At 61.6% G+C, this 229,826-nt stretch carries 201 protein-coding genes and 2 pseudogenes (2 of these 203 cut by a window edge); 80 read left to right on the top strand and 123 right to left on the bottom strand.

Translation table 11 applies throughout. From position 1 onward, the window contains the following. A protein-coding gene (gene yghX, locus AC1D2N_RS05360) for a YghX family hydrolase (RefSeq protein WP_130653886.1) crosses the window boundary here: on the bottom strand, positions 1-81 show its 5' end (the start). Its footprint begins 807 nt before the window's first position; the window shows 81 of its 888 coding nt (coding positions 1-81); its start codon is at positions 79-81; its stop codon lies beyond the left edge, outside the window. A gap of 329 nt (positions 82-410) precedes the next feature. Between yghX and AC1D2N_RS05355 the strand changes: the two genes are divergently transcribed. From AC1D2N_RS05355 to AC1D2N_RS05335, 5 genes are all read left to right on the top strand, one after another. After that, a complete protein-coding gene (locus tag AC1D2N_RS05355) occupies positions 411-1,568 on the top strand; it encodes a Gfo/Idh/MocA family protein (protein ID WP_130653885.1) in 1,158 nt (385 codons plus the stop codon). Between the two features lie 13 nt (positions 1,569-1,581). Continuing rightward, a complete protein-coding gene (locus tag AC1D2N_RS05350) occupies positions 1,582-2,466 on the top strand; it encodes a carbohydrate ABC transporter permease (protein ID WP_018448633.1) in 885 nt (294 codons plus the stop codon). After that, entirely contained in the window at positions 2,463-3,320 is an 858-nt protein-coding gene (locus tag AC1D2N_RS05345) for a carbohydrate ABC transporter permease (RefSeq protein WP_018246088.1), read from the top strand. Before AC1D2N_RS05350 ends, AC1D2N_RS05345 begins: the two co-directional genes overlap by 4 nt. A 73-nt stretch (positions 3,321-3,393) precedes the next feature. Next, positions 3,394-4,599: an ABC transporter substrate-binding protein gene (locus AC1D2N_RS05340; RefSeq protein ID WP_018246089.1), complete on the top strand. Its 1,206-nt coding sequence runs from the start codon at positions 3,394-3,396 to the stop codon at positions 4,597-4,599. Positions 4,600-4,800: 201 nt separating this feature from the next. After that, positions 4,801-5,934 carry an ABC transporter ATP-binding protein gene (locus AC1D2N_RS05335; protein WP_245484513.1) on the top strand — a complete coding sequence of 378 codons (1,134 nt, stop codon included), beginning with the start codon at positions 4,801-4,803 and terminating at the stop codon, positions 5,932-5,934. Positions 5,935-6,094: 160 nt separating this feature from the next. Here AC1D2N_RS05335 and AC1D2N_RS05330 read toward each other — a convergent pair whose 3' ends face one another. The 5 genes from AC1D2N_RS05330 to AC1D2N_RS05310 form a co-directional block, all read right to left on the bottom strand. Then, positions 6,095-6,595 carry an SRPBCC family protein gene (locus tag AC1D2N_RS05330; protein WP_130653883.1) on the bottom strand — a complete coding sequence of 167 codons (501 nt, stop codon included), beginning with the start codon at positions 6,593-6,595 and terminating at the stop codon, positions 6,095-6,097. Further along, a complete protein-coding gene (locus AC1D2N_RS05325; RefSeq protein WP_018448637.1) occupies positions 6,582-6,935 on the bottom strand; it encodes an ArsR/SmtB family transcription factor in 354 nt (117 codons plus the stop codon). Before AC1D2N_RS05325 ends, AC1D2N_RS05330 begins: the two co-directional genes overlap by 14 nt. A 275-nt stretch (positions 6,936-7,210) precedes the next feature. Further along, the gene (locus AC1D2N_RS05320; RefSeq protein WP_130653882.1) at positions 7,211-8,311 is read right to left on the bottom strand and encodes a D-TA family PLP-dependent enzyme; all 1,101 of its coding nucleotides are present in this window, start codon (positions 8,309-8,311) and stop codon (positions 7,211-7,213) included. Next, positions 8,312-9,787: a M81 family metallopeptidase gene (locus AC1D2N_RS05315; protein ID WP_018246094.1), complete on the bottom strand. Its 1,476-nt coding sequence runs from the start codon at positions 9,785-9,787 to the stop codon at positions 8,312-8,314. A 30-nt stretch (positions 9,788-9,817) separates the two neighbouring features. Then, positions 9,818-10,300 (bottom strand): hypothetical protein, encoded by a 483-nt coding sequence (locus tag AC1D2N_RS05310; RefSeq protein ID WP_028732570.1) that lies wholly within the window; start codon positions 10,298-10,300, stop codon positions 9,818-9,820. Positions 10,301-10,411: 111 nt separating this feature from the next. Here AC1D2N_RS05310 and AC1D2N_RS05305 point away from each other — a divergent pair, with 111 nt between their 5' ends. The 5 genes from AC1D2N_RS05305 (at position 10,412) to AC1D2N_RS05285 (ending at position 15,239) form a co-directional block, all read left to right on the top strand. Then, positions 10,412-10,801, top strand: coding sequence for a RidA family protein (locus AC1D2N_RS05305; RefSeq protein ID WP_018246096.1), 390 nt, complete (start codon positions 10,412-10,414; stop codon positions 10,799-10,801). A 22-nt stretch (positions 10,802-10,823) separates the two neighbouring features. Then, positions 10,824-11,687, top strand: coding sequence for a MurR/RpiR family transcriptional regulator (locus tag AC1D2N_RS05300; RefSeq protein WP_018246097.1), 864 nt, complete (start codon positions 10,824-10,826; stop codon positions 11,685-11,687). 25 nt (positions 11,688-11,712) lie between these two features. Continuing rightward, positions 11,713-12,489 carry an SDR family oxidoreductase gene (locus AC1D2N_RS05295; RefSeq protein WP_130653881.1) on the top strand — a complete coding sequence of 259 codons (777 nt, stop codon included), beginning with the start codon at positions 11,713-11,715 and terminating at the stop codon, positions 12,487-12,489. 163 nt (positions 12,490-12,652) lie between these two features. Next, positions 12,653-13,852: an MFS transporter gene (locus tag AC1D2N_RS05290; protein ID WP_130653880.1), complete on the top strand. Its 1,200-nt coding sequence runs from the start codon at positions 12,653-12,655 to the stop codon at positions 13,850-13,852. Between the two features lie 184 nt (positions 13,853-14,036). Next, positions 14,037-15,239 carry an ROK family transcriptional regulator gene (locus tag AC1D2N_RS05285; protein ID WP_018246100.1) on the top strand — a complete coding sequence of 401 codons (1,203 nt, stop codon included), beginning with the start codon at positions 14,037-14,039 and terminating at the stop codon, positions 15,237-15,239. Positions 15,240-15,379: 140 nt separating this feature from the next. On the opposite strand, the gene AC1D2N_RS05280 is transcribed toward AC1D2N_RS05285, so the two are convergent. After that, complete coding sequence (locus AC1D2N_RS05280; RefSeq protein ID WP_130653879.1) at positions 15,380-16,291, bottom strand: DMT family transporter; 912 nt, start codon at positions 16,289-16,291, stop codon at positions 15,380-15,382. Between the two features lie 154 nt (positions 16,292-16,445). Between AC1D2N_RS05280 and AC1D2N_RS05275 the strand changes: the two genes are divergently transcribed. Beyond that, positions 16,446-17,309, top strand: a complete 864-nt coding sequence (locus AC1D2N_RS05275) for a helix-turn-helix domain-containing protein (RefSeq protein WP_477980890.1) — start codon at positions 16,446-16,448, stop codon at positions 17,307-17,309. A gap of 97 nt (positions 17,310-17,406) precedes the next feature. On the opposite strand, the gene AC1D2N_RS05270 is transcribed toward AC1D2N_RS05275, so the two are convergent. Beyond that, positions 17,407-18,408, bottom strand: a complete 1,002-nt coding sequence (locus tag AC1D2N_RS05270) for an NADP-dependent oxidoreductase (protein ID WP_130653878.1) — start codon at positions 18,406-18,408, stop codon at positions 17,407-17,409. 49 nt (positions 18,409-18,457) lie between these two features. Then, positions 18,458-19,273 (bottom strand): oxidoreductase, encoded by an 816-nt coding sequence (locus tag AC1D2N_RS05265; protein WP_130653877.1) that lies wholly within the window; start codon positions 19,271-19,273, stop codon positions 18,458-18,460. A 90-nt stretch (positions 19,274-19,363) separates the two neighbouring features. Here AC1D2N_RS05265 and AC1D2N_RS05260 point away from each other — a divergent pair, with 90 nt between their 5' ends. After that, complete coding sequence (locus tag AC1D2N_RS05260) at positions 19,364-19,840, top strand: winged helix-turn-helix transcriptional regulator (RefSeq protein WP_113543208.1); 477 nt, start codon at positions 19,364-19,366, stop codon at positions 19,838-19,840. 85 nt (positions 19,841-19,925) lie between these two features. Here the strand turns inward: AC1D2N_RS05260 and AC1D2N_RS05255 are convergent, their stop codons facing one another. Genes AC1D2N_RS05255 through AC1D2N_RS05225 form a run of 7 tightly spaced genes read right to left on the bottom strand, consistent with a single transcriptional unit; the run spans position 19,926 to position 27,779 of the window. Next, a complete protein-coding gene (locus tag AC1D2N_RS05255) occupies positions 19,926-21,947 on the bottom strand; it encodes a beta-N-acetylhexosaminidase (RefSeq protein ID WP_113543207.1) in 2,022 nt (673 codons plus the stop codon). Positions 21,948-21,968: 21 nt separating this feature from the next. Then, positions 21,969-22,439, bottom strand: a complete 471-nt coding sequence (locus tag AC1D2N_RS05250; RefSeq protein ID WP_130653876.1) for a GNAT family N-acetyltransferase — start codon at positions 22,437-22,439, stop codon at positions 21,969-21,971. A gap of 11 nt (positions 22,440-22,450) precedes the next feature. Beyond that, the gene (locus AC1D2N_RS05245) at positions 22,451-23,377 is read right to left on the bottom strand and encodes an ABC transporter ATP-binding protein (protein ID WP_018246108.1); all 927 of its coding nucleotides are present in this window, start codon (positions 23,375-23,377) and stop codon (positions 22,451-22,453) included. Then, a complete protein-coding gene (locus AC1D2N_RS05240) occupies positions 23,374-24,189 on the bottom strand; it encodes an ABC transporter ATP-binding protein (RefSeq protein WP_113543205.1) in 816 nt (271 codons plus the stop codon). Before AC1D2N_RS05240 ends, AC1D2N_RS05245 begins: the two co-directional genes overlap by 4 nt. Further along, positions 24,186-25,088 carry an ABC transporter permease gene (locus AC1D2N_RS05235; RefSeq protein ID WP_018246110.1) on the bottom strand — a complete coding sequence of 301 codons (903 nt, stop codon included), beginning with the start codon at positions 25,086-25,088 and terminating at the stop codon, positions 24,186-24,188. Before AC1D2N_RS05235 ends, AC1D2N_RS05240 begins: the two co-directional genes overlap by 4 nt. Then, on the bottom strand, positions 25,088-26,068 hold the full coding sequence (locus AC1D2N_RS05230) for an ABC transporter permease (protein ID WP_018246111.1): 981 nt from the start codon (positions 26,066-26,068) through the stop codon (positions 25,088-25,090). Before AC1D2N_RS05230 ends, AC1D2N_RS05235 begins: the two co-directional genes overlap by 1 nt. Before the next feature lie 19 nt (positions 26,069-26,087). Beyond that, a complete protein-coding gene (locus AC1D2N_RS05225; RefSeq protein WP_130653875.1) occupies positions 26,088-27,779 on the bottom strand; it encodes an ABC transporter substrate-binding protein in 1,692 nt (563 codons plus the stop codon). Positions 27,780-28,089: 310 nt separating this feature from the next. On the opposite strand from AC1D2N_RS05225, the gene AC1D2N_RS05220 reads away from it, so the two are divergent. From AC1D2N_RS05220 to AC1D2N_RS05210, 3 genes are all read left to right on the top strand, one after another. Continuing rightward, positions 28,090-28,998, top strand: coding sequence for a flagellin N-terminal helical domain-containing protein (locus AC1D2N_RS05220; protein ID WP_018246113.1), 909 nt, complete (start codon positions 28,090-28,092; stop codon positions 28,996-28,998). 256 nt (positions 28,999-29,254) lie between these two features. After that, on the top strand, positions 29,255-30,796 hold the full coding sequence (locus AC1D2N_RS05215; RefSeq protein ID WP_130653874.1) for a DHA2 family efflux MFS transporter permease subunit: 1,542 nt from the start codon (positions 29,255-29,257) through the stop codon (positions 30,794-30,796). 105 nt (positions 30,797-30,901) lie between these two features. Further along, positions 30,902-34,189, top strand: a complete 3,288-nt coding sequence (locus AC1D2N_RS05210) for a GH36-type glycosyl hydrolase domain-containing protein (protein WP_130653873.1) — start codon at positions 30,902-30,904, stop codon at positions 34,187-34,189. 6 nt (positions 34,190-34,195) lie between these two features. Here AC1D2N_RS05210 and AC1D2N_RS05205 read toward each other — a convergent pair whose 3' ends face one another. From AC1D2N_RS05205 to AC1D2N_RS05165, 9 genes and pseudogenes are all read right to left on the bottom strand, one after another. After that, a complete protein-coding gene (locus AC1D2N_RS05205; RefSeq protein WP_018448656.1) occupies positions 34,196-34,936 on the bottom strand; it encodes a FadR/GntR family transcriptional regulator in 741 nt (246 codons plus the stop codon). A 196-nt stretch (positions 34,937-35,132) separates the two neighbouring features. Further along, entirely contained in the window at positions 35,133-35,897 is a 765-nt protein-coding gene (kduD, locus tag AC1D2N_RS05200) for a 2-dehydro-3-deoxy-D-gluconate 5-dehydrogenase KduD (protein ID WP_018246117.1), read from the bottom strand. Beyond that, a complete protein-coding gene (kduI, locus tag AC1D2N_RS05195) occupies positions 35,894-36,730 on the bottom strand; it encodes a 5-dehydro-4-deoxy-D-glucuronate isomerase (RefSeq protein ID WP_018448657.1) in 837 nt (278 codons plus the stop codon). Before kduI ends, kduD begins: the two co-directional genes overlap by 4 nt. A gap of 624 nt (positions 36,731-37,354) precedes the next feature. Further along, positions 37,355-37,501 (bottom strand): DUF1127 domain-containing protein, encoded by a 147-nt coding sequence (locus AC1D2N_RS05190; RefSeq protein WP_003548073.1) that lies wholly within the window; start codon positions 37,499-37,501, stop codon positions 37,355-37,357. 190 nt (positions 37,502-37,691) lie between these two features. Further along, on the bottom strand, positions 37,692-38,672 hold the full coding sequence (locus AC1D2N_RS05185) for a 3'-5' exonuclease (protein ID WP_130729780.1): 981 nt from the start codon (positions 38,670-38,672) through the stop codon (positions 37,692-37,694). 94 nt (positions 38,673-38,766) lie between these two features. After that, entirely contained in the window at positions 38,767-40,146 is a 1,380-nt protein-coding gene (locus tag AC1D2N_RS05180) for a sensor histidine kinase (RefSeq protein ID WP_112908730.1), read from the bottom strand. Continuing rightward, positions 40,143-40,817: a response regulator transcription factor gene (locus AC1D2N_RS05175; protein ID WP_112908731.1), complete on the bottom strand. Its 675-nt coding sequence runs from the start codon at positions 40,815-40,817 to the stop codon at positions 40,143-40,145. Before AC1D2N_RS05175 ends, AC1D2N_RS05180 begins: the two co-directional genes overlap by 4 nt. Before the next feature lie 124 nt (positions 40,818-40,941). Further along, positions 40,942-41,446: pseudogene (locus AC1D2N_RS05170) on the bottom strand (class I SAM-dependent methyltransferase). A gap of 96 nt (positions 41,447-41,542) precedes the next feature. Beyond that, entirely contained in the window at positions 41,543-42,433 is an 891-nt protein-coding gene (locus tag AC1D2N_RS05165; protein WP_112908733.1) for a haloalkane dehalogenase, read from the bottom strand. Here AC1D2N_RS05165 and AC1D2N_RS05160 point away from each other — a divergent pair, their 5' ends adjacent. The 3 genes from AC1D2N_RS05160 to AC1D2N_RS05150 all read left to right on the top strand — a co-directional run bounded on the left by AC1D2N_RS05160 (position 42,434) and on the right by AC1D2N_RS05150 (position 45,531). Next, positions 42,434-42,946 carry a MarR family winged helix-turn-helix transcriptional regulator gene (locus AC1D2N_RS05160; protein WP_112908734.1) on the top strand — a complete coding sequence of 171 codons (513 nt, stop codon included), beginning with the start codon at positions 42,434-42,436 and terminating at the stop codon, positions 42,944-42,946. A 62-nt stretch (positions 42,947-43,008) separates the two neighbouring features. Then, positions 43,009-44,277 carry a flavin monoamine oxidase family protein gene (locus AC1D2N_RS05155; protein ID WP_130653871.1) on the top strand — a complete coding sequence of 423 codons (1,269 nt, stop codon included), beginning with the start codon at positions 43,009-43,011 and terminating at the stop codon, positions 44,275-44,277. Positions 44,278-44,499: 222 nt separating this feature from the next. Further along, entirely contained in the window at positions 44,500-45,531 is a 1,032-nt protein-coding gene (locus AC1D2N_RS05150; RefSeq protein WP_130653870.1) for an aldo/keto reductase, read from the top strand. A 98-nt stretch (positions 45,532-45,629) separates the two neighbouring features. Here AC1D2N_RS05150 and AC1D2N_RS05145 read toward each other — a convergent pair whose 3' ends face one another. Both AC1D2N_RS05145 and AC1D2N_RS05140 read right to left on the bottom strand, forming a co-directional pair. Next, positions 45,630-46,277 (bottom strand): LysE family translocator, encoded by a 648-nt coding sequence (locus AC1D2N_RS05145; protein ID WP_130653869.1) that lies wholly within the window; start codon positions 46,275-46,277, stop codon positions 45,630-45,632. A 116-nt stretch (positions 46,278-46,393) separates the two neighbouring features. Then, positions 46,394-47,221 carry a helix-turn-helix transcriptional regulator gene (locus tag AC1D2N_RS05140; protein WP_130653868.1) on the bottom strand — a complete coding sequence of 276 codons (828 nt, stop codon included), beginning with the start codon at positions 47,219-47,221 and terminating at the stop codon, positions 46,394-46,396. 90 nt (positions 47,222-47,311) lie between these two features. On the opposite strand from AC1D2N_RS05140, the pseudogene AC1D2N_RS05135 reads away from it, so the two are divergent. Next, a pseudogene (locus tag AC1D2N_RS05135) lies at positions 47,312-47,506 on the top strand (hypothetical protein); the annotation flags it as partial. Here the strand turns inward: AC1D2N_RS05135 and AC1D2N_RS05130 are convergent. Then, on the bottom strand, positions 47,484-49,268 hold the full coding sequence (locus tag AC1D2N_RS05130; protein WP_130653867.1) for an APC family permease: 1,785 nt from the start codon (positions 49,266-49,268) through the stop codon (positions 47,484-47,486). The pseudogene AC1D2N_RS05135 and the gene AC1D2N_RS05130 overlap by 23 nt on opposite strands. A 250-nt stretch (positions 49,269-49,518) precedes the next feature. On the opposite strand from AC1D2N_RS05130, the gene AC1D2N_RS05125 reads away from it, so the two are divergent. From AC1D2N_RS05125 to AC1D2N_RS05110, 4 genes are all read left to right on the top strand, one after another. Continuing rightward, positions 49,519-51,888, top strand: a complete 2,370-nt coding sequence (locus AC1D2N_RS05125; protein WP_130653866.1) for a DUF1989 domain-containing protein — start codon at positions 49,519-49,521, stop codon at positions 51,886-51,888. 302 nt (positions 51,889-52,190) lie between these two features. Continuing rightward, a complete protein-coding gene (locus AC1D2N_RS05120) occupies positions 52,191-52,400 on the top strand; it encodes a cold-shock protein (RefSeq protein ID WP_003548109.1) in 210 nt (69 codons plus the stop codon). Positions 52,401-52,628: 228 nt separating this feature from the next. Continuing rightward, positions 52,629-52,853 (top strand): hypothetical protein, encoded by a 225-nt coding sequence (locus AC1D2N_RS05115; RefSeq protein WP_026188733.1) that lies wholly within the window; start codon positions 52,629-52,631, stop codon positions 52,851-52,853. Between the two features lie 248 nt (positions 52,854-53,101). After that, a complete protein-coding gene (locus AC1D2N_RS05110) occupies positions 53,102-53,482 on the top strand; it encodes a DUF6481 family protein (protein ID WP_028732545.1) in 381 nt (126 codons plus the stop codon). Positions 53,483-53,525: 43 nt separating this feature from the next. Here the strand turns inward: AC1D2N_RS05110 and minE are convergent, their stop codons facing one another. From minE to AC1D2N_RS05030, 16 genes are all read right to left on the bottom strand, one after another. Further along, a complete protein-coding gene (gene minE / locus AC1D2N_RS05105) occupies positions 53,526-53,786 on the bottom strand; it encodes a cell division topological specificity factor MinE (RefSeq protein ID WP_003574994.1) in 261 nt (86 codons plus the stop codon). Beyond that, the gene (gene minD, locus AC1D2N_RS05100; RefSeq protein ID WP_028732544.1) at positions 53,783-54,598 is read right to left on the bottom strand and encodes a septum site-determining protein MinD; all 816 of its coding nucleotides are present in this window, start codon (positions 54,596-54,598) and stop codon (positions 53,783-53,785) included. Before minD ends, minE begins: the two co-directional genes overlap by 4 nt. 86 nt (positions 54,599-54,684) lie before the next feature. Next, positions 54,685-55,404 carry a septum site-determining protein MinC gene (gene minC / locus AC1D2N_RS05095; RefSeq protein ID WP_130653865.1) on the bottom strand — a complete coding sequence of 240 codons (720 nt, stop codon included), beginning with the start codon at positions 55,402-55,404 and terminating at the stop codon, positions 54,685-54,687. Between the two features lie 209 nt (positions 55,405-55,613). Beyond that, complete coding sequence (locus AC1D2N_RS05090; protein ID WP_112908741.1) at positions 55,614-56,216, bottom strand: methyl-accepting chemotaxis protein; 603 nt, start codon at positions 56,214-56,216, stop codon at positions 55,614-55,616. Between the two features lie 120 nt (positions 56,217-56,336). Then, complete coding sequence (locus AC1D2N_RS05085) at positions 56,337-57,674, bottom strand: NAD(P)-binding domain-containing protein (RefSeq protein WP_112908742.1); 1,338 nt, start codon at positions 57,672-57,674, stop codon at positions 56,337-56,339. A 48-nt stretch (positions 57,675-57,722) separates the two neighbouring features. Continuing rightward, entirely contained in the window at positions 57,723-58,763 is a 1,041-nt protein-coding gene (locus tag AC1D2N_RS05080; RefSeq protein WP_130653864.1) for a heme-dependent oxidative N-demethylase family protein, read from the bottom strand. Positions 58,764-58,794: 31 nt separating this feature from the next. Beyond that, positions 58,795-59,760, bottom strand: coding sequence for a PDR/VanB family oxidoreductase (locus tag AC1D2N_RS05075; RefSeq protein ID WP_064654939.1), 966 nt, complete (start codon positions 59,758-59,760; stop codon positions 58,795-58,797). Beyond that, positions 59,757-60,362, bottom strand: a complete 606-nt coding sequence (locus AC1D2N_RS05070) for a dimethylamine monooxygenase subunit DmmA family protein (RefSeq protein ID WP_047618069.1) — start codon at positions 60,360-60,362, stop codon at positions 59,757-59,759. The genes AC1D2N_RS05075 and AC1D2N_RS05070 overlap by 4 nt, the downstream gene beginning before the upstream one ends. Positions 60,363-60,373: 11 nt before the next feature. Continuing rightward, entirely contained in the window at positions 60,374-61,507 is a 1,134-nt protein-coding gene (locus AC1D2N_RS05065) for an aminomethyl transferase family protein (protein WP_112908745.1), read from the bottom strand. A gap of 175 nt (positions 61,508-61,682) precedes the next feature. Beyond that, positions 61,683-62,567 (bottom strand): formyltetrahydrofolate deformylase, encoded by an 885-nt coding sequence (gene purU / locus AC1D2N_RS05060; RefSeq protein WP_112908746.1) that lies wholly within the window; start codon positions 62,565-62,567, stop codon positions 61,683-61,685. 202 nt (positions 62,568-62,769) lie between these two features. Further along, positions 62,770-64,077: a type III glutamate--ammonia ligase gene (glnT, locus tag AC1D2N_RS05055; protein WP_018246142.1), complete on the bottom strand. Its 1,308-nt coding sequence runs from the start codon at positions 64,075-64,077 to the stop codon at positions 62,770-62,772. Positions 64,078-64,157: 80 nt separating this feature from the next. Continuing rightward, a complete protein-coding gene (locus AC1D2N_RS05050) occupies positions 64,158-65,486 on the bottom strand; it encodes an FMN-binding glutamate synthase family protein (RefSeq protein ID WP_003548137.1) in 1,329 nt (442 codons plus the stop codon). A gap of 14 nt (positions 65,487-65,500) precedes the next feature. Beyond that, the gene (locus AC1D2N_RS05045; RefSeq protein ID WP_003548139.1) at positions 65,501-66,187 is read right to left on the bottom strand and encodes a GltB/FmdC/FwdC-like GXGXG domain-containing protein; all 687 of its coding nucleotides are present in this window, start codon (positions 66,185-66,187) and stop codon (positions 65,501-65,503) included. Between the two features lie 38 nt (positions 66,188-66,225). Beyond that, on the bottom strand, positions 66,226-67,134 hold the full coding sequence (locus AC1D2N_RS05040) for a class II glutamine amidotransferase (protein WP_112908747.1): 909 nt from the start codon (positions 67,132-67,134) through the stop codon (positions 66,226-66,228). Between the two features lie 88 nt (positions 67,135-67,222). Next, positions 67,223-67,906 (bottom strand): helix-turn-helix domain-containing protein, encoded by a 684-nt coding sequence (locus AC1D2N_RS05035; RefSeq protein ID WP_018246144.1) that lies wholly within the window; start codon positions 67,904-67,906, stop codon positions 67,223-67,225. A gap of 79 nt (positions 67,907-67,985) precedes the next feature. Further along, complete coding sequence (locus AC1D2N_RS05030) at positions 67,986-68,945, bottom strand: GlxA family transcriptional regulator (RefSeq protein ID WP_028732535.1); 960 nt, start codon at positions 68,943-68,945, stop codon at positions 67,986-67,988. An 87-nt stretch (positions 68,946-69,032) separates the two neighbouring features. Here AC1D2N_RS05030 and AC1D2N_RS05025 point away from each other — a divergent pair, with 87 nt between their 5' ends. The 4 genes from AC1D2N_RS05025 to AC1D2N_RS05010 are packed head-to-tail and all read left to right on the top strand — an operon-like array spanning position 69,033 to position 74,069. Next, complete coding sequence (locus tag AC1D2N_RS05025; protein ID WP_047618074.1) at positions 69,033-70,283, top strand: sarcosine oxidase subunit beta family protein; 1,251 nt, start codon at positions 69,033-69,035, stop codon at positions 70,281-70,283. A gap of 12 nt (positions 70,284-70,295) precedes the next feature. After that, positions 70,296-70,577 (top strand): sarcosine oxidase subunit delta, encoded by a 282-nt coding sequence (locus AC1D2N_RS05020; RefSeq protein WP_130653863.1) that lies wholly within the window; start codon positions 70,296-70,298, stop codon positions 70,575-70,577. Beyond that, positions 70,574-73,531, top strand: coding sequence for a sarcosine oxidase subunit alpha family protein (locus AC1D2N_RS05015; RefSeq protein WP_130653862.1), 2,958 nt, complete (start codon positions 70,574-70,576; stop codon positions 73,529-73,531). Before AC1D2N_RS05020 ends, AC1D2N_RS05015 begins: the two co-directional genes overlap by 4 nt. Continuing rightward, positions 73,524-74,069 (top strand): sarcosine oxidase subunit gamma, encoded by a 546-nt coding sequence (locus AC1D2N_RS05010; RefSeq protein ID WP_130653861.1) that lies wholly within the window; start codon positions 73,524-73,526, stop codon positions 74,067-74,069. Before AC1D2N_RS05015 ends, AC1D2N_RS05010 begins: the two co-directional genes overlap by 8 nt. A 22-nt stretch (positions 74,070-74,091) precedes the next feature. Here AC1D2N_RS05010 and AC1D2N_RS05005 read toward each other — a convergent pair whose 3' ends face one another. Next, the gene (locus tag AC1D2N_RS05005) at positions 74,092-75,468 is read right to left on the bottom strand and encodes a TadA family conjugal transfer-associated ATPase (protein ID WP_112908753.1); all 1,377 of its coding nucleotides are present in this window, start codon (positions 75,466-75,468) and stop codon (positions 74,092-74,094) included. Positions 75,469-75,874: 406 nt separating this feature from the next. Between AC1D2N_RS05005 and AC1D2N_RS05000 the strand changes: the two genes are divergently transcribed. The 11 genes from AC1D2N_RS05000 (at position 75,875) to AC1D2N_RS04950 (ending at position 86,264) form a co-directional block, all read left to right on the top strand. Then, a complete protein-coding gene (locus AC1D2N_RS05000) occupies positions 75,875-76,078 on the top strand; it encodes a hypothetical protein (protein WP_018246152.1) in 204 nt (67 codons plus the stop codon). A 13-nt stretch (positions 76,079-76,091) separates the two neighbouring features. Next, positions 76,092-76,655 (top strand): A24 family peptidase, encoded by a 564-nt coding sequence (locus tag AC1D2N_RS04995; protein ID WP_018246153.1) that lies wholly within the window; start codon positions 76,092-76,094, stop codon positions 76,653-76,655. 5 nt (positions 76,656-76,660) lie between these two features. Continuing rightward, positions 76,661-77,458 (top strand): TadE/TadG family type IV pilus assembly protein, encoded by a 798-nt coding sequence (locus tag AC1D2N_RS04990; protein WP_112908754.1) that lies wholly within the window; start codon positions 76,661-76,663, stop codon positions 77,456-77,458. Further along, a complete protein-coding gene (locus tag AC1D2N_RS04985; RefSeq protein WP_112908755.1) occupies positions 77,455-79,098 on the top strand; it encodes a TadE/TadG family type IV pilus assembly protein in 1,644 nt (547 codons plus the stop codon). The genes AC1D2N_RS04990 and AC1D2N_RS04985 overlap by 4 nt, the downstream gene beginning before the upstream one ends. Further along, positions 79,070-79,750: a TadE/TadG family type IV pilus assembly protein gene (locus tag AC1D2N_RS04980; protein ID WP_112908756.1), complete on the top strand. Its 681-nt coding sequence runs from the start codon at positions 79,070-79,072 to the stop codon at positions 79,748-79,750. Before AC1D2N_RS04985 ends, AC1D2N_RS04980 begins: the two co-directional genes overlap by 29 nt. A gap of 1 nt (position 79,751) precedes the next feature. Further along, positions 79,752-80,678, top strand: a complete 927-nt coding sequence (locus AC1D2N_RS04975; protein ID WP_112908757.1) for a hypothetical protein — start codon at positions 79,752-79,754, stop codon at positions 80,676-80,678. Then, the gene (gene cpaB / locus AC1D2N_RS04970) at positions 80,675-81,631 is read left to right on the top strand and encodes a Flp pilus assembly protein CpaB (protein WP_112908758.1); all 957 of its coding nucleotides are present in this window, start codon (positions 80,675-80,677) and stop codon (positions 81,629-81,631) included. The genes AC1D2N_RS04975 and cpaB overlap by 4 nt, the downstream gene beginning before the upstream one ends. Positions 81,632-81,650: 19 nt before the next feature. Then, a complete protein-coding gene (locus AC1D2N_RS04965) occupies positions 81,651-83,549 on the top strand; it encodes a TadA family conjugal transfer-associated ATPase (protein ID WP_018246159.1) in 1,899 nt (632 codons plus the stop codon). 71 nt (positions 83,550-83,620) lie between these two features. Continuing rightward, on the top strand, positions 83,621-84,484 hold the full coding sequence (locus tag AC1D2N_RS04960; RefSeq protein WP_112908759.1) for a type II secretion system F family protein: 864 nt from the start codon (positions 83,621-83,623) through the stop codon (positions 84,482-84,484). Next, positions 84,481-85,386 carry a type II secretion system F family protein gene (locus AC1D2N_RS04955; RefSeq protein ID WP_130653859.1) on the top strand — a complete coding sequence of 302 codons (906 nt, stop codon included), beginning with the start codon at positions 84,481-84,483 and terminating at the stop codon, positions 85,384-85,386. Before AC1D2N_RS04960 ends, AC1D2N_RS04955 begins: the two co-directional genes overlap by 4 nt. Before the next feature lie 2 nt (positions 85,387-85,388). Then, a complete protein-coding gene (locus tag AC1D2N_RS04950) occupies positions 85,389-86,264 on the top strand; it encodes an FHA domain-containing protein (RefSeq protein WP_130653858.1) in 876 nt (291 codons plus the stop codon). A gap of 70 nt (positions 86,265-86,334) precedes the next feature. Here the strand turns inward: AC1D2N_RS04950 and AC1D2N_RS04945 are convergent, their stop codons facing one another. After that, on the bottom strand, positions 86,335-88,263 hold the full coding sequence (locus AC1D2N_RS04945; protein ID WP_130653857.1) for an adenylate/guanylate cyclase domain-containing protein: 1,929 nt from the start codon (positions 88,261-88,263) through the stop codon (positions 86,335-86,337). A gap of 189 nt (positions 88,264-88,452) precedes the next feature. On the opposite strand from AC1D2N_RS04945, the gene AC1D2N_RS04940 reads away from it, so the two are divergent. The 3 genes from AC1D2N_RS04940 to AC1D2N_RS04930 all read left to right on the top strand — a co-directional run bounded on the left by AC1D2N_RS04940 (position 88,453) and on the right by AC1D2N_RS04930 (position 91,813). Then, a complete protein-coding gene (locus tag AC1D2N_RS04940; RefSeq protein ID WP_113541940.1) occupies positions 88,453-89,223 on the top strand; it encodes an SDR family NAD(P)-dependent oxidoreductase in 771 nt (256 codons plus the stop codon). Between the two features lie 324 nt (positions 89,224-89,547). Further along, complete coding sequence (locus AC1D2N_RS04935; protein WP_130653856.1) at positions 89,548-90,606, top strand: alpha/beta fold hydrolase; 1,059 nt, start codon at positions 89,548-89,550, stop codon at positions 90,604-90,606. Between the two features lie 157 nt (positions 90,607-90,763). Continuing rightward, entirely contained in the window at positions 90,764-91,813 is a 1,050-nt protein-coding gene (locus AC1D2N_RS04930) for a class I SAM-dependent methyltransferase (protein WP_130653855.1), read from the top strand. A 117-nt stretch (positions 91,814-91,930) separates the two neighbouring features. On the opposite strand, the gene AC1D2N_RS04925 is transcribed toward AC1D2N_RS04930, so the two are convergent. Next, positions 91,931-92,245 carry a VOC family protein gene (locus AC1D2N_RS04925; protein ID WP_245484516.1) on the bottom strand — a complete coding sequence of 105 codons (315 nt, stop codon included), beginning with the start codon at positions 92,243-92,245 and terminating at the stop codon, positions 91,931-91,933. An 81-nt stretch (positions 92,246-92,326) separates the two neighbouring features. Continuing rightward, positions 92,327-93,211, bottom strand: a complete 885-nt coding sequence (locus AC1D2N_RS04920) for a LysR family transcriptional regulator (protein ID WP_130653854.1) — start codon at positions 93,209-93,211, stop codon at positions 92,327-92,329. Positions 93,212-93,336: 125 nt separating this feature from the next. Here AC1D2N_RS04920 and AC1D2N_RS04915 point away from each other — a divergent pair, with 125 nt between their 5' ends. Continuing rightward, positions 93,337-93,522, top strand: coding sequence for a 4-oxalocrotonate tautomerase (locus AC1D2N_RS04915; protein ID WP_130653853.1), 186 nt, complete (start codon positions 93,337-93,339; stop codon positions 93,520-93,522). Between the two features lie 380 nt (positions 93,523-93,902). On the opposite strand, the gene AC1D2N_RS04910 is transcribed toward AC1D2N_RS04915, so the two are convergent. Continuing rightward, positions 93,903-94,871 carry a DMT family transporter gene (locus tag AC1D2N_RS04910; protein WP_130653852.1) on the bottom strand — a complete coding sequence of 323 codons (969 nt, stop codon included), beginning with the start codon at positions 94,869-94,871 and terminating at the stop codon, positions 93,903-93,905. Between the two features lies 1 nt (position 94,872). On the opposite strand from AC1D2N_RS04910, the gene AC1D2N_RS04905 reads away from it, so the two are divergent. Continuing rightward, on the top strand, positions 94,873-95,247 hold the full coding sequence (locus AC1D2N_RS04905; protein WP_130653851.1) for a hypothetical protein: 375 nt from the start codon (positions 94,873-94,875) through the stop codon (positions 95,245-95,247). 68 nt (positions 95,248-95,315) lie between these two features. Here AC1D2N_RS04905 and AC1D2N_RS04900 read toward each other — a convergent pair whose 3' ends face one another. The 9 genes from AC1D2N_RS04900 to AC1D2N_RS04860 form a co-directional block, all read right to left on the bottom strand. Continuing rightward, positions 95,316-96,050, bottom strand: a complete 735-nt coding sequence (locus tag AC1D2N_RS04900) for a phosphotransferase enzyme family protein (RefSeq protein WP_130653850.1) — start codon at positions 96,048-96,050, stop codon at positions 95,316-95,318. Positions 96,051-96,174: 124 nt separating this feature from the next. Beyond that, the gene (locus tag AC1D2N_RS04895) at positions 96,175-96,486 is read right to left on the bottom strand and encodes a DUF982 domain-containing protein (protein WP_113541909.1); all 312 of its coding nucleotides are present in this window, start codon (positions 96,484-96,486) and stop codon (positions 96,175-96,177) included. Positions 96,487-96,755: 269 nt separating this feature from the next. Beyond that, on the bottom strand, positions 96,756-99,161 hold the full coding sequence (locus tag AC1D2N_RS04890) for a protein kinase domain-containing protein (RefSeq protein ID WP_130653849.1): 2,406 nt from the start codon (positions 99,159-99,161) through the stop codon (positions 96,756-96,758). Positions 99,162-99,203: 42 nt separating this feature from the next. Next, the gene (locus AC1D2N_RS04885; RefSeq protein WP_130653848.1) at positions 99,204-100,385 is read right to left on the bottom strand and encodes a serpin family protein; all 1,182 of its coding nucleotides are present in this window, start codon (positions 100,383-100,385) and stop codon (positions 99,204-99,206) included. Positions 100,386-100,398: 13 nt separating this feature from the next. Next, the gene (locus AC1D2N_RS04880) at positions 100,399-102,924 is read right to left on the bottom strand and encodes a trypsin-like serine protease (protein WP_130653847.1); all 2,526 of its coding nucleotides are present in this window, start codon (positions 102,922-102,924) and stop codon (positions 100,399-100,401) included. Then, on the bottom strand, positions 102,921-104,537 hold the full coding sequence (locus tag AC1D2N_RS04875) for a caspase family protein (protein ID WP_130653846.1): 1,617 nt from the start codon (positions 104,535-104,537) through the stop codon (positions 102,921-102,923). The genes AC1D2N_RS04880 and AC1D2N_RS04875 overlap by 4 nt, the downstream gene beginning before the upstream one ends. A 22-nt stretch (positions 104,538-104,559) precedes the next feature. Next, the gene (locus AC1D2N_RS04870; RefSeq protein WP_130653845.1) at positions 104,560-106,518 is read right to left on the bottom strand and encodes a DUF4384 domain-containing protein; all 1,959 of its coding nucleotides are present in this window, start codon (positions 106,516-106,518) and stop codon (positions 104,560-104,562) included. 211 nt (positions 106,519-106,729) lie between these two features. Next, positions 106,730-107,107 (bottom strand): hypothetical protein, encoded by a 378-nt coding sequence (locus AC1D2N_RS04865; protein ID WP_115156727.1) that lies wholly within the window; start codon positions 107,105-107,107, stop codon positions 106,730-106,732. Between the two features lie 135 nt (positions 107,108-107,242). Further along, positions 107,243-107,833, bottom strand: a complete 591-nt coding sequence (locus tag AC1D2N_RS04860; protein ID WP_047618139.1) for a hypothetical protein — start codon at positions 107,831-107,833, stop codon at positions 107,243-107,245. A 157-nt stretch (positions 107,834-107,990) separates the two neighbouring features. Between AC1D2N_RS04860 and AC1D2N_RS04855 the strand changes: the two genes are divergently transcribed. Beyond that, positions 107,991-109,598, top strand: a complete 1,608-nt coding sequence (locus tag AC1D2N_RS04855; RefSeq protein ID WP_477980833.1) for a hypothetical protein — start codon at positions 107,991-107,993, stop codon at positions 109,596-109,598. Between the two features lie 13 nt (positions 109,599-109,611). On the opposite strand, the gene AC1D2N_RS04850 is transcribed toward AC1D2N_RS04855, so the two are convergent. The 5 genes from AC1D2N_RS04850 to AC1D2N_RS04830 all read right to left on the bottom strand — a co-directional run bounded on the left by AC1D2N_RS04850 (position 109,612) and on the right by AC1D2N_RS04830 (position 116,564). Beyond that, complete coding sequence (locus AC1D2N_RS04850) at positions 109,612-110,871, bottom strand: methyltransferase family protein (RefSeq protein ID WP_115156725.1); 1,260 nt, start codon at positions 110,869-110,871, stop codon at positions 109,612-109,614. 17 nt (positions 110,872-110,888) lie between these two features. Beyond that, complete coding sequence (locus AC1D2N_RS04845) at positions 110,889-111,629, bottom strand: tail fiber domain-containing protein (RefSeq protein WP_245484517.1); 741 nt, start codon at positions 111,627-111,629, stop codon at positions 110,889-110,891. A gap of 23 nt (positions 111,630-111,652) precedes the next feature. Continuing rightward, positions 111,653-114,232 (bottom strand): caspase family protein, encoded by a 2,580-nt coding sequence (locus AC1D2N_RS04840; protein ID WP_477980831.1) that lies wholly within the window; start codon positions 114,230-114,232, stop codon positions 111,653-111,655. A 223-nt stretch (positions 114,233-114,455) separates the two neighbouring features. Further along, a complete protein-coding gene (locus AC1D2N_RS04835) occupies positions 114,456-115,733 on the bottom strand; it encodes an L-fuconate dehydratase (protein WP_047618147.1) in 1,278 nt (425 codons plus the stop codon). A gap of 96 nt (positions 115,734-115,829) precedes the next feature. Further along, positions 115,830-116,564: an SDR family oxidoreductase gene (locus AC1D2N_RS04830; protein WP_018246192.1), complete on the bottom strand. Its 735-nt coding sequence runs from the start codon at positions 116,562-116,564 to the stop codon at positions 115,830-115,832. A gap of 439 nt (positions 116,565-117,003) precedes the next feature. On the opposite strand from AC1D2N_RS04830, the gene AC1D2N_RS04825 reads away from it, so the two are divergent. From AC1D2N_RS04825 to AC1D2N_RS04815, 3 genes are all read left to right on the top strand, one after another. Next, positions 117,004-117,789, top strand: coding sequence for an IclR family transcriptional regulator (locus AC1D2N_RS04825; protein WP_130653841.1), 786 nt, complete (start codon positions 117,004-117,006; stop codon positions 117,787-117,789). A 77-nt stretch (positions 117,790-117,866) separates the two neighbouring features. Beyond that, positions 117,867-118,703: an amidohydrolase family protein gene (locus AC1D2N_RS04820; protein ID WP_130653840.1), complete on the top strand. Its 837-nt coding sequence runs from the start codon at positions 117,867-117,869 to the stop codon at positions 118,701-118,703. Between the two features lie 202 nt (positions 118,704-118,905). After that, positions 118,906-119,310 carry a helix-turn-helix domain-containing protein gene (locus AC1D2N_RS04815; protein WP_112908785.1) on the top strand — a complete coding sequence of 135 codons (405 nt, stop codon included), beginning with the start codon at positions 118,906-118,908 and terminating at the stop codon, positions 119,308-119,310. Positions 119,311-119,390: 80 nt separating this feature from the next. On the opposite strand, the gene AC1D2N_RS04810 is transcribed toward AC1D2N_RS04815, so the two are convergent. The 14 genes from AC1D2N_RS04810 to AC1D2N_RS04745 all read right to left on the bottom strand — a co-directional run bounded on the left by AC1D2N_RS04810 (position 119,391) and on the right by AC1D2N_RS04745 (position 132,532). After that, positions 119,391-119,657, bottom strand: coding sequence for a hypothetical protein (locus AC1D2N_RS04810; protein ID WP_130653839.1), 267 nt, complete (start codon positions 119,655-119,657; stop codon positions 119,391-119,393). A gap of 65 nt (positions 119,658-119,722) precedes the next feature. Next, the gene (locus AC1D2N_RS04805; protein ID WP_130653838.1) at positions 119,723-120,466 is read right to left on the bottom strand and encodes a TfuA-like protein; all 744 of its coding nucleotides are present in this window, start codon (positions 120,464-120,466) and stop codon (positions 119,723-119,725) included. After that, the gene (locus AC1D2N_RS04800; RefSeq protein WP_130653837.1) at positions 120,463-121,725 is read right to left on the bottom strand and encodes a YcaO-like family protein; all 1,263 of its coding nucleotides are present in this window, start codon (positions 121,723-121,725) and stop codon (positions 120,463-120,465) included. The genes AC1D2N_RS04805 and AC1D2N_RS04800 overlap by 4 nt, the downstream gene beginning before the upstream one ends. A gap of 13 nt (positions 121,726-121,738) precedes the next feature. Continuing rightward, the gene (locus tag AC1D2N_RS04795) at positions 121,739-121,882 is read right to left on the bottom strand and encodes a hypothetical protein (protein ID WP_003553391.1); all 144 of its coding nucleotides are present in this window, start codon (positions 121,880-121,882) and stop codon (positions 121,739-121,741) included. A 106-nt stretch (positions 121,883-121,988) separates the two neighbouring features. Next, on the bottom strand, positions 121,989-123,935 hold the full coding sequence (locus AC1D2N_RS04790) for an AfsR/SARP family transcriptional regulator (RefSeq protein ID WP_130653836.1): 1,947 nt from the start codon (positions 123,933-123,935) through the stop codon (positions 121,989-121,991). A 262-nt stretch (positions 123,936-124,197) separates the two neighbouring features. Next, a complete protein-coding gene (locus tag AC1D2N_RS04785) occupies positions 124,198-124,350 on the bottom strand; it encodes a hypothetical protein (protein WP_165403121.1) in 153 nt (50 codons plus the stop codon). A gap of 156 nt (positions 124,351-124,506) precedes the next feature. Next, positions 124,507-125,430 carry a carboxylating nicotinate-nucleotide diphosphorylase gene (nadC, locus tag AC1D2N_RS04780; protein ID WP_197728298.1) on the bottom strand — a complete coding sequence of 308 codons (924 nt, stop codon included), beginning with the start codon at positions 125,428-125,430 and terminating at the stop codon, positions 124,507-124,509. Continuing rightward, positions 125,408-126,949 (bottom strand): L-aspartate oxidase, encoded by a 1,542-nt coding sequence (locus AC1D2N_RS04775; RefSeq protein ID WP_130653834.1) that lies wholly within the window; start codon positions 126,947-126,949, stop codon positions 125,408-125,410. Before AC1D2N_RS04775 ends, nadC begins: the two co-directional genes overlap by 23 nt. Then, entirely contained in the window at positions 126,946-127,917 is a 972-nt protein-coding gene (gene nadA, locus AC1D2N_RS04770) for a quinolinate synthase NadA (protein WP_130653833.1), read from the bottom strand. Before nadA ends, AC1D2N_RS04775 begins: the two co-directional genes overlap by 4 nt. A 69-nt stretch (positions 127,918-127,986) precedes the next feature. Next, on the bottom strand, positions 127,987-128,985 hold the full coding sequence (locus AC1D2N_RS04765) for an NUDIX hydrolase (protein ID WP_183619967.1): 999 nt from the start codon (positions 128,983-128,985) through the stop codon (positions 127,987-127,989). A gap of 29 nt (positions 128,986-129,014) precedes the next feature. After that, positions 129,015-129,830 (bottom strand): 3-methyl-2-oxobutanoate hydroxymethyltransferase, encoded by an 816-nt coding sequence (locus tag AC1D2N_RS04760; protein WP_197728299.1) that lies wholly within the window; start codon positions 129,828-129,830, stop codon positions 129,015-129,017. A 39-nt stretch (positions 129,831-129,869) separates the two neighbouring features. After that, entirely contained in the window at positions 129,870-131,096 is a 1,227-nt protein-coding gene (locus tag AC1D2N_RS04755; RefSeq protein WP_130653830.1) for an NAD(P)/FAD-dependent oxidoreductase, read from the bottom strand. Between the two features lie 11 nt (positions 131,097-131,107). After that, on the bottom strand, positions 131,108-131,422 hold the full coding sequence (locus tag AC1D2N_RS04750; protein WP_003553420.1) for a MocE family 2Fe-2S type ferredoxin: 315 nt from the start codon (positions 131,420-131,422) through the stop codon (positions 131,108-131,110). Positions 131,423-131,443: 21 nt separating this feature from the next. Then, on the bottom strand, positions 131,444-132,532 hold the full coding sequence (locus AC1D2N_RS04745; protein ID WP_130653829.1) for a fatty acid desaturase family protein: 1,089 nt from the start codon (positions 132,530-132,532) through the stop codon (positions 131,444-131,446). A gap of 131 nt (positions 132,533-132,663) precedes the next feature. Between AC1D2N_RS04745 and AC1D2N_RS04740 the strand changes: the two genes are divergently transcribed. Both AC1D2N_RS04740 and AC1D2N_RS04735 read left to right on the top strand, forming a co-directional pair. Beyond that, positions 132,664-133,692, top strand: coding sequence for a LacI family DNA-binding transcriptional regulator (locus AC1D2N_RS04740; protein ID WP_113541888.1), 1,029 nt, complete (start codon positions 132,664-132,666; stop codon positions 133,690-133,692). Positions 133,693-133,854: 162 nt separating this feature from the next. After that, entirely contained in the window at positions 133,855-134,667 is an 813-nt protein-coding gene (locus AC1D2N_RS04735; RefSeq protein ID WP_130653828.1) for a TIM barrel protein, read from the top strand. A gap of 21 nt (positions 134,668-134,688) precedes the next feature. Here AC1D2N_RS04735 and cobM read toward each other — a convergent pair whose 3' ends face one another. Then, positions 134,689-135,447, bottom strand: a complete 759-nt coding sequence (gene cobM / locus AC1D2N_RS04730; protein WP_130653827.1) for a precorrin-4 C(11)-methyltransferase — start codon at positions 135,445-135,447, stop codon at positions 134,689-134,691. A gap of 4 nt (positions 135,448-135,451) precedes the next feature. Further along, positions 135,452-136,684, bottom strand: a complete 1,233-nt coding sequence (gene cbiE, locus AC1D2N_RS04725) for a precorrin-6y C5,15-methyltransferase (decarboxylating) subunit CbiE (RefSeq protein ID WP_130653826.1) — start codon at positions 136,682-136,684, stop codon at positions 135,452-135,454. On the opposite strand from cbiE, the gene AC1D2N_RS04720 reads away from it, so the two are divergent. Then, a complete protein-coding gene (locus tag AC1D2N_RS04720; protein ID WP_130653825.1) occupies positions 136,683-137,453 on the top strand; it encodes a cobalt-precorrin-6A reductase in 771 nt (256 codons plus the stop codon). The two genes, cbiE and AC1D2N_RS04720, sit on opposite strands and share 2 nt — an antisense overlap. Here the strand turns inward: AC1D2N_RS04720 and AC1D2N_RS04715 are convergent. The 5 genes from AC1D2N_RS04715 to cobF form a co-directional block, all read right to left on the bottom strand. Next, positions 137,417-138,181, bottom strand: coding sequence for a precorrin-3B C(17)-methyltransferase (locus AC1D2N_RS04715; RefSeq protein WP_130653824.1), 765 nt, complete (start codon positions 138,179-138,181; stop codon positions 137,417-137,419). The genes AC1D2N_RS04720 and AC1D2N_RS04715 overlap by 37 nt on opposite strands. Beyond that, positions 138,178-138,909: a precorrin-2 C(20)-methyltransferase gene (locus AC1D2N_RS04710; RefSeq protein ID WP_130653823.1), complete on the bottom strand. Its 732-nt coding sequence runs from the start codon at positions 138,907-138,909 to the stop codon at positions 138,178-138,180. Before AC1D2N_RS04710 ends, AC1D2N_RS04715 begins: the two co-directional genes overlap by 4 nt. Then, a complete protein-coding gene (locus tag AC1D2N_RS04705; protein WP_018517795.1) occupies positions 138,906-139,538 on the bottom strand; it encodes a precorrin-8X methylmutase in 633 nt (210 codons plus the stop codon). The genes AC1D2N_RS04710 and AC1D2N_RS04705 overlap by 4 nt, the downstream gene beginning before the upstream one ends. A 2-nt stretch (positions 139,539-139,540) precedes the next feature. Next, positions 139,541-140,923: a precorrin-3B synthase gene (cobG, locus tag AC1D2N_RS04700; RefSeq protein ID WP_130653822.1), complete on the bottom strand. Its 1,383-nt coding sequence runs from the start codon at positions 140,921-140,923 to the stop codon at positions 139,541-139,543. Positions 140,924-140,996: 73 nt separating this feature from the next. Continuing rightward, a complete protein-coding gene (gene cobF, locus AC1D2N_RS04695; RefSeq protein WP_130653821.1) occupies positions 140,997-141,761 on the bottom strand; it encodes a precorrin-6A synthase (deacetylating) in 765 nt (254 codons plus the stop codon). Between the two features lie 203 nt (positions 141,762-141,964). Between cobF and repA the strand changes: the two genes are divergently transcribed. The 4 genes from repA to AC1D2N_RS04675 all read left to right on the top strand — a co-directional run bounded on the left by repA (position 141,965) and on the right by AC1D2N_RS04675 (position 146,836). Then, positions 141,965-143,161: a plasmid partitioning protein RepA gene (gene repA / locus AC1D2N_RS04690; protein ID WP_130653820.1), complete on the top strand. Its 1,197-nt coding sequence runs from the start codon at positions 141,965-141,967 to the stop codon at positions 143,159-143,161. Beyond that, positions 143,158-144,153, top strand: a complete 996-nt coding sequence (gene repB / locus AC1D2N_RS04685) for a plasmid partitioning protein RepB (protein ID WP_130653819.1) — start codon at positions 143,158-143,160, stop codon at positions 144,151-144,153. The genes repA and repB overlap by 4 nt, the downstream gene beginning before the upstream one ends. A 154-nt stretch (positions 144,154-144,307) precedes the next feature. Continuing rightward, a complete protein-coding gene (gene repC, locus AC1D2N_RS04680; RefSeq protein ID WP_130653818.1) occupies positions 144,308-145,522 on the top strand; it encodes a plasmid replication protein RepC in 1,215 nt (404 codons plus the stop codon). A gap of 180 nt (positions 145,523-145,702) precedes the next feature. Continuing rightward, positions 145,703-146,836: an RHE_PE00001 family protein gene (locus AC1D2N_RS04675; protein WP_130653817.1), complete on the top strand. Its 1,134-nt coding sequence runs from the start codon at positions 145,703-145,705 to the stop codon at positions 146,834-146,836. Positions 146,837-147,059: 223 nt separating this feature from the next. Here AC1D2N_RS04675 and AC1D2N_RS04670 read toward each other — a convergent pair whose 3' ends face one another. From AC1D2N_RS04670 to AC1D2N_RS04660, 3 genes are read right to left on the bottom strand one after another with little or no spacing between them, the layout of a single operon-like run. Further along, positions 147,060-147,770 (bottom strand): Bax inhibitor-1/YccA family protein, encoded by a 711-nt coding sequence (locus AC1D2N_RS04670; RefSeq protein WP_018246224.1) that lies wholly within the window; start codon positions 147,768-147,770, stop codon positions 147,060-147,062. Between the two features lie 19 nt (positions 147,771-147,789). After that, the gene (locus tag AC1D2N_RS04665; protein ID WP_018246225.1) at positions 147,790-148,557 is read right to left on the bottom strand and encodes an anti-sigma factor family protein; all 768 of its coding nucleotides are present in this window, start codon (positions 148,555-148,557) and stop codon (positions 147,790-147,792) included. Beyond that, positions 148,544-149,083 (bottom strand): sigma-70 family RNA polymerase sigma factor, encoded by a 540-nt coding sequence (locus AC1D2N_RS04660; protein WP_018246226.1) that lies wholly within the window; start codon positions 149,081-149,083, stop codon positions 148,544-148,546. Before AC1D2N_RS04660 ends, AC1D2N_RS04665 begins: the two co-directional genes overlap by 14 nt. A gap of 182 nt (positions 149,084-149,265) precedes the next feature. Between AC1D2N_RS04660 and AC1D2N_RS04655 the strand changes: the two genes are divergently transcribed. Continuing rightward, positions 149,266-149,574: a hypothetical protein gene (locus AC1D2N_RS04655; protein WP_065276211.1), complete on the top strand. Its 309-nt coding sequence runs from the start codon at positions 149,266-149,268 to the stop codon at positions 149,572-149,574. Between the two features lie 19 nt (positions 149,575-149,593). Here the strand turns inward: AC1D2N_RS04655 and cueR are convergent, their stop codons facing one another. From cueR to AC1D2N_RS04630, 5 genes are all read right to left on the bottom strand, one after another. Then, positions 149,594-149,983: a Cu(I)-responsive transcriptional regulator gene (gene cueR, locus AC1D2N_RS04650; protein WP_065276210.1), complete on the bottom strand. Its 390-nt coding sequence runs from the start codon at positions 149,981-149,983 to the stop codon at positions 149,594-149,596. A gap of 9 nt (positions 149,984-149,992) precedes the next feature. Then, a complete protein-coding gene (locus tag AC1D2N_RS04645) occupies positions 149,993-152,518 on the bottom strand; it encodes a heavy metal translocating P-type ATPase (protein WP_130653816.1) in 2,526 nt (841 codons plus the stop codon). Between the two features lie 107 nt (positions 152,519-152,625). Continuing rightward, complete coding sequence (gene treY, locus AC1D2N_RS04640; protein WP_130653815.1) at positions 152,626-155,235, bottom strand: malto-oligosyltrehalose synthase; 2,610 nt, start codon at positions 155,233-155,235, stop codon at positions 152,626-152,628. A 136-nt stretch (positions 155,236-155,371) separates the two neighbouring features. Next, positions 155,372-157,450 (bottom strand): penicillin-binding protein 1C, encoded by a 2,079-nt coding sequence (gene pbpC, locus AC1D2N_RS04635; RefSeq protein ID WP_130653814.1) that lies wholly within the window; start codon positions 157,448-157,450, stop codon positions 155,372-155,374. Continuing rightward, the gene (locus tag AC1D2N_RS04630; RefSeq protein ID WP_130653813.1) at positions 157,450-162,915 is read right to left on the bottom strand and encodes an alpha-2-macroglobulin family protein; all 5,466 of its coding nucleotides are present in this window, start codon (positions 162,913-162,915) and stop codon (positions 157,450-157,452) included. The genes pbpC and AC1D2N_RS04630 overlap by 1 nt, the downstream gene beginning before the upstream one ends. A gap of 199 nt (positions 162,916-163,114) precedes the next feature. Here AC1D2N_RS04630 and msrA point away from each other — a divergent pair, with 199 nt between their 5' ends. From msrA to AC1D2N_RS04610, 4 genes are all read left to right on the top strand, one after another. Next, positions 163,115-163,816, top strand: coding sequence for a peptide-methionine (S)-S-oxide reductase MsrA (gene msrA, locus AC1D2N_RS04625; protein ID WP_018246233.1), 702 nt, complete (start codon positions 163,115-163,117; stop codon positions 163,814-163,816). Positions 163,817-164,465: 649 nt separating this feature from the next. After that, on the top strand, positions 164,466-164,912 hold the full coding sequence (locus tag AC1D2N_RS04620; protein WP_018246235.1) for a hypothetical protein: 447 nt from the start codon (positions 164,466-164,468) through the stop codon (positions 164,910-164,912). After that, on the top strand, positions 164,913-166,139 hold the full coding sequence (locus tag AC1D2N_RS04615) for an HlyD family secretion protein (RefSeq protein ID WP_018246236.1): 1,227 nt from the start codon (positions 164,913-164,915) through the stop codon (positions 166,137-166,139). Positions 166,140-166,845: 706 nt separating this feature from the next. Next, positions 166,846-167,286 (top strand): response regulator, encoded by a 441-nt coding sequence (locus AC1D2N_RS04610; RefSeq protein ID WP_026188739.1) that lies wholly within the window; start codon positions 166,846-166,848, stop codon positions 167,284-167,286. Positions 167,287-167,313: 27 nt separating this feature from the next. Here the strand turns inward: AC1D2N_RS04610 and AC1D2N_RS04605 are convergent, their stop codons facing one another. Then, positions 167,314-168,054 (bottom strand): TetR/AcrR family transcriptional regulator, encoded by a 741-nt coding sequence (locus AC1D2N_RS04605; protein ID WP_018246238.1) that lies wholly within the window; start codon positions 168,052-168,054, stop codon positions 167,314-167,316. 271 nt (positions 168,055-168,325) lie between these two features. Here AC1D2N_RS04605 and AC1D2N_RS04600 point away from each other — a divergent pair, with 271 nt between their 5' ends. Both AC1D2N_RS04600 and AC1D2N_RS04595 read left to right on the top strand, forming a co-directional pair. Further along, complete coding sequence (locus AC1D2N_RS04600) at positions 168,326-169,525, top strand: multidrug effflux MFS transporter (RefSeq protein WP_018246239.1); 1,200 nt, start codon at positions 168,326-168,328, stop codon at positions 169,523-169,525. 143 nt (positions 169,526-169,668) lie between these two features. After that, positions 169,669-170,958, top strand: a complete 1,290-nt coding sequence (locus AC1D2N_RS04595) for an MFS transporter (protein ID WP_018246240.1) — start codon at positions 169,669-169,671, stop codon at positions 170,956-170,958. A 33-nt stretch (positions 170,959-170,991) separates the two neighbouring features. On the opposite strand, the gene AC1D2N_RS04590 is transcribed toward AC1D2N_RS04595, so the two are convergent. The 5 genes from AC1D2N_RS04590 to AC1D2N_RS04570 form a co-directional block, all read right to left on the bottom strand. Continuing rightward, on the bottom strand, positions 170,992-172,029 hold the full coding sequence (locus AC1D2N_RS04590) for a LacI family DNA-binding transcriptional regulator (RefSeq protein WP_018246241.1): 1,038 nt from the start codon (positions 172,027-172,029) through the stop codon (positions 170,992-170,994). Positions 172,030-172,164: 135 nt separating this feature from the next. Further along, complete coding sequence (locus AC1D2N_RS04585; RefSeq protein WP_018246242.1) at positions 172,165-173,205, bottom strand: LacI family DNA-binding transcriptional regulator; 1,041 nt, start codon at positions 173,203-173,205, stop codon at positions 172,165-172,167. A 195-nt stretch (positions 173,206-173,400) separates the two neighbouring features. Beyond that, positions 173,401-173,721, bottom strand: a complete 321-nt coding sequence (locus AC1D2N_RS04580) for a hypothetical protein (RefSeq protein ID WP_018246243.1) — start codon at positions 173,719-173,721, stop codon at positions 173,401-173,403. Between the two features lie 207 nt (positions 173,722-173,928). Next, positions 173,929-175,827 carry an ABC transporter ATP-binding protein gene (locus tag AC1D2N_RS04575; protein ID WP_130653812.1) on the bottom strand — a complete coding sequence of 633 codons (1,899 nt, stop codon included), beginning with the start codon at positions 175,825-175,827 and terminating at the stop codon, positions 173,929-173,931. A gap of 91 nt (positions 175,828-175,918) precedes the next feature. Next, a complete protein-coding gene (locus AC1D2N_RS04570) occupies positions 175,919-177,880 on the bottom strand; it encodes an ABC transporter ATP-binding protein (RefSeq protein WP_477980812.1) in 1,962 nt (653 codons plus the stop codon). A gap of 121 nt (positions 177,881-178,001) precedes the next feature. On the opposite strand from AC1D2N_RS04570, the gene AC1D2N_RS04565 reads away from it, so the two are divergent. The 3 genes from AC1D2N_RS04565 to AC1D2N_RS04555 all read left to right on the top strand — a co-directional run bounded on the left by AC1D2N_RS04565 (position 178,002) and on the right by AC1D2N_RS04555 (position 182,387). After that, positions 178,002-178,619 carry a flavodoxin family protein gene (locus tag AC1D2N_RS04565; RefSeq protein ID WP_018246246.1) on the top strand — a complete coding sequence of 206 codons (618 nt, stop codon included), beginning with the start codon at positions 178,002-178,004 and terminating at the stop codon, positions 178,617-178,619. Between the two features lie 362 nt (positions 178,620-178,981). Continuing rightward, complete coding sequence (locus AC1D2N_RS04560) at positions 178,982-180,388, top strand: FAD/NAD(P)-binding protein (protein ID WP_018246247.1); 1,407 nt, start codon at positions 178,982-178,984, stop codon at positions 180,386-180,388. A 70-nt stretch (positions 180,389-180,458) separates the two neighbouring features. Further along, on the top strand, positions 180,459-182,387 hold the full coding sequence (locus AC1D2N_RS04555; RefSeq protein ID WP_477980809.1) for a hybrid sensor histidine kinase/response regulator: 1,929 nt from the start codon (positions 180,459-180,461) through the stop codon (positions 182,385-182,387). Between the two features lie 17 nt (positions 182,388-182,404). Here AC1D2N_RS04555 and AC1D2N_RS04550 read toward each other — a convergent pair whose 3' ends face one another. The 5 genes from AC1D2N_RS04550 to cyoA are packed head-to-tail and all read right to left on the bottom strand — an operon-like array spanning position 182,405 to position 187,418. Further along, a complete protein-coding gene (locus tag AC1D2N_RS04550; RefSeq protein WP_018246249.1) occupies positions 182,405-183,184 on the bottom strand; it encodes an SURF1 family protein in 780 nt (259 codons plus the stop codon). Next, complete coding sequence (gene cyoD, locus AC1D2N_RS04545; protein WP_018246250.1) at positions 183,181-183,582, bottom strand: cytochrome o ubiquinol oxidase subunit IV; 402 nt, start codon at positions 183,580-183,582, stop codon at positions 183,181-183,183. The genes AC1D2N_RS04550 and cyoD overlap by 4 nt, the downstream gene beginning before the upstream one ends. Next, positions 183,579-184,199 (bottom strand): cytochrome o ubiquinol oxidase subunit III, encoded by a 621-nt coding sequence (gene cyoC / locus AC1D2N_RS04540; protein ID WP_018246251.1) that lies wholly within the window; start codon positions 184,197-184,199, stop codon positions 183,579-183,581. Before cyoC ends, cyoD begins: the two co-directional genes overlap by 4 nt. A 6-nt stretch (positions 184,200-184,205) precedes the next feature. Beyond that, positions 184,206-186,209 (bottom strand): cytochrome o ubiquinol oxidase subunit I, encoded by a 2,004-nt coding sequence (cyoB, locus tag AC1D2N_RS04535; protein ID WP_018246252.1) that lies wholly within the window; start codon positions 186,207-186,209, stop codon positions 184,206-184,208. A gap of 42 nt (positions 186,210-186,251) precedes the next feature. Beyond that, positions 186,252-187,418 carry a ubiquinol oxidase subunit II gene (gene cyoA / locus AC1D2N_RS04530; RefSeq protein WP_018246253.1) on the bottom strand — a complete coding sequence of 389 codons (1,167 nt, stop codon included), beginning with the start codon at positions 187,416-187,418 and terminating at the stop codon, positions 186,252-186,254. A 378-nt stretch (positions 187,419-187,796) separates the two neighbouring features. Between cyoA and AC1D2N_RS04525 the strand changes: the two genes are divergently transcribed. Beyond that, complete coding sequence (locus AC1D2N_RS04525; RefSeq protein ID WP_018246254.1) at positions 187,797-189,128, top strand: MFS transporter; 1,332 nt, start codon at positions 187,797-187,799, stop codon at positions 189,126-189,128. Positions 189,129-189,468: 340 nt separating this feature from the next. Here the strand turns inward: AC1D2N_RS04525 and AC1D2N_RS04520 are convergent, their stop codons facing one another. The 10 genes from AC1D2N_RS04520 to AC1D2N_RS04475 form a co-directional block, all read right to left on the bottom strand. Next, entirely contained in the window at positions 189,469-189,936 is a 468-nt protein-coding gene (locus tag AC1D2N_RS04520; RefSeq protein ID WP_018246255.1) for a cyclic nucleotide-binding domain-containing protein, read from the bottom strand. Between the two features lie 102 nt (positions 189,937-190,038). Next, positions 190,039-192,753 carry an ABC transporter ATP-binding protein gene (locus AC1D2N_RS04515; RefSeq protein WP_113541688.1) on the bottom strand — a complete coding sequence of 905 codons (2,715 nt, stop codon included), beginning with the start codon at positions 192,751-192,753 and terminating at the stop codon, positions 190,039-190,041. A 182-nt stretch (positions 192,754-192,935) separates the two neighbouring features. Further along, the gene (locus AC1D2N_RS04510) at positions 192,936-194,081 is read right to left on the bottom strand and encodes a glycosyltransferase family protein (protein WP_130653958.1); all 1,146 of its coding nucleotides are present in this window, start codon (positions 194,079-194,081) and stop codon (positions 192,936-192,938) included. Beyond that, entirely contained in the window at positions 194,078-195,325 is a 1,248-nt protein-coding gene (locus AC1D2N_RS04505; RefSeq protein ID WP_130653811.1) for a glycosyltransferase, read from the bottom strand. The genes AC1D2N_RS04510 and AC1D2N_RS04505 overlap by 4 nt, the downstream gene beginning before the upstream one ends. A gap of 9 nt (positions 195,326-195,334) precedes the next feature. After that, complete coding sequence (locus tag AC1D2N_RS04500) at positions 195,335-196,543, bottom strand: glycosyltransferase family protein (protein WP_018246259.1); 1,209 nt, start codon at positions 196,541-196,543, stop codon at positions 195,335-195,337. A gap of 96 nt (positions 196,544-196,639) precedes the next feature. Then, positions 196,640-197,812 (bottom strand): ABC transporter permease, encoded by a 1,173-nt coding sequence (locus AC1D2N_RS04495; protein WP_018246260.1) that lies wholly within the window; start codon positions 197,810-197,812, stop codon positions 196,640-196,642. Continuing rightward, complete coding sequence (locus AC1D2N_RS04490; protein ID WP_018246261.1) at positions 197,812-198,810, bottom strand: ABC transporter permease; 999 nt, start codon at positions 198,808-198,810, stop codon at positions 197,812-197,814. Before AC1D2N_RS04490 ends, AC1D2N_RS04495 begins: the two co-directional genes overlap by 1 nt. Before the next feature lie 4 nt (positions 198,811-198,814). Beyond that, on the bottom strand, positions 198,815-200,722 hold the full coding sequence (locus AC1D2N_RS04485) for an ABC transporter substrate-binding protein (RefSeq protein ID WP_130653810.1): 1,908 nt from the start codon (positions 200,720-200,722) through the stop codon (positions 198,815-198,817). Beyond that, entirely contained in the window at positions 200,716-202,611 is a 1,896-nt protein-coding gene (locus AC1D2N_RS04480) for an ABC transporter ATP-binding protein (protein ID WP_018246263.1), read from the bottom strand. The genes AC1D2N_RS04485 and AC1D2N_RS04480 overlap by 7 nt, the downstream gene beginning before the upstream one ends. 154 nt (positions 202,612-202,765) lie before the next feature. Further along, the gene (locus AC1D2N_RS04475; RefSeq protein ID WP_026188741.1) at positions 202,766-204,109 is read right to left on the bottom strand and encodes an adenylate/guanylate cyclase domain-containing protein; all 1,344 of its coding nucleotides are present in this window, start codon (positions 204,107-204,109) and stop codon (positions 202,766-202,768) included. 454 nt (positions 204,110-204,563) lie between these two features. Here AC1D2N_RS04475 and AC1D2N_RS04470 point away from each other — a divergent pair, with 454 nt between their 5' ends. Then, complete coding sequence (locus tag AC1D2N_RS04470) at positions 204,564-205,901, top strand: nucleotide sugar dehydrogenase (RefSeq protein ID WP_018246265.1); 1,338 nt, start codon at positions 204,564-204,566, stop codon at positions 205,899-205,901. Here the strand turns inward: AC1D2N_RS04470 and AC1D2N_RS04465 are convergent. Further along, positions 205,891-207,117, bottom strand: a complete 1,227-nt coding sequence (locus tag AC1D2N_RS04465; protein ID WP_018246266.1) for a DUF3095 domain-containing protein — start codon at positions 207,115-207,117, stop codon at positions 205,891-205,893. The two genes, AC1D2N_RS04470 and AC1D2N_RS04465, sit on opposite strands and share 11 nt — an antisense overlap. 174 nt (positions 207,118-207,291) lie before the next feature. Here AC1D2N_RS04465 and AC1D2N_RS04460 point away from each other — a divergent pair, with 174 nt between their 5' ends. Next, positions 207,292-207,771 carry a class I SAM-dependent methyltransferase gene (locus AC1D2N_RS04460; protein ID WP_130653809.1) on the top strand — a complete coding sequence of 160 codons (480 nt, stop codon included), beginning with the start codon at positions 207,292-207,294 and terminating at the stop codon, positions 207,769-207,771. 46 nt (positions 207,772-207,817) lie between these two features. Here the strand turns inward: AC1D2N_RS04460 and AC1D2N_RS04455 are convergent, their stop codons facing one another. Further along, positions 207,818-209,608 carry an ABC transporter ATP-binding protein gene (locus AC1D2N_RS04455; RefSeq protein ID WP_130653808.1) on the bottom strand — a complete coding sequence of 597 codons (1,791 nt, stop codon included), beginning with the start codon at positions 209,606-209,608 and terminating at the stop codon, positions 207,818-207,820. A gap of 441 nt (positions 209,609-210,049) precedes the next feature. Beyond that, positions 210,050-210,505 carry an Rrf2 family transcriptional regulator gene (locus AC1D2N_RS04450; RefSeq protein WP_115156718.1) on the bottom strand — a complete coding sequence of 152 codons (456 nt, stop codon included), beginning with the start codon at positions 210,503-210,505 and terminating at the stop codon, positions 210,050-210,052. A gap of 131 nt (positions 210,506-210,636) precedes the next feature. Between AC1D2N_RS04450 and AC1D2N_RS04445 the strand changes: the two genes are divergently transcribed. The 9 genes from AC1D2N_RS04445 (at position 210,637) to AC1D2N_RS04405 (ending at position 219,160) form a co-directional block, all read left to right on the top strand. After that, positions 210,637-211,542, top strand: a complete 906-nt coding sequence (locus AC1D2N_RS04445; RefSeq protein WP_130653807.1) for an NAD(P)/FAD-dependent oxidoreductase — start codon at positions 210,637-210,639, stop codon at positions 211,540-211,542. A 248-nt stretch (positions 211,543-211,790) separates the two neighbouring features. Beyond that, on the top strand, positions 211,791-212,237 hold the full coding sequence (locus tag AC1D2N_RS04440) for a DUF805 domain-containing protein (protein ID WP_130748250.1): 447 nt from the start codon (positions 211,791-211,793) through the stop codon (positions 212,235-212,237). Positions 212,238-212,452: 215 nt separating this feature from the next. After that, complete coding sequence (locus tag AC1D2N_RS04435) at positions 212,453-212,899, top strand: DUF805 domain-containing protein (protein WP_130653805.1); 447 nt, start codon at positions 212,453-212,455, stop codon at positions 212,897-212,899. A 3-nt stretch (positions 212,900-212,902) separates the two neighbouring features. Continuing rightward, on the top strand, positions 212,903-213,658 hold the full coding sequence (locus tag AC1D2N_RS04430) for a hypothetical protein (protein ID WP_115156714.1): 756 nt from the start codon (positions 212,903-212,905) through the stop codon (positions 213,656-213,658). Beyond that, the gene (locus AC1D2N_RS04425; protein WP_130653804.1) at positions 213,651-214,925 is read left to right on the top strand and encodes a hypothetical protein; all 1,275 of its coding nucleotides are present in this window, start codon (positions 213,651-213,653) and stop codon (positions 214,923-214,925) included. Before AC1D2N_RS04430 ends, AC1D2N_RS04425 begins: the two co-directional genes overlap by 8 nt. Further along, complete coding sequence (locus AC1D2N_RS04420; protein ID WP_018246275.1) at positions 214,912-215,868, top strand: AAA family ATPase; 957 nt, start codon at positions 214,912-214,914, stop codon at positions 215,866-215,868. The genes AC1D2N_RS04425 and AC1D2N_RS04420 overlap by 14 nt, the downstream gene beginning before the upstream one ends. Next, positions 215,869-217,188 (top strand): DUF58 domain-containing protein, encoded by a 1,320-nt coding sequence (locus AC1D2N_RS04415; protein WP_130653803.1) that lies wholly within the window; start codon positions 215,869-215,871, stop codon positions 217,186-217,188. Then, complete coding sequence (locus tag AC1D2N_RS04410) at positions 217,188-218,264, top strand: stage II sporulation protein M (protein WP_130653957.1); 1,077 nt, start codon at positions 217,188-217,190, stop codon at positions 218,262-218,264. The genes AC1D2N_RS04415 and AC1D2N_RS04410 overlap by 1 nt, the downstream gene beginning before the upstream one ends. Then, the gene (locus tag AC1D2N_RS04405; RefSeq protein WP_115156710.1) at positions 218,261-219,160 is read left to right on the top strand and encodes an RDD family protein; all 900 of its coding nucleotides are present in this window, start codon (positions 218,261-218,263) and stop codon (positions 219,158-219,160) included. Before AC1D2N_RS04410 ends, AC1D2N_RS04405 begins: the two co-directional genes overlap by 4 nt. Positions 219,161-219,190: 30 nt before the next feature. On the opposite strand, the gene AC1D2N_RS04400 is transcribed toward AC1D2N_RS04405, so the two are convergent. Then, complete coding sequence (locus AC1D2N_RS04400; RefSeq protein ID WP_115156709.1) at positions 219,191-220,069, bottom strand: FkbM family methyltransferase; 879 nt, start codon at positions 220,067-220,069, stop codon at positions 219,191-219,193. After that, complete coding sequence (locus AC1D2N_RS04395; protein WP_113541674.1) at positions 220,069-221,787, bottom strand: adenylate/guanylate cyclase domain-containing protein; 1,719 nt, start codon at positions 221,785-221,787, stop codon at positions 220,069-220,071. Before AC1D2N_RS04395 ends, AC1D2N_RS04400 begins: the two co-directional genes overlap by 1 nt. Before the next feature lie 181 nt (positions 221,788-221,968). On the opposite strand from AC1D2N_RS04395, the gene AC1D2N_RS04390 reads away from it, so the two are divergent. Then, positions 221,969-223,057, top strand: a complete 1,089-nt coding sequence (locus AC1D2N_RS04390; RefSeq protein WP_047618278.1) for a glycosyltransferase family 4 protein — start codon at positions 221,969-221,971, stop codon at positions 223,055-223,057. After that, entirely contained in the window at positions 223,057-223,809 is a 753-nt protein-coding gene (locus AC1D2N_RS04385; RefSeq protein ID WP_115156706.1) for a polysaccharide deacetylase family protein, read from the top strand. The genes AC1D2N_RS04390 and AC1D2N_RS04385 overlap by 1 nt, the downstream gene beginning before the upstream one ends. Positions 223,810-223,830: 21 nt before the next feature. Here AC1D2N_RS04385 and AC1D2N_RS04380 read toward each other — a convergent pair whose 3' ends face one another. From AC1D2N_RS04380 to AC1D2N_RS04365, 4 genes are all read right to left on the bottom strand, one after another. Then, a complete protein-coding gene (locus AC1D2N_RS04380) occupies positions 223,831-224,697 on the bottom strand; it encodes an alpha/beta fold hydrolase (protein WP_115156705.1) in 867 nt (288 codons plus the stop codon). Positions 224,698-224,730: 33 nt separating this feature from the next. Further along, entirely contained in the window at positions 224,731-225,105 is a 375-nt protein-coding gene (locus AC1D2N_RS04375) for a GFA family protein (RefSeq protein WP_065276171.1), read from the bottom strand. A gap of 146 nt (positions 225,106-225,251) precedes the next feature. Beyond that, positions 225,252-226,082 (bottom strand): MBL fold metallo-hydrolase, encoded by an 831-nt coding sequence (locus AC1D2N_RS04370; RefSeq protein WP_113541671.1) that lies wholly within the window; start codon positions 226,080-226,082, stop codon positions 225,252-225,254. Positions 226,083-226,191: 109 nt separating this feature from the next. Continuing rightward, positions 226,192-226,497 carry a hypothetical protein gene (locus tag AC1D2N_RS04365; protein ID WP_065276484.1) on the bottom strand — a complete coding sequence of 102 codons (306 nt, stop codon included), beginning with the start codon at positions 226,495-226,497 and terminating at the stop codon, positions 226,192-226,194. 97 nt (positions 226,498-226,594) lie between these two features. On the opposite strand from AC1D2N_RS04365, the gene AC1D2N_RS04360 reads away from it, so the two are divergent. Both AC1D2N_RS04360 and AC1D2N_RS04355 read left to right on the top strand, forming a co-directional pair. Beyond that, entirely contained in the window at positions 226,595-227,263 is a 669-nt protein-coding gene (locus tag AC1D2N_RS04360; RefSeq protein ID WP_065276485.1) for a GntR family transcriptional regulator, read from the top strand. A 72-nt stretch (positions 227,264-227,335) separates the two neighbouring features. Further along, the gene (locus AC1D2N_RS04355) at positions 227,336-228,010 is read left to right on the top strand and encodes a GntR family transcriptional regulator (RefSeq protein WP_065276486.1); all 675 of its coding nucleotides are present in this window, start codon (positions 227,336-227,338) and stop codon (positions 228,008-228,010) included. Positions 228,011-228,018: 8 nt separating this feature from the next. Here the strand turns inward: AC1D2N_RS04355 and AC1D2N_RS04350 are convergent, their stop codons facing one another. Then, positions 228,019-229,826, bottom strand: the 3' portion of a protein-coding gene (locus AC1D2N_RS04350; protein ID WP_065276487.1) for a bifunctional sugar phosphate isomerase/epimerase/4-hydroxyphenylpyruvate dioxygenase family protein. Its footprint extends 88 nt past the window's final position; the window shows 1,808 of its 1,896 coding nt (coding positions 89-1,896); its start codon lies beyond the right edge, outside the window; the stop codon is at positions 228,019-228,021.

The following is a 229,826-nucleotide window of genomic DNA, read 5'->3' as shown; positions in this document are numbered from 1 at the left end:
CTTGGTAATTCTCCCGTGCGCGTAATAATCGTAGAGTTCGAGAAGTTCCTGAGGGAAATCCTTGGCTGTCATTCGGGTCATGATGGCTCCTCCTTGCCTCCGGTTCTCGCACCATCCTACACAGGTAAACTCGCGACTCTTTTCAACATTTCGCGAGTTCCGCGTGAGCTTGCCGCGGCGATCGAGGGCTGCGCCAACAGTCGCTGAATTCGCCGCCCCGGCTTCAAGAGATGCGCACTATTCCCTTTGGCAATCGGCGTCCGGCCGGTCGCAGCCAGCAATCGACCGCCGGCTACCGATCTATGAAAATTAATTTCATACTCGCGCTTTGAGGCCCGTTTTCTATTGACGCCTCCCGATTTTTGTCCCAACTTAAAGAAAATAAATTACTAAATGGGAACTTGATCGGCATGAAAGTGGGAATCATCGGGCTAGGATTCCGGCTCGGCTATCTCGGCTATGTTTTCAAGGCAATTGATAGCAGCTTCGACATCGTAGGCTATGTGGATCCGGAACCTGCCGGACTTCCCGGATTGACGGAAAAGGGAATTTCAGTCGGCAAGGCCTATGGCTCGCCGGAGGAACTCCTCGCTTCCGAAAAGCTCGATCTGCTGATGATCGGCTCTCCCAATCACCTGCATCTCGATCATATCAGGCTCGGACTTCAAGCCGGCCTCAAGGTCTTCTGCGAAAAGCCGATCGTCACGACCATCACAGAAAGTATCGAGCTTGCCCATCTGATGGCAAAATTCGGCCACGAGCGGCTGATGGTCGGTCTCGTCCTGCGCTATTCTCCTCTTTACAAGGATCTGCGCGCCATCCAGGCCGAGGGCAAGCTTGGCCAGATCGTGTCGATCGAGGCCTCCGAACATATCGAGCCTTATCATGGCGCCTTCTTCATGCGCGACTGGCGCCGATATGAGCGCTATTCCGGCAGCTTCATGCTGGAGAAATGCTGCCACGACCTCGATCTCTACAATGGTGTCGTCGGTGCACGGCCGGAGCGCGTTGCAAGTTTCGGCGGCCGCAAGAGTTTCATTCCGGACAACGACCCGGCGCGCGAGGGTATCAACGACCTCGAGCTTTTCCACCGCAAGCCGAGCGGATGGATGGGGTCGGACAAGGTCTTCGACAGCGACGCCGATATCATCGACTATCAAGTCGCGATCGTCGAATATGCCAATGGCGTCGGCATGAACTTCCACACCAATCTGAACGTGCCCGACCAGTTCCGCCGTTTTGCCATCATGGGCTCGCGCGGCATGGCCGAAGGCGATTTCGTTCGCGGCTATCTCGACGTGCACGAACAGCTGACCGGCAACAAGGTGGTCGAAAACAAATATGCCGCCACGGAGCTGTCCCAGCATTACGGCGCCGATGAACAGATGGCGAGCGACCTGCTTGAAAGCGTGCGCACCGGGCTCGCGCTTCCTGTTTCGACGCTGAATGCGCTCGAAGCCGGCATCCTCGCCTTGGCGATGGACGAAGCGAGGATGAAGAAAGCGGTCGTCGATCTGCGTCCCATTTGGGACCGCTTCGACGAAGCCCTTCACGCAAGAGCGGCTTGAGGAGGTCGGCAAGATGAGTGTTCAAAGAAGCACGGTCATCTTCGCCTGGATCCTTCTTCTTCCGGCTGTCCTTTATGTTCTCGCGATCGTCGCCTACCCGCTGGTCGATACGTTCATTCTCTCCTTCACCGACGCCTCCCTCAAAAAGACCACCAATTGGGTCGGCTGGATCAATTACGAAAAGATCTTCGATGCGCGGTTTGCGGAGGTCATCTTCCGTACCTTCATCTGGACGTTCTTCTCGGTCGCCTTGAAAATGGTGATCGGCACCTTCGGTGCGACCATGCTGAATGCCGCGGTGCCCGGCCGCTCATTGTTCCGGCTTTTGACCATGCCGCCATGGATCGTGCCGATGGCGATCGGCATCTTCATGTGGGGCTGGATGTATAATGGCCAGTTCGGGATGATATCGGGCATGTTGCAGCGCTTCGGTCTCGTCGACGGCCCGGTCGCCTTCCTCGCCTATGGAAGCACGGCCTTCTGGGCCACGATCATCACCGACGTGTGGATCGGCGTGCCGCTGGTGACGATCTACTTCCTGGCGGCGATCCAATCGATTCCGAAGGATCTCTACGAGGCCGCCTGGACCGACGGCGCCGGTCGTTGGTATCGCTTCCGCCGCATCACGCTGCCTCTGATGGTTCCGGCGATCATCACCATGTCGATGCTCTCGCTGATCGCCACCTTCAACTCCTTCGACATCATCTGGATTCTGACTCAGGGCGGACCGAGCGGCGAGACGACGACGATGATCATCGATACCTATCAGACCGCGATCGGCTCGAAGAAATACGGTGAAGGTGCAGCGCGCGCCGTTTTGATCTGCATCTTCCTGTCGCTCTTCTGCTTCGCCTATTTCCGCGTTACCCGCCGCCTCAATCCGGAGAAGCGCGCATGAGCAATGCAGCCATGATCGACCGTTATCGCTGGTGGGAAATCATTCTGATTTATTGCGGCATCGCGGTGTTTCTTTTCTTCGTGCTGTCGCCCTTCGTTGAAGGTTTCCTGGTTTCACTGAAGCCGCTCAGCCAGCTCTTCTCTTCGCCCTACCGCTTCTGGCCGGAGAACGGCTCGTTCGAAGCCTATCGGACGATGTGGATCAGCGTGCCGGGTTTCGGTCGCTATATCTTCAATTCTTTCTTCATCTCGATCATCGTCACGCTGATCGTGCTTTGCCTCGTCATTCCGGCCGCCTATGCTTTCGCGAAGTTCGAATTCAAGGGCATGGGGATCCTGCTCGGCGCATTCCTGACCGTGAACATGTTCTCCGGCGCCGTGCTGTTGATCCCGCTCTTCCGGCTGATGCGCAGCATGGGTGTGCTCAACACCTATCTCGCGATGATCGTGCCGGGCGTCGCCTTCCTGATCCCGTCGGCGATCTGGCTGCTGCGCACCTACATGATCCGCATTCCGCAGGAGCTGAACGAAGCGGCCTATATGGATGGCGCCAGCCATTTCTACACGCTTCGCCGTGTCATCCTGCCCATCGCGATGCCGGGGATTATCGTCGTCGCCATAACCACCTTCATCGGCGCTTACGCCCAGCAATTCATCTTCGCGCTGACGTTCAACTCGAAGACCGAATACATGCCCTTGCCGGTGGGGCTCTTTGCTTACTTCGGCAAGCAGGAGGTCATCTGGAACGAACTGATGGCGGCCTCCTTCGTCGGTATCGCGCCGGCGATGGTCGTCATCTTCTTCCTTCAGCGCTACCTTGTCGGCGGGCTGACCGCCGGTGCGGTGAAACAATAAGACCAAAAAACGAGTGAACAGCTAACACAAGAATGGGAGTCACGACGTGAGCATTACCATCAAGACAGGCCTTATGGGGCTCGCTTTGCTCGGTTCGACGGCATTGACCACAGTCACTGTCCAGGCGGCCGACAAGGAAATCAGTTGGATCTATTGCGGCGACACGATCGACCCGGTCCACACCAAATACATCAAGCAGTGGGAAGAAAAGAACACAGGCTGGAAGATCGCTCCTGAGGTCGTCGGATGGGCGCAGTGCCAGGACAAGGCAACGACTCTCGCCGCCGCCGGCACGCCGGTGGCGATGGCTTATGTCGGTTCGCGCACGCTGAAGGAGTTCGCGCAGAACGACCTCATCGTTCCGGTGCCGATGACGGACGACGAGAAGAAGACCTACTATCCGCACATCGTCGACACGGTCACCTTCGAGGGCTCGCAGTGGGGCGTTCCGATCGCCTTCTCTACCAAGGCGCTCTATTGGAACAAGGATCTCTTCAAGCAGGCCGGCCTCGATCCCGAGACGCCTCCGAAGACCTGGGCTGAAGAAATCGAGATGGCAAAGACCATCAAGGAAAAAACCGGCATTCCGGGCTTCGGTCTCTCCGCCAAGACCTTCGACAACACGATGCACCAGTTCATGCATTGGGTTTACACCAACAACGGTGCGGTGATCGATGCCGACGGCAAGGTCACGCTCGACAGCCCTGAGATTCTTGCTGCGCTGAAGGCCTACAAGGATATCGTTCCCTACTCCGAAGAAGGCCCGACGGCCTACGAGCAGAACGAAGTCCGCGCCATCTTCCTCGACGGCAAGGTGGCGATGATCCAGGCAGGCTCGGGTGCGGCCGACCGCCTGAAGAAAACGAAGATCAGCTGGGGCATCACGACACTGCCGCTCGGTCCCGACGCCAAAGGCCCCGGCACGCTGCTGATCACCGACAGCCTGGCGATCTTCAAGGGTTCAGGGGTCGAGGACAAGGCGACGGAATTTGCCAAGTTCATCACCTCGCCCGATGTGCAGTCCGAATACGAACTGCAGGGCGGTGCCGGCCTCACTCCCCTGCGTCCGTCCGCAAAGGTCGACGAGTTCGTCGCCAAGGATCCTTACTGGAAGCCCTTGATTGACGGCATCAGCTATGGTGGTCCCGAGCCGCTCTTCACCGACTATAAGGGCTTCCAGAACTCGATGATCGAGATGATCCAGTCCGTGGTGACGGGTAAGGCCGAGCCGGAAGCGGCGCTCAAGAAGGCTGCTGGCGAAGTCGAGGCGTTCAAGTAAGCTTTTGGGCACCTCGGGATCGCGGACGGCAACAGCCCGCGATCCCTCCCCTACAGCGCCGCGCGTCTTTTCGAGAGCCGCAAGGGAACGCTGTAACACTTTGAATTGCTGCATATTTTATCTCTAAATCGAATCCGATTTAAGGAATTTGCAGGAACGATGATCGAATGTGCGACGAAGGCCGCCGGTGGAGACAGATTTTTGGGACAGCTCTTTCTCAACAAAGTTCAGAAGTTCTATGGCGACTACGAAGTTCTGAAGGGCGTGCAGCTCGATGTGAAGAACGGCGAGTTCGTCGTCTTCGTCGGCCCGTCAGGCTGCGGCAAGTCCACCCTGCTGCGCATGATCGCCGGTCTCGACGCGACGAGCGCGGGCGACATCGTCATCGATGGTATCAGGGTCAATGACCTGCCGCCGGTCAAGCGCGGCATCGCCATGGTGTTCCAGTCCTACGCGCTCTACCCGCACATGACGGTCTTCGAGAACATCGCCTTTCCGCTTCGCGTCGAAAAGATGGAGGAGGAAAAGCTCAAGGCCAAGGTGGAAAATGCAGCGCGCATCCTTCACCTCGAACAACGGCTGCAGCAGAAACCCGGCATGCTGTCCGGTGGCCAGCGCCAACGCGTGGCGATCGGCCGCGCCATCGTGCGCGAACCGAAGATATTCCTGTTCGACGAGCCGCTCTCCAACCTCGACGCAGCACTTCGCGCCGACATGCGCATCGAGCTTGCCAAGCTGCACAGGCAGTTGAAGGCGACGATGATCTATGTGACGCACGACCAGGTCGAGGCGATGACCATGGCCGACCGTATCGTCGTGCTGGATTCCGGCGATATCTCCCAGACGGGGGCGCCGCTGGAGCTTTATCACAAGCCCAGAAATCAGTTTGTCGCCGGCTTCATCGGCAATCCGAAAATGAATTTTCTCCCCGTGACCTGCAAAAGCGTTAGCGCCAATGGCGTCGAGGTGGAGTATCAGGGCCAGACAGCCCTGTTGCCGGTGACGCCGCGCGATGGCATGACCGGTAGGGCTTTGACGCTCGGCATCCGGCCGGAGCATATCCAGCTCGGCGGCGGCGATATCGTCTTTACCGTGACGCCGACGGTCATCGAGCGCCTCGGGGCCAATACGGTTGCTTACGCCTCGCTCAACGGCGAGGCCGAGAATTTCTGCGCCATGCTGCCCGGCAGCGTCGGCATCCGCGCGGACGCGCCGGTTGCAACCGGCATCAATGCCGTCGATTGCCACCTGTTCGACGAGGCGGGCGTGGCCTTCGAGCGGCGCGTGGAACTCACCGAAATCGATATGAACGTGATCAATCCAACGGCGGCCTGAACCGACTGGTTCTGTGTCGGCGGTTCGTCCTGCAGCGTCGAGTCTAGTGGCTATCGGACGCTAGGCAATTACGGCTGCCGGCCGGCACATATTACCCAGCCGGGGAATTTCACGAACCCCTATGTGCAGACCTTCCCCGGGGCGAGTTTCCCGACCCGCGCTACTCGCCTATGCTGGAAAGCAATTCGTCGAGCTGCTCCAACTGCTCCGGCAATGCGGCCGCCGAGCCCTGTAGTGCTTCCTCAAGCGCCTCCTTGGACGGATAGACCTCGTGGAACTTCAGTAGTGTCCTTCCGCCTTGGTCCTCGAAGGTCACGGTCGTGATCGCGCCCTCTTCGCCCTCGTCGTTGGTCCAGACGATGCGCTCGTTCGGCACCACCTCGAGATACTTGCCATAGAAGGCCATGGTGTCCGAACCGCCGGAGCCGAATTCCAGCCGATATTTGCCGCCGGTACGGACGTCCATATCGCACGATACGAGCGAAACGCCGGATACCGATTTTGGCACCCACCAGCGTTGGAACAGCTCGGGCTGGCTCCACGCCCTGTAAACCGTGCTCGGCGGCGCATTGAATGTCCGCGTTACGACAAGTTCGCGATCCCCTCTGCGCTCGACTGACGTGCGGTTCTGCGCACCACCTGCAATGTTAACTTGAGTCATCGCTTCCCTCCCGTTTCATTTCGCTGATGATTTCGTCCAATGCTTCGAAGCGGGCTTCGAAGAGCTTGCGATGCGCCTCGATCCATTCGGCCTCCGCCTTGAGGCCGCGTTTCCCGAGCTTGCAGGTTCTCACCCGTCCGACCTTCTGCGTGACGACGAGCCCCGCCCGCTCGAGAACCTGGACGTGCTTCTTCATGCCTGTCAGCGTCATCTGGAACTTATCCGCGAGACTGGTAATCGACGCGTCCCCTCGCCCAAGCTGATCGATGATCCCGCGGCGGGTCGCATCGGACAGCGCCGCAAACGAGAGGTCGAGGGGAGGACTTAGATACTGAACCATCTAGTTCAGTGTTTAACCTGCTTGCGCAGGAAGCGCAAGTGTCCCGAAATTTTCATGCCGTAGACCGGTCATCCGAGGTCATGCGCCGCGGCGGCGGCAGCAAAAAATCGTCTGCGTGGGTCAAAAGCGGACCTGCGAGCCGCTGATGAACGAATGTCAGCATTCAACGCCTGCTCTCCGAAAGCAGTCCGCCGCGCGCACGTGCTCTGATACTCGTTGCTGATACCGATACCTTCGGCGATCAGGGCCACTTCGCCCTCAACCCGAACCGGCTCCTACCAGACGAGGCCGCGGGCCGCGACCTCTTCGACGCGGGTGACGATGCCGCCGCGATGGAAGACCATCGTATCGAACAGATTGGACACCACGCAGGTGTGGTTCGGGATGATGAAGAGCTTCTCGCCGATCTGCGGCCGGGGGCCGGTGCAATTCGATAGGTCGATGACGCCATGCTCTTCCGAGAGGCTGCTGATCCGTGCCTCGGGATAACCGACGATCAGTCCGTAATCGCTAAAACCCTGAAGATCCGATGTCAGAGCCTTCGAGCCGGCATCGATAACGGCGCGGTCGGCGTTTGGCCGCGACACGACGGTTGCCAGCACATGCATGGCGCAACCGTCCTCGGTGCAATGGCCCATGCGCACCATCTGGCGATCGTTGTAGATATAGGTGCCGGCGCGGTGTTCCGTGGCCGAGGTGACGAGATGCGCCTCGAAGAGGCTCGGCGTTCCGCCATTGCTGACGATCGGGCAGTCAATGCCTTCCGATGTCAGCTGTCGCAGCGTTTCGGCAATGAAGGCTTCCACGGCGGCCGCCGATTGCGGCTTCGGGTAGGTCACGATGCCGCCAAACTCCAGACCGTCGGCCGCGGCAATCCGCTTGGCGAGCGAGGCCGCTTCTCCTGATGTCTGCACGCCGCAGCGGCCGCCGCCCGTATCGCATTCGACCAGGACTGTAAGCGGCTTGTGGCCGGAGAAATGCGCTGCGAGCCCGTCGACCGTCACTTCGCTGTCGGCGACGACCTTGAGGGCCGAAATTCTCTCGTTCAACTTGGCCAGGCGCTCGAGCTTCTGCGGTCCGAGGATGTTGAAGGTGATGAGGATGTCCTCGAAGCCGGCTGCGGCAAAGACTTCGGCTTCCGTCACCTTCTGGCAATTGATGCCCTTGGCACCGGCGGCAACCTGCGCGACGGCCAGGGCCGGGATCTTGTGGGTCTTGATATGCGGGCGAAAATTCAGCCCGTGCTGATCCATATAGGATTGAACGCGGCTTATGTTCGCTGCCAGCCGGTCTTCGTCGATCACAGGACGCGGCGTCGAGAGATCGGCGATCCTGTCTCCTGCCTTGGCGACGACGGCAAACCTGGCATCAGGCATCTAGGCGGCTCCGCGTTCTGTTCCATGTGGATCGGCGACGATCGGCCATATGGTCTTCGGTGCCCGCTGGTACGGCGTCGTCGCCGGATTATTGGGATAGGGCGTTCCGGCAGAGCAGTAAAGGATTTCCGCCGCAATCTTCGAGAAGGAGGCGAAGAAGTGGTTGGTGGATTTGATCACCAGGATCTTCTGCCTGGCGGGATCGATACCCATCACCGAAAACAGGCTCGGGTCGAAGCTTTGGGCGCGAGTCGAATTGAGGATGATGTCGATGCCGTTGAGGACGATATGTGCGGCATCGCCGAAAGGTGCGAGGCTCTCGCCGAACTGCATCTCGGCATTGTTCACCAGCTTGACGACCTTCACGGTGCCGTCGATGGGGTTGCCAGTGCCGGGCGCCGACTTGGCGCCGAAGCGCAGCGGAATTTCTGCCCCCTCGCCCGCTGCAAAACAAATCTGGACGGCGACCGGATCCCAGATGGTGCCAATCGCAGCACTGGTGACGCCGCGGGCCATGAGCTCCCCGAGAATGACAGTCGCATCGCCTGCCGTGCCGCCGCCCGGATTATCCCAGACGTCGGTAATGACAACAGGCCATGCGGTGGCGGTCATCGCGCGTGAGACGGCTTCCTTCTCGTCGATCTGCGGGACCATGAAGGTGCCGCGCTTCGAAAACAGCTCGAGGCCGAGTTCGCGCGCCAAAGCCGCGCCCTTTTCCGGCTTATTGTCAGTCACGACAAGCAGCTTCGTTCCCATTTCAGGAACGTCGCCCACCATGAAGCCGTGGACCACGGAGATCGACAGGACGTCCGGATCATCCTTCTCGATCTGCATGATCTTGTCGACGAAGGAGCGCATGGGCTCGCGCGATGTCGGGAAGACGTCGATCATCTTGCAGTCGAACACCGACATAACAGGCTTGATCCGGCCTTCGAGCGTTTCGACCGCGATGCGCCAGAGGTCCTCGGCGCGGTCGACGAAGTCGGTGTGCGGAAACTCCTTGAAATAGACCGCGAAATCGAGTGCAGCGACGCGTTTGGCGGTGAGATGGCTGTGCGGATCGAGTTCGGCGCAGATGAGCACATCAGGCCCCACGATCTGGCGGATGCGCGAGAGAAGATCGCCTTCCGTATCCTCGTATCCGGCCGCCACCATGGCGCCGTGCAGGCCCATGACAACCGCGTCGACAGGCATTGCCGCGCGGAGTTGACCGAGAATTTCGTCACGCAATTCCTCGTAGGTCGTCCGGTTGACGAGGCCTGCGGGGTCGGCCCAGGTGGCGGTTCCCTCAATCAGCTCCCAACCCTTTTCAGCAGTGACGCGCCTTCCGACGGTGATCGGCGCGGTGCAGAGCGTTGGCGTTTCGGGATGTTGGCCGGGCGGGGCATAAAGCGATGCTTCGAATGCGCGACGATCCACGCAGATCGGGGAAAAGGTGTTGGTCTCGGTCGCCAGTGCTGCCGTGAAAATGCGCAAGAAAGTGGCCTTCGTGTTGTCGGCCCTGCGTCAACCCATCGGGTTCGGCAGGTAGCCGGTGAAACCTGAGATTTTCCAGCGTCCTTGGTGAAGCCTGCAATAATAGAGCGTCTGCCATTGCATGACGTCTCGGGTGCCGTCAGGCTTGGAAATGCCGCCGTCGAATTTCTTGCGGACGAGCGCCATGTCGCCTTCGATTTCGATATCTTCCAGCGTCGTCGTGGTGAAGATCGCCGTGCGCGCATCTTCCGCGAAACTCTGTTGGGCGAAATCCTGCGCCTGCCTCAGCCATTCCTGGCGATAGGCAGACAGCGTCGGAAATGCGAGGCGCCACTTGTCGGGGCTGACTTCCTTTCGGCCATCGATGCCGATGAAGCCCTCTTCCACGAAATCACCAGCCACCATCGACCAATCGGCGGCGAGAAAGGCATCGATATCGCGCGGAACGAGCATTTCCCAGATGGCATGCCGGGCACTGTCGGAGGGGAAAGGGTTCTTGAAAGGATCGCGCATATCTGTCTCGGATTGAAATTCTTTTCATAAATCGCGTTTTTCACTGGTCAAATTCTGCTTTCTATGGTCATTTGTCAACTTATCAAGAAAATAATTTGCAAGGACTTCAGCATGCCTATCAAGCGCTATGGCACTGTTCAAACGGGCGCCGGCGGCAAGGCGCTGCCTTTCGCGCGTGCGGTCGAAGCCGACGGATGGCTGTATGTTTCCGGGCAGGTTGCGATGGAAGATGGCGAAATCATCGACGGCAACATCGTTGCCCAGACCCACAAGACGATTGCCAATGTTCTGGCGATCCTCGATGAGGCCGGATACGGCGTCGAGGACATCGTGCGCGTCGGCGTCTGGCTCGACGATCCGCGCGACTTCTGGACCTTCAATAAGATCTATCAGGAGTATTTCGGCGAACATCCGCCGGCGCGCGCCTGTGTGCAATCGTCGATGATGGTTGATTGCAAGGTTGAGATCGACTGCGTGGCCTATAAGAAGAAGGGTAAATAGAGAACCATTGGGGGGGACGGGCTTGGATATCTTTTCAACGCTGCAGGAAGACAAGAGCAGGCTCTCTCCCTCCGAGAGCCGCATCGCGGAGATCATCGTCAACGATTTCGAGTTTGCCGTGAACGCCTCGATCATCGAGCTCGCGGAACGGGCGGAGGTTTCGCCGCCGACCGTCACCCGCTTTTGCCGGCGGCTCGGTTGCGAGAGCTTTTCCGACTTCAAGGTGCAGCTCGCCCGGACCGCCCATATCGGCGTTCGCTATCTGAAACCGGAATCGAAAAGCACCGATCCGGCCGATGTCGCCCAGGACATCATCACCAAGGCCCAGAACGCGCTCTTTCTCCTGCATCGCTCGCTCGATCTTGCGGCGATCGAAGCCGCCGTTTCGCATATCGCCAAGGCCGATATGATCTATGCGTTCGGGTCGGGCGGCAATTCGTCGATGATCGCCGACGAGCTCCAGAACCGGCTCTTCCGTCTCGGGCTTCGCATCACCGCAAGTTCCGACCACAGCATGCAGCTGATGATGGCTGCCGCGGCACGGCCGGGCGATGTCGTGATCGGCTCGTCCTTCTCGGGACGCAATACCGAGCTGGTGCGCGCCTTCGAGCTTGCCCGCCAGGCCAAGGTGAAGACGATCGCCCTGACACAGACGGCAAGCCCGGTTGCCAAGGCTGCCGAAATCGTCGTACCGATCGACCTTCCCGAGGGCAATAACATCTATCGCCCGACCTCGACGCGTATCGCCTACATCGCGACGGTCGATATCCTGTCGAGCCTCGTCGCCTACGCCGTTCAGCCCAAGGCGACGACCACGCTTCGGCGTATCAAGCAGCAGCTTGTCATTCACCGTGACGGCGACGACCGGCAATTGCTTGGAGATTGAGGTTCATGAACGGGAGCGACAGAAAATGACGCAGTCGATTGCCATCGTTACGGGCGCTGCAGGCGATATCGGCGCTGCGATCGCCGCACGGCTCGCCGATGACCACGACGTCGTTTTTCTCGCCGACATCGATGCTGCGGCTGGGGCTGCCGTGGCGTCGAGGCTCGGGCCGGACAATCGCTTCGTCGCCGTCGGATGCGATGTGACCAGCGAGACGAGCATTGCCGAATTGGCAAGGCGCGCTGGGGAGGTCGGCGTGGTTCGAACCCTGGTCAACAATGCCGGTGCTGCCCGCGCGACCAGCCTGCACGAGACGACGCCTGAGATCTGGCGGGCGGACAATGCGCTTAATCTCGAGGCGGCATTTTTGTGTTTCCGCGCATTCGAGCCCATGCTGAAGGCTTCGAAGGGTTCCGTCGTCAACATCGCCTCGGTCAACGGTATGCATGTCTTCGGACACCCGGCCTATAGCGTCGCCAAGGCCGGCCTTCTGCATTTCACCCGGCTGGTCGCCGTGGAATACGGCAAGTTCGGCATACGGTCCAACGCCGTCGCACCCGGCACGGTGAAGACGCAGGCCTGGGAAGCACGCGCGGCAGCCAATCCCAACGTTTTCGAGGAAGCGCGCCGCTGGTATCCGCTGAAGCGCGTTGTCGATCCGAAAGATGTTGCCAATGCCGTAGGCTTCCTTGCCGGTCCCCAGGCTACAGCCATCACCGGCGTCTGCCTGCCTGTCGATTGCGGCCTCACGGCCGGCCAGGCCGAGCTCGCGCGAACCTTCTCGCAATCGGAACATTACTGAAACCTAGAGCGGTTCAACTTTTCATGGAAGCGCAGAACCGCTCTAACTTTTTGTTTTTACGCAATTCCGGACGAAAAACCGCTTCGCACTTTTCCTGGAATTGCTCTAGAGGAAGACGAGAGGAGCAGGTTGTGAAGCCGGCTTACTTCTGACCGATGACCGCATGAGCCGACTTTTTCCCGACGTCTTCCGCACTCCGGCGATCCGCGCCAGCATGATCGCCATTTTCACCTTCGGAATGGCGGGGGCGATGACCGCACCTTACCGTTCGGTCGTGGGTATCCGCGAATTGGGCTTGAGCGACGGCCTCTATTCGTTCCTGAGTTTCGTCTCGGCGGCGGTGAACGTCGTCATCAGCATTCTGCTCGGCAATCTCGCCGACCGGCTTGGCGAGTACCGGTCGACGATGATCGGCGCCTGCCTGTTCGGCATCGTCGGCTACGGCATGGTCTACGCCTTTCCGACTGCGGCCATATTCGTCATCAGCGGGTTGCTGCCCCTGCCGATCTACGGGGCGCTGAACTCGCTGCTGTTTGCCAATGCGCGCGCGGCGATGCACGGCATGAACCGAAGCGACATGGTGACGGCCAACTCCGGCGTGCGCGCTATGATCTCGCTGTCCTGGGTGCTGATCCCAGGGATAACCGGCCTGCTGCTGTCTGGCGCATCGAGCATGCTGCCGGCCTACCTCTTTGCCAGCATCTCATGCCTGCTCTGCCAGGGGATCATCGTCTTCGCCTTGCCGAAGCGCGCGGGAACGGAGATGGCGGCGGCTCATCATCTCAGCTATCTCGGCGCGCTTCGCCAAGTGGTTTCTCCGCGCATCTCGGCGCATATTTGCGGGGTGGCGCTCATCACCAGCACGCTGCATCTCAATGACGCCCTTCTGCCATTGATCGCCACTGGTGCGGCGCATGGTTCGCTGAGCGACGTCGGCATTCTTGTCGGCATCGTCGCATTGCTGGAAGTCGTCTTCATCGTCGTCTGGTCGCGGATCGCGCGGAAGGCCGGCCAGATGACGGCGCTTGCTGCCGGTACCATCATCTATGCCGTGTTCCTCAGTCTTCTCGGTTTTGCCTCTGAGCCGTGGCACCTCTATGCGCTCACCTTGCTTGCGGGCATGGGAGCGTCGGCGATCATCAGCATTCCGATCACTTATCTGCAGGATCTGATCGCCGACCGGCCGGGGCTCGGCAGTGCACTGATCTCCGTCAATATCTTTGCCAGCGCCGGGATCGGCGCGCTGGTCTTTGCCGCCGGCACCTACGTGACAGGTTATTCGGGAACCGCGATCCTGAGCGCCGTCACCGGATTGGCGGGGATAGCGATCATCGGCCTCCTGCATAGAGGCAAAGCCCGCTAAAGCGCGTCACGATCTTTCAGATTCGCTTGTCGCGCTTGGGGTCTTTGTTTTTACGCATGTCGTTGTCGCAAAACCGCTGCACAGTTTTGCGCGACATGCTTAGTCCAGGGACGTGACGAAGAATGTGGCTTTCATCGGTGTTCGTCTTGTGACAAGGGTGACGCACCATTTCTTTGAAGGCGACATGAAGGCAATTTCCGGCACGAATCTCGAGCAGGCCAAGTCTCACAACCGGCGTGTGGTGATCGAGGCTGTCCGCACGAACGGTCCCTTGTCGCGCGCAGCGATCGCGCGGATGACGGCGCTGACTGCCCAGACCGTGTCGAATATCGTCGAGGAACTGGAGAGATCGCACCTTCTCGTCCCGTCCGAGGCGCAGAAGCTGGCGCGCGGCCAGCCGATCATTCCCTACACCATCAATCCGCGCGGCGCCTATTCGATCGGCCTCGAACTTGGCCGCCAGCGCGCCAGCGGCGTTCTGACGGATCTCTCCGGCGCGGTTTGCGCCCGCATCGAGCGCCATGTCGAACATCCAGATCCGCAACGGGCCATGCCGGCTCTTCAGTCCATCGTCGAGGATCTTCAGCAGGCCTTCGTTTTCGATCGGAACCGGCTGCTCGGCGTCGGGATGGCCCTGCCCGGCCGCTATGCCGATGGCGGCACCACCTCTCTCAGCCCGCTGAACCTGCCCGGCTGGCAGGGTTTTCCTGTCGGGCATGAGCTGGAACAGCGGGTTAAGGTGCCGGTGCTCGTCGAAAACGATGCGACGGCAGCAGCGATCGGCGAGCGTCTTCACGGCGTCGCCCGCGGTTTGGGCAGCTTCGTCTATCTCTTCCTCGCCGGCGGAGGCGGCATCGGCGCCGGAATGTTCCTCGATGGTCACCTCTACAAGGGTAGCCGCAACAATGCCGGTGAGATCGGCCATATCATCGTCGAACCGCAAGGCAAGCTCTGCAGCTGCGGTAAGCGCGGCTGTCTGGATCGCTACATCTCGTTGACGGTCGCCTACGAATTCATGGGCATTGCCAACGCCGAGGAGCTTTCGCCCGATGATCTCGATGCGCTGATCGCCAAGGGCGGCGAAGGTCTCGACGCCTGGCTGGATCAGGCCGTCCAGCCGCTGCGGCAGACCGTCGACTTTCTGGAACTGGCCTTCGATCCGCAGACCATCGTGCTTGGAGGCAGCATTTCGACATCGCTGATGCTTCGGCTTGCCGAGCGGCTGGAGCCGCTGCACACCCCGATCGACCCCAACCAGAAGCGGACATTGCCACGCGTCATGATCGGCATGACCGGCAAGGATACGGCGATCCTCGGCGCCGCCGCCCTGCCGATCTTTTCGGAAACCAATCCGCGCTTCGACGTTCTTCAAAAGCCGCTCGGCTAGAGCAATTCCAGCAAAAGTGGGTAGCGGTTTTGCGTCCGGAATTGCGTGAAAACAAAGAGATAGAGCATTTCCGTGATTCGGAGAAAAACGGAAAGGCTCTAGTACACCTCGTCACGGGAGATTGCCGAGCCGGCCCCTCATCAGCCTGCCGGCAGCCTTGCATCTGCCTGCACCGGGCGGCGGGCTAGAGGTCGCGCAAAGATGACCACGTTCCCGAGAAGCGTCAGCGCCAGACCGATCAGGCCCAGGCCGCTCCAGTGGTAGCCCTCGAAAACCGTCGACAACGACAGGGCGACGATCGGGAACAGGACGGTGGCATAGGCAGCGCGTGAGGAGCCGATCCGGGACACCAGCATGAGGTAGGTGGTGAAGCCGACCACCGATCCGATCGCCGCGAGATAGAGCAGGGCGGCAAGATAGGTGATGTTGGGCGGCGCCACGATCGGCGTTTGCGTCACGGCAATCAGGAACAGGAGGACGACCGCGCCATAGGTCATGCCCCAGGCATTGGCGGTCAGCGGTGAGATTCCGGCCGCGCTGTTTCGACGCGATGCCATATTGCCCAGCGAGAAGAACAGCGTGCCAAGCGCTGCGAGCCCGATCCCTTTCAACGTGCCCATATCGAAATCGACGACAACGTCTTGTCCGAAAAGCAGGAGAAGGCCGGTTGCTCCGAGCGCCGCTGCGAGAAGCGTGCGGCCTGTAATGCGGTCGCCGAAGAAGAGGCGCGCATTGACGGCATTGTAGATCGTTGCGAGTGAGAAGATCACGGAGATTAGCCCGGACGGGATAGAGGCGGCGGCGTTGTAGAAACAGATGAAATTGAGGCTGAACAGGCAAAGCGCCTGCGCAAGGATGAAAGGTTGATCGCGCAAGGCAGGGAGCTTGAGCCGCCGCATGCCAGCCAGGATGGCGACGAGGATCACTGCTGCGACCGCAAATCTGTAAAAGACCGAGACCAAGACCGGCACGGGACCGACCTGCATCGCAATGGCGATCCAGGTCGTCCCCCATATGAGGACGGTTGCGATGAAGAGAGCGGCATTTGCCATGGAGTGATCCTCGTTTTCCCGACCATTAGGCGAACCGTGAGCAGGCCTCTTGCAGATTCTTGCTATCAAATCGATTTGCCCGGACTTCCGGCTCGCCATGCGGGTCGTCCGCCGGTATTGTTCGCGCGGCATGGTCAGGTGTGGGGAAGAATTGGTGAAATATAGTCACCCCTCGGTTTTCGGGTTTTTGTCAGCATCTCCCACTGCGCGGATGTCACAGTCCATCGATTTGGGGTTCGGGCGATCAGCTGCCATCTGGAGCAATGCACACGACAGGATGAGCTATCAGCGGCCGAACGGTCATACGTTCAGTCTTTATCTCAAAGGCGGCGCCGGAACGCGTCGTCTAGATGGCAGCCCCGCCGCGCGCGGCCGTCCGGGAGTGCTGTGCATCATGCCACAGGAGCACTCGTCCGAATGGGAAATCACCGACTTCTCCCAATTCGTCCATCTGTATGTTCCCGACGACCAGATGCGGCGGATGTTTGCGGAGACGTTTGACCGCGATGCTCGGCTCATGGCTCTTCCCGAAGTGACCTTCGCAGATGCACCCGCCTTAGCGCGCACGCTTTGGCAGATGACGCAAGCGATGGTGGCGGGCGGTCATCTGCAGGCTGAAGAAGCGATGGCACAGACGATCAACGATTTCTTCGTCGATCCTCGTTATGGAGGGATGCGTCCCTGCGCGATCAGCGGCGGGCTCGCTCCTCATGTGCGGCGCCGGAGTCTGGAGTATATCGAGGCCCATCTCGGTGAGACAATCCGATTGCAGGATCTGGCGGCGATCGGGCAGCTCAGCGCCTTTCATTTTCAGCGGATGTTCCGGGCAAGTTATGGTGTGTCCCCACATGGCTGGGTGGCTCACCGGCGTGTCGAGCGCGCCAAATCGATGTTATCAGGCATGGACCCAATAGCGCAGATCGCTTCGGCCTGCGGCTTCAGCAGCCAGAGCCACATGACACGGGCATTCAAGTTGGGCACAGGCGTCACACCCTCTGCCTATCGGCAACGACAGTGAAGCCCCTTCGCTCGACCGCCCTTCTCTTTTCCGAAACCAATCCGCGCTTCGCAAAAGCCGCTCGGCTAAACCGAGGGCTCTTCGGCCTTCCCGGGTCTCACTTCACCGCGATGACGACCTTGCCCTTAACGCGGCCTGTCTCCACATAGTCGAGCGCCTCGTTGGTCTTCTCGAATTGGAAGGACCGGTCGATGACGGGGCGGATGGCGCCCGCCTCGATCAGCGAGGTGATCTTGCCGAGCTGCGCGCCGTTTGCCGTCATGAAGAGGAAGGAATAGCCGATCCCCCGGCGTTTCGATTTCCGCCGGATGCTTAAACTCAAGAAGCGCATGACCTGCCGCAGCAGCCAGCCGAAGCCGTTTTCCCTGGCGAAATCGGGATCGGGCGGACCTGATATCGAGATCAGCTTGCCGCCGGGCTTCAGGACGGCGAGCGATTTCTCCAGCGTATCCTTGCCGAGGCTGTTCAGCACGACGTCATAGCCCTTCAGCACCTTGTCGAAGTCGTCCTTCTTGTAATCGACCACCACGTCGGCGCCGAGGCTTTTCACCAGATCGATATTTGCCGTGCTCACGGTCGTCGCCACGTGGGCGCCGAGATGTTTGGCAAGCTGGATCGCTATAGTGCCGACGCCGCCGGAGCCCGCATGGATCAGCACCCTCTGCCCCTTCTGCAGTTTGGCGCGTTCGACCAGCGCCTGCCATGCGGTCAGCGCCACAAGTGGAATGGATGCGGCTTCTTCCATGCTGAGATTGGCAGGTTTCAACGCGACATCGCCAGCGTCGATGGCGATATACTCGGCGAAGGTGCCGATGCGATCCTGGCCGGGACGCGCATAGACCGCGTCGCCGGGTTTGAACTGCCGGACATTGGCGCCCACCCGGACCACGACACCAGCGACATCATTGCCGAGCACCAATGGAAGCCGGTAAGGCAGGATCAGCTTGAACTCTCCGTCCCGGATCTTGCCATCCAGTGGGTTCACGCTGGCGGCATGGATCTCGACCATGACGTCATTCTCGCGCAGCTGCGGTTCAGGGCTCTGGCCGAGCCTGAGGGCGCCGCCCTTCTTGTAGCGATCGATCAGGAATGCTTTCATGGGACGAACTTTCGTTTCTGTGGTGTGCCGGAAATGCGGTAAGGCAGGCTCAACCGGGAAGTTTGTTGAATTTCCGGAGGCTCTTGTCGACGAAGGACTCTGGCAGGAAGCGACGGATGAAGCGGACCTGTCCTGCCGCCTTTCCGGCAGTATAGCGTCTCTTGGGCGATGGCGCATTGGCGGCCCTGACGACGGTTGCGGCGACCACCTCGGGCGCATCTCCTTTTGAGACGATCTCGCGCATCAGCTTCTCCGCATCGGCGCGCACCGCATCATAGACGGCAAGCGGCCGGTCGGGGCGCGTGATGTTCTCCTCGAACGAGGTGCGGGTGACACCCGGTTCGACGAGCACGACGCGGATGCCCTGTGTGCGCACTTCATGGTCGAGGGATTCCGAATAACCTTCGATCGCGTGTTTGGTCGCTGCGTAGAGTGCGTTGAAGGGCGCCGGGATCAGCCCAAGGATCGAGCTCAGGTTGATGATCCGGCCGCTACGCTGCCGCCGCATCACCGGCAGTACTGCATTGGTCATGCGCATCGTGCCGAAGACGTTGACGTCGAATACGGCTTTGGCCTGTGCCGTCGTCGATTCCTCGGCGCCGCCCAGCAGGCCGATCCCGGCATTGTTGACGAGCAGATCGATCCGTCCCGCGCGCTTCAGAACCTCGTCGACGACGCTCTGCACGGATTGATCGTCGATGACGTCGCAGACCAGCATGGTGATGCCGTCGGCGGTGTCGGCCATCGGTTTTCGGCTGGTGCCGAACACCCGGTAACCGTCGCGCCGCAGCGCCTTCGCCGTCACCAGCCCGATGCCGGAGGAAGCCCCGGTGACCAGGGCAATGCCGCGTTCTCTCTTGCTCATTGACGTCTGCCTTCGTTTTTGTCGTGGAACATCCATGCGCAGTCTGTTACTATCAAATCGATAGCAAGTCACTACTAAAAAGATATCGACATGAAGAATCTTTCGAAACAGCCCTGCCTGATCGCCCGCAGTTTGGCGCTCGTTGGCGATGCGTGGAGCATGCTGATCATGCGCGACGCCCATGCGGGACTGACCCGCTTCGATGAATTTCGCAAAAGCCTCGGCATCGTCCCGACAATGCTGACGGGGCGGCTGTCATCGCTGACCGAGGAAGGATTGCTGGAAAAGCGTCGCTATTCCGAGCGTCCGCCGCGCGACGAATATGTGCTGACGGAAGCCGGCCGCGACTTTCTGCCGGTGCTGTTTGCAATCGGCGCCTGGGGCCGCAAGTACCGCGGCGGCGGCGACGTCACCCGTTTCTTCGACGCCGAGACTGGTACGGAAATCGATCCCGTCACCATCGACCGCGCGACCGGCGCGCCGATTGGAACACGTCCTATTCGTATCGCCGCTCCCGGATGTCACCCGACCGCGGCAGTTGAAGCGGCACCTGGCAACTCGCCTTGAAGCCGATGTAGTATCCCCCGCCATCACCGCCTCCGGCGATGGCAAGGGTGATCCTCAAATAAAGCCCACGGCGCCGATCCGAGTGCTAGGACTGCTGCAGTCCGTAGAGCAGCGGCATCAGTCCTGCGAGCGCCCTGAAACGCTCCCACGACTTGGATGACGGCTTTGTCCAGCCCGTTTCGGCCAGTGCGGAAAGGCGCGGGAATACGAGGCGGTCGAAAACAGCGCGATCCGTCATCGGCTCGGACCAGATGCAGGCCTGGATGCCCAGGAGTTTCTGTTTCTGGATCGCCGTCCAGCCACCGATGGGATCGAAATTGTAGAGCTTCTCGGCATCCGAAGTCCCTGCCCAGCTGGCGCCGGGCTCATCCCAGTCGGGCCTGAGCGCCATGTCGAGGTAGTAGACCTGTCCGGGGCAGACGACGATTTGGTAGCCGCGCTCGGCAAGTTCGGCCGAGACCTCGACATTGCGCCAACTGCAGAGATAGCTCTTCGATTTGTCGATGACATCGCCGTGGGCAGCCTCTTCCCAGCCGCCGGTGATGCAGCCTTTGCTCGCAAGGAAGCGCTGGACGCGGCTGAGGAACTCCGCCTGCAGGATGGCGGCACCCGAGCCGTGGATGTCGTCGGCGCCATGGGTATTGGTCACGACGTTCAGCCGTTTGGCATGCGCATCGGCAACCTCGTTGCCGGCCACGCTGCGCAGGCGCTCGAGCGCTTCCGGCGAGCCGGACCACGCGCCAAGCGGAACTTCGTCGGCGCCGAGATGGATGATCTTGAACGGAAAGAGTTCGATGAGCTCGGAGAGGATCGTCTCGATGATCTCATAGGTCTTCTCGCGGGCCGGATTGATGCAATTGTCGGGAAAGCCCTGAACTGAATAATAGCTGCCGACCTCGGCCGGATCGCGCAGCTCCGGTATCGCCTGCAGCATGGCGTAGCAATGGCCGGGGACATCGATCTCCGGCACGATCTCCACGCCGAAGCTCTTGCCATGGGCGACGATCTCGCGGATGGCGGCCTTGGTGTAATAACCGCCGGTGCGGGCCGGGCTCGAACCGAGCAGCGGCGGAACGGCCAGACCGTGGCCGCGCCAGGCGCCGACCGCGGTCAGATCAGGATAGGCGTCGATCTCGACGCGCCATGCTTCGTCGTCGGAAAGGTGCCAGTGGAAGCGGTTGAGCTTGTTCCAGGCAAGCACCGCCAACAGCTTCTTGACCTCGGCGGCGCCGTAGAACTGGCGGGCGACATCGAGATGCAGCCCGCGCCAACCCATCGACGGCTCATCGACGATCTCGCCGGCGGCCGGAAACTGGAAGACCTCGGGATGCAGCCTTGCACCGCGCCAGATCTGGCCGAGCGTGACGAGACCGTAGAGGAAGCCGGTCCGGCTGCTTGCCTCGATCGTGATCGCCTCACCCTCGAAGCTCAGCCGATAGGCCTCCGGCCCGAACCCGGCGGCATCCTTCAGGGCAACCGGAACCGCGCCTTCCGCCTCGCTCCGTACGATGCCCTCGACGGCAAAGAGATGCTCGACCAGCGCTGCGAAGTTTTGTGCTGCCGCCTCCCCTTCAGCGCTCTGCGCCTGCGGCGCAAAACCGGCCGGCAGCGGCCGGCGGGAAGTGACCGACACATGGTTCGGCCAGGGGATGATCGACACCTGAACGGGCGCATTGACGGGAACCGGATAGATCTCGGCGCCACGCTTCAGAGGCGCATTGCTGACCGAAGATCGCGTCGGCTCTATGGTGAGGACGATCGTGCTGCCATCGGAAAGCGCGAGATAGCCGCTCGTCGCGCCGTCCGTCCAGTGGCGGAACTGCCAGCTCAACGCGTAGACCGAAATCGTCCACGTCTCGCCGGCGCCGAGAACGAAATTGGCCGGCGGCTGGAATTCGGTGAAATTCGAGAGCCGTTGTGAGACCGTCGCGCCTTCGACGCGACCCGCCGGATCGACACGGCCCGGGCCGCTCACGCAGAGGGAGAAATTCGAAAGCGGCTCGGTGCCGAGGTTCTTGAGGCGCAGGACATAGGAAAACTCCTTACCATCAGCAGGCGGATTCCAAAGGGTTTCAAGCCGCAGGGCTTTCGGTCGCGAAATGGACATGGTCACTCTTCCTTCTGAAGATCAGGTCTTGAGCATTCCGGCGTAAATGCCGGGAGCGGAATTGGGGATAGGCATGGCCCCTACGGCCTTTTCGTAAAAGGCAGAAGGGCCGACGTCACCGATGATCGCATAGGCATAGCCTATCGCTTTCAAGTCGTTCAGGCTGGCAAACAGCAATGCCCGGCCGATGCCGAGCCCGCGAAGGCTTTCGTCGACGCCGGTCGGTCCGAAGAAACCGCGTGCCGTCGCTTCATGGCAGGAAAAACCGACGAGCTTCTGTTCGCGCGTGGCGATGAAGCAGGTCGTCGGCTGGCGGGTCATCGCGACGGATGCCTCGCTCGCCCATCCCTCACCGAATTGTTCTGCGATCCAGCCAGTGATCAGCCGGAATTCCGGCGGCAGAGCCCGGCGGATCGTCACACCATCGCGGGCCATTCGCTCGGGCGATTGCGTATCTTGCGGCAGGGTGGAAAGGTTTACCAGGTAGTCCACTTTGCAATCCTTCAGCCGGAAACGCCGAGCGCGCGTATGAAATGATTGGAGCCGACCTGCTCGACGACAGTCGATTCCGGACGGCTGAGCGAGCGTACCTTTTCCGCTTGTTCGAGGAAACGCGCGCTTCCGCCCGTCACGAACGGCCGGCTGCCATCTGGAACGGCTGAAAGCAGCAATCTTGTATAGGGATGGCGCGGATCGGACAGAACCGCATCGGTGTCGCCCCATTCGACCATCTGGCCGGCGAACATGACGACGATCTCTTCGGCCACATGTGCGGCCGTTGCGATGTCGTGCGTGATATAGAGCATGGCGAGCTCATTCTCGCGTTTCACTTTCGCGAGCAGATCGAGAATGTCTTTGCGGATGGAGACATCAAGCATCGAGGTCGGCTCATCGGCAACCAGCACGCTCGGCGCGACGGCCAGCGCCCGAGCGATATTCACACGCTGCCGCTGCCCGCCCGAGAGTTCATGCGGGAATTTCTGCCTGGTCACATCGGGCTCCAGCCCGACGCTTGCCAGCAGGCGGGCAATCTCTTCGGGAAGATCCGCCCTGGAGCCGCTCTGCCGATGCAATTGCAGTGGCCGCGCCAGATGATGGCTGACCGTGAAGGCTGGGTTGAGCGACGAGAACGGATCCTGGAAGACCATCTGCACCTCCCTGCGGTACTGATGCTCATCCTTCGCCTCGCCGCGGGCGGTCAGATCCTGCCCGCGGAAAAACAGCCTGCCGCCCGTCGGTTTGTCCAAGCGGGCGATGATGCGGGCGCAAGTCGTCTTGCCGCAGCCGGATTCGCCGACCAGCGCCAATGCCCGCCCGGGAAAGAGCGAGAAGGACACACCTTTCAGCGCATGTACCGGGCCGAAATTACGCTTGATGTCTTCGAGCCGGATCACCGCGTCGGCGACAACAGGATTTGCCTCCGCTTTCATGCCAAGACTCCCGATAGATGCGGATTGCCCGGAAGCTGCGGAATGGCATTCCAAAGCTTGCGGGTATAATCGTGCCGCGGCGCTTGAGCGACCTGGCGCACGTCGCCCACTTCGACGAGTTCGCCCTTCAGCATCACGCCGATGCGCTGGCAGAGCTGCGCCATCAGATGCAGGTCATGGGTGATGAAGAGCACCGAAAAACCATAGGTCCGCTGCAGATCGACCACCTGCTCGAGGATCTCCCGCTGCACGACCACGTCGAGAGCCGTCGTCGGTTCGTCCATGATGATAAGCTCGGGTCTCAGCGCCAGGCAGATCGCGATGACGATGCGCTGGCGCATGCCGCCGGAGAACTGGTGCGGGTAGTCGCCGATGCGATGTGTGGGGATGCCGACGAGGCGGAACATCTCCTCGCCGCGAGCCCTTGATTCCTCATGCGAGCAACCGGTGTGTCGGCGCAGAACGTCATGGAACTGCGCCTCGACCCGCATCAGCGGATTGAGCGAATTCATCGCGCTCTGGAAGACCATGCCGATGCGCTTCCAGCGGATTTTCTGCAACTCGCGTTCGGGTAGCCTCAGGAGATCCTGTCCGTCCAGCCGGATGCTGCCGCCGCTGATCCAGGCAGGCGCCTTGGAAAGACGCGTGATGGCATAGGCAATCGTGCTCTTGCCGCAACCGGATTCACCCGCCAGCCCGAAGATCTCGCCGCGGCCGATATTGAAGGAGACCTCCTTCACGGCGCGGAATTCTCCCTTGTCGATGAGGTAATCGACATTGAGCTTTTCGATTTCCAGAAGATTGTCGCTCATCGGCCAAGCTCCAGTTCCCTGTTGCGGGCACGGTTGAGGCGGAACCAGCGCGTCAGCGCCGGGCCGGAGCGCAGCTGCGGATTGGCGATCTCGTCGAAGGTGAAATTCAGCAGAGCAAGGCCTAGCCCCGTCAGCGCGATGCCGACTGCCGGCACCCCGATGTCCCACCATGCGCCGACCATGATCGCCGAGGAATTCTGGGCATTGTAGAGCATCGTGCCCCAGGAGACCTTCAGCGGATCGCCAAAGCCCAGATATTCGAGCGTCGTCTGGGCAACGATGGCATAGATGATGCTGCCGACGAGGTTGATGCCGATCAGCGTCGTCAGGTTCGGCAGGATTTCCACGAAGATGATGCGCCAGGCCGGCTCTCCGATCATCTTGGAGGCCGTGACGAAGTCACGATTGCGAAGCGCCATCGTCTGCGAGCGTGTCATGCGGGCGCCCCAAGGCCAGGAGGTCAGCGCGATGATCGCCATGATCGTCATCGGCCCCACCGTCCCGGCGAAGGAGGCGAGCAGGATCAGCAGCGGCATGTTGGGGACAACAAGCACGGCATTGGTCGCAAGATCGAGCACCGCATCGGTCCTGCCTCCGGCATAACCGGCGACGAGGCCGATGGCCGTGCCGAGAACGGTGATGGCAATGCCCGTGGCAAAACCGACGGAGAGAGAGCTACGGGCGCCCCAGACGAACTGGCGATAGACATCCCGCCCCATCTTCGTCGTGCCCATGACATGTTCGATCGACGGCGGTTGATGCGAGCGCCCGACACGCGCTCCGGGCTCGCCGGGCGCAACGATCGGCGCAAACAGCGCCATCAGCCACAGAGCCACAATGATGATGAGGCCGGCCAGCGCTTTCTTCTGCCTGAGGATGGGCCGCAGCGTAAAGCTCATCATACGGCCTCCCGCAATCTGGGATCGACGAGCCCGTAGATGATGTCGACGAGGAAGTTGGCACCCAGCGTCGCGAGCGTCATCAGCAGCAACTGTCCCTGGATGACAGGATAATCGCGGGCGATGCTCGCAGTATAAAGTGTAAGTCCCAACCCCGGATAGTTGAAGACGATCTCGGTGACGATCGAGCCGCCGAAGACGGCGCCGAGCATCAGCGCCAGGTTGGTCAGAACGGGAAGCATGGCATTGCGTGCGCCGTAGCCGAACATGACGGTGAGGTGGCTGAGCCCCTTGGCGCGCGCCATGGTTACATAGTCCTCGCCGAGTACCGAGATCATCGACGAGCGCATCGTCGTCTGGAATTCGCCGATCAGAAACGGCGAAAGCGTCAGGACCGGCAGGATCGCATGGGCGAACACGCTGCCAATGAAGGTGAAATCGAAGGCGGGATCGAGGTTGGGATCATAGGCATATCCCACCGGAAACCAGCGCAGTGAGACCGCGAAGACGAAAAGTGTCGTCAGCGCCACGATGACAGGCGGCACCGAAATCATGATCACGGAAAGTGGCGAGACGATCGTGTCGAAGCGTCCGCCGCGACGCCAGGCCGAGATCGCGCCGAGCACGACACCGACGCAGAGCGAAAAGATGATCGCGGTGGTGACAAGGAAGACCGTCCAGAGCGTCGAACGGCCAAGAACCTGGACGACGGTCTGGGGGTAATATTTGACCGAGACGCCGAGATCGAGGGTCGCCAACCCCTTCACGTAATCGACGAACTGCCAGAGCATCGGCTGGTCGACCGCGCCGAAGCGCGCCTTGATCGCCTCGACGGCGGCAGGTGTTGCTCGTGGGCCGAGCTGGGCGACCATGGCATCGACCGGACTCCCCGGCATGAGCCGGGGAAGAATGAAGTTCATGACGATGGCGAACGCCAGGGCGACCGCATAGACGCCGAGGCGCCGGCTCGAAACGCGCATTTCCGCTCCCTCGCGAGGCTTATTGGACCGGCTGGAGGCGCAGCAGATGCATCAGGCGCATGCGGTTGTTGTCATGATCTTCCGGGTTCATGACGGGATCCTTGTCGGTGACCCAGCCGGTGAAGCGCTTGCTGGAGAACTGATACCAGGTCGGCCCGTTGAATACCGGCACGACAGGGAAGTCGTCGGCGATCAGCAGCTGGATGTCGTTGAAGATCTTCTTGTGATCGTCCTCCGACGTCGCCTTCAGATACTGATCGAAAAGCGCGTCCAGCTTCGGGTTCGAATAGCGCGACGGCGCGCCGGTGATGCGCCCGCCATAAGCGGTCGACAGGCTCTGGTAATAGCCGCGGAATGGCGTTGCCCCGTCGGCGCGGGAGTTCATGACGACCTCGAAGCTGCCATCGATGATCTGCTTGCGCCATTGTTCATATTCCGGCGTGGCAACGGACGCGTTGATGCCGGCTGCACGCAGGCCTTCGACCGCAATCTGGACCGCATCGATCCAGTCCGTCCAGCCGTTCGGAACGATGATCGGGAAGGCAATCGGCTTGCCGCTCGGCGTGGTGCGGAAGCCGTCGGCACCCTTCTTGTAGCCGGCATCGTCGAGAATCTTGTTGGCCTTCTCGGTATCGAAGCCCATGAAGGCGTCCTTGTCGCCTTCGGCGCCCTTGTTGCGCCAGGTCTCAAAACGCGGCGGCAGGCCGGTCGCATGCTCGTTGACGACAGGATAGCCGAAGCCGGCAATATCGACCATCGACGCGCGGTCCATGGCGAGGCTGAAGGCATGGCGGAAGTTCAGATCCTTATAGGCCTCGAGGTTGCCTTCATTGCCGCTCTTGAAGTTCATCTGGAAGGCGACGGTTTCCGCCGGCGGCTGCCAATAGCCGTTATGGTCGGGATCGAGCGCCACGAAGGTCTTGTCGATCTGCGGAATGAAGGATCCGATCCAGTCCATGTTGCCTTCCGGCAGGATGGCAAGCATCTGGTCGTTGCCTGAGATCTGCGGCAGCCTGAGGCAATCGACATGCAGCGAGGCGGCATCCCAATAGTTCGGGTTGCGGCACTGCTCATAGACCTGCGGCGTGAAACGGCGCAGCTCCGTCATCGGGCCGGAACCGACCGGCTTCTCGTTCTTGAAGGCGACCGGATCGGAAACGTCCTTCCAGATATGCTCGGGAACGACGGCGAGGTCTGCAAGCGTTTCCGGAAAATCGGAATTCACGGCCTTGAGATCGATCCTGACCTCGGTCGCCGACGGCGCCTCGACGGAGGCAATGGTCTCGCCGACTCCGACGGTGTCGAGCGCGGGGTTCTTCAGCATGAGATCGATCGTGTATTTTACGTCGGCCGACGTCAGCGGTTGGCCGTCGGACCACTTCAGACCGGGCCGCAGCGTATAGGTGACCGATTTCATATCCCCGGAGAACCTATAGTCGGTCGCCAGGCGAAACACCGGCTTGCCGCCGTCCTCGGCATTGAAGATGACCAGGGGCTCGTAGATGAAATCCATCGTGCTCTGCCGGCGGCCGGCAAGGTCGAACGGATTGAAGTTCTGAACCCAGCTGCTCTGCTCCTCGATATGCATCGTCAGCACCGACTCTGCGGCTGCACCCCCCGTTCCAAAAACGACGAGCGCCGTCAGAGCGGTTGCCGCCGCAAAGCCAGCGCGCATGGAATTGTTGCGGATTGCACTCTTGCTCAATCTCATTCCATCGTTCCCCTTGTTGTTTATTTTTGAAGTCAATCAAATTGATTTAATATTGATAGTCAGTTTCCTGCCGACACGTCAATTGCCGATCTCAAACTTTTTGCAACGGCCTCGGAGCCGGTTACATGTGTTGTTTTGTAAGGATAATTCCGGCGTTAATAATTAATGTACCTTTAAGTACCATAATTGTTTCAACGATGGCGAATCGACCTGCTCGAACATTGGTCGATAAGCATGAGGCTGCTCGCCACGGCCGGGATGTTCCCCGGGATGCAACACATTCAACTTCTAAGAGCGGGTCGAATTTCCCATGACGAGCATCAATACGAACAATTCAGCGATGTCTGCCCTTCAGACGCTGCGCAACATCAACTCCAGTCTCGAAACGACACAGAATAGTGTTTCTACCGGCTATCGGGTCGACACCGCATCCGACAATGCCGCCTACTGGTCGATCGCAACCACGATGCGGTCCGACAACAAGGCGCTCTCCGCCGTGTCCGACGCGCTGGGCCTTGGCGCAGCAAAGGTTGATACTGCCTATACGGCCATGGACAATGCGATCGACGTTGTCGACGAGATCAAATCCAAGCTTGTCGCAGCGACCGAAGACGGTGTCGACAAGTCCAAGGTCCAGGAAGAAATCAGCCAGCTTCAGGAACAACTGCTGAGCATTGCCCAGTCGGCGTCGTTCTCCGGTGAGAACTGGGTCGCGGGCGCGGATGGCACGAAAAGTGTCGTATCGTCTTTCGTACGCGACGGCTCCGGCGCCGTTTCCGTTAAAATGACGGAATACGCTCTGGATACCAGCTCCACGGGCAATGTGTTGTTCGGCATGAGCAGCGGGACGATCGATACCGCGTCCGGCATCCTCGGAACGGCTGATGCAAACGGCGATTCCGTCTATTCGCTTGATATCACCGACTTCACCACCGGTCAGATCCAGTCGGCGCTGTCGACCATCGAATCCGCACTGTCGGCAATGACCTCTGCCGGTGCGCAACTAGGTTCGATCTCGACGCGCATCGATCTGCAGGAAGACTTCGTCAGTGCGCTTTCCGATTCGATCGACTCGGGTGTGGGCCGGCTGGTCGACGCCGACATGGAGGAGGAGTCGAGCAAACTGTCGGCCTTGCAAACACAACAGCAGCTCGCGATCCAGTCGCTATCGATCGCGAATTCGTCGTCGCAGAATATCCTGTCGCTCTTCCGCAGCTAAGCGCCGGATATATAGGACGCTCGGAGCAAATCCGTTGATCACGCGATCGAGCCTGGCCTACCGGTCAGGCTCGATCGCGTTCGCAAATTTGTGCTGGCGGGTCCCTATCCCTCCTGTCCTCATCCGAACTATGGTGTCGCGATCGGCGAAATCGCGGTTCACTTCCGAGCCATGCTGTCCGTCGTCTCGATCGCAACCACGATCGGCCTTAGTCTTCGCACCCCAGGGCGGAGAATGCAGCGCGCGGGATCATCGCATGTCGGAACGACTTGAATCTGCCCGTCCTGATGAAACGCCCGCCATCGTCTGGCTCGGCTTCATGGCGATGTGCGTCGGCATGTTCATGGCGATCCTCGACGTCCAGGTGGTGGCAACATCGCTGCCGACCATCCAGTCCGCGCTCGGTATCGATCCGGATCAGATGAGCTGGATACAGACGGCCTATCTCATCGCCGAAGTGGTCGCGATCCCGCTCACCGGCTTCTTGACCCGGCTGCTGACGATGCGATGGCTGTTCGTCATTGCCATCAGCCTGTTCGTCGCAGCCTCCGCCGGCTGTGCGGCGAGCGGCAGCTTCGGCGAGTTGGTGGCCTGGCGGGTGCTTCAGGGTTTTTCCGGCGGAACCCTGATCCCATCGGTGTTTTCAGCCGTGTTCATCCTCTTTCCGAACGAGCGGCAGGCGCTTGCGACGACGATCGCCGGCGTGCTTGCGGTGCTTGCTCCAACCGTCGGACCGATCGTCGGCGGATGGCTGACGCAGACCTATTCCTGGCACTGGCTTTTCCTGATCAACATCATCCCCGGTATCATCTCGGCAATCCTGGCCGCACGGTCCCTGCCGCGGCAGGCGACCGATCCGTCCGAACTCAGGCATCTCGATGGTCTGTCGCTCCTGCTGATGGCGACCGCGCTGACGACTTTGGAACTCAGCCTGAAGGAGGCGCCGACGAGCGGCTGGATCTCGGCCTATGTGCTCAGCCTGCTCACCGTCTGCCTGGCTTCGGGAGGCGTCTTCGTCTGGCGAACGATTCGCCGAGACAGGCCGATCGTCGATCTCGGCAATTTCGGCGATCGGAACTTTCTCGTCGGCTCGGTTCTGAGCTTCGTCCTTGGCATCGGCCTTTTCGGTTCGGTCTATCTCATGCCGGTCTTCCTCGCTTTTATCAGGGGGCATGACGCGCTTGAGATCGGGATGACGATGCTGGTCACCGGCATCGCGCAGTTGGTGACGGCGCCGATTGCGGTCGCGCTGGAGAAGCGCATGGATGCGCGGCTGCTGTCGGCGGCCGGTTTCGCGCTCTTTGCGATCGGCGTCGAGATGAGCGCGTTTCAGGATCCTCGCACGGATTATGACGCGATGTTCTGGCCGCAGGTCGTGCGCGGCGTCGCCATCATGTTCTGCCTGCTGCCGCCGACGCGGCTGGCGCTCGGCACACTTCCGCCAGATCGCATTCCCGATGCCAGTGGACTTTTCAACCTGATGCGCAATCTCGGCGGGGCGATCGGCATCGCGCTGATCGACACCATCATCTACACGCGCTCGGAACCGCTGGGACAGGCCCTGTGGACCCGTCTTCAAGCCGGCGACATCGAGGCTGGGGCATTCGTCGGCGCGCCTCCCCAGACCATATCGGCACATAGCGGCAGCTTCGATGCAGATACCATGGCGCTGCTCGATCCGCTGGTCCAGACCGCGGCTAGCGTCCAGGCGATCAACGAAGCCTGGATGATCGTCGCTATTCTGACCGGCTGCGCCCTGCTCTCAGTACCCTTCGCCAGGCGACCGGCCTCAACGTGAAAACCATGGTGACAAGTTGCCGATCTTCCGATCGCCGGTAAGATTTCTCTCAATCATTTTGCGTCATCTTCCAGTTCCCTTCTGAAGCCAATCGACGAGATCTCAATGGCCACGGACCTTACGCGCAGTTTTCAAATGCCCCGACGCGAAGAGCTTGGCCTCTTCACGATCAGCAACGGATCCGGCCTGTCGATAGCGGCCCTGCCGAACGGCACGCTGTTTGCCATCGAATATGCCGACGACAAGGGATCGGTGCAGATCAACCAGATCCAGGGCTCGCCGCTCACCGGCGGCATCGGACGGCTGTATCTGCGCATCGGCGGTGCGGCACCTGATGTCGTTGAGATTGTCGGGCCTCGCGCTAATGGCAGCTTCGGGCACGATGCGACGAGCTTCTCCTGGAGCGGCAAGAGAGGCGATATCGGCTACACCGTCCGCCTCGAGCTTCATCCCTCCGAAACGGCCTGGTTCTGGCGTGTCTCCATCCGCCATCTGAAGGATGGAGCGCTGCCGGTGGATCTGGTACTGATCCAGGACGTCGGTCTCGGCGACCGCGGCTTCCTGATGAACAGCGAAGCCTATGCATCGCAATATGTCGATCACCATATCACCGATCATAAGACATTCGGCCCGGTCGTGATGAACCGGCAAAATCTCAAGCAGTCGGGTGCCCGCAACCCCTGGCTCGTGCAAGGCTGCCGCGATGGGGCGGCTGTCTATGCCACGGATGCCATTCAGCTGGTGCAGGCGAAGGACCGCCTCGACGATCAGCTGGTCGGCGCCTTCGGCACCAGCCTGCCGAGCAAACGGCGGCAGCAAGAGACGGCGTGTCCCGCCATCCAGTCGAAATCGCTCTCCGTGCCGGCAAGCGGTGTGACCGCGACCTTCTTTGCCGTCTTCGCCGCCGATCATCCCGAGGCGTCGAGCGATGCCGACCTTTCACGACTTGACGAGCTTGCGGCGACCAACAGTGCGGCCGCCGATATCGAGGAGGTCACGCCGGTCCGCAGCCTGCTTCAGGATGCTGCCCTGCTGAAGGCCGAGGCGCTGGATAAAAAGGCGATCAGCCAGCTCTATCCGGAGCGGAGCCTGGAAGAGCGTGTCGACGGAAAGCTTCTTTCGTTTTTCGTGTCGGACGGTGTTTTGAACCGGCATGTGGTCCTGCGCGACAAGGAGCTCATCGTGGCGCGCCGTCACGGCGCGATCGTCAGAAGCGGTGAGAATATGCTGCTCGATGATGCGACGCTTGCCGCGACCTGCTGGATGCAGGGCATTTTTGCGGCGCAGCTGACGATCGGCAATACGTCTTTTCACAAGCTCTTTTCCGTCTCCCGTGACCCCTACAATCTGACGCGCGCCAGCGGGCTGCGCGTCATGGCGGATATCGGCGCCGGCTGGCAGCTTCTGGCGGTGCCGTCGGCTTTCGAAATGGGACTCAGCGATTGCCGCTGGATCTATCGCTTCTCCGAACGCACGATCATCGTATCGGCAGTCGCCTCCGGCGAGGATGCGGCGATGCAGTGGACCGTCTCTGTCGAGGGCGAGCCATGCCGCTTCCTGGTGTTTGGTCATGTCGTGCTCGGCGAGCGCGAATATGACGCGGGCGGGCAGATCGCATTCGACACCTTAGCCAAGCGTATTCTTTTCCGGCCGGACCCGGCCTGGCTCTGGGGCGAGCGTTATCCCGATGCCAGCTATTGGTTGGTGAGTTCGACGCCCGATGCCATCGAGGAGATCGGTGGCGACGAGTTGCTCTATAGCGACGGGATGGCGCGCAACGGCGCCTTCGTCGCGCTGCGATCGCGACCGACGCAGACGCTTTCCTTTGCCGTCGTCGGCTCGATGACCGATGCGGCGGAGGCCGAGCGCCTGGCGCAACGATATGAGGCCGGCATCACCGGTGATGCCATGCTTGCGCCGGCATCAAAATTCTGGCGGAACGCCGTGCGCGGCGTGACGATCGCCAGCACCTCGCCCGACCTTGCCGCGCAGACGGCCCTGCTTCCCTGGCTCGCGCATGATGCCATTGTGCATCTGAGCGTGCCGCACGGCCTCGAGCAATATACCGGCGCTGCCTGGGGTACGCGCGACGCCTGCCAGGGGCCGATCGAATTCCTGCTCGCCTACGAGCATGACCGCGAAGCCAAGGAGGTGCTGAAGACGGTCTTCAGCGAACAGTACCTGGAAAAAGGCGACTGGCCGCAGTGGTTCATGTTGGAGCCCTATGCCAATATCCGGGCGGGCGACAGCCACGGCGATATCATCGTCTGGCCGCTGAAGGCGCTCTGCGACTATATCGAAGCAACCGGCGATCTCGCCATTCTCGACGAGAAAGTCTCCTGGCGTGATGAAAAGACGATGGCCAGGGCACCGGAGCCCGACACCATCGCAATCCATGTCGAGAAGCTGCTCGATACCGTTCGCGAAGCTTTCATCCCGGGAACGAATCTGATCCGCTATGGCGAGGGAGACTGGAACGATTCCCTGCAGCCGGCCGATCCGCATCTGCGCGACTGGATGGTCAGTAGCTGGACCGTTGCTTTGCTCTACGAGCAGATCGTCCGTTATTCCGCGATCCTGCGCCGCCTCGGCCATGGCAACAAGGCCAAGGGCTTGAGGAAGATCGCAACGGCGATGCGCCGGGATTTCAACCGCCATCTCGTGCGTGACGGTATCGTTGCCGGCTACGGTATCTTCGATCCCAGCCATGATGGCGTCGAATTGCTGCTGCACCCGAGCGACCGGCGCACCGGGCTGCATTACTCGCTGATCTCGATGACGCAGGCGATGCTCGGCGGCCTCTTCACGCCGGTTCAGCGACGCGATCATATGAAGCTGATCGAAGAGCATCTGCTCTTTCCCGACGGCGTGCGGCTGATGGAAAAGCCCGCGACCTATGCCGGCGGCCCCGAGACGCTGTTTCGCCGCGCCGAATCCTCCTCCTTCTTCGGGCGCGAGATCGGGCTGATGTATGTACATGCGCATCTGCGCTACTGCGAGACGCTGGCGCTGGAGGCGGAAGTGGACGAACTCTGGAAGGCGATCGCCGTCGTCAATCCGATTTCAGTCACATCAGCGCTGCCGCATGCTTCGCTGCGCCAGCGCAATACCTATTTCAGCAGCAGCGACGCGGCTTTCCATGATCGTTATCAGGCGGCGGCCGAATGGGAGCGGGTCAAGGCGGGAGAGATCGCCGTCGACGGTGGGTGGCGCATCTATTCAAGCGGCCCCGGGCTCTACACCAGAAGCTTCGTCGAAAATATCCTCGGCTTCAAACGGCGCTTCGGCCGACGCAAACGCAAACCGCTTCTTCCCGCGATCCACGCCTCGGTCGATCTGCAAACCGACCACGCCGCCTGGCGGCGGCTGATGAGGCCGAAGCCTGAGGTGTGAAAAGGATTATGCCGTAGCGTCGCGCAACTCCTCGAAGCGCGCGGCGCTCTTCGACAGGTGGCTTCGGATGGCGCGGCGCGCGGCGAATTCGTCGCGGTCGCGGATTGCCGCGAATATGGCATGGTGTTCCCTGCGCATGCGCGCCGCATGGCGCTTGCGCTCGGCCGATGTCATCTTGTCCAAGCGCGCCCACTGCCGCGGCACCATGATGTTGCCGAACGTGTCGAAGAGGCGGCCGTAATAGGAGTTCTGTGTCGCGACCAGAATGGACCTGTGGAAGGCATAATCCTCCTGCGCGCCGTATCCGCCCTCTTCAAGCGCCTTGTCGAGGGCATCGAGACGATCCTGCATGCGGTCGATATCCTCCTGCGTGCGCCGCAGCGCGGCAAGGCCGGCGGCTTCGTATTCGATCCCCATGCGCAGCTCCAGCACGCGCAGAACCTCGTCGATCGACTGCAGGTCGTTCGGAATGATGGAGAAGGATCTCGGTGTCGGATCGTTCGAGACGAAAGCCCCAAGGCCTTGCCGTGTGGTGATCAACCCCTTTGCACGCAGGGCGGCGAGGGCTTCGCGAACGATCGTCCGGCTGACGCCGGTCGCCGTCATGATCGCCTGTTCGGTCGGCAGGCGCTGGCCGGGCTTCAGGTCGCCGGACTCGATTTGCGCCGTCAACATATCGGCAAGGTTGCTGCGCAGGTTCGGCGCCTGCTGAATGGTATTGAAGACCGCGTTGTCCTTATCTGCCATCCTGTTTCGAAATCCTGGTGTCGAGGCGGCTTTGCCGACCCCGTTTCCTGTTCGCATTCCGCATCCACGCCGATGCGGTGGGCAGCAGCCCTAGCGCATAACCCCGAAAACCGGAATCAATTTTCGGGGTTATGCGGAGAATCGAAGCGATAGAGCATCCTTAGCGCGCCTGAAAAGAGGCACGGCGTGAGACCGATCAGCGCGCCAGCCAACCGCCATCGACGGGCAGCACCGTTCCATGCACGTAGTCGGACGCCGACGATGCCAGGAATACGGCCGCACCGCCGAGTTCGGACGGCGTTCCCCAGCGCCCGGCCGGGATGCGGGCAAGGATGGCGGCATTGCGGTCGGCATCCTCGCGCAGCGCTGTCGTGTTGTTGGTCACGAAATAGCCCGGGGCGATGGCGTTGACGTTGACGCCCTTGCCGGCCCATTCGCAGGCCAGCAGCTTGGTCAGTCCGGCGAGGCCACTTTTCGAGGCGGTATAGGACGGGATCCGGATGCCGCCCTGGAAGGAGAGCAGCGAGGCGATGTTGATGATCTTACCCCTGCCCTTGTCGACCATGTGGCGGCCGGCGGCCTGCGACAGGAAGAAGGCAGTCTTCAGGTTGACGTCGATCACCGCGTCCCAGTCTTCCTCGGTGAAGTCGAGCGCATCGGCGCGGCGGATGATGCCGGCATTGTTGACGAGGATGTCGAGGCCGCCGAAGGTTTGGATGGTCTCAGTGACGATCCCCTTGACCGGTTCGATGCTGGCAAGATCGGCCTTGACGACATGAAAGCGGCTTCCCGCTTCCTTCACCAGCGCCTCGGTTTCGTCCATTGAGGAGCGTCCGACGGCGACGATCGACGCACCGGCCGCTGCCAGCGCGGCCGCGATGGCCTGGCCGAGCCCTGTATTGGCGCCGGTGACGACGGCAACCCGGCCGGAAAGGTCGAAGGGATTTGCCACGACGCTCACCTCAGATCCGCAATGGCGATATGGTCCATGTCGGTAAAGCTCTTATTGTCGCCGGCCATCGCCCAGATGAAGCTGTAATTCTTGGTGCCGGCGCCCGAATGGATCGACCAGGGCGGCGAGATAACCGCTTGTTCGTTGGCGACAAGCATATGCCGGGTCTGCTGCGGCTCGCCCATGAAGTGGAACACACGCTGTTCCGCTTCGAGATCGAAATAGAGATAGGCTTCCATGCGGCGGTCATGCGTATGGGCCGGCATGGTGTTCCAGACGCTGCCCGGTTCGATCATGGTGAAGCCCAGGGTGAGTTGGCAGGATTGGCAGACTTCCGGGTGGATGAACTGGTAGATCGACCGCTTGTTGGCTGTGGCGGCTTCGCCCGGCGTCAGGTGACGGGCCTTTTCGCGGGTGAGCAACACGGTTGGATGGGCTTGATGCGCTGGCGTCGAGACCAGATAGAACTTTGCCGGATTGGCAGCATCCGCGCTCTCGAAGCTGACGTCCTTGGCACCCTTGCCGACATACAGGCAATCATATTTGGCAAGATCGTAATTCGTGCCGTCGACGATGATGCGGCCGGCACCACCGATGTTCAGGGCGCCGAGTTCACGTTCGGCAAGGAAGGTTTCCTGTCCGATCGCCGTCGGCGCCGTCAGCGTCAGCCCGGGGCCGAGCGGCGTCGCGCCGCCGATGACCATTCGGTCATAATGCGAATATGTGAGCCGGATCTCGCCGCTCGCGAAGACGGTTTCCACCAGAAAGTGACGCCGCAGCGTCTCCGTGTCGAAATCACGCACGGCCTCTGGATGGGAGGCGTGCCTCACGTCGATCTGCATGTCAATTTTCCTTCCGCTTCATTGTCGCTTGGGGTCGTCGCTATTGCGGAAGCCGGTCTTGTCCGGCCTGTTCCGCTGCGGCGGTATCCATCCGGTTACATAGTTGTACGACAAGTTTGGTGTCAACAGGTTTGTCGGCGCTCGCTTGAGGAGACGCAAGGCCCGCAAGAGCACGAAAGAAAATCTGGGAATAGACAGGAGAATTTGCGGAGATGATGACGCCATCATCAAGCGATGATCGCAAGCGGCCGCTTCGGCACGGGCCGGTATTTTCTTGGGCCAAAACGAAAAAGCCTGCCGCGGGAGGAGATGCGGCAGGCTTTCGAAAAAAACCGAACGACAGCTGGGAGGAGGAGTGCTGTCATTCCACAGACGACCCTGGGAGGAGGATGGGGCGCCTGTATATCGAAGGGACGCGGGAGGAGGTGCATCGCTTCGATAGAAATAATCATACTTATTTCTTGCTCAGTTGATAGGCATTTCTTTGCAATGCAGCTATGCGCTATGCGAAAAGCGGGCGGCTTGATCACCCTGCTCCATCCGCCGGACGCACAAAAGCAAAGCGCCCGCTCGGGAGGAAGCAGGCGCTGGCATAGTCTCGAAGATGCTTGGTCTAATTTGCCGTTAGCGGGCAATGGCCGCGCGGGCGACGTTGCGGATTTCGCTGCGGCCGATGCCGAGGTCGTCCAGTTCGCGTGCGGACATACGACCCAGTTCAGCGACCGTCTGACGGTACTTGCGCCAGTTATTGAAAGAGCGTGCTACGTTCATGATGATCCCCTTTCGTGGGCTTTCGAAGCTCAGCTGCCAGTCCTTGACGCTTCGTTCGCTTCGATGAGTTGTATATAATATCGGACCTCTGACTATTACAGCGCCAATGCATCACTGCACCTATGCAGTAATTGCATGGATCGTCATATCTGGTAGCGATTTCCCGATCAGGATCCGAACCGCTTAGCGGTCAGAGTTTGAAACGATCGAAGGCCGTCAGCCGCACGATCGGCGGCTCCGCTTCTTTCCACCGGTAAATTTCCGAACGCAGATAGGAAAGCTCGTCGCCGAGATCCTCTTCGCCGACTTCTATCCACCAGGACTTCAGACGGCCATCGCTGCCGTCAGACCAGCGATAACCCCTCGCCTTCAGGTGGTCTTTCATCTCGAACGGGCTGTGTTCGGCAAAGATGCGGATGCGCGAGCGCTGGCTGGCGCGGTAGAGCTCGGTGAACGGGCTTTCACCGTCGCGCTGCTCTCGATCGAGGATTTCCAGGAGCGCGTGGCAGTCGTCCACGGCGCGATGGCCTTCATGGAAATACCCGGCCTGGCCGACGAGATAGCCGAGTTTCGTGCCCTCGAAGCCGCGGGCGCTCCAGTCGATCTCCGAAACCGAGCATGCCCAGGCCTTGCCGGCGAAAATCGTCGAGAAGGCCTCGCAGAACGGCCGGTCGAACCCGGCATTGTGGGCAATGATCAGATCCGCCGGTTCGATCAGCGCTCTCAGAGATTGGATATCGATGAGCTGTCCTTCGACCATCGCATCGGTGATACCCGTCAGCCGGGTGATCTCGGGCGGGATCGGTCGGGACGGCTGTTGCAGGCCGCCATAAATGCTGATGATATCGCCGATTGCCCCGTCATCGTTGAACGTGAAGGCGACGGCGCCGATTTCGATGATCTCGTCGCTGCGGTGGTTGAGACCTGTGGTCTCCGTATCGAGAATGACGCCGAGCTGTGAAAACTCGGGCCGCCTGACTGACGCAACCGGCCGGGCGGCCAGCTTTCTCAAGATGCGATAGTTGCCGCTCTCTTCCAGCGTCCGCGCCATGTCTTCATCAGAGTAGGCGGTCGGTTGGGAAGGTTGCCGGCGCGCTGGACCGCGCACCTTGGCAATCGCGGGCGATGCCTCGGCAAACATGTCGAGTTGCGAATCTCTGTGCACGCTCATCGACTCTATATGTCACGGAGACGCGATTTAATCCATCGCACGACGGCTCCGCGCGTCTTTTCGCGAGCCACAAAAGACGCGGTAGCCCTTTGAATTATGCAGTCGCCAGGCGCGGCGGCGTATGAACGCCTGCCGTTTTGTCCAGCGGGAAGTTCAGCCGGCAGACTGCGCCGGGATTGCGGTTGTCGATCGTCACATCGCCGCCGTGCATGCGCAGTATGTCACGAACGAGATTGAGGCCAAGTCCGGCGCCGCGTCCGTCGTGATGGCGCTTGAAGAAGGGCTCGAATATCCGATCCCGCATATCGGCGGGAATGCCCGGTCCCTCGTCGCTGACCTCGATCCAGTTGCAGCCGGCGGTCAACGCGATGATGCCTTTCCTGCCGCCGTGGTTGATCGCGTTCTGCAGGATGTTCATCAGGGCGCGTTGCAGGGCCAGAGAATCGCCCTCGATCTCGCCGGCGCCGTCGACATCGAACTGCACCGTATAGCCGGCGGCAAAGGCCAGCGGCGCCATTTCGATGATGACCTTCCTCGCCAGCTGGCCGAGATCGACCTTGGTGAATTGGACCTTGCCCTGCTTCAGTCGCTGAAGATCGAGCATCTGCTCGGTGAGAACGGCAAGCCTTGCGGCATCTTCCAACAGGTCGGTCTTGATCGAACTGTGCGGCAGGGATCCAATTCTCGTATTCAGAATGGCGATCGGCGTGCGCAGCTCATGGGCGGCGTCGGTCAGAAACCGTTCCTGCCGCTCGTAACCCTCGTCGAGACGGCCGAGCGCACGGTTGACGGCGCGCACCAGCGGCGCGATCTCTTCGGGAATATCGTTGGCCGAAAGCCGGCCGCCGCGCTGGTCGATATCGATCGTATCGGCCTCGAGCGCGGCCTGGTCGATCCCGACCAGCGACCTTCGCACGACAAGCGGCGTTGCGATCAAAGCACCCAACGCCATCACGGCGACGATGGGAATAACAAGCTTCGCAAGGATCAGCGAAACGCCATACAGGATGAAGGTGAGCGAGTTGGGGCCGTCGGTGCCCGTCAGAAACTGCACCTGTCCACCATCCGTCGCAATCCACTTCATTCGGACAGCCGGACGGTCGTGGTCGCCGAGATTCGAGCCGAACCTCGCCTGGCCGACATGATCGAGCGTATTGCCGATGGTGGCATATTCTTCCGGAATCCGGCCCTCGGTCAAAACATGTCCCTGCATGTCGCGAATGGTGTACCAGAGATCGGGCGCATCTTTCCGTAGCTGTCGCAGATCCTGCGTTTCCCTCAGGCTCAACTCTCCGGTGGGCTGGCGGAAGACGGCTTGGCGCAGGATCTCGATCGTGCCCTCCGTCGACCTGTAGTCGAAGATCTTCCCGACCGAAATCAGCACGATCATCACCAGGATGAGCACGACCGACTGTACGGCGAGAAGCCGCCAGAACAGTCGCTTGTGCAGCGAATAGGAGCATCGTTTGCTCATGATGCTTCACGCAGGAGATAACCCACGCCCCGGATAACGTTGATGACCACGCCCGCTTGCGACGCTGCCAGCTTGCGCCGCAGCCGCGATATATGGGAATCGAGCGCGTTCGACTGGATTTCGTCGTCGAATCCGAAGACCGCCTCCATCAAGGCCGGCCGCGGCACCATTCGACCGGCCCGGCGCACCAGGCATTCGAGCACCAGCGCCTCCCGGCGTGGCATTTCCAGACGCTGGCCGCAGACGATGATGTCGCAATAGGTCGGATCGAACGAAAGCCGGCCGATCGTGATCAGCGCCGGGCGCAAGGTTTCTGAGCGGCGCATGACGGCACGCAGTCGCGCCAGAAGTTCGTCGAAGACGAAGGGCTTGGCGAGGTAATCGTCAGCGCCGGTCTCAAGGCCGGTGATCTTGTCTGGAACCTCTCCCTTGGCGGTAATGACGATGATTGGCAGCGTCAGCCCCCTATTGCGGATCTTCGGAATGAGTTCAAGGCCGTCGCCGTCGGGCAGTTGCCGATCCAGGAGGACGGCGTCGTAGGCGCCGTCGCCGATCACCAGCTCGGCGTCGCATAGGGTCGAAACATGATCCATCACCATGTCGTGCCTGGTGAGCGCCCCCCGGAGCGCCACGGCCATTTGAGGTTCGTCCTCGATCAGTAATATGCGCATCTCTCATTCCTATCGGGGCCGTCGATCTACAGGAGGAGACCATATCACCTCAGCGAGGCCCGCAGCAGCGGTCGCGCATCGAATGCAAGATCGCCCGCCTCGTAGCAAAGGATCGTATCCATCATCATGCACGGCGCTGCTCGATCAGGGCCATTGGCTGGTACCTGCGGCTGATGCGATAGACTGCAGCCGGCGGGATATTGCGCAGGGTCCAACCGATCCTCTTTGAGACGAGACTGAGGGAGTCGAGGATTTCGACGGGCACAGGGCATTTTGGGCCGTAGAAGCCCGCTGACGACGCCGCCGAAGAAACCTCTGGAAAGGGCCGTCTTCCACATCTCTCGCACGTCCAGCTGCAGCACCCTGGCATCGGGAAAGCGGTCTTGAAGCAACGTGGCGAAATCCCGTTCGTATTCGACCAGCGTCAGATCCCGCTCGGCAATGCCGCGTTCCAAAAGGGCCGCGGTGAAAACGCCGGTGCCCGGGCCGAGTTCGAGAACCGGCCCGGTTAGCGCAGAAATTTCCTTGGTCATCAGGCCCGCAAGGCGGGGGGCCGATGGCGTGATCGAGGCGATGCGCAGCGGCGCGCGAAGCCAGGCAAGAAGAAAGCGTCGATCGAAACGTGGCATTGGACCTTCACAGTGGCTGATTGATCCCACCCATGAACCGGCTCAACATTGCAACAGTCTGTCAGGTCGCATTCACTGTGACGCAGACGCTGATTTTTATGCCTGAGACGCGACCTTCCGCTGCGCTGTTCTGAGCCCCTTCCGATCGATCCAGCCTTTGATTTCGGCGGCAATCGCCTCGGGCTGGTCCTCGGGGGCAATGTGGCGCGCTGGCCCGCAGCCCCTGATTTCCAGGCCGGCGATGGTATCGCGGCACCACGAAATCATCTCGCTGCCGATCAATAGCGTTTCGGCAGGCCCGTCGAAGGTCAGCAGCAGCTTGGGAGTTTGGGGACTAGCAGCAAGCCATCGGTCATAGGCCTCGATCCTGGCGACGACATCGGCCGGCTCGCCGTTGATCGGCATGGCGCGCGGCCATTCTAGCAGCGGGCGCCGGCTTTCACGCTCCGGATAGGGTGCGCGGTAGACGTCCCAGTCGGCATCGCTGAGCCCTTTCAGCGTGGTCGCGCGCAAAGCCTGTTCGATGAAGAAATTTTCGTCGAGAACCTTGGCCTCGCCGGTTCCCGTACCCCGCAACAGTTCATAACGCGCTTTTCCCCCACCTGGCAGATCCTCCCAGCTCATCGGCCGCACGATGGTTTCCATGAAGGCGATGCCGCGCACCCGTTCGGCGTGGCGTGAAGCCCAGTCGAATGCCAGCGCGCCGCCCCAGTCGTGGCCGACGAGCACGACGTCGTCGAGGTCGAGCGCATCGAACCAGGCGTCGAGATAGGCGATGTGATCGCCATAGCGATAGCCGATATCGGGTTTGCCGGATCGTCCCATGCCGATGAGATCGGGCGCCAGGCAGCGGCCAGGCCCGATAACGGGCATGATATTCCGCCAGAGATGCGATGAGGTGGGATTGCCGTGAAGGAAGACGATCGGGTCGCCCTCCCCCAGTTCCTCATAGGAGATGAACGAGGTGAGAATATCGATGGTCGGCATATGGAGCTCCGCGCTTTCGTGCTATATAGGCAGGTGGCTGTCCATTTATCATATAGACAGTTACCTGTCTATATTGTTGCGCGGGGTTTCATGTCGTCTTCTTCCCTTGGCCTGTTGTTGCGTCTGGTCCATCAGCATTGGACGCAGGCCGTCGAAGCGGCACTCGATGAGGCCGGCTACGGCGATATCCGCCCACCGCATGCCAACGTTTTCACTTTCGCGCGGCCCGAGGGCATCCAGGTCAGCGAGCTGACCAAGCTCGCCCGGGTGCGTAAGCAGACGATGACGCAGGCTGTCGAGGAACTCGAGCGCCTGGGTTATGTCGAGCGCCGGCCGGATCCGAACGATCGGCGTGGCCGGCTAGTGTTTTTGACGGAAAAAGGCCAGGGGGTCAGGCCGATAGCAATGGCGGCGGGCCGGCGCGTCGATGAAAGCTGGGCCGCCTTGACCAGCCCGCAGCAGATGGATGATCTGCGGACAGCACTCCGGCGGCTGCTGGAGCAACTGCAATAGCAGGCGGGGCTGGCTTGAGACGACCCTTTCCACTTAACCGTCGCACGACCAAAGGAAAATACATGCCGGGTGACAACAGCAAGGGCGTCGAAGAGGATGTCGTCATCATCGGCGCCGGTGCCGCCGGCATCGCCGCCGCTCGTCGCCTGCAGGCCATCCGCCCGGATCTTTCCATCCTCCTGATTGAAGCCGGCGATCGTCTCGGCGGGCGCGCCTGGACGGTCGGACTGCCTGACGCCGATATCGCGCTCGATCTGGGCTGCGGCTGGCTGCATGGCGCGCGGACCAACGCCTGGACTGCGATCGCCGGCGAGGTCGGACTGACGGTCGACCGTACGCCGGCACCCTGGAACGATGGCGGACGGCGGCTTCAGCGGGATGGCGCGGAGGCGCATGCCGCAAGGAAGGCGATCGGCGCCTATTTCGAGCGCCTCGAGAGCCATGAGGGGAATGACGCAGCCATGGCCGAAATGCTCGAGCCCGGCAACCCCTGGAATGGCCAGATCCGGGCGATCGGCACCTATATCACCGGTGCCGAACTGGAGCGGTCGTCGGTCGTCGATTACAACAGATACGATCCCGGCCCCGGCCCTGACTGGCGGGTACGCGAGGGCTATGGAACGCTGGTCTCGCTTTACGGCAAGCCGGTTCGGGCAAAGCTCGGCACCGCGGTGACGCGCATCGACCATCGTCATGCCGGCCGCATCGGCATCGAGACGAACCAGGGTGTGCTGAGTGCCCGCGCGGTGGTGGTGACCGTTTCAACGAATGTGCTTGCCGCCGGCAAGATCGCCTTCGACCCGCCTTTGCCGGAGAAGATCGAGGCCGCAGCCCGTTTGCCCCTAGGGCTCGCCGACAAGCTCTTCCTGAGGCTCGCAAATCAGCAGGCGCTGCCGGCGGATACGCATATGCTCGGCTCCACCGGTCGCGGCGCAACCGGCACCTATCAGCTCCGGCCGTTCGGCGCGCCCGTCGTCGAGGCCTATTTCGCCGCTGACCTCGCGCATGATCTGGAGGGGCAAGGCAGAGAGGCCGCCATCTCCTTCGCCGGAGATGAACTGGCGGCACATTTTGGCGCGGATATCCGCAAGGAGTTGTCGGTGGCGGCAATGTCGGCCTGGGCCGCAGCGCCCCATATCGGCGGCTCCTATTCCTATGCCGAACCCGGCGCCTCCGATCTGCGCGGGCGTCTCGCAGCGCCGCATGACGAGCGGATCTTCTTTGCCGGCGAGGCCTGTTCGAAGTTGCGTTATTCGACGGCGCACGGCGCCTACGAGACCGGCGTCGCCGCAGCCGATCTGATCGCCAGCTCGTTTTTGCAAAATCCGTGATCGTCGCCGGCCGCGACGGCAGGAATATTTTTTTCTCACTTGTCGCGCGGGCGTGATTGGTTATGCTCCCCTTGGCCCCTGTGCTCCCAGCCTGGGGCGCTATACGTCATCCGGCGGCAAGCGGCCGCCTCAAGCACAATATTGTCATAGATTGCAGGAGCCCCCGGCTTCTACCCCGACCGTTTGCGTGTCGGCTGCGGGTATCTGCATGAGGAGGAAGAAATGGACTATCGCAAGCTCGGTCCCAGCGGGACCGTCGTCACCGCCTATTGCCTCGGCACCATGACCTTCGGCGCGGAGGCCGATGAGGCCGCCTCGCACAAGCTCCTCGACGATTATTTCGCCTGGGGCGGCAATTTCATCGATACCGCCGATGTCTACAGCGCCGGCAAGTCTGAAGAGATCATCGGACGTTGGCTGAAGGCGCGTCCGACCGAGGCCCGCCAGGCGATCGTCGCCACCAAGGGGCGCTTTCCGATGGGCAACGGACCCAACGATATCGGCTTGTCGCGCCGGCATCTCGGCCAGGCGCTCGACGATTCGCTCCGCCGTCTCGGCCTCGAGCAGATCGACCTCTACCAGATGCATGCCTGGGATGCGCTGACGCCGATCGAAGAGACCCTGCGCTTCCTCGACGATGCGGTCTCCTCCGGCAAGATCGGCTATTACGGCTTTTCCAATTATGTCGGCTGGCACATCGCCAAAGCCTCGGAGATCGCCAAGGCGCGGGGTTACACCCGCCCGGTGACGCTGCAGCCGCAATATAACCTGCTGGTGCGCGACATCGAGCTCGAGATTGTCGCAGCCTGCCAAGATGCCGGCATGGGTATGCTGCCATGGTCACCGCTCGGCGGCGGCTGGTTGACCGGCAAATACAAGCGCGATGAGATGCCGACGGGCGCCACCCGCCTCGGCGAAAACCCCAATCGCGGCGGCGAATCCTATGCGCCACGTAATGCGCTGGAACGAACCTGGGCGATCATCGGCGTCGTCGAGCAGATTGCCAAGGCGCACGGCGTCAGCATGGCGCAGGTAGCGCTCGCCTGGACGGCGGCCCAGCCGGCGATCACCTCGGTCATCCTCGGCGCCCGCACGCCGGAACAGCTCGCCGACAATCTCGGTGCCATGAAACTCAAGCTTTCCGACGACGACATGGCGAGGCTGAATGAGGTGAGCGCGCCTCAGCCTTTCGACTACCCCTACGGCAAGGGCGGCATCAACCAGCGCCACCGCAAGATCGAGGGCGGCCGCTGAACCTTCCTTCAGCTCTGATTGAACGAACCCCTGTCCGCTTCTCGCAGAAGCGGACAGGATGTCCCAGGTTCAGGATGATCGACCGGCGCCGGCTCGCGTCACGTCTGACCGCTGCCTTGGTTTCCCGCAAAAGCGGCCGTCAACCCGAGGCCGATCAGCAGGGCCCCGCTGACATAGCGTTCGGCTGTGAGATAGCGGCGATTGCGCCTCAACCAGTCGCCCGCAGTGCCGGCGGCTAATGCGTAGCTGCCGTCAGTTATGATGCCGAGACAGGTGTAGATCAGACCCAGGAACGCGATCTGCATCGCTGCGTGACCCCGGTCCACCTCGACGAACTGAGGCAGGAAGGCAAGAAAGAAGAGCGCGGTCTTGGGATTGAAGAGATTGACGACGAACCCGTCGCGGAGAAGGCGCGCGTACCCGAACGCCTTCAAGCCGGTCTCGGTGCCGGGAATCTCGCTTCGGCCTAAAATCTTCCTGAGCCCAAGCCATATCAGATAGGCAGCGCCTGCATACTTGACCGCGCTGAACGCCAGAGCCGATGAGGCCAGGACTGCCGATAATCCCAACGCCGCGACGATGATATGTACCAGCGTTGCGGCATGAATGCCGAGAATCGAAACAAAGCCGGCGAGGCGGCCCTGCTCGACCGAGCGGGCAAAGATGTAGAGAACCGCCGGCCCGGGAATCAGAAGCAGGGCCAAGGAAGCGCCGATAAACAACCAGATATTGCCCAGGGTTGGCATGATAATCGCCCCGCTCCTGTTTTCCCCATCACCTTGCGGGCGCATCGCTGGAGCCAGCCCTCGTCACCCGCAAGAGTGGACGGTATTCACATAAGCAACCCCTGCTGTCTTGAACGCTATAAACCTTTCGCATAATCGGCGGGCGTCACGCCCGTCGTCTGTTTGAACAGGCGGGAGAGATGGCTCTGATCGGCGAAGCCGACCATCTCGGCTACTTCGGCCGGAGGCGTGCCCAACCGAAGCAACTGCCGCGCCCGGCTCAGTCGCAATTGCCTCTGATAGGCATGCGGCGGCAGCCCGACAGACGAGCGGAAGGATCGGACAAGATACACGGGATTGAGCTTGACCAGCCGGGCAAGATCGGCAAGGGCAATACGCCTGTCGTAGTGGGCTTCCAGAAATTCGCGAATGGTCGTGACGTGCCGCGGCTCGCTGCCTGCTTCGATCCTTGCGTGCGGCTGCCCGGAGTAAGCGGCCAGCGCCGCGAGCCCGCTCGTCAGCAGCGTCTCGGCTTCAAAAGCGTCATCGTCAGTTTCGAGATATCGATGCGCTTTGCCAAGGCTTTGGAAAAGCCCGAGGTCGCCAAGGCATAACAACCGCTCGAACAGCGCCGGGCGCGTCGCCCCCGGGTCGAGCACCGCGTACTGCAAAAACGCAGGCGATACGAACAGGCAGCGGTAGTTCAACGCCTGTTCGTCGGCCGGCAGGCACATGTGAACGACGCCGGGCGCAAGGACATTGATGTTGCCTGGTTTCAGGGCCACCTGAGGCTGACCATATTGGAAAAACATTGTGCCGCGTTCGTGGAGATGGATTGCGTAAGCGTCGTGGAAGTGCTTCGGAAAGTGATGCTGCGTTCCCGACGCGCGCAGCAATTCAACTCCGGCTAACGCGTCGTTGCGCCAGATTCGAATGCGTCCGGCATCCTGCTTCATCCGCACCATTCGATAGTCTTTCTACAGACCGTTGCCGCCTTCAAGCAATTTCCATGACAATCTTGCCTGCGCCGCTGGAGTCATAGATCGAAAAATTTCCGCACCCAGTTCACCGGAGAGGAGCAGATTAAGCTCACCGTGATGATCAACATCATCAATGGCTGGAATCGCATCGCTGTCGGCTTCGGCGGCCGCCTGGCGTCCCAACATAACGAAAAAAGCCGCCATGTTTCCATGGCGGCTTTTCGGCCTTTCTGCTTGGGAGGCGATTTTAGGCCGGAAGTTGGAAGATAACGTTGGCGATCAGCACGATCGCCAGGCCGCCGGCGAGCGCGAGGTAAGGCAGAATGCCGGCTTTCTTGACGCCGAGATCCTGGCCGATCAGGCCGAGATCCTCCATCGCGCCGGCTGGGAATTTACCGCCGTCACGCACATAATGGCGATAGGCAAAGACCGGCAGGATCAGGGCGGCGAAGATGAAGCCGACCCAGAGCGCATTGGAATAACCCCAGACCTTGGCGCCAGCGCCGAGGAAGAGCGCGTTGACGAAGGCCAGCACGGTGTTGAGGCCGATCAGCCAGGTCGGCGCCTTCCAGGGGCGCTCGATATGGCCGGAATCCATCCGGTGGATCCAGCCGGAATTGAGGTTCAGGAAGTTGAAGATGATGTAGCCGACATTCGAGACGGCGAGCACGAAGAAATAGCCGCCGACATCCGAGGCGATCGCCAGCAGGAAGAGATTGAAGGCGAAATCGGTCCACATCGCCCGCGTCGGCGCGCCGTGTTCGTTGACGTGGTCGAGGTATTTTGGCAGCCAGCCGTCCTTCGAGCCCTGGTAGAGCGTGCGCGAGGAGCCGGCCATCGCCGTCATGATGGCAAGGAAGAGTGCCATGATCATCAGTACGACGAGCAACTGGGTGACGACGCGGCCGGCGCCGATCAGGCCGCCGAGCGCTTCGGCAACGCCCGTGCCATCGACGATGCCGGGGGCCAGCATGCCTTCATGGCCGAGAACGCCCTGGAAGGCGAAGGGCACCAGGAAGAAAAACAGGCAGCAGGCAAGGCCGGAATAGAAGATCGCCTTGAAGGTGTCGGTCTTCGGGTTCTTGAGTTCGCGGGTGTAGCAGACCGCTGTCTCGAAACCGTAGGTCGACCAGGCGGCGATATAGAGGCCGCCGAGGAAGAGCGTCCAGCCGCCGTTGCTCCAGGTGCCGTCGACAGCGGCATAGGCGGCTGTCGGTGGCACGAGACCTGTGACGTTGGTGGCAAGGATCTGGCCGCTGACGATCGGATAGAGGCCGATGATGAGCAGCGGTACCAGGACAATGATTGCCAGCCATTTCTGCACGCTGGCCGTTTCCGAAATGCCGCGATGCTGGATCGCGAAGATGATCAGCATCAAGATGCCGCCGATGAAGAAGGTGGCGTTGATGTTGGCGGTGGCAAGGAAGGGAATGCTGAAGCTAAAGAGCGACCAGCTGCGGATCGCTGGCGTCAGGGCGGCGATACCGTCGGTGCTAAGCAACGCCTTGATGGCGTCATCCGGGGTGGTGCCGGCATGGGCTGCGATATATTCGGCGACGCGGGGGCTATCGGCCGTGATGGAAGCGGCATGCGCGGAAATCCAGTCGAGGACCATCTGCGAATCCGCCGCCGGAATCGGGTAGAATGCGTTGAGGATGTAACCGGCGGCGATGGCGCAGCCGAGCGACAGCACCGGCGACCAGGCAAACCAGTTGCACCAGACCGACAGCGGCGCGATGAATTTCGAATATCGCAGCCAGGCGGTGGCGCCATAGACCGAAGCGCCGCCGGACTTGTTGGCGAACATGCCGGCGATTTCGGCATAGGTGAAGGATTGCAGGAAACCCATCACCATCGAGATGATCCAGACGACGAAGGCGAGCTTGCCCGTCGTGCCCGCAATGCCGCCGATGGAGAAAAGAACGAGCGGCGGCACGCCCGCAGCCACCCAGAATGCGCCCTTCCAGTCGAGCGCGCGTACAAGCTTACCTTCGGTGCCGGATGCAATCCCGGCCTCCACAATGTCTGTCATCGGTGAAATTCCCCATTCTATTTGTTCCGGACGTATCTTTGTACGTCTCCCTGAACGTGTCTCCCTGACAGTCTCAAGCCCGCCCGGATGATTTTGGCGATCCGCGTTCCCGACGGATTCCCCGAGTCTCAACTCTTTATGCATAGTGAAGATATTTTCTTTTTAGTCAACTCGACTTTACTTTCCTGGGGCATTTTGTAACCTGTATGGGTGGGTGCCCGAGGGCATGCTGGATCCCCAAGAGGGCGCAATGCGAGAACTTCATCCTGCTATGACGGGCCTGCGACCGGCGGCTCCGAGCCTCGTGCACTATCCCGGCATTCCCACCCTGCCGGAGGGAACCGAGCGCTACAGGGCAAAAGGCGGCGGATCGGTCGTTATGCGCGTCGAGCCGGGCGACCACGTCAGCGTTATCGACAGCGAGGGCGGACAGGTCTGCGAGATCTCTTTCCTCGATGAAAAAGGGCGCTTCCTGGCCGCCGGTCTCGGAGCGGCATTCAGCAATTCGGCCGAAGGTTTGAAGGCCATACTTCAGGCAGAGGATGAGAGTGCTGCCCGCACGCGTGCAGCACTTCAGCGTCGCGGCGCCGATCTGGCCGTGGCCGGCGCGCTCAGCATCTTCGGGGCCGGATCGACGCCGGGCAGCCGGGCAGAGTTCACGATCTCCATGACGGGCGTGCTGATCGTTGCGGCACCCGCTGGCGCCATGTCGCCGGAGGCGCAGGATACGGCGACGCCGATCGAGATCAGGATCAAGCGCAGCCTGCTGATCCGCGATTATGCCTCTGCCCTGCCGGAACCGGCCGCCGATCCCGTCGAGGATATCCGCATCCGGGCGGCGACCGCTGCGGCCTATTTCGTGCGGGCCGGCGAATTCATCCAGATCATCGATGTTTATGGACGCCAATGCACCGATTTCCAGGCTTTTGCCGCCCGCAAGGTCGACAAGGGTCTCGATCTCGCGCTCGATTCCACCGTCACCCGCACGCTACTCGGCCGCAGCTATCCGATGCCGGGCCTGCCCTCCAAGGCCTTCGACCGCGACTTCGAGCCGCTGGTCGAGATCGTGCAGGATACGGTCGGCCGCCACGACGCTTTCGCGACCGCCTGCAATTCGCGCTATTACGACGACATGGGTTATCCCGGCCACGTCAACTGCACGGATAATTTCAACGCCGTGCTGGCGCCCTACGGTATTGCCGGCCGCAAGGGCTGGGAAGCGCTGAACTATTTCTACAACACCAACATCGACCACAACAACCAGCTCTATCTTGACGAGCCCTGGTCGCGCCCCGGCGATTACGTGCTGATGCGGGCGCTGACCGACCTCGTCTGCGTCTCCTCGTCCTGCCCTGACGATATCGACGCGGCGAACGGCTGGGATCCGACGGATATCCACGTCCGCACCTTTTCCGGAAAAGAGAAATTCTCACGAGCGGTAGCCTATCGCATGACCCCAGATGCCGACGCCGAACTGACCCGCGAAACCGCCTTCCATCCCCGCCTCTCCACGCTGACGCGGGACTACACCGAATATCGCGGCTACTGGCTGCCGAACCGCTTTTCCAGCGAAGGGCCGGTCGAGGAATATTGGGCCTGCCGCGAGCGCGCCGCCGTCATCGACCTCTCGCCCTTGCGGAAATTCGAGGTGACGGGGCCAGATGCCGAGGAGCTGCTGCAATATTGCCTGACGCGCGACGTGCGCAAGCTGTCGACCGGCCAGGTCGTCTATTCCGCCATGTGCTACGAAAACGGCGGCATGATCGATGACGGCACGCTGTTCCGGCTCGGCGACAAGAACTTCCGCTGGATCGGCGGCGACGATTTCAGCGGCATCTGGCTGCGTCAGCAGGCCGAGAAGAAGGGCTTCAAAGCCTGGGTCCGCTCCTCGACCGATCAGATGCACAATATCGCCCTGCAGGGTCCGAAGAGCCGCGATATCCTGAAGGAGATCATCTGGACGGCGCCGCGCCAACCGACGATCGGCGAGCTCGAATGGTTCCGCTTCACCGTCGGCCGCATCGGCGGCTTCGAGGGTGTTCCTATCGTCGTCTCGCGCACGGGTTATACCGGCGAGCTCGGCTACGAGATCTTCTGTCATCCGAAGGATGCGCTGACAGTGTTCGACGCCGTCTGGGAGGCAGGGCAGCCGCACGGGTTGAAACCGATGGGGCTGGAGGCGCTCGACATGGTCCGCATCGAGGCGGGCCTGATCTTCGCCCATCACGAATTCACCGACCAGACGGACCCATTCGAGGCCGGGATCGGCTTCACGGTGCCGCTGAAATCCAAGCAGGACGATTTCATCGGCCGCGAGGCGCTGATCCGGCGCAAGGAGCATCCGCGCCATCTGCTCGTCGGCCTCGACATCAAGTCCAACGAGGCCGTCGGCCATGGCGATTGTGTCCATATCGGCCGGGCGCAGGTCGGCGTTATCACCAGCGCCACGCGCTCGCCGATCCTCGGCAAGACGATCGCGCTCGCCCGCATCGACGTGATGCATGCAGGCCCCGGCACCGAGGTCGAGATCGGCAAGCTCGACGGCCACCAGAAGCGCCTGCCGGCGACGATGGTGTCGCTTTCGCATTACGACCCGCAGAAGACGCGACCGCGCTCGTAATGCCTGCTTTTGGGGTCGAGGACGGTGATCGGTTTCTCGCACTGTTGATGAAGCCGCACGTTTTAGCGGCGGCACGCAATGCGATAGAGATGCAACCTTATATTGAGTGCATGGCCCTGAAAAACTAAAAGTTGACAAATTTGGGTTGAATGACTATATCTCGGTAGTCGATATTGCTTGTTTGACTTTTGTTATCGCACGCTGGCAACGTGCCCTGGACGAACTTCCCTCTTCAAAATCGAGACCATCATCCGTCGTGCTTCCGCACGTGCGGTCGTTCAATTGCTATGAAAGGGTTTGTTATGACCACTGGCACAGTTAAATGGTTCAATTCCACCAAGGGCTTCGGCTTCATTCAGCCTGATGACGGCGGCGCTGACGCCTTCGTCCACATCTCTGCCGTCGAACGCGCTGGAATGCGTGAAATCGTCGAAGGCCAGAAGATCGGCTACGAGCTTGAGCGCGATAACAAGTCGGGCAAAATGTCCGCTTGCAATCTCCAAGCTGCCTGAACTGACGTCAGCTTTCCTTTGACCGCGGATGTACCGGCACTGTCGAAAGCATGATACTATTGAGGTCAGGCACGTTGCCTGGCCTTTTTTGCTGAGTCGGCCAGCGGGCTGCTGTGCAATTCCTTAAACGCGGAATCGATTTCAGGAATTATGCAGTAATTCAAAGGGTTACAGCGTCCTTTGCGCGCCTGAAAAACGCGCGGCGCTGTAATAAAATCCGGGATGAAGATGACAGAGACACACAGCAAATCACGCAAGCAGGCGGAGATTGCCTTCGGAAACGTGCAATCGCAGTTCTTGGAGCGAAGCCGCGCGGTCGAAGAGATCGACTCGACAGTGCGAGCCCGCGAGGAAAAAACCTTGCGGTTACGCGAGGCCCGTGAGGCCAAGGAATTGCAGGATCGCTTGGCAGCGACGACTGCCCCTGCCGCGAAGCGGAAAAAGAAAATCTGACCCTGCTGCATAATTCCTTAAATCGGCTTCGATTTCAGGATAAAACATGCGGCAGTTCAAAATATTGCAGCGTCCTTTGCGCGTCTGGAGACGCGCGGCGCCCTAGAACAGGATGATTTTAGGCCGGATCGGCCTAAACTCTGAATCCTGTTCTAAATTAAAGAGTTGGAGCATGATGTCGTCCGAAAACCGCGCACACTTTTCGGCATCATGCTCTAGGGTCGAAGTCAAACAGTCAGGAAACAGATTTGAAAAACGCCAGAAACAACGAGCTTTCCGATCGCCGCAGCGCAGCTGCCGAAGCCAAGGCCGCTCTCCTCAACGCGTATCGCAACGCCAAGGATACGGCCGAACCCACAAGGCTGGCAAAGCAGGCGGAGCGTCAAGCCATTGCCGCGGCCAGGGAAGAACGGCGTGCTGCGCGAGAACGGCTGAAGCTAGAGGAATTGGAGCGGGCTAAAGCCGCGGAAGTCGAGCGTCAGGCTGCAGCCGAAGCCGCAGCACGCGCCGATGCCGACGCACGCGAAGCGGCTGACAAAGACCGGATCGCCCGCGTGATTGCGGATGAAGCCGCCCGAAAGGCCGAACGCGACCTGCGTTACGCCAATCGCAAAGCCAGAAAGTCCTGACCGTCAGCGCTGCCTGTTGTCGCAACAGGCAGCGCGCTGTCGTTCACGCGGCCTGCACGGCTGCATTCAGCGGGATTTCGACGTCGATCTCAAGGGTCGAGACGTACTCGTTGCGATCGATCGTCACCTGCACCTTGTCGTGGTCGAGCTGCACGTGCTTTGCGATCACCGCAAGGATTTCCTCGCGCAGCAGGGAGACCAGGTCCGACCCCGCCGAGGAACGTTCATGGGCGAGAAGGACCTGCAGCCGTTCGCGGGCGGCCGGTGCGGTTCTCTGCTTGTTGAAAAGACGGAAAATATTCATGCCGCCCTCCGTCCGAAGATCTTGCCGAAAATATTCCTCTTTTCCTCTGGGATCGCGATCGGCACCGTCTCGCCGGCGAGCCGGCGAGCGGCATCGAAATAGGCCATAGCAGCCACGCTGCGACTGTCTGCCAGCGTGACCGGCGCACCGATGTTGGATGCCCGCAGAACATCCATGCTTTCGGGTATGATGCCAAGCAGCGGGATGGACAGGATCTCCAGGACGTCGTCGACCTTGAGCATGTCGCCGCGTTCGGCGCGATTGGCGTCGTAGCGGGTGAGCAGCAGGTGTTTTTCCATCCGCTCGCCGCGTTCGGCCTTGGCGGTCTTGGCATCCAGCAGGCCGATGATGCGATCCGAATCGCGCACCGACGAGACCTCGGGATTGGTGACGACCACGGCAACATCGGCGTGGCGCATGGCAAGCGTTGCACCGCGCTCGATCCCGGCGGGGCTGTCGCAGATGATCCAGTCGAAATAGCGCTTCAGGTCGTTGATGACGCGCTCGACTCCTTCGGCCGTCAGATTGTCCTTGTCGCGCGTCTGCGAGGCCGGCAGCAGGAACAGCGTCTCCAGCCGCTTGTCGCGGATCAGCGCCTGGGTAAGCTTGGCGTCGCCCTGGATGACATTGATCAGGTCGTAGACGACCCTGCGTTCGGCGCCCATCACGAGGTCGAGATTGCGTAAGCCCACGTCGAAATCGACGACGACGACTTTTTCATTGCGTTGCGCCAGCGCCGCTCCCAATGCGGCGGTCGAGGTCGTCTTGCCAACCCCGCCCTTGCCTGACGTGACGACGATCACTTTCCCCATCATTGTCTCTCCTTTGCCGTGGCCCCAGTAATTCAAAGTGTTAAAGCGTCCTCTTGCGGCTCTCGAAGAGACGCGCGACGCTGCCGTCAGATCAGTTTCTCTGCCATGATCGCGTCGTCCTCGAGCCAGAGCTGAACAGCCTGTCCGCGAAGATTAGGGGCCATGTCTTCCGCCATTTTGTAGATGCCGTCGATTGCAACCAGCTCGGCCTCGAGCTTGCGGCAAAAGATCCGCGCCGATGCGTTTCCGATGGACCCTGCCATGGCTCGGCCACGCAAGGTGCCATAGATATGGACGGACCCGCCGGCGGTGACCTCGGCACCCGAGGCGACCGAACCGATGACGGTGACGTCGCCTTCCGGAAAGATCACCGATTGTCCCGAGCGCACAGGCTCCCGGATGACGATCGATTGCATGGCCGGGCGGGTCTCTGCCACTGCCGGTTTGCCGGGAGGATCGATGGGCTCCTTTGCCTGAACCTCGATATCGGAAACCGACCGACCGCCTTTGAGCGCCGGCGGCATGCCGGATCCGAGGATCGAAGGCCGCGCGCCCTCGATGCCCATGATGCTGACATTGCGCTTGGCAAGTTCGGCAATGAGGTCCTTCAGCTGCGGCCGGTCGATTTGCAGGTCCGTCAGGTCGAGCACGACAGGCCGTCCGAGGAAGAAGCCGGCCGAACGTGCGGCCAGATCGTCCAGGCGGGTCAACCAATCATCGATCGGAAGATCCGGGGACAGCATGACCGCGAGGAAAGAGCGGCCCTTGATGCGGATAGAGCGAGCGTCTGTTAGCACTTTGGTCATCTATGTGAAGAAATCGTTGACCATGTCTACCGCTGCTATGGTTAACAAAAAGTTAACGCGGCCTTAACATTACCGACAATCACAGCAGATTCTTCACACACTGGATTACCGCAAGTCATTGGAAAAGCGTTGCAATCGCTGGAAGCGCCGAACGGTTAATAATGCGGCTTCGAAGGTGAGCCGCAAATCTGCCGCTGCTTGGGTAACGCTCAGCCTTCCGCCTTGCGTTGTGCGTTGGAAATGGCGCGTGCGGCCTCTTCCGAGGAGTTGGCAAGCGTGCGCATCTCGGCGGCAAGCACGGCAAAGCCCGATCCGGCCGTGCCGGCGCGAGCAGCCTCGATGCCGGCATTGACGGCGAGCAGCTTCAGGTAACGCAGTGATTGCAGGATCTCATTGGTCTTCGAGGCGGTGACGCGCATATCGGCGGTCTGGTCATCGATTCGCTGATAGAGTGATTCGATATTGATGATGCTGCCTTCGAGATAGAGAAGCTCGCCCTTCTCGTCCCAGATGCCGCCGCCCGTCTCGGTGACCCAGATGAGATGGCCCCTGGCGTGACGGATGCGGTATTCCATCGTCCAGTCTGTGCGCCTCTCCAGTGCCCGTCCGACGATCTCGTCCATCAGAGGCACATCTTCCTCGTACATGATCGAGGTGAAGGTCCGTGTGCTGTTGCCGATGATCTCGTCGGCCGGATAACCGAAGATGCGCTCGATGCCGTTGGTCATCTCAAGCATCGTGTAGTTTTCATCGGCGCGGCAGCGATAGAGAAAACCACTCATGCGCCCGAGAATGCTCGTTTGAAAATCCATGAAGGCCACATCCGAAGAGAAGAGTTGCAGATGGATTTATGTCGTCTCATTTAAAAAGGCGCACGTCACAATGCCGGAAGAGAGCACGAACACCCTCCTCCGGCAATGCAGTCCGCCTCATCAGTTGCGCAGATATTCCTCCATGGAATCGTCGAGCGCCTCGACCCAGGGCGTGTGGTGCGTCGGCGACATGTTGCCGGTCATCAGCGACCGGTAGGCATGGTCGCGGAAGCCCATGATGTTGTGGGCCTTGTGATGTTCCCACTCCATGAAGGTCTGGTTGGTGCCCTCGATGTCGAAGTTGGGATAGTCGGTTTCGGCAAGCAGTTCCTTCACGTAATCGCCCTGGTACCAGATCATCTGCTCGGCATCCTCGAGCGTTTCCTCGCGGGCGCGCCACATGTCGAAATTGGCTTTCAGCTCCTCTTCGGATGGCAGGGTGATGCGACCCATCATCACGTCGCGCGCCCACCAGGCCTGCACGTCGAACATGTTGAAGGTGTAGAACTGGTCCTGCATGCCGATATAGAAAAGCTGCGGGTTCTTGTCGAAGATCACCCCCTTGTAGAGGCTGTCGGCCCAGAGGCGGTTGGCGGTCTTCAGCCGGAGGTCGTCGGGCAGGAAAGGGAAGTGGTGCTGGTATCCGGTGCAGAGGATCACCGCATCGACCTCCTTGGTCGAGCCGTCGAGGAAATGCGCCGTGCGGTTTTCGAGCTTGGTCAACAGCGGCCGCTCCTCGAAATTCTCCGGCCATTTGAAGCCCATCGGCTTCGAGCGATAGCTGGTCGTCACCGATTTTGCGCCGTATTTCCAGCATTGCGAGCCGATGTCTTCGGCCGAATAGCTGCGGCCGACGATGAGGATATCCTTGCCCTTGAACTCCAGCGCGTCGCGGAAATCATGGGCATGCAGCACGCGGCCGTTGAAGGTCTTCACGCCCTCGAAATAGGGCACGTTCGGCGTCGAGAAATGACCTGATGCCACGACGACATAGTCGAATTCCTCGTCATACATCCGGTCCTCGATGCGGTTATGCGCCGTCACCGTGAATTTCTTCGTGTCATCATCGAAACGGACCATGCGCACCGGCGTGCTGAAGCGCACCCAGTGGCGGACGTTCGCCTTTTCGACGCGGCCCTTGATGTAATCCCAGAGCACGGCGCGCGGCGGATAGGAAGCGATCGGCTTGCCGAAATGCTCCTCGAAGGAATAATCGGCGAATTCGAGGCATTCCTTCGGGCCGTTCGACCAGAGGTAACGGTACATGCTGCCATGGACCGGCTCGCCATATTCGTCGAGCCCGGTGCGCCAGGTATAATTCCACAGCCCGCCCCAATCCGACTGCTTTTCGAAGCAGACGATCTCCGGGATCTCGGCGCCTTTCTGGGCGGCCGATTGAAAGGCGCGCAGCTGCGCCAGCCCGGAAGGACCGGCACCGATGACGGCTACTCTTGTCATGAAGCATTCCCCTCTTGATTAGGTCGTTTTATCTGGTGCATCGCCGCCTCAGTCCGGATAGATGCCGGGGCTGGTCGGCGCCCCGTCGTCATATTTGGAAAGCCAGTCGATCGTCGTCTCGCGGAAGCGGGTGAGGCCCTTGTAGTCGATGAGCTCGGGCGGCAGCGTCTTCAGCACGCGCGGGAAGCGGCGCGCCCATTTCGGCACGGTGACGAGCTCTTCCATGTTCATCAAATAGCAGCGGATGACGAAGAGGATGGCGTTCGAGCGCGGCAGGCGCCAGAGGCTCTGCAATTCGACGCGCAGATGCACCTTCTCGCCGACATTCTCCGGCGTCACCGTCGTGCGGTCGGGCCCCCATTTGTGATAATTCTCCGGGCTGGTGTCGAGCCGCGGATTGATCGTCATCGTCCAGTTGAAACGTCGTGTGGGCTTGCCCTGCTGCAGGTTCAGCAGGAATTTCAGCGCCCGGTCGAAGACGCCGATCTGGTGGGCGAGCGGCACCGGCCCGTGCCATTCCATGAAGTTCATGCCGATATCGAAATCGAGCGACCAGTCGGCCTGCGTCGTCACCATGCCGGCGTCCATCCAGAGATTGCTGTCGCGCTGGTCGACGATGCAGAAATCGCCCTGGGCCTGGCGGGTGATATATTCGAAGGGCTCGTAGGGCAGCGTCGAGGCATCGCCAAAGGTGAAGCTGTCGTCGATGCCGAGCGGGCGGTTGATCCAGCGCCACTGGTCGCCGTTGCGGATCAGCGTGAAGTGTTCGGGGTACCCTGCCGCCTGCTCTTCCATCAGCAATTCGAGCGTGTCCCATTGGGCACTCATCATGTGCGGCAGCGCCTGGTAGCGCAGCGGATCTTCCTTCAGGACGAGGGCCCGGTCGTGCATCTCGGCGACATAATGCTCGTCGACGTCGATCAGGCTTTCGTAGACGGTTCCCGCCCGGCCGTGCTCATGCGGCTCCATGTTGACCGAATACATGTATTCGTCGCGGTCGAAGGGAAACGGGAAACGCCGGATGTTCTCGGGGCTGTTCCGATAGCTGAAATCGTTCCGGAAGGTTTCCTGCTTGAAGACGATTGCCATGTCCGGTCTCCTTGTTCCGCTTCCGATGCCGCTAGAGATCAAGATGCAGCGTGTTTCCCTCGAAGCGGGAAACACAGATCATCACCTTGCGACCGGATGCTTTTTCTTCGCTCGTCAAATAGACGTCATGGTGCAGCAGCTTGCCGTCGCAAGTGACGACCCCGGTCTCGCATTGACCGCAGGCGCCGCCGCGACAGAGGAAGGGCGCGTCGACGCCCGCCGCCTCGATCGCCTCCAGCATGCTTTCGTGATGGCCGACCTTCACGGTCTTGCCGGATCGCAGGAGCTCGATCGCGAAGGGCTTGCCGGGCAGTGATGACAGGAACCGTTCCGAATGCAGGTTCTGCTCCGGCCAGCCGGCGTTGAGGCCGGTTTTCAGCACGCCGTCGATCATGCCGGACGGGCCGCAGACATAAAGATGCGTGCCGAGCGGCTGGGTGCCCAGCAGGCGTGTGAGGGGGATGGCGTCGCCTTCGGCGTCGCAATAGATCTTGATCCGATGTCCGCCATAACGCTCGACGAGTTGCTGCCAATAGGCGCCGCGGTCGCGCGTGCGGATGGCATAATGCAGCTCGAAATTGGCGCCCTCGCGGGAAAACTGCTCCATCATCGCGATGAAGGGGGTAATGCCGATGCCGCCGGCGATCAGAAGGTGCTTGCGCCCGCGCCAGTCGGGCTGGAACAGGTTGACGGGATAGCTGACCTTCAGCTCGTCGCCTTCGCTGAGCTTCTCATGCATGAAGGTCGAGCCGCCGCGCGAATCCTCGACGTGCAGCACGCTGATCTCATAGGCTGCGCAATCATGCGGCGGCGACATCAGCGAATAGGCGTTGCGGCGCATATGGCCGCCATCGTTCATCAAGACGATGACGTGGGCGCCGCCGGAGAAATAAGGCATCGGCTTGCCGTCAAGGCGCTCGAAACGGAAGCGCTTGACGCGCTCGGCGATCGGCGTGATCCGCGTCACGCGGACAGGAATTTCAGTGCCACCGCTCAAAGGAACAACTCCTCCGGATCAGGCGCGCTGCCCGGTTCTTCCGCATCGATATTGACGCCCTGGAAGGCGGCGAGCCGGCGCGAATAATGGTCGCGTACCAGAAGCGGCAGCCCGCAATGGCTGCAGGCAAAGGGGCTGGTGGTGACGTCGTCGGTGATGCCCTTGCAATGGACGCATTGCACGCGCCTGGCCAGCGAGCCGCGATGCTCGGTGATGACGGAGGCGTGGTCCATGCCGTAATCGAGCGCCACCAGCATCGCCTGGCCGATGAAGCCTTCCGTGCCCGATAGATAAAGCCGCGTGCCCATATGGGCGGTCGCGAGCGAACCCTTCAATCGGAAGAGCAGCGTTGCGATGGTCGGCGCCGTGAAGAACATGTCGGCGCCGAGGCGGCGCAGCGCCTCGTCGAGGCCGGACCCTTGAGAGCCGCGGGCGACATAGAGGATTTCACTGCGGGCAAGCGCCGTTTCGTCAAGCGCCGGCTGCTGATCGAGGAGAGCCTTGGCGCCCTCCCCTTCGAGCGCGAAAATGTGCCGCCGGGCGCGCGGCTGGATGGTCAGGCCCGTGTAGACTGGTCGGCTCTTGATGCCTGCAACGAGCATTCGCGTGCTCCTTAACCTACGGCGGTCCTCTTCTTCTTCTCCGGATCGTCGAAAGGAAGCGTGTGGGCGGTGGCGCCTGCCATCACGGTCTTGCCGCGGACTTCGAGTTTCGTCCCATGCACCGCCTTGTCAACGTCCAGACGGGCAATCGCCATGGATTTCTTCGTCAGCGACGAATAGCTCGGGCAGGTAATGACGCCGACCTTTTTGCCGTCGGCAAAGACTTCGTCGCCGAGATCGGCCGGTCCATCGGCATCGATCAGCATGCCAAAGATCTTGAAGCGCTCCTTGCCCTTCAGGCGAGCATGTTCCTCGGCGCCACGGAAGCCCGTCTTGCCGGGGCTGACGGTAAAGTCGAGGCCGAGTTCCCAGAGGCTGTCCCCGGGCGGCTGATCGGCGAAGGGATACATCTGCGAATTGTCATAGGGGTAGAAGAGCAGGTAGCTTTCGACGCGCAGCATGTCGAGCACGGAGAAGCAGCAGGGGATGATGCCCATCTCCTTGCCTTCCTCGACGATCCGGTCCCAGACCATGACGGCGTCCTGGCCGCGCACGAAGATTTCGTAGCCGCGTTCGCCGGTATAGCCGGTGCGCGAGATCATCACCGGTGCGCCGAACAGCGTCGTCTGCATGTGGTGGAAATATTTGAGGTCGCGGATGCCAGGCACATATTTGGCGAGATAGTCGACCGCGAGCGGGCCCTGCAGCGACAGGTCGTGCAGGTCGTCGTCGAAGAGGACGGCGCAATTGCGGCCCGCCGCCTGCTTGACGACCTCCTCGTGACCGGAGCCTGAGCCATGCACCAACATCCAGGCATTCGGGCCGGTGCGATAGACGATGCAGTCGTCGGTGAAGTGGCCGCGGTCGTTCAGCATGGTCGCGTAGACCGACCGGCCGGGGTAGATCTTCGTCAGGTCGCGGGTGGTGATGGAGTCAAGCACGGCGATGGCGTGCGGGCCGACCAGGTGCACCTTCTTCAGGCCCGAGACATCCATGATGCCGGCCTTGGTTCGGACGGCGACATGCTCTTCCGACATGTCCTTGTCGTAGGTCCAGGCGGTGCCCATGCCGCTCCAGTCCTCGAGCTTCGATCCCAGAGCGCGATGCCGATCCGCCAAGACGGAGAAACGCCATGATAAAGCCATTGTCCGTTCCCTTTTGTTTCCTCTACGGAATATTTATTTCCTGAGTATATAAGTCTTTCGCGCCGTGGCAAGCCCGCCCGGCATGCATTTCCCAAAACTTTCGGCGGCACTTGCTGCAACCCTCACCAAATGAATGACGGATGCGGCTACGCTTTTGCCGTCCCCCAACCCGTCTTTAACCCATGCGTTCGGAGGCGTAGCTGCCGGGGCTTGCCGGAAAGACCACGGTGCGGTTGCCGTTGATGAAGGTGCGGTGATGGATGTGAGCGTGGATGGCGCGGGCCAGCACCTGGCTTTCGACGTCGCGGCCGATCGAGACGTAGTCGTCGGGCGACTGCGCATGGGTGATCCGTGCCGTGTCCTGCTCGATGATCGGGCCTTCGTCGAGATCGGCGGTGACGTAATGCGCCGTCGCCCCGATCAGCTTCACGCCGCGGCCGTAGGCCTGCTTATAAGGATTGGCGCCCTTGAAGCTCGGCAGGAAGGAATGGTGGATGTTGATGATCCGTCCGGACATCTTCTGGCACATCTCGTCCGACAGGATCTGCATGTAGCGTGCCAGCACGATCAGCTCCGTGCCGGTCTGCTCGGCCACCTCCATGATATGGGCCTCGGCCTGCACCTTGTTGGCCTTGGTGACGGGAATATGGTGGAAGGGGATGTCATGGTTGACCACGACCTTCTGGTAGTCGAAATGGTTGGAGACGACGCCGACGATATCGATCGGCAGTGCGCCGATCTTCCAGCGGTAAAGCAGGTCGTTGAGGCAATGGCCGAAGCGCGACACCATCAAGAGCACCTTCATGCGCTTCTCGCTGTCGTGAAAATCGTAATCCATTTCGAAAGGAGCGGCGACGGCAGCAAAGCCGGCCTCGATATCCGCACCCGAAAGCCCCTCTTCCGAAATGAAGCTCACCCGCATAAAGAACTTTCCGGTATCGAGATCGTCGAACTGCGAGCTGTCGATGATGTTGCAGCCCTTGTCGGCCAGATAGCTCGAAATCGCCGCGACGATGCCACGTGTCGATTTGCAGGATACGGTGAGTACGAAGTTCTTCATGCTGTCACTTTCTTCGCCATATCAAGTGCAGAAGGTCCGATCGCGCCGAAGCCTGTCCGCCCCGGCGCGTCAGCGTGTAAATAGAGCGCCGCGCGTCTTGTCAGACGCGCCAAGGACGCTCTATCACTTTGAATCGGCGCATAATCCTTTCCGAAAATCGATTCCGGTTTTCGGGAGGTATGCGCCAGAGGCATCCAACCACTCAGATGTCGAGCGTGCTGTCGCGTTCCCACTGGGTGAAATGCGAGCAATAGGCATTCCATTCCTGATGCTTGAGCTTGAGATAGGCGGCGGAAAACTCGGCCCCGATCGCCTCCTTCAAGCCTTCGTCGGCATCATAGGCACGCAGCGCGTCGAGCAGGTTGAGCGGCAGGCGCGGCGCGTCCTTCACCAGATGCCCCTCGGCATACATGTCGATATCGTAGTGCCGGCCGGGATCGGCCTGGCTGCGGATGCCGTCGAGGCCGGCGGCGATGATGATCGCCTGCAGCAGGTACGGGTTGACCGCACCGTCCGGCAGGCGCAATTCGAAACGTCCCGGTCCCGGCACGCGCACCATGTGGGTGCGGTTATTGCCCGTCCAGGTCACGGTGTTCGGCGACCAGGTCGCGCCCGATGTCGTGCGCGGCGCGTTGATGCGCTTGTAGGAATTGACCGTCGGATTGGTGATCGCGGCAAGCGCGGAGGCGTGTTTCATGATGCCGCCGAGAAAGGTTTTCCCCTGAGCGGAAAGCCCAAAGGCCATTTCCTTGTCCGCGAAGGCGTTTACCTTGCCATCGATGTCCCAGACCGAGATGTGGGCATGGCAGCCGTTTCCGGTCAGGCCTTTGAAGGGCTTCGGCATGAAGGTGGCGCGAAGGCCGTGTTTTTCGGCGACCGACTTGACCATGAACTTGAAGAAAGAGTGCTTGTCTGCCGTCTGAAGAGCGTCGTCATATTCCCAGTTCATCTCGAACTGGCCATTCGCGTCCTCGTGGTCGTTCTGATAGGGCTTCCAGCCGAGCTCGAGCATGTAGTCGCAAATCTCGGCGATGACATCATAGCGACGCATCACGGCCTGCTGGTCGTAGCAAGGCTTCTCGGCTGTATCGAACTGGTCTGAAATCACCGAGCCGTCAGAAGAGATGAGAAAGAACTCGGGCTCCACGCCGGTTTTCACCCGGAGCCCTTCTTTCGCAGCTTCAGCGACCAGTCTTTTCAGCAGCACACGCGGTGCCTGTTCGACAGGCTTATCGTCCATGACGCAGTCGGCGGCAACCCATGCGACATCTTTCTTCCAGGGTAGTTGGATGACCGAGGAGGCATCGGGAACCGCGAACAGGTCGGGATGGGCAGGCGTCAAATCGAGCCAGGTCGCGAAGCCCGCGAAGCCGGCGCCATCTTTCTGCATATCGGCGATGGCTTCTGCGGGGACCAGCTTGGCGCGTTGGCCGCCGAACAGGTCGGTATAGCTGATCATGAAATATTTGATGCCTTTGTCTCTGGCAAAAGCAGCAAGGTCCAGTGTCATTCTCGTTCCCCTTTGGATTTCTTGGAGACACTTTGGTTATGGATGCGAGACGGCCGGGACGTTTGCCCGGCCGGTAGAAATCAGTAGCCTCCCTTGCCGGGATACCAGTTTGTGCCGGCGAGCGGGATCTGGGCCATGGCGGCCGCCTCCATCGTCAGGGCGCAAAGATCTTCCGGTTCCAGGTTGTGCAGGTGGTTCTTGCCGCAGGCGCGCGCAATGGTCTGGGCTTCCAGCGTCATAACCTTCAGATAGTTGGCGAGACGGCGGCCGGCGGCGATTGGATCAAGCCGCTTCATCAGTTCCGGATCCTGCGTCGTGATGCCGGCCGGGTCTTTGCCCTCGTGCCAGTCGTCATAGGCGCCGGCCGTCGTGCCGAGCTTTTGGTATTCTTCTTCCCAGTGCGGATCGTTGTCGCCGATCGCAACGAGCGCCGCCGTGCCGATAGCAACGGCATCGGCACCCAGCGCCAGTGCCTTCGCCACGTCGGCGCCCGAACGGATGCCGCCCGAGATGATCAATTGCACCTTGCGATGCATGCCGAGATCCTGCAGCGCCTGGACCGCGGGGCGGATGCAGGCGAGCGTCGGCATGCCGACATTCTCGATGAACACATCCTGGGTCGCCGCGGTTCCGCCCTGCATGCCATCGAGCACCACCACGTCGGCCCCGGCCTTCACGGCCAGCGCTGTGTCGTAATAGGGACGCGCGCCGCCGACCTTCACATAGATCGGCTTTTCCCAGTCGGTGATCTCGCGCAGTTCCAGGATCTTGATTTCGAGGTCGTCCGGGCCAGTCCAATCCGGATGGCGGCAGGCCGAGCGCTGGTCGATGCCCTTCGGCAGATTACGCATGTTGGCGACGCGATCGGAGATCTTCTGGCCGAGCAGCATGCCGCCGCCGCCGGGCTTTGCGCCTTGACCGACAACCACTTCGATCGCATCGGCGCGACGCAGGTCCTTGGGATTCATGCCGTATCGCGACGGCAGATACTGGTAGACCAACGTCTGTGAATGGCCGCGCTCTTCATCGGTCATCCCGCCGTCGCCTGTCGTGGTGGAGGTTCCGGCAATCGTCGCGCCGCGTCCGAGCGCTTCCTTGGCATTGCCGGACAGGGCGCCGAAGCTCATGCCGGCAATGGTGATCGGCGTCTTCAGGTGAATGGGCTTTTTGGCAAAGCGCGCGCCGAGGACGACCGACGTGTCGCACTTCTCACGGTAGCCTTCGAGCGGATAGCGCGAGATCGATGCGCCGAGAAACAGCAGGTCATCGAAATGCGGAACCTTCCGTTTGGTGCCGGCGCCACGGATGTCGTAAATGCCGGTCGCCGCAGCTCGGCGGATTTCCGCCAGCGTGTAATCGTCGAAGGTCGCGGACTTGCGCGGCGGGGTATAGGGGTTGTGATAGCTCATGATGGTCCCTCGCCTTAATATGCGTCAGCGTTGTCGATATTGAAATTGTAAAGCTTGCGGGCGGAGCCGTAACGCTTGAATTCCTCGGGCCTCACTTCGGTCACGCCCGCCTTTTCGAGAAGTTCGGCCAGCTTCGTCAGATGCTCCGGACGCAGCTCCTTTTCGATGCAATCGGCACCCAGGCTCTTGACCGAACCGCGCACGAAGAGCTTCGCCTCGTAGAGCGAATCCCCAAGCGCATCGCCGGCATCGCCGAGCACCACGAGGTGGCCGGACTGGCCCATGAAGGCGGACATGTGGCCGATATTGCCATGAACGACGATGTCGATGCCCTTCATCGAGATGCCGCAGCGTGACGCCGCATTGCCCTTGATGACAAGGAGGCCGCCGCGGCCGGTTGCGCCGGCATACTGGCTGGCATCGCCTTCGATGACGACTGTTCCAGACATCATGTTTTCCGCAACACCCGGACCTGCCGAACCGTGAACGGTGACGGTCCCGCCGTCGTTCATGCCGGCGCAATAATAGCCGACGGACCCCTTCACGTCGACCGTGACCGGCGCATCGATGCCGACGGCAACCGAATGGCTGCCACGCGGATTGACGACTTCGAAGGAAAGATCGTTCGATCCGTTCTGGATGTTGTGCAGGGCGCTGTTGAGTTCGCGTAACGGCGTAGTGGCAAGATCAATGACAGGCATGTTTCAATAACCCTTGGAGAATACGCATGAGGCGCCGGTCAAGCGACCTTCTGGTGATCCCAGAAATAGACGGTTGCAGGCTCCGGCTCCCAGACCCGGGCATTCTCGATGCCGGGCAGATTGACGAGCGCCCGGTATTCCGAACCGAATGCGACATACTGGTCCGTTTCGGCCATGACAGCGGGCTTGCAGGCAATTGCGTCGCGCACGACGCCGAAGCCGGACTTCGTACCGACGACGAAGGTGAAGAAGCCGTCGAGATCATCCACCGCGCCTTCCAGCGCCTGGCCGAGATTCTTGCCCTTGGCCATCTCTGCCGTCAGATAGGCGGCGGCGACCTCGGTGTCGTTTTCCGTTTCGAAGGTCATGCCTTCGCGCTTCAGCTCGCGGCGCAGATTGTTGTGGTTCGAGAGCGAGCCATTATGCACCAGGCATTGGTCGGAGCCGGTGGAAAAAGGATGGGCGCCGAGCGTCGTGACGGCCGATTCCGTCGCCATGCGGGTATGGCCGATGCCGTGGGTGCCGGCCATTGAATTGACCGCGAAGCGGGAGACGACATCCTTCGGCAGGCCGGTTTCCTTATAGATCTCGATGGCGTCGCCGCTGCTCATGATGCGAACGTTCGGACGCAGTTCCGCAACGGCTGCCTTGCCCGCGTCGAGCAGATCCTTCGCAAGCGTGATGACGGCATGCGTGCTTTTCACCTGGATGGCGACCGGTGCGCTAACCGCCTGGCCGAGTTCGGCCTCGAGGCCGGCGAAATCCTTCTTCGGATTGGCCGACTGGATGGTGATCTTGGCATTGTTGCCGCTGGCGTCGCCATAGATCGCGATACCGGCGCTGTCCGGCCCCCGATCCGTCATCGTCACCAGCATGGACGACAGGAGCGCGCCGAGCTCCGGTTCGAGACTTTTATCCTTGAGGAAGAGACCCACAATTCCGCACATGACCAGACCTCCGTTCGTGTTGAGAAAGGACTAGCAGGTCTGTTTTGGGATTTCAACTCGGAAGAAAGATTTTTTCTTTTAAGGCAAGTCAGCCTTTCGAGCTCCGCTGAGGATAGGTGATGATCGAAAGGTACTTGCTAGGCAGTTTCACCAGCTGCTCCGGCCCATGCGGTGCATCGGCATCGAAGAACAGGCTGTCGCCCGGCTCCATCTGGAAAAGCTGGTCGCCATGGCGGTAAACGACCACGCCTTCCAGCATGTAGAGAAATTCCATGCCCTCGTGCTGAAAGGTCGGGAAGGTGTCGGAATCGGCCGTCAGTGTGATGAGATAGGGCTCGACAATGACGCCGCTGGTATTGTTGTCGATATGGCCGAGCAGATTATATTGATGGCCGGCGCGCGTGCCGCGCCGTTCGAGCTCGATGCCCTGCCCCGCCTTGACGAAGACGGCATTGCGCGGTTCCTCATAGCGGCGAAAAAAGGCAGTCAGCGGTACGCCGAGCGCCCGCGACAGTGATTGCAGCGTCGTCAACGACGGCGAGATGTTGCCGTTCTCGATCTTCGACAGCATGCCGAGTGAAATGCCGGTGGCGGCCGCCAGATCGGTGACCGTGATGCCGAGTTTCTTGCGGTAGGCGCGCACCTCATGGCCGATCGCCATTTCGAGGTTGTTTTCCTTCGGCTCGCGAACGGCGTGCGGGTCCTGGGAAAAGGGAGCGCGTCCGCTAGGCGCCTGTTCCGGTTGCTCTGCCGCTTTACGGTTGGATTTCATGGGTTTTCCACTGCCGCCTTTTCTTTTGTCCAAGACAACCCTATCGTCATAGTGAAAATTTCTCAACCGTGAAGAAAACCTATTCCCGCCGCGCCTCGCGCGGAGCGATGCCGTAGAGGGCCCGGAACATCCGGGAAAAATGGCTCAGACTGGAAAAACCGGTAGCCACCGCGATTTCCGAGACGGAAAGCGGGCTCTGTTTCAGCAGACGATGGGCATGCTGCAGCCTGATCCTGCGGTATTGATCGAGGAAGGTGGTATTGAGCTGGGCCGCAAAGAGCCGGTCGAGATGGCGGGTGGTGACGCCGGCGATGCGCGCCATGGCGGCACGCTCGAGCGGCATCTCGATCGTCTCCTCCATCCGCTCGAGAACGCTGAGCAGACCGGGATGATAAACGCCATAACGCTCCGCCAGCGAGGCGCGCTGGGGTGCGGCGGGTTCGTTGACCTCTGTATGAAGATACCAGTCGCTGACGCGGCGGGCGAAATCCGGCCCCATGCGCTCGGCGATCAGCACATGCATCATGTCGAGCGGTGCGATGCCGCCGCCGCAGGTAATCCGGTTGCCGTCGATCATGAAGCGCGCCTGGCGCGGCGTGAGGTCCGGGAAGGCTTCAAGAAGGGCTGCGGCATGCTCCCAGTGGATGGTGAAATCGCGGCCGCCAAGCAGACCGGCAGCGGCCATCAGATAGGGGCCGCCCGAGATGCCGCCGATCCTCACACCTTCGCGCGACAGCTGCCGCAAGCAGGCAAGTACGCCGGGATACCGCCAGTCGCGGGGCAACCCGCCGGCGCAGACGAAGGCCGTTCCGAGCCCCCCGCCCCTGACGGGCAGAGGTTCGGCGGGGACGCTGACGCCCGAGGAGGAAAGCGCCGGCGCGCCATCGGGCGAGAAGATCTGCAGCCGATAGATCTCACGTCCGGCCAAGAGATTTGCCGCCCGCAGCGGCTCGGTCGCCGAGGCATAGGACATCAGCGCGAATCCCGGGATAAGGATGAAGCCGATCGTCTGGGCATTTCTGCTATCAAGTGAGGACATGTCTCTTTCTTAGCGATTGATGTCCCTATTGTGCAAGTCAGCGCTCCTCTTTCTGGCATCATGGACGTGTTTTTTCCGGGGTGACCCATGCGCTATTCCGCTCTTTCGATTTTCCTGAACGGCCTTCGCGGCAACAAAAGCTGGGCGCCTGCCTGGCGCGACCCGGCGCCAAAGCCGCATTACGACGTCATCATCGTCGGTGGCGGCGGCCATGGTCTTGCCACCGCCTATTATCTTGCCAAGGAATTCGGCGTCACCAATGTCGCCGTCCTCGAAAAGGGCTATCTCGGCTCCGGCAATATCGGCAGGAACACGACGATCATCCGTTCGAACTATCTGCTGCCGGGCAATAATCCCTTCTACGAGCTGTCGATGAAGCTTTGGGAAGGACTGGAGCAGGACTTCAACTTCAACGCCATGGTCTCGCAGCGCGGCGTGCTCAACCTCTTCCATTCCGACGCCCAGCGCGACGCCTATACGCGCCGCGGCAACGCCATGCGGCTGCACGGCGTCGACGCCGAGCTTCTCGACAGGCAGGCGGTGCGCCAGAAATTGCCCTTCCTCGATTTCGACAATGCCCGTTTCCCCATTATGGGCGGCCTGTTCCACCCGCGCGGCGGCACGGTGCGCCACGATGCGGTCGCCTGGGGTTATGCGCGCGGCGCCGATCAACGCGGCGTCGATATCATCACCCAGTGCGAGGTGACCGGCATCCGCAGCGAAAACGGCCAGGTGACCGGCGTCGAGACCAGCAAGGGCTTCATCGGCTGCGGCAAGCTGGCGCTTGCGGCAGCCGGCAACTCCACCGTCGTCGCCGACATGGCCGGCCTGCGGCTGCCGATTGAAAGCCATGTGCTGCAGGCCTTCGTTTCCGAAGGGCTGAAGCCGTTCATCGACACAGTCGTCACCTTCGGCGCCGGGCATTTTTACGTGTCCCAGTCGGACAAGGGCGGCCTCGTCTTCGGCGGCGATATCGACGGCTACAATTCCTATGCCCAGCGCGGCAATCTCGCTTCGGTCGAACATGTCGCCGAAGCCGGGCTTGCAATGATCCCTTCCTTGTCGCGCGTGCGGTATCTGCGCTCCTGGGGTGGCGTCATGGATATGAGCATGGACGGCTCGCCGATCATCGACCGCACCCATATCGACAATCTCTATCTCAACACCGGCTGGTGTTATGGCGGCTTCAAGGCCACGCCCGCCTCCGGCTTCTGCTACGCCCACCTGATTGCCCGCAATGCGCCGCATCAGACCGCCCGCGCCTTCCGGCTCGACCGCTTCGCGCGCGGCTACCCGATCGACGAAAAGGGCGTCGGCGCCCAGCCCAATCTGCACTGAGGACTTTCGACGATGGCAAGCCTGATTTCCTGTCCCCATTGCGGCGCCCGACCCAAGGAGGAATTTTCGATCCGCGGCGATGCCGGCCTTATCAGGCCGGCGCCGGATGCCGGTGCGGAGGCCTGGTTCGATTATGTCTATCTGCGTGACAATCCGAGGGGGCGGCACAGCGAATACTGGCACCACTCTTCCGGATGCCGCCGCTGGCTGATCGTCGAACGCGATACCGTCACCCATGCGGTCAACGGCGTCAGGGATGCAGCCCTTTCCAAGCTCGGCGGAGAACCGGCATGACGAGCTTCCGTCTTTCCTCTGGCGGCCGGATCGAGCGCGCCACAAAACTCGGCTTCACCTTCGACGGCAGGCCGCTCGAAGGCCATCCGGGCGACACACTCGCCTCGGCGCTGCTTGCCAACGGTGTCCAGCTCGTCGGCCGCAGCTTCAAATATCACCGCCCGCGCGGTATCCTGACGGCGGGGGCCGCCGAACCGAACGCGCTGGTGACGACAGGCAGCGGCGGGCGCACCGAACCGAATACGCGCGCGACGATGATCGAGCTTTACGGGGGGCTGACGGCAAAGAGCCAGAACCGCTGGCCCTCGCTCGGCTTCGATGTCGGCGCCGTCAACGGGCTGCTCTCGCCCTTCCTCAGCGCCGGTTTCTACTACAAGACCTTCATGTGGCCGGCGGCGCTTTGGGAAAAGCTCTACGAGCCGGTGATCCGCAAGGCGGCAGGCCTCGGCAGGGCCTCCTACGAGGCCGATCCCGACACCTATGAGAAATCCTGGGCGCATTGCGATCTGCTGGTGATCGGCGCTGGCCCTGCTGGTCTAGCCGCAGCGCTGACCGCCGGCCGCGCCGGGGCGCGCGTCATCCTCGCCGATGAGGGAGCCGAACTCGGAGGCAGCCTGCTTTCCGACCGCGGCACTGTTGACGGCAAGCCGGCCGACGCGCTTCTCGGAGAGCTGCTTGCCGAGCTGGCGAGCCTGGAGAACGTACGCCGCCTGCCGCGCATGACGGTATTCGGCTGGTACGACGACAATGTCTTCGGCGCGGTCGAACGGGTGCAGAAGCATGTGGCGATACCCGATCCTGATCGTCCGGTCGAAAGATTGTGGCGCATCGTCGCCCGCCAGGCGATCCTTGCGACCGGCGCCGAAGAGCGGCCGCTCGTCTTCGGCGGCAACGATATTCCCGGTGTGATGATGGCAGGCGCCATGCGCAGCTATCTCAACCGGCAGGCGGTCGCGCCCGGCAGAAGCACTGTCATCTTCACCACCAACGATGCCGGGTATCGCACCGCTGCCGATCTTGAAGCCTCCGGTCTTGAGGTCGCGGCGATCATCGACAGCCGAGGGGATGCGGCCGAGAGCTGGCAGGGTCGCGCCGAAGTGCTGAAGGGCGCCAGGGTTATCGATGCGTTTGGCGGCAAGCGCCTGCGCGGCGTCAGTGTCGAGGCAGCAGGCGGGATCCGTCGGATCGAAGCGGATGCGCTTGCCATGTCGGGCGGCTGGAGCCCGATCATTCATCTTGCCTGCCATCGCGGTGCAAAACCGCAATGGTCGAACGAGGCCTCGGCGTTTCTGGCGCCTGTCCAGCAGGAAGGTCTGACCGTTGCCGGCGCGGCCGCCGGCATGGTGCAAACCGCGACCTGCCTCGGGGATGGCGCCGCAAAGGCAGCTGCCGCGTTGAAGGCGATCGGTTTCGCAGCGGCGGAGCCGGCCTTCGCTCCGGCGTCCGAGACGGCTGCACAGGCAAAGCCGCTCTGGTCGATCAAGGGCTCGAAGGGCAAGGCTTTCGTCGATTATCAGAACGACGTGCATCTCAAGGATTTGGGTCTCGCCGTCCGCGAAGGCTACGGCCATGTCGAGCTCGCCAAGCGTTACACCACAAGCGGCATGGCGACCGATCAGGGCAAGCTTTCCAACATCAACGCCATCGGCATTCTCGCCGAGGCGCGCGGCGTGTCTCCCGCCGAGGTGGGAACGACGACCTTCCGGCCCTTCTACACACCGGTTTCCTTCGGCGCCTTGACCGGGGCGTCGCGCGCCAAACAATTCCAGCCGGCGCGCAAGTCGCCGCTGCATGGCTGGGCTGAGAAGAACGGTGCGGTCTTCGTCGAAACCGGCCTGTGGTACCGTTCATCCTGGTTCCCGCGCCCCGGCGAGACGACATGGCGCGAAAGCGTCGACCGCGAGGTGTTGAACATCCGGAAGAATGCCGGCCTTTGCGACGTCTCGACCCTCGGCAAGATCGAAATCTTCGGTAGGGATGCCGCGACCTTCCTCGATCGCATCTATTGCAACGGCTTCGCCAAGCTCGCCGTCGGCAAGGCGCGCTACGGCATCATGCTGCGTGAGGACGGCTTCATCTACGATGACGGCACCACCAGCCGGTTCAGTGACGACCATTTCTTCATGACCACGACGACCGCACTTGCCGCTGGTGTGCTGACCCACCTCGAATTCTGTGCCCAGACGCTCTGGCCGGATCTCGACGTCTGCTTCGCCTCCTCGACGGATCAATGGGCGCAGATGGCCGTCGCCGGGCCGAAGTCGCGCGCCATTCTCCAGGAGATCGTCGACGGGGACATATCGGATGCGGCCTTTCCCTTCATGACTGCCCGCAAGGTCTCGCTCTTCGGCAGCGGGCTCGAGGGCCGGCTCTTCCGGATCTCCTTCTCCGGCGAACTCGCCTACGAGCTGGCCGTACCGGCCGGCTATGGCCAAGGCGTTGCCGATGCGATCATGGCGGCGGGCGAGAAACATGGCATCTGCGCCTATGGCGCCGAAGCGCTCGGCGTCATGCGCATCGAAAAGGGTCATGTCACCCATGCCGAGATCAACGGCACGGTAACGCCAGGCGATCTCGGCTTCGGCCGCATGGTTTCATCAACCAAGCCGGATTTCATCGGCAGGGCAATGCTGGCCCGCGAAGGGCTGCAGGACCCCGAGCGGCCGCGCCTTGTCGGTGTCAAGCCGATTAATCCGGCGACCGGCTTCCGCACCGGCTCGCATATTCTTGCCGACGGCGTTGCGGCGACGCTTGAAAACGACCAGGGCTACGTGACGTCAAGCGCCTTTTCACCGACGCTCGGCCATACGATCGGCCTGGCGCTCGTCAGGCGCGGGCCGGAGCGCATCGGTGAAAAGGTGACGGTCTGGAATGGCCTGCGCAACGAATTCACCGATGCGGTGCTCTGCCATCCCGTCTTCATCGATCCTGAAAACGAGAAGCTCCATGCGTGATCTTCCGCAACATAAACCGGTTCTGGCCGGAACGGTCTATAACGGCATCTCGGAGGCAGGCATCCGGCTGGCAGCCCTGCCGGACGGCCATCTCCTGCATGTGCTTGGCGCCATCGAGCCAGCCGCGCTCGCCGCGGAATTGGTGAAGGCGGGCTTTGCTCAGAGTTCGATCCGCGAGGCGGGCTTCCGCCAATGGTTCGTTGCCGGCGACGAACCGCTTGTCCCGGCCAGCCTCGATGCTCTCGCCGCGGCGCTTGTGGGAAAGGCCTACGTCATGGACCAGAGCCACGGACGCGTGCGTATCGGCGTTTCCGGCCGCTCTTCGCGGGCGCTTCTTTCAAGGGGGACCGCCGTTGATCTCGATCCTTCCGTCTTTCCGGAGGGCCATTCGGCCATGACGATGGTCGGTCATCTCTCGGTTCAGATCGTCCGCACCGGCGATGACAGCTTCGAGCTCACGGTGCTGCGCAGCTTTGCCGAAAGCCTGTGGGACGATCTCACCCATATGGCGGCGAGCGCTGAAAAGGATAGCGTCTGATAGAGCCGGGTTTCGATCGCTTTTAAGCTGTATGCGGCGCGGCGGCACCGACCCATTCGGGGCGCTCCGCGCCTTGAAGCTCTTCCATCGCATCGGCGGCAAAGCTTGGCACGACACCGGTCCACAGCAGTGCGCCATCGGGATTGGAATGTCCGTCGCCTTCGAGCTTGTAGATGCTTTCTACGATATACTGGCCGTCATTGTTCAAACCCTTGATCTCGGAAATCTCGATCACCCGGCGCCGGCCGGTGCGCTTGAAACGGGCGATCTGCACGACGACGTCGACCGCCGAGGCGATCTGGGCGCGCAGCGGCCGAAGCGGCATGTCGATGTCCGACATCAGCGCCAGCGTTTCCAGCCGGTGCAGGGAATCATAGGGCGTGTTCGCATGCACCGTCGAAAGGCTGCCGCTGTGGCCTGATGTCATCGCCTGGATCATATCGAGCGCCTCGCCGCCGCGGCACTCGCCGACGATGATCCGGTCGGGCCGCATGCGCAGCGACGAGCGGAACAGGTCTCGGATGGTGGCGCCGCCGCGACCGAAACGGTCGGGCTTGGTTACTTCGAGATAGACCACGTGTTCCTTGCGGATCTGCAGTTCGGACGTGTCCTCGATGACGATGACGCGCTCGTGGTCGGCAAAGGCTTCCGACAGCGCGTTCAGCATCGTCGTCTTGCCGGTGCCGGTGCCGCCGGAGATGATGACGTTTTTCTGTAGCCCGACGGCCGCCTGCAGCAATGACAGCGATTCCTCGGTGAGGCTGCCCTGGGTGACGAGGTCGCGGATGCTGCGATGTTCTTTCAGGAAACGGCGAATGGAGATGCAAAGCCCAGTACGGGCGGCCGGCGGTTGGATCATCTGTACGCGCGAACCATCCGGCAGACGGGCCTCGATGCTCGGCTCCTCGGGCGTCAGCCGCTTGCCTGAGAACTGCGCGATGCTGCGTGCGGCCGATTCCAGGTCCTCACGACTGGCGAAGCGCGTATCGGCGCGTTCGAGCTTGCCTCGCCTTTCGACGAAGATGTCAGATGTCCCGTTGATCAGGATTTCGGACACGCTCGGATCATCGAGGAGAAAACGGATCGGCCCGAGCAGCTTGTCCAGCGCCCGGGTCAGAACCTGGAAGGTTGCCTGTTCGGCAGCGTCGTCGGAAACGGCTTTCATCAGAGCGGCATCCCGACCAGGACCGTGCTCATCCCGAATAGTGTCGCCATCATTTGAACCGCGGTTGGAAAGAACATCATCAGTGGAATGAGGACCAATCCAAGTATTAAGATGCTGCTCATCGTTTCCATCGTTTTCTCTCCGGATCGACTGGCGGGCGATACCCACCATTTGACGAAAGCTTAATCCAGATCGCCAAACAACGCCATGGCCAGGCCCCGCGAAGGCAGTCATTATGGGCACAACACGCCGTTTCTTCTATCGCCTTGAAAGAATTGACCAATTATGGAGCAGTAGACGATGCCCTGCGCGGTTGACGAAAACTTAGCCCGCGCAGCTAAAATCGCAACTTGTTCAAGCGGTTAGTTAAAAAAATGTGACGTCAACTGCGATTGTGCCGGTGATGCCTCCAAGACAATTGGAACCCTTCGTTTCGTTTGCTTGACGGAGGGCTGGCCTTGGGCGCACTCTTGGGTCTTAATGGTGTTGCTCAACGAGCGTTGGCCGTCGGGGAAGATAAGCTAAAGCAGAAAATGTCATTGGAACGAGCAACGTGCTGGTTCGGATCGATAGCGTATGCTTGCTTAATCTTCGCCAAGGTCTTCGATCCGAAACAAACCTAGGAACGAGGAATACGCAGATGTTTGGAAAACTCAAGACTCTCGCAATTGCACTTCACAAGGACGAACGAGGCGACATGGCCCAGATCGTCCTGGCCGTTGCCCTGATCGTCATTCCGCTGATGCTGCTTCTGCTCGCATTCGGCAAACAGATCGGCGAATGGTTCAACGAAAAGAACACGGCGCTCTCGGATGCCGAGAGAATTCCTGAGCCGGGCCAATAAGCGGATCAGTGTCATGGATATGACCTACGATCTGACCCTCATGCCTGCAGCGGCGGCTCTTGCCGTCGCCTGCACCATGACCGCGGCGGTGCTCGACCATCGCCACGGTCATATCCCGAACGCCGTCACCTATCCCTGCTTGCTTGGCGGGTTGGCGCTGGCCGCGATCGGAAGCGGTCCGGCAGGGATCGGCCTGGCTTTTGCCGGTCTCCTTGCAGCCGGTCTGATCTTCTTCATCGCCTTCGCAGCCGGAAGCTGCGGCGGCGGCGACGTCAAGCTGATGGCGGCGCTGGGCGCCATTCTCGGTCTCTGGCCCGCCATCGACGTCACCCTTGCATCGCTCATGGTCGGCGGCGTGATCGCTGTTTTCTCCATGGCGCGGCGTGTTCAGTGGAGCGTGCTAGCCCGAACAGTCGGACTGTTCGCCCTGCTTCTGCCCGCCGGTTTTCGCGATGCCGCTTCGGTGCTGAAGCCGCGCGAAACCCATCATACCGTCCGCTTCGGCGTTGCCGCTGCTCTCGGACTTCTCTGGTGCCTTTTCATGCCTGATTTCACCCCTCTTTCACTCGTGAGGTAACGGCAATGCGCGCGGAACTCGAACGCCCCATCTTCGACGGTGCCTTCTGGAGTTCGATCCTGCACTCACGGACCTTCTGGATCCCTGAGGATCACGGCGCGCTCTTCGGTACATTTACGATCGCGATGATGCTGCTTGTCTCGATGCTGTTGCTGCCGCGGCTTTCCGCCCGCCGGCGCCGGATATCGGAGCTTCATGGCGATATCTCCGGCAGCACGACGATGATGGATTTCGTCCTCGTGACACCGGTCTTCGTCTTCTTCATGTTCGTGGTCTTCCAGTTCACGATCCTGGCAAAGAACCACCTCTTCACACACTATGCCGCCTATGCGGCGGCCCGCAGCGCCCGCGTCTATTTCTGCCCGGCCCTGCCGATCACCATCCGCAGCTTAATCGACGCCAAGACCTGCGATAACGACGCTGCCCCCGGCAAGGCCGATCTTGCCGCCCGCCTGGCTTTGATCCCGGCCGCACCCTACGACCAGCTGAAATGCGTCGGCGCCTGCCAGCCGCCGGAAGAGGCGCTGAAAAGCCTTGCCGACGCCTCGGGGCTTTCGAAGAACTGGCGCGCGATGCGCAACCAGGCCCGCTACATGTTCGATCCGCAGAACGTCACCGTGACCGTCGATCGCGCGCCGATGGCGCTCTATGCCGCTATCAACCGCTCGCCCCACGTGCCGGTCACCGCCAAGGTGGAAGCGCGCTTCCTGCTGCTCGAATATGCCGGCTGGGTCTTTGCCCGCGGCCAGAGGAAGGACGGACGCTACTACACGATTTCGACGGCGGAGGTGAACCTGCTATGACACCGACCCTCATCAAACGCCTGCACCGCGACGAACGTGGCTTCCTATCACCGATCATTCTCTACATGACGATCGCGCTCGCACTGATGATCGTCTGGATCCTGAATACGGGACAGATGATCTACGACAAGCAGCGCACGCAGGACACGGCCGACGCCGCCGCACTCGTCCATGCCGACTGGGAAGCTCGCTATCTCAACATCATGGCGATGAACAATGTCGCTTCGTCGCAGGCAACCGTCGTCATGGCGACCTCGGTCGCCTTCCAACTCACGACAGCGGAACTGGCCCTGCGTTCGACCGCTATTCTGGCGAAACTCGCACAATATTCATTTACTGAGGGCTTCGGGCCGGCGTCGCTTCTGCCGCCGCTTCCGCCGATGCCCTATTGCCCCGGCTGGCAAAAGGTCCCGATCGTCGGCGGCATCATCTACGGCGCTTGCCTGGCTTTCCAGGGGTTCCGGGCGACGGAAGCCACCAAAGCGATCGCATATACGGTGGCGGCGCAAATCAAATACGATCCCTTGGGCCTCATCAACAAGTCCAGCGACATCATCGACGCCATGAACGACCTCAACGACTACCTCGTCGAGAGCTTTCCGCAGCGCGTCGGCAACGAAGCCCTGCACTTGGTGCGCCTGAACAAATCAGACCACGTCGTGTTCCATCCGCCGTGCGAATCCTGCGACGGTGCTGGAGAAGGTGCCGGCGGCAACCTGCCGGTGGATCGCGACGGCATCAATCCGGTCTCGGCCTACGCTGAAATGTGCCGCGCCATGAGCAGTGGCACTGAGGGACAGGACCCATTCCTCATGCGCGGTGAGTTTGCCAACCGCGGCTTCCCCAACGGCAAGGGTCCGCTGACGGCAGGCGGAGTCGATGGCAGCCATATCCGCGACTGGGTCAACCACGAAAGCGGCGTCGACGATGCGCTGGTGGAGTTCTACATCTTTTATGAAGCCTTCGGCCCGGCTTACCTGAGCAAGATCCCGTTCAAGGCGATTGTCGAACAATATGCCGGCGATCTCGGCTTTTGGGAGGAATTGGCGCTCGATGTCAGTTTCTGGCTCGCGGACAAGGTCTTCGGCGTCGGCTTCGGCATCACCAACCCCTTCCAGCTGCCGATCGACGTGCCGCCGCGGTATTCCGATGCGCAGACGTCGGACGAGAACGATTTCACCCGCAAGTTCGACATGATCTGGAACCAGGTCTGCGGCCCGGCGGGCGGCGCGATCTCCGTGACTGGTGCCAATTTGCCTCTCGTCTCCTTCCCGAAGCCCTACTGGCTGAAGGGACGTATCCCCTTCAACTTCACGCCCTTTGGCGGCGAGCAACTCGACGACTATCAAACCCTGGCGGTCGTTTCACGCGCGCCGCGCGCCCGGCTGCAGATCCGCATCTTCAAGGACAAGACGCCATCCGCCTATGCGCTCGCGCAGAGTTGGGTCCACAATTACACGGCCTTCGACCTCTACACCCAGGACTGGCTCGCATCGCTCGCCCCCGCCACGCTGGCCGATGATATTGGACAGGTTTCGAACACCATCAAACAGAGCCCGGCCGCCGACAGTTTTACCGGCTTGACCCGCGTCTTCGACCAGGGAGGAGCCAATGCCTGGGCTGCCGTCAACACCCACTGAGCCTATGGGCGGTCCTCCGGGCCGCGGGCTGCTGATGCGGCTGCACCGCGACAGGCGCGGTCTTGCCTCGATCGAATTCGTGCTCGCCGCGCCGGTCATCTTGCTGATCGTGATTTTCGTCATCCACGCGAACAAGATTTCCACCAAGAAGGTCGGAACCATGGTTGCGATGCGCAACGCCGCCTTCGCCGAGGCGAATGGGCTGGACTGCACGTCGGATTTCTCGAACGTCTTTCCGATCCCGACCCTGCCGGCACTGCCCGGGGGCGACGCCATGAGCTGTTCGCGCACGCCGTCGCATGAAGGCGACGGCGACCCCCAACGCACCTTTGTCTGGGACGACGTGCAGAACACCCTCAAAAGCGACGGCCGCGACTTCGGCGATATGGTCGGCGATCTCGCCAACGAAAAGCCGCAGCTCGTCACGGCGACGGCCGACCGCGTCTACAAGTTCAGGGATTCCGACGATCTCGATACGATCAGGAGCCTCCGCTGGAAGGATGCGTTCACGGTAGACGACGCAACACTCTTTGCCTCCCACAACAACGATACGACGCGCCGCGGCTACGATCCGACCCTGCGTCGGGAAATCCGCGATGTAGCCAGCGATTCCGGCGATCTGTTCGACGGCGTGTTTCCGGGAGCGAAATAGGATGAGACAGGTCTCGCGCATCTCTTTCCGTTTCGCTGGCCATCTCCTTGGTTTGGCGCTCGTCATCGGGCTCGCCGCCGCCGTCGCCACACCGGGCCGGGCCGAGATCTACAAGGATTTGAGGGTGACGCTGAATTCGATGCTGGCCGGTATCGTCGGCGCACCGGAACGCGCGCCGCGCGATCTCGTCATCAACGGCCAGCCGCTTGAATTCACGCCCTACCAGAGCGATCGCAGCATTTCCGATATCACCGACGAGTGGCTGCGGGTGCTGGCCGTCAATACCCGGCCTGCCCTGCCGAAAAGCAACGACAGGGAAGAACTGACCGCCGTCATTGCCGCCAACATGCTGATCGTCCCGAAGACGAGCCGGATCCGCGACGATCTTGCGGTAGTGGTTCGGTTCTTCGACGGCGACGGCGAGGCAGCCCTCGATTATATGAGGCGGCAGGATCCCAAGAATCCTTCGGCAAACGGGCCGATCCCCGGCGTTTCGATCATGATCCGCCGGCCCGCCGATGCGCCGATGACCGAAGTGCTGATGAGCCGCTTCGACGATGTTGCCTCGACGCTGCCGGCCTTCGCGGCTCCGGCCGATGCCAGCAAGCTGCCGATGTCGCTGCGTCCGCCGGCTGGTGTCGAAGTGTTGAGCGATATCGGCGATCGCGACAAGGGCCACACGTCGCGCACGGTCGTGTCGAAAGGCACACTCACCGCCTCGCGCTGGTCGGATCAGCGCGCCGATCTTCTGGTCCGCGACGGTTTCACCATCGAGACGCCGCCGGCCCAGCGCGGCGGGGTCACCGCGCTTTATGGCCGGCGCGGCAGCGTCGAGGCTAACGTTCTCTATGTCAGAAGCAAAACCGACGGCCGGACCGTCGAGGTCATTCAAATCAGGCAACCCTTCGTAGAGGGAATAACACCATGAACTGGAAGCTCATCGCGGCCGTCATCGTCGGGCTCATCACGGGCGTTCTGCTCTACTTCTGGACCGAGAGCGTCAAGAACGAGCAGGTGGCCTATGCCTTCATGCGGCTCCAGCCCGACAGGAAGGTCACGCGAGGGCAGGCAATCACGCCCGACATGCTCGCCGAACCGGTGATGCTGCCGGAAAGCTTCGGGGCGCTGGCCAAACTCGCGGTTCCCGCTGCCAGCGCCTATCAGGAATGGCTGAAGGACAGGACGGCTGCGAGCGATATTCCGGCCGGCTCCGTGCTGCTCTTCCAGTATTTCGACGATACCGACGGTGGACGCCTGACGACGATGATCGCGCCGGGTAAACGGGCGCTGACCCTTCCCGTCAACGCGGCCGCGGCGGTCGGGCATTTCGTCGAGCCGGGCAGCTATGTCGATATCATCGGCACGGTCGACGAACCGGTCGAGCCCGTGGCCCCGGCCGCCGCGACCCAACCGGGAGCCCCTGGCCAGCCCGCTGCCGTGCCAGGTCAGCCTGCCGTCCCGGGTCAGGCGCCGGCCGCAGCCGGACAGCCGCCGGCTCCGGCCCAGCCACAGTCGCCGGTCGAGCAGATGCTGAAGAATTATCTCACCCAGTATCCCGGGGCCGACGAGAACGATGTCAACGCGTACCGCAAACAGGCGCAGGATTATAAACTCGGCATCAGCTCGCGCACCCGCGTCGTCACCCGCACCTTCCTGCAGAATGTCAAAGTGCTGGCCGTCGGCGCGGCGACGACGGCGGAGGGTGCGGTCACCAAGGCCAACAGCACGTACAACAATGTGACCGTCGAAGTGACACCGTCGGAAGCCGAAATGCTGATTTTTGCCATGGGCCAGTCGAACGGCAGCCTGAACCTCGTGCTGCGCAATCCGGCCGACAATACCGTCGAGGACCTGCCGAGCATCAACTGGACGCGCATGTGAGCGTCGTGGGGAATGAGCCATGCTGTTGAAGATTTCCTATGAGGACGGCAGCGGTCGGGAGGTGATCCCGCTCTCGGCGAACGAGACCTATTTCGTCGGCGAAAGCAGCACGCTGACGCTGCCCGCCGGCGCGGGCGTCGTCCGGCTGCGCGGCAGCCACGTCTCTTCGCCGCAATTCGTGCTGCGGAAATCGGGCCAGGGATGGTCGGTGCAGCATCACGGCCGCAACCCGACCCGTGTCGACGATCAACCGCTTCGCGCCGGCACGCCGGTTGCGGTTTCGGCCGGTATGTCGATCTGGGTGCCGAACGTTACGATCGAACTCGTCGAGCCGGCCGCGGCCCCCGTCGCGGTCACGCAGTTTCCGGACCAGGAACGTGTGCTGGCGCTGCAGATGGAGATCCATGAGCGACTGCTAAAAGACACGCAATATGACCGGCTGGTGAAATCCTCCGATTTCGGCCGCGAGGAGACGCGAAGCCGCATCCGCGAGCGTCTCGACATGTTCATCAAGGAGGCGCTCGACAGCGCGCCGCAGGATCTCGTCATCCTCGTCATCAAGAACGCCGTCTATCGGTGGCTGGCAAAACGCATCGCCCGCACGGGCCGGCGGGATGCCTCGTCGAATGCCGCAAGCCTCTCGCGCGAGGAGCAGGACAACCGCCGCCTGTTCGATGTCGGCAAGGCGCTGATCTCAGCCCTGCAACTCAAGCTCAATTTCGAATCCACCCGCTCGGACTTCGCCCAGCTGGATACGCGTTTCAGCGCCGCCTTCCAGTCCAGGCAGGCGCTGTTCAACGCCGGCGACCGCTACGAGATCGCCCATATGCACCTGCGCTCCAATATCGAGGAGCTGATGTATCGCTGGGGAACGATCTCCGAGCTGATGGATCTCGACGTCATCTCGGAAATCATGGTGACGCGTTATGACGAGATCTACGTCGAAAAATTCGGCCTGCTGGAGCGCTACCCTTTCGCCTTCGCCAATGAGCGGCAGCTGATGAAGGTGATCGAGCGCATCGCCGTCGATTCCAACCGCTCGATCAACGAGAGCGAGGCGATGGCCGACTTCCGCATGCCGGACGGCTCTCGTGTCAACGCCGTCATTCCCCCGCTGGCGGTCAAGGGCGCTTGCCTCACCATCCGCAAATTCGGCGGCAAGTCGCGGCTCGATATCAGCAAGCTGGTGACCGCCGGCGCGCTCAGCGAGCCGATGCGCGCCTTCCTCGAGGCTGCCGTCCGTTCCCGCAAGAACATCGTTGTGTCGGGCGGTACAGGCTCCGGCAAGACGACGCTGTTGAACAGCCTGTCGCAGTTCATCCCGGTCGGTGAACGCGTGGTTGCCGTCGAGGACACGTCCGAACTGCAGCTCGACGGCATTCATGTCGTCTATCTGCAATCGCGGCCGAAGACTGCGGAGTCCGAGACCAGCGTCACCATCCGCGACCTCGTGCGCAACGCGCTGCGCATGCGGCCTGATCGTATCATCGTCGGTGAGTGCCGTGGCGCCGAGGCGATCGACATGCTGCAGGCGATGAACACCGGCCATGCCGGCTCGATGACGACGGCGCATGCCAACACGCCGCAGGACATGATGACCCGCCTGGAGGTGATGGTGCTGCAGGGGCAGAGCTCGCTGCCTGTGATGGCGATCCGCCAGCAGATCGTTGCCGCCGTCGAGCTCGTCGTGCAGCTCAACCGCCTGGCGAACGGGCGGCGTGCCGTCACCGAAATATCAGAGGTGATCGGCATCGATCCGGATACCGGCCTCATCATCGTCGAGCCGATCTTCAATCTCGTCGGCCGCGCCGGCGGCCAGGCGGTGCATGCCTTCACCGGTTACCTGCCGAGCTTCGTCGCCGAGCTCGTCGAGTTTGGAGAAGACGGCGAGATCGAAAAACTTGATATGTTTGTCTAGAGCGGTTCAGGTTTTCGCGGAAGCGCAGAACCGCTCTAAGCTTTTGTTTTTACGCAATTGAGGGGGAAGCCATGGATATCAGCATTCTGCAGATTTTTGCGGTCGCCCTCGGCGCGGTGACGGCGGGACTGCTCGTCTGGGGCGCGCCGGTGCAATGGCCGGCGCCGCTGCTGCGCGCCACCGAACGTGACATCGCGCTCGCCAGCGAGGCGGCGCAGGTCTTCGGGCGCGATGCCGTTCCGCCTTATACGATGATCCTCGCCTACGGCATCACGGCGATCGTCGTCTTCGTATTGGTCTCGCTGATCTTCGGTCCTATCCCAGGCATCATCGTCGCCATCCCGGTCGCCATCTTCCTGCCCAAGGGCGTGATCCGTTATTTTCTGCAGCGCCGCTGGCTGCAGATCGAATCGCAGCTTCCTTATGCTGTCGACCAGATCGTCTCGGCGGTGCGCACCGGCAAGCCGCTGGCCATCGCCGTCAATGCGGTGGCCGATACCGGCCAGATGCCGGCCTCGCGCGAGTTCGAGCGCATTGCCCGCGAACAGAAGCTCGGCATCGGCCTGGTCGAGGCGCTCGACCGCCACGGCCGCAATGTGCCGAGCCTGCACTTCAAGATGGTTGATGCGGCACTCGGTCTCTTTGCCCGCCAGGGCGGCGACATTTCCGAGCCGCTGACGGAAATGTCGAAATCCTTCAAGGAAATCTGGAAGCTCGATCAGAAGATCACGACCTCGTCGTCGCAGGCGCGCATGAATTTTCGCGTCGTCAATGGCGGCGCGCTGTTCATGATCCTGATGATCTTCTTCGGCCAGCCGGAACTGATCGACAAGGTGTTCGGCAACGCCATCGGCATCGTCATCGCGATCGTCGGCGCCGTTCTCTATGCCACCGGTTTCTTCTGGATGCGCTCGATGATGAAGGTGTCGGTATGATGTCCGGGATACCTCTTGGCCCCATCGCCGTCGTCTTTGCCGGGATCACCGCTGCGCTGTTCGTCTGGTGGATCGGCGACATGCTCGGCAGCATTCAGGTGGTGCGCCGGTCTGCGGGCGGCGATGGTCCGCCGCCCAATATCGTCGACAGCATCGGCATGCGCACGCCTGTCGAATTCGTGCTGACGCATTTCGAGCCGCTGCTGGCCGATTACGGCGCACAGCTGGAGCAGAAGCTGATCTATGGCGGCCGGCCGTTCGGCGGCGTCACGGGGCGGGAATATATCGCGCTTCTGGTCGTTCTGAGCCTCTTCGGCTTCGTCGTGCTCGGCGTGCTGTTCGGCATTGCCAGCGGCAGCGTGATCGGCGGGCTCGTTGCCGGCCTGATCCTCGGCCTGATCCCCGCCATCTATTTCTGGGTCGTCGCCGACGACAAGGCGCAAGACCGCAAGGAACGCATTTCGCGCGAATTTCCCTATTTCCTCGATCTCGTCGTCATGACGCAGCAGGCGCAGGCGACCTTGCCGGAAAGCCTGAGGCTTTATGCCGAGGCGGCACCCGGCACCGTCATGAGCGAGGAGATCGAACAGACGCTGAAGGACGTGGCGCTCGGCACCGGCATGATCGAGGCCCTGCAGCGGCTGGAGCGCCGCATGACCGCCGAGGAGGTCATCCGCGTCATCCGCGCCGTGATTCAGGGCGAAGTCGAGGGCAGCAACCGCGTCGAGCTGTTGCGCGAACATGCGCGCGACCTGCGGTTCCGCCGCTGGGAAAAGGCTGACAGGGCCAGTGAAAAGCTGAAGGCCAAGATCGTCATGCCGGCGATGATGATCGTCGTGTCGATCCTGCTTCTGGTGCTAGCCCCGGCAATTGTCGAGATGATGTCGAGTGGGATGTTCTGATCATGGTCTTTTCCTTCTTCCGCGGAAACAAGCCAAGCCTTCTGCAGACCGGTCCCGGCGGCCAGAGCCGCAGCCACGTGCTCGACCGGCCGGAAATGTCGATCGGCCGGGCTTCCAATGCCGATATTGTCGTCGACGATCCGTTCCTGGCGCCGATTCATGCGCGCATCGAGCGGCAGAGCGACGGCGGCTTCATCATTCGCCGCATGGGGCTGAATCCGATCATGCTGCGCGGCGAAGCACTGTTGCAGACGGCCTCGCTCAAGGCCGGCGACAGCTTTCGTCTCGGCAAGGATGTCGAATTCCAGTTCGTCGTCAAAGCCGCCGCCAAGGAAGCGCCGAAGAAGGAGACTTCCAAGGTGGGTGACGACAAGCCGAAGAAGTCGCTCCTCAAGCAGCCGGCCTTCCTGGCCGGCATGGGTGTCGTTTATCTCGCCATCGTCGGCATCATCGGCTACGTGATCCTGTCCGACAGCGGCAGCGCGGAAAGTGGCCCGACGGCCGAGCGCATCAATGCCGAAGCCGGCCGCATTCCGACATGCATCAAGAATGCCCGGCGCATGCGCCAGGTTTCCGAGCAAAGCTTCAACGGCGCCGTCGGCGGCCGTGTCGGCAGGGATGGCGACGCAACCTATGCTGCGCTTTCGCTGGCAGCCGAACCGTCTGATGACGCCGCGCTGGCAAAAGCCGCCGAGCCGATCGTCGAGGCCTACAAGCGTACGGCACTGGCAGCCCTTGCCTCGGAAACCCGCGGCAACAATACGCTGGCGCAGGGCCTCTACCAGCAGACCTACGATCTCGTTCCCGACATCAACTGCTCGGCTGCGCGCTTCGCTCTGCAGCGCCGCGCCGCCACGAAGCCGCCCGCCCGCCGCTGATCGCAGGCCTGTAGCAAGCAATGCTCGCCGGTGCCGGGGTGATCAGCGGCGCGCGTTGCACAGGGCTGTTCTATGGCTGCCCGAGGGGCTCGGCCTTCTCCGCCTGGCATTCCGGCAGTCGCACAGGTTTGGCGAGTTTCCCCAGCGCCTCGGGCTTGGCGCATGTTGGGAAGCCAGCGAGCGGCATTGTCTCCATGAACCGATTGCGCTCGATTGTGCTTAGGCCGGGTTCACTGATCATGCTCTCGACAGTCACCTCGGGGTGCTGCTTGAGGGTTTCCATAGCTGAAGCATGCGCCTCATCGGTTCGACCCAGTGCCGCAAGCGAGCTGCTACGCACCACCCAAGTCCACCTTTGGTAGTTGTCACGCGTCATGCGCTCCAGCATCGTCACCGCGTCCTCATACCGCCCCGCCATAAAATAGGCAGGTGCGAAGAAGTTGGACGCCCACATCGGATAGTTCGGGTCGAGCCGCATGACCTTGTCGACCATTTGAGCACCGCGTTCTGGTTCACCGAAGCGTGCTGCATAGCCGCTGTAAAAGGTCAGAATTTCGGACGAACCCGGAGCCAGGCGAAGGGCCGTCTCGAATTCGGACTTGCCGCGGCCCATATCGCCCTTATTGGCAAGGCTCATACCAAACACCGCATGGGCTTCAGCGTCGCTCGGATCAAGGCGCACCGCGCGTTCGGCCACATCGGCGGCCACCTTGCGGTTGCCCTCGGGATCGACGCCAAACACGCCCATCAGATCATGAGCATGGTAAAGTTCTACCCAGGCACGGGCCAGCCCCGGGTCCAGCTCGACGGCGTGGTTGAGCAAGGTAATGGCCTCCTCGTCATCGGCTTTGGTGAGCTTTTCAATCTTTTCGGACCCGAGCAGATAGTAGTCATAGGCATTCAGGTTTTCAGGCCGTTTACGTTTGGCGGCAGCCCGCCCGGCCTCTTGAATCAGTCCCACTCCGCCGCCGAGGCGGTTGGCGACCTGCTCTGCGATTTCTGTCTGAACGGCGAACACGTCTTCAGCGGGCCGGTCCCAATTCTCTGACCAAAGATGGTGGCCGGCTTTTGCATCGATCAACTGTGCTGTGATCCGTACCCGATCACTCTGCCGCTGGATCGAGCCTTCCAGTACAAAGCCGACATGGAGCGCAGTTGCGACCTGGCGGGCATCCACGGGCTTGCCTTTAAAAACGTCCGTCGAATTCCGCGCCACCACCTCGAATTCGGGAAATCGCGCGAGGTCGGTGATGATGTCCTCAGTCAGTCCATCGGCCAGACGCCCGCTAGCCTCGTCGCCGCCATAATTGTCGAAGGGCAGCACCGCCACCGACGGCTTGCCGCTCAAAGGTTCGGGCTGCGAGAACCACCAGAACCCGCCGCCTGCCATAGCCAGCGCCACGATCGCCGCTGCAGCCGCCTTGGCCCAGCGCGGCATCATTTTGAGAAGGGGCCGACGTGCCCGTTTGCCGTCGAGCCTCAGCCGATACATCCGTACCGGGCGGCTGATGTTCTTGACCTGCTGTTCGCCGGCGAAATCGAGCGGCCAGTCGAGTTTGCCCTGGAGATGATCGTATGCCGTGCCCGACACCACGACGCCGCCCGGCTCGGCCAAATGCTCCAGCCGCGCGGCGACATTCACCCCATCCCCATAGACATCGCCATCCACCAAGGCCACATCGCCCAGATTGATCCCGACGCGAAATACGATGCGCTCAGGCTCCGGTAGGTCGGCGTTGCGCGCCGCCACGACATTCTGAAACTCCGCGGCGCAGGCAACCGCATCAACCACGCTGTCGAAGGAGACGAGCGCGCCGTCGCCCATCAGCTTGATAATTGTGCCATGGCGCTCGGAGATGGCGGGATTGATTAGTTCGGCGCGGATGGCCTTCAGTCGCTTGATGGTGCCGGCCTCATCGGCCTCCATCGCCTTCGAGTAGCCGACCATATCCGCCGCGAGGATCGCGAGCAGCTTTCGGTCGAGCGCGGGGGTGCCCATCATCGTTGCCTTGCATGAACATGCAATAGTGTCGGCAGTCTACACCCATCGAAGCGCCGCAACTAGCACACCGCCAAAACGGCAGATCTGCTTGTGGTGTCAAAGGGACGCTCCTCAGCACGCTGAGAATATCTGGCATCCGCACGCCGACGCTGCCATAAATGAGCTTTATCGAGGGGAGGCATCATGATGCAGAAGAACGCGCCGGACTTCAGCCTTGAGGGCAAGGTGACTTTGGTGACGGGAGCGAGTCGTGGCATCGGTCGAGCTTGCGCGCTTGCCTGTGCCAGAGCAGGCTCCGATATTGTTTTAGGGGTCCGCGATGTCGCGGCGTCGGCGGGTCTGGTTGCCGAACTCGAGGGGACGGGACGAAAAGTTCTCCCTGTTCAACTGGATATTCCCAACAAGGCTCATATCGCACAAGCCGTCGACGCGGCGCTTACCGTGTTCGGTCGGATCGACGTCCTCGTCAACAACGTCGGCGTGGCTCCAGGCAACCTCGCGGAACTCGTTGAGGAGAAGGACCTTGACGAGATACTCGATGTCAACATCAAGGGCACCTTTCTGATGACGCAGGCCGTAGGGCGTCACATGATCAAGCGCAACGGCGGCCGGATCATCAACATCAGCTCGCAGGCCGGCACCGTGGCACTGCGCGGCGAGGCAATCTATTGCATGAGCAAGGCGGCAATTAATCACCTCACGCGCTGCCTTGCAGCCGAATGGGCACGCTATAATGTCACTGTAAACACCGTATCGCCGACGTTCATCCACACGGATGGTACAGCACCTTTTCTATCCGATGCCGACAATCGCGAAGCGACGCTCGGTCACATTCCACTCGGCCGGATCGGTGAAACCGATGATGTGGTGGGTGCCGTGGTCTTCCTCGCATCGCCGGCTGCGAGCCTAATCACCGGCGCTAACCTGCTGGTGGACGGTGGATGGTCCGTCGCCTGAGGCTAGAGCATTTCCGTTTTTCTCCGAGTCACTGAAAAGATCTATCTCTTTGTTTTCACGCAATTCCCGGCAAAAAGCGTTTCACGCTTTGCCTGGCAAAACCGCTACGCACTTTTGGTGGAATTGCTCTAAGCTGGCTGCGCAGCAGCGCAAGATCATCCGGCGCTTTCGGCCCGAAGCGGACGAGCGTCAAGAAATCACTCACAAAAATTGCGCGCCGGATTGGCGGCATCAGACACCGTCACTGACCACACGTCCGCCCATGGTGCGAAGTTCGTCGCGACGGACCTGTTGCGCAACCTCTTGATGCGCTAATCTTGACCGATGAAACTCAGCCAGACCATACGGTTCTGCGCCTCCGCCGACGGCACGCGGATAGCCGTCGCATCGTGCGGGACGGGACAAGTGATCCTGCGGGCGGCTCACTGGCTTAGTCATGTCGACTATGATGTCGAGAGCCCGGTCTGGCGGCCGTGGCTGCAGGCGCTCTCCGCCGGCAACCGGTTTGTGCGCTACGATCCGCGCGGTTGTGGTCTATCGGACCGGCATGTCGCCGATCTTTCGGTTGAAGCGTGGCATGCGGACCTGGATGCCGTGGCAGCCTCCATTGAGGAGCCGCGTTTCGTCCTCCTCGGTCTTTCGCAAGGCGGCGCCCTCAGTATCGCATTCGCCCTGAGGCATCCCGAGCGGGTGTCACACCTGGTGCTCCTGAATGCCTATAGTCAGGGTGCGCGGGCCCGCGCGCAGACCGAGGCCGAGCGCTTGGAAGCCGAGACGCTCGTCAACCTGATCCGCATCGGCTGGGGCCGCGACAATCCGGCATTCTGTCGGTTCTTTACCAACCTTTTCATTCCGGACGGGACACCCGAACAGCATCGCTGGTGGGGCGATCTGGAGCGTGTGACGGCAACACCCGAAGTTGCCGCGCAGCTGCTCTGGCAGATGCAGGGGCTCGATATGCTTGATCTGGCGACGACACTTCGCGTCCCGACTTTGGTTGCGCATAGCCGCGGCGATATGCGCGTGCCGTTCGACCAAGGCTGCAAGCTTGCGGCCGCGATTCCCGGAGCACGCTTCATACCGCTCGAGAGCAAGAACCATGTGCTCTTGCCCGACGAACCGGCCTGGGCCGTCTTCCATGCCGAACTCGCAACCTTCCTCGGGCAGGATCGACCCGTGCGACCACGCGCCATTCGCGACGCCGGTCTGACACCCGCTGAGGCGGCGCTTTTCGACCTCGTCGCGGAGGGGCTCGACAATCGCGCGATCGCAGCCCGCCTCGGCAAGAGCGTGAAGACCGTGCGCAACCAACTGTCGGTGATTTTCAGCAAGCTCGGCGTGCATAACCGTTCGCAGGCGATCGTCATGGCGCTTTCCAGATAGCGTGCTGCGTTGCCCACGCCTTTGGGACAAACGCCCCTTTGCCGGGCCTGAATCCGGCAGCTGCGCGGGACAATCGTCTCATGCCGTCAGACGCGAGGCGTCTCATCCTTGAACCGCGATCGGCAAGAGGCCGCCCGTAGATCAGGAGGAATCCGACATGACCCAACTCAACGAAACAAGGCTCAATGAGCTCGTTGGCCGCATCCTTGGTGACCTTGGCGGTGCAGTCAGCGTACCGCTGGTGCGGATCGGGGACGCGCTCGACCTCTACAAGACCATCAGGGATATCGGCCCCGCGACGGCCGACGAGCTTGCCGAGGCCGCGGGATGCGCGCCGCGCTATGTGCGCGAATGGCTGGCAGCGCAGGCGGCTTCGGGCTATGTGCATTACGAGAATGGCCGGTTCTCGCTCACGCCCGAACAGGCCTATGTGTTTGCTGAACCCGACAGCCCGGTCAACCTGATCGGCGCGTTCGATACGGCTGCGGCGATGGTCGAAAACCAGCCGAAGGTGCAGTCTGCCTTCAAGACCGGTCGAGGCGTGGCTTGGGGGGATCAGGCCGGCTGTATGTTCTGCGCCGTGGCGAGGTTGTTCCGGCCCGGCTATGTGAATGCCCTCGTGCAGGACTGGCTGCCTGCGCTCGATGGAGTCGTCGACAGGCTAAAGGCGGGCGCGACTGTGGCCGACGTGGGGTGCGGACATGGGCTGTCGACGATCCTCATGGCGCAGGCTTTCCCCAATTCCCGGTTCATCGGCTACGACTTCCATGCGGGTTCGATTGCGGCCGCTACCGCCCACGCCCGGGCAGATGGCCTGACGAACGTGCACTTCGAGGTGGGCCGGGCGCAGGACTTCGATGGAACCGACTTCGATCTGATCACCTGCTTCGACTGCCTGCACGACATGGGCGATCCGAAGACCGCGGCGGCGCATATCAGAAAGGCGCTGAAGGAGGGTGGCACGTGGATGGTGGTCGAGCCCACGGCCGGGGATACGCTCGAGGACAATATCAACCCGGTCGGGCGGCTCTACTACTCCGCCTCGACGATGATCTGCGTTCCCACCTCCCTGGCGCAGGAGACGGGACTCGCGCTTGGCGCTCAGGCGGGAGAGAAGCGATTGACGGAGGTGATCCGGTCAGGCGGGTTCACACATGTCCGCCGAGCAGCCCAGACCCCGCTCAACATGGTGCTCGAAGCAACCTGATGAGAAGTCGTGGCGCGTCCGTGTCCGGCCAGATGGGGCGGGCGCCTCACCTGATGACCGCTCTTGGGGCAAAGCGGGATCTGTGTTCGTCCGCCTCTGGCCACCCCCGGACTTGCATCAGCTCGTATGACGGCTGGTCACAAGGCGAAAGTAACGCAGCCCCCAGGGCTGTAGAGCAAGATCGGAGACCGGCCAGCCGCTCTTTTTCGCCGTGCGATAGGCACCCTCGACGTCAGCGACCTTCAAGACGATCTCTACGCCGAGGCCAGCTCTGGCCGGTATCGATCCGCAGCGGATGATCGGTCGAAAAAGGACGCTGTGCGAATTGATCGCGATCACCGCGTCACCGTTTTTCAAAATCGAGTATTCGGCGCTTGCCGAACCCTGCACTTCAAAGCCCAGGAAACGCTGATAGAAATCGAGCGACGGCAAATAGCTCCAAACTCAGTTGCAACTGGTGCCTCCTTTTCTGCTCGGAGCTGCTTTTCCTGTGGTCGCCCTGACCGAGCGTTGTCAGCCAAACCGGTCCACCAGGAAATCTATCACCGTCCGCAACATCGCTGTCGGCCGACGGTCCGGCGCATAGACGAGGTACATCGGAACAGGCTTGTAGGACCATTCCGGCAGAACCTGCTCAAGCCGTCCTTCGGCGATATCGGCGGCGAGCAGCAGTTCCGGTTGAAGCGCAATTCCCGCGCCGCTGAGTGCGGCCACGCGCAGCGCCGCCCCCTGGTTGGTCGAGAATTTTCCGGAAATCAATACATCGCGCATTTCGCCCCCCGGTCCGACCAGGTGCCAGTGATCCTGCATGCGCCAATAGGAGTGGCCGAGGCAGAGATGGTTCGCAAGAGCCTCCGGCGAAGTCGGCCGGCCATGGCGGGCAAGATAGTCCGGCGAGGCAGCGAGAATCCGCCGGTAGGGCGTGAGCGGGCGGGCGACGAGGCTGCTGTCCGAGAGCGGACCGATGTGGATGCCGAGCTCGAACCCTTCGCCGACGAGGTCATGGACATTGTTGTCGAGCGATAGCTCGATGCTGACGTCGGGATAGGCGTTCTGGTAATCGATCAGCGCCGGCACCAGGACTTGCGTCCCGAAGCTCACGGGTGCCACCAACCGAAGCCGGCCGCGCGGCGCCGATTGCAGCTCGCTCGCCGAAGCCTCGGCCAGCGCCACTTCGGACAGCGCGCGCTTGCAGCGCTCGTAATAGAGCTGGCCAACCTCTGTGAGCTGATGGCGTCGCGTGGTGCGATGGATCAGCTTCGCCCCGAGCCGGGTCTCAATCGTCTTGATATGCTTGGCAACCATGGCAGGCGACACTTGCGCGATCTCCGCGGCGGCGGCGAAGCTGCCATTGTCGATGACCCTGACGAACATCGCCATTCCGGCCAGCTTGTCCACAATTGCCTACCTGTTGGTTTCGAATGACGATACCGGGAGCTTATTTATCAACCAAGGAATTTACAACATGGTCGTCATGCCCGCGCCAAGACGACGGACATCACCAACCTGACCAAGGAGACACCATGCCCATTCTTCACCTGCAGATGCATCCCGGCCGCACCGACGATCAGAAACGCGCCTTCGCGCGCGAAGTGACCAAGGCCGCAGTCGAAACCCTGGCGTGCCCGCCGGAATCGCTGGAAATCCTGATAACGGAGATCGCCAAGGATTCCTGGGCGGTCGGTGGCAAGCTGAAATCCGAGGCCTGAGAGACGACCGGCAGCGGCGAACACTCGAGCTACAGGACGCCGCCGCCATGGTATTGGAGAGGCCGGCAGGCGGCTCCCGTGCTGAACGTGAAGGGTGGCCGGTTGATTTTACTGGCCGCCGCAACTCCACCGCACGCAAGCCTTTGGGCAGCCGAATTCGCAGGGAATTTGCCTTGTGGTGCATCTGAGCGGTGCCGGAGTTCGGCCCTAGGCGAGCTTTTTCGTCATCGAAGGATCAGGCGTAGAGCAGCCCAGCCAAACGGCGGCTTGAATGCGGACAACGCATTGGACTGGCGAGGCGGCATGTTTGCGTCAAAAGCCGATTTTACGTTGAACGTGGCGTCTCCGATACCTGCGCCCGTTTTTCCTGTGTCCAGCGGTCACTCGTTAGCAAGCACTGTCCTTCCAGATGCAAATTGGCGATCATAGAAAATCCGAACCGACAGAACGACGCCGGCGATCAGGACAACAACCCCGGCGACCGCGATCGGAGTTGGCCAGCGCGCATGCACGACAAGTCCGCCGATCACGCCGAAGGCAGTCTCTGAGACGATCAATTGCGCGGCCAAGGCAACCGGCAGGCTGCGTGAGGCAATATTCCAGGCCCAGACCCCGCCCACGGTGGCCAACAGCGCGAGAGTTGTGCCCCAGACATAGAGGTTGCCGGCAGCGCTCCAGCCGAATCCCAATGTAGGAAGCCGGAAGAGGTCCATCGAAGCACCGATGGGAAAGAAGACCAGCATCAAGACCCCGCCGCCAACGAGTATCAGCGCCGACCACACGCTGGATGGCATGTCCGGCCGTGCGGCGAGTGCTGCCTGATTGGAAAGCGCGAACCAGACCCAAAGACCCACGGCGGCAAGCGCCAGCGGCACGCCAATCCACAATGATTGCACAGTGTCCAGTCCTTCGGCCGTGAATGCCGTGCCATTGACGAGGCCAAGGCCGACCAGCACCAGTGCCAGGGGCGCCATGAGGGATCGCCATGGCAATGATGCCTGACGCTGATTGCCGATGACCATCAATACGATTGGTACCAGCCCGAGAAAGGCCGGAGCGATGACTGGGCCGGCAAAGAGGGCCGCTCCCGTCACTGTCAGGAAGTAGCCGACATAGCCGACGAAGGCGAGCCAGATGGCTTGCACGCAGTTTCGAAGCGTGAGGTGGCGCATGACACCCTTTTCGGAAAACAGAATGTAAAGCCCGACGAGTGCCGAGACGACGTGACGGATGAGGGCAAAATCAAACGTGGAATAGTCACCGATGATGAAGGGCACGACGAAGTTGAGCGAAAAGGCAAAGGCCGCAAAGAGTGCGGCCGACACGCCAACATAGAAAAGTCTGTCCATAATGTTCACCCATTTGAAGTTGCGTCACCGAACCCTGGTCTCCGCGACACCGAGTGTGCCGTTTGTCAATCAGGCGAAATGCCTGATCGAATGGGGAAAATTTACCGGCCACGCGCTCTGGTCGGTAGCCGGCGAAATTGAGAACCAGCCTCTCGATACGCATCACCCGGATCGTGAAACGGTGCTGTATCGCGGGGGCCGCGATGCGTGTGCAACGCTTCGAAGCGGTCATCGCAGCAACATCGGGATTGGATTCACGCAGACGGCCTTGCCGCCTGTTCAGCGGAGCCGATTTCCCATCTCCTCGACATCGAGGCTTTCAACCGGCGGGGTGTCATGGATCGGCTTGATGCAATTCGGGTTCTGCCTGCGGTAGTTGACGCCGGCAGCTGAACGCGCCGTTGCCGAGCGTTAGCCGCAAGGTCGTCGATCCGCCGCAACTGCTCAGACCGCTCGAACATCGGCAAGTCGCTTGACGGAGTACTCGTCCTGCCAGCAGACGGCGGCTTCCCATGCGGCTGACGCTTGCGCGGCGATGTCGTGCGCGCCCTCGTCGAGCCCGGCAGCGTTGCCGGGCAGCACCAGGTCAAGGTCGGGGATGTCGACATGTGCCTCGTCCCAATCGATCAACGCGACCCGATCGGCGGTCATGCGGACGTTGGCAGGGCTGTTGGGGTTGCCGTGGACAACGCATGTCGGGCGTCCGATGAGCCGCGCCCACGCTGCCCGGCATCGAACAACGGCCTCGGGCGGCATCGAGGCAAGGTTGATCCTCGTTCCAGTTTCGGCATGCAGAAGGTCGCTCGACGATCGCCAGCCTGGGCGCTGCGGCCAGCCCCGTGTCAACCGATGTAGTTCGCGGAGCGTGTCGGCCACGCGACGCCAGTCGGACTCCATCTCGGGCGGTCCGCCCTCCATGTATTTCATCACCACCAGACCGTCCACGAACAGCCGGCCGTCAGTCGTCGGGATCGGCACTGGAACGGTCATGCCTTCACGGTCGAGGTATTGGAGCAGCGCGGCTTCCCATGCAAGATCAGCGTCGCTCCTGGAGCCGAGACGAGCGACCGCGATCTGCCCATTGATGCGAACGCTCCACACGTCGTTGGCGACTCCACCGGCAAGTGGTTCGATGCGTACCGCACCTTCACCCCATTGCCCCAGTGCTTCCCATCCCATTGACGATATCCCTGGCGGTCGTGATCAAATCGACGGAGAAATAGAAGAAGTTTGCGACGCGACGATCTCCGCTGCTGGGGCGCAAACGTGACGTCGAAAAGCGGGTAGCCCCTTGATATAAGGCCTATGTTCGCATCATCGGGGGAACGTCCTGCCGTCGCTCTCCCATTCCCTGCCGGACGAGCGATAGAGTAGCGATACCCGCCTCATCGGCCGCACGCAGAAGCGCTTCCCGGAATTGTTCCGGGGCAATCTTCCCGCTCAATGCGTCGACGCAGGCTTTCACGGCAGCCACATATTCCTCGCCGTCATCGCAAGGCCAGTCGTTGATCAGGAGACGGGCCGCGTCGCCCAGCGTCCATACGATCTTGCGAGATGCCGGGCCTCGCAAAGCAAACCCAACCGGCGTGAATGCTGATGATGTGTTCCAGCACATTGTCCTCGACCCCTCAAGGCACGGATACTGCAGTCCCCAGCTCAATATACGCGCGTATTCTGAAATTTGGAATTGAAAAGTGTAGAGGTATGCGGCTTGAGCGCGAGCTGCCGAATGAAGAAGAAAGGGCGCTCTGGAACCTTATGTCGGAGCGCCCTGCGATCCGTCGAAGTGGTGCACTGATGGACGCATTCCGGGTTCGCAACCGATTACCCGCCTCGGTGTCAGCGGCGCACGCTTCCCTTTTCGGTCTCCACGCTTCGGATCCCTCACCGCAATTCGGCCGTGACGCGGAAGATGCCCCCGGCGGAGGCGTCGGAGCAGACGACGAAGGTCGAGCCCTCCTGCGCCATGAAGGCGACGTTGCCGCCGGCTTCGCAGGGGGTGGCGCTCCATTGCAGGATGATATCGCCGCTATCGGGCAGTTTTTCCGGCGTGATCTTCGCCGCACTTGCCATCCATTCCGTCGCCGACGGCAGGTGGACGGGGGCGTTCAGCTGTTTCGACAGCCAGGCCGTATAGTTCTGCGCCACGGCAAGCGGCACGTCGTCGGCCGGCTGCTGCGGATTGTCGGCATAGGCCTGGGCTGCGGCGGGATCGGAGTTGGCGGTGTAATATTCAGCCATCTCGGCGCGGGTGACGGCCTTCGTCTGCATGCAGAAGGACTTGTCGATCTTCACGGCGCCATTGGCAACGCCAAGCATGCCGCCGAGTTCCTTCATCGACGAGGTCATCAGCCGGACATTCTCCAGCGAATAACTTCCCGCCGGCACGGTCTCGAAGGCAAGGGTCTGCGAAACAGGGCAGAAGCCGCGCGCCGACAGCGCCTCGAGATCGGCCAGGATCGGCTGGTAGGCAACGACGGCAAGCTTATAGGCTTCCGCGGTGTAGCGGCCGTCGGCTTCGCCGATCTTGGGGGCGAGGGCTGCAAGCGTCGGTTCGGCAGCACCTGCACGTGTCGCGATCGAGGCGCTGAGATCAGTGACTTTCTGCTTCAGCGCCGTCGCCTCGTCCTTTGCCGCCATGACATCGGCGATAACAGCGTCGAACAGTTTGGCGGCATCGCCATAGCCTGTGGTCGCCGCCGGCATCTGCCATTGCTCGGCCTTGGTCTTGGCGTCCGCCATCAGCCCGCTCGCCTTTTTGACGTCGGGGCTATCGCCGGCGCCGATGCGATCGACGGTTTCGCGTTTGGCCGCCGCGTCCTTTTCGGCTGCAGTCAGCGCGGTGAGCGCCTTGGCGAGATCGTCAAACGTCGTTTTCGATGCGTCGTAGGCGTCGACCGCAGCATGCATCTGCTTTGCGGTGGCCGCGTCGGCGGCAGTCTTCATCTTGGCGTCGGCCTCGGCAAAGCCTGGCGCCTTGTCGCCGCCTGCGGCCGACGCGGCAGCTTTCGCCTTTTCGGCATTCTCCTTCGAGATGCCGATCAGCGCATTGCCGAGATTGATGGCCGCCGTCTGGAAGCCCGGAAGCGCCTTTTCATAATCTTCGTCCTTTAGCAGGGCATCGGCCGAGGTCAGCGCCGCGGCACCGGTGTCATAAGAAAGCTTTGCCTGGTCACTGGAAGGGCGCTCCGGCGCCTTGGCGGCGATCGCCTTCTGCTTGCGGCTTTCGGCCTCCTTCTTCCAGACGCCGACATCGGCGACGAGTTTCGGATCCGGGCGCAGCAGCTTCGGGATGGTGACGACGCCGACGCCGATGCAGATCAGCAGCAGCGCCCCGATCATGGACAGCTTGGCAAGCGTCCATTTTTTTGGTTTCGGCGCCTCCTGCAGCTGTTGCATGCCGCCGCGCGGATCCCACGACATCGGCTGGATGCCCGTCGTCACCCGGGCGAATTCGCCCAGCGCATCGGCGCCCATGCGCGGACGCTGAGCAGGGTCGCGGCTCAGCATCCTTTCCACAAGGCTTGCAAGACCCTCGGGAAAACCGGGTATCAGCACGTCCAAGCGGGGAAAGACGTTGGAAGGGTCGAGATGGATGTTCTTCCAGCTCTGCTCGCGCTGGTGCTCGTCTTCCCAGACCATGACGCTGTCAAAGACGCTGGCATAGGTCTGCCGCGGCAGGAAGAGCTTGTAGGCGATCATGCCCATTGCGTAGATATCGAGTGCCGATGAGGCGGAGAAGGTGCCGCTGGCATAAATCTCCGGCGCGCCGAATTCCGGCACATAGGGCGGGATGATGTGCTCGCCGATCTTCGAGATCAGGTGCAGGTTGCCGATCCGGACCGAGAGGCCGGAATAATCTTCGGAGACGTAAATGCACTGGTCGGTCAGCGCATTGTGGGCGTAACCGGCGCCGTGCAGCGTCGCCAGCCCCTCGAGGATGTGGCGGCCGATCTCGACGGCGCGCTCGTAAGCCACCATTTCGGTTTCGTCGAGATATTGGTGCAGCGTTTTCGATGGCCGCTTCTCGACGATATAGAAATTGTCGTCTTCCGGCGACGGCGGGATGAGGTCCTCGATTTCGACGAAACGCCGGGCCGTCAGCGACTTGGCCTCGTTGATGGAGGTCCAGACCCGCTCGAAACGGGCCTTGTCGAGTTTCAGCGCCACATCTGGTGTGACGATGAAGACCGCATGGTCCATCCGCTTGTCCTGGGCGGGATAGACGATGAACTCGTTTTCATAGATCGGCTCGCCGATCGTGTAGCGGGCGATCAGATCACTTCTCATGCACGTGTCCCCCTGCATTCATTGCATTCATGAAACCGAATTCTATTCGCCTGCCAGTAATGGATCCCCGATAAGGCCTGCGGCGAGCAGCAGGCCGGTCTTGGTATCGCGAAGCGCGAAAGCAAAACGGGCATCGGCCACGACGCGAACAAGCTTCGGATCGATGCTGCGTTCCGTGATGACAGCCGTGGCTGCCGCCGCCTCCGTGCCGTTTTCGTCAACCTTGATCATCGTCTTCTGAAGGACGCGCGACAAGCGGATGTTTTCCTTGGTGAAACCCGGGAAACCCGCATCCTTGGCCTTCTCGGGCGCCACGCCCATCGCATTGAGTACCGGCATCAAATCACGCCCGTCGCTCAGGGAAAAGCGGGGCAGGAAGATTTCGCCCTTGGCCGCTTCGAATTTTTCCCCCTGAAGCCAGGAAGCGAGTGTCTTCAGGTCCGCGCCGCCCACACCCTTGCCGGAGCGCGCCGCCACCACGACCATGCTGTAGCCCTCGCCGGCATAGGCAAGGTCGACAGCTGAGAATTTCTCGTCGGAGCGGAACCTCTGCCCATCGCCGGCAAGATGCATCATCGGCACCGAAATCGTCGAGCCATCCGGCCGCTGAAAGGGGCTTGCCGGGCTTTCCCTATCGAAGGAGGTTTTCCAGTGGGCCTTGAAGGAGAGCGCACCGAGGCTGACGAAGCCGCCGCCGGGTGGCGCATCCAGGATTGATGGAATGGCGCCCCGCGTGGCTTGCTTGACCCAGCCGTTGATGTGCTCGACCGATTTCGGGCCGTCGAGGTCCTCGATCGAAGGCTTGATGTGGTGGGTGGCGAGCATGGATAGCGCATCGGGGACGAGCACCAGCTTGTCGTCGAAGACGATCGCGACCGCCGTCGCCAAAGGCGCATCCGCCGCTGCCGGCTTTTCCGGAGACATCGCGTCAAGCACCGTCTCCGGTCCCTTCACCTCGCCGCCGAAGCCGAGGCCTTTGGCGATCGATGCCTTGCCCTCTTCGGAGGCGCCAAGGCTTGCAAGGCCGAGGGCGGCGGCAAGGCTTGCCGGCGACACCATGATATTGGCCGCCCCTTCCTTTGCCAGGGTGCGGTCGATGAGTTCGGCGGCAAGCCCAGCCTGCGCGGCGAGCATCGCCTTGCTGTCACCGGAGTTGCCGGCATAGGCGGGCGTAAGCGCCATCAGGGAAGCGGCAAGACCCGCCAGCAGAGTGGATTTCGGCATGGTTCGCTCCTGTTCAGCGGATGCGATAGAATTTGGAATCGAACGACCATTTGCCTTGGGCGCCGGTCTCGTCGTCGCCGACGATCCTGAGGCTTCGGGCAAGATCGTATACATAGTTGAAGGCGGCGCGCTGGCCGACGAGCGGCGTCGGCACATCCGGCAGGTCGAGCACTTCGATCGGCTTGTCGCTGAGGATGGCAACGACCATGCCGACGCCTGCCGGTCCCTCCACCACATATTCGAAGCCGGTATAGGGATTGCGCGCATCGGGCACGACGACCGGCCGGGCCGGATCGAGCCGGTTGTCGCCGCTTTTGGCCGTTGGTTTCAGCCCCATGGAGCGCTTGTTCGGGTAAAGCTGCGTCAGCTTGCCGGAGGCGTCGATATCGACCAGGATCAGGTAACCGGACTTTTTGGTGGAGACACGCATCGCCACCTTGTCGCCGACGCTGACAGCTGTACCGGGCAGCACGTCGACGGCAACGCCCGCCTCATTGTCGCTCTTCAGCGTGTTCTCGACGGCGGCGACCGGCGTCTTCGCCTCCTCGCCGGTGATCACATCCCGGCCGAGCGCATCCGGCTGGCCATAAAATTGCGGGACCGGGGTGAAGCGGCAATCCTCGGCATGCGTCCGGCAATATTCGTCGGATTTGCGCCGGACATAATCGAGCAAAGCGGCATTGCTGACATTCGGCTTGTCAGATGCGCGCGCCACGCCGTCCTGCACGCCTTCGATGAAGTGGCGGGTGAAAACCCCCAGCGCCGGCTTGGCCTCGCGGTCGACGAGCGCCCACTGCCCTGCGTTGACGGCCGACCAGACCATGGCGTTTTCGCCGCCGAAGGAGAATTTTGCTTCCTTGCCTGACTTGTTCGGCGGTTCGAGCGCTGCCAGCGCCGGGCCGAGGCAACGCACGGTGCCGGAGGGCGCCGCCACCGCGCTGCGGCTGCCAGGGCCGACATGGCAGGCATCGATCAGCAGGGTGACGCGGCGGTCCTTGAGGCTGTTCAGCCGCGCGGCGATCTCTGTTTCGCGGATCTGGTTGGTGACCGTCACCTTGCCGCCTTCGCGCACCAGCTTGGCGTCGACTGCCACCAGCGTCGGGCTCGTCGTTTCCTCGGCGCCCATTTCCTCCGAGCCCTGGCCACTGAAATAGAGGAAGACCCGGCTTCCCGGCGTCGACTGACGCACCAGCCAGTCGTCGATCTCGGCAAGGATCGCCTCGCGGGTCGCCTTGCGGTTGGTCAGTGTGTGGATCTGTTCCGGGCGGTAGGCGAGCGTTTTGGCGAGGAAGACCTGCATCGCCTTCACATCGGTGGCCGAACCGGTCAGTTTCGCCTCGCGCATCTCGTAATCATCGATGCCGATCAGCAGCGCGCGGTCGCCGGGCGAGCTTTCGATCACCGGCGTCTGGACGACCGGCGGCTGAACGGCGGGTTCGTCGGCGACAGGCTTGTCAGCCGGCGGAGTATCGCCGGCGGGCGCACCGGGCGTTTCGGTCGTGGCGGCCGGCGCCGTATCGCCGGCGGGCGGGGTGGTGATGGCGAGATTGGCCTCTTCCTGTCCGGACTTCGTCTGCTTCGTGCCGCCACCGGTCGTGGTGGACGCCACCTGATCGCCGGCAGCAGGCCCTTCAACATTCGGCACGTCGCCGTCGGTCTTTGCGGCGATCCAGTCGCGGAAGGCGGCAACACGGGTATAGACGCCGTAGTGCTCGGCCTCGGCGCAGCCGGCGCCCCAGCTGACGATGCCGAGCTGGATCCAGCGCTTGTCGGGACGCTGGGCGACGAGCGGTCCGCCGCTGTCGCCCTGGCAGGCATCCTTGCCGCCTTCGGCATAACCGGCGCAGACATTGCGCTCGTCGATCGGGTTCATCCGCATCGAGCTGTCGCGATAGGCGGCGCGGCAGTCCTCACGCGGCACGATCGGCAGTTCCACTTCCTGCAGCTCGGTCGGCAGATATTTGTCGTCCCAGCCGTGGTCGGCCTTGGTGTAACCCCAGCCGGTGACGACGGCCGGGTGGCCGGCGGCCTCCACCTCGTCATCCGAGGCCGAGGCGAGGATCGCCGGCTTCGATTTGGCGGGCTCGCCAAGCTTGATGAGGGCGATGTCGTTGGCGAAGACCTTGCGGTCGAAATCCTCGTGAATGATCACGTCTTCGACGGCAAGGCCCGGCTTGTCTGGCCCGTCGACCGCGATCACCTTGTCGATCTTCGACTTGCCCTCGACGATCAGCAGGTCGCGGGCAAAGAGATCCTGCTTGCCGGAGCGGCCGCTGGTGACGCAATGGGCTGCCGTCAATATCCAGCGCGGTGCGATCAGCGAGCCGCCGCAATGACCGCCGAAGCGGCCGCGCTGTTCGGGGTCGGGCGCCAGGATTTTCACCTGCCAGGGCCATTCGCCCTTCTTCGCCGCCTGGCCGCCGATGACCCGCCCGCCATCCTCGCCGGCAAAATTGGTATCCTGCTGCGCCAGCGCAGGCGTGGCCAGAAGCAGCATGACAGACGCAATATTGAGGATCCTGCTGATCGACGTGCTCATAGCTTGGCTCCGGCGGAGGTATAGAGGACCGTAAATCCGACGCGTGCGCCCTCGGGCAGGAATTCGCCGAGGCGCTTGGCGATGTTGCCGGCGGTGCGGCGCCTGTCGTTCTGCTTCAGGAACTCCATAAGTTCAGGCATCGGGGTTTCAGAGGTGACGGCGACGAGCAGGTCGGTCCCGAAGGGGGCGACGACGGAAAGATCGAGATCGAAGGTCTGAGACATCTCGGCATCGACCTCCTTGTCGTTGGGATAGAGGAACTGCACGGTTCCATCGCCGGTGACGTCGAAGAGCACGAGCTTGCGGCCTGATAGATCCGAAACCGTGATGCCGACGCGCTCACCTTCGCGATGGACGGTGTCGGAAGGCGTCACGCGCACGGTCTGCGGATTGGCCTCCGACAGCCGCTTGAGCGTGTCGAGAGCGGCCATCCGGTCGACGACGAAAGGCATGTCGCCGGCGCCGATGGCGGAGGCGACGACATCGCCGCCGGCAATCGCCTCGCGTTTTTCGGGATCGAAGACGAGTTCGACATCAGCACCCTCCGTCAGCTTGAACGGGGTGACGGCAGGGTCGATCCCCTGCAGTACCGGATCCGAGCCAAGGGCGGCAACGCTGATCGGCGCGGGCTCGGCGGGCAGCGGAGCGTTTGATTTCTCCGCCGCCGCCTGGGTCCCCGCCCCTTCGTAATTATAGACGACGGCACGATCGAGATCGGTTCCGGGCGGGCTTTCGGTAAAGATGTTCTGCCGTTGGTCGGTGAACTGGTAGACCGCCTGGCGCACATATTCGAACAGTTCGCGGCGGCTGACGGCGCCGTCGCCGTTGCGGTCGGCCGCCCCCTCGAAAGCGCGGGCGGTGGCATAACTCAGCGCGCCGCGTTTCTGCGGGATGCCGGGAATTGATATCTCGGGCGACTTGGTGTTCTCGTCGACGGCGGCGAGAAAGGTCAGCCGCTTGAAATCAAAGCCGGTGGACAGCGCATCCGCCGTCGTCGAGATCGGCGCGAGGTCGTCCTCCTCGATCGTATAGGAAGGCGCCTGACGCCAGGTGATCTCCGCACCGCGCGGATCGACGTCGCGGGTCATGCCGCCGGCATGGCAGGTATCGGCGATGAAGACGACATCGGCGCCCTTGGTCTCAAGATTGCGGATCAGCGCCTTGAACTCGTCGCCGAATATGCGCTCGCGCGACCCGGGCAGCCTGGTGTCGAAGCCGGCGAGCACATAGACCTCGTCGCGGCCGCTCGGTTTCGAGCCCTTGACGCGTTCCGGCTCGCTCGACCCGTGACCGGCAATGCCGAGCACGACGAGGTCGCCAGGCCCGGCCCGTTCCGTCACGGCCTTGATCGCGTGGAAGATGCCCTCGCGGTCGGCATCACCATTCTTCAAGAGCGTCATGTCCTCGACGCCGACCGAGCGCAGCGAAAGCGAAAGGTCCTCGGCATCGGCGACGGCGCCGTGCAGCGGCGGAACGTTGCGGTAGAGATCGATGCCGATCAGCACGGCCCGGACCGCGCCGCGCTCAGGCGCTTCGATCACCCTTGCCAGGCTGTCGGTGACCGCCAAGGTGAGGAGGGCAAATGCGGCGGCCATGGAAACGGATGCGGACATGGCCAGACTCCCCTTGCCCCAGCTATTCGCGGCGCCATTCGACGCGCCGGTTCAGCGCATCGACATCGTCTTCAGTGAGGTTTGCGGTTGCGGTCACGTCGACCGGCTCGGATGCGCCGCGGCCTTCGGCGTCGATCGTCGCGTCGATGCCGTGGCTCTTCAGGAAATCGGCAACGGCCTGAGCGCGGCGTTCGGACAGCTTCTGATTATAGTCGTCAGCGCCGCGCCGGTCGGTATGGCCGACGAGGATGACGCGGCCGGGCTTCTGCTCCTTCAGCGCTTCCAGCAATTCCTCAGCGGCCTCGGTGCCGATCGAGGTGAAGCTCGACTTGTCGAAATCGAAGGTGATCGGAACCGGAATGGAGACCGGCACGATGCCGCGCACATTCTCGGAATAGATGCCGCCGAGCACGCCGCTGCGGTGATCCTTCTCAGCCGGCACGAAGCTGCCTTGAGGATTGTCGGTCGTCGGGTTGGCGGCAAGGATACGGGCCTGGGCGGCGCGCTGGATGAGATCGGAGATCGTTTCGGCCGGCGGCGCCTTCGGCGTGCGGGTCTCGTTCTTGATGATCTCGATCGCCTGCTGGTAATCGGCAGCGGCATCGGCGAAACGGCGAGCGGAGAAATAGATCTCGCCGAGCGTGGCGGAGGCCTGCCAGAGCACCTGCGGACTGTCGGCGGCGATCAGCAGCGGCTCGTAATCGGCGACCGGCTGGTTGGCGGCCATCATCTCCTGAGCAGCGGAGAGCCTGAGGGCTGCGACGCGGCGCTGGGCATTCACCTGGAACTGGCCGCAATCGGCGCTGACGGCGATCGTATCGGCTTCAGCCGCCGCAGCGGTGATATCCTTGGCGGCAACGGCCGTGTTCAGCTTGTCGAGAAGGGCGGTGCAAACAGGCGTATCGGCATTTGCCACCTCGATCTCCTCGCCTGCTTGGCCAGGTTCGGCCGAGCGGCCGAGATTTAGCTGCGGCATCTTGATGCTAAAGCCGCCGGGAAGCTTGAATTGCGGCATCTTGATCTGCGGCATCGGCAGTTTGGGCATCTTCGTTTGGGAAGTCTGGGCCGGCTGCTTGTACTGCGTCGGCTGCTTATATTGGGTCGGCCGGGTGGATGAGGTGGTGTCGGCCGGGCCGATCAATTCCAATTCGTCGGCGGCAAGTTCCTGGCCGGGCGCCAGATTGGTGACGATCTTGTATTTCTTCGGCGGCTGTGTCGTGGCCTGCTCGACGGGTTTCGGCGTCACCTTTTTCGGGGTAACGGGCTTCGGTTTTTCCACCACCGTTTCCGGCTTCTTGGCGACTTCCTGTTTCGTCACCGGCTTCGGCTTCGGCTTCGGCGCAACGGGCGGCTTGGCAGCCTGTTCGACCGGTGCGGGTTTTGCTGCAGGGGCGGCTGCGACAGGCGGAGCGACAGAGGGCGGCAGGGCCGCCGGGCTGTCGACCGTCGTCAGCATCAGCGTCTTGCTGCTGATCTTCGTGCCGAGGCTGCGGGCTTCGTCGAGGCTACGGGAAACGGCCTCCATGCCGCCGTCGATCGAGCGGAACATGCCGCCGCCGCTGCTGCCGAGATCGGCGAAGATGGTGAGCGGCTTGGAGGAATAGAAGACCTTGATCTGCTCCTGGCCGACCGGGCCGGACACCTGCAGCCGGGCGCCACTTGCCGGATCCGGCACCTGCACGCGCTTGCCGGCGCCGACAAGGGCATCGGTCTGGTACTTGTTCGGGAAAAGCTTCACGACCGCGCCGTTCGGCGAAACGTTCAGCACCGTGACATAGCTGTTTTCGGTCGATTGGATGAAGAGGCCGACAACTTCGCCGATGGCGTATTTGGCCTCGGCGCGATCGAAGGTGATGCTGACAGGCCCGGTCTGCGCCGGCGCCTCGGTCAGTGTGCGTTCGTTCTGCGCTTCGACGGCGGGAACCATCGAAAAAAGCGAAAGAAAGGTCGCTGCTGCTAGGATGGCTTTGCGGTTCGGCATTGGAAAACCTCCTCTTCGAACAATCTCACACTGTGTTGAAGATGAGAATAGCACTGACCGGCGAAATTGGGATGGCTTCGCCTGACTTGCTTGAGGGAGGGTTACAAATTATTTGGAGCCTGGAAGATTTTGCGAGGCAAAGACGTGAGCAAGACTCACGCCCGGCAATAACCGGCGCCTTTTATAGTCCCGTTCGACTGCAGACAGGCGGTTAGTTCTTCGGTTTCTGCCCGGCTGATTTCAAAATCGAGATCAGGTCGCTCATTCCCTCGGGCGAGGAATTGTAGAGCCAGAGAATATCGGGATTGTCGACGGTGAATTCCTTGCCGGGGCCGGAGCCCATGTCGCGGCCGGGTGAGGTCGCGTCGGGCAGCTTGTCTTCGCCGGGTGCAAGCCCCTTGGCGCGTTCGTGTTCAGCGATGATCGCCGTCGCCGCAGCAAAGGCCTTTTCGTCATGGTGGCGCAACGCCGCCAGCGAGGGGTTTCGCGCCGCTAGCGCGTCCTCAGCCGGGCCGGAATAGGCAAGCCGGGGGATCTGCAGCGCCAGCAGAAGGCCGATCGACAAGGTTATGAGCCAGGATTTCGTCATCGTCGTCAAATCCGTTATCAACCTGATGCGCGCCGCAAGAGGGCAAGCAGCACGACAATAGGGAGAGGCCGGAAGGAAGGCAACGGCGCTCCGTGCCAATCGATTGGGAGGGTTGAAATCGACTGGCCACGGAGGTCAGAGGATCTTCAATTGCTGCAGGCTAAGGCGCAGGTCGCGCAGCATCTCGCCGAAGATCTCCTCGATCATTCCGGTCGACCAGACGACCATGGTGCCGTAAGGCGAGCGCTTGCGCTGCATGAAGCCCGCCGTCTCGAAATCGATCAATGTCTTGCGGCAGGTCTCGCTCGACATCACCGCGACGAGGAAACGGGCGAGATTGGACTGGTCGATCGCGCCTGATTTTTCTGCCCAGTTCTGGATCAGCCGCGGCTTGGTGTCGGCGGTGAACATCGAGGCGAGCGCCCGATCCTGCGACAGTCCCAGGCGCTGCAGCTTGGCCGGATCGCGGGTGAGCGAAACCACGTAGTCGTTGTGCAGATCGGCGAAGCGTTCGATATCCGCAGCGGTGCTGATGCCGAAGACCTTCATCGAATAGAGGAACTCGGCCATCAGATAGGTCGGCTCGGAACGCAGCTGCGCCAGATGCTTGTCATCCTTGCTGGCAGACGCCGCGCAGACGCGATCGGAGAAGCCTATCCGCGCGGCGCGAACCTGCTCCAGCAGGCTTATATCGAGCGCCAGTTCGTCACCGTTCCATTCCAGCATAAGCATTCCCTGCCAGCAAATCTTCGAGACGATGATCTTGTACTATTCCAGGCGCAGATCTCCAAATCGTTTGGAAAGCAACGGCTTGCTGAGGGGGCATATCTAGCCTACCATTTTAAAGACTTGGTCACAGAGCATGATGCCGGGGGTCGAGGCAATGCGTAGTTCAGGGTCGCATTTTTTGTTTGCCGCGGCACTTGCGGTCGCCTCGCCGGTTTTTGCCAAAGACACTGTGATGATCGAGCTTCGCGGCGGCGGCGGCGCGCGTTCGGTCGGCATCATCTCGTCCAACGAGGAAGTGGAGGCATCCGGTCCGGCGGCGATCACCGTCGGCGACGACGGCACGATCTACATCCTCGACCAGAATAACGGCCGCGTGCTCGCCATCGACGCCGAACGTTCGCAAGCCGATCCCGAAATCCTGCCGCTGCCTGATAATGCCGCGCCGGAAGATCTCGCCGTCGTCCACAACGAACTCTACCTCTGGTCGGACGGCGTCGTGCCGCTCGAGCGCTCCACCGATGCCGACGGCCGGTCGCAGATGCTGCGCGCCGTCGACGGTGGCGATGCCGACGACTACACCCGCTCGGTCTTCGCCTCGATGGGCTCGGTATCGCCCGGTCCGCTGAACAGCATCATCGACGAGATCGGCCGCAGCACCAGCCGGCCCGAGGCCCGCCCGCCGGTCATTCAATACGTGCCGAGCCGCGGGCTCGGCGATATCGTCGCCGAGGTCTCGGCCGCCGCAAATGACAAGGCGGAGATCCTGCTGCGGCGCAGCAGCTCGGAGGAGAATTTCCTCTCGCTGCAGCTGACCTCGGAAGGGCGGATCGGCACCGTCGAACTGCTCGACATCGACACGACAGGCAGGCCCTATGCGCTGGTCGAGCTGGTGCCGGCCGACCGGCCCGAGCGCACCGGCATGCTGGTGGTGCGTTTCACGCCGAACGGGGCGATGGACAAGGTCTACGACCTGCCGATCGACCCCGGCACGGTATTCTCCAGGCGTTTCGTGGCGATCGGCCCGCGCGGCGATGTGCTCTATCTGCGTTCGCAAGAAAGCCGGGCACAGGTGCTGCGGCTTGACGGCCGTGAGCCCGGCCGCAAGCTTGCCGTCGCCCGTCCGGCCAAGCAGCCGAATGCCGGCAATCCCGGCAAGACGCCGAAGGTGGCGCTTGTGCCGAAATCGCGCAACGACGTCATCGAGCGGGCAATCGGCTTCGAGACGCTAAACTGGCTAGTGACATCAACCGCCTATGGCAAGGATCCAGGCCCAGGCTGCATCAACATGAACAGGCTGCGCCGCCCGATCTACCTGATCGGCAAGCGCGGCCAGACGGTCAAGGGTGTTCCCTACTGCTGGGGCTGCAAGACGCCGCTCGAGAATTTCGTCGGCGGCGTCGAAAAGGGCCAGACTGCCGGCAATGTCTGCACCAAGAGCGCGCCGCAATCCAATATCCTCGGCGTCGACTGCTCCGGCTTYGTCAGCGACGCCTGGGGTCTGAAGATGCATGTCTCGACGCGCGCCATCCCCGGGATCACCAAGCGCCTCTCCGACCCCTGGTCGATGCGGCCGGGCGACGCGCTGAACAAGCCGGGCTCGCATGTGCTGTTGTTCATGCGCTTCACCGACGACCGCAAGGTGGAAGTGATGGAAGCCTCGCCAAATGCCTGCAAGGGCCGTGTCTGCCGCAATACCTATTCGCTCGGCAGCCTGTTGATGCGCGGCTACCAGCCGGTGCGCTTCAAGGGGCTGGATGGTTGAATGAAAGGCAGCGTCAGGCTGCCGGCTTTGACATCAACCGTCGCTTTGCCATCGCCCAAAGCCCGTGGCTGGTGACGCTCTCGGCATAGTCCCGATAGGCGGGATCGCGGCTCAGCATGCGCTCTTCGGCGCGGGCGCGCATGACATAGATCAGACTGACGATCGCCAGCATGCCGGCCCGGGCAAGCCCTTCCGCAAGGCCGCTGGCAATGAAGCTGGGAGCAGCAAACAGCCACCAGGCGATGTTCTTCGAGACGTAGGCGGGATGCTTGATGAAGCGATAGGGGCCCGATGTGATGATGCCGCGATGGGTGAGATTGGAAAATCGCGGTCCGAAGGCGACAGTCGCCCAAACATAGATGAGGGTGCAGAACAGCGTCGCGACGCTCCAGAGAATGAAGACGGGCGAACCCTCCTCGATCACCGTCTCCCAGCCCGGCCCCTCGCCATAAGGCACGAAGGCATGCGAGATCGCAGGGAAGAACGGTTCGTAACAGATGAGGCAGACGAGCCAGCCGAGCGCCGTCGTCTCCGTCGCCCTGACATGCCAGCCGAAGAGTTTGAAGGTGGCGATATAGCCGCCGGCGGCAAGCACGACGTCGAGAAGAAAGGCAAGCCGCAACAGGCCTTCGAACCAGGCGGCCGAGAGCGGCGGAAACGCCCATGCCGGCTTATCGGCAAGATCGGAAAAGGCCGCCATGCCGCCTGAGAACATCAGCACGAGAAAGAAGCACTTGATCGCGAGCAGGCGCAATGCGAACAGCACGTCCTCTTCGCGAAAATCCTGCATCAACACCGCGCGCCCGACCTGATTGAGATAATCGTCGGGCTCTCCGGCGACCAGATCAGTGGCTACGATGTAGAGGATGGTGGCAACAGCAAGTGCGATAGAAATGACGATGGTCGTGTGGCCGGCCTCGATGAACCATCGGACCGCTGACGACTGCGTGAAAAACGGAAAGACCGAACAGACAATGACGACCACGCCAAGAAGCGCAGCGAGGCCGACAAGCTTCGTTCCGATGCGCCGCCAGAAAGCGGCGGGAGCCTCGTCCCGCCTCTCTCGCGATGCCCAGGCCCGACGAGCAGCCAGTGTGCCGTCGACGACGATCCACACCAGGAGAAGGCAGAACAGGGCAAGCGCCATCGCCTTGCCGGGCTCAAGCTGCAGATAGGCCGAGAGTGCAATGCCGAGGAGAACTCCGACAAGCGTCGCAGCCTGACTGACGAGAGGGCTCCCGGTAACGGTATCCCAGTCCTGCGGTATCGGCACGCTTTCGGCTTCCTCGATTACATTGCCGCTTGAACGAAAGGTTGCCGAACGGAGACCGGAGAGGGTATCCGCGCCGCCTGCGACGCAAGCGCCATGGTTACTTCATCCGCCAGCCGAGGCGCATCCTCCGGCAGCGAGATCATGGCAATGTCGAGTTTGTCATAGTCGACCATATAGTAACCCGATCTGGTGGCGATGACCGCCTCAGGCCTGATCGCTAACAGATCCTGGGCCATTGTACCGACGAACACCGGGCCGCCCCAGATGTAGCGGAAGGCATAGACCGGTACGCCCTGAGCCGAGGTGCCGAGCCGACGGATATCGGTCTTTAGGCGGCGATCGGACCATGAGCCGCCGGTAGAGCTCGATGAACTGCTCGAACTGGACGAACTGCTCGAACTGGATGAGCTGCTAGAGCCGCTCGAACCAGAAGAACCGCTGGAGCCAGAAGAACCACTGGAGCCGGAAGAGCCGCCGGAACCAGAAGAACCGCTGGAGCCGGAAGAGCCGCCCATGCCAGAGCCGGAATGCCCACTGGAACTGTTCTCAGAGCGGGCGAAAGCCGGTTGATTGCTTGTTGCGGACACTCTTCTAACGGTGGAAGTTGGTTTGCTGGCAGGCGTGGCGTTCCTGGCCGGCTCTTCACTGGCGAACAGTGTCCTCGCGCCAGGGTCGAAAATGCAGCTCTGCAGGATCGCGCCTGAGCCGGCAATGAAGGTCGAGCACAAGAGAATACGGATGATGAGCTTGCTGTTCATGTAGGGCGCCCCCAGACCGCCATTTAGAAGAGATCGTACCTCGGATTTCGCTTTACCCAGGTCGCCTTGGCGAGTTGAACAAGGCTGTCGTCGAGCGACTTGGTCTTCGGAAGGGCCTTCTGTTCCTGAGCGGTCAACTCGGCAATGAAGGCCTTTTCTGCTTTCTTCTTTGAAGCAATAGGCAAGGCCTTAAGTTCCGCCTTTGCCTGGTTCTTCGGGTCGCCGCTGCCCGGCATGTTGATGGCGGTCGCCAGCGCGAAATAGCGCGCCGCCGTTGCAAGGCTGTCAGCGCCCGCGCCGTCTTCCTTCGCCAGTACCGCGCGGTCGAATGCCCCCCAATAGTCGCCGCGCTCCGCGCCCATCTCCAGCCACTTCACTGCTTCCGCCTTGTCCGCGGCAACGCCGATGCCGTCGCGATACATGCGTCCGAGATTGGTCGGGGCATAGGGCTGACCACGCTCTGCCGCCCGCGTGAAAAGGTCGAGCGCCTTTGGAAGATCCTCAGGAGCGCCTTTTCCGAAACGGTAGACGAGCGCAAGATTGTTCAGCGAATAGATGTCGTTGCGCTGGACGCCGGCCTCGTAGAAGCGGATGCCGCGTTCCGGATCGGCCGGAACGTTGACGCCGTTCAGGAAGATGTATCCGAGCTCGTTCATCGCATAGGTATGGCCGAGATCGGCGGCCTGCAGCATCAGGCGCAACCCCAGCTGCTGATCGGCCTTTGTGCCACGGCCGTAATAGAGGGCCTTGCCGTAGCTGTGCAGGGCAAAAGGATCACCTTTGGCTGCACCACCCTTGGCGATCTCGCTTGCCTTGGCTGCGTCACGCGGAACGGAGGCGCCGAACTCGTAAAGGCTCGACAGTTCATAGATCGCCCGGACATGCCCGGCATCCATCGCCTTTGTGATCGTCGCAAAGGCCGTCTTGGTGTCGCGGTTGGCAAGCTGGGCGCGGCCGAGCTGATAAACGAAGCGCTCGACCTCAGGATAGGCCTTTATCGCGTCCGTGCAGGCGGGCAGCGCGATGTCCGGATCGATCTCGTTCGGCAGTTTGCCCGATGTCACGCCCTGCAGGTCAAGGGGGGCGGCGGCTGATGTGTCGCAGGCGTCGAGCGCCGGCTTGAAGGTGACGGTGGCGGGCGGCAGATCGTCGTTGGCGGCCTGTAGCGTCAGGGCGAAAGGCTGGTTTTCGGTGCCGATCTGCGGCTCGTAAGAGAGCAATGGAATATCCGCGGACTCCAGCACGTGACCGAGCCCGATCACGCGGTCTCCGGCGCGCAGCGTGCCCTTGTCGGGCAGGGCCGCGACCTTGAAGGTCATCTCCGTGGCCGATGCCGGCACAACTGGCAAACCGGCCTCGACGGGGCCGACGCCGATTGTCGTGTCCACATCGCGCGGCAGCGTCTTCAGATAGGCATCGGCATCGGCCAGCCGCACCTGTTTTTCCTGTTCGAGCTGGGCGAGCTTGGCGCCGGCATCCGCCGAGACGGTGATCGCCACCACGCCCTGCGTCGCCTGGCCATAGGGGTCGCTGACAGTATAGCCGATCAGGCCGACGGTTCCGGCGGCAACACCTGATGAATCATAGGTCAGCGCCGTCAGGGCCGCGGCAGGTATCTTTGCGCCCTGGTCGACCGGCTTGCCGTCGAAGCTGAGCTTTCCCGTCTTCGGAAGTTGGTTGAGGGTAACGAGCAGTGCCGAGCCGGTCTCGTCATGCGGCGGGGCGATCGGCAATTTGGTCGCGGCCGCACCCTCTGGCACGCTGACCTGCTGCATCGGTTCGACACTTGGCGGCGGCGGTGCCGGAATGAAATAGAAGCTGTCGGTCAGCGAGGAGTTTTCCCAGGGGACCTGCTTGCCGCCGGTCATGGCGATCACATCGCGGCGCACGTCGGTCAGGACCTGGCGGATTTCCTTGTTGGGTTCGCTGGCGCGTTTGATGAAGGATTCGGAATAGGGGCTGAGCGCCCCGCTGCCATCGAGCGCCACCTGGCCGGGTTCAGTGGAAAAGGCGATCAGGCTGCCGAGATCGCTGTCGATACGTGCAAGTCCACGTGTGGCGCCGACCGGTTCCAGTTTTTCCGCCATCCAGAATTTCTGGGCATTGAAGGGATTGTTGCGGCAGGCGTCGAGGAAGATCAGTTGCACCCGCGAATTCTGCTTGAGATGGTTGAGGATGAGGTCGAGCGGCATGGTCTGCGTCTCGACGTCATAGGGCGTCTCCAGTGTCGCATCGACCGGCACGATGAAATTCTGGCCGCCCACCTGGATGCCGTGGCCCGAATAATAGATGAGGCCGGCCTCGGCATTGCTGGTCGAACGCAGGAAGCGGCGCACCGTATCTTCGAGCCCGATGCGGTCAACATTGACGCCGATCGTCACGTCGAAACCGGCAGCCCGCAGTGTACTAGCGACCTCTTCGACATCATTGGCGGGATTTGGAAGCGAGGGCAGCGTCTTGTAGACCGAGTTGCCGATGACGAGAGCGACGCGGCGTCCGCTCTCTTCAGTAATGGCGGCAGATGCGGTGCCGACCGACAGCAGCATTGCAGCGACGATCAGCAGATAAGCGCACAGTCTCTTGACGTGGTGAAACTTGGGCATGGCTCGATCGCAAACATTCTATTGTTTAAGTTCAATAAAATTTGCTGGCCTGCTGGTGCTGGGCCCCCTCCGCATTCACACTACGAAAATATTCCTCGGCGCTTTAAAAAGCAAGCTTCGCCGCCTCCAAGTCAATTGGAGCAGTCCCGTCAGATTGGAAGCCCATCGTCGACAAGAAAGACTGTCGAAATCAAGAATTCAACATGCGGCCGGCGAAGTTTCCTTAGCCTCGAAACGTATAGTTGCTGATCGAGGCCGATTTCATCTCGATCGAGAAACCCGGCAGGGTGGGCGGCATGTAGGCGGCGTTCTCAATCCGGCAGGGGTCGAGGAAGTGTTCGTGCAGATGATCGACATATTCGATGACGCGGCCTTTCTTGGTGCCCGACACCGCGACATAATCGATCATCGACAGATGCTGCACATATTCGCACAGGCCGACGCCGCCGGCATGCGGCCAGACCGGCAGGTCGAACTTGGCGGCGATCAGCAGTACGGCCAGCACCTCGTTCAGCCCACCCATGCGGCAGGAATCGATCTGCACGATGTCGATCGCGCCCTCGGCGATGAACTGCTTGAACATGATGCGGTTCTGGCACATCTCGCCGGTCGCAACCTTCACCGGAGCGATCGCCTGGCGGATCTTGCGGTGGCCGGCGACATCATCGGGGCTTGTCGGTTCTTCGATGAAGAAGGGCTTGGCGAAGGAGAGCGCCTTGACCCAGTCGATCGCCTGACCGACATCCCACACCTGGTTGGCGTCGATCATCAGGTAACGATCGGGTCCGATCACCTCGCGGGCAATCCTAAGGCGGCGGATATCGTCTTCCAGGTCGCGGCCGACCTTCATCTTGATATGGTTGAAGCCGGCATCGATCGCCTCCTGGCAGAGGCGGCGCAGCTTTTCGTCGCCGTAGCCGAGCCAGCCGGCCGAGGTTGTGTAGCAGGCGTAGCCCTCCTTTTCGAGGATGGCGATGCGTTCCGCCTTGCCCGCCTCGGCGCGCTTCAGGATCTCGACCGCCTCGGCACGCGTCAGCACATCGGTGAGGTAGCGGTAATCGACGATATCGGCGATCTCCTCCGCCGACATCTCGGCGACGAGCCGCCAGACAGGCTTGCCGGCCTGTTTGGCCAGCAGATCCCAGACGGCATTGACGACCGCACCGGTCGCCAGATGAATGGCGCCCTTTTCCGGGCCGATCCAGCGCAACTGGCTGTCGCTGGTCAGGTGCCGCCAGAAGGTGCCGGGATGGGCGAGAACCTCGGTGAGGTCGGCGCCGACGACGAGGTGGCGCATCGCTTCGATCGCCATGCAGCAAATGTCGTTACCGCGGCCGATGGTGAAGGTCAGGCCGTGGCCGGCAAGATCAGGCGCATCCGTATCGAGAATGACGTAGGCCGCCGAATAATCCGGATCGGGATTCATCGCATCGGATCCATCAAGGCTTTGCGACGTGGGGAAGCGGAGATCGAAGACACGAAGGTCGGTGATGCGGGTCATGGTTGTTCCTCCCGTTTATATGCGCCGATTATATAGAGCCGATTGCAGTGGCCGGGCCGGCCGGCAAGACTGCCGGGCGGGCCGCATCAGCTGAAATCAGATCGTCCAGCCGCCGTCGATGGCGATCGCCTGGCCCGACGTGTAGGTCGCGCCGGCGAGATAGACGGCGAGATCGGCGATCTCTTCCGGCGAGCCGAGCCGGCCCATCGGCTGGCGGGCGATGAAAGCGGCGCGCGCGGCGTCGTAATCGCCCTGCGCGCGCATGCGGTCCTGCAGCGACGGGCTTTCCACCGTGCCGGGGCAGATGGCGTTGCAGCGGATGCCCTGACCGACATAATCGGCGGCAACGGCTTTGGTGAGCCCGATCACGGCCGCCTTGGTGACGCCGTAGGCGAAGCGGTTCGGCACGCCCTTGATGCTGGAGGCGACGGAGGCCATGTTGATGATCGCTCCGTCCTTGCGCTCGATCATGCCGGGCAGCACGGCGCGGATGGTGCGGATCATCGCCTTGACGTTGAGGTCGAAGGCGAATTCGAGATCGGAATCCTTCATCTCGAGGATCGAGCCGGCATGGACGAAGCCGGCGCAGTTGAACAGCACGTCAACAGCCCCGATCTCGGCGACAAGGGCCTTGACCGCATCCTCTTCGAGCACGTTCAACTGATGGGTGAAAACGCCGGTTTCGGCGGCAAGCGTCGCCAACGCCTCGGTGTTGATATCCGTCGCGTGAACCCTGGCGCCGATCGCGGCAAAGGCTGCCGCCGTCGCCCGGCCGATGCCCTGACCGGCGGCGGTGATGAGAACGGTCTTGCCGGAAAGTCTGTTTGTCATGTCACGGGCCTTTTCTGGAATTGTCTACGCTGGACGATGGAGTGCGGTTGATGTCGGCGAAGCTCGGCGTGATGCAGCGCGCCGGTCTGCTTCCAGAGATGCGTGGCTCTCTGCGTTAAATGGAGGAGTTGGCGCTGTTGCACAGGCAGATCGGCGGGGGATTCAGTCGATTGGCTGCTTTTTCGGCGATCTCCGCCGGCGGCGGGTCCGATGACCATTCCCATGCGCTGCACGGTCTTCCTCCCTGTCCCCGGCTTGCTTATGATCCTGCCGCTCGGGCGCCTTCTGTAGCTCAGTCGTTCGCTTCCGATCGACCTTTTTCAGTGATGATTTGTCTGTTTATAGACAAACAGACGATTGGCCAAGGGTCAAGTGCGAAGTTTTCCTTTTCCGGCTGCGGTTCTGCGTATATGCAGAGTGATATTCACAGGAGGAAGGAATGGAGACCGACGAGTCCGACCGCTACCGCGCTCCTGCCCTCGACAAGGGCCTCGATATCCTGGAATTGCTCGCCGGCGTCGACAGTGGCCTCACTCAGGCCGAAATCGCCAAACGGCTCGACCGCAGCCCCAACGAATTCTACCGCATGCTCGACCGGCTGGTGCGCCGCGGTTACGTCACCCGGCTGGATGGCGACCGCTATTCGCTGACGCTGAAGCTCTTCGGTCTTGCGCAACTGCACGCGCCGGTGCGCCGGCTTGCCTCCTATGCCACGCCGCTGATGCGCGATCTCGCCCAGCGCACGCGCCAGGCCAATCATCTTGCCGTCTTCGATCGAGGCGCGGCTGTTGTCATCGCCCAGCAGGAGGCGCCGGACTATTGGGGATTCTCGATCCGCATCGGCGCCCATATCAGCCTCTTCGACACCGGCTCGGGACATGTGCTGCTTGCCTTCCGCAGCGAGGAGGAGCGGGAGATGATGATCTCGGAACATGTGCGCAGCCGCTCGGACATCGAACTCGGCCCCGAATTCTACGATCGCCTCCACCAGATCCGCGAGCGCGGCTACGAGATGATGGCGAGCGCCCAGACATCAGGCGTCTACAATCTCTCCGCTCCGGTTCTTGGGCCGGACCGCCGCTGCATCGCCGCCCTCACCTGCCCCTTTATCGCGCTCGTCAATGCGCCGTCCGCTCCCGATATCACGCAGGCGATCATGCTGGTGCAGAAAACCGCCGCCCAGCTTTCGCTGCTTGCCGGCGCCGATGTCGTTAACCCCGCCTGAGGCCTAAGAATTTCTATTTGAACAATCCATTCACCAGGAATAGGTTTGCCGCCAAACCACTCTGGGAGGAGAAGAGCGTGTTCATCGACACCCATCTGCACATCATCGATCGATCGGCCCTGCCCTATCCCTGGCTCTCCGGCGCGCCCGCTCTCGATCATGATTTCCTCTACGAGACCTATGCGACTGAAGCGCGGCGCTGCGGCATTACCGCGGCGCTGCATATGGAGGTCGACGTGGATCCCGCCGCGATGCAGGCCGAGACCGATCACGTCGCCGGCATCGCCAAAAAGGAAGGCAGTCTGATTGCCGGCGCCATCGTCTCCTGCCGGCCGGAAGAGGAAGGCTTTGCCGCCTATCTCGAGCGGCAAAAGGCCGATCCCTTCGTCAAGGGGTTCCGCCGCGTGCTGCATGTGGTGCCAGATGATGTTTCCGAAGGCGCCCTGTTTCGCGAAAACATCAGGCGCATGAGCGGCAGCGGCCTGACTTTCGACCTCTGCACATTGCCGCATCAGGCGAGCCGTGTAACCGCCCTCGTCGATCTTGCGCCTGATGTGCAGTTCGTTCTCGACCATTGCGGCGTGCCGGATATCCGCTCGGACGCCTTCCAGCCATGGAGGGCCGGCATATCAGAGATTGCTCGGCGGCCGAACGTGGTCTGCAAGGTCTCCGGCGTTGTCGCCTATGCTGATGCGAAGACATGGACGGCAGAAATGCTGCAGCCCTATCTCGAACATGTGATCGCAAGCTTCGGCTGGGACCGCGTCGTCTGGGGCAGCGATTGGCCGGTCTGCACGCTCGGTGGCGGCCTCTCTACCTGGGTTGCGGCGACCCATGCGATGCTCTCAGGTAGTAGCGAGGCAGAGCGCTCGAAGTTGCTTTTCGCCAATGCGCAGCGCCTCTGGTCGCTCTGACGTCACAAAATAAAGCGACCGGTCTCCTGGGCGTGCCATTTCGGCATGTTTTTTGTACCATTCCGGGACAAAAAACGCCCGATTTTCGGGCTTAACGCTATCTACATGCAAGCAATTGCTAGCCTTATTTATCTCGGCTAAAAGTTGTTGACACGGATATGGCGAATGACCCCTGTCCGCTGCCTTCAGAAGGGAAAATGAAATGAAAGAAGAACCGCATTCCGTCGATGTTCACGTCGGAAAGACGATCCGTATCCAGCGTCTGTTGAGGAAAGTTTCTCAGACGGAACTGGGCGATCGTGTTGGCGTAACGTTCCAGCAGATCCAGAAGTACGAAAAGGGTTCCAACCGCGTTTCCGCCAGCATGCTGGTCGAAATCGCCGGTGCGCTGAAGGTCGATGTCAGGACGTTTTTTGACGACCTGTCGACCCCTGACACGGCCAACGACAATACCGCTCCGAGCGAAGAATTCGTTATTTCGCGCGAAGGTGTGCTTCTCAATGCGGCGTTCTTTTCGATCAAGAACGAAGCGCTTCGCAAGAAGATCCTGAAGCTCGTCCAGGCGATTGCCAAAACCGGGGAGTTGGACACCGAAGCGGCCGAATAGACCGGTTGCCTTCACGCGCTCCGAACGGACCGCATGAGGATCAATCGCGATCGATCGGGATCAATAGCAATCGATCGGGCTCAATGGCGATCGATCAGGATTAGATTCTCGCTGGCATCCTTCATTGCGATCTTGGCTTTGCTGCCGAGCAGCTTCTCGAGATTGACGTCAAGCTCCCTGTCGGGATCTATGCCGTCCCAATCGATGACGACCTGCAGCAGCGCCATGTTCGTCAGGTGCGTCAGATTGCGCAGCTGGAGCTTTTCAGCCTCATCCTTGGCTGCCGACAGCAGCCGGAAGATCCTTGCGTATTCGCTGCCGGTACCCTCTTTGTATTGATCAAGCATCGTTCCCGCCTCTTGGTCGTGGAACCCTACGATTCCATCAGTGCTGCATCATCTCGCCGCGACCGTTATTCAAGCGTTACAGGAACCGCATTGCGCGTGACTTCGGCGTGCAAGAGCTCCCAATGTGAGGTCGCGGCAAAGCGCCAGTCACGGTTGACGGGAAGGAATTTATCCCGGCTCAGCCATTCCAGCACCAGTCGCGCGTCGTCGCGCTTGCGCTCGACGCGGCTGCCGCGGACGGCGGCGAGGATATGGTCGCGGCGCGGCTTGCGGAAATGGCACTCGTCGGCCACCTTCGCATAGGTGCGCTCGGAGAAATGCAGAAACCGGCCGGCCAGCAATAGCTTCTTGCGCTCGCCGGGCGAAATCTCGCCTTTTGCGTGAAGCGCGTCGATCGTCGGCTCGAAATCGACCCAGGGTACGGAAAGCGGCAGCCAGCCGAACTCGGTTGGCGCATGCACCAGCGCGACGGCCTCATCGTCGAGCAGCCGTCCGGACTCATAATCTTCGAAGATCGAGCCGAGCCCAACCATGCCGAAGGGGGCACATTCGGCTGCCCGCAACGCCCCCATGCTGGCGCCGCCGGCAACGGCGACATCATGTTCGAGTGCGTAGAGTATTTCCTTGTGCCAGACCGAAGGCAGATCGCCGAAATAGCCGTCGACAAGGCCGATCGCAGTGGCGCCGTCCCGAACCGCCTTCAAGATATCGCCGGCGGCGGCAGGTGGCCGGAAGTCGATGCAAGGAGATATGGCTCTTGCCGCGGCAAGATCACTGCCAAGGCTCGGGCCGACAAACAGCACCTTCATGATTCGGCTCCTCTTATCGTGTTGACCGCGCGCATGCCGAGCTGAATGTATTGGCCCGAAATATCGACCTCCAGTCCCGGCACGATCACTCTGACGACCGAGATCGGCAGGGATCGATGCGGAAAGGGCACGACGATGATCTGCTCGATGCCGGTCGCCGCCAGTCGCTCGGCAATATGGGCGATGGTTTCCTGGATCGTCGCCGGGCGGCGATGGCGGTCGTGGAACGCGCGCATCCGACCGTCGCCCTCGCAAAGTTCGACCACCTGCTGCATCGCCGCGCTCCGGTCGAGCCGCTGATAGATGCGCGGCGAGAAATCGTCGCGGCTGCCGGCGATCGCGGTCAGCCGGCTCTGCGCCGCTTCCGTGATGGCGCGCAGCGCGGCGCGCACGGGATCGGGGTGGCATCCGCAGCCACCGCAGACATGCGACCAGCGCGCGTCGACACGGTCGGAAAGATTGCCCGGCATGATGACTGCCAGAAAAGCGGGAACGCCGATATCCGTCGTCATGTCGAGCAGCAGCAGTTTCATGCCGGCGCGTGTGATCCGGTCGGTCATGACGTCGATAACCGCATCGCCGAAGGAGGCAGGGTCGACGCGGCTCTCCTTCAGGCGCTCCGGCGATTTCAGCTGGGTCAAGGCCCAGGCGTCGCGCTCCACCAGCTCGCAAAGCCCATGCAGGACAGCTTCGGAGGGCGTGTTGCCGGAGGCAAGCCCGTCGCTCGACTGCTCGAAGCCCGGCGGCCTCTCGCCGCGATGATCGAGACCGACGAGCCACCAGGGCACGAAGACGCTGCTGCCGGAAAGGATGTCGAGCCCCGTGCACCAGGGAATAGGCTTGCTGGCGATCTCGTCGGGCGCGCAGCGTGCGACATTGTCGAGATCGATCATCGTGGCCCGCTCCGCCCGCATGCTCTCGACCGTCGCCTGCGTCAGATCGGCGGGGGCAAGTTCGGCGATCCGCGTCTCGACTGCTTCCATCGCCGCCGAGGTCATGGCGGCATCATTGTCGATACCCTTGCCCTGAAAGACCGAAAGCGTATGGCTGTTCGGCCTCGTTGCGAAAGCGACGGGGATGTTCAAGACATCGAGTGCCGTCAAGAGACCGACGCGCGTGATGCCGAATTCGCGCAAATGCGGCCTGATGGCTGCGAGGGTCTGAGCCGGCGTGACCGCGCGGTCATGATAATCGCTGACACCGGCCGATGATCGTTTAAGGTCACCGGCTAGTGTTTCAAGGTCGGTGAAAGCGGACATACCGATCTGTTCCTTAGCGGAACCTCAGCGCATGCGTCAGGCTCTCAAGCGCATTTGCGGAAACGTTGAGTTCGTCCTGCTTCAGGGCTGCCCTGGCGGCGGCAGAAAAGCGCAGAGACTGTGTCTGAGCTGCAGTGGTTTCAGCATTCGTCTTCATGTTCCATCTCCGATTGGTGGGGCAGCGCCTTGCTGCCGTTAGCCATCGGAGGGAAACATTGCCTGCGTCATTTAAGCGTTACAGGCTTCGTTAAAAGGCGATGCAATCAGGGAAGACCGGCAAGATGCAGGCCCTTTATCAACGGTTCCGTATAGGCGGGATCGCGATCGGGGACGAAATGACGGATGTCCTCGCTGCGGAAATCCGGGAAGTTTTCCAACACCACCCTGGCGTAATTCCTGGCCTTGCTCGTATCGCCGGCCATGGCATGCGAGGCGGCGAGCAGACGGGCCGTTGCCTGCTTCGCCTTCACGGGTTCCAGCGCCTCGATCGCCATTTCATATTCTTCGCGCATGAAGTGGATGCCGCCGAGGTTCCAGTAATAATAGTCCGGCGGCAGCGGATTGAGTTTGAAGGCCGCGCGGCTGAGCTCCAGCGCTCGATCGAAATCGCCATCATGAGAAAGCGCATCGGCGAAATCGGCGAGGATGTCGGCGTCGTTGGGATTGAGATCCTGGGCCTGCTGGAAATATTCCAGGCTTTCGTCAAAGCGGCGGCGATAAAGCGCCACGAAGCCGAGCTCGCGGTAGGCCCGGCCGCTGTTCGGGTCGGACTGCTGCGCCTGCCGGGCAGCACCGTTCGCCTCGTCGAGCAGTTCCTTGTCGCGCATGCCGCGGATCAGCCATTCCATGCCGAGCGCGCGCGACATGCCGGCATGGGCGGCAGAGAAATGTTCATAACGATTGAGCGAGGATTTGAACCATTTGCGCGCCTGGCGCAGATGCTGCAGATCGGTCTGGGCGATCAGCCGCTTGCCTTCCAGGTAGAGACGGTAGGCGGACGGCGGCGCCTCGCCGATCGGTATCGCCAGTTCGTGGCGCTCGACCGTGTCGGCGAGCGAGGAGACGATCCGCCGCGTCAGATGCGCGAAGGATTCGCTGATCTTCTGCATGACCAGCGGCAGTTCGATGGCCCAAATCACTTCCGAGGTCGTCGTCCGCGTCAGGCGGCAGGTCGCAAAGACATCCTCGTCGCGGCCCTGGATGGTGACGTAGACCGCATAGTCGAAGCTGAGGTCGAGCGGACCGGGCACTGCACGCGACGGATCGATCGAACGGCTGAGGATCTCCAGGCTCGTATGCGCCGCGATCACCTTGAAGCCGCGCTGCTGGCTGAGACCGATGGTGACGTCTTCGAGAAGGGCCCTGCCGACGCGCTCCATCAGCGGATCGGTGAAGATACTTTCCGGCGGCAGAATGATGATGCGCGGCTGGCCGACCGGATTGGCGGAAAGGTTATGCGTCGACTGAGGATGTCCCGACGTCGCCTGTGCTGCCGGCACCAGGTTGAGTTCGCGGGCAAGCGCGGTGGTGCTTTCTTCCGGCTCGGTGTCGAAATCGTCCTTCAACTGGCTCTTGCACTTCAGATAGGCCTGACGCGCCGCTGCCGGATCGTTCATCCTGACATAGGTGCGCATCAAGGCGCGATAGGCCGTCTCGCTGGCAGGGTCGAGTTCCAGCAGGCGCCTGGCGAGCGTGACCTGCTCTTCATCAGATCTGTCTTCTGATGTCTCGACCAGCCGGGTGAGATGGGCGGAGCGCAGTTCGTCGACGCGCTGGCGCTCAAAGGTCAGCCAGTCCTCGGCGCCCTGCGTCGGCGATTTGACGCCTTCGAGCAATTCGCCGTTCAGCAGGCCGCTGTCTTCGGGTGCGAGTGGCCCTTTCTGTTTCAGGATATGAACATCGACCTCCCAGCCATCGGCAAGACCGATATGGGTTCGGGTCGCGGCAAGCAACTGTGGAAGGCCGGCGGGAACGCTCTGCTCGATGCGCGCCAGGAGCTGGCGCAGGCTGCCGGCCCGTTTTTCCGGCAGTTCCGATTGCCAGAGCTGTCGCCTGACGGTTTCGCGGTCGAGTTCGAAATTGGGTTCGGCGGAGAGCATGGCGAGGAGAAAATAAGACTTCTCCGGCAAGGGGAGTTCCGTCCCCGCCGCCAGCAATCGCGGTCTTCCGAGCAGGCATAGCCTGTTCGTCAGCATCTGCCGGATGTCCATCGCATCTCGGTTCTCACCCCTGAAAGCCAAGGCGCACAAACGCACCGGCCAATCCAAAGCATGTTAGAGCCATAAGAGGCCGACGCATAGCGGTTTTGCTTTAAAAAGAAGAATTTTCATCGAATATTTGCATATTCTCGCGCCACACGGGGAGGAGATGCTTGCCAACACTGTCGTGAGGATGCCGTTTGCGTGTCGTGGCGGCAGGTTATTTCCACTGCCGATGGTCCTTATCACCCGCTATTCCCAACTCGCGGCCGCGTTAAAGGCTGAGCGCCTTGATATGCTCGATCGCACGCCGGGCGAAGCGGCGCCAGTCGGCCGGATTGTCATGCTCGGTGACGATATGCTCAGCCTTTGTCTCGCGGAAGAGTGGTACGAATTTTTCCCAGTCGATGATGCCGTCGCCGGTCACAGCCCAATCGTCTTCCGTCGTGGTGCCCTTCGGGCGAATTCGACGGTGGCCACGGGCGCTATGCCTATTGCGACACGGTGCCCGATCTCGGCGTCATGATCGAACTGCTGGAATTCGACAGCGACAAAGAAGTCCAGCCGAAGCAGGCCTGAGGGGTCACAGCACCTGTGCAATCCGTTTCGGGCTAACCTCCGTCGCGGCCGCGGCTTCGACGAAATCGAGCCCGATATCCAGCACCGGGGCGCTGTGTGTCAGCCAGCCGACCGAAATGAGGTCGACACCGGAAGCAGCGATTGCGGCGGCCGTTGTCGGCGTGACCCGGCCGGATGCTTCGGTGATGGCTCGGCCGGCGACGATGGCGACGGCTTCGCGCAGCTGATCGGGCGTCATGTTGTCGAGCAGAACGGCGTCGACGCCGATGTCCATCGCTTCTTGCAGCTGATCGAGGGTGTCCACTTCGACCTCGATCTTCACCATATGGCCGACGCCTGCCCGCGCCCGGCGGATCGCTTCAGCGACCCCACCGGCGATGGCGACGTGATTGTCCTTGATCAGCACTGCGTCATAAAGCGCGAAACGGTGATTCATGCCGCCACCGGCTCGCACCGCATATTTCTCCAGCGCCCTGAGGCCCGGCGTCGTCTTGCGCGTGCAGGCGACGGAAGCCTTGGTGCCCATGATGGCGGCGGCGATCCCTGCCGTCACTGTGGCGATGCCAGAGAGGTGACCGAGGAAATTCAGCGCGGTGCGCTCGGCGCTCAGCAGGCCACGCGAGGGGCCTTCGATGGTGGCGATCACGTCGCCGGGTTTTACCGCGTCGCCATCCTGGAGATGGCGGCGCATGACGATCTCGGGATCGACGAGGGCGAAGGCGAGGTCGGCCGCCTCGAGACCGGCGATCACGCCCGGCTGGCGGGCCGCCATCACCACCGTCGAGCGATGATCGCGAGGGATAACCGAGGCCGAGGTGATGTCACCGGCAAGACCCAGATCTTCGAGAAGGGCGGCCCGCACCAAGGGTTCGACGATCAGGCGCGGAAGGGGAACGAGGCTCATCTCAGGCACTCCTTGCAAGGGCATAGGGCGGCGTCGCGCGGGCGATCTCCAGCGCTTGGGAAAGGTGCATCTGGCGCCGGTTGGCATTGGCGAGCTTCAGCGGAAAATCGGTGCGGGCATGGGCGCCGCGCGATTCCATCCGCAGGCTGGCAAAGACGGCGATCAGCAGCGCGACGATGGCCGGATCGGCCGCAGCGCCGTTCCCTTCGGCAAGCGGCAGCAGGGAGGCGATCGCGCCGTGAATGGCGCCGGCATTGCGCAGCACGCCGAGATGGCGCGAGACGATCGGCCGCACGAATGACGCATCGGTCGGCGCCGGGAGACTCCCAGCGGAGATAGTGCCGGTATCACTTGCCGGCATGCCTGAAATGTCGCGTGCCGCCCGCATGCCCATGACAGCTGCCTCCAGCAGCGAATTGCTGGCAAGCCGGTTTGCGCCGTGCAGGCCGGTCGAGGCCGCCTCTCCGGCGACCCAGAGACCGGGAACCGAACTGCGGCCATTTGCATCCGTGGCCACGCCGCCCATGTGATAGTGAACGGCCGGGCGCACAGGAATGAGGTCTCTCGCCGGATCGATGCCGGCCTCGCCGCAAAGGCTCGAGATGACAGGAAAGCGAGCGGCAAAGCGGCTGCCGAGAGCATCGCGGGCATCGAGAAAGACTCGTCCGCCGCGGGCGATTTCGGCGCTGATCGCCCGCGCCACCACGTCACGCGGTGCAAGCTCGGCCCCTGGAATGCGGGCCATGAACCGTTCGCCGCGTTCGTTGACGAGCAAAGCCCCCTCCCCGCGCACTGCCTCGCTGATGAGCGCCAGCGGCCTGCGGCGTGAATCGAGTGCGGTTGGATGGAACTGAACGAATTCCATATCGGCGAGCGCGGCACCGGCCCTTGCTGCGAGCGCGATCCCCTGGCCAAAATTGCCCATCGGATTGGTGGTCGCGTCGTAAAGCCCGCCGATGCCGCCGGTCGCGAGCACCACCCGTGAAGTCGGCAGAATGGCGGCGCCATTCGCGGTCGCGCAGAGCAGGCCGGCGACCTGCTCGCCGTCCATCAGAATCCGCCGCGCCTCGAAACCTTCGAGGACAGTGATGGCAGGCGTTGTCATCACCGCCTTGATCAGCGCGGCGATGATCGCCGCACCCGAGCCATCGCCTTCGGCATGGACAATACGGCGGCGATTGTGCGCAGCCTCCAGCCCGAGCGAGAGGTCTCCTGCGGCATTCCGGTCGAACCGCACGCCAGCTTGCTGCAGCGCGGCGATCGCTGCCGGTGCCTCGGCGATGATGTCGGCGGCAATGGCCGGATCGCAGAGCCCGTCGCCGGCGGCAAGCGTATCGGCAAGATGCAGCGCCGCACTGTCGTCGGCGCCGACGCTGGCGGCGATGCCGCCCTGCGCCCAGGCGCTCGATGTTTCCGCGCCAAGGGCCGCGCGGGTGACGATCACGGAAGGTTCGGGCGCCAGCGTCAGCGCGGTCATCAACCCCGCAAGCCCGCTGCCGACGATTACCGTGCGTCCAGCAAGATGCTCGAGAATCTCGGTCATATCGCCAGCATCCTTTCGACGGCGCGGCGCGCGGCGACAGCAATTGCCGGATCGACCGTCACCTCGTGGCGGTTTTCCTCGAGTGCCGTCCGGATATTGGCAAGGGTGATGCGCTTCATATGCGGGCAGAGATTGCAGGGGCGAATAAATTCGACATCGGGATGGTGCACGGCGACATTGTCGCTCATCGAGCATTCGGTGAGCAGCACGACGCGCGCCGGTTTCTGCCTGCCGACATAATCCGACATGACAGCGGTGGAGCCAGCGAAATCAGCTTCGGCCACCACATCGGGCGGGCATTCGGGATGGGCGAGCACGGTTACGCCGGGATGGTTTTCGCGCAGCTGGCGCACGTCCTCGGCGGTGAAGAGTTCATGCACTTCGCAATGGCCGTGCCAGGCGATGATCTCGACATCAGTCTCGCGGGCGACGTTGCGCGCCAGATATTCGTCCGGGATCATCAGCACCTTCGGCACACCGAGCGATTCCACCACCTGTTTGGCATTGCCCGAGGTGCAGCAGATATCGGAGGCAGCCTTCACTGCGGCCGAGGTATTGACATAGGTGACGATGGGCACGCCCGGATGGGCCTGGCGCAGCAGGGCGATATCCTCGGGCGTGATCGAATCCGCCAGCGAACAGCCGGCGGCGAGATCCGGAATCAGTACGGTTTTCTCGGGGTTCAGCAGCTTGGCGGTCTCGGCCATGAAATGCACGCCGGCAAGCACGATAACATCGGCATCGACCTCGATTGCCTTGCGGGCGAGCGCCAGGCTGTCGCCGACGATATCGGCCACGCCGTGGAAGATCTCCGGTGTCTGATAGTTATGCGCGAGAATGACGGCGTTGCGGCGGCGCTTGAGCTCGAGGATCGCGTCGACGTCATTTTCGAACGTCATCCATTCGGCTTTGGGAATGACGCGGCTGACGCGCTCGTAGAGCGAGGATGCGGAAACAGGATAATTCATGACCGGCTCCTAATTATGCTCCAAGTGAGCATATCATAGGCACAGAGATATTCTCACGGTGAGCATATGTCAATTGCGGGAGAGCGGTAATTTCGTTCCTGCCAGCGCCCGTTCTTCGAGCACGGTGTGGCGAAAGCGGAAAAGCTTGGCCGGCCGGCCGCCGGTTTCGCTTTCCGTGCCGCCGGTTTCCTCGACCAGTTCCTGCTGTTCGATGAGGCGGCGGAAGTTCTGCTTGTGCAGCGTCAGCCCCGCCAACGCCTCGATGGTGCGCTGAAGCCTCAGCAGCGTGAAGCTCTCCGGCATCAGCTCGAAGACGACGGGGCGGTATTTGATCTTGGCGCGCAGTCGGGCGATTCCGGTTGCGAGAATACGGCGGTGATCGGCAAACATTGCCAGGCCGAGATTGGCCTCCGCGCCGCATCCGGCTTCCGAGACGAGCCCCGCCTCGTAAAGCAGTTCATAGCGCTGCAGGGCCAAATCCTCGTTCCAGCCGCCGCCATCGAGGCCGAAGGTGAAATCCGCGCGGCGATGGCGATGGTCGCGCCTTGCCAGATCGGCATCGGCCCAGCTCCTCAGGCGCGCCATGATCTCGTCAAGCACGGCTGGCCGGCCTTGCCGGTGGTCTTCCCAGGGGAAATATTCGTACCAGCCGTGCCATCCCGGCCGGCCGGCGCCCGACTGCTCGTTGACGAGGCCGAGATAGCTGATCGAGATCGTCCGCCCGCCTGGGATGTCGTTGTTCCGGTCGCGGTCGGCGAAGGTATAGAGCTGTTCGAGATAGCCGACGGGGTGTTCCGTCTGCTCCTGCACCCATTCGCGCAGGCCCGATTGCAGGGTGCGATGACCCATTTCGAAAGGCCCCGACGGCAGCGCATTGCCGGAATGGATGGTCAATACGCGCGGCTCGTCCCCCGTCACCGCGACGAGCACCGCAATCAATTCCGCATGCGCAAAGCCGATCGTCACAGGGGACTGAATACTCCGTTCCGAATGAATCGAACGGATAATTCCTGACACAGGCCGGGACGGAAGCCAATGGAGCGGAAGCGCCTTTGCGGCGCTTCCCACATCATCGACGCAATAGAGCGCGTTTGCCCTCAGCTATTGCCCGTCTCGCTTTTCAGCCGCTGCAGGAAGATTTCCAGTTCCGCGTTGTCGATACCGACGAGATGGCGCTTTTCCGGATAGGCGCCGGTCCTGACATCCTCGGCAAATTCGGTGAAGGCGGCGATGCGCTCGCGCTGCAGCCGGTCGTGCTCGGCGGTAAAGTCGCGATAGATCTTGGCGTGGCGCGGATAGTGGTCGCGATTGGCGCCGAGCACGTCGTCGGCGAAGAGATATTGGGCGTCGCAGCCGCTGCCTGCGCCCATGGAGATCATCAGCATCGAGGTGTTCCTGCTGATGGCGGCGGCGACATCCCCTGGCACGACTTCGATTTCGGCGGCGAAGGCGCCGGCCTCTTCCAGCGCCTTGGTCTGCCGCCAGATCTCGGCGGCACTCGCCGCCGTCTTGCCGACGGCGCGGAAGCCGCCTGTCCAGGTCGCCTTCGAAGGGATCAGTCCGAGATGACCGCAGACTGGGATACCCTCGTCCCGCATGCGCCGGATCGTCTGCAGGCTTGCGGCGCAATAGACCGCGTCGCCGCCTGCCTTCAGCGCCGCAAAGGCCGCACGCAGATAGTCCTCGGCCGAGACATGGTCGCCATATTCGAGCCCCGGAATGGCAAAGGGAGTGGGGGCGATCTCGCGAAAGACCGGGCCGAGCAGCGAGGGCGGTACGGAGACGATGTCGATCCCGGCCTTTTCGGCGGCTTCCGCCTCCTCCAGCGAGGTGACGCGCAGCATGGTGAGCTGGCGCTTGCCTTTTTGCGAAAGCAGATCGGCGACGGTTGCGCGTCTATGTTTTTTCATCATCAATTCCTTTGAAAAAATCGGGTGAAAATATCGGGCAGCTCAGGCGGCCAGCAGGGATTTCAGCTTGATGTCGCTGGCTGCAAGTGCTGCCGGGTTCGGATGGGCGCGCGCTGCGATCAGCATTTCGGCGAGCCTGATATCGCGTGCCACCGCATTGCCCGGCCCGATGCCGCTTGCAGCGATCAATCGTCCGCCGGCGTCGAGATGGAAGAGAATGAAGGCGCCTGCGCCGAGCTCGCGGCGCTGATGCGTGGCGGCCCCTTCGGCAAGACCTGATATCTGCAGCGTCATGTCGTATTGATCCGACCAGAACCACGGCACCGCCGATACGGCCTCGTTAAGGCCGAGCATGTTGGCCGCGGCCAATGTGCCCTGCTCCTGGGCATTGCGCCAGGATTCGAGCCGTACCCGCCGGTCGCCATAGATCGACAGCGGAAAGGAGCAGCAGTCACCGGCTGCGAAGACATCAGGAGCAGAGGTCTGGAGATAGGTGTCGACCGCAATGCCGTTGTCGATTGCCAGCCCGGCCCTTTCGGCGATCTCGACATTCGGGCGTGCACCGATGCCGACGAGGACGAGATCGGCTTCGATCACCTCGCCGGTCGACAATCGGATCAGGGCTTTTCCTGTTTCCTCAGTCAGCGCTCCGATGGAGACGCCGCAGCGGATATCGACGCCTTCAGCGCGATGGCGCTCAGTGAGCAGATGAGCGATCTCCTCCGGCACGCCACGCTTCAGCACGCGTTCCAGCCCCTCGATGACGGTGACCTCGGCGCCAAGCAGCCGCGCCGTGGCCGCAAGTTCCAGTCCGATGAAGCCGCCACCGATGATGGCGATATGCCGTCCCGGCTTCATCGCATCGCGCAGTGCCGCCGCATCGTGATGCGTCCGCAGCGAACGAATATGTCGGCTGCCTTCCTGTGCGCCGGGGAATGACCGCGCGGCGGCACCCGTCGCAAGCAGAAGCTTGTCGTAGGAAAGCACGCTACCGTCCGAAAGCGTGACGGTCCTGGATGCGGGATCGAAATCCCTTGCCTCCACGCCGGTCAGCAGCCGAATGCCGTTTTCGACATATTTTTCCGCCGCGGCGATGAATTTTGGATCGCTTGCATCGGTGGAGCCGGCCTTCGAAAGCGGCGGCCGTTCATAGGGCGGAAGCGGCTCGGCGCCGACTAGCGTTATCTCGCCGGCAAAGCCCTTTTCCCGCAAGGCGAAGGCGGCGCGTGCACCGCATTCGCCCGCGCCCAGGATGACGTAATGAGCCATGCCGGCCTCCCTCAGAGCGAGATGAAGACGGCGCCGTCTTCGATCTTGACAGGATAGGTCTTGAGATTGACGCAGACCGGCGCACCCTTGGCTTCGCCCGTCTTGTAGTTGAAGCGGCCATTATGTTTCGGACATTCGATGATCTCATCCATGACAAGCCCGTCGGCGAGGTGGATATGTTCATGCGTGCAGAGCCCGTCGGTCGCGAAGAATTCGTCGTCCGGGCTGCGATAGACCGCGAAGGTGCGCCCACCGTGATCGAAGCGGATGACATCCTCCTCGTCGATCTCGTCCTTGTCGCAGACCTGGATCCAATTTCCGCTCATCTTGTCCTCCCTTGATTGTCGTTATTGCGCGGCCGGGGCCAGCTCGTTGTGAAATTCCTCGCGATAGGGCCGCGCGGTGGCCGGCAGTTCGCGCTTCAGGAAATAATCCTCGTTGCGCAGCTGGCGCAGGAAGGCAGGGATCATCTCGCGATAGCCGGACAAGATCGACGGGTTCGGTGCCGGCAGGTCGTGCTTGATCATCGCGTGCAGCTGGGGCAGCGCATGGTAGGGCACCATCGGAAACATGTGATGTTCGACGTGGTAGTTCATGTTCCAGTAAATGAAGCGGCTGATGGGGTTCATATAGACCGTGCGGCTGTTCAGCCGATGGTCGGTCACATTGTCGGCAAGGCCGCCATGCTGCAGCAGTCCGGTCAGCACGTGGTGCCAGGCGCCATAGAGGCGCGGCAGGCCGATCAGCATCAGCGGCAGGATCGAACCCATGGCGATCGCGGCCGCGATCGTCGCGATATAGATCGCCAGCCAGATGCGGGCGATGCGGATGGCCTTTGGCTGCTCCATCTCGGGAATGAAGGTCTTTTCCGCCGCGCTGACGCCGCCGAAGGCATTGCGCAGCATGTCGACGATCGCATGCCAGGCGTCGAGGATGCCGAAGAAATTAAGCACCAGCCGGAAAAGATCGGGCGGCCGCATGACGGCGATCTCGGGATCGCGGCCGACGATCACTGTGTCGGTGTGATGGCGCGCATGGCTCCAGCGCCAGGTCACCGGATTGCGCATGATCATGAAGCAGGCAATCTGGTAGACGACATCGTTCATCCAGCGCGTCTTGAAGGCGGTGCCATGGCCGCATTCGTGCCAGCGGCTGTCGGAGGCCGAGCCGTAGAGCACGCCATAGGCGAGGAAGAAGGGCAGCGCGACCCACGAGCCCCAGAAATAAATGCCGAGCCCGGCAAGCACGACCATGCTGCCGAGCCAGAGAGCCGTGTCGCGGATCGCCGGCGCATCGGAGCGCTGCATCAGCGCCTTCATCTCCTTGCGGGGAATGTCGGTGTGATACCATTCGGCTGCCGCCAGCCCCGTCTCGACGGCGGTGCGGCCGCTTTCGCCGAGAAGGTCGTAGTCGCGCTTCTTTGTCTGGGTCGCCATTATCCGCCTCCCGTTGCCCTTGCCTGGGAGAATAGGTTGACTTTGGAAAGCGCTCAATGCAGGCTTGATATAATCTATCAAAAACAATCACGAATGACTTGCATTCATGATCGAATCCATCAGGAACGCCGATGCGCCGTCCCACCATATCCGATCTCGCTCGCGCCTCCGGCGTTAGCGTCGCCACCGTCGACCGTGTTCTCAACGCCCGCCATAGGGTGCGTGAGGAAACGGCGCGACGGGTCTATGATGCGGCGCAGTCGATCGGCTATCACGCCGTCGGCCTGATCAAGCAGCGAGTCTTCGAGGATCTGCCGCAATACAGGCTGGCCTTCCTGCTGCAGAAGCCGATGCAGCCCTTCTATCAGAGCTTCGTGCGTGAGATCGAAGCCGCAGCGCGCGCGGTCACGAACGCGCGCATCCAGACGCAGATCGACTTTCCGTCAGCCGCGACACCGGCTGCGATCGTCGAAAAGATCAAGACGCTTGGCGCTCGCAACCAGGCCGTTGCTCTCGTTGGCCCGGATTATCCGGCGGTGACAACGGCGGTCGAAGAGCTGAAAGAGCGCGGTATTCCGGTGTTTTCGCTGCTTTCCGACCTCGCCACGGGTGTGCGCGACGCCTATGTCGGCGTCAACAATCGCAAGGTCGGCCGCACTGCCGCCTGGACGATTGCGCGCACGGCACACAAGCCCGGCAAGGTCGCCTGTTTCGTCGGCAGCCACCGCTTTCATGGCCATGAGCTCAGAGAAATCGGCTTTCGCTCCTATTTTCGCGAGAATGCGCCTGAGTTCGATGTCGTCGACACGCTGATCAATCTCGAGACTGCCGAGATCACTCATGAGGCGACGTTGACGCTGCTGCAGAAACATCCCGATCTCGTTGGCCTCTATGTCTGCGGCGGCGGCATGGAGGGGGCAATTTCGGCATTCCGCGAAGAAGGCGTCGGCGGCAAGATCGTCCTCGTGGTCAACGAGCTGACGCCCGACAGCAAAGCCGGCCTTGCCGACGATATCGTCGCCATGGCGATCGGCACCCCCCTGCCCGCACTCTGTAAGGAGTTGATGGTCCTGATGACCGGCGCCATCGAAAACGGCGAAACGGCTGTTCCCGGACAGCTCTTCCTGCCTTTCGATATTCATATTTCCGAGAACATCTGAGGCGTGATGGAATTCCATCATTCCGTTCGAAATTCTCTCAGCAATGAAAGCCGGGCACCGGCGATGACGGATGGATTGCGACGCGAATTCCGATAGAGATTCGCTGACCCATTCACGAGGACCGCTCCGCCCTGACGCGGAGATCAGGAGGAAATACCTATCATGACTTCGATCCGTTTTGCGCTCAACCATATGGCCGCGCCGTTGCTTGCCATCGACGATTTTTTTGCTCTGGCCCGATCGCTCGGCATCGATGCCGTCGAGATCCGCAACGACCTTTCCGGCAATGCCATCCTCGACGGCACCAAAGCTGAAACGATAAAGGAGGCTGCTGCCCGCCATGGCGTGACGATCATCTCGATCAACGCCCTGCAGCGCTTCAACGAGTGGAATGCGACCCGGGCCGCCGAAGCGCAGGAACTGATCGATTATGCCGGCGCGTCGGGCGCCAAGGCGCTCGTCCTCGTTCCGAAGAACGACGGCACCGGCTGCGCCGATGGCGAACGGCAGGCCAATCTGCGCCAGTCTCTGGTTGCGCTGAAGCCGATGCTGGAGGAAGCCGGCATTATCGGTCTCGTCGAGCCGCTCGGTTTCGAGATCTGCTCGCTGCGCTCGAAGACCGAGGCGGCCGAGGCCATCAAGGAACTTGGCGCGGAATCGACCTTCAGGCTTGTCCACGACACCTTCCACCATCACCTTGCCGGCGAAGCGGCGACCTTCCCTGAGCTGGCCGGCCTCGTTCACATTTCCGGGGTCAGCAATCCCTCCGTATCCGTTGCCGATATGCGCGATTCCCATCGCGTGCTCGTGGACGGCGACGACCGGCTCGACAATGCCGGACAGGTCAGGGCGCTGCTGCAGGCCGGCTATAAGGGGCCGTACTCCTTTGAACCCTTTGCCGCGGAAGTTCATGCGCTAAAAGACCCGGTCGGCGCGCTGCGCGCCAGCATGGAGTATCTCAGCGCGCGGGTCTAAAAGCCGCGCGGTCGCTTGACGCTACTCTCTACCTCTGAACCGGCGCTGATAGGCCGGATCGTAGAGCGAGCTTTCGCGGAAATCTTCCGCCGCCAACGAGGGGCCGACGAAGATGATCGCCGTGCGTTCGATCGGTTCGGCCCCAACCTTTGCCTCGATATCGGCGAGCGTGCCGCGCAGGATACGCTCGTCCGGCCAGGAGGCCTTGACGACGATCGCGACCGGGCAGTCGACGCCGTAAAGCGGCGTCAACTCTTCGACCACTTGCTTCAGCGCATGGATTGCCAGATGGATTGCCAGCGTGGCACCCGTCGCGCCGAATTTCGCCAGTGTCTCGTCGTTCGGCATTGGTGACGCGCGGCCGGAAACGCGGGTCAGCACCAGGCTTTGCGCCACGGCCGGGATCGTCAGCTCTCGGCCGAGGGCTGAGGCTGCGGCGGCAAAGGCCGGAACGCCTGGCGTCATCGTATAGTCGATGCCGTGTTTTTGAAGCCGGCGCACCTGTTCGGCGACCGCACTCCAGACCGAGAGATCGCCGGAATGCAGCCGGGCGACATCCTGGCCCGCCGCGGCAGCGCGAAGATATTCTGCCTCGATCTCGTCGAGCGACATCGGCGCCGTATCGACGATGCGCGCGCCCGCCGGACAATATTGCAGCAGTTCGGCCGAGACGATCGAGCCGGCATAAAGGCAGACCGGGCACCGGGCGATGAGATCGCGGCCACGCACCGTGATCAGATCCGCAGCACCTGGTCCCGCGCCGATGAAATGCACCGTCATCTCGTCATCCTTTCGTCCAGCGCCACTGCGTTACCGGCATGGACGGCCGCCAGCCGGTCATGCCGCCGACGGGCTGAGCGCGCGATATTTCGATCCGCGTGAGGAAGCCGCCGCGTTTGGCATGTTCACTGAGCAGCACCGCTTCCATCTCCAGCGTCACGGCATTGGCAACAAGCCGCCCTCCCCGCTTCAGCGCGGCAATTGCAGTATCGACAACACCCGGCTCGCTGCCGCCGCCGCCGAGGAAGATCACATCCGGTTCCGGCAGGCCCTTCAGCGCGTCGGGCGCCGTACCTTCAATGACGGCGAGATGCGATACGCCGAAGGCGGCTGCATTGCGGGCGACCCGTGCGGCCCGTTCCGGCGATTGTTCGACGGCGATTGCCTTCAGGCTGGGATCGGCCAGCATCCATTCGATGCCGATCGAGCCCGAGCCTGCGCCGATATCCCAGAGCAGTTCGCCGTGACGCGGCGCGAGTGCGGAAAGCGTCATCGCCCGGATTTCACGCTTGGTGATCTGTCCGTCATGCTCGAACTGCTCGTCTTCGAGCCCGGCGGCAAAAGGCAGGATGCGAGCCCCCTCCCCTGCCGCAACATCGACGGCGCAGACATTCAGGGGATCGATGTCCAGGAGATCGAAATCCGCAGCCACCGAACTTCTCTGGCGTTCCCGAGCGCCGCCAAGCGCCTCGAGCACCGTAAGTCGCGACTGACCGAAGCCAGCGGCAGTCATGAGGGCAGCCAGTTCGCCGGGCCCATTCTCGTCTGAGGTCAGCGCGATGATGCGCCGCCCGGGGTGCAGATGCGGCCGGATCAGGTCGATCGGCCGTCCATGCAGCGAGATCGTCGCGACGTCCTGCAGTGGCCAGCCAAGGCGGGAGGCAGCAAGGCTGAAGGCCGAGGGTCCGGGAATGGCGCGCATCTCGTCTGCGGCCACGTAGCGGGAGAGCGTTGCGCCGACGCCATAGAGAAAGGGATCGCCAGAGGCGAGCACGACAACAGGCGTGCCGCGCCTTTCAAGGATGGCCTCGACCGAGCGCTCGAACGGGCTCTGCCAGGAAAGCCTTTCGCCTGTGATCAGCGAGGCAGCGAGTGCGTGGTGTCGCGCACCGCCGAAGACGGCGGGTGCGGTCGCGATCAGCCTCTTCGCCGCCTCGCCCAACCCTTCTGGACCATCTTCGCCGATGCCGATAATAGTCAGCCAGCGCTGGCCGGACGGAGGAGCGACATCAGACATGGGACGACCCCGCATCTTGATCCTCGGCGGCACCAGCGAGGCGCGGCTGCTGGCCGAGGCGCTCGCGGCGCGGGATGATTGCGATGTTTTGTTGTCGCTTGCCGGACGCACCGAAAAACCGGCCACGCAGCCTGTTCCGGTGCGCATCGGCGGTTTCGGCGGCGCTGCCGCACTTGCCGATTTCCTGAAGGCCGGCGGATATGACTTTTTGATCGACGCCACGCACCCTTTCGCCGAGCGCATTTCGGCCAATGCCGCTTTCGCAGCTGGGACCACCGGCATTGCTGCCATCGCTCTGCGCCGTCTCGAATGGCAACGCCGGCCGGGCGATCGCTGGCGGGACGTGCAGAGCATTCCGGCTGCCATCGAAGCGCTTGGCCCCTCCCCCCGCCATGTCTTCCTGGCGACGGGCCGGCAGGGTGCCCATCATGCGGAAGCCGCACCGCAACATCACTATCTCATTCGCAGCGTCGATCCCGTCGAACCGCCGCTTGCGCTTGCGAATGTCGACTACATCCTCGATCGGGGTCCGTTCACGCTGGAAGGCGAACGCGATCTTCTGAGACAGCACGATATCGACGTCATCGTCGCCAAGAACAGCGGCGGTGCGGCCACCTATGCGAAGATCGAGGCAGCCCGCCTGCTCGGTATCGAGGTGATGATGGTGGCGCGCGCTCCGGCCTCGATCGTCAAAGCGGTCGAAACTGTCGAGGCGGCGCTGGTGGCGATCGATCACCTGTTTCCTCCCGCCATGAAACGCGGCGTATAGACGAGGTCCAGTCTGCCTGGCCGCGTGACGATGCGTGTCTCGGCCGAGCCGATGATGATGCAGGTCGCCATATCCGCAATCGACGCATCCGCCTGCGACAGCGGCTGGACCGCGATGCTCTCGTCCGGCCGCCCGGCCGCGCGCCCGAAAATAACCGGCGTTGCTGCAGGCAGATGGTTGCGCAACAGCTTGAAGGCGTCGCCGAGCTGCCATGGCCGCGCTCGGCTGATCGGATTATAGAGCGCGATGACGAAACCCGCTTTTGCCGCCAGTTCAAGGCGGGTTTCTATTATATTCCAAGGCTTTAGATTGTCAGACAGCGAAATGGCGCAGAAATCGTGGCCAAGCGGGGCACCGGCTCTTGCCGCCACGGCCAGCATCGCGGTGATGCCGGGCAGAATGGTGAGATCGACCGAGCGCCAGGCGGCCGGCCCGTTCTCGATTGCCTCGCAGACCGCGGCAGCCATGGCGAAGACGCCGGGGTCGCCGCCGGAGACGACGCAGACTTTCGCGCCGTCAGCCGCCATGGCGAGGGCTGCCCCTGCCCTGTCGAGCTCCTCGCGATTGTCCGAGGCATGGCGCAACTGATCGTCGCGGAGCTGCAGCCTGTCGAGATAGGGTCCGTAGCCGAAGAAATCCGTTGCCTGGTCGATGACGGTCAAAGCCTCCGGCGTCATCTGCTCGGGATTGCCGGGACCGGTGCCGATCACGAAAAGCCTGCCGCTCATCGGTTGCCCTCCCAGCCCGGGACCAGCACCAGCGAAAAATACGGCGCGTCGCCATCGGTCCTGTCGGCGAGCTTTTCCATCGCCGCATTCGCCATGGTGCCGCGCTCGACATAGACGGCTTCAGCAAGCCGGCCGGCCGCTGCCAGCGCCCGGCGGATCTTCGGCAGATTACGGCCGACCTTCATGATGACGGCGGCTTGCGTATCGGCGAGGCGGCGCGTCAGCTCGGTCTCAGCCATCGTACCGGGCAGTACGGTAAGCACGTCGTCGCCCTGGACGATCGGCATGCCGGCAAGCGACCAGCAGCCTGACATGGCGCTGATGCCGGGGATCACTTCCGTCGGGTAGCGCTGGGAAAGCCTGACATGCAGGTGCATATAGGAGCCGTAGAAGAGCGGATCGCCTTCACTGAGAACGGCGACGGTCAGCCCGGCATCGAGATGCCCGGCGACCGCTTTGGCAGACAGATCGTAGAATTGGGTGATCAGGCTCTGGTAGCGTTCGTCGTTCTTGTCGATCTCGGTCGTCACAGGATAATAGAGCGGCAGCAGCGTCACCGTGGATTTCAGCAGCGGCTCGACGATCGCCTTGCCGTTGCCGCCCCTGCCCTGCTTGGCGAAATAGGCAATCACATCAGCACCTTCGATGGCGCGCACGGCTTTGAGGGTGAGGAGCTCCGGGTCGCCAGGACCCGTGCCAACGCCGATGAGACGGCCGCTTGTCGTCATAGGCCTGGCCTCGCCAATGCATTGATGGCGGCTGCCGTCATGGCGCTGCCGCCAAGCCGGCCGCGGACGATGGCAAAGGGTACGCCGTAGGAATTTTCCGCCAATGCATCCTTCGATTCCGCCGCGCCGACGAAGCCCACAGGCATGCCGAGGATCGCCGCGGGTTTTGGTGCGCCGTCGCGCAGGAGTTCAAGCAGATGGAAGAGGGCGGTCGGCGCATTGCCGATCGCGACAACGCTGCCGCCGAGCCGATCGAGCCAGAGATGCATGGCGGCGGCCGAACGGGTATTGCCGGTCTCGCGCGCAAGCTCCGGTGTCGCGGGATCGCGCAGCGTGCAGATCACCTCGTTCAGCGCCGGCAGCCGCGCCCGGGTGACGCCCTGGGACACCATTTCCGCGTCGCAGAAGATTGGCGCGCCACCCTTCAGCGCATCGCGCGCAGCGCTGACGAAATCGGCGGCAAACAGGAAATGTTCCGCTGCCTCGACCAGCCCGCAGGCATGGATCATGCGCACGGCGATTTCGGCTTGATCGTCGGTGAAGCGCGAAAGATCGGCCTCGGCACGGATAATGGCAAAGGAACGCTCGTAGATCGCATCGCCGCTGCGGATATAATCGTAGTCTGGCATTCCTATTCCTGTCGCAGCGCCTTCGAAACACCGGTTGCGCCGAGCCGTGTAAGGCAGGCGGCGGTCGATTCGCCAGCGTCTTTGTTGTCTTCGATGGACCGGGCGAGCCTCTCTATAGCGAAATCGATCCGACCGCCAGCGATCCGTTCGTCCGGCTGATCCGCCGCAAGCCCATTGAGGATGAGCCCATAACCTTCCGCTGAGCCCGTCAGGGTCAGCGCCGGCCGGGCATGAGCGCAGCCCTTGGCGCAGCCGGATAGATGCAGCGTCAGCGAACCGTCGAAAAGGGCAGGTGCTGCGGCAATGAGACGGCGCGCAAGGGTCCGCGTCTCGTAGAAAGCGGAACCGCAGGCGCCGGCGCCGGCACAGGCGGCGATATGCTCGGTATTCTCGCCAGGCTGGCTGCTGAAGCCATGTCTGGCTGCGGCGATCTGCATAGCCAGCACTGCATCGTCGGAAAGCCCGATGAGGAAGAAACCGCGACCGGGCGCAAGCCGGATGGCTGTTGCGCCACGGGCCTTTGCCAGATCGAGCAAAGCGACCAGATCGGGCGCTCTCATCTGCCCGAATTCCGGCCTGACGCCGAGTATGATTTTGCCGTCGTCAAGCCTGTGCGAGCCGGCAAGCGGCATGACTGCCGCGCGAGACGAAATGAATTGAATGCCATCCATCGCGGGAAAACGCGCCCGCAGAAGCGTCGCGTCGATATCCTTTGCTCGCCTGCCCTGCCCGAGGGTCGCCAACAAGCTCAGAATTTCGCCAACGGCTGATATCGCCGCCTCCGCAGGACCGATCGCGACTGGGATTGCAGTTTCACCGTCGCCATTGATCGCGACAAGCCAATCCGCGCCGAATTGCGCGACGACACGAATGTCGGCGGACAGTGCTGACAATCCGAAGGAACCGCCGCCGTCGACGATAAGCGAGAGCTTCGGCGCGAGCCGCGGCGAGGCAAGCAGATCGTGGAGCGTAGCACGCAAGGCCATTTCCATCACGGCCGGATCGCTTATCTCTTCCGGGTCGATGCCGTGCAGCGGCGATGTCTCGATTGCCGGCCCTTTCGGCACGGTGATACCGGCGGCATCGATATCGGTCGCGAGCTGTCCGACGGTCTCGGCCCGAAGGCCTCGGATCTGCAGATTGCCGCGGGCGGTGATTTCGAGAATGCCGTTTCCATGTGCTGCGGCGGAGCGGGCAAGGCTTGCGAACTGCGACAGCGTCAACGTGCCGCCGGTCGGCCGCAGCCGTACCAGCAAACCGTCGCCGGTCGGCATCGGCGCGGCAAGGGCGGGGCAGGCGCCGCGTCTACCCATCTTTGCCGCCGGGCGACCGTGCAGATCCGCCTCGCCTGTCCTGTCGCTTGCCTTTGCGGCCTTAATGCTCATTCTCGATCCTCTGGCCACTTCTTACATGATCGCAGCCGGGCCGGCAAAGCATGCTGGAAAGGCTTCGCACTGGCTAATCGTCGAAATCCCGTCCCTTGCGCAGAAGATAGATGTCCATGATCCAGCCGTGCCGCTGCCTGGCCTCGGCCCTGAGCGTCAGAATGTCGGTGGCGATGTCGCCAAGTCGTCCTGATCTGACGATCTCGTCCTTGGTGCCGAGATAGGCGCCCCAGAAGATCTCGGCATCGGGATCGTCGATCTTCGCAAAAGCCTGTTCGCCGTCAAGCATGACGACGGTGGTGTCGGTTAGAAGTCCATCCTGTGCCAGCCTGCGCCCTGTGGTGATCTCGATCGGTTTGCCGACGAGGTTGACGGGGATTCTGTGGCTGGCCGCCAGCGCCTGGATGCTGGTGATGCCGGGGATGACGCTGTAATCGAAATCCAGGCTGCTTTCCTGCCGCACGCGTTCGATGATGCGGATCGTGCTGTCGTAGAGACTGGGATCGCCCCAGACGAGAAAGGCGCCGCTGCCATCATCAGGGAGACCGGAGATCAGTTCTGCATAGATGCCGGCGATCTCACCGTGCCAGGCGTCGACGCTCCGCACATAGGTCTTGTCTGCCGTCTGCCTTTGCGGCACCGCGAACTCTGAAATCCTGCCGGCCGGCCGTGTGAAATAGCGGTCGCAGATATCCCGCCGGATTTCGGCGAGCTCTTCCTTGCCGACGCCCTTGACCGGCAGGAAGACCACGTCGGCTGCGTTCATAGCGTTGATGGCCTGTATGGTCAGGTGCTCCGGGTTGCCCGTGCCGATGCCGATGATATGGATATGCTTCAAGCGGATGCTCCCCGTTGAGTCCTGGCGGTCATGCCGAAAAAGCTTGGACGTCGCAAGGGCTGAACGATGAGTTGGCCGCGGCCAACCGGGCCTGTGGATAGTGGCTTAGCCCTATTGTTGCTGCGAATCCCGAATCGTGTCACTTTTGATACGCTTTTTGACGCTATGTTGACAGAAAAGCGCATCGAAAAGGATTGGGTGTTTTGGACAACATTAGCGTATCGACGACAGATGTACGGATCGAGCGGCATGCGAACCAGCTTTCGCGGCAACTGAAGCTCCTCCGCGACAAGCTGTTTCCGCCGCTCTCGCAAAAGACGCTACGAACATTCTCCTCCGGCGAGGCTGCCCAGATGATCGGCGTCTCCGACGGCTATCTTCGCCAGCTTTCACTGGATGGCAAGGGACCGCAGCCGGATCTTGCCCAGAATGGCCGGCGTTCCTACACGCTCGGCCAGATCAACGAATTGCGCCAGTATATGGCGAAGCTCAAGCCGAAAGACGCGCTTTCCTATCAGCCGTGGCGCAGTCCTGGCGAAAAGCTGCAGACGGTTGCCGTGACCAATTTCAAGGGCGGCTCGGCCAAAACAACAACGACGCTCTATCTGGCGCAGTATCTGGCGCTGGCGGGTTACCGGGTGCTTGCGATCGATCTCGATCCGCAGGCTTCGCTTTCCTCAATGCTCGGAGTTCAGCCCGAATTCGATCTTTCCGAGGGCGATACGCTCTATGGCGCAATTCGTTACGATGAGGGCCGCAAGCCGCTGAAGGAGATCGTCCGCAAGACCTATTTCGACGGACTGGATCTGGTGCCGGGCAATCTCGAGCTGATGGAGTTCGAGCACGAGACGCCACGGGCACTGAACGATCGGCAGCGGGCGGGTGAGCTGTTCTTCCGTCGCGTTGGCGTTGCCATTGCCGAGGTAGAGGCCGATTACGATATCGTGGTGATCGACTGCCCTCCGCAGCTCGGTTACCTCACGCTTGGCGCCGTTTGCGCCGCCACATCGCTGCTCATCACCATCCATCCGCAGATGGTCGACGTCGCTTCCATGTCGCAGTTCCTGCTGATGACTTCGGATCTGCTTTCCGTCGTACGCAAGGCCGGCGGCGACCTGCAGCATGACTTCATCAAATATGTCGTCACTCGTCACGAACCCTTCGATGCGCCGCAGTCGCAGATCGTTGCGCTGCTGCGCAGTCTCTTTAGTGATGACGTGTTGACGGCGACCATTCTCAAATCGACGGCAATCGCCGATGTCGGTCTGACCAAGCAGACGCTCTACGAGATCGAGAAAGGGCAGGTGCGCCGCTCGACCTATGACCGGGCGTTGGAATCGGTCAATGCCGCCAACAGCGAGGTTCTCGCCGGTATTCACAAAGCCTGGGGCCGCACATGAGCAGACGCGATCGCCTGAAAGGTCTTTTCGACGATACGGCGCAGGAGTTGGCCGCGGCCAACTACGAGGAGCCATCTTCGCGCGGATCGGCCGGGCCGGTTCGGACGATGGCGCTGACTCTTGGCCGCATGGAGGAAGAGAGCAGGGCGATGCAGGAGGCCTTGCTCTCCGGTGAACGCATCGTCGAACTCGATCCTGATCTGATCGATTCCTCTTTCGTCCGCGACCGCCTTGCCGACCAGCCGCTCGATACGGAAGACGAGCTGGTGCAGTCGATTGCTGAGAACGGCCAGAAAGTGCCGATCCTCGTTCGCCGCCATCCCAATGATGAGGACCGCTACCAGATCGCCTACGGCCATCGCCGCCTGCAGGCGGTCAAGCTGCTCGGGCTCAAGGTTCAAGCGATCGTCCGTAAGCTTGACGATACCGATGTCGTCATCGCGCAGGGCATTGAGAATTCGGCGCGTCGGAACCTTTCTTATATCGAGCGCGCGGTCTTTGCCCTCAATCTCGAGCTCAAGGGTTTTGAGCGTCCCGTTATCATGAAAGCGCTGTCGACGGATAAGACGGAGCTGTCGAAGCTGATATCCGTCGCAAAAGCCATCCCCGCCGAAATCGTCAGGTCGGTCGGAGCCGCGCCTGGCATCGGGCGACGCAGGTGGATGGCGCTTGCCCAGGACTGGAACGGGATGACGGCCGCCCGGCTTGCCAAGCTCATTGCTTCGGGAAGTTTCCTGGGGGAAGAGAGCGATCGCCGATTCGAGCTTTTGGTTGCCGAGCTCGCCAAGAAAGAGGCGAAGCCCGAAACCACGGAATATGACTGGAAGCCGAAAAGCGGCGGCAAGATTGCCGGCCGAATCAAGAGCGCCGGCAATTCCTTCACGATCGCGTTGAAGACCGGCGATGCGCCGGATTTCGGCGCTTACATTTCACGCCGTCTCGATGAGCTTTACGAAGCCTATCGGGCCGGCAAATTGCAAGCAGGAGAATAGGCCGCAAAAGAAAAAAGCCTCCGAACGTTGCCGTCGCGGAAGCCTTTCTCATATCTGGACAATCTGAGAATCGCACTTCCTCGAATCACTGTCAAGCATCTTCGGCATCCTTTTGGGTGGTAGCTTTCTTTTGCCTTGAGAAAAGGTGAGGGACATGGAGCCTCAATATGTATCGACGCCCTTTGGGCGGCGATCGATGACGCTTGGCATGCTGGCAAGCCAGGAAAGCGCCAGCAAGGTCGATCCGGACGCATCGGTCGACAAGTGGAAGATCTTTCGTGCGCTCTGCGAAGCAAAGGACATGGTCGGCGTATCGGACCGTGCCCTGGCTGTTCTCAATGCGTTGTTGACCTTCTATCCGAAAAACGAGATTGCCGAGGCCAACGGCTTCGTCGTCTTTCCGTCGAACGAGCAGCTGTCGCTGCGCACGCACGGCATGGCTGGCACGACGTTGCGGCGGAATCTGGCGATTCTGGTCGAAGCGGGCCTGATCATCCGGCGGGATAGTCCGAACGGGAAACGTTTTGCCCGCCGCAACGGCGAAGGCGGGCTTGGTGAGGCCTTTGGCTTCAGCCTGGCGCCACTCCTGGTGCGCGCTCGCGAGATCGAGGCGCAGGCGGCTCAGGTGATGGCCGCCAAACTCGAATGGAAGCGACTGAGGGAGCGCCTGACACTTTGCCGGCGTGACATCACCAAGCTCATCGAAATCGCGCTGGAAGAGGAAATTGCCGGCGAATGGATCGAGATGCAGAAGCATTTCAATCTGCTTTCCGCAAGCCTGCCGCGCCGCCCGTCGGCTGCCGAGATGGAAAGCCTACTGGCTGATCTCGAAGCTTTCCGGGAATTGATCGTCAAGACGCTGGAATCGAAGTCGAAAACAGAAAAAACAGACGCCAATGATAACCAAAACGGTCGGCACATACATAATTCAAACCCACACGCTATATCTGAACTTGAACCAAGCTTCGAACCGAAGCAGGGCGCAAAGTCGGAGGAAGAACCGCAGGCGTGGCGGGAGCCGCCGAAATCCTTCCCCCTTGCCATGGTGCTGCAGGCTTGCCCGGAGATCATCGCTTACGGACCGGGCGGCGGCATTGGCAGCTGGCGCGATCTGATGGCCGCGGCCGTCATCGTCCGTTCCACTCTTGGCGTCAGCCCCAGCGCCTATCAGCTGGCCTGCGATGTCATGGGGCCGGAAAACGCCGCCACGGTGATCGCCTGCATTCTGGAAAGGGGCGGACATATCAACTCGGCCGGCGGCTACCTGCGTGACCTGACGCGGCGGGCGGAGCGTGGCGAATTTTCGCTCGGACCTATGCTGATGGCGCTGATGCGGGCAAATGGTCCGACGGCGAGGAAAACCGGATGAACGGCTATAAAAAAGCTTCGCGCCAGCTGCGACGGCTAGAAGGATGTGCCGCCGGTCGATCTGCCATCTCAACGGCCTCCTTCCCCCGACTTTTGTTGAAATACACCATTAACCATGTCATACATGGCGGAAGGAAACACCCATTTGGCTTCCATTTGTGAAAAACCGTAAAGCTTAACAATGCGCTACGATCTCGACGGTGCAATGCTTCAAACCTTGCTTCCCTCCATTGCCGCGGCGGAGGATGCGGTGGCGCGGCTGGACGAGCGGGTGTTGCGCTCGGTGGTCGGCGAGGGATTTGCCGAACGCAGCCATTTCTTCGACGCCGCCGGCGCGCTCTGGGTGGCCGGCGAACTCGTGCATGTCGAGGATCTCGTTTTACATGATGCCCATATGGATAGCCGCGCTCCCACCCACGAACTGACGATCGCTCATTCCGTGCTGCGGGCACGTCGGCGCATCTGGACCGGCGACCCCTCCTGGGCACTCGGCGTCTCGGGCCTTGCGACGCTGACTGCGACTGGCGGGGAAGGGGAGGGGAAAGCACAGGAAGCAAAAAGCCTGGGAGTTCCACTCGAGACCGACGGAGAGGGCGAGGATGAGGACGGGCCGCTCGCTGCCGAGATGGCGGAGATCGATGCGCTTCTTGCCCGCTCGCAGAAGCTGCTCGATGTCCATGCTGGGAAAACGCCGGCAAGCGAGACGGTGGCCCTTGCTCCAGCAAAACGCAACGAAGATCCTCTCGGCTTGCTCGGTGACGACGAGTGGGACGAGGAACAGCGGCTTACCGAATGGCGAATCGTCCAGCCATTGGCCGATAGCTTGCCGCCGGTTCTCGGCGCCATCATCCTCTTCGAAGCCTGGGAAAGGATCGAGCCGCTGCGGCGTCAGCACTGGCTCGGCGGGCTTCTGGTCGCAAGCCATCTACGCGCCCGCGGCAAGGTCGCCTCGCATCTGTTTTCTTTTTACGGCGGCCTGAAGCTGGTGCGCCATGAGCGTCGTCGGGCGCGCGATCGGGCCACGCGGTTGCAAGCCTTTCTGGAGGCGGTGCATCTGGGTGCCGTGGCCGGCCTCAAGGAAATCGATCGCCTGTCGCTGGCGCGCACGCAGATGGAGCTGCGCTTTCGCGGCCGCCGTTCAAACAGCAGCCTGCCGGAACTTGCCGATTTCATCCTGTCGCGGCCAATGGTCTCGGCGGCGATGATCGCCCGTCATCTGCGCATCACGCCGCGCGGGGCGCTGAACCTAGTCAACGAGATCGGCATTCGTGAAATTACAGGCCGAGGCCGCTATCGCGCCTGGGGTATCATCTAATGCATGTCGCCCCAAAGTGTGCATGCGGCTTTGGGACAGCGACATGCATAAAGCAAAGACCTAAAGCGCGTCCCATGATTCCGATTTGACGCGATGCGCTTTAAACGAAAACGGCCGGGCGTTGGCCCGGCCGTTTTCGTTTAGGCGAGCACCCAGTCCGCCATCCTGTCACAGACTGCAGACCAGGCGCTCTTGCGCTTCCTTTGCCCCCAGAAGCGCAGTCCTATTCCCGCTCGCCGGTGAAGTTGAGCAGAAGCTGGAAGATGTTGACGAAGTTCAGGTAGAGCGAGAGCGCACCGAAGACGGCGAGCTTCTGGTTCGATTCCTGATCAAAGTTTTCCGAATACTGTTCCTTGATGTTCTGCGTGTCGTAAGCGGTGAGACCGACGAAGACGACGATGCCGATCACCGAGATCGCAAACTGCAGCGCGCTCGAACCCAGGAAGATGTTGACGACCGAGGCGATGATGACGCCGAAGAGGCCCATCATCAGGAACGAGCCCATGCGCGAGAGATCGCGCTTCGTCGCATAGCCGTAGAGGCTGGTGGCGCCGAACATCGTGGCGGTGATGAAGAAGGTCCGCGCGATGCTCATCCCGGTGAAGACTAGGAAGACGGAAGCGAGCGACAGGCCCATCACGGCGCAGAACGCCCAGAAGGTGATCTGAGCGGTGCTGGCCGACATCGTCTGGATCTTGAACGAGAAGAAGAAGACGAAGGCGAGCGGGGCAAGCATCACCACCCACTTCAGCGGCGAGCCGAAGATCGGGACGTAGAGTGCCGGCGTCGAGCCGACGACAAAGGCGACGAGGCCTGTTATGACGAGGCCGAGAGCCATATAGTTGTAGACGCGCAGCATATGCTGGCGCAGGCCTTCGTCGAAGAGGGCCTGGGAGCCGGCGACGGCACCGTAGCGGGGATTGATCGGGTTCATGCTGATCTCCTCGGTTTGATTAATAGAGCGAGCGGGCGAGCCGTTCGGCCGCCTGGTCGAGATTGAGACCGCTATCGTCAGCGATCAGCGCATAAGCGACCTCGCCGATCTGCCAATAGGCGGCTTCTGCTTTTTCCAGCGTGAGATGACTGACCGGCTTGACCTCGAAGGCGCCCGGACGGACGGCAAAAAGCGACAGTCGCTTTCCATCTGCTTGTTCGATCGCCATCTCGACGCTGGGGCCGAATTCGGACGGGAAGATCTGCACGTCGGCGACCTTCCAATCCCTAGGCAGTTCGGGCATCACGATCGCGGTGGCGGCGCGAATATCGTCAGCGCTATAGCTGGCCGGCGTCTGCGGAGGCATCGATTGGCGCAGAGCCGCGGTCTGATAGGCGCGGACGGCATCCTCGACATAGGCGGGTGCCGGAACCGATGCCACCACCTCAGTCGCCGAGAAGGCGCCGAAGGAATTGTGCGCCACCCAGCCGGCGGCGATCAGAATGCCGACGGCGGCAACGCGCTGCATGGAATGGAAGATGCGGCCATAGGAAAGGCCACGTTCCAGCCGCCGGGCGGCATCGCGGGTCTCGGGGCGGCCAAAGGCACTTTCGCCGGCAAGCGCCAGACGCAGTTCGCCCCTCACGCTGAGGTCGGCCATGACCTTGGCGGCAATCGCCGGATTCTCGGAAAGATAGGATTCCACCTGGATGCGACGGGCGACATCGAGCTCGCCATCCACATAGGCGTTAAGATCGGCATCGAGGATCGGATCAATTGCTTTCATTGCCGTTCCCTCCGATTATTCTCAGATGCGAAACCCGCGGCGTCTTCTCCTCGAATTCGCGAAGCTGAGCGCGCGCGCGGGAGATGCGCGACATCAGCGTCCCCACGGGAATGCCGAGCGCCTGGGCGGCTTCCTGGTAGGAAAGGTCTTCGATCGCGACGAGATGCAGCGCCTCGCGCTGTTCCTCCGGGAGGTCGAAGAAGGCGTCGCGCACCTGCTGCAGGCGCACGGCGTGTTCCTGGCCGGCCGGAAGCGACTGCTCGGCTTCGACAGCCGCCTCATCGTGGCGGCGCGTCAGCGATCGGTTCCGGCGAAGACGATCGATATGGGCATTGTGCAGGATGGAGAGCAGCCAGGTGCGCAGGTTGCCGCCGCTGCGGAAGCTCTTTCGCTTCTCGAAGGCGCGCACCAGCGCATCATGCACCAGATCCTCCGCCTCGTCCGAATTGCGCACCAGCGAGCGAGCGTAGCGCCTCAGCGCTGCAAGCTGTCCGATGACGTCGAAGGGGCGTTCTTTGCGTTCCATGATTGAGTATACGCAAGTGCGGCGGGTTTTATTCCCGCGGCCGTAAAAAAATCAAGCGGACCGAGACCGTCGCTGGATTCATCAAATATCCTTCCCCAGCGGAGGGCGCCTCAAATCCGCGATTGTTTATGACAATTACATGACAGATCATGACGCCGCCGATTTGCGGGGGAAAATAAAGAATGAAGGAAAAGAAGCGGGTCTACGAAGCTCTCGTGGACGGCGCCATGGAAGGGCTGACGGATGAGGCGCTCTATGATTTCGTCAAGGCGCGTTGTCCGAAGGCCACCAGCAAGAAGATCGTCCGGGCCTCGCTTCTCGCCCTGATGGATCCTCATCTCAGAGACCGCAATATTCTCGACGTGATTTATGCACTGGCGATCAAGCATCGGCTGGATGACGGCGTGCTGGACGACGGCGAAGACGAGGAGCCCGACGAGCGGGCTCAACCCTCGCCGGCAGCCAACCAGAACATGCCGCAGCTTTCCTGATGCAGGTCGCCTGAAATGGTCAGCCGCCGTCCGAAAGCTCTTCGAGGATCGGACAGTCCGGCCTGTCGTTGCCGTGGCAGGCATGCACGAGGTGCTCAAGCGTCCGGCGCAGCTCCGTCAGCTCGCGGATCTTGCGATCGATCTCGGCAAGCTTTGTCTGAGCGATATCCTTGACGTCGGCACTCGCCCGGTCCTTGTCCTCATAGAGTGCCAGCAATTGCCGGCATTCTTCGACGGAAAAGCCGAGGCCGCGCGAGCGCTGCAGGAAGCGCAGCTTGTGAACGTCGGTTGCGGCATAGTCGCGATAGCCGTTTCCGCCCCTTTCGGGGCGGATGAGGCCAATATCCTCGTAGTAGCGGATCGTCTTCGAAGGCAGGCCGGACCGTTCCGATGCTTCGCCGATATTCATCGCCATCTCCTATAATTTTGCAAAGCGCAGTCTCAGCGCATTTGATATGACCGAAACGGACGAGAGGCTCATTGCTGCTGCGGCGATCATCGGCGAAAGCAGCAGCCCGAAGATCGGATAGAGCAGGCCGGCCGCGATCGGCACGCCGAGCGCATTATAGCCGAAGGCGAAGCCGAGATTCTGGCGGATGTTTTGCATCGTCGCCTCCGCCAGCCGCCGTGCCCTGACGATGCCGTTCAGGTCGCCCTTCACCAATGTGATGCCGGCGCTTTCCATCGCGACGTCGGCGCCGGTCCCCATGGCGATGCCAACATCGGCGGCGGCGAGCGCCGGGGCGTCGTTGACGCCGTCGCCGGCCATGGCGATGATGGCGCCCTTGCTACGCAATTCGTCGATCAGCGCCTTCTTGCCTTCCGGAAGCACATCGGCGCGAACCTCGTCGATGCCGAGGCTTTTTGCCACCGCACGCGCCGTGCGCTCGTTGTCGCCGGTCGCCATGATGATCTTCAACCCGCTGTCGTGCAGTGCCTTGATGGCGGCTGTTGTCGTCGGCTTGATGCGGTCGGCAACGGCGACGAGACCGGCAAGCGCGCCATCGAACACCACGAACATCACCGTCTTGCCGTCGCCGCGCAGGGCCTCGGTCTTCTCGGCAAGTACCGCCGGATCAATGCCGAGATCGGTAAGCATCGCGGCATTGCCGAGCGCCACCGTCGTGCCGCCGGCACGGCCCTGAACGCCCTTGCCGGTCTTTGCCTCGAAACCGGTGACCTCCACGAAGGGGACGCCGCGCTCCTCGGCGCCGGAAACGATCGCTTCGGCCAGCGGATGTTCGGAGCCGCGCTCCAGGCTTGCCGCCAGCGACAGCAGCCGGTCTTCGCCGACCCCACCGAAGGCGATGACATCGGTAAGCTTCGGCTTGCCTTCAGTCAGCGTGCCGGTCTTGTCGACGATCAGCGTGTCGACCTTGGAAAAGCGCTCAAGCGCTTCGGCATCCTTGATCAGCACGCCTTCCTGCGCGCCGCGCCCGGTGGCGATCATGATCGACATTGGCGTTGCCAGGCCGAGCGCACAAGGGCAGGCGATGATCAGAACGGCGACGGCGGCTAGCAGTGCATTCGCCATGCGCGGCTCGGGCCCGATCGCGGCCCAGACAAGGAAGGCAAGGATGGCAGCAGCGACCACCGCCGGCACGAAGACGGCCGACACCCGGTCGACGGCGCCCTGGATCGGCGCCCGCGAGCGTTGCGCCTTGGCGACCATGTCGACGATGCGCGACAGCACCATATCTGCGCCGACCTTTTCGGCGGCCATGACGAAGGTGCCGTTCTTGTTGATCGTGCCACCGGTCAGCGGGTCGCCTTTCGACTTCTCCAGAGGCAGGGGCTCGCCTGATATCATCGATTCGTCGACGGTCGACTGGCCTTCGAGGACGGAGCCATCCACCGGCACCCGCTCGCCAGGGCGAACGCGCAGCTGGTCACCGGTCTGGATATCGCCAACAGGCACGTCGCGCTCGCTGCCGTCGGCATCGATGCGCCGCGCCGTCTTCGGCGCAAGGTCGAGCAAAGCGCGGATTGCCGAGCCGGTACGTTCGCGCGCTTTCAATTCCAGCACCTGGCCGACGAAGACGAGCGCGACGATGACGGCTGCTGCCTCGAAATAGACGGGCACGGCCGCGCCGTGGCCATGGAAGCTCATCGGGAAGATGCCGGGTACAAGCGTGGCGACGACGCTGTAGACATAGGCGGTGCCGACGCCGAGACCGATTAGCGTCCACATATTCGGGCTGCTGTTGACGAGAGACGCCCATGCGCGGCGGAAGAAGGGCAGGGCTGCCCAGAGCACCACCGGCGTTGCTAGCAGCAGTTCGATGTAGGTGGCCTGCGGCTCGCCGATCGTTTCGCGAAGCGGCAGGCCGAACATCGGCCCCATGCTCAGCGCCAGCAGCGGCACGGCAAGGATGGCGCTGACCCAGAGCCGCCTGACGAAATCGACGAGTTCCGGGTTCGGACCTTCGTCAGCAGGCGGAATGCCCATCGGCTCCAGCGCCATGCCGCATTTCGGGCAGTCGCCGGGACGGTCGCTGATGACTTCGGGATGCATCGGGCAAGTGTAGAGCGTGCCCGTCGGCGCCGGCTTTGCCGGCGGGTGCTTGCCGTCGCGATAGGCTGAGGGGTCGGCTTCGAATTTCGCATGGCAGGCGGCCGAGCAGAAATAGAACTTTTCACCGTCGACTTTCAGAAAGTGTTTCGCCGTCGAGCGATCGACGGTCATGCCGCAGACGGCGTCCTTCGCGGCCAGATAATCCGCAGGTGCCGCCGCAAACTTCGTCCGGCAGCCCTCGGAGCAGAAATGATAGGTGCGGCCGTCATGCTCAAGCGATGGCTTGCCGGCTTGCGGATCGACGGTCATGCCGCAGACAGGATCACGGATCACGGCATCGGCAGCCTTCTCCTGATCATGGCCGCAATGGCAATGATCATCGCCATCGTCGTGGCTGTGGTGGTGGTCGTGCTGGTGCTTGATATCCATGACTATCTCCTGTGCCCCGGAGGGCCGTTGGATAGGCTTATCCACCTTCCAGCGACTGGAAGGTCAAGCACTATTTTCATGGACTCGATTTTAGCGACGGCTGGTCCTCAGATCGGGGTGATCAGCCCGACCGGCTGGCTCCCGAGCAGGGCGGCGACCGAGATGCTGCCCCCGGGCTCGATCGTCTTTCCGGTCAGCAGGTCCGCCTTTAGACCGTGAAGCGGGGAGGGGACGGCGATCGCCGTATCCTCCCAGAATTCCGGGCCGGCAAAGAGCACGCCGGGGTCGAGCCAGCCGAACATCAGCCGTGGCGCTGCGATGATGGCGAAATCATCCTTGTGCACCCGGGCATAAGCGAGGATGTGGTCTCGCCGGGCGCCCGTCACCTTCAGCGGCAGATAGTCGCCTCTGGAAAAGAGGTCCGCGTGCCGCTGGCGCAGCTGCAGGCCGATCCCGACAATGCGCTGCTTCAACGCCGCCGCCTGCAGCTTGGCGATCGGCCCGGCTTCATCAAGCCATGCTTTCAGCCGCTCATGATCGACTGGTCGGCGGTTGTCTGGATCGACGAGGCTGAAGTCGAAGCTTTCGGCACCCTGGTAGATATCGGGAATGCCGGGGGCCGTCAGCTTGAGCAGTGTCTGCGACAGGCTGTTGAGGTAACCCGCCGCGATGAAGGGCTGCAGCACCCTTTCGAAATCCTCGAGAAAGACGCCATTATCAGGCGAAACCAGGGCCGCGGCATAGGTCGTGGCCGTTTCCTCGTAAGCGGCATCCTGTTCCGTCCAGTCGCTGCGCAGTTTCGCCTCGCGCACGGCCTTGACGGCGTAATCGGTGAAGCGTTCGCGGAGTTCTTCCGTCTGTCCTCTATCGAAATCTTCCGGCCAGATGCCGGCCAGAGCCTGATAGAGCATCCATTCGACATTTGGCTCCGGCGCTGCGCCATCCGGCAGATCCTTCAGCCACGGCCGGTTCATGTCTCGCCACCGCTCGACCGCCTGTGCAAAAACATCCGCGCCCTCGCTCAGCGCATAAAGCCTTGCACGCGCATCCTCGCCGCGCTTGGTGTCGTGGGTCGCGCTTGTCGAAAGCCCATGCGGCTGCAGCCGCGCCCGCTCTGCCATGCGGCGGTGGAATTCCTCCGGGCCGCCAGGCGCTTTGCCCGGTTCACCGCCCACTTCGTTTGCGGCAAGCAGCCTGTTATAGCGGTAAAAAAGCGTATCCTCGGTCGCCTTCGCCATCACCGGCCCGCTCAATTGCTGGAAGCGGATGCGGAACTCGTGGGCCGCGTCACCCTCGACCTTGCCTTCGAGAAGCTTCAGAACCTGGTCGAGGGCACGTTGATCGTCGAGCAGCGCCATCGCTTGCGAAGCGGTCGCCGCCAGCACCGCTGAATCCTGCCAGGAAAGCGGGCCACCGTCGCCATAGGTGCGGTAGACGGGAAAGGTGATCAGCAGTTCGCTAAGCGCGGTGGCGATCTCGTCTCTTTTTGCCTCGGGAAAGATGCCTGCCGCGATCGACACCAGCCTATTGGTCTCGCCGGCGAAATTACGTTCGACCATCAGTCGCTTGGCAATTCGCCGGCCCGCCTCGAGATCACCCGTGTCGGCGGCGATCCTGCGATAGGCATCATCCAATATGCGCAGACCTCCGGCGTCGATGAACAGCTCGCTCAGCGCGGCGATGAATTCATATCCCGTGGTTCCGGCAACCCGCCAGCTCTCCGGCAGGACCTCGCTAGCCCCGAGGATCTTTTCGACGACGATATAGGTGTCCGGTCCCACCGCCTCCCGCAACCTGTCGAGATAGGCCTTGGGCTCGGCGAGCCCGTCGACATGGTCGATGCGCAGGCCCTGCACTTTGCCATGGCGCACCAGCTCGATCACCAGCCGGTGCATGTCCTCGAACACCGGGGGATCTTCGACGCGGGTGCCGACCAGTCCGGTCACCTCGAAAAAACGGCGATAGCTCAGATGTCGCGCCGCCGTCTTCCAGTGCGTCAGCCGCCAATGCTGTCCCTCATGCAGGCTTCTCATGAAATCGCGATCGGCCGAGACGTCATTGAGCTTCTGCTGGAGGGCGGCTCGATCGCCGCCTTCGAAGAGGATATCGCGCATCGCGCGGTTGAAGTTCTCGCCGGAGGTGACGGCCGCAGCCTCCGCCATTCTGGTGGCAACCGGATCGTCGAGCCGATCTGCGATCGCTCCGTAACTCGCCGGGTTCAGCGGCAACAGCGTCTCAAAATAACCGAACGCGAAGTTACCGTGCGTTTCGTCGAGCGCGATGCGAAGCTCGCCACCGGCGAGTGCTCCCTCGAAGTCCTGACCGAGCTGCGGCAGGGTCAGCGGCTCGCTCCAGTCGATGTCGAAGTGGCTGAAATAGGCGCTTTGTCTGCCAGATATCAGCACGTCGCGCCACCAGCCGTTTTCCGGCGAGGCCGCCATGTGGTTCGGCACGATGTCGAGAATCAGCCCCATGCCTGCGGACGCAAGGCTTTCCGTCAGCCGCTCGAATCCGGCCCGGCCGCCGAGCACCGGGTCGATTTCGTTGGCGTCTGTCACGTCATAGCCGTGGGTCGAACCGCTGACGGCGGTGAAGATCGGCGAGGCGTAGAGGTGGCTGATGCCGAGCGTCTTGAGATAGGGGACGAGGTCGCAGGCGCGATCGAAGGTCATGCCGTTGCGGAATTGTATCCGGTAGGTCGCTGTCGGGAGTGTCATGAGGCCGCTGATGTTGGAAAGAGACCCTCCGGAACGGTTGCAGCCGGGTTTTTGTTCCTTGCAGCACCGCGCGTCTTTTGACACGCCTAAGGGACGCTGCAACATTTTGAATCGGTGGATCGTGCGTTCGGATGTTCTAGTCGATGAAAACGCCGACGCTTGCGGCGCGTCCGGCCGAGTCGATGACGGTTAGTTTCGAGTAGCCGCCGCCATCAGGCAGCCATTGCTGGATACGCCGGCGGGACAGATCAGGCAGCGGCTTGCCATTGGCAAGCCAACGGAAGGGGGCTCGGCCACCCTGGAGCTTCAGCATCAGCGGTGACAAGTTCCCTTGACCAGCGCCGAGATCGACATGCGCGCCCTCGGGCGGATAGATGATCTCAGGCGGGGCCTCGCGGCCGGAGGCGAGCAGGCCGCTGGCATTGAGGGCGAAGCGCCGCTGGCTGATGGGCAGCTCCGACTGGGCGATGCGCACGGCGCCCGCAGGCGGGCGGGGAAGCGGCGTCGTCGCGATGCCTGACTTGGCGAACCCTTCGAAGAGGACGGGCGCGGCGGTGCCATAACCGGTCAATCCCGGCACGGCGCTGTTGTCAGGCCGTCCGACCCAGACGCCTAGCACATAACGCCCATCATAGCCGACCGACCAGGCATCACGGTAGCCGTAGCTCGTGCCGGTCTTGTAGGCGATGCCGCGCTGCGGTGCGCCTGAGGGAGGAATGACGCCGGAGAGAATATCGGCGACGTTCCAGACCGCGACCGGTTCCAGCAACGGTTCGCCGTCGAGCTTGCCCGGTGCGCCGCTGACGCCGTCGCCGAGCCTTGCCGGCTGGCCGCGATTGGCGAGGGCCGTATAGAGTTGCACCAGATCCTTCAAAGTGATGCCGACGCCGCCGAGACCGATCGCCAGTCCCGGCGTCTCATTCGGCGGCAGGACCGGGCGTACCTCGGCGCGGCGGAAGCGCACCATCAGCCGCGACGGCCCGACGGCATCGAGCAGCTTGACGGCCGGCACGTTCAGCGAAAGCTGCAGCGCCTCGCGCACGGTGACGTCGCCCTGGTAGCTCATGTCGAAATTGCGCGGCCGGTAGCCGAAGAAGTCAGCGGGCCGGTCCTCGATGATCGTTTCCTGGGACACCAGGCCCTGTTCGAAAGCCAGCCCATAAATGAAGGGCTTCAGCGTTGAGCCCGGCGAGCGGTTGACGCGCGTCATGTCGATCCAGCCAGAGCGGCTGGCATCGAAATAATCGGCTGAGCCAACCTCGCCGACAATCGCACCGGTTTGCGCATCCGCCATCACCATGGCAAGCGAAAGCTTCGGCCCGAGCTTGAACGCCGCTGCCCGCGCAACCGCTTCCAGCCCCTGCTGCACCTGTTTCTTCAAAGTCGTCTGATGCTTGAGGACATCAGGCTCCTTGCGCAGTGCGGCTTCGGCGACATGGGCGGCAAGTGCCGGCAATTGCATGCGCCGCGACGGGACCGCGACGCCTTCAGCCCGCTCCGCTTCGCCGTCACCAACGGCTCTAGCGACCGCTACGCGGTCAAGCACACGCTTGCGCGCGGCCTCGGCTGCCTTGAGATTGCGGTCCGGCCGGCGCCGTTCCGGCAATTGCGGCAGGGCGACGAGCAAAGCCGCCTCGGCGACCGTCAGGCGTCGCGGTTCCTTGCCGAAATAGGCAAGGCTTGCGGCGCGCACGCCTTCCAGATTGCCGCCATAGGGCGCGTGCGTCAGATAGAGGTCGAGAATCTCTTCCTTCGACAGCCGCCGCTCGATCTGCACGGCGCGCACCAACTGCAGCAGTTTTGCCGAAAGCGAGCGTCCTTCGCGCGGCTCGATCAGCCTGGCCACCTGCATCGAAAGCGTCGAGGCGCCGGAGACGATGCGGCCATTGCTGACCAGTTGCACGGCAGCGCGCCCGAGCGCCCAGGGATCGACGCCGCCGTGGTCGTAGAAACGCTGGTCCTCATAGGCGACCAGCATGCGCAAGAATTGCGGATCGACGTCGGAGACCGCCGTCTTCAGCCGCCAGCGGCCTTGCGACGTCGCAAACGCACGCAACAATTGCCCATCGGCATCCAGCACCTCGGCAGACACGGCATTTGCCCTGTCCAGCGGCGGCGGAAAGGCCTTGTCGGCGGCATCGAGCGCAAAGAGAGCCGCGCCGGCAAGAATGATGCCGGCTGCGGACCCGATCGCAAACTTGTGCCACCGCCTCATTATTGCGCCGTCACGACCTCCATCTTGCCGGTTGCCGTGCGGGCCGAAAGCTCCGGCCGGTACATGTCCTCGACGTTTGCGGCCGGATGGTCGTAGGTGCCGGGGGTGACGGCACGAACGACATAGGCGACGTTGAATTCGCGCTCATCGCCTGCTGCGCGGTTGAAGGCGGCGACGAAGCGGTCGTAGCGGAATTCGGTATGGGCAGCGGAGATCTCGCCGATCCAGTCGAAATTCGTCATCTGGGCGCTGTCGACGAGATTCGGATTGTCGATCTCGAAGCCGGCCGGCAGAAGGTCGGTGATGACGATGCGCGACGGCCAGTCGTTGGTTTCGCGCACATGGATGACGACGACGTAGCGTTCGTTCTGCTTCGCCTCGCTGACATTCGCTTCTTCGCCGTCGAGCGTGTAATAGGTCCGCTCGATGACGAAGCCGTCGCCGCCGGCCGGCAGCGGCACTGTGGGAGCGGCAACGGTGGTGACCACAGCCGAAACCGTGTCGTTTGTCTGGTTGGTCAGCGTCAGCGGATGGTCAGCCAGGGCATCGCCGGTCATGCGTGCCATGTAGGCACCGGTGTGCGCGGCCCCATTGACATCGACCTTCAGGCCGTCGTCACCGCCCTGGATGGCGCGCGCGGCAAGCAGCATCCAGGTTTCTTCCTGCGTGCTCTTATATTTGCTGCGCTCCCATTCCTTGCCGACCGCCTTGGCGAGTTCCGGGATGACCGGCGGTACCGGCCGGCTTTCGGCGGCGAGCGCCAGGATCGCCGCGCCGTCGCGCAGGATCGTGCCATAGTCGGTACGCGACAGGTTCACGCGTGACACCATCGACTGCTCCGACATCTGCAGCGCGTCGAGGAAGATATTCTTCGAGCGCTGCGCATCACCGTAGAGCGCCAATGCGGCGGCGATATGCGCCTTGGCGAGCGGCGTCGGGAAGTCATTGATCATCGTATCGGCATAATAGCGCAGATCGCTGATCGCAGCCTTCTTGTTGCGAGCAAGGACGTAGATGGCATAGGCGATCTGATCGCCCTGGCCCTTGATGTCGGTGGTGTAGGACAAGGTGTTCTGCAGGTTTTCGAGCGCCTGCACGAAAGCCCTTTCCGGCACGTCGTATTTCATTTCGCGGGCCCGCGTCAGGAAATCGGTGACATAAGAATCGAGCCAGACATCGCCCGAATCCGGTCCCCAGAGGCCAAAACTGCCGGCAGAGGCCTGATAGGAAAGCACGCGGTAGATCGCGTCCTGTACGCGCTTATGCACGTCGTCGTCGTTTTCCATACCCGCCTGCTTTGCGACTTCGGCGAGATAGAGCAGCGGCAGCGCTCGGCTGGTGGTCTGCTCGGCGCAGCCAAAGGGATAGCGGTCGAGCGTCATCAGCAGGGCGGGAATATCGAAGGCGGCCGAACGGGTGACATTGACGCTGATCGAGGCACCCGGCAGCACGCTGTCGGCCAGCAGGTTCTTGTCGACGGTGAGCTTTGCCCCCGGCTTCAGCGCCAGCACCCTGCGTTCGGTGATCGGCAAGGAAGCCGGGCGCACCGGCACATCGACCGTCTGGTCGAGTGAAAGGCCGGAAGCGTCGGAGAGGTTGATCGAGACGCTGCCGGCGCCCGGCTGTTTGCCGATGAGCGAAAGCGTCAGTTCGGATTTCGCGCCGGCCTCGAGGCGGATCGTCTGCGAGGCAGAAGCTTCCTCGATGCCGACCGCATCATTACCGGTCAGTTGCAGCTTGTAGTCGCCGGCCGGCGCATCGGTATTGGCAATGTCGAGGCGCAGATTGGCCTTGTCGCCGGGGGAGAGGAACTTCGGCAGACTTGCGGTCACCACGACGGGATCGCGGATGATGACATCCTTGACGCCGTGGCCGACGCCCGATTTCGACCAGGCGACGGCCATGACACGCGCCGTGCCGTTGAACTGCGGAATGTCGAAGGAGACATTGGCCTTGCCTTCGGCGTCGAGCTTCACCGGCCCGGAGAAGAAGGCGACGAGCTTCTGCGTCGGCGGGCTTGCCTGTAGCGCAACGGCACCGCCATCACCGCCGGTCCTGAGCTTGCCGGTGGCACCCAGCGAGCCGTCGATCAGACGGCCATAAAGGTCGCGGATTTCAAGACCGAGCTGGCGCTGGCCGAAATACCAGTCCTCCGGGTTCGGCGGCTCGTAGCGCGTCAGGTTGAGAATGCCGACATCGACGGCAGCAACCGTCACATAGGCATCCTCGTTGGCGCCGGCGCCAGCCACCTGCAAGCCGATATTCAACGGTCCGCGCGGCAGCATCTTTTCGGGTGTTGCAAGCGTCACCTGCAGCGCGCGCTGTTCAGGATCGACTTTCAGCCATTTGATGCCGATCGAGCGCATCGGCATGTGATTGTCCTGGGCGTCGCCGGGGCGGAAGAGCGTGGCGGTCACATAAGCACCGGCACCCCAGTCTGATGTAACCGGGATATCGACCTCGCCGCCGGTCTCGCCGATCGTGGCGTTCTGTACGGCAACCAGCTTTTCGGTTCCGGCCGTCACCATCAGCTCGCCGCCATAGCGCGAGGTGACTTTCAGCTTGGCGGTGTCGCCGATCTTGTAGCTGTCCTTGTCGAGGGCGATCTCAAGCCCGTCGGGCGTTTCCGTCGAGGTCGATGTCACGAACCAGCCGGCGTCGAATTCGACGCTGGAGGTCGGGCCGTCGGCATCGGGGCTTTCCACTTCGAGGCGATAGCGGCCCCAGGTCACCGGAACGGAGATCTTGCCGCCGTCCATCGTCGCGTCGACGCTGCCGTTGGAGACCTGCTCGGCGGTGTAGACCGGCTCGTATTTCCAGGCGGTTCCCTCGCGATACCACTGATATTCGCGGTTGAGGCTATAGAATTTCCAGCGCAGGCCCTTCGTCTCCTGCTTCTGTCCGTCGGCCTTGACGCTGATCACCGTAAAGTTGGCGATCGAATTCTCCGGCAGATCGTCGGAAAATTCCGGCTTAACGCCGATCGAAGCGCCCTGGTTCTTCACCGGAATGTTCAAGGAGCGCTCGATGGCGCGGCCGCCCGCCTCCTGCATGCGCATATAGACAGTAGCGTTGAGCAACTGCGTCGTGGCCGGCAGGTCGCTGATGGTCAGGTCGGTCGAGGCTTCGCCGTTCTCGTCGAGTTCCGGCAGGCCGTCGATCGGCAGGCGCGAATCCTCGCTTGCCTCTTCGTCGGCGAGGCCGAAGTGGAAGCCCTTGTAGGCCGCACTCTCGCGCGTCGGCTTGACGACGACGTCGCCTTCGAGCGTCAGGCCGGCGGCTGGGGCGCCGTAGAGATATTTGCCCGAAACGGTGATCGTCGCCGGCGTGTCCGGACCGACTTCCTTGGCCTCGGTCTTGATCTCCATGTCGGTGCGATCGGGGACGAAATCGTCGACGAGGAAACTCTTGGTGGCGATCGCGCTGCCCTTGGGATCGGTATAGATGTTCATCGTCCAGGTGCCGCGCATGGCGTTTTCCTGGGTCGGGAAATCGATGGAGTAGCCGCCGAGATTGCTGGTCTGGCTGACGATCCGCCGGTCTTCGACACCGTCGGGGCGGCTGAAGATGAAAGTGAGCGGCAGGTTCTCGATGGCGTTGCCATCGGTGTCGCGGGCGAGCGCCTGCGCATGCACCGTCTCGCCGGCGCGGTAGATGCCGCGTTCGGTGAAGGTCAGTACGTCGATCGCGCCGGGTGCTGCGCGGCCCGTCACGCCACGGTCGGAGAGGTCGAAGCCGGCGCGCGTCATGTCGAGGAAGACGTAGTCCGACGTGCCGTTTTTGGCGGTAATGACGGCTGGCGTCAGCGCCGCCGTGCCGCGGATCAGGCCGGCAGTGAAGGTGGCGCGGCCGTTTTCGTCGGTCGTGGCAGTGCCGAGCACTTCATTGTTCTTGGCGAGCAGCTGCAGCTCTACGCCTGCGATCGGCTTGGCCGAGGCGAGCGAGCGGGCGAAGACGTTGAGCCCGTCCGTACCGGCATAGGTGGTGACGCCGATATCGGAGACCAGGAACCATTGCGTCGCCTGCGAATCCCACTCCTGCGCGGGGCCGTTTGCCGCCGTTGCGGTCATCACATATATGCCGGGCTTGCGCTCGGGCAGCGCCTCGTCGACCGGGAAGCTGGTGACGATGTCCTTGTTGAGTTCGTTGGCGATGTCGATCGAGCCCTGCCAGACGAGTTCGCCGCTCTGGTCCTGGATGTTCTGGGCGCTGTAGCCGTCGAGTTGGGACAGGAACTGCGAATTGGTCAGCAGCGGCGCGATGGCGCGATCGCCGATGCGGTAGAGTTTCAAGTTGGCCGAGGTCATATTGACCGAGACGATCGGGATGCCGCGGCGCGCCGTCGAGGGCAGCACGAAGCTGTCGCCGGTGAAACGCACGATCTGGCTACGGTCCTTGATGTAGACGTCGACGCTGACAGGTGCTTCCAGCACCTCGTCGACGGCCGACGGCAGGCCGGTGCGGAAGGCGATCTTGTAGGTTTGACCATGCGTCAGCCCCTCGACGCAGATCTGCTTGTCCTTGGCCTCGAGCGCCTTTGGTGCTTCGCCGTTCAGCGTCACGAAGGGCGTGTAGTCGGTGGTTTTGACCAGCGCCTCGGAAAAGGTGACGCAGGCACGCGGCGTGGCGCTGTCGGCATCGACCGTGTGTTCCGTGACGCGGAAGCCCTGCGTTGATTTCAGCTGCAGGTAGGCCGCCTGCACATCTTTGGCGCCGACAAGCGCCAGGCTCGCCTTGTAGGCGTCGAGCGCCGGGCGGTAGTTGGCATTCCGCTCCAGTGCAGTGGCGAGCACGGCCAGCGCCTCGGCGCGTTTGGCGGTGGTGCGCGTCAGCTCGTAGCCGTTCAGCGCGTCGAGCACGGCTTGGCCGGTCGTGTTGCTCTCGGCGCTGCCGAGCGAGGCTGCGGCGCGGGCGGTTTCGAGCCAGAGATCGGCGTCGTCAGGTGTGATCGACAGCGCGCCATGGAAGGACTTCAGCGCGTCGGCCAGATTGTTGGCAGTGAGGTCAATGCGGGCATTGGCCGTCAGGCTGTCGGCGCCCTGGCCCTGCTGGTCGTCGGCCAGGGTCAGATTATCCTTGAAGTCGTGGGCCTGCTGGATGAGATCGTTCGTCAGGAAGGTCAGCCGCGGCGCGGCGCCAATATCCCGCTCCTGCTGGCCGGCCGTTTCGACGATCTTGCCGGCGATGGCGCCGGGGAAAGCGTTCATCGTTTTGAAATCGGATTTCAGGAAACACCATTTCACCTTGGGATTGTAGGTGAAGGCCTTGCAGCTCTTGTCGCCGATGCAGGATGTCTTGCACTGATCGAGCGAGACGTTCTGCTCGGTGCGAAGATCGAAGCCGAAGAAATCGGCGTCCTTAATCGTCTGGATGTCGCGCTTGGTGTCCGCAGCGGCGGCGGAAAAGCTGATGGCGATCGTGGAAAATGCGATTGTCGCGAAAGCGAAGAACGAGCGCACGGACATAGGTTCCCCCCGGAAATGCTGGCTCTGACCGGCGGGCACTCTCCTCACTCCTCGCGAGATTGTCAACTGAAGTTGAGCGCTGTTTCATCTTCGCACAGGCGCTTTCGTCCAGCTGTCACATCGGCGTGAGTGACCGCCTTGTGATTTGCGGCTTTTGCTAGGATGAGCAAGGATTTGGGCGATCGCAGGAGGTAGCGCCATGTCCACGTCTTCCCACCGCAGGAGCATTACCGCGCTCCTTGCTGCCACTCTATTCTCGTTCGGCGTGTGTGCTGCGGGTGCGGCCGAGGATGCCGTCGTCATCCCGCCGCCGGCCATTGACGAGGTGGCCGGGCCAGGCACCGAGACCGCCATTTTCGCCGGAGGTTGTTTCTGGGGCGTCCAGGGCGTCTTCCAGCACGTGAAGGGCGTTGAGAGCGCCGTCTCCGGTTATGCCGGAGGCAACGCCAAAACGGCGCAGTATGAAACCGTCAGCACCGGCTCGACGGGTCACGCCGAATCCGTCCAGGTGAAGTTCGATCCGAAACAGGTGAGCTACGGCAAGTTGCTACAGATCTTCTTCTCTGTGGCGCACAACCCGACGCAGCTGAATTTCCAGGGTCCGGACCAGGGAACGCAATATCGTTCGGCGCTGTTCGTTTCCGATCCGCAACAGCGCAAGGTCGCCCTGAGCTATATCAGCCAGCTCGACAAGGCGCATGTCTTTCCGCAGCCGATCGTCACCAAGGTGTCCGACGCCGCCGGCTTCTATCCCGCCGAGGCCTATCATCAGGATTTCCTGACGCTTAATCCGACCTATCCTTATATCGTCTACAACGACCTTCCGAAAATCGAGAACTTGAAGTCGCTGTTTCCGGCCGACTACCGCAGCCAACCGGTACTGGTGAAGGCCAAGGGCTGATCGACACGACCGCTTACAGCGGCCGCATATCTCCGACTCATTGGCAGCCCCGCGACTCAGAGAGAATCGCCGCCGTCTCGTGCGGCAATGGATGCGAATGGTTGGTTGATCAAAGGGAAACTGCAGGGTTCAGCGCCGTTATGGCCGCTCTGGCGCCGACGGCATAAGGAACCATCGTCCCCGCCTTGCGACCAATAACGTGCTCAAGATCGGCGGGCTGCCAAGTCGGCATCTGCAATTCCGTGAGGACATTGAGCAGGAAATCAGGTCGCTTTCCAGCGAACTCCCGGCCGTCGCGGTGCCTCGTCGGGGCCCCCAATCGCCCTGGAGACAGTCATCGAACCCGTATGATACAGTAACATACTCCACAACCACGCCATCGTCTCCCTACATCAGAGAAGCAAACGTGTCCGTGTCGTCGCCTTGGGAGTGAAATATGGACGAAGGCGTGGCCGCTGCTACGCGCCAGTTTCCGGCACAATGGACTTTGCAGAAGCAAAACCCGAGCTCGCCAGGTGGGAGGCCTCGATAGATCCGACGCGTGGCGAGCGCCGTAGCATGTACGAGGAGTTGGTCGCGGCACTGGCAAAAGAAATCTAAGACGCTCTCGACGACGGCGCATTTCACTCTTTTTCTCTAGGTGGTAGCAATGGAGCAATCAGTTCATCCAGCGGCAATCGAGCACCTGCCGATTTTCATCACTTCGCCCGGACATACGGACTACCTTTTCGTTGTCGTCGTTGTCTTTCTGCTGGTGGCCGTGCTCGCGGTTGGAAATCTGTACTTCCAATTGCACGCCCTTCCCGAACGCAGAGCCCACCGTACGAACAAGGTGCAGATGGAGATCGTGGCCGTCCTGGCGCTCATCTCACTGTTCACCCACAACCATCTTTTCTGGATTGCCGGGCTGCTTCTGGCCTTTATTCAGATTCCCGACTTCTCCACGCCGCTCTACTCAATCGCCCAGTCTCTCGGCAAACTCTCCGGCCGCCAGGCTGAAACGACAGGCGATCCTGCTCTGATAGCGGAAGATACTGCGGAAGCAGAGCCAATACCGTCACCGCCCAAGACCAGCGTACATGGAGAGGATATCTGAATGTTTGAGTTGCTTCTCTGCTCAATGCTGACGATCCTCCCCGATTATCTGTTCCGGCGCTACGGTCAGGGAAAGCGGATCGGCCGCGACATCACGCTTTATACGGTGTGGTACGAACTCCGATGGGGGATCACCGCCTGCCTTCTTCTGACCGTTTCGCTGATTACGATGATTTTCTACTTCCATCCATCAGCCCAGACTGCCACCGCGATATTTCGAACCGTCACGATCATGCCGGAGGCAACCGGACGTGTAGAGGAAGTTTTCATCGGGCTGAACCAGAAGGTCGAGGCCGGATCGCCACTGTTCAGGCTCGATAATTCCGAACAGCAGGCGGCGCTGGAGACGGCCCGTCGGCGCGTCGCAGAAGTCGAGGCCGGAATAAAGGTGACCCAGACCGAGCTTATAGGGGTCGATGGCCAGATCAAAGAGGCGCAGGGTGCCTACCAGACGGCAGTCGACGAATACGAGATGAAGGCGCAGCTCCTGACGAACAACGCTGTCGCCAGGCGCGAGGTCGAACGCCTAGCGACGACGATCGACGGCCGCAAGGGAGCGCTGGATGCAACGGTGGCGAAAAAGCTGACCCTGGAGACACAGATCGCCGTGCAGTTGCCAGCTCAAAGAGCAAGCGCCGAAGCGGCCCTGGCGCAGGCGCAGGTCGAACTCGACAAGACCATCGTAAGGGCCGGCGTCGCGGGTACTGTGCAACAGTTTACGCTGCGTCGCGGGGACGTCGTCAATGCAATGTTGCGTCCTGCCGGGATCCTTGTGCCAGAAGGCGCTGGACAAAGCACACTGATCGCCGGCTTCGGCCAGATCGAAGCGCAGGTCATGAAAAAGGGGATGATCGCCGAAGCAACCTGCATCGGAAAGCCGTTTACAATCATTCCGATGGTCGTGACCGACGTGCAGGAGGTTATCGCGGCCGGACAATTGCGCGCGACGGATCAACTCATCGACGTTCAGCAGACGGCGCAACCTGGCACCCTGACCGTCTTTCTGCAGCCACTTTATCCGGGAGGGCTCAATGGCGTGCCGCCTGGAAGCAGTTGCATCGCCAACGCATATACCAACAATCACGACGCGCTCGCCGATCCAAACATTGGCAAGGTCAGGTGGTTTGCCCTTCATATGGTCGACGCCGTTGGACTTGTACATGCGATGATTCTGCGAATTCAAGCGCTGCTCCTGCCGGTTCAGACGCTCGTTCTGTCGGGTCATTGAACGCAGAACAATACGGGGATCGTTTCATCGACGACGACGAGAAGAGACTTGGTGTGGGTGACTCGTCGGGCGGATGGATCACCGTCGTCCGTTCGGTTGTCGATCCAAATTCTTCGTCGGCGTCCTTCGAACCGGCGCTGAGGGAGGCGGACCGACACGCGCCGAAAGACCATACAATTACATGCATTAGAACACCACTAGCGCGCACATTCGTCCCGCAGGAGACGGGAGGTTGGAATACGCCCGGCGGGCTTGGCCCGACTCTAGCAGGTAGGGTTTTTGGAAGAGCTCCGATTTTGCCGCGCACTTACAAAGACTTCAGTAAATGACGATCGCGCTAGAGCCGGCATGCAAACGATATTTCTCTATCTTCCAGTGAAGTATTCCCAATATGAGTTCGAAAATACTACCAAAGAATTAGTATCTACTGGCAATGCGCTTCAGATTCTGGCCCCAAAAGGGAGAAATAATTATATCGTCTTGTAATTCTCCCATCGAGCCGGCTCGCGTGAGATTGAGGATGATCCGGTTTCTCCTCAGCCGGTTTAAGAATTTATCAACGTTAACAATATCTTAAATCCAAAGAATCACGTTCCACCGCGGAACATATTGTGGAATTGCCCGTTACCACCATGAGTTTCGCGTGGGATAGGCTGTCGGAGCGGATCCCTCCTTAGAAGTATCGGCGTAACCAAGGGGACGTATCATGGCCACCAATGTCGTGCGGCGCTGGCAACGAGATGACCTCATGAAACAGAGAGTATTGATCGTTGAAGATGAATTCCTGATCGCCCTGGATCTCGAGGCGACGGTGGAAGCCATGGGCATGCAGGTCGCCGGCCTTGCGAATGATTGTGAACAGGCGTTGCGGCTGGCGCCGCTCGCCGATATCGCCTTCGTCGACGTCAATCTCGCCGACGGCCCGACCGGGCCCGAGATCGGCCGACGGCTGGCGCAGGAGCATGGCATTGCCGTTGTCTTCATGACGGGCAATCCCGAAGTGGTCGCCGATGGCGTCAAGGGCGCGGTTGGCGTGGTCCAGAAGCCGGTCATGCCTTCGGTTGTCGAGCAGCTGGTGAAATATCTTGCCGCGCGGCGCGTCGGCATGTTCGCGGTCGTACCCTCACAGATGACGGTCTTTGCCTGATCGGCTGGCTTTATCGGAAAGGCCTAGTCAGCCTGGTATGGCTGCGAGCTGCGGCAGATGCCCGGTCGTATCTACCTCCGGCCTGCCATAGGCCTTGAGAAAGGTGCGAACCGCGTTGCGCGCCGCCTTTTCGAGTTCTTCATCGGTGGGCGTGCCCCCGAGAAGGATCATCATCTGCAGGTCGGCATTGCCGAGTGCTACGAACTGCCGGGCGGCGACGTCGTAGTCGTCAATGGCGAGCGCCCCCTTATGGGCAAGCCGAGCTAAAAGTGCTGACAGTGCGGTGATCAGCTTGCCTGGCCCCTGCTGGCGCCAGCTTTCGAAGAGGTGCGGATATCGCTCGCCTTCCGTCTGCACCAGCTTGCGCAGAAATTTTCCGTCGTGGTTGCAGATGCAATTCTTATTGAGGCGCACGGCGAAGGCCGTCAGGTCATCCTCCAGATGGTCGGCGCGATCGGGAAAGGTCGAAAGCACGGAGAACAGCATGGCGTTGGCGCGGTTCATGACGTCTTCGACGACGGCGACGAACAGCGTTTCTTTCTCGCGATAGTGATTGTAGATCGTCTGGCGGGATACGCAGGCGACGGCGGCGATCTCGTCGATGCTGGTACCGGCAAAACCCTGGCGGCAGAATACGTCGGCCGCGGCATCGAGGATCGACATGCGTTTGGCGCATTGTCCGCGCTGCGTATGCCCTGTCATTCGGGCTGCCGGTGTCATGCGATCTTTCATGATAGCGAAGATAAGACGTCTTGACGTTTTAGACAATGGCGTCTAATTTGACATCTGTGTCCAAATTTGTTGACAGTCCTGGTTGCGCTGAAGATATAAGCTCCCAACTTCGTCTTCGCGCGAACGATCATCATTGAACCCTAGCGCATCGGCCCGAAAATCGGTTCCGATTTCCGGAAAGCACGATGCGTAAATTCAAAGAGTTGGAGTGTCCTTGTGCATCCGAGAGGACGCACGGCGCTCTAAGAGCAATGTAGCGGAGCGACGATCCGGTACCTCCGCCGCGCTTTTATGAAAGATCACCATTATGACGGCTCCCTTCTTTCGCATTGCCCTCATTCTCGGCCTTCTGTCGGCCATCGGGCCCTTTGCCATCGACATGTATCTGCCTGCACTGCCGTCCATCGGCCAGGACCTGCATGCCGATAATAACGTCACACAGCTAACCCTTCTTGCCTTCTTCATCTCCTTTGCGCTCGCCCAGCTTGTCTATGGGCCGCTGTCGGATATGTGGGGCCGCAAGCTGCCGCTCTATCTCGGCATCGGCCTCTTCGCCGTCGCCTCGATCGGCTGCGCGTTGGCCACCGATATCGAAACGCTGATCGCCTTCCGTTTCGTTCAGGGTATTGGCGGCGCCGCCGGCATGGTCATTCCGCGCGCCATCGTCCGCGACATGCACACCGGCGTGCAGGCCGCGCGCCTGATGTCGCTGCTGATGCTGGTCTTCTCGATCTCGCCGATCCTGGCGCCGCTGACGGGCAGCGCCGTCATCGAGTTCTACGGCTGGCGCGGTGTATTCTGGGCCGTGACGATTGCCGCCTTCATCGGCCTCGTCCTGCTTGCGACCCAGCTGGAGGAAACCCGTTCGGCGAACGAACGCAGCGGCAGCGGTCTGAGAAGCGCCATGGCGGCCTATCGCCTGCTGCTCACCGACCGCAATTTCCTGACGCTGACCTTTATCGGCGGCCTCGGCATTTCGAGCTTCCTCGTCTATCTCGCCAACTCGCCCTTCGTGTTGATCCAGCATTACGGGCTGACGCCGACGCAATACAGCTTCGCCTTCTCGATCAACGCCGTGTCCTTCTTTGCGGTATCGCAGGCCACAGGCTGGCTCGGCGAGCGTTTCGGCCTGGTGCGCGTCATGCGGATTGCGGTCAGCGCTTATGCGCTTGCGATGGTGGTGATGGCGGTGGTGATGGCCTCTGGCTTCAATCAGCTGCCTGTCCTGGCGACCTTCCTGTTCATCGGCTACGGCTTCCTCGGCCTCGTCATCCCGACGAGCGCGGTGCTCGCTCTTGAGGATCACGGCGAGATCGCCGGCACGGCCTCGTCACTGATGGGCACGCTGCACTTCGTGATCGCCGCCGTCGCCATGGTCATATCAAGCGTCTTCTTCGACGGTACTGCCGTTCCGATGGCCGCCGGCATTGCGCTCTGCGCCTTCTCAGCTTTCGCGCTGACCCAGGCAACGATCGGCCGCCGCGCGGCTGTTGCCGCTGCTGAATGATTTAAAGACAGGCCGCACCCGGTGTGCGGGTGCGGCCATATGATCCCGTCGCGGCCCATCCCAGAAAATGCAACGCGCAATTGATTATCGGCTGGCCGCTCTATCTACGCCGTGACGAAGCATGGTCATATCGGAGGATACTTATGGTCGACGAGAAGCGGCTGATCTCTAAAATCACCTGGAAGCTGATGCCCTTTCTCGGCATCCTTTATCTCATCGCCTATATCGACCGGCAGAACGTCAGTTTCGCCAAGCTGCAGATGGTCGATGCCCTCGGAATGAGCGAATATGCCTATGGCCTCGGCGCTTCGCTCTTCTTCATCGGCTATTTTCTTTTCGAGGTGCCGAGCAACCTCTTCCTCGACAGGCTCGGCGCCCGTGTCTGGTTCGCGCGCATCCTGGTCTCGTGGGGCATCGTCACCATCGCGCTCGCCTTCACGCAGAACGCGACGATGTTCTATATCCTGCGTTTCCTGCTCGGCGTCTGCGAAGCCGGCTTCTTTCCCGGCGTCCTCTATCTGCTGACGCTGTGGTTCCCTTCGGTCTATCGCGGCAGGATGGTCGGGCTGTTCATGATTTTCAGTGCGATCGCCAATGCCGTCGGTGCGCCGCTCGGCGGCGTGCTGCTCGATCTCGACGGTCTCTACGGCTTTGCCGGCTGGGAGTGGGTATTCCTGGCGACGGGTGTTCCCGCAGTCATCGCCGGCATCGTCACCTTCTTCTATCTTCCCGGCCGGCCTGAAAACGCAAGCTTCCTGAGCGGCGAGGAGAAGAAGTGGCTGGAACGAAGGCTCGCCTCGGAAAATTCCGGCATGGGCGAGAATGCCGGAAACGGCTTCAAGGCGCTCATCGACCCACGCGTGCTGCTAATGGCGCTCTGCTATATCGCCTTTCCGCTTTCGGCCTATGGGCTGAGCTACTGGCTGCCGACCATCGTCAAGGCCTTCGGCGTCAGCAACACGGTGAACGGTTTTCTCAACATCATTCCCTGGGTGCTGGTCGCGATCGCGCTCTATGTCGTTCCCGCCATGGCCGACAAGGCGCAATCGAAGACGCCCTATATCGTCGTTCCTGCCTTCATCGGCGCTGCCTGCCTGCTGCTCTCGGCGCTCATTCCGAACCACAGTTTGCAATTCGCCTTCCTCTGCGTCGCTGCTGCCGGGATCTTCGCTCCACAGCCGGTGTTCTGGAGCCTGCCCTCACGTTTCCTCAAGGGTGCGGGTGCCGCAGCCGGCCTTGCGGCCATCAATTCGGTCGGAAATCTCGGCGGTTTCGTCGCCCAAAACGTTGTGCCCTGGATCAAGGAAGCGAGCGGCAGCACGATCGCGCCGATGTTCTTCCTGTCCGCCTGCCTGGCGGCCGGAGCCCTTCTGGTCTTTTTCGTTACGCATCAGCTGTCGAGCAGGGAGCAGGCTGCTCCAAGCCGGGTCTGATGCAAGCCGCTAAACAAATCGACGCAAAGGGCATCAGGTTGTCAGAGTGAAAGCGTCGCTTTCGCCCGGAATGAGTTCCAGCGGCCAAATCCTGTTGCGGGCACCCTGCGGATAGTGATCGGCATAGGCCGGCATGGTGGCGAGCAGGGTTTCGCCGAGCTGCGCGCCGAGATCGCGCAGCGACATGCGAAAGGACGTCAGCGTCGGCTGCAGGAAATGCGTGCGCGGCTCCTCGCGGAAACCGACGACGGCGAGGTCGCGGCCGGGCACGACGCCGGCCTCGGAAAGCCGTCGGTAAAGCCCGATCGCCATCAGTTCATGGATCAGGATGATCGCCGTCGGGCGCTGCTCGATCATCAGCAATTCGTGGCCGGCCTGATAGCCGCCCTGTTCGCTCGACTTGACCCGGATGACGAGGGCCGGGTCGAAGGGGATATCATGCCGTTGCAGCGTCTGGCGGTAAGCGTCGAGGAAGAGGTAGCCGAGATTGATGTCGGAGGAGGGTACAGCCACAGCGATCCGCCGATGGCCTTTGGCGACCAGCCGGTCGACGCCGCGCGACGCCACGCCCTCGAAATCGAGGTCCATCCAGGTGTAGCTGCCGCCCGACGCGCTGCGCCCGAGCGTCACGAAGGGGATGCGGGCCTTTTCCAGCAGCTCGATGCGCCGGTCGGTGCGTCGCGTCGCCGAGATGATCAGCGCGTCAACAAGCCGGCGCGCCACCATGCGCTTCAGATATTCGTGCGGGTCCTCGTCATCGGGGCAGGGCAGCATGACAAGATCGAGCTTGTGACGGGAAAAGACGCTCTGCAGCCCGTCGGTGACGCCAAGGAAGAAGTCGTCGCTGTTTTCGACCGTCTCGCGGCTCACTTCGAGCATCAGCCCGATCACATTTGTCATGCCCTGGCGGAGGCTGCGGCCCGACTGGTTGGCGACGTAACCGAGCTCTTCGGCGGCGGCGAGCACGCGCCGGCGCGTTTCATCGTTGACGTCGGGCTTGCCGTTCAGCGCACGGGACACCGTTCCGATCGAAATATCGAGATGCTCGGCGAGCTGGCGGATTCCTTTCATCTCAGGCGATCTTCCTCCCCCAATGCATGTCGCCCAAAACTGTGCAGCGGTTTTGGGACAACGACATGCGGCAAATAAAGCGTCATGCCCCTTCTTGCCACAGGATGGCGCCTGCGAAAAGCCGTGGGGCAAGTGTCAGGGTCTGAAGCTCTGGCGGATGACGAGTTCCGGAATGACGCGTTCGTAACCAGGAGGCGCATCGGGATTTTCAAGCCGCCGCTCCATCAGCTCGACGGCGCGCTGCGCCATGGTCAGCGGATCCTGGCGGAAGGTGGTGAGCCTGTAGTTCAGCCAGGCGGATTCCGGCACGTCGTCGAAGCCGATGACGGCGACGTCCGCGGGGATACGCAGCCGCGCTTCCAGGCGCACGACATCCATCAGTCCGAAGGCGATCTGGTCGTTGGCGCAGAAAACGGCGTCGGGCGTTATTGTCTCCGAGAAGAGTGCGCGTGCGGCCGCAACACCGCCGTCATAGTCGCAGTCGCCGCCGCGTCCGACGACGACGGATACACCAAGCGACTCGGCCGTCGACAGGAAGGCGCTTTCGCGCTCGATGATAGCAGGCGTTCCCGTGTGGGAGCCGATGACTGCCAGCCGCCGTCTGCCGCTTTCGTAAAAGGCCGTCGCCGCCTTGCGGGAGGCTTCGGAGTTGCCGGCACGCACATGGTCGGCGTCGGGTTCCGAACGGCCGATCACGACGAGCGGCTGGCCGTTTCGCTGTGCAAGTTCGAAGAAACTCGCCGGCGGCGAGCCGGACAGGATGATGATCGCCTCGGCGCGGTGGCCGATCAGCATCTTCTGGGCGGCGAGCAGCTCTTCTTCCGTCTGGCCGGTGTTGATCAGGATCGGGATGCTGCCGCGTTTGATCAGGGCTTTGGCCAGTGCTGCCGCCAGATGCGCACGAAAACCCACTTCCGGCCGTGTTGCGACGATGCCGACAAGGCGGCTCTGGTTGGCAAGCACGCCGCGCGCCAGGTCGTTGACGTGGTAGCCGAGCTCCTGCGCCGCTCGCAGCACTTTTTCGCGCGTCGTCGGAGCGACGCTGGCACCCGGCGTGAATGTGCGCGAGACCGCGGAGCGCGAAACGCCCGCCAATTGCGCGACCTGCTCGGCGCTGACGAAGCGCATGCGTTCTTTCTTCGGCGCCTTGGCGCCGTTCACTGAACCATCATTCATTGGCTTTCAGCTATTGATCGTCTCTGACAGCCGGATGACAAGCGATCGCATGGCAACGAGATTTTTTGATAAGGGGATAACCGCGGGCAATAGTGATTGCCGAGGCCGCTGGACGCAACCTCGGCTGAGGGGGAACGAATATGAGCGGCGACGAATGATCGGTCACGCCGCTCGTGTGGCGAGTTTATGAACCCGTTATTCGCAGACGCGTACAGTTTCGGCGTGATAGCCGCCGTCATAGCGGTTGCGGACATCGCGGTCCTCATACCAGCATCTCGGTTGGGGCTCGACATAGCGGGGGCTCTCTACGTAACGAGGGCCTTCATCGACATAGCGAGGGCCGCCGCCATTGGCGATCGCGCCGCCAATGAGCCCGCCGACAACCCCTGCGGCAACGCCGCCGGCGATGATGCGGCCGGTGTTATCGTGATGACGGTGGTCACGCGCGGCAGCAGGCTGAATGGCCGATCCAACAAGGGCCGTGGCGATCAACAGGCTGCTAATAACTCTCTTCATAATATTCTCCTCAGTGGCACTTGCCCCGGATAAGAGGCAAATGCGGCAGCAAGTCGTTTGTTCGTTCAAACTTTGCGACAGGCGTTAATGCATGTCATCGGGGATTAGAGCGCCGTGCGTCCTCACGGACGCACAAAAGATGTTCTAACACTTTGAATCTACTCATCGTGCTTTTCGAAAATCGATTCCGATTTTCGGGCCGATGCGCTAGGTCGCAGATTGCGTCGCCGTCGTGTCTTCCAGCACCTCTTCGGGAATATCGTCGAAGGAGGCGTAATTGAGGTTATAGAGCTTGGAGTAGAGCTTGCCGTTCTTCATCAGCTGACGGTGGTCGCCGCTTTCGATGATTTCGCCGTTCTGCAGCACGATGATGCGGTCTGCCTCGCGGATCGTCGCAAGCCGGTGGGCGATGACGAGGCCGGTGCGGTTTTCGAGCAGCTTTACCAGTGCCTTCTGGATCAGCATCTCGGTATAGCTGTCGATATTGGCGGTCGCTTCGTCGAGCACGAGGATCTTCGCGTCCGCCACCAGCGCACGAGCAAAGCTCAAAAGCTGGCGCTGGCCGAGCGAAAGATTGCCGCCGCGCTCGCCGAGAACGCTATCGTAACCCTCCGGCAGACGCATGATGAAGTCGTGCGCGCCGACGGCTTTGGCCGCCTCGATCACCTGTTCGCGCGTCGCCTCCAGCTTGTGGTAGCGGATGTTCTCGAAAACGGTCCCGGTAAAGAGGAAGGGTTCCTGCAGCACCATGGCGATCTGTGCACCGAGCGAATCCTGCGTCAGTGCGCGCACATCGTGGCCGCCAACCAGCACCTGGCCTTGCTGTACATCGTAAAAGCGATGGATCAGCGACATGCAGCTCGATTTGCCGGACCCCGTCGGCCCGACCAGCGCCACCGTCTCGCCGGGATTGACCTTGAAGCTGACATGCTTCAGCACCGGATGCTTCGGATTGTAGCCAAAGACGACGTCCTTGAATTCCACCGAGCCGTCCATGTCGCGCGATAGCGCCGTGGCACCAGGCGCATCCTTGATGTCGACAGGCACGTCGAGCACTTCGGTCAGCCGCTGGCCGGAAGCCATGGCACGCTGCATCACCGAATATTGCAGTGTCAGCGAACGGATTGGGTCGAAGAAGCGCTGAATGTAGAACAGGAAGGCGACGAGCACGCCGACATCGAGCGCCTGGTTGAGAACGCGGGCGCCGCCGACGACGATGACGAGCGCCATCGCCACGCCGGTCAGACTGTCGACGATCGGCACCATAACCTGCGCATAGCGCGCCGCCGTCAAATGCGTCTTGAGGTTGGCACGCGCCTTGTCGTCGTAGAGCGTGAAGTTGACGCCCTGCCTGTCCATGCTCTGGACGGCACGCACGCCGTGGATCGCTTCGGCGAGCGCGCCGGCGGCAATCGAATTGGTCTCGTGCGCCGCCATGAAGGATTTGCGGGCGAGCGGCAGCCAGAACAGCCGGACGATGAAGAGCACCGGCAGCACCGAGAGCGTCAGCAGCCCCAGCTTGAAATCGAGATAGAGCATCACGAAAATGATGCCGAAGAGCAGCACGATGTCGCCGACTGACAGTACCGAGGTTTCGAGAAATTCCTGCATCGAGTTGACGTCGCCTTGCAGGCGCGACATCAGCCGGCCGACCTCCGTCTTATCCATGAAGGAGAGCGAAACGCGCTGGAGATGCGAAAACATCGCCTTGCGGATATCGAAGAGCACATCTTCCGCCACGCCGCCGACCAGCGTTTCCTGCGCGTAGCTTGCCGCATAGTTGATGAGGATGGCAACAGTGAACGCGGCGATCGACCAGGCCAGTGCCGAATGGTTGCCGCCCGGCGACATGCCGTGGTCGATGGCATAGCGGATGATCAGCGGGATGGTGAGCTGCATCATCGTGAAGGTCAGAACGGCGACGACGGACCAGAGGACCTGACGGCGATAGGGGTGGACGAAAATCCAGATGCGCTTGACGATGTTGCCGTCGAAGGCCTTGCCGAACATCTCCTCCTCGACGCGATGCGAACCGACCACCGCCCGTGGCGGGCGGCGTCCATCCTCGCGAACGTCGGGGCGCTCGGTTTCCAGTTCCTCGGCCATGTCATTCCTCCCGCGGCCATCACTTCCGGTGGCCTGCATAGTCAATACTCGTTCCTCTCCACTTGGGAGCAGAGGGGAACATACCCGTTTGCTAGGCGCTCAGCGCCTCGTCGCCGGGCCGCACCTGAAGGTCGTAGAGCGCCTTGTAGCGCCCGCCGAGCGAAAGCAGCGCCGCATGCGTGCCGCGCTCGACGATCCGGCCGTCTTCGACGAACAGGATCTGGTCGGCATGCATCAGCGAGCTCAGGCGGTGGGCAACGATGATCGTTACGCGGTCAGCGGCATAGCGGCGCATGGCGCTGCGGATGCGCTGCTCGGTGGCCGCATCGATCGCTGCCGTCGAATCGTCGAATACCATCACTGCCGGTTTCAACATCAGCGCGCGGGCGATCGAAAGACGCTGCCGCTGGCCGCCGGAAAGCGAAACGCCGCGCTCGCCGACGACAGTGCCATAACCGGTGGGAAGGCCGAGCACGTAATTGTGCAACTGGGCGCTTTCGCTGGCGCGCTCGATGCGGCCTTCCTTCGCCCACGGGTCGCCATAGGCGATGTTGTTTTCGATCGTCGTGGTGAACAGGAAGGAATCCTGCTGGACGATGGCCACGGCCCGGCGCAGCGATTGCAGCGTCGCCTTGCGGATGTCCTGGCCGTCGATCGTGATCTTACCGCCGCTGACATCGTAGAAGCGTGGGATCAGATGCGCGATCGTCGACTTGCCGCTGCCCGGAGGCCCGACGATGCCGATCGTCTGGCCGCGCCGGGCTTCGAAGGAGACATCCTGGAGCACGGTGCGCTTTTCGGAACCCGGATAGGCGAAGCTGACGTTTTCGAAGCGCAGCACGCCGTCGGTGAGGTTCAGCTCCTTCGCATCCGGCGCATCCTTGATCGCGATGTCGAGGTCGAGAAGGGCAAAGAGGCGTGAGCCGCATGTGGAGGCGCGGGCAAAGGCGTTGACCATCAGACCGAGCTGGCGCACCGGCATCTGCAGGATGGTCATGAAGGTCAGAAACGAGGCCAACGTACCGACGGTGATCTCGCCCGACATCACCTTGCCGCCGCCGACCCAGAGCACCAGGCCCATCGCAGCGAAGAAGGAGAAGGTCATGGCGCTGGTATTGGTGACGCGGATGCCGACGCGCTGATGCGCGAGCGCCAGCGCGCTTTTCGACGCTGCCTCAAATTTCGAAATCTCGTGTTGGTGGGCGGCAAAGGCGCGCACGACGCGGATACCGCCGAGATTTTCCTCCATGATGCGGGTCAGCACCGAAAGCCGCTCCTGCAGGTCGAGCCAGGTGGCGCGTAGCCGCAGTTGCGTCACCGAGGAGCGCCAGCCGACGAAGGGAACGAAACTCAGCGCCAGGAGGCCGAGCACGATATCGGTCGACAGCAGCATATAGGCGCCGATACCGATCAGGATCGACAGCAGGATCATCCGGACGAGCGCGGTGGAAAAATACATGCGCACGCCTTCGAGATCGAGGAGTCCGACGGTGATCAGGTCGCCGGAATGAACGGTGTCATGAAAGCTGAAGGAGAGCCGCTGGATCTTCTCGTAGCAGGCCAGCCGCAACTCATAGCCGATGTGATGGCCGACGGCTTCGCTGTAATAGTTCTGGACCATAGTGAAGAGGCCGCGCAGCACGCTGGCGCCAAGCAGCAGCAATGCCGTGGTCAAAAGCGCGTCCTGTGCCGCCTGACCCGCCGCACCGCCGCTCATCGCCATCTGCGTGTGGTCGACGGCCTGGCCGAGAAGGCGCGGGATCATCAACTGGAAGGTGGAGGCGACAAGCGTGGCGCCGATCGCGAAGCCCGATTGCCAGGGGTGGCGGAAGGCCATCATGGTGATGCGCACCAATGTGTAGAGGCCTCGGCCCCAGCCTGCCGCAGTTGCAAGCGCCATCGAAGCCGAAGGCTTCGTCGCGCGTGTTAACGCATCGCTGCTCACGGTATTTTTTCCAATAGATGTGTGGTCGGACGCTGGCCCGAAAAGACGGCAAATCCATGAAGGGATTGATAGCACCTTCACTTTTGCCGATTCCATTTGGGGGTTCAAGTAAAGAATTCACCAGTTGGTTATTTTTACGTGAGGTCTCCTCGCATCCGGGCGGGAACAATCTGTGGGCGAACGGGTTGCAGCAGGCGAATGCTCACAGCCAACCGCTACGGAGAGATCCATGCCGCTGAAAGCTCTCGCCCTCAACGCCACTCTGAAGACCAGCGAATCCAAGGACGCCTCCTCGACCGACCGGATGATCGACCTTATCGACAAGGCGATGTCGGCACATGGCGTTGAGACCGGCGTGCTTCGCCTTGCCGATTTCAACGTCAAGCCGGGCGTCACCTCCGACGAAGGCGCCGGCGATGACTGGCCGGATATCCGCGCCAAGGTGCTGGGCGCCGATATCCTGGTGATGGCAACGCCGATCTGGCTCGGCCAGCCATCCAGTGTCTGCAAGCGGGCGCTCGAGCGCATGGACGCCTTTCTCGAGGAGACCGACGATCAGGGCCGCATGGTTTCCTATGGCAGGGTCGCGGCCGTTGCTGTCGTCGGCAACGAGGACGGGGCCCATCATGTGTCGGCCGAGCTCTTCCAGGCGCTGAACGACGTCGGCTTCACCATTCCGGCGAATGCGGTCGCCTATTGGGTCGGCGAGGCAATGGGTTCCACCAATTTCGTCGATCTCGACAAGGTGCCGAAGGTGGTGACGAAAGCCGTCGACATGCTGGCGCGTAACACCGCGCATCTGGCTGGCCTGCTGAAGGCGAAGCAATATCCGGGCGAGGGTAGCTGAGGTCGAGGCAGCACCGCCGAACTGATGTTTCCAACATCAATCCCGTAGTCTTGGGTGCAAATTTCGTCTGGGATTTCTGCGGGAAATCTCAAAAGCCTGTTTTGTTTCAACGGCTTGAAGAGATATGGCAACAAAGCTCTTGCCACCTGCGCCATTTAGCGCTTTCATACACTACTAGTTTGATAGACTATGGGCGGGCGTGATTGCTCCCCTAGTTCCCTTGCGGGGCCGCTGGTTCGGACCCCGATGCCGCGGCAGATGTTGTGAATGGCCGCATGAACCTCGTCAACGCGTGAACCGGTGTTTTATGCGTTGAAACCTCGATCGACCCACGGTGCGGATAAAGCCGCAAAGGAGTTGCGATGACGGTTCAGGGACTTTTTTCCGCGAGAGCCAATGCGGCGGCGCAGATATCCGCCGTACCGCGCATTGCGATCGTCGGGCGCGGCTTTTCCGGCATGATGACGGCCATCGCGCTGATGAAGACGGTACGCGCGCCCTTTCACCTGCAGCTCTTCGATCCGAATTCGTCCGTCAGCGGTGGGCAGGCGCTGGCGTCAGCCCGCTCCTCGACGATCCTCAACACCCGTGTGCGCGATCTCTCGGTTTCGGTCGGCGACAATGACGATTTCAACGACTGGCTCTGCAGCAACGCCGCCTTCCGCGCCGCTGTACCGGCCGCCATCCCCGGATTCCGGCAGATCTTCGTGCCGAAGGAAATCTTCAGCGATTATGTCTACCAACGCTTTTCGGAAGCGCTCGCCGCGCGCAGGGACATCACCGTCCAGGTCTGCAACGATCCGGTCGTGGCGATCCGCAGGAGCCACGGCAACCGCTTCCTGCTCGAAAGCGCCAATCCCGCCAATCCGCTGTTTGATACCGTGATCCTCGCCACCGGTTACGGCCTGTCTGCGCCGGATGCCGGTGAGCAGGACGCTTCGCCGGTCAGGGCCCAGCGCCTCGTCGCGCGGCCGCATGCGGTGCTGCTCGGCAGCGGCATCCGCGTCGTTGACCAGCTGCTGCAGCTGCGCGATTCCGGTTACACCGGCCAGGTGACGATCATTTCCCGGCGCGGCTTTCTGCCCCAGAGCCATACGCCGAATTCCGCCGACCCGGTCTTCCCGGCCGAAGCGCTGCCGCAGAGCCTGCCGGAGATCGTGCACTTCATCCGTCAAGCTTGTCGCGAGGCGGAGGAAGCGGGGCGAAGCTGGCAATCGGTGATGAACGGCCTGAGGAAACATGCCCGCTCGCTTTGGCGTTCACTGCCGGCTCGCGACAAGCATCAGTTCAACCGCCACCTCAGGGCAATCTACGACAGCCATCGCAACCGCCTGCCGGAGGCCATGCACCTGCGGCTGAAACGCGAGCTCGCCGAAGGCCGCACGGTACTGCGCCGCGGCCGCGCCGGCCGCCGGGGCCTGAGTGGCCTGTTCTTCACGCCGGCCGGTTCCGCCGCCGAGGAAGTCATCCATGCCGAGCGCATCATCGATTGCCGTTGTCAGGCGCCGGATCTTTCAGCGCCCTTGATGCAGAGCCTGCTTTCCGCCGGCCTGGCCCAGCCGGACGAGCTCTCGCTGGGGCTGGCGGTCAATGCGCGCGGCGAGCCATTCCTCGAGGATGGTTCGACGGTCGCCGGGCTCTTTGCCGTCGGTCCGCTCGGCCTCGGCAGTCTGCCGGATATCGATCTCGTGCCGGAGATCGTCTCGCAGGCCTATGCCGCTGCCGAGCGTGTCGGCGAGAGGTTCTACCCGCAGGTCAAGGCCGTCTGAAAATTTGAGCCTGAATCGGAACCATCCCACCCCTGCTGCGTTATAATGCGCTGGTGACTAAGAGGGGCCGATGGAAGTGCTGAATCGACATGATACGTCTCTAGATGAGGAGGGACGCTTTCGCCTTCTGGTCGATGCCATCACCGACTACGCCATTTATATGCTGAGCCCCGAAGGTATCATCACCAGCTGGAATACCGGCGCTCAGCGCTTTAAGGGTTACAAGCCTTCCGAAATTCTCGGCCAGCATTTTTCCCGTTTCTATTTGGAAGAGGACCGCGCCGCTGGAATTCCGGCGCGCGCGCTGGCCACCGCGGCGGAGCACGGCCGGTTCGAGGGGGAAGGCTGGCGCCAGCGCAAGGATGGAACCCGCTTCTGGGCGCATGTGATCATCGATCCGATCCGCCATCCCTCCGGCGAGCTCATCGGCTATGCCAAGATCACCCGCGACCTGAGCGAACGCAGAGCAGCTGAACAGACGATCCGCCAGAGCGAGGAACAGTTCCGCCGGCTGGTCCAGGGCGTCTCGGACTATGCGATCTACATGCTGGATCCCAACGGCAACGTCAGCAGTTGGAATTTCGGTGCCRAGCGGATCAAGGGCTATCGACCGCAAGAAATCATCGGCCGGCATTTCTCGACCTTCTATACGCCCGAGGACCGCGCTGCCGGCTTGCCGGAAACCGCGCTCAGCCTCGCCCGCGCCGAGGGCCGGTTCGAGCGGGAAGGCTGGCGCGTGCGCAAGGACGGCAGCCGCTTTTGGGCCAGCGTAGTCATCGACGTCATCCGCGACGACGACGGCGATGTGCTCGGTTTCGCCAAGATCACTCGCGATATTACCGAGAAGATGGAGACCCAGCGAGCACTGGAGCAGGCGCGCGAAGAGCTCTTCCAGTCGCAGAAGATGGAGGCAATCGGTCAATTGACCGGCGGTATCGCCCATGATTTCAACAATCTGCTGATGGCTGTGCTCGGCAGTCTCGAAATCCTGAAGAAGCGCATGCCGCAGGACCTCTCACTGACATCGTTGGTCGACAATGCCATGCAGGGTGCCCAGCGCGGCGCCGCCTTGACGCAGCGCATGCTTGCTTTTTCCCGCAGGCAGGAATTGCACATAGAGCCGATCGACGTCTCCGGCTTGGTCCGTGGCATGATGGATATGCTGAGCCGTTCGCTCGGCCCTCTCACCGTGATCGAGACCTCTTTCCCCGTCAGGCTCCCAACGATCCTTACCGATCCGAACCAGCTGGAGATGGCGATCCTGAACCTCGTCGTCAACGCGCGCGATGCCATGCCGTCCGGCGGACGGATCGTGCTTCGCGCCTCCGAGGAGTCGCTGCTGTCAGGTAAGGGCCCGCTGTCGGCCGGCCGCTATGTCCGTATCGCGGTGATCGATGAAGGCGAGGGCATGGATGCAAAGACGGTGGAGCAGGCCATCACGCCGTTCTTCACCACCAAGGGTGTCGGCAAGGGCACCGGTCTCGGCCTTTCCATGGTGCAGGGCCTCGCGTCCCAGTCCGGCGGCCGCCTCATACTGAAGAGCAGCCTCGGCGAAGGCACCACGGCCGAATTGTGGTTCCCGGTCGCCGTTGCCGAGCAGGGGACCGAGGCCGCTGCAGACCCGCCGCAACGCGAGGACAATGCGCCGCGCCAGATGCGTATCGTCGCCGTCGATGACGATGGTCTGGTCCTGATGAATACAACGCTGATGCTGGAGGATCTCGGCCATACCGTGTTCGAGGCGATGGCGGGCTCCGAGGCACTCGACATCCTGCGCAAGCAGCAGGTCGACCTGGTGATTTGCGATCATGCCATGCCGCGCATGACGGGGGCGCAGCTTGCCCAGGCGATCCGCAACGAATGGCCTGATATGCCGATCATCCTCGCAACCGGTTACGCCGAGATTCCCGAAGGCGCAGGCATCGTCGACCTGCCCCGCCTCGGCAAACCCTTCTCGCAAGCGCAACTCGCCGAGGCGATCAGCCGGATTGCTTCATAAGGGCGATCACTGCCGCATTATGCGGGGGCCCTCTCGCCGCGAAGAATGAACACCAGCAATGCCAGCACCATCGCTGCCAGCCCGTACCAGGTGATCGCGTAGACGAGATGGTTGTTGGGGAAAGCGATGACGGTCAGGCCGCCGACGGGCAGGCCGCCGGGATTGGCAGTGGCATCGGCGTCGATGAAGTAGGGCGCGATCGTACCAATGCCGCGCTTTTGCGCGATCGCTGCGACGTCGCGCGAATACCAGCGGTCGGCCGCGACGTCGTTCGATTGCAGCAGCGATCCCTTCGGCTCCGTCATCCTTATCAGACCGGTGATCTCGACCGGTCCTGACACTTCACCCTCGCGGCGCGAGGCCGGGTCGCGCCTGTCGGTCGGCACGAATCCGCGATTGACGAGGATCGATGAACCGTCGGCAAACGTCAGCGGCGCCATCACCCAGTAACCCGGACCGAGCGCGGTCGAGGCATAGACCAGCGTTTCCTTGTCGTTCGCCAGCGTCCCGGACACGATCACCCGCCGATATTCGTCATCAGTGGCATTGATCTTGTTCCAGTCGGGACGTGCTGGGGCTGGCACGGGTGCCGCATGCACACGCTGGTCGACGCGCACGATCAGATCGCGTTTCCAGGCCAGGCGCTCAACCTGCCAGGTGCCGAGTGCCGCGAGTGCCGCAGCAAGCAGCACCAGACAGACGGCGAAGATCGCTCGTTTTACCCGATAACGCTGTCTTTCCGACTTCTCCGCGTGAGCCTGCGGGTGACGCTGCCGCCGCCCTCTCGTGACTGTCACGGCATGTTCTTCATCATTTCGGGGCTCATCGGCATCATGTTGGTGTTGAGATGATGCATGACCCAGAGGGATCCGGAGAGCGCGATCGCGACGATGATGAGGGTGAAGATCAGCGCCATGATCGTCCAGCCGCCCTCGCTCCTGGTATTCATGTGCAGGAAGAAGACCATATGGACGACGATCTGGATCGCGCCGAGGCCCATAACCAGCACCGCCGTCACCGCCGGACTGTCGAACACGCCTGACATGACCAGCCAGAAGGGAATGGCGGTCAGGATAACGGAAAGCGCGAAACCCGTCATATAGCTGCGGAACGTGCCGTGGCCGGCCTGATGGCCGTGGCTGTGGCCGTGATGAGCCTCGTGGGCATCCTCATGTGCAGGTGCTTGCGAACTCATCCGAGAACTCCCAGCAGGTAGACGAAGGAAAAGACGCCGATCCAGACGACGTCGAGGAAGTGCCAGAACATTGAAAGGCACATCAGGCGGCGGCGGTTGGCCTCGATCAGACCGTGCATCGACACCTGTACCATCAGCGTGATCAGCCAGATGATGCCGAAGGTGACATGCAGTCCGTGCGTGCCGACCAGAGTGAAGAAGGAGGAGAGGAAGGCGCTGCGCGTCGGCCCGGCGCCTTCATGGATCAGGTGGATGAACTCGTAGAGCTCAAGCCCGATGAAAGCTGCACCGAACAGGCCGGTAACAGCAAGCCAGAACAGCGTTTCCGCTTTTGCGTTCCGCTCCATCTGCAGCATGGCGAAGCCGTAGGTGATCGAGGAGAAGAGCAGCATCGAGGTATTGAGGGCAACGATCGGCAGATCGAAGAGATCGGCCGGCGACGGGCCGGCGGCATAGTTGCGGCCGAGCACGCCGTGTGTTGCAAACAGCACCGCGAAGATCAGGCAGTCGCTCATCAGGTAGAGCCAGAAGCCGAGATTGGTGCTGTTTTCCGGATGATGGTCTTCGGTCAGGTAGAATTCAGGCTTTTCGGCCGTGTCGATGGTCTGATCGCTCATGGTCTCTTACACCTGCTCGGCAAGCAGCGCAGTTCGCTTGCCTTCCGTTTCGGTTACCTCTTCGGCGGGGATGTAGAAGTCGCGTCTGTAGTTGAAAGTGTGGCCGATCGCGACGACGAGCATGGCGACAAAGGAGACGACCACCAGCCACCACATATACCAGATCAGGCCGAAGGCGAGTGCGACACTGATGCCCGACAAGATCGCCCCGGTGCCGGTATTCTTCGGCATGTGAATAGGCCGGAAGCCTTCCAGCGGACGCGCATAACCGCGGTTCTTCATGTCGTACCAGCCGTCATGATCGTGCACGACAGGCGTCAAGGCGAAGTTGTATTCCGGCGGGGGCGAGGAGGTCGACCATTCCAGCGTGCGGCCATCCCAGGGATCGCCGCTGTCGTCGCGCAATTCCTCGCGTTTCATGAAGCTGACGACGATCTGGATCAGGAAGGCGGCAATGCCAAGCGCAATCAGGCCGACGCCGAAAGCGGCGATGATGAACCAGATCTGTATCGACGGGTCCTCGAACTGGCTCATGCGGCGGGTGACGCCCATCAGGCCCAGCACATAGAGCGGCATGAAGGCGAACCAGAAGCCGATCTGCCAGAACCAGAAGCTCATCTTGCCCCAGAAGGGATCGAGCTTGAAGCCGAATGCCTTGGGGAACCAGTAGTTCACGCCGGCGAACATGCCGAAGAGAACGCCCCCGATGATGACGTTGTGGAAGTGGGCGATGAGGAACAGCGAATTGTGCAGTACGAAGTCGGCCGGCGGCACGGCAAGCATGACGCCGGTCATGCCGCCGATGACGAAGGTCACCATGAAGCCGACCGTCCACAGCATCGGCACCTCGTAGCGGATGCGGCCGCGATACATGGTGAAGAGCCAGTTGAACATCTTCGCCCCGGTCGGAATCGAGATGATCATTGTGGTGATGCCGAAGAATGAGTTGACCGAAGCGCCCGAGCCCATCGTGAAGAAATGGTGCAGCCAGACGATGTAGGACAGGATCATGATCACGCAGGTCGCATAGACCATCGAGGCGTAGCCGAAGAGGCGCTTGCCCGAGAAGGTGGCGACGACTTCCGAGAAGATCCCGAACGCCGGCAGCACAAGGATGTAGACCTCCGGATGACCCCAGATCCAGATGAGGTTGATATACATCATCGGATTGCCGCCGAGGTCGTTGGTAAAGAAGTTCGTTCCCGCATAGCGGTCGAGCGACAGCAGCGCCAGCGTTGCCGTCAGGATCGGGAAGGAGGCGACGATCAGCACATTGGTGCATAGGGCCGTCCAGGTGAAGACCGGCATCTTCATGAAGGTCATGCCCGGAGCACGCATCTTGACGATGGTGGCGATCAGGTTGATGCCCGAAAGCGTCGTTCCGACGCCGGCCACTTGCAAGCCCCAGATATAATAATCGACGCCGACGCCTGGACTGTAGGCAGCGCCCGACAGCGGCGGGTAGGCGAGCCAGCCGGTCTGGGCGAATTCGCCGATGAACAGCGATAGCATGATGATGATCGCGCCGGCGGTGGTCATCCAGAAAGAGAAGTTGTTGAGGAACGGGAAGGAGACGTCGCGCGCGCCGATCTGCAGCGGCACCACGAAGTTCATCAGACCGGTGACGAAGGGCATCGCCACGAAGAAGATCATGATGACGCCGTGGGCGGTGAAGACCTGGTCGTAGTGATGCGGCGGCAGATAGCCCTCCGAACCGTTGAAGGCGATTGCCTGCTGGATGCGCATCAGGATCGCGTCGGAGAAGCCGCGCAGCAGCATGATGACGGCGAGGATTACATACATGATGCCGATCTTCTTGTGATCGACGCTGCAAATCCAGTCCCGCCAGAGCGGACCCCAGAACTTGAAATAGGTGATGATGCCGAGCACCGCGATGGCGCCGATGACGACGCCGATGAAGGTCACGACCAGGATCGGCTCGTGATAGGGGATGGCATCGAGGGTCAACCGGCCGAAGACGAACTTCAGGAGGTCAGGATTGGAAAACATGGAACAACCCGTTCATTATGTCTTGCGACGCAAAGCGCCAGGTTAATTGTTGTTGTTGAGCTGCGCCGGCGCCGGATCGGCGCCATTGCTCATGCCGGGCATGGAATGGCCCTCATGCTGCATGTCCATTCCGGGCATGTCGTTCTGCATGCTGTTGCCGTCGGTACGCTCGGCGGGCTCGCTTCGGGCCGGAGCACCCGTCGCCGGCACGGTGGCGGCGGGCGCCACGATGCCTTCGTCGGCATGACGGGTGTCATATTGCAGCTTCTCGCGGTTCTCGGCACTTTCCTTGCCACCACCGCCCATCATGTCGATGTGCATCATCTCGCTCATGCACATCTTGCCTGGTGTGGCGCACATATTGAGGATGGCGTTGTAAAGGTCGGCGTCGGCCCCGGCATAATAGCGCACCGGTTCCTTCTCGCTCGGTTTCTCGAGCTTCAGATAGGCGTCGCGGTTGAGCATCGTGCCTTGCTGCTTGACCTGCGCCACCCAGGCGTCAAACCCCTCTTGGGTAAGGCCGTGGAACTTGAAGCGCATGTGCGAGAAGCCAGCGCCGCTGTAATTGGCGGAAAAGCCCTCATATTCGCCTTCCTTGTTGATGACGGCATGCAGCTTCGTCTCCATGCCCGGCATGGCATAGATCTGGCCGGCAAGGGCAGGGATGTAGAAAGAGTTCATAACCGAGGAGGCGGTGATCTTGAAATTGATCGGCATGTCGACCGGGGCAGCGAGTTCGTTGACGGTGGCAATGCCGAGTTCGGGATAGAAGAACAGCCACTTCCAGTCGAGCGCCACGACCTCGACGTTCAAGGGCTTGGTATCAGCCGGAATGGCGCGCTCTGCATCGAGGCGGTCGAGCGGGCGGTAGGGATCGAGCTTATGGGTGGAAATCCAGGTGACGGCGCCGAGAGCGATGATGATCGCAAGCGGTGCCGCCCAGATCACGATTTCGAGGCGGGTCGAATGGTGCCATTCCGGCGCGTAGGTGGCGACCGTATTGGAACGTCGGTAGCGCCAGGCGAAGAACAGCGTCAGGAAGATCACCGGTACGATGATCAAAAGCATCAGCACCGTCGAGATGACGATCAGATCGCGCTGTTGCATGGCGATGTCGCCGGAAGGCGCCATGACCACCATGTTGCATCCTGCCAGGAAAAGCAGCGGCAAGACGGATAGAAGGCGGGAAAACTTCGCGAGTTTTGGCACGTCTCTAAGCTCTTGTTGTTTCGTTTGTTCCGCGACTAACGCACTGGACCAGATAGCGACATGAGGTGTTTGGTCGCAGTGCAGCAATCATGCCGCACTGCGGCAAGAATCATGTTGCACTACAGCTTTGAAATCCTGATGAAATCAAGAAGGATTCTTCGGCGAGCGCATGTTCCAAACAATATATCCGCCTGAACCGGCCAGGCCAGCATCCCATCGCAAAATCGCGGTCCGGATCACGCTGTTTTTTCCGTCCACGCCTCATTTTGAGCCGCCATGATGAACTATTTACGTCTTACGGACTTGATAAGCCTGCAGGTTTGATCAAGATCAGGCTGAGGCGCCTTGCCGAAAGCGCTTCAACGAGGGAGGCGTTTTATGGCTACAACATCGCATTACGGACCGTCGTCGTCGTCGCTGGAACGCGACGCGCGGCGCATTCACGACGACAAGCCGGTTTCGCCGGGCAGCATCGCCATCGGCGTGGTGATCGGCCGCATGTCGGAATTCTTCGATTTCTTCGTCTATGGCCTTGCCTCGGTCCTGGTCTTTCCACAGCTGATTTTCCCCTTTGCTCCGGACAGGCTGACGGGAACGCTCTATTCCTTCGCCATCTTCTCGCTGGCCTTCCTGGCGCGCCCGGTGGGCTCCGTGGTCTTCATGACGATCGACCGGCTGTACGGCCGTGGCACCAAGCTGACGATCGCGCTTTTCCTGCTCGGCGGCTCAACGGCCTCGATCGCCTTCCTGCCGGGTTACAACGAGATCGGCGTCTGGTCGATCGCCTTGCTGGCGCTCTTCCGTCTCGGCCAGGGCTTCGCGCTCGGCGGCGCCTGGGATGGCCTTGCCTCGCTGCTCGCGCTCAATGCGCCGGCCAAGCACCGCGGCTGGTATGCGATGATCCCGCAGCTCGGCGCGCCGATTGGTTTCGCGCTGGCCAGCACGCTCTTCGGTTATTTCGTCGCCAATCTTTCCAATGAGGATTTCCTCTCCTGGGGCTGGCGTTATCCCTTCTTCGTCGCTTTCGCCATCAATGTCGTGGCGCTGTTTGCGCGTCTGCGCCTGGTCATGACCAAGGAATTCGGCACGCTACTGGAACAGCACGAACTGGAAGCAGCTCCCATCCTCGACGTGCTGCGTGTCCATGGCCGCGACATCCTGATCGGCGCCTTCGTGCCGCTGGCGAGCTTTGCGATGTTCCACCTCGTCACCATCTTCCCGCTCGGCTGGATGAGCCTTTACGGCAACCAGCCGATCGGCGCCTTCATGGTGGTGCAGGTGGTCGGCGCCATGGTCGGCATCGTCACCATCATCGCGTCGGGCCTGATCGCCGACCGTATCGGTCGGCGCGCCCAGCTTGCGATCTGCGCCGTCATCATCGCTATCTTCAGCTTCGTCGGGCCGATCCTGATCGCGTCCGGAAACAGCGGTCATGACGCTTTCGTCATCATCGGCTTCGGCGTGCTCGGCCTTTCCTTCGGCCAGGCGACGGGCTCGATCTCTTCCCGCTTCGGCCGCGGCTACCGCTATACCGGCGCTGCCTTCACCTCGGACCTGGCCTGGCTGATCGGCGCAGGTTTTGCACCGCTGGTGGCGCTCAGCCTTTCCAGCCGCTTCGGCCTGCCCTTCGTCGGCTACTACCTGCTGTCGGGCGCCATCTGCACCCTTGCAGCACTCGCCTTCAGCAGGGCGCTGGAGCAGCGCGAATAGACGGACTTGAACCCAGAGGCCTGCATGGGAAACCATGCAGGCTTTTGTTTTTCGGACCGCCGACATTCTGGCCGGCGATTAACTGAATTGTTTTCTTGCGATCTGAACAAGCTTTCGCACGGCTGCGATAAGCCAGCTTGATGAGATCGAGCGTCAGACCGATTTGCGAATCGATCAGCCGGAGATCGGCCGGTCAGGACGAATTGGTGGAACGCGCCAACTGGTCATTTCACGATCTTTTATCGTGATCTATCGTGTTCGCCAGAAAATCGAACAGGTGGAAATTTCGCGCCTCGTTCAACGCGCACAGAAAAGGCCGCCGAAATCTTGCTTTGAAACCCTACTGCGCCATCTGCGGCTGTTTCGCCGCCCGGGCTGCGGTCAGCTCCGCGGTGGTGTGGTTCAGGCGGTCCGCCAGAACCCGCATGATTTCCACAGCCATCTCGGGGAAGTCGCTGAGCAGCTTCAGGAAGTGCTCCTTGCTGATGCGCAGCACTTCGAGCGGCGAGGTGGCGCGCACCGTTGCCGTGCGCGAGACATCGCAGAGAATGGCGATTTCGCCGACGATCGAATTGGGTTCGACATCGGCGACCTTGATCTCGCCCGCCGGCGAGGAGACGACGATATCGGCGGTACCCGAGAGGATGACATAGGCGGCGTCACCGACATCGCCCTGATGGAAGAGATCCTGTCCGGCCTTGTAGGTCATGCGATCGGAGGTAAAGGCCAAAAGCTTGAGCTTTGCTGGCGCGATCCTTGAAAAGATCGGCACCCGTCGCAGCATTTCGACTTCGTCTCTCAACAGCATGAGCGTTTCAATCCCCTGACGCAGGGTCCACAGGACCAGGCATCTTCAAACTCCGAGGCGTTCCCCCTCGGGAACACCCACCATCGCCGCCCCTATAGAATATTACGATAACAGTTCCTTGAACATCCCGTTTTTCTCGGAAAGTTCCGGATAGTTTCCAGCCTCCGCCAATCCGCCGCGATCGAAGAGCAGGATCCGGTCGAACTTCTCCGCCAGCCGGGCATTAGAAAGCACCCAGATGATCGCCGGCCGATGGCCTTCTTCGTGCAGGCCTTCGATGATGTTGCGGGTGATCTGATCCTGAACCCGCTGGTCGAGCGCCGACAGCGGCCGGTTGAAGATGAAATAGTCCGAGCGCTTCAACAGCGCGCGGGCCAGGTTCAGCTTCTGCCGCTGCACCATGGTCAGTCGCTTGCCACCGGAGCCGACGTCGAATTCGAGACCGATCGACAGCACGTCGTCATAAAGGTCAAGCGCATCGAAGAGTTCGCCCATGATGCCGCGGATGCGGTCGGAGGCGTCGGCTTGCTGATAGGCGATACGACCGAAGAGCACATTGTCCATCAGGCTTGCCGACGGGGTGAAACGCTCGGCATCGTAGCGCTCGATCAGCTCGGCGAGATCGGCCGGAATATGCTCGTGGAACTGCTTGCGGGCGTTGACGATCTTGTCCATGAGCTCGTTCGTCAGCAAGCCGAAGCGATGGCGCGGCTCGATATAGGCAAAACTCAGCCGGATGATGGCCGAACGTTCCTCAGGCGTGGCGTCCTCGAAGCGGCGGCTTTGCAGCTTCTGCAGCAGCGCCTGGTAGGTCGGAATGTCGTCCGCCGTCATGAAGGTCAGCTGCTGGAAGAAAGGATGGTCCGGCGGCAGGTCGTGGAAGAGTTCCACCGCGTTCTCGGCGATCTCGAGGCCCATGGCGTAGAGATCCGTGCTGAGGCCGGTTTCACGGAAGAGCTCCTGGAAATAGGGATGCGCGGCAAGCCTCCGATTGGTCATCAAAGGCCGCTTCATCGTGCCGAAGAGCAAATTCTCGCCAACCGTCGCCTGGGCGTTGTAGGCGTCGAAATCGAAAGGCACGACGATCGTGTCGAGCCCCTCGTCGCGCAGCCGGTCGCGCAGCGAGGCGCGGAGCGCCACGACGTGGTTGCTGACTGCCACATGCACATCGGTATTGACGGTCGAGCGCAGCGCCAGATCGAGGATGTCCTGTGAGATGAGGACGGCGTCGAGCACCGGGCGGATCGCTTTCAGCAGGTCCTCGGGCCCGCTGGCGCCGGCGGCCTTGTAGTCCACCCAGTCGCTGTTGAGGTCGAGCGTCGGATTGCCGGCCTTCTCTGCCTCGGCGGAATGCCATTTGTACTCCAGCGCTTCCCGCTCGTCGTAAACGGGATCGGTCATCGGCGCATGTTTGAGGCCGTAGAGCAGATTGCTGGCCAGCGTGCCGTGGAAGAAGAAGGTGTCGGCCGAGGCATAGGAGATCCGCCGGCCGGTAATCGATTCCGGCAGGTCCAGGAGATCGCGCCCGTCGATGGTGATGCGGCCGGAGTCCGGCCAGACCATGCGGCCGAGCGCTTCGGCGAAGGCTTCCGCGCCGCTGCCGTTCGGCCCGACGATCGCCACCGTCTCGTTCGGCTTGATCTCGACGGAGACGTGATCGACGAGGCGGGCGCCGCTGTCGTCGGAGAGCGACAGATTGGTGACGACGAGCGCGCTCGTCAGCGCCCCGACCGGGGCAATCGCGAGTTCCTGGATACGGCTGTCGATTAGCGGCTCGACATTGAACTGCTCGTAGACCTGCTGGTACTTCACCTGCACGTCCTGGCGCATCTGGTCCCAGTCGATCAGTTCCTTCAGCGGCCCGGGCAGGTCCTTGTAGGCTGATATGACGGCGACGAGCTGGCCGATGTCGAGCCGGCCCTGCAGCGCCAGGTAGCCGCCGATCGCGTAAAACAGGAACGGCGTGACCTGGGCGAGGAAGTTGTTGATGAATTTCACCAGGAACTTCCACTGGTAAAGATCGTAGCGGATCGAGAAGATCCGGCCGAGCCGCGAGGCGATGTCGGCGCGTTCGAGGTTCGATGTGTCGTTGCCGTGGATCGTGCCGATGCCGTCGACGATTTCGCCAACGCGGCCGGAGAGCTCGCGCGCCGTCAGCTGCCGCTGGCGGCCGAGGTCCAGCAGGCGCTTGCGCATGCGGGGAATGACGACCGCCTGTACGCCGACGATGCCGGCGGCGATCATTCCGAGCCAGAAATTCTGCACGATGATGAAGGCGAGCGCCGTGATCGCCTGGCCGCCAAGAAGGGCAGGGGAGACGAAGGCATCGCCGGTGAAGCCGCCCATCGGCTCCACCTCGTCCTTGATCATGGTGGCGATTTCGGCCGATTTTACCCGCTTGAAGTGGATGGGCGGAAAACGCAGCACCCGGTCGATCAGCTCGAAGCGGATACGGCGCAGCATGCGCTCGCCGAGCCGGCCTTTATAGGTGTTGATGTAGAACTTGAAGAGGCCGTTCAGCACCACCAGCGCCAGAAACACCAGGCTGAGGGCCATCAACATCTGGAAACGATTGAGCTGCAACCCTTGGAAGAATTCGACATGGCCGATCAGCGGGATGTCATAGGCAATATGCATGAAGGTCTGCCTTGCGCCCGGACCTTCGAAGCCGTCACCCTGAATCGGTCCGTTGACGATCTGCTTCGGCAGGTCGAAGGACAGGAAGTAGGGCACCATCGAGGCGGCGACGACAGCCAGAATCCACAGCTGCTGCAGCCGCGTGTTCTTCCAGATGTAGCGGGCGAGGCTTTTTTCCATGGCTAACCGTCAGCTTGCTGGGAAATTCCGGGGGCGCGATCCGGGCGCCGGGACGGGGAGGAATTTTGAGAACAGGACCATGCAGCCGGACCGCCGATATCGCAATGAAAACAAGGCGAAGCGACCGGCTGCAGAAATGCCGATTCTCGCCGGAACTCTGCTTATATCACAGGAATTTTGGATTAGGCGAGGGATTCGGCAATCATGGAGCGAATGATGGCGGCGGTTTTCTCCGCTCCGGCGAGATCGAGCAAGACCGGCCCCCTTAGCTGTGCCGCGAGCGCCTTTTCGACGGCCTCCCTAACATGGCCCGACGTCAGTCCCTTTTCCGGCAGGATGTCGGCAAGGCCGAGCGCCTGCAGCCGTTCGGCGCGCACCGTCTGCTCGGTTTCGCCGTCGGCGACGAAGGGGATGAGGATCGCCCGGCACTCGGTGCGCAAGAGATCGCCGACCGTATTGTAGCCTGCCTGCGAAATCGACACTTTCGCGCCGCGCAGCAGAGAGGGAAAATCCTTGCGGAAGCGCACCAGCGTCACATTCGGGGCGGCATCCTCAGACAGCGCGGCGAAATCGGCCTCCGGCAGGTTCGGGCCTGATATCAGCAGCCAGCGAAGATCGGCGGGTAGCAGCGCTGCTGCCTCTTTGGCCGCGCCGATCAGTGCAGCACCGACCGCGCCGCCGCCCGCCGATGCGATGATGTCGAATGTCTCGGTCGGTTCCGGCGCCGGCGGTGGTGCGACGAGGCCGGTATAACGCAGCCTGTCGGCGATCTCGGATGTCAGCGGGAAGGTGTCCTCGAGCCTGATGAAATCGGGATCGCCGTGGACGAGCACGGCATCGAAATGATCCTTGACCAGCTTGGCGGTCTCCGCGTCGCGGCCTGCCTTGCGGTTTTCCTGCAGGATGTCGCGCACCGAGCTTAGGAGTTTCGGCCGAGGTTCGGCCTTTTCGATCGCCTCGAGCAAGGGCAAGAGTTCGAAGCGCATCTGTCGCCGGCCGAAGGGGAAGGCTTCGATGATGACGACATCGGGCCTGGCGGCATGGAAGGCATCGAGAAGCAGCGCGCGGCGGGCATTGAGGAAATCCTCGCCCGCTGGCCGGCCATTTGCATCGGCGAGGCCGGAAAAACCGGCATTGCTGGCAACGACCGCCGGCAAGGCCACGGTCTTTATACCCTCGCCCGGAAAGCCCGGCACAGGCAGGCCGCCGGTCACGACAGTCACGTCAAAACCGTCTTCGACAAGCGCATTGGCGATGCGGCTGGCGCGGGCTATGTGGCCGATGCCAAGCAGATGCTGGACATAGAAGAAAATACGCGCTGCCGTCATGACGCCTTCTGCCATTCGGCCTCGAACAGGCCGGTGAGCTGTCTGATGCTGGAGTGATAGTCGAAATGTTCGCGCACCTGGTTTTCGGCTGCGTCGCCGAGACGCTTGCGCAGTGCTGGGTCGCGGATTGCCGCCTCCAGCGCTCTGGCCAGCAGCGCCGGGTCCTCCGGCGGCACGACGAGGCCGTTTTCACCGTTCTTCAGGAGCTCAGGCACCCCGGATACTTCGGTCGAGAGGCAGACGAGCCGCTGGCTCGATGCCTCGACCAGGACGTTCGGCAGGCCGTCGCGGTCGCCGTTGGCGGCGATGCGGCAGGCAAGTGCGAAGAGGTCGGCGCGGCGGTAATGATCGAGCACGTCTTCCTGTGCCATGCCGCCCTTCCAGACGATGCGAGGGGAAATGCCGAGTTCCGTGGCCAGCGCCTTCAGTTTCCCAAGCTCCTCGCCGCCGCCGATATGGTCCATGCGCCAGTTAAGATCGGCAGGTAGCAGTGCCAGCGCCCGCAGCAGCACGTCGTAACCCTTTTTCTCGACGGCGCGGCCGACGCTGAGGATGAAGGCCGGATCGTCGGGATCGCTCCCGGTCCGGTCCGAGCGCTCGCCGGCAAAATGGCCGAAACGGGCAAGATCGAGACCGTGGTAACTCAAGTGCACGGTCTCTTTGCGTGATGTCAGCGTCCGCATGTGTTCATAGCCCGTCCTGGTGCAGGTGACGGTCCAGCGGGCGCTGCCGAGTTTCTCGTTCAGCTCCCAGTCGGGCGACGTCCAAATGTCCTTGGCGTGCGCCGAGCAGGTCCAGGGGGTGTCCGTGAGGATGCTCGCATATTCCGTCACCGAGGCCGGCGTGTGGATGAAATGGGCATGCAGCCATTCGCCCTCGTCCGGCCATTCACGCCCCAGCACCAGTGCCTGGCCGAGACGGCGCAAACGGTTGCGGGAGAGGTCGCGCTTGAGGTCGGCGAGGAAGCGTTTCATCAGCGTCTTGAAGCCGGGTTTGGAGAAACCGGCGGCCAGGCCTTTCAGCACGCGGATTGGCTCTTCGTGTAGATATTCCGGCAGATAGACGACACGCGCCCGGATCTCGTCATGCACGGGATGGCGCTTCTTGTCGGTCGGCCGGCGCATCGAAATCAGCGTGAGGTCGAAGCCGGCCTTTTCGAGGCCGAGCAGCTCCTGGGCGATGAAGGTTTCCGAAAGGCGGGGATAGCCCTTCAGCACAACGAGGATCTTGCGGCGTTGCGGCAAGGCTGTGCCCTATTCCGCGCCGACGAGGGAAAGGTGGCTGCCGCGGCCGTCGATCCACCGGCCGACGGTCTGCGAGATATGGTCCAGCCCTTCGAGACGCATATTGCCGCCGCTCTTCGACGGCGGCTGGCGGAAGGGCAGGCGCTTCAGCGCTTCGGCCATGATGGTGGGGTCGACCGACTGATCCGGCAGCAGCATGTCGACGAGGCCGAGCTCGCTTGCCCGCTGGGCGCGCAGCAGTTGTTCCTCGCGTGGCTTGACGCGCGGCACGATGAGGGCCGGCTTGTCGAAGGAGAGGATCTCGCAATAGGTGTTGTAGCCGCCCATGGCGACGACGCCGGTGGCGCTGTCGATCAGCTCTTCCATGTGGTTGTCGAACTCGATCACCTCGATATAGGGGATCGCTTCTCCCTTCTGCACCAGCTTGGCCCGCTCGGCGGCCGGCATATAGGGACCGAGCACGACGAGCGCCTTCTGCGTCAGCGTCGGGTCGGCCTCGTAGGCGTTCATGACGTCGTGGACGAGATCGGAGCCGTCGCCGCCACCACCAGTCGTGACGAGGATGTAATTATCCTTGCGGGCGTTGATTGAGGTCTTTCCCCTGGAGACGCTGCGCTGCAGGAAGCCGACGAAATCCATCTTCCGGCGCAGGCTGGCCGGCACGTCGAGGCCGATCAGCGGATCGTAGAAATCCGGCGGACCATAGACCCAGACGCTGTCGTAATATTGGTCGATCTTCTGCATGATGCTGTTCTTCTTCCACTCGGCCTCGAGCAGATGCGGCGCGTCCATGATCTCGCGCAGGCCGAGCACCAGGACGGTACCGCGAGCCTTGAGATAAGCCAACGTATCCTCGACCTCGCCCTTCAGCCCCATCGGTTCCTTGTCGACGATGAAGATATCTGGCTGGAAGGTCTCGGCCGTGTGGCGAATGCTCGACTCGCGCATCTTCAACGTCTCGTGCAGGTCGATATGGCTGGCAAGCGACGTATATTCGCCGTTGCGCAGCTTGATGACGCTCGGGATCTTCACGAAGTCGACGCGGGCGCGGTAGTCGAAGGCGCCGGCGATCGTGGCACCCGAAATGATCAGAATGTTGAGGCCGCGATAATCCTCCACCAGCGCATGGGCGATGGCGCGACAGCGGCGCAGATGGCCGAGACCGAAGGTGTCGTGGCTGTACATGAGGATGCGCGCATCTTCGAGACGTCTGGACATGGGCATCCCTTCTGGGGTGAGCGACATACTTAGTGCCCCCACCGTCGGGAGGCCAAGAGGAGGGGGCGGTGCCGTGACGTACCGCCGCATTTCCTGCTATTTGTAGGGATCTGCCGCATCACGCAAGCCGTCTCCCAGAAAGTTGAACGCCAAAATGACAAGAACAACAGGAATGATCGGATAGAGCAGCCATGGATAGAAGGCGATGACGCTGACGCTTTTTGCCTCGGTCAGCAGAATGCCCCAGCTGGTGATCGGCGGACGAAGGCCGAGGCCTAGGAAGGAGAGCGCGGTCTCTCCAAGGATCATGCCGGGGATGGAAATCGTCGCCGAAGCGATGAGATGCGACATGAAGCCCGGCACCAGATGTCGGCCGATGATGCGCGGCGTGCTGGCGCCCATCAGCTGTGCGGCCTGGACATAATCCTCCTCACGCAGCGCCAGGAGTTTGGAGCGCACGGCACGCGCCAGCCCCGTCCAGTCGATGATGCCGAGGATGACGGTGATGCCGAAATAGATGACGATCGGGCTCCACGTCACCGGCATGATGGCTGCCAGCGCCATCCAGAGCGGCAGGCTCGGCAGCGATTGCAGCACTTCGATCAGGCGCTGGACGATGAGATCGAAAATGCCGCCGCGATAACCGGCAAGGCCGCCGATGATGATGCCGAGCACGAAGCTGATCGAAATGCCAATCAGACCGATCGTCAGCGATATCCGCGCGCCGTAAAGGATGCGCGACAGCACGTCGCGGCCGAGCCGGTCGGTGCCGAGCAGGAACATCTGCCCGCCGATCGCCGGGCAGACAAGATGATAGTTCGAGGCGACAAAGCCCCAGAATTTATAGCCATCGCCGCGGCAGAAGAAACGAATCGGCTGCACGTCATTCTTCTTGTCGGTATAGACCCGGTGGAGCGTGTCGATATCGAGCGTCATGCTCCGGCCGTAGACGAAGGGACCGACGAAGCTGCCCTTGTCGAAGAAGTGGACGCGCTGCGGCGGTGCATGAATGAAATCGACATTGCGCGTGTGCAGGCCGTAGGGCGCCAGGAACTCGACGATCAGGATCATCAGGTAGACGGCGGCGAGAAAGATGCCGGAGATCAAAGCGAGCCTGTGCTGCTTGAACTTCCACCACATCAGCTGCTTTTGCGAGGCGAGATGGATGCGCGATTGCGCTGCCGTCATGCTTTCGGTCGCGTGCGGATCGAAAGGAGCGGTCGAGACGTAATGCGCAAGCGGCGCGCCGGGTGCGGGAAGGGGCGACATTATTTGGTGCTCCTGCCTTGCAGACGGATGCGGGGATCAAGGAAGCCGAGTGCGATGTCTGAGATCAGCACGCCGATGACATTGAGGAAGGCCAGGAACATCAGAAAGGAGCCGGCGAGATACATGTCCTGGCTCTGAAGTGCCTTGATGAGCATCGGCCCCGTCGTCTCCAGCGACAGCACGATCGCGACGATCTCGGCGCCCGAGATGATCGACGGAAGGATCGAGCCGATATCGGCGACGAAGAAGTTGAGCGCCATGCGCAGCGGGTATTTTAGCAGCGCCTTGAGGGGCGGCAGGCCCTTGGCGCGCGCGGTGACGACATATTGCTTCTGCATCTCGTCGAGCAGGTTCGCGCGCAGCCGCCGGATCATGCCGGCCGTGCCTGCCGTGCCGACGATGATGACCGGGATCCAGAGGTGAGAGAGGATCGATCGTGCCTTCTCCCAGCTCATCGGCGCCGAGATATATTGCTGGTCCATCAGGTGCCCGATCGAGATGCCGAACCAGATATTGGCGAAATACATCAGGATCAGAGCCAGCATGAAATTCGGAATGGCGATGCCCATCAGGCCGAGGAACGTCAGCCCGTAGTCACCCCAGCTGTATTGGTGCGTGGCCGAATAGATGCCGATCGGAAATGCGATCAGCCAGGTGAGCAGGATCGTCGTGAAGGAGACGAGCATCGTCAGCCAGAGGCGGTCGCCGACCACGTCGGAGACCGGCAGCTGATATTCGAAGGAGTACCCGAAGTCACCGTGCAGCATGCCGCCGACCCAGTAAAAATAGCGCACGATCTCCGGCTTGTCGAAGCCGTATTGCTGGCGCATCTCCTCGATTTCCTGAAGGTTGGCGGTCTCACCGGAGGCACGCAGCTCGGCGATCTGGCTCTCGAAGAAGTCGCCCGGCGGCAGCTCGATGATGGTGAAGACCAGCGCCGAAATGACGAAGAGCGTCGGCACCATGGCGGCGATGCGCCAGAGAATATATCTGAGCACGGCCTCAGGCCTCCTTATACCAGAATGCATCCGGCATATAGACGCCGAGATAGGAGGTGGGATCGAAGCCGTAGAGCGCTTTCTCCGGCAGGTTTTGCAGTTTGGCGGCGCGAAGAACCGGCTGCAGCGTGCTGTTGATCAGGCCGATCGAAAATACCTGCTGCGTATAGAGCGACAGCATCTTATGCCAGATCACCTGGCGCTCCTCGAATTTCGCCGTCGAGCCCCATTGGCTAAGCAGGTCGACCAGTTCCGCAGCCTCCGGCAGATCCGGTGCAACGCCCTCCTGGCCCGCGGAGAGGTAATGCATGCCCCAGAGCGGCCATTGCAGCTGATCGTCGAGTGTTGGCGCAAGGCCTGCGGGCGACATGTCGGCCGTCGGCACGCCATTGTCGAGGCCGTACCAGATCGACATCATGATCGAACCGCTCATCGCGCGGTTGCGGAAGACGTCGCGCTGCGAGGTGCGGGTATAAAGCGCAAGGCCGATATTGGCCCAGTGGTCGTGCACCAGCTCCAGCACATCGGTGTCGAGATTGCTCTCGCCGGCGGTCTCGACGGTGATCTCGGCGCGCCGCCCGTCGGGCAGCAGCCGGATGCCGTCGTCGTCGCGCTTGGTCAAGCCGAGCTCGTCAAGCAGGCGGTTGGCCTCGTCGGGATCGAACTTCACGAAGGCGTCGGCATATTCCTGCTTGAAGAGCGGGCTGTCGGGCAGGACGGTATCGGCGCTTGGCGTGCCGAGGCCGTAGAAGGCCACCATGTTGACCTCGTGCCGGTCGATCGCCAGCGACAAAGCGCGGCGCAGGCGCACATCGCGGAAGAGGCCGCGCCACACCTCGTCGGCACAGTTGAGGTTCGGCAGCAGCGTGATGCGCGAGCCGCGCGCGAGCTTCCAGAGATTGACCTTCACCGGGAAGCGCTTCTCGGCCTCCTTCAGGAAGGTGTAGTCGTTGAAATCGATGCCGGTTACCTGCAGGTCGGCTTCGCCTGCACCCGCCTTGGCGGCGATGATCGACGACGAGGAGACGTTGAGGATGAAACGGTCGAGATAGGGAAGCTGCCGGCCGGTCTCGTCGATGCGGTGGAAGAACGGGTTGCGCTCGAAGACGAACTGCTCGGACGGCAGCGGCGTCGTATTGCGCCAGGGATCGAGCGTCGGCAGGTTCGGATTTTCCGGACGGTAGGAACGCGCCATCTTGATGTGCAGATCCTGCCATTTCTTGACGCGGTAGGTCTTCATCAGCTCGTCCATCTTCGCCTGGTCCGGCTGGAATTTCTTGTGGAACTGCTTGAGATAATGACCAGGGCCGAAGATGACGAGCGGCTGGGGGCCTGCCAATGTCGGCAGGAACATCGGGTTGGGTTTTTCCCAGGTGTAGCGCACGGTCAGCGGATCGAGCATCTCGAAGCGCGGCAGGCTGCCGTGCGGACGAAGCTCCAGCGCGCCGCCGCCGGGCGTCAGCTTGTCGTTCAGGATGACGTCTTCCCACCAGTAGCGGAAATCGTCGGCCGTGAACGGCTGGCCGTCGGACCATTTATGGCCCTCGCGCAGCGTGAAGGTGAAGACCGTGTCGTCTTCGGACTGGAAACCGGCCAGAATATCCGGCTGAAATTGCAGGTGCTTGTTGTAGCCGACCAGGCGGGCATAGCCGTAGATCGTCATGAAGCGGATGTCGCGCTGGCTGCCGATGATCGTGCGCACCGTGCCGCCGTAGGCACCGGGTTCGAGCCCCATCTCCTTCAGATTGACGATACGCGGGCGCACAGGAATGCGCTCGGCCATCGGCGGCAGGCCACCTGATGCAAGGCGCTCCTTCAGGAATTCTGGCTCGGCGACTTGTTGTGCCCTCACGACCACAGGCGCGATCGCCGCGCCGACGAGGCCGCCCAGGAATGTGCGACGCGTCACCATCCACGCAACTCCTTGGCATCGGCGCCCTTGCGGGCGCGCACCAGATGGCCGTCGCCGAGGTCGGCATAGGCAAGTTCGGAAGCGTCGTCATGCTCGGCGGTGAAGGTCACGCCCCAGTTCTGCTTGTCGGCGGCGCCGTTTTCCCTGAGCGCCTTGAAATCGAGCGGTCGGTCTAGATCGGGGAAGGGGACGGCGGCAAGCAGCGATTTCGTATAGGGGTGCACCGGATCACGCAGGATGATCTCGCGCGGCGCGATTTCGACGATGCGGCCCTTACACATCACCGCAATGCGGTCGGCCATGTAATCGACGACGGCGAGATTATGCGAAATGAAGAGATAGGTCAGCCCCAGCTCCTTCTGCAGGTCCTTCAACAGGTTGAGGATCTGCGCCTGCACGGAGACGTCGAGGGCCGAGACCGGCTCGTCGAGGATGACGAGCTTTGGACCGAGCGCGAGTGCCCGCGCGATTCCGATGCGCTGGCGCTGGCCGCCCGAAAAACTGTGCGGGTAACGGCTGAGATAACGTTTGTCGAGGCCGATTGCCGCCATCAATCCTTCGACCTTGCGCTTGCGCTCGTCACTGTCGCCGCGGTCATGGATCTCGAGCGGTTCGCTCAGGATGTTGCGCACCGTCATGCGCGGCGAGAGCGAGGAGACCGGATCCTGGAACACCATCTGGATCTTGGTCCGCATGTCCTGCAGTTCGGAGCCTTTGACCGAGAGGACGTCGACGACCTCCTTGCCGTCGTTGAACACCACGGCGCCGCTGTCCGGCGTGATGGCGCGCATCAGGATCTTGCTGAGCGTCGTCTTGCCACAGCCGGACTCCCCGACCAGGCCAAGACATTCGCCGCGGCGGATGTCGAAGCTGACGTCGTCGACGGCGCGCAGGACGGTGGCTTCGTGCTTGCCGAAGAAACTGCGCTTGCGCGTCTTGTAGGTCTTCGAGAGATTGGCGACGGAAAGCAGGATACCCGGCGCCTCTGCCTGGCGCGGCTTCTTCATGCCGACAAGGGCTTCGAGATTGACCTTCACATCGCGCAGCGCTTTCAGCCGCTCGCCGGGTTTCATGTCGAAATGCGGAACAGCGGCCATCAGCCCCTTGAGATAGGGATGCTGCGGATTGCGGAAGATATCCTCGACCGGCCCGGCCTCCATGATCTCGCCGTGATAGATGACGACCACCTCGTCGGCCATGTTGGCGACGATGCCGAGATCGTGGGTGATGAGCAGCATCGCCATGCCGAGCTTGGCCTGCAACTCGCGGAGCAATTCGAGGATCTGCGCCTGGATCGTCACGTCGAGCGCCGTCGTCGGCTCGTCGGCGATCAGAAGGGCCGGCTTGCAGATCAGCGCCATGGCGATCATCGCGCGCTGGCGCATGCCGCCGGACAGTTCGAACGGATACATGTCGTAGGTTCGATGCGGGTTCGAAAACCCGACCAGGCCGAGCATCTCCTCGGTCTTTTCGCGCGCTTCTTGCTTGTCGGTTTCGGTGTGGATCAGGAGCACTTCGCTGATCTGATTGCCGATCGTATGCAGCGGCGAGAGCGAGGTCATCGGCTCCTGGAAGATCGTCGCCATGCGCCGGCCGCGCAGGTCGCGCATTTCCTCGCTGTCGCGCGGAAAGGACAGGATGTCGGTCGTGCTGCCGTCGAGCGGATCTGTGAAGAGGATGCGGCCGGTAGCCTTGGCCGGATTGGGCAGGATGCCCATGACCGACTGGCTGATCACCGATTTTCCGGAGCCGGATTCACCGACGAGAGCGGTGACTTTGCCCGGAAGAATGCGAAGATTGGCTTCTTTTACGACGCGTAACCGGTCACCGAAAACCGAGAAGGAGACGTCGAGATTTTCAATACGCAACAGATCGGCTGCAGACGCCATACCAATGAAATTCCCCAGTCTTCTATGTTCCCGTTAAGGCACACTATCGTACCGCAAACGGGGTGTCTAGCTGATGACAATCATAGAAAAACCAGCATGTCCCGCCGAAGTTCCCCAGGCGAGACGCGCAGATTATGAGAGGGGTTCTAAGCTGTTACTGGATGAATTTCTCCATGCTGGTGCGCGTGACCTGTTTCTTGGCGTCGCGATGCAGGAGAATGACCTGCTCGGCTTCTGAAAGTCCGTTCTGCACGGCCTCGCGGAAGCTCTCGTCGACATTGATTGCTGGCGCGGGCGCGCGCGGCTGCAGCACCGTCACTTTCTGGCGGATGCCGCGCAGCTTCTCCTCGCCGAGCGTCGTCCACTCGCCGCCGCAATAACCGGCGAAGGCCTGGCTGGCGACGACCTCGCGGCCGTATTTCTTGGTCAGGATCTGCAGACGCTGGACCTCGTTGACCGCCGAGCCGAAGGCGGAGAAGGTCAGGCGGTCCTTGAGGCCGACATTGCCGAACATGACATTGCCGACATGCAGGCCGATGCCGTAGCCGACCCTGGACAGGCCTTTCTGCTCGCGGTCCCTGTTGAGCTCGGCGACCCGCGCCTGCGCCTGGTGGACAGCCGAAAGCGCTGCCTCGCAGGCAATCTTCGATGGGTCCTTGTGGCGCCCGCAAGGATAGACGGCGAGGAAGCCGTCGCCGAGGAAACTCAGGATCTCGCCGCCATTGCGGTTGAATGGGGCGGCGATCGCATCGAAGAACTGGTTCAGCGTGTCGATATAGGCCTGCCGGCCTTCCTTTTCGGCATACATGGTGGATTCGCGCATGTCGCCCATGACGAGGGCTGCGCGGATCGTCTCACCGTCGCCGCGGCGGATCTGGCCGTTCAGCACCCGCTTGCCGGCGTCGCCGCCGAGATAGGTGGTCAGCATGTTGTTGGCGAGCTTGCCGAGCACCGCCATCTTGGCGGCGACCGCCAGATGGTTCTGCATTCTGAGCAGCGCATCGATCATGTCGTCGGAAAAGCCGGTGTTATGGTCCGTCGACCAGGAACCCATCATGCCCTGCACCGAGCCGTCGCCGAAGGGCTGCACGAAGGCCAGGTAGTCGGTGATGCTGTCCTTACGCAGGTCTTCGAAAATGGGAAATTCGTTCGGCCCATCCTGCAGCAGCCGGCGGCGGATGTGCTGCAGATTGTTGTCGAGCAGGTAGTAATAGGGGCTCTGCAGGAAGCGATCCGGCTTTTGCCCGGCGGGCATACGGAAGCCTTCGATGGTGACGCCGCTGGCGCGCCGCCAGGTGAAGCTGAGCGCATCGTAGAGCGGATGCAGCATCGAAAAGGAAAGATGCACGCGCGCAAGCGGCAGGCCTGCAGCCGTGAGCCTTTCGCAGAAACCACGGACGATATTTTCAAGCTCGTCTCCGGCCAGCGAAGAGTTCGTCAGCCATTCAGCGACCCGGTCCAACAGGATGGAGGACACGCTGGATTCGATCGTGCTCATTCTCGGTATGATCCTCATAAGGCACGCCATCCCCAAGAGCCAAAAGTCCCTCGGCCGGCACATTTTCATGCGCAGGTCACAAGGAAATCAGGATGTACGAGCGGTATTATTGTGTCAACGGATCTGCCGAAAGCCCGGCAGCGGCGCCCCTCAGCTCCCCATATCGGGGGATCGGACGGGTTGTCCTTTCCAGGTGGTTCATTATCAAAAGTCAAAATAGGGATGCTGCAAATGCGAAACAATGGGATGCGCAATTTTTTGTGCGCTCAAGTTGCAGCAAGGGCCGTCACCGAGTCATTTCGGCCACACCCGGTCAGCCACATCCGATAAGCATCGCAAGGGGTCGCGGCCGTGTTTTCTGCTCCTCTCGTCAGCGGAGAGACGGAGCCCGGGTTTAATTTGCCCGGATCATGCATTAGATCAGCCTTCTCTTCCCCGTTTGAAAGATCCCGCCTTGGCCTTCTCCTCCTTCGATACGCTTTTGCAGAAGATCGAAACCCGCGCGGCGCGTGCCGGTATCATCGGCCTCGGCTATGTCGGTCTGCCGCTGGCGATGGCGGTGGCGCGCAGCGGCTTTGCGGTCACCGGTTTCGACATCGATCCAGGCAAGATGGTGGCTCTCGATGCCCGCCGGTCCTATATCGACGCGGTGACCGACGCAGCACTTTCCGCTGAGATCGATGCGGGCCGCTTCAAGGCGACGACCGATTTCGCCGGCCTCGACGAGTGTGACGTCATCATCATCTGCGTGCCGACGCCGCTCACCAAGCATCGTGATCCCGATCTTTCCTTCGTCGAGGCGACGTCGCGCTCGATTGCTGCGCACCTGCGCCCCGGTCAGCTCGTCGTGCTGGAATCGACCACTTATCCCGGCACGACCGATGATGTGGTAAAGGTCATTCTCGAACGCACCGGGCTGAAATCCGGCTCGGACTTCTTTGTCGGTTTCTCGCCGGAGCGCGAGGACCCAGGCAACCAACACTATCATACCGCCACCATCCCCAAGGTCGTCGCCGGCGACGGGGCCGAGGCGCTGGCGCTGATGAAGGCCTTCTATGGCGCGGCGGTATCGTCAGTCGTTCCGGTCTCTTCGAATGCGACGGCCGAGGCGGTGAAGCTCACCGAAAACATCTTCCGCTCGGTCAACATCGCCCTCGTCAACGAGCTGAAGACCGTCTATGCGGCGATGGGCATCGACGTCTGGGAAGTGATCGACGCGGCCAAGACCAAGCCCTTCGGCTACATGCCCTTCTATCCCGGCCCGGGTCTCGGCGGCCATTGCATCCCGATCGATCCCTTCTACCTCACATGGAAATCGCGCGAATACGAGCTGCCGACCCGCTTCATCGAACTTGCCGGCGAGATCAATTCGGCAATGCCGCGTCATGTCGTCGGCAAGCTTGCCGAGGCGCTCGACATCCGCGCCGGCAAGGCGCTGAGCCGCAGCAGGGTGCTGGTGCTCGGGCTCGCCTACAAGAAGAACGTCGCTGATATAAGAGAGAGCCCGTCGCTGCGGCTGATCGAGATCATCGAGGAGCGTGGCGGGCGGGCGGATTATCACGATCCCTTCGTCGCCGAGATCCCGCCGACGCGCGAATACCAGGCGCTGAAGGGCCGCAAATCGGTGGCGCTGACGCCGGAGACCATCGCCGGCTACGATGCGGTGCTGGTCGCGACCGACCACGACAAGGTGGATTATGCGACGCTCGCAAAAAACGCCTCGCTGATTGTCGACACGCGCAACGTCTTCAACCGGCTCGGCCTCTCGGCCGATCACGTCATCAAGGCGTGACGGAAACAGCCGAAAGCGACTTGCCGGTGATCTGGCTGGCGGCCACCGCATAACCGCCGGCGGCGCCATCGATGAAATGGATGTGATCGCGCGCGATCGGCGTCGGCACGAAGCAGGTCATCAGCGCTGAGGATTGCCGATGCAGGCCGTAGCGGGCCACACCCTTGGCTTGGGCCTGTTGCAGCAAAGTCTCGATGCGCTTCAGGTGTTCGGCGTCGACGTCGATCGTCATCTTCAGCCCGTCGTCGAACTTGCGGAAATCGGAATTGTCGGCGACGTCGCGCTTGTAGCGGCGGGCATCGAAGCGGCCGAGCGGAATGCCGAGCCTGTAGCACGCGACGGTGATGCCGAGCTGCAGGAAGATGAAGAGCTTCTGCCACAACCGCCGGCTGGGTGGCGCGGTGGCCTTGGCCTCGCGATTGATACCATGCAGCGAGAAGGCAAGGTCCGGACCATCGGCCGGTACCGGATGGCTGTCCCGGTTCTGCTCGGTGGTGATGGCGACGATGCCGCTGACGAGCTCTTGAAATTCCCGGCCTGGCCGGCCTTCGCCGGGCACGGCGATAATCGAGACGATCTCGCCGTTTCTAGCATCGATCGGGCTCCACCGGCAGGAGAGACCGGTGAGATCCGGGCGGGTTCCAGCGGGCGCGCGGGCAATGCCGTAACGGCCGAGTTTCATCTGTCTTTCGGCCCAGCTGGTGCCGCCGCCCCAGAACATCGCATAGGTGACATAAGGGCTTGCGGAGTAACGTGCGACGCGGACGTCGAGGCCCTCGGCGCGGGTGTCGGCGACCGGCACGATGGCGATGCGCAGCACCAGGTTCAGATCCTCCTCGACCCAGACCTGCGCGGCGGCAAGAGCCTCGCGTGCCGCCGCCTCCAGTGAACCCGGAAGTGCGATCAGCGCGCCGTCGCCGCCGAAGACGAAGGGATAGTCGCCCTTGCCGACGGCATTCAACACCGCTGAAATGACGCTGGCGCCCGCCATGTTGACGTCCTTGTAACGGCCGGCGCCGATCGCCTGCGTCGAGCCGACGATATCGGCGAGCGCCATCACCCATCCATCCGGCAGCGGCCGGTAGTTGGCGGCGTCGGTCACGCCCTCGAATTCGCTGAAGAGCGGCACTTCGGCAAAGAAATCTTCGTCGGTCACGGTTTTCATGTCATCGAGCTTAGCACAGACCCATGTTGCCACTGCAACGCCAATTCCCATTTACGGCAATCGACTTGGCGAGGTTTCATGTGTTAGAGCCTTTTCTGGTTTCCGGGACACACGGAAACGCTCTAACTTTTTGTTTTTACGCAATTCCGAACGCAAAATCGCTGCCGCACTTTTTGCTGGAATTGTTTCAGGACCGCTAACGATTTCATGACGGATACGGATTAGATGAGCCGCCTCGACAGCTTCATTCGCCGGTTGACGGCTCAACGCGACATTCTGAACTCGATCATCGATCTGGTAGGGGAAATTGAAGGCCCGGTGCTGGAGTTCGGCCTCGGCAACGGCCGCACCTATGATCATCTGCGCGAGAATTTTCCCGGCCGGCGCATTGTCGCCTTCGATTGGGAAGTGCGTTCCTATTCGGCCTCGACACCAGAGGCGCACGACATGGTGACCGGCAATATCCGCGAGTCCGGCCAGGCCTTCGTCGGCATCGGCGCAGCACTGGCCCATGCCGATATCGGCACCGGCCATGACGAGATCGACGCGGTGACGCTGACCTGGCTGCCGCAGCTGATGGCCGGCGTGCTTGCCCATAACGGCGTCGCCGTCAGCGGGCTGCCGCTGGAGCATCCCGAGCTGGTCGCGCTGCCGCTGCCTGATGGCATCAAGGAAGGGCGTTATTTCCTCTATCGAAGGACGTAAAGTGCAAACGCCGCTAAAAAGGCGCGCGGCGCTGTAGTGTTTCGGTTCACGCCACCAGCCCCTTGGTCAGCTCCAGCGCCTGCCGCTCGAACAGCCGGCGATAGATACCGTTGTTAAGCCGGATCAGCGCCTGGTGGTCGCCTTCTTCAACAATATTTCCCTTGTCGAAGACCAGCAGCCGGTCCAGCGCTCGCACCGTGGACAGCCGGTGCGCGATGACAAGCGTCGTGCGGCCGCTCATCAGGCGTTCCATGGCCTGCTGGATCTGGACTTCGCTCTCACTGTCGAGGCTCGATGTGGCTTCGTCCAGGATCAGCACCGGCGCATCAGCCAGGAAGGCACGGGCAATGGCGACACGCTGCCGCTCGCCGCCCGACAGCTTGACGCCGCGTTCCCCCACCAGTGTCTCATAGCCCTTGGGAAGGTCCATGATGAAGTCGTGGGCGCTCGCCTGTTTGGCTGCGTGCTCGATCTCGCGGCGCGAGGCGTTCGGCCTGCTATAGGCGATGTTTTCCGCCAGCGTGCGGTGGAACAGAATGGGCTCCTGCTGCACGATGGCGATCTGGCCGCGCAGGCTGGATTGCCTAACCCCTGCGATATCCTGCCCGTCAATGCGGATTGCGCCCGAGTTCACGTCATAGAGGCGCTGGATGAGCTTGACGAAGGTGGTCTTCCCGGAGCCCGAATGCCCCACCAGGCCCACGCGCTCGCCCGGCTTGATGATGACCGAAAAATCCTCATAAAGCGGGGTGGGATGAGCGCCATATTGGAAGGTGACGCGATCGAAGACGATCTCGCCCTCGCCAATCTTGATAGGTTTGGCGTTCGGCTTGTCCTCGATGCCTAGCGGCATCTTGTCGAGCAGCACCAGTTCTTCCATGTCGTTGACGGCACGCTGCAGATTGCGGATGTCCTGGCCGACATTGCGCAGATAGCCTTGCAGAACGAAGAACATGGCCAGCACGAAGGTGATGTCGCCAGGCGTCGCCAGCCCCTGCTTCCACATCACCAGGCCCGTTCCCAAAATACCGGCCTGCATGGAAACCATCATGGAGCCCTGGATCGTGCCGCTCAATGTGCCGCGCTTCCATGTCCGCCGCGTGCGGCTGTCCCATCTGGCGAGCACCTGGCCCAGTCGCGTCTCTTCGCGGCTCTCGGCCCCGAAGGCCTTGACCACCGAATTGCAGCTGATGGCATCCGCCAGTGCGCCACCAAGCTTGGTGTCCCAGGCGTTTGCAAGCCTTGCCGCCGGCGACACGAAGCCCATGGATAGCGCCACGGTCACGCCGATATAGATCAGCGATCCCGCAGCCACGATCAGGCCCATGATGGGCCAGTAGCTGCCGAGCACGATGCTGGCGCCAACCAGCATGACGATGGACGGCAGCAGGGCTACCAGCAGCAGGTCGTTGAGCGAGTCGAGTGCCCACATGCCGCGGGTGATCTTGCGCACCGTCGAACCGGCAAAGCTGTTGGCGTGCCAGTCGGTCGAGAACCGCTGCACCTTGTGGAAACCGTTATTGACCACATCCGCCATGGTGCGCAGCGTCAGCCGGATGATGCCGTTGAAGATGAACCAGCGCAGTGCCACGCTGGTCAGGCCCAGAGCCACGACGATGACGAAGGCGTGCAGCGCCTGGTCAGCCGCATTGCTGCCGGCAATGGCATCGACGATCCGACCGGAAAAAACCGGCACCATGACTTCTGCCAGCGTGCTTGATATCACCAGCACGATGATACCGCCCACCAAGACAGGCCGATGACGCCAATGATGGAAAACAAAGCCGAGCACATGGCGATAGGCATCGGCGCGGAAATCGAGCTTCTTGCGAGTCATTTTAATCGCCCGGCCCGTGTCGGAAACCGGTCCTCAAAATCGAGAGTTGGATGGCGCAGCCCGAGCGGGAGACAAAATGATCCCGTCAGATCAATCGGGCCGTTGAAGGATGAAAAAACCGCATGTCGCGCGCGCTTGAGGCGGGCCGCGAATGGAAATGACCTAGTGTCGGGACATTCCGCACGGGAAGGTTTCGATGATTGCTGGCATGCAACGCCTCCCTATGTTCGAACTAAAGCGGTGAGCTTTTTGTACCGGAGCAATGCGCCATTGCCAAGCGGATATTTGCAACCTTACGGAAAGTGATGCGGAAACGACACACCTTGTGCGCTTGCCAGGTGACGGTTGGGCCGGCTTGCTCACCCGCAGTGGCATCGTGGTCAGTGATCTGCCGCTGGACCATCCCGCGCTTGCACCTCCACCGCAGGCAATCATCTGCGCTCACGAAGCGCAGGAATAGGATCTGGCCGGGAGCGCGGTCAGTTTTGCCTCGAAGTCGGCTCCGATTTTGTCCAGTGTCACGCTGTCCAACCGTCGCAGCAGCAGAGCCTGGGCTTCCTTCATCGCGTCGCCGAGGACGACATTCACCGCCTGCTCCACAAGACACTGCGGCTGATCGTCGGCTGGGCCGATGGCGAAGAGATGTGGCTCGCCGATGGCGCGGTAGACGTCGAGCAGGGTGATCTCAGACAGCGGACGCACCAGCGTCCAGCCGCCGCCATGGCCTTTTTCGGAGCGGACGTAGCCCTGTTCGCGAAGGCCGGCCATGGTGCGGCGGACGACGACGGGATTGGTGTTCAGCATCTTTGCAATCATGTCGGAGGTCGCCGAGTGCTGGTGCTTATCCATGTGGATCAGCACATGCAGCATGCGTGAAAGGCGGCTGTCATTGCGCATCGTTGTCTCCCCGTCGATCGGACGGGTCATTATCGCAAGCGGATCGTAACAAGACAAGTAACATGATGCTTGACGTTACCGCATCATGTAACTTATGTTGAGTCATGAGTTCGATATCCAAGGAGAGTTTCATGTCGTTTGAAGCGATCGTCATCGGCGGAAACTTTGCCGGCCTGTCGGCGGCCATGCAGCTTGCCCGGGCGCGGCGGCGGGTTCTGCTGGTTGACGCCGGCGCGCCGCGCAATCGCTTTTCTGAAGCGTCGCATGGGTTCTTGGGCCAGGACGGCCAGACGCCCGCGGCAATCATGCGGGAGGGTAAACGCCAACTCTCGCTTTATCCGACCATCACAATCCGCCAGGGAAAAGTCGTTCGGGCACGGAGGGATGGTGACGCGTTCATTGTCGGCACCGAAGACGGCGGCGAAGAACGAGCCGCGCGCATCGTGCTCGCAACCGGTGTCAGCGACACGCTGCCCGAAATCCCCGGCCTCAAGGAGCGATGGGGCCGTTCCGCGCTGCACTGCCCCTATTGCCACGGTTTTGAGGTGAGCGGCGGCAAGCTCGGTGTCCTTGCAAACCATCCGCATTCGGCCCATTCGGCGATGATGATCCCGGACTGGGGAGTAACGACCTTTTTTACCCAGGCGCTATTCGAGCCCGATGAAGAGCAATTGCTGAAGCTGAGCGCCCGGGGCGTTCGGATCGAACGCAGCCCTATCGTCGAATTGTTGGGCGACAATCCGAAGCTCGAGGCCGTTCGCCTCGCCGATGGCCGCGTCGTGCCGCTCGATGCCGTGTTCGTCGCGCCGAAAACGGCAATGGCGAGCCCGGTTGCCGAACAGCTCGGCTGCGCCTTCGACGACGGCCCGTTCGGGCCGATCATCCGCACCGGTGACAACAAGGAAACCACCGTCAAGGGTGTCTTCGCCGCCGGCGATGCGGCAAGCGCCATGCACAATGCCACGCTCGCCTCCGCCTCAGGCGTGCTCGCCGGCGTGCACTGCCATCAATCGCTTGTCATGCAGTCGGCAGCATAAGGCGGAAACATCCCGATAAACGGGTGAAATTCTCCCCAACAGGTCAGGGACCTTCACGTCCACCTTGCGGTCATCGAGGTGAAAATCTCAACGCGTTAAGCATTGCTTTTAAAATAATGACCCGATGCAACCAACTTATTGCAATTTCTACGTTTGAATTGTAGCTGTTTTTTCAGCTGGAACTACCGTCGTTCTACGACGCTGGCGAACATTAGCAGACGCGCAGCAAACACAAATGGGGCATCGAAGTGGGGTTTTCTGAGGCTGCGGGGACGGCTCTGGTGCAGAAATATGCAACTTTCTCCGGCAGGGCCTCCCGCTCGGAATATTGGTGGTTTGTTTTATTCTATTTCACGGTGCTATTCGCGATCGGAATTGTGTGCTTTGTGACCTCCAGCTTTTCCGATTTCCGAGGCGGAGTTCCGTCACCAGTGGCCCTCCTCTTGTTCATCGGCGGATTGACTTGGCTCGCAATGTTTTTGCCACAGGTGGCCCTTCAGGTTCGCCGCTTCCATGATCGCAATATATCCGGTTGGTGGTATCTCGCGCTGTTCGTCGGCGGCTTCGTTCCCTACATCGGCGTCATCGCAGGTATTGCGATCCTGGTAATCAGCGTGCTCCCGGGCACAGATGGTCCGAACAAATTCGGGCCAGATCCGCTGCGTCCCGAAGCGAGAGCGGAGGTCTTTGCCTAGAGCATGGCAATCCGCAACGTGGGTCTGCCGGTGGCTCTGTTCATGGCCCGCCCGGTTCGGTTTCCGCATCAGCGATGCGCCTGTTTGAAGCAACCGACTTATTGCAATTTCTACGTTTGAATTGTAGCTGTTTTTCGTTCGAAATTACGATCAACCAAGACACTCATTAGACTGTGGGTCATTGCGGTTGCAGGAAGAAGACAGGGGGCATTGAAATGGGGTTTACTGAAGCTGTTCGGACAGTTTTAACGCAGAAGTACGCAACCTTCTCCGGCAGGGCATCGCGCTCGGAATATTGGTGGTTCGTGCTGTTCTATACCTTGGTAGGGCTCGCGCTTGTAATTTTGGCTTTGGCGATAGGCGCCTTTTCCGACCAACAGGGTGGAGTTTCGTCAGCGGTGGTCGCCATCATGGTGATCGGTGGATTGTTTGCGCTGGCGCTCATTTTACCAATATTATCCCTTCAGGTTCGTCGCTTTCATGATCGCAACATTTCCGGTTGGTGGTATCTCGCGCTGATCGTCTTGGGCATGGTTCCCTATATCGGTACCATTACGGGTCTCGCGATCACGGTTATTTCCGTAATGAGGGGCACAGAAGGCCCAAACAAGTTCGGGCCGGATCCGCTGCGTCCGGAAATGAGAGCAGAGGTCTTTGCCTAGAGAATGACCATCCGCAATCTCGGCCTGCTGGTGGCTCTGTTGCTTGCCACCTCGGCTCAGTTTTCGCCTGCTTGGGCGAAAGACAGCGACAGTCAGCAGGTCGGGGGCGGCGATCATCAAAAGAGCGCCGTCGGAGCCGAATATGCCGCGCAATGCCAGCAGAACGGATTGCGCTGCACGCTCGTCTATGGCGATGCCTCTCCAAAGGTCGAACCGGCGTCGAATACGACAACATCGTCACCACAACGCAAGCCGTTGATGATCCCGCGAGAGCCGGTCGTCAGCGGTCCTCTGGCGGTTGCTATCGTGCTTGTCGGTCTCATCGTGGTCATCGGCTTGTGGATCCGCTTCGGAAATGGCGGCGTCTTGCTTTCATCGGCCCCACGCGACATCAAGCGGCAGGGGGAGGCGCCGGAAAGCTGGCGCACATCGGCAGACGATGCCGAGGAAAAGCCGAGCGACTTCCTCCAACGCATTGCCGCCATGGCGGATCGCAGGCAGGCGCTTGTCCTGCTGCTCAGGCATTGCCTGCTTCACGCGGCTGATGTGACGGGTACGCGGCTTTTCCGCTCGGATACTGAACGGGCGGTTTTCGCCCGTCTACCGAGCAGCATGCCCGACCGCGATCGGCTTGAAAATTTTCTGACCGCGGTTGAACTCGTTCACTACGGCGGCCGCACGCTTGCGGAAAGCCATTTCAGCGTCCTTCTGACGACCGCGCGCGGGTTGCTGTCATCAGGCAGAGTGGCCAATGCGTAACTCGGGCCCTCTTCTGTTTCTGGGGCTGTTGCTTGCGCTGGCGGCGCTGGCAGTCTTTGCGCTGTCGCGCGGCAGCGATTTCGACCGCTCAGCCCTCGGCAACAAGGGGTTGGAATCGTGGCTGCAAGCCAAGGGTATCCCTGTCGTCCGATCCGACCCTCATGTCGCCCGGGCGCGTTCGGAAATCTCGCTGCGCATTATTCCCTTGTCGATACGCCAAGGCGAGACTGTCGCACCTCAGGTAAACGAGGAAGCGGATGATGCAGGCCCGGAAAGTCCGATCCGGGAGTCAAACCGCTATGCCCTGCCAACGCTGATCATTTTGCCGAAGTGGCAGGGCAGCGTTTCAACGGATGGTATTGCCAGCAAATCGAGACTGGTCGATCTCGCCGATATCGGCAGCGAACTCGACAAGATCGGTTATTCAGATTTTGGCTTTGCCCGTAGCAGCACCGATTTTGAAGAGGCGCAGCCGCAGCTGAACCCGGGGCAGCCCATCAGTATCGCCCTCTATAAGGCACAAACCTTCGAACGGTCGAGCCTCCCGGGTGGTTGGGAGGAGCTCGCGGGCACACCGTCGGGCGCACTGCTCCTGCGTGGCGAGGACGACCCCAACATCTATCTGCTGTCGGATCCGGACCTGTTGAACAATCACGGACTGGCTCTGGCCGATAACGCCTCCTTTGCCGTGTCGCTGGTCACGCTGTTGCGCGGCGCGGGCGAGAAGCGGCCGGTCTATCTGGATACATCAGGCCTTCCTCTGGATAGCAAGAAACCGGCGGATGAGGGCCGAACCTACGAGCGCTCTGCCTCCGATTTCAAGCGGTTTTTCGCCTATCCGCTGTCCGTCATCTGGGGAGTGCTGTTTGTTGTTGCCGCTATTTGTTTCTGGCGCGGCGCCTATCGCTTCGGGCCTGCCTTGAACGAGACATCCGGAAACATCGAGCTGTCGAAGACTGCCGCGATCGACGCGACGGCGCGTCTGCTGCGCCTGTCGGGCAATGATGGCCGGATGACCGGACAGTTCGTGCTCCATCTGCTTGCGGACAAGGCGCAACTGGTCTTCGGCCCTGGAGCGGGAAACGAGGCGGGCATAGAGCGGCTGTTTCAGCGTCTGGCGCGCCGCGATCAGGCGGCGGCGAAAGCATTGCACTCGTCAGCACAGGCGCTGATCGATCGTGGACATCTGATGACGTGGGCTAATCTGCACCGCAATCTCGAGACATTCAGAAAATCGCTGGGGAGCATTGACCTTGGATCTAGGTGAATTTCGTAATCTTATCGCTGCGGTTCGTGGCGAGATCGGCAAAGCGGTGCAGGGGCAGGATGCGATCATCGATCTCGTCCTGATCTCGATCTTTGCCGGCGGGCATTGCCTGGTCGAAGGTCCGCCCGGCACGGCCAAAACCTTGCTTGCCCGGTCGGTCTCCGCCGCCATGGCGCTGCAATATCGTCGCATCCAGTTCACGCCAGACCTGATGCCCGGCGATGTTCTGGGCGTCAATCTCTTCAACTTCCAGACAAATCAGTTCCACCTGACCAAGGGCCCGGTCTTTACCGACATTCTTCTCGCCGATGAGATCAATCGCGCGCCGCCGAAGACGCAATCCGCCCTGCTGCAGGCGATGAACGAGCGGATGGTCACGCTTGATGGAACGGATTATTCCCTGGGGCCGGATTTCTTCGTGCTTGCCACGCAGAACCCGATCGAGCAGCAGGGCACCTATCCCTTGCCCGAAGCACAGCTCGATCGCTTCCTGTTCAAGCTTGTCGTCGATTTTCCCAGCCGCGATACGGAAATTGCCATCCTCTCCAAACACGCGACGCAGGCGCTGAAGTCAGACCTGCGCAATGCCGGCATCCGTCCGCTTGTCACGAGTGCCGCACTCGCTACAGGGCGGGCGCTGATCGATGCGATCCATCTGGACAACACGATCCTGACCTACATCGTCGACCTTGTGCGCGCCACGCGCTCCGATCCCGACATTCTCTACGGCGCATCCACCCGCGCAGCCGACGCCGTTGCATCGGCAGTGCGCGTGCGCGCGGCTTTTGAGGGAAGGGATTACGGCTTGCCGGACGATGTCCAGGCGTTGCTGGTGCCCGCCTTGCGCCATCGCATCGTGCTTTCGCCCTCGGCGGAAATTGACGGGCGCACGCCGGACGAGGTGCTGCGCAATATCATGAACCGCGTGGATGCGCCCCGTTAAATGCGGCCATCCTCCACTCTGATCGCGCTCGTTCTGATATCAGCCGCGGTGACAGTCTTCACCAGCGTGTGGTGGCGCGACATGAGCTATCTCCTACTCCTCATGTGGCTTGCAATCGCAGCGCTCACGGTCGCCGATCTGGTCATCTCCAACTTGGCGGGCAGGATGACGATCGATTTCGATCTGCCGCCGCAAGGCTTTGTCGGCCACACCACCGCGTTCACGGTCGGCGTACGGCCGCAGAAGGGCGTGCTGCCTCAGAAAATCGAAATCCGGCTCGATCTCGCTCCCGAGCTTGTCGTCGACGAAATCAGATGGCTCAACCCTGCATCGGGTGCCGGGGAAGGGGAGGTCAAGGCCTCTCTGGACCTTCATCTGACCCGGCGGGGACGATACGCGGTCAACGAGCTGTGGCTGAAGTGGCCATCGCGATTGAAGCTGCTCGAGATCATCGCGCGCATGCCGGTGGGCAAAGAGATCGCCGTCCAGCCCGACATATCGCCGGTGCTGTCGGGAGCGATCAAGACCCAGATCCTGCCGCTGGAGGCCGGCCAGAAGGATTTGCGGTTGCGTGGCGAGGGATCGGAATTCCACCAGCTGCGGGAATTTGCTAGCGGCATGGATCCGCGCAGCATCGATTGGAAGCGGTCGGCGCGCATGCGCAGTCTCGTCGTGCGCGAGATGCGGGCCGAACGAAACCACCAGATCATCCTCTGCGTCGATTCCGGGCGGCTGATGGGCGAACAGCTTGCCGGCTTCACGAAGCTCGATCGCGCCATCAATGCGGCGCTCGCCATGTGCTGGGGTGCAGGCCTTGCCGGCGATCTCGTCGGCTTCTACAGCTTCGACAGCCGTCCGCGTCTGTTCATGCCGGCCTTGCCCGGACGAGCGGCCTTTCCGCGGCTGCAGACGGTGTGCGCCGGGCTGCGCTACGAAACCCAAGAGACCAACCATACCTTGGGACTGACCCACCTGTCCGGACGCCTGAAGCGACGGTCGCTGGTTGTGATATTCTCCGATTTCGTCGACACCATCACGGCGGAGCTGATGATCGAGAACATACAGGTGCTCGCCCGGCATCACTTCGTCGTCTATGTCGCCTTGCGCGATCCGATGCTCACGAAGCTCATCGAACCCGAGGAAACGACGCTCGATGCCGTCGCTCGCTCGGTTGCGGCACGCCAGATCCTTCACGAAAGGCGCGCCGTCATGGAAAAGCTGGCGCGTCTCGGCGTGCTTTGCCTCGATAGCACGCCGGAGGCACTGACTTCGGATCTCATTGCGCGCTACATCGAAATCAAATCCCGTGAGATGATATGATGGATATCGGTATCGACGGCAGGATGGATAAGGGCGCGACAGTCAATGTCGGCGCTGTCCAGAACGATACGCTTCGTTCGGCCCGCTTCCGGTTGGAGCGCGAGGCACACTGGCGTCAACTGGACGAACTCGTGACGCGTGCCGAGAAAGGGGGCGCAGCCGCGCTCGGCTATGATGAGGTCCGCAATCTCGCCAGCGGCTACAGGCAGGCGATGAACTCGCTGAGCGTGGCGCGCGATATTTCTCTCGATCGCGCCCTGATTGCCTATCTGGAAAGCCTCTGCGCCCGGGCCTATCTCGTCGTCTACGCCCCGCAGGAAAGCCTGGGCGGCCTGATGAGGCGCCTGCTGTCGCACGGCATTCCCCAGGCCGTGCGTCGCTCGGCCCTACCTTTGTTCATCGGCTTCCTGGCGCTCATTCTGGGGGCGGCTGCCGGATACAGGCTCTGCGCCAACGATCCGAGCTGGTTCTATACCTTGGTGCCGCCGGAGATGGCCGACCAGCGTACGCCTGATGCCTCGACCGACTACCTCCGTTCGACCATCTATGGCGATGAAGGGCATGACAGCGACCGGCTGGCCGCATTTTCCGCCTTTCTCTTTTCCCACAACACCACCATCGTCATCCTGATCTTCACCCTTGGTGTGTTCGTGTCGGTGCCGAGCTTCATCCTGACCTTTTACAATGGTCTGATCCTCGGCGCGTTCTTCGCGATGTTTTATCGCAGAGGGCTGGGCTACGACGTCTTCGCCTGGCTCTCGATCCACGGCGTGACCGAGCTTGCGGCCATCGCCATTGCTTGCGCGGGTGGGGCAAGGCTCGGACTTGCCGTTCTCCTTCCAGGTGCCAGAACACGAAAGGAAGCCTTGCGCCACCAGGCGCATGATGCCGTCAAGCTCGCCATCCTCGCAGGGCTGATGCTTGTCGCGGCAGCCTTCATCGAAGGCTTCCTGCGCCAGTTGATACAGAATCCGACCTGGCGTCTCATCATCGGCTGGGGGATGGGCGTCTGCTGGGTGGGCTGGCTGCTGCTTGCAGGCCGCGAAAGCAAAGCGTCGCGTGAGGCGGTGCGATGAACCGGACAGACAAGGACGGCAAGCGCGTCGAGCAGTTCATCCCGCCGGAGGGCGTCCCGATCACCTTCGCCATTGCCTCGCTCGGAACCCGTTTCGGCGCGCAATTCCTCGACATCGTCTTCACCACAATCATCATATTCATCTGTGCCACCGCCATCATCTTCACAGGCGTGCTGCCTATGACGGCGGAGGCGATGCTCATGGTGCTGCTCGGTTTTTTGGTGCAGATCCCCTATTACATCCTCTCGGAACTCATCTGGAACGGACGCACGCTCGGAAAAAGAATAACGGGCATCCGCGTCATCAATGTGGACGGACGGCGGCTTACGCCGCACCAGGTGACCGCACGCAACCTGATGAAACAGGTGGAGATTTTCGCCCCCATGGGCCTTTTGGCTTCGATCGACACGCAGTCGGCCTGGGAAAACGGTCTGACGAGCCTCTGGCTTCTGGCAGTGGTCGTCGTTCCCTTCACCAACCGGCGCCGGCAAAGGCTTGGCGATATCATTGCCGGCACCCTGGTGGTCGACACTCCGCGCTCCGTGCTGCTGTCCGACCTCGCGCTGTCCGCCCCCGCCGCCGCGTCGACGCAGGCGGAGTACGAATTCTTGGCCGAACACCTCGATGTCTACGGCAAATATGAGCTGCAGACGCTGGAGGACGTGCTTCGCGACTCGACAAAGACGTCCAACCATAAAGAGATCGAACAGATCGTGCGAACCATTACCCGGAAGATTCGGTATGAAGACACCGTGAAGCCCGGCCGGGAGCTGCACTTCCTCAACGAGTTCTATCGCGCCCAGCGCGAGCATCTGGAGAGCTTGAAGCTTTTCGGCACGCTTCGCGAAAACAAATATCATGAGCATTCGCGAACAGAGGCGAAGAAACTTGTTTGATGCGACGTAGTTTCCGAAACAACGCGCCTTCTACGGCAAAAACAGCACGTTGTACTGATCGACATCGCCCGGCAGATCCCGCACCTTCATCTCCACCTCTCGATCCTCGAAGAGGACGAGGCAATCCTCGTAGAAGCCTGATAGCATTGATATGAAGGCTTTCGTTGCCTCTGCTCCGTAGAAGAGCGGCGTGAACTCCATATAGAGCGGCACGCGGCGGGCAAGCAGCGGCTGCATCGACCGGCAGGCGACCGGCTCGTAGCCCTCGATATCCATCCAGACGAGACCGATCGCAGCCGGGTCGATTGAAAGTCCGGCAAGGATTTCGGGGACCGGCTTCACCGGCACGCTTATCTTCTTGTCCGTCGGGCTCTGGCGAATGGCGCTGCTCTTGCCGTGATTGTTGAGGTTGAGGAAAAAGTCGATCTCGCCTTCGTGCTCGCCGGCGGCGCAGTTAACGAGGCGGACCTTCTCCTCCAGCCGGTTCTGGCGGATGTTAAGTTGAAGCAGCGGGAAATTGCGTGGATCGGGCTCGACGCTGACGATCTTGGCGTAAGTGCCGCTCAAGGCGAAATAGACCGTCTGGGTGCCGATATTGCCGCCGATCTCGAGCAGCGTCGCATCCTTCCTGAGCAGGCCGCGCTCGCGCAGGATGACGATCAGCCGGTCGACGGCCTCGCGCTCGAAATGGCCCTTCCGGAAAACCTTGCGGCCGATATAGTCGGCGGGCGAGAAGGTCATCAGATGGTCGCCAGCGTCGACCGTGATCGAGACGACGCGCGGGCCGATATTCTCGATCAGCAGGCGGCGGCCGAAGCGGGTGTCGAAGAAGCGCGAAGCGGCGGCATTGCGCGCCTTGCGCAGGCGGCGGCTCCAGTACTTGGTGGTCAGCCAGGGCTTGCCGGGCATCAGGCTTTTCCTTCGAGCGGTTCTGCCGCTTTCTCTCTCGGAATGACGTAGACTTTCAAGGGCAAGGCCCGGCCGCGCACACTGATTTCACGGCTTTCGATGCCGGCGAGGTCAGCACCCGAAAGGTTCGCCACCGGTTCGGAGATGACGATCGCCGCCTCGAACTCCTTGGCAGCACTTTCCAACCGGCTCGCAACATTGACGGTATCGCCGATCGCCGTCATGCTGCGGACCCGACCGTATCCCATCGTGCCGACGACGGCCGGGCCGGTGTGTATGCCGATGGCGATGCGCAGCGGCAGTGCCAGTTCATCGGCCAGTTCGGCGGCGAGTTTTTCGATCTCGGCGACAATCGCTGCTGCCGCGTTGAGCGCCTGGCGGCAGGCTTCCTCCGGCGTGGTGTTGAGCCCGAAGAGCGCCATGGCGCCGTCGCCGATGAACTTGTCGAGCCGCCCGCCCGCCTGCTCCACCGCCTTGCCGATGATGGCGAAATAGCGGTTCAGCAGGAAGACGACATCGAAGGGCAGGCGGGTTTCCGTCAGTGTGGTGAAATGGCGGATATCGACGAAGAGGACGGCGATCTCGCGCTCGCGGCCGGGGCTCGTCTCCTGGCTGTTGGCAGGAAGTGCAGCCTCGATCGCCGGCACGAGAAGCGGCGCGACCGCAACATCGCTGTTTGGACGAAGCTGGCAGGCGAGCCGGACATCCGGGCCGGCATTGATGCGCCTCAGCGTCGTCTGTTCCATCTTGTCGGGGGCCGGTAGGCTGTCGTAATCGCCAAGGATCTGCACCCGGCAGGTGGAGCACTGGCCCTTGCCGCCGCAGACCGAATAATGCGGCAAGCCGCCGAGCCGGCTCGCTTCCAGCACCGAGAAGCCGCGCGGCACACTGATCACCTCGCCGCCCGGATAATGCACGGAGACCTGGTCCAGCCGTTCCTTCAGCTTGCGGCGGGCGCGGGCGACGACGACGATGAGCAGCGAGGCCGAGAATGCGCCGTAGAGCCCGGCTCGGATCATGGCGACCTGACGATGAACTTCCGGGTTTGAAGCGTAGCGGGTGTTGACGCCCTCCTTGTAGGCGCTGATCGTCATTGCCTGCTGGTAGGACGGATCGGCGAGCGTGCGGCCCATTTCAACGAAGCCGAGCAGCGCGAGCACCGGCACGAGGATCGCAAGGGCCAGCAGCAGCGGCGCAAAGTCCGGATACCAGGGCCGATAGCGCAGCCAAAAATGGATGCCGATGCAGCCGTGGATCCAGACGGCGACGACACCGAACACCTGCCGCACGCCGTTTGTCGGGTTCCTGATCCACAGCGAACCGACGACCGTTTCGTAGTCATCGATGTAGCCGTAGAACTCGTGGGCAATGCGCGTACCGATGACGTGATCCATAAGCAGCAGCGGGATCATCAAGCCGAGCACGATCTGCGCCATTTCCCCCTTCGGCATGACGAGGCTGCGGCGCATGTAGATGGCGCGCAGCACCAGTGCGATATGGATGAGGACCGACGAATAGAAGATGGCGGTCCCCAGAGGATTGCGCCAGATCGCCAGAAAGAGGTGGGCGGCTTTATCGGCGGCGGCGACGGAAATCAGGCCAATCGCATGGTTCGACAAATGCAAGAGGACGAAGATGAAAATGACGAGGCCGGAACCGAGCCTCGCCCTTCTGATCGTACGTTCCGAAAAAATCCCTGTGGCCGAGACCGTCGTCATTCATTCCCGTTCTTGTCGATGTAACTGCAGGCCCATAGAGATTGAGAAAGAGGCGGAATTGCTTCGATCGCGATCACATTCCATATGCTTATGCGCAAGTTTTAGGGAAAGGGACAATAGCGGAATTTTTCGTGATAGCACGAGTGTCAGTTGTAGACGGTCTGTCTTACGTGAGGTGTCAATGCGGGTGGCTTTCTACGCGCCGATGAAATCGCCGAACCATCCGGTGCCATCGGGCGACCGGCTGATGGCGCGGCTGCTGATCCGGGCGCTGGAGCTTGGCGGACATCAGGTCGACATCGCCTCCGAATTCCGCACCTATGCCTCGACACCGGAGGCGGCAGCCGCGCTCGAACCCGCCATCTCCGCCGAGCTGGAGCGGCTGCGGCTGACATGGAAATCTGGGCCGCGACCGGAACTCTGGTTCTGTTATCACCCCTATTACAAATCGCCCGATACCTTCGGGCCGGCGATATCAGCCGAATTCGCGATTCCCTATGTCACCGCCGAAGCCTCCTACGCGGCAAAACGCGACCGAACCGGCTGGGCAGCATCACAGAAACGCGTGGGCGAGGCGATCATGCAGGCGGCGGTCAATATCAGCTTCACCGAGCGCGACCAGGCCGGGCTCACAGCCGCCTTTCCGCAGGCGCGGCTTGCCGGGCTGAAACCCTTCATCGACACGGCGCTGTTCGAGAGGGCGTCGCCGGCGCCCGATCCGCACCGGCTGATGACGGTTGCGATGATGCGGGCCGGCGACAAGATGGACAGTTATGCGATGCTCGCGAGAGCATTGCGGCTGATCGAAGAACGCCCGTGGACGCTTGCCGTCATCGGCGATGGTCCGATGCGCCAGGAGGTACAGGCGCTGTTTGCCGATTTTCCCGGCCGCATCGAATGGCTGGGCGAGCGGAATCCCGTCGAGATCGCCGAACTGCTTGGGCATGGCGGCCTCTATGTCTGGCCCGGCTGCGGCGAGGCCTATGGTCTTGCCTATCTGGAAGCCCAGGCCGCCGGCCTGCCTGTCGTTGCGCAGGAAACGGCAGGGGTGCCAGCGGTGGTCGAGGCTGGGGTGACCGGCCTGCTGACGCCGGATGGCGATGTCGCCGCCTATGCCGAGGCTGTGACCGCCTTGCTTGACGACAGGCAAAGGCGCGACGCCATAGGGCAGACGGCGCGGCGCTTCGTGCTTGGGCAACGCTCGCTTGCGATGGCGGCGCAGGTTTTGAACGGAATTTTGCGGGACAATGCAGGAATAGGAGTGACGTGATGACCGACGGGATAGCCTGGGACCCTCTGTGCCGCGAGCTTGACCGCTGGCAGGCTGCCGGCCGCGTGGCGCGGTTCTGGCTGCGCGATGACGACGCCGTCGAGCCGACGCCGGCGCTGGAGACGCTGATGGTACTGGCGGGCGAAAACGATATTCCGCTGACGCTCGCGGTTATTCCCGGCCTGACCGGTGAGGCCTTGGCCGCGCGCCTGGTGGAGGAAACAGCCATCACTGTTGTGGTGCATGGTTGGTCTCATACGAACCATGCAGGGCCTGAGGCGAAGAAGCAGGAACTCGGCGGCGAGCGGCCGGCGGATGCCGTGCTCGGCGAGTTGCGTGAAGGGTTCCGGCTGCTGGAGCGACTGCATCCGGCTCGCTTCCTGCCGATGCTGGTGCCGCCGTGGAACCGGATCGATGCTGCCCTCATCCCGGCGCTGCCCGAGCTCGGATTCGCAGCCCTTTCGGTCTACGGCCGGGCAAGGCGGGACGGTCCGGTGCCGCTGCTCAACACCCATGTCGACATCATCGACTGGCACGGCACGCGCGGCGGACGGAGCGAGGCGGAATTGGTGTCCGAGCTGGTGGCGGAGCTTCGCGATCGGTTTGTCGGCAGCGAGGAGCCTGTTGGCGTGCTCACCCACCATCTGGTGCATGATGCGGCGGCGTGGGATTTCCTGTCGGCCCTGTTTGCGATCACTGCCCGGCATTCCGCCGTCCGCTGGTCGGCGGCGTCAGCACTTCTCGAGACTTAGAACACTCGCGGAAAGCAGCGATCACGCGTGAACTCGCCCGAGAAACTCTCGCATGAGTGCTACGACGTCATCGAGATGCGTCTCGAGCAGCCAGTGGCCGCCGCCGAGCAGATGCAGTTCGGCGTCCGGCAGATCGCGGAGATAGGCTCGCGCTGATTTTTCCGGCATGTAGTGGTCGTTCGGACCCCAGACAATCAAGGTCGGCGGCCGGTATTCGCTGAGGTATTTGCGGTGTTCCGGGAACCAGGCCCGGTTCTCCTCCAGTCCGGCGATCAGGTCTATGGCGATTTCCTTGCGCCGCGGCGTGATCAGCGACCAATGTAGTTTCCAGAGATCTGGCGGGATCGTATCGGCCAGATGGGGCGACAGATCGTTGAGGAATTCGTGCCTGAAGGCGGCCTCGCTGACCGCCTCCGCCAGCACCTTTCTCATCTCCGATCTTGGAAGCGTCCACGTCGCCTCGATATCCGCATACTTCGGTCCGAGGGCGTCTTCATAGGGAATATCGCCATTCTGGATGATCAGCGCCACGATGCACTGGGGGATTCTGATCGCCAACCGCGCACCGATAGGCGAGCCGAAGTCGTGGAGGTAGAGGACAAACCGGTCGACATTCATCGCACCGATGAAGGCCTCCAGCCAGACAGCGTATCCATCGAAGCTGTAGTCGAAATCATCAGGCGTGCCGCTGTAGCCCGCACCCGGGAAATCCGGCGCAATCAGGCGCCAACGATCGGCAAGGCGCGGCATGAGATTGCGAAATTCATAGGATGAGCAGGGATATCCGTGCGGCAGCAACAAGACCGGCGCATCTTCTCGGCCGGCCTCGCGGTAAAAAGTCTCGACGCCTGCAACCGTCATCCAGCGATGTCGGACGAGAGTGGCCATCGGAAAGCTCCTCAGAATCGTTCGTCGTTCTCTTCACCTTCGGTCTTCGTCATACTGCTCGGCGCCTTCCACCGGTCGCAGCCACGGCTCGCGGCGTTTGACCCAGAGTTCGTAGCTCGGCACCAGAGGCGTCGGCGCCTCGGACAGAATGCCAAGCTTGATTTCCGCCTCCTGGTCGTCGGCGGAAAACAGGCGCGAACCGCAACCGGTGCAGAAATGCCGGCCTTGAAACGCGGCGGTTTGCCCTGAATGTTCGAATTGGCCGGCGGGCCAGATCCCATAAAAGGTAAAGGCCGAACCGCTTTCTTGCCTGCAATCCGTGCAATGACAGATTCCAACGCGTAAGGGTTCGCCCCGGACAGAAATGTGCACCTGCCCGCAGAGACACTTTCCGGAAAGCACGGTCATAACGGATGCCTGTTTCGTTGATTTGCGCTGCCGGAAAAACGGTCTGGCCCAGCATCGGTTCCGCTGTGACGTCGCAGGCATGCTCGGTTCGACGTAGTCGAAGAGCCTCGGACTGGACAGGATAACGGAGGCCCTTAGCGGAGCTGCTAGATCACCACGATCTGATTGTCGCGCGCGGCAAAGGATTCGGGGAAGGCTGCCTGCGCTTGCATTTCCATCTGCGCCAGCTGTTCGTCGGTGCGGGAGGGGGCGTGGTGGAAGAGCGCGAAGCGCTTGGTGCCCGCCATTTTCGCTAGCTCGGTGCCATGCTGCCAGGTCGAATGGCCGAAGCCCTTGAAGCGCTGCATCTCGTCTTCATTGTAGGTGCAGTCGTAGACGACGAGATCGGCGTCCCGCATCATCTCCAGCGAAACCGGATCATAGCTGCCTGGAATATGCTCGATATCATAGACGAGAGCGACCGAGCGGCCCTGCCATTCGATGCGGTAGCCGATGGCGCCGCCCGGATGGTTCAGCATGAAGGTCTTGATCTCGATGCCCTTGTGAGGGGTCAGCACCTGACCGGCATGGAAATCGCGGAAGTTCATCGTCGCCTGGCAGATGTCGGTCTTGACGGGAAACCAGGGCGGGCTGATGAACTGCTCGACCATTTCGCGCGTGCTCATCTTGCCATCGAGATGGCCGGACCAGATGTTGACGTTGATCGAGGGGTAATAGATCGCCTTGAAGAAGGGCAGGCCGATGATGTGGTCGTAGTGGCAGTGGCTGAAGAACAGATCGACGTCGCTGACGCTGTCGGCGATCATCGATAGCCCAGCCTCGCGCAGGCCGGAGCCTGCGTCGAAGATCATCCGATGTTTTCCGCAGCGAATTTCGATGCAGGAAGTGTTACCGCCGTAGCGATCGAACTCGGGGCCTGACACGGGAATACTGCCGCGGACGCCCCAAAATTTTACCTGAAACAAATCTGTCGTCATCGTTCTTCAAACCGGCCTTCCCACGTCGCCATCGTAGTCATTGTTCATCCCGATGCGAAGCAGTAGAATTCCACGGGTTTGCCTGCGGCCCCTTTCATTCTCCTAACCGCTAGCGGAAGAAGAAGTAGATTTTCCTAAGCAATCGGCTTTCGCTTCGGAAAGCAACCCAGTATGGTTGGTTTTCGGTAAACGGGCTGCTGAGGGCGGGGACATTTTCCCGTACGTCATGCTTATTAGATGGTTGCGCGCGATTGAAAAAACAATTGCCGCCCTGTTGAGCCGAAAAATCCAGTTTTAGGAGCAGCGCGAAAAGCCGCGCCAAAGGGCTTGGCCCCACAGGCATTTGGCGCTGTATTGTGGTCAGGCCCTGCTCGACCCCAGTCGCATCCGCGTTCTCCGGCCAAACCAGCATCATATGAGGAAATTCTAATTCCTATTCTGCGAATGCTTCCTTGATTGAGAATGCCAGAAAGAGATATATCCGACGATACAGAAAATATAAGAGACTCGCCATGTTGCAGCCGGTTATCAACGAGACCATTGCCGAGAGCAGCTACAGGCGCATTCGAGCCGACATCATTTTTGGTCGGCTGACCCCCGGACAAAAGTTGAAGCTGGAAAGCTTGAAGGAGTCCTACGAGACCAGCATCAGTACACTTCGAGAAGTGCTCAATCGGCTGTCGTCCGAGGGGCTTGTCGTTGCCGAGGGACAAAAAGGTTTCGAAGTATCTCCGGTGTCCGTTTCGGACCTCAAGGAGACAGCGGCACTCAGGCTTCTCCTGGAAACACATGCGCTGGAGCAGTCGTTCGTGCATGGCGACGTGGAGTGGGAAGCTCCCCTGGTATCAGCGCACTACAAATTGGCGCGGATGGAACAGGTGATGGCATCCGGCGACACCAGCAGGGCAGAGGACTGGAAGCGTTACGACTGGGAGTTTCACCAGGCGCTGATATCCGCCTGTGGATCGAAACTGTTAATGGAGACGCACTCGGTGATCTTCGACAGATATCTGCGATATCAGATGGTCGCCTTGTCCTATCGAGGCGATGTCGCGGCCAATGAACATCAGCAGCTTTTGGATGCGGCATTGCGACGTGACGCAGAGACGGCCAAGCGGGTGCTTGTGCTGCATATCCAGGGCGGGGTCGAACATGCGCTGGCAAGAGGGACGCTGAAATAGAAATGATCCGGACGTGTCTCTTCGAGCTTCAGGTCTACCAACTCGGACATTTCGGCAAAACCAGGAAAAGCCATGCTCAAGCAAGTCCATGACCCGGCTGAAACAGTAAGCGATGTCGTCTTCCGGCAAATCCGCGAGGATATCATATCAGGGACATTGCCTCCGGGGGCCAAGATCAAGCTGGAGCAGGCAAAGGAGCGCTACTCCATCGGCATTTCATCGCTGCGCGAAATTCTAAGCCGCCTGACGACGGAGAATCTCGTTGTTGCCGAGGGCCAGCGTGGCTTCGAAGTCAGCCCTGCTTCGCGCCGAGAACTCCTCGAGCTAGCCGACCTCAGGATCGTTCTTGAAACGCATGCGATCGGCCTTGCCTTCGCTGCGGGAAATCTCGAATGGGAGGGGCGCATCGTCGCCGCACACCACAGGCTGGCCGCTGCGGAACGCAAGCTCCTTGCCGGCGACATCTCGCGGACCGTCGACTGGGTCCGATACGACTGGGAGTTCCATCAGGCGATCGTCTCGGCCTGCAATTCAGCGACACTGATGGCGACATTGTCATCCGTCTTCGACCGCTTTCTCCGCTACCATATGCTGGCCGAGAGTTTTCGCGGAAAGCCTGTTGTCGATGACCATAGGCTTCTGTTCGAGCTCTCCATTCAGCGTGACGTTGCTGGTGCAACCGAGGTCGTCAGACGGCACGTTCAAAGCGGCGTGGAGCATGTGCTCAAGAGCGGCCGGATTGCCTAAAACATGGCTCAAGAGGCGTCTTTCGGAATTCCTTCTGGACGCATCTGTTTCTTCAACGCGGCGATCCGGAAAATAGCGTTCGGCGCGCCGTATCCGCGGTATCCGCGGCGCTCGACGATCTCGAAAAAGAAACCTTCTCCATATGTTCCGCTATAGAGCTGGAAATATTCGCCATGCTCGTCTCGGTCATAGAGGATGTTTTCCGCCTTCAGCCGCTCGGTCAGGGCCGGATCGAGGCCGAAGCGTGCTTCGACGTCGTCGTAATAGTTCGGCGAAATGTGCAGTGATCTGAAACCGCAAACACGAAGGCTTTCGGCGGTTGCAAAGATATCGTCGGTCAAAAACGCCAGGTGCTGTATGCCGGCCCCGAATTTCTCGGCAATGAAATGCCCCGCCAGGGTGCGGCGATTCTCGGCTCCGTTCATGGTAATGCGCAGCGCGCCGGACTCGTTTTCGACGACTTGGCTGCGGACCACCCCGGCTGGATCGATGATGTCGACCATCGGGGTCTTCCGCGTCTCGAAAATGGACGTGTAGAACAAAAGCCAGGTGAGCATTTCATCGTAACCGACCGTCTGGGCGAGGTGATCAATGCGCAAAAGGCCTGCAGACGGCGCGTCGCTGTCGTCCGTAACCGGCTGAAAGTCGATTTCGGAGAAGCGACCCAATGCGCTCTTGTCGTCGATGAGATAGACGATCCCACCTCCCACGCCCCGAATGGCAGGCAGCACAAGCTCACCCTCCGCGACGGGCTGGGTGAATGGCTCGGCATCCAAGGCGAGTGCGCGCTCATATGCCTTGACGGCATCGTCGACGACCAGGGCCATGGCATATGCAAAAGTACCGTGAACGGCGTAGGCAGCGTTGGCGAATCCCGCCTGATCGACATTGACGAGGATCCGTATCTCGCCCTGCTCGAAAAGAGAGACTTTCTTCGTGCGGTGGACCGCAGTCCTCTTGAATCCGAGAGTGCGCAGCAATGCAACCAGCTCGATTTCATCGTCCTCATCGGTGGCAAACTCGACGAAGCCGACCCCCTTTACGGAGGGCCTCTCCGGCATCGCCGCTCCGGTCATGCTTCCGATGCCGAGATGGCGTCGTACCTGATCGCCAAGGTAGATCAAGGAGCGATGGCCATCGGCCGCAATCGCACGCGACAAACCACCTCGAAACTGATCGTTGAAAATCTCCAGGGAGAAATATCCATCATAACCTGTCGCCGCGACGGCTTCGGTGAACGCCGTGACGGGAAGGTCGCCTTCACCCGGCATATTTCGGAAGTGGCGGCTCCAATAGAGCAGGTCCATGTCGATCAACGGAGCATCGGCAAGCTGGACGATGAAGATTTTCTCTTTGGGAATCGAGCGGATGGAATTGACGTCGATCTTACGCGACAAGGTGTGGAAGCTGTCGAGGATAAGACCGACATTCGGATGATCGGCGCGACGCACGATCTCCCAGGCGTCGCGGTGGTCGCTGATGTGGCGACCCCAGGCAAGCGCCTCGTAGCCCACCCTCAGTCCACGCCTGGCGGCACGTTCGCCGAGTTCGCGGAAGTCGTCTGCTGCCCGGTCGATGCCGCCGATGGCTGCCGGCGAGACGTTTGAGCAGACGAGCACCAGGTCCGTTCCCAGCTGCTGCATGACGTCGAACTTTCGTTCCGCACGGTCAAATGTGCGGCTTCGCAGCGGCTCCGGCATGCCCTCGAAATCACGAAATGGCTGAAACAGGGTGATCTCCAGGCCATGGTCGCGGACGAGTTTCCCGACATCAGCCGGGCTTCCGTCGAAGGCGAGGAAGTCATTCTCGAAGATCT

The sequence above is a fragment of the Rhizobium sp. P1_B8 genome (assembly GCF_056406515.1).
Note: the sequence above shows the minus strand (reverse complement) of the source record. Positions and strands in the feature narration are given on the sequence as shown.

What these genes read in the sequence shown, in the direction of transcription:
- AC1D2N_RS05355 (WP_130653885.1), top strand. Translation starts at nt 411, where the DNA reads ATGAAAGTGGGAATCATCGGGCTAGGATTCCGGCTCGGCTATCTCGGC.
- AC1D2N_RS05350 (WP_018448633.1), top strand. Translation starts at nt 1,582, where the DNA reads ATGAGTGTTCAAAGAAGCACGGTCATCTTCGCCTGGATCCTTCTTCTT.
- AC1D2N_RS05345 (WP_018246088.1), top strand. Translation starts at nt 2,463, where the DNA reads ATGAGCAATGCAGCCATGATCGACCGTTATCGCTGGTGGGAAATCATT.
- AC1D2N_RS05340 (WP_018246089.1), top strand. Translation starts at nt 3,394, where the DNA reads ATGGGGCTCGCTTTGCTCGGTTCGACGGCATTGACCACAGTCACTGTC.
- AC1D2N_RS05330 (WP_130653883.1), bottom strand. Translation starts at nt 6,595, where the DNA reads ATGACTCAAGTTAACATTGCAGGTGGTGCGCAGAACCGCACGTCAGTC.
- AC1D2N_RS05325 (WP_018448637.1), bottom strand. Translation starts at nt 6,935, where the DNA reads ATGGTTCAGTATCTAAGTCCTCCCCTCGACCTCTCGTTTGCGGCGCTG.
- AC1D2N_RS05320 (WP_130653882.1), bottom strand. Translation starts at nt 8,311, where the DNA reads ATGCCTGATGCCAGGTTTGCCGTCGTCGCCAAGGCAGGAGACAGGATC.
- AC1D2N_RS05310 (WP_028732570.1), bottom strand. Translation starts at nt 10,300, where the DNA reads ATGCGCGATCCTTTCAAGAACCCTTTCCCCTCCGACAGTGCCCGGCAT.
- AC1D2N_RS05305 (WP_018246096.1), top strand. Translation starts at nt 10,412, where the DNA reads ATGCCTATCAAGCGCTATGGCACTGTTCAAACGGGCGCCGGCGGCAAG.
- AC1D2N_RS05295 (WP_130653881.1), top strand. Translation starts at nt 11,713, where the DNA reads ATGACGCAGTCGATTGCCATCGTTACGGGCGCTGCAGGCGATATCGGC.
- AC1D2N_RS05290 (WP_130653880.1), top strand. Translation starts at nt 12,653, where the DNA reads ATGAGCCGACTTTTTCCCGACGTCTTCCGCACTCCGGCGATCCGCGCC.
- AC1D2N_RS05285 (WP_018246100.1), top strand. Translation starts at nt 14,037, where the DNA reads ATGAAGGCAATTTCCGGCACGAATCTCGAGCAGGCCAAGTCTCACAAC.
- AC1D2N_RS05280 (WP_130653879.1), bottom strand. Translation starts at nt 16,291, where the DNA reads ATGGCAAATGCCGCTCTCTTCATCGCAACCGTCCTCATATGGGGGACG.
- AC1D2N_RS05270 (WP_130653878.1), bottom strand. Translation starts at nt 18,408, where the DNA reads ATGAAAGCATTCCTGATCGATCGCTACAAGAAGGGCGGCGCCCTCAGG.
- AC1D2N_RS05265 (WP_130653877.1), bottom strand. Translation starts at nt 19,273, where the DNA reads ATGAGCAAGAGAGAACGCGGCATTGCCCTGGTCACCGGGGCTTCCTCC.
- AC1D2N_RS05260 (WP_113543208.1), top strand. Translation starts at nt 19,364, where the DNA reads ATGAAGAATCTTTCGAAACAGCCCTGCCTGATCGCCCGCAGTTTGGCG.
- AC1D2N_RS05255 (WP_113543207.1), bottom strand. Translation starts at nt 21,947, where the DNA reads ATGTCCATTTCGCGACCGAAAGCCCTGCGGCTTGAAACCCTTTGGAAT.
- AC1D2N_RS05245 (WP_018246108.1), bottom strand. Translation starts at nt 23,377, where the DNA reads ATGAAAGCGGAGGCAAATCCTGTTGTCGCCGACGCGGTGATCCGGCTC.
- AC1D2N_RS05240 (WP_113543205.1), bottom strand. Translation starts at nt 24,189, where the DNA reads ATGAGCGACAATCTTCTGGAAATCGAAAAGCTCAATGTCGATTACCTC.
- AC1D2N_RS05235 (WP_018246110.1), bottom strand. Translation starts at nt 25,088, where the DNA reads ATGAGCTTTACGCTGCGGCCCATCCTCAGGCAGAAGAAAGCGCTGGCC.
- AC1D2N_RS05230 (WP_018246111.1), bottom strand. Translation starts at nt 26,068, where the DNA reads ATGCGCGTTTCGAGCCGGCGCCTCGGCGTCTATGCGGTCGCCCTGGCG.
- AC1D2N_RS05225 (WP_130653875.1), bottom strand. Translation starts at nt 27,779, where the DNA reads ATGAGATTGAGCAAGAGTGCAATCCGCAACAATTCCATGCGCGCTGGC.
- AC1D2N_RS05220 (WP_018246113.1), top strand. Translation starts at nt 28,090, where the DNA reads ATGACGAGCATCAATACGAACAATTCAGCGATGTCTGCCCTTCAGACG.
- AC1D2N_RS05215 (WP_130653874.1), top strand. Translation starts at nt 29,255, where the DNA reads ATGTCGGAACGACTTGAATCTGCCCGTCCTGATGAAACGCCCGCCATC.
- AC1D2N_RS05210 (WP_130653873.1), top strand. Translation starts at nt 30,902, where the DNA reads ATGGCCACGGACCTTACGCGCAGTTTTCAAATGCCCCGACGCGAAGAG.
- AC1D2N_RS05205 (WP_018448656.1), bottom strand. Translation starts at nt 34,936, where the DNA reads ATGGCAGATAAGGACAACGCGGTCTTCAATACCATTCAGCAGGCGCCG.
- kduI (WP_018448657.1), bottom strand. Translation starts at nt 36,730, where the DNA reads ATGCAGATCGACGTGAGGCACGCCTCCCATCCAGAGGCCGTGCGTGAT.
- AC1D2N_RS05190 (WP_003548073.1), bottom strand. Translation starts at nt 37,501, where the DNA reads ATGAACGTAGCACGCTCTTTCAATAACTGGCGCAAGTACCGTCAGACG.
- AC1D2N_RS05185 (WP_130729780.1), bottom strand. Translation starts at nt 38,672, where the DNA reads ATGAGCGTGCACAGAGATTCGCAACTCGACATGTTTGCCGAGGCATCG.
- AC1D2N_RS05180 (WP_112908730.1), bottom strand. Translation starts at nt 40,146, where the DNA reads ATGAGCAAACGATGCTCCTATTCGCTGCACAAGCGACTGTTCTGGCGG.
- AC1D2N_RS05175 (WP_112908731.1), bottom strand. Translation starts at nt 40,817, where the DNA reads ATGCGCATATTACTGATCGAGGACGAACCTCAAATGGCCGTGGCGCTC.
- AC1D2N_RS05165 (WP_112908733.1), bottom strand. Translation starts at nt 42,433, where the DNA reads ATGCCGACCATCGATATTCTCACCTCGTTCATCTCCTATGAGGAACTG.
- AC1D2N_RS05160 (WP_112908734.1), top strand. Translation starts at nt 42,434, where the DNA reads ATGGAGCTCCGCGCTTTCGTGCTATATAGGCAGGTGGCTGTCCATTTA.
- AC1D2N_RS05155 (WP_130653871.1), top strand. Translation starts at nt 43,009, where the DNA reads ATGCCGGGTGACAACAGCAAGGGCGTCGAAGAGGATGTCGTCATCATC.
- AC1D2N_RS05150 (WP_130653870.1), top strand. Translation starts at nt 44,500, where the DNA reads ATGGACTATCGCAAGCTCGGTCCCAGCGGGACCGTCGTCACCGCCTAT.
- AC1D2N_RS05145 (WP_130653869.1), bottom strand. Translation starts at nt 46,277, where the DNA reads ATGCCAACCCTGGGCAATATCTGGTTGTTTATCGGCGCTTCCTTGGCC.
- AC1D2N_RS05140 (WP_130653868.1), bottom strand. Translation starts at nt 47,221, where the DNA reads ATGGTGCGGATGAAGCAGGATGCCGGACGCATTCGAATCTGGCGCAAC.
- AC1D2N_RS05130 (WP_130653867.1), bottom strand. Translation starts at nt 49,268, where the DNA reads ATGACAGACATTGTGGAGGCCGGGATTGCATCCGGCACCGAAGGTAAG.
- AC1D2N_RS05125 (WP_130653866.1), top strand. Translation starts at nt 49,519, where the DNA reads ATGCGAGAACTTCATCCTGCTATGACGGGCCTGCGACCGGCGGCTCCG.
- AC1D2N_RS05120 (WP_003548109.1), top strand. Translation starts at nt 52,191, where the DNA reads ATGACCACTGGCACAGTTAAATGGTTCAATTCCACCAAGGGCTTCGGC.
- AC1D2N_RS05115 (WP_026188733.1), top strand. Translation starts at nt 52,629, where the DNA reads ATGACAGAGACACACAGCAAATCACGCAAGCAGGCGGAGATTGCCTTC.
- minE (WP_003574994.1), bottom strand. Translation starts at nt 53,786, where the DNA reads ATGAATATTTTCCGTCTTTTCAACAAGCAGAGAACCGCACCGGCCGCC.
- minD (WP_028732544.1), bottom strand. Translation starts at nt 54,598, where the DNA reads ATGGGGAAAGTGATCGTCGTCACGTCAGGCAAGGGCGGGGTTGGCAAG.
- minC (WP_130653865.1), bottom strand. Translation starts at nt 55,404, where the DNA reads ATGACCAAAGTGCTAACAGACGCTCGCTCTATCCGCATCAAGGGCCGC.
- AC1D2N_RS05090 (WP_112908741.1), bottom strand. Translation starts at nt 56,216, where the DNA reads ATGGATTTTCAAACGAGCATTCTCGGGCGCATGAGTGGTTTTCTCTAT.
- AC1D2N_RS05085 (WP_112908742.1), bottom strand. Translation starts at nt 57,674, where the DNA reads ATGACAAGAGTAGCCGTCATCGGTGCCGGTCCTTCCGGGCTGGCGCAG.
- AC1D2N_RS05080 (WP_130653864.1), bottom strand. Translation starts at nt 58,763, where the DNA reads ATGGCAATCGTCTTCAAGCAGGAAACCTTCCGGAACGATTTCAGCTAT.
- AC1D2N_RS05070 (WP_047618069.1), bottom strand. Translation starts at nt 60,362, where the DNA reads ATGCTCGTTGCAGGCATCAAGAGCCGACCAGTCTACACGGGCCTGACC.
- AC1D2N_RS05065 (WP_112908745.1), bottom strand. Translation starts at nt 61,507, where the DNA reads ATGGCTTTATCATGGCGTTTCTCCGTCTTGGCGGATCGGCATCGCGCT.
- purU (WP_112908746.1), bottom strand. Translation starts at nt 62,567, where the DNA reads ATGAAGAACTTCGTACTCACCGTATCCTGCAAATCGACACGTGGCATC.
- glnT (WP_018246142.1), bottom strand. Translation starts at nt 64,077, where the DNA reads ATGACACTGGACCTTGCTGCTTTTGCCAGAGACAAAGGCATCAAATAT.
- AC1D2N_RS05050 (WP_003548137.1), bottom strand. Translation starts at nt 65,486, where the DNA reads ATGAGCTATCACAACCCCTATACCCCGCCGCGCAAGTCCGCGACCTTC.
- AC1D2N_RS05045 (WP_003548139.1), bottom strand. Translation starts at nt 66,187, where the DNA reads ATGCCTGTCATTGATCTTGCCACTACGCCGTTACGCGAACTCAACAGC.
- AC1D2N_RS05040 (WP_112908747.1), bottom strand. Translation starts at nt 67,134, where the DNA reads ATGTGCGGAATTGTGGGTCTCTTCCTCAAGGATAAAAGTCTCGAACCG.
- AC1D2N_RS05035 (WP_018246144.1), bottom strand. Translation starts at nt 67,906, where the DNA reads ATGAAATCCAACCGTAAAGCGGCAGAGCAACCGGAACAGGCGCCTAGC.
- AC1D2N_RS05030 (WP_028732535.1), bottom strand. Translation starts at nt 68,945, where the DNA reads ATGTCCTCACTTGATAGCAGAAATGCCCAGACGATCGGCTTCATCCTT.
- AC1D2N_RS05025 (WP_047618074.1), top strand. Translation starts at nt 69,033, where the DNA reads ATGCGCTATTCCGCTCTTTCGATTTTCCTGAACGGCCTTCGCGGCAAC.
- AC1D2N_RS05020 (WP_130653863.1), top strand. Translation starts at nt 70,296, where the DNA reads ATGGCAAGCCTGATTTCCTGTCCCCATTGCGGCGCCCGACCCAAGGAG.
- AC1D2N_RS05015 (WP_130653862.1), top strand. Translation starts at nt 70,574, where the DNA reads ATGACGAGCTTCCGTCTTTCCTCTGGCGGCCGGATCGAGCGCGCCACA.
- AC1D2N_RS05010 (WP_130653861.1), top strand. Translation starts at nt 73,524, where the DNA reads ATGCGTGATCTTCCGCAACATAAACCGGTTCTGGCCGGAACGGTCTAT.
- AC1D2N_RS05005 (WP_112908753.1), bottom strand. Translation starts at nt 75,468, where the DNA reads ATGACTGCCTTCGCGGGGCCTGGCCATGGCGTTGTTTGGCGATCTGGA.
- AC1D2N_RS05000 (WP_018246152.1), top strand. Translation starts at nt 75,875, where the DNA reads ATGTTTGGAAAACTCAAGACTCTCGCAATTGCACTTCACAAGGACGAA.
- AC1D2N_RS04995 (WP_018246153.1), top strand. Translation starts at nt 76,092, where the DNA reads ATGGATATGACCTACGATCTGACCCTCATGCCTGCAGCGGCGGCTCTT.
- AC1D2N_RS04990 (WP_112908754.1), top strand. Translation starts at nt 76,661, where the DNA reads ATGCGCGCGGAACTCGAACGCCCCATCTTCGACGGTGCCTTCTGGAGT.
- AC1D2N_RS04985 (WP_112908755.1), top strand. Translation starts at nt 77,455, where the DNA reads ATGACACCGACCCTCATCAAACGCCTGCACCGCGACGAACGTGGCTTC.
- AC1D2N_RS04980 (WP_112908756.1), top strand. Translation starts at nt 79,070, where the DNA reads ATGCCTGGGCTGCCGTCAACACCCACTGAGCCTATGGGCGGTCCTCCG.
- AC1D2N_RS04975 (WP_112908757.1), top strand. Translation starts at nt 79,752, where the DNA reads ATGAGACAGGTCTCGCGCATCTCTTTCCGTTTCGCTGGCCATCTCCTT.
- cpaB (WP_112908758.1), top strand. Translation starts at nt 80,675, where the DNA reads ATGAACTGGAAGCTCATCGCGGCCGTCATCGTCGGGCTCATCACGGGC.
- AC1D2N_RS04965 (WP_018246159.1), top strand. Translation starts at nt 81,651, where the DNA reads ATGCTGTTGAAGATTTCCTATGAGGACGGCAGCGGTCGGGAGGTGATC.
- AC1D2N_RS04960 (WP_112908759.1), top strand. Translation starts at nt 83,621, where the DNA reads ATGGATATCAGCATTCTGCAGATTTTTGCGGTCGCCCTCGGCGCGGTG.
- AC1D2N_RS04955 (WP_130653859.1), top strand. Translation starts at nt 84,481, where the DNA reads ATGATGTCCGGGATACCTCTTGGCCCCATCGCCGTCGTCTTTGCCGGG.
- AC1D2N_RS04950 (WP_130653858.1), top strand. Translation starts at nt 85,389, where the DNA reads ATGGTCTTTTCCTTCTTCCGCGGAAACAAGCCAAGCCTTCTGCAGACC.
- AC1D2N_RS04945 (WP_130653857.1), bottom strand. Translation starts at nt 88,263, where the DNA reads ATGGGCACCCCCGCGCTCGACCGAAAGCTGCTCGCGATCCTCGCGGCG.
- AC1D2N_RS04940 (WP_113541940.1), top strand. Translation starts at nt 88,453, where the DNA reads ATGCAGAAGAACGCGCCGGACTTCAGCCTTGAGGGCAAGGTGACTTTG.
- AC1D2N_RS04935 (WP_130653856.1), top strand. Translation starts at nt 89,548, where the DNA reads ATGAAACTCAGCCAGACCATACGGTTCTGCGCCTCCGCCGACGGCACG.
- AC1D2N_RS04930 (WP_130653855.1), top strand. Translation starts at nt 90,764, where the DNA reads ATGACCCAACTCAACGAAACAAGGCTCAATGAGCTCGTTGGCCGCATC.
- AC1D2N_RS04915 (WP_130653853.1), top strand. Translation starts at nt 93,337, where the DNA reads ATGCCCATTCTTCACCTGCAGATGCATCCCGGCCGCACCGACGATCAG.
- AC1D2N_RS04910 (WP_130653852.1), bottom strand. Translation starts at nt 94,871, where the DNA reads ATGGACAGACTTTTCTATGTTGGCGTGTCGGCCGCACTCTTTGCGGCC.
- AC1D2N_RS04905 (WP_130653851.1), top strand. Translation starts at nt 94,873, where the DNA reads ATGTTCACCCATTTGAAGTTGCGTCACCGAACCCTGGTCTCCGCGACA.
- AC1D2N_RS04900 (WP_130653850.1), bottom strand. Translation starts at nt 96,050, where the DNA reads ATGGGATGGGAAGCACTGGGGCAATGGGGTGAAGGTGCGGTACGCATC.
- AC1D2N_RS04895 (WP_113541909.1), bottom strand. Translation starts at nt 96,486, where the DNA reads ATGTGCTGGAACACATCATCAGCATTCACGCCGGTTGGGTTTGCTTTG.
- AC1D2N_RS04890 (WP_130653849.1), bottom strand. Translation starts at nt 99,161, where the DNA reads ATGAGAAGTGATCTGATCGCCCGCTACACGATCGGCGAGCCGATCTAT.
- AC1D2N_RS04885 (WP_130653848.1), bottom strand. Translation starts at nt 100,385, where the DNA reads ATGCCGAAATCCACTCTGCTGGCGGGTCTTGCCGCTTCCCTGATGGCG.
- AC1D2N_RS04880 (WP_130653847.1), bottom strand. Translation starts at nt 102,924, where the DNA reads ATGAGCACGTCGATCAGCAGGATCCTCAATATTGCGTCTGTCATGCTG.
- AC1D2N_RS04875 (WP_130653846.1), bottom strand. Translation starts at nt 104,537, where the DNA reads ATGTCCGCATCCGTTTCCATGGCCGCCGCATTTGCCCTCCTCACCTTG.
- AC1D2N_RS04870 (WP_130653845.1), bottom strand. Translation starts at nt 106,518, where the DNA reads ATGCCGAACCGCAAAGCCATCCTAGCAGCAGCGACCTTTCTTTCGCTT.
- AC1D2N_RS04865 (WP_115156727.1), bottom strand. Translation starts at nt 107,107, where the DNA reads ATGACGAAATCCTGGCTCATAACCTTGTCGATCGGCCTTCTGCTGGCG.
- AC1D2N_RS04860 (WP_047618139.1), bottom strand. Translation starts at nt 107,833, where the DNA reads ATGCTGGAATGGAACGGTGACGAACTGGCGCTCGATATAAGCCTGCTG.
- AC1D2N_RS04845 (WP_245484517.1), bottom strand. Translation starts at nt 111,629, where the DNA reads ATGAACAGCAAGCTCATCATCCGTATTCTCTTGTGCTCGACCTTCATT.
- AC1D2N_RS04840 (WP_477980831.1), bottom strand. Translation starts at nt 114,232, where the DNA reads ATGCCCAAGTTTCACCACGTCAAGAGACTGTGCGCTTATCTGCTGATC.
- AC1D2N_RS04835 (WP_047618147.1), bottom strand. Translation starts at nt 115,733, where the DNA reads ATGACCCGCATCACCGACCTTCGTGTCTTCGATCTCCGCTTCCCCACG.
- AC1D2N_RS04830 (WP_018246192.1), bottom strand. Translation starts at nt 116,564, where the DNA reads ATGACAAACAGACTTTCCGGCAAGACCGTTCTCATCACCGCCGCCGGT.
- AC1D2N_RS04825 (WP_130653841.1), top strand. Translation starts at nt 117,004, where the DNA reads ATGGAGACCGACGAGTCCGACCGCTACCGCGCTCCTGCCCTCGACAAG.
- AC1D2N_RS04815 (WP_112908785.1), top strand. Translation starts at nt 118,906, where the DNA reads ATGAAAGAAGAACCGCATTCCGTCGATGTTCACGTCGGAAAGACGATC.
- AC1D2N_RS04810 (WP_130653839.1), bottom strand. Translation starts at nt 119,657, where the DNA reads ATGCTTGATCAATACAAAGAGGGTACCGGCAGCGAATACGCAAGGATC.
- AC1D2N_RS04805 (WP_130653838.1), bottom strand. Translation starts at nt 120,466, where the DNA reads ATGAAGGTGCTGTTTGTCGGCCCGAGCCTTGGCAGTGATCTTGCCGCG.
- AC1D2N_RS04800 (WP_130653837.1), bottom strand. Translation starts at nt 121,725, where the DNA reads ATGTCCGCTTTCACCGACCTTGAAACACTAGCCGGTGACCTTAAACGA.
- AC1D2N_RS04795 (WP_003553391.1), bottom strand. Translation starts at nt 121,882, where the DNA reads ATGAAGACGAATGCTGAAACCACTGCAGCTCAGACACAGTCTCTGCGC.
- AC1D2N_RS04790 (WP_130653836.1), bottom strand. Translation starts at nt 123,935, where the DNA reads ATGGACATCCGGCAGATGCTGACGAACAGGCTATGCCTGCTCGGAAGA.
- nadC (WP_197728298.1), bottom strand. Translation starts at nt 125,430, where the DNA reads ATGCCCTTGCAAGGAGTGCCTGAGATGAGCCTCGTTCCCCTTCCGCGC.
- AC1D2N_RS04775 (WP_130653834.1), bottom strand. Translation starts at nt 126,949, where the DNA reads ATGACCGAGATTCTCGAGCATCTTGCTGGACGCACGGTAATCGTCGGC.
- nadA (WP_130653833.1), bottom strand. Translation starts at nt 127,917, where the DNA reads ATGAATTATCCTGTTTCCGCATCCTCGCTCTACGAGCGCGTCAGCCGC.
- AC1D2N_RS04760 (WP_197728299.1), bottom strand. Translation starts at nt 129,830, where the DNA reads ATGATGAAAAAACATAGACGCGCAACCGTCGCCGATCTGCTTTCGCAA.
- AC1D2N_RS04755 (WP_130653830.1), bottom strand. Translation starts at nt 131,096, where the DNA reads ATGGCTCATTACGTCATCCTGGGCGCGGGCGAATGCGGTGCACGCGCC.
- AC1D2N_RS04750 (WP_003553420.1), bottom strand. Translation starts at nt 131,422, where the DNA reads ATGAGCGGAAATTGGATCCAGGTCTGCGACAAGGACGAGATCGACGAG.
- AC1D2N_RS04745 (WP_130653829.1), bottom strand. Translation starts at nt 132,532, where the DNA reads ATGGCGACCCAGACAAAGAAGCGCGACTACGACCTTCTCGGCGAAAGC.
- AC1D2N_RS04740 (WP_113541888.1), top strand. Translation starts at nt 132,664, where the DNA reads ATGCGCCGTCCCACCATATCCGATCTCGCTCGCGCCTCCGGCGTTAGC.
- AC1D2N_RS04735 (WP_130653828.1), top strand. Translation starts at nt 133,855, where the DNA reads ATGACTTCGATCCGTTTTGCGCTCAACCATATGGCCGCGCCGTTGCTT.
- cobM (WP_130653827.1), bottom strand. Translation starts at nt 135,447, where the DNA reads ATGACGGTGCATTTCATCGGCGCGGGACCAGGTGCTGCGGATCTGATC.
- AC1D2N_RS04720 (WP_130653825.1), top strand. Translation starts at nt 136,683, where the DNA reads ATGGGACGACCCCGCATCTTGATCCTCGGCGGCACCAGCGAGGCGCGG.
- cbiE (WP_130653826.1), bottom strand. Translation starts at nt 136,684, where the DNA reads ATGTCTGATGTCGCTCCTCCGTCCGGCCAGCGCTGGCTGACTATTATC.
- AC1D2N_RS04715 (WP_130653824.1), bottom strand. Translation starts at nt 138,181, where the DNA reads ATGAGCGGCAGGCTTTTCGTGATCGGCACCGGTCCCGGCAATCCCGAG.
- AC1D2N_RS04710 (WP_130653823.1), bottom strand. Translation starts at nt 138,909, where the DNA reads ATGACGACAAGCGGCCGTCTCATCGGCGTTGGCACGGGTCCTGGCGAC.
- AC1D2N_RS04705 (WP_018517795.1), bottom strand. Translation starts at nt 139,538, where the DNA reads ATGCCAGACTACGATTATATCCGCAGCGGCGATGCGATCTACGAGCGT.
- cobG (WP_130653822.1), bottom strand. Translation starts at nt 140,923, where the DNA reads ATGAGCATTAAGGCCGCAAAGGCAAGCGACAGGACAGGCGAGGCGGAT.
- repB (WP_130653819.1), top strand. Translation starts at nt 143,158, where the DNA reads ATGAGCAGACGCGATCGCCTGAAAGGTCTTTTCGACGATACGGCGCAG.
- repC (WP_130653818.1), top strand. Translation starts at nt 144,308, where the DNA reads ATGGAGCCTCAATATGTATCGACGCCCTTTGGGCGGCGATCGATGACG.
- AC1D2N_RS04675 (WP_130653817.1), top strand. Translation starts at nt 145,703, where the DNA reads ATGCGCTACGATCTCGACGGTGCAATGCTTCAAACCTTGCTTCCCTCC.
- AC1D2N_RS04670 (WP_018246224.1), bottom strand. Translation starts at nt 147,770, where the DNA reads ATGAACCCGATCAATCCCCGCTACGGTGCCGTCGCCGGCTCCCAGGCC.
- AC1D2N_RS04665 (WP_018246225.1), bottom strand. Translation starts at nt 148,557, where the DNA reads ATGAAAGCAATTGATCCGATCCTCGATGCCGATCTTAACGCCTATGTG.
- AC1D2N_RS04660 (WP_018246226.1), bottom strand. Translation starts at nt 149,083, where the DNA reads ATGGAACGCAAAGAACGCCCCTTCGACGTCATCGGACAGCTTGCAGCG.
- AC1D2N_RS04655 (WP_065276211.1), top strand. Translation starts at nt 149,266, where the DNA reads ATGAAGGAAAAGAAGCGGGTCTACGAAGCTCTCGTGGACGGCGCCATG.
- cueR (WP_065276210.1), bottom strand. Translation starts at nt 149,983, where the DNA reads ATGAATATCGGCGAAGCATCGGAACGGTCCGGCCTGCCTTCGAAGACG.
- AC1D2N_RS04645 (WP_130653816.1), bottom strand. Translation starts at nt 152,518, where the DNA reads ATGGATATCAAGCACCAGCACGACCACCACCACAGCCACGACGATGGC.
- treY (WP_130653815.1), bottom strand. Translation starts at nt 155,235, where the DNA reads ATGACACTCCCGACAGCGACCTACCGGATACAATTCCGCAACGGCATG.
- pbpC (WP_130653814.1), bottom strand. Translation starts at nt 157,450, where the DNA reads ATGAGGCGGTGGCACAAGTTTGCGATCGGGTCCGCAGCCGGCATCATT.
- AC1D2N_RS04630 (WP_130653813.1), bottom strand. Translation starts at nt 162,915, where the DNA reads ATGTCCGTGCGCTCGTTCTTCGCTTTCGCGACAATCGCATTTTCCACG.
- msrA (WP_018246233.1), top strand. Translation starts at nt 163,115, where the DNA reads ATGTCCACGTCTTCCCACCGCAGGAGCATTACCGCGCTCCTTGCTGCC.
- AC1D2N_RS04620 (WP_018246235.1), top strand. Translation starts at nt 164,466, where the DNA reads ATGGAGCAATCAGTTCATCCAGCGGCAATCGAGCACCTGCCGATTTTC.
- AC1D2N_RS04615 (WP_018246236.1), top strand. Translation starts at nt 164,913, where the DNA reads ATGTTTGAGTTGCTTCTCTGCTCAATGCTGACGATCCTCCCCGATTAT.
- AC1D2N_RS04610 (WP_026188739.1), top strand. Translation starts at nt 166,846, where the DNA reads ATGGCCACCAATGTCGTGCGGCGCTGGCAACGAGATGACCTCATGAAA.
- AC1D2N_RS04600 (WP_018246239.1), top strand. Translation starts at nt 168,326, where the DNA reads ATGACGGCTCCCTTCTTTCGCATTGCCCTCATTCTCGGCCTTCTGTCG.
- AC1D2N_RS04595 (WP_018246240.1), top strand. Translation starts at nt 169,669, where the DNA reads ATGGTCGACGAGAAGCGGCTGATCTCTAAAATCACCTGGAAGCTGATG.
- AC1D2N_RS04590 (WP_018246241.1), bottom strand. Translation starts at nt 172,029, where the DNA reads ATGAAAGGAATCCGCCAGCTCGCCGAGCATCTCGATATTTCGATCGGA.
- AC1D2N_RS04585 (WP_018246242.1), bottom strand. Translation starts at nt 173,205, where the DNA reads ATGAATGATGGTTCAGTGAACGGCGCCAAGGCGCCGAAGAAAGAACGC.
- AC1D2N_RS04580 (WP_018246243.1), bottom strand. Translation starts at nt 173,721, where the DNA reads ATGAAGAGAGTTATTAGCAGCCTGTTGATCGCCACGGCCCTTGTTGGA.
- AC1D2N_RS04575 (WP_130653812.1), bottom strand. Translation starts at nt 175,827, where the DNA reads ATGGCCGAGGAACTGGAAACCGAGCGCCCCGACGTTCGCGAGGATGGA.
- AC1D2N_RS04565 (WP_018246246.1), top strand. Translation starts at nt 178,002, where the DNA reads ATGCCGCTGAAAGCTCTCGCCCTCAACGCCACTCTGAAGACCAGCGAA.
- AC1D2N_RS04560 (WP_018246247.1), top strand. Translation starts at nt 178,982, where the DNA reads ATGACGGTTCAGGGACTTTTTTCCGCGAGAGCCAATGCGGCGGCGCAG.
- cyoD (WP_018246250.1), bottom strand. Translation starts at nt 183,582, where the DNA reads ATGAGTTCGCAAGCACCTGCACATGAGGATGCCCACGAGGCTCATCAC.
- cyoC (WP_018246251.1), bottom strand. Translation starts at nt 184,199, where the DNA reads ATGAGCGATCAGACCATCGACACGGCCGAAAAGCCTGAATTCTACCTG.
- cyoB (WP_018246252.1), bottom strand. Translation starts at nt 186,209, where the DNA reads ATGTTTTCCAATCCTGACCTCCTGAAGTTCGTCTTCGGCCGGTTGACC.
- AC1D2N_RS04525 (WP_018246254.1), top strand. Translation starts at nt 187,797, where the DNA reads ATGGCTACAACATCGCATTACGGACCGTCGTCGTCGTCGCTGGAACGC.
- AC1D2N_RS04520 (WP_018246255.1), bottom strand. Translation starts at nt 189,936, where the DNA reads ATGCTGTTGAGAGACGAAGTCGAAATGCTGCGACGGGTGCCGATCTTT.
- AC1D2N_RS04515 (WP_113541688.1), bottom strand. Translation starts at nt 192,753, where the DNA reads ATGGAAAAAAGCCTCGCCCGCTACATCTGGAAGAACACGCGGCTGCAG.
- AC1D2N_RS04510 (WP_130653958.1), bottom strand. Translation starts at nt 194,081, where the DNA reads ATGACGGCAGCGCGTATTTTCTTCTATGTCCAGCATCTGCTTGGCATC.
- AC1D2N_RS04500 (WP_018246259.1), bottom strand. Translation starts at nt 196,543, where the DNA reads ATGTCCAGACGTCTCGAAGATGCGCGCATCCTCATGTACAGCCACGAC.
- AC1D2N_RS04495 (WP_018246260.1), bottom strand. Translation starts at nt 197,812, where the DNA reads ATGTCGCCCCTTCCCGCACCCGGCGCGCCGCTTGCGCATTACGTCTCG.
- AC1D2N_RS04485 (WP_130653810.1), bottom strand. Translation starts at nt 200,722, where the DNA reads ATGGTGACGCGTCGCACATTCCTGGGCGGCCTCGTCGGCGCGGCGATC.
- AC1D2N_RS04480 (WP_018246263.1), bottom strand. Translation starts at nt 202,611, where the DNA reads ATGGCGTCTGCAGCCGATCTGTTGCGTATTGAAAATCTCGACGTCTCC.
- AC1D2N_RS04475 (WP_026188741.1), bottom strand. Translation starts at nt 204,109, where the DNA reads ATGAGCACGATCGAATCCAGCGTGTCCTCCATCCTGTTGGACCGGGTC.
- AC1D2N_RS04465 (WP_018246266.1), bottom strand. Translation starts at nt 207,117, where the DNA reads ATGGGAATTGGCGTTGCAGTGGCAACATGGGTCTGTGCTAAGCTCGAT.
- AC1D2N_RS04460 (WP_130653809.1), top strand. Translation starts at nt 207,292, where the DNA reads ATGAGCCGCCTCGACAGCTTCATTCGCCGGTTGACGGCTCAACGCGAC.
- AC1D2N_RS04455 (WP_130653808.1), bottom strand. Translation starts at nt 209,608, where the DNA reads ATGACTCGCAAGAAGCTCGATTTCCGCGCCGATGCCTATCGCCATGTG.
- AC1D2N_RS04450 (WP_115156718.1), bottom strand. Translation starts at nt 210,505, where the DNA reads ATGCGCAATGACAGCCGCCTTTCACGCATGCTGCATGTGCTGATCCAC.
- AC1D2N_RS04445 (WP_130653807.1), top strand. Translation starts at nt 210,637, where the DNA reads ATGTCGTTTGAAGCGATCGTCATCGGCGGAAACTTTGCCGGCCTGTCG.
- AC1D2N_RS04435 (WP_130653805.1), top strand. Translation starts at nt 212,453, where the DNA reads ATGGGGTTTACTGAAGCTGTTCGGACAGTTTTAACGCAGAAGTACGCA.
- AC1D2N_RS04430 (WP_115156714.1), top strand. Translation starts at nt 212,903, where the DNA reads ATGACCATCCGCAATCTCGGCCTGCTGGTGGCTCTGTTGCTTGCCACC.
- AC1D2N_RS04425 (WP_130653804.1), top strand. Translation starts at nt 213,651, where the DNA reads ATGCGTAACTCGGGCCCTCTTCTGTTTCTGGGGCTGTTGCTTGCGCTG.
- AC1D2N_RS04415 (WP_130653803.1), top strand. Translation starts at nt 215,869, where the DNA reads ATGCGGCCATCCTCCACTCTGATCGCGCTCGTTCTGATATCAGCCGCG.
- AC1D2N_RS04410 (WP_130653957.1), top strand. Translation starts at nt 217,188, where the DNA reads ATGGATATCGGTATCGACGGCAGGATGGATAAGGGCGCGACAGTCAAT.
- AC1D2N_RS04405 (WP_115156710.1), top strand. Translation starts at nt 218,261, where the DNA reads ATGAACCGGACAGACAAGGACGGCAAGCGCGTCGAGCAGTTCATCCCG.
- AC1D2N_RS04400 (WP_115156709.1), bottom strand. Translation starts at nt 220,069, where the DNA reads ATGCCCGGCAAGCCCTGGCTGACCACCAAGTACTGGAGCCGCCGCCTG.
- AC1D2N_RS04395 (WP_113541674.1), bottom strand. Translation starts at nt 221,787, where the DNA reads ATGACGACGGTCTCGGCCACAGGGATTTTTTCGGAACGTACGATCAGA.
- AC1D2N_RS04390 (WP_047618278.1), top strand. Translation starts at nt 221,969, where the DNA reads ATGCGGGTGGCTTTCTACGCGCCGATGAAATCGCCGAACCATCCGGTG.
- AC1D2N_RS04385 (WP_115156706.1), top strand. Translation starts at nt 223,057, where the DNA reads ATGACCGACGGGATAGCCTGGGACCCTCTGTGCCGCGAGCTTGACCGC.
- AC1D2N_RS04380 (WP_115156705.1), bottom strand. Translation starts at nt 224,697, where the DNA reads ATGGCCACTCTCGTCCGACATCGCTGGATGACGGTTGCAGGCGTCGAG.
- AC1D2N_RS04375 (WP_065276171.1), bottom strand. Translation starts at nt 225,105, where the DNA reads ATGACCGTGCTTTCCGGAAAGTGTCTCTGCGGGCAGGTGCACATTTCT.
- AC1D2N_RS04370 (WP_113541671.1), bottom strand. Translation starts at nt 226,082, where the DNA reads ATGACGACAGATTTGTTTCAGGTAAAATTTTGGGGCGTCCGCGGCAGT.
- AC1D2N_RS04365 (WP_065276484.1), bottom strand. Translation starts at nt 226,497, where the DNA reads ATGATGCTGGTTTGGCCGGAGAACGCGGATGCGACTGGGGTCGAGCAG.
- AC1D2N_RS04360 (WP_065276485.1), top strand. Translation starts at nt 226,595, where the DNA reads ATGTTGCAGCCGGTTATCAACGAGACCATTGCCGAGAGCAGCTACAGG.
- AC1D2N_RS04355 (WP_065276486.1), top strand. Translation starts at nt 227,336, where the DNA reads ATGCTCAAGCAAGTCCATGACCCGGCTGAAACAGTAAGCGATGTCGTC.